Annotated in this window: 217 protein-coding genes, 12 tRNA genes, 3 pseudogenes and 1 riboswitch (1 of these 233 cut by a window edge); of the genes and pseudogenes, 126 read left to right on the forward strand and 106 right to left on the reverse strand. The window is 58.2% G+C overall.

What is annotated here, in order from left to right; genetic code table 11:
- From AC6CWS_RS11830 to AC6CWS_RS11875, 10 genes are all read right to left on the reverse strand, one after another.
- On the reverse strand, positions 1-79 hold a 79-nt coding region (locus AC6CWS_RS11830; RefSeq protein WP_223602338.1), incomplete at its 3' end, for a hypothetical protein.
- A gap of 106 nt (positions 80-185) precedes the next feature.
- Entirely contained in the window at positions 186-581 is a 396-nt protein-coding gene (locus AC6CWS_RS11835; protein ID WP_070544639.1) for a hypothetical protein, read from the reverse strand.
- The gene (locus AC6CWS_RS11840) at positions 571-960 is read right to left on the reverse strand and encodes a hypothetical protein (protein WP_070544640.1); all 390 of its coding nucleotides are present in this window, start codon (positions 958-960) and stop codon (positions 571-573) included. Before AC6CWS_RS11840 ends, AC6CWS_RS11835 begins: the two co-directional genes overlap by 11 nt.
- On the reverse strand, positions 957-1169 hold the full coding sequence (locus AC6CWS_RS11845) for a hypothetical protein (RefSeq protein WP_070544641.1): 213 nt from the start codon (positions 1167-1169) through the stop codon (positions 957-959). The genes AC6CWS_RS11840 and AC6CWS_RS11845 overlap by 4 nt, the downstream gene beginning before the upstream one ends.
- On the reverse strand, positions 1169-1804 hold the full coding sequence (locus AC6CWS_RS11850) for an ead/Ea22-like family protein (RefSeq protein WP_131095965.1): 636 nt from the start codon (positions 1802-1804) through the stop codon (positions 1169-1171). The genes AC6CWS_RS11845 and AC6CWS_RS11850 overlap by 1 nt, the downstream gene beginning before the upstream one ends.
- Positions 1797-2588 carry a ParB/RepB/Spo0J family partition protein gene (locus AC6CWS_RS11855; RefSeq protein ID WP_323109522.1) on the reverse strand — a complete coding sequence of 264 codons (792 nt, stop codon included), beginning with the start codon at positions 2586-2588 and terminating at the stop codon, positions 1797-1799. Before AC6CWS_RS11855 ends, AC6CWS_RS11850 begins: the two co-directional genes overlap by 8 nt.
- Before the next feature lie 213 nt (positions 2589-2801).
- Entirely contained in the window at positions 2802-3197 is a 396-nt protein-coding gene (locus AC6CWS_RS11860; RefSeq protein WP_065803146.1) for a hypothetical protein, read from the reverse strand.
- A 155-nt stretch (positions 3198-3352) separates the two neighbouring features.
- Positions 3353-4447 (reverse strand): phage replication protein O, encoded by a 1095-nt coding sequence (locus AC6CWS_RS11865; protein WP_065782092.1) that lies wholly within the window; start codon positions 4445-4447, stop codon positions 3353-3355.
- Positions 4448-4712: 265 nt separating this feature from the next.
- Positions 4713-5126, reverse strand: a complete 414-nt coding sequence (locus AC6CWS_RS11870; RefSeq protein WP_070544645.1) for a toxin YdaT family protein — start codon at positions 5124-5126, stop codon at positions 4713-4715.
- Positions 5126-5398, reverse strand: coding sequence for a transcriptional regulator (locus AC6CWS_RS11875; RefSeq protein WP_309598408.1), 273 nt, complete (start codon positions 5396-5398; stop codon positions 5126-5128). Before AC6CWS_RS11875 ends, AC6CWS_RS11870 begins: the two co-directional genes overlap by 1 nt.
- Before the next feature lie 85 nt (positions 5399-5483).
- Here AC6CWS_RS11875 and AC6CWS_RS11880 point away from each other — a divergent pair, with 85 nt between their 5' ends.
- Together AC6CWS_RS11880 and AC6CWS_RS11885 are read left to right on the forward strand one after the other, a co-directional pair.
- Positions 5484-5885, forward strand: coding sequence for a helix-turn-helix domain-containing protein (locus tag AC6CWS_RS11880; protein WP_064175995.1), 402 nt, complete (start codon positions 5484-5486; stop codon positions 5883-5885).
- Positions 5886-6057: 172 nt separating this feature from the next.
- The gene (locus AC6CWS_RS11885; RefSeq protein ID WP_023158874.1) at positions 6058-6276 is read left to right on the forward strand and encodes a hypothetical protein; all 219 of its coding nucleotides are present in this window, start codon (positions 6058-6060) and stop codon (positions 6274-6276) included.
- Here the strand turns inward: AC6CWS_RS11885 and AC6CWS_RS11890 are convergent.
- Positions 6242-6436 (reverse strand): hypothetical protein, encoded by a 195-nt coding sequence (locus AC6CWS_RS11890; protein ID WP_074189305.1) that lies wholly within the window; start codon positions 6434-6436, stop codon positions 6242-6244. The two genes, AC6CWS_RS11885 and AC6CWS_RS11890, sit on opposite strands and share 35 nt — an antisense overlap.
- A gap of 473 nt (positions 6437-6909) precedes the next feature.
- Here AC6CWS_RS11890 and kil point away from each other — a divergent pair, with 473 nt between their 5' ends.
- The 8 genes from kil to AC6CWS_RS11930 all read left to right on the forward strand — a co-directional run bounded on the left by kil (position 6910) and on the right by AC6CWS_RS11930 (position 10607).
- Complete coding sequence (gene kil / locus AC6CWS_RS11895) at positions 6910-7203, forward strand: host cell division inhibitory peptide Kil (protein ID WP_323109523.1); 294 nt, start codon at positions 6910-6912, stop codon at positions 7201-7203.
- Between the two features lie 72 nt (positions 7204-7275).
- On the forward strand, positions 7276-7497 hold the full coding sequence (locus tag AC6CWS_RS11900; RefSeq protein ID WP_123640128.1) for a hypothetical protein: 222 nt from the start codon (positions 7276-7278) through the stop codon (positions 7495-7497).
- Between the two features lie 7 nt (positions 7498-7504).
- Positions 7505-7732, forward strand: coding sequence for a ParE family toxin-like protein (locus tag AC6CWS_RS11905; RefSeq protein ID WP_458366351.1), 228 nt, complete (start codon positions 7505-7507; stop codon positions 7730-7732).
- A complete protein-coding gene (locus tag AC6CWS_RS11910; protein WP_323109524.1) occupies positions 7729-7953 on the forward strand; it encodes a hypothetical protein in 225 nt (74 codons plus the stop codon). The genes AC6CWS_RS11905 and AC6CWS_RS11910 overlap by 4 nt, the downstream gene beginning before the upstream one ends.
- Complete coding sequence (locus AC6CWS_RS11915) at positions 7950-8294, forward strand: hypothetical protein (RefSeq protein WP_117243674.1); 345 nt, start codon at positions 7950-7952, stop codon at positions 8292-8294. Before AC6CWS_RS11910 ends, AC6CWS_RS11915 begins: the two co-directional genes overlap by 4 nt.
- A gap of 87 nt (positions 8295-8381) precedes the next feature.
- Complete coding sequence (gene xisR / locus AC6CWS_RS11920) at positions 8382-8597, forward strand: excisionase family protein (protein ID WP_023297262.1); 216 nt, start codon at positions 8382-8384, stop codon at positions 8595-8597.
- Entirely contained in the window at positions 8597-9883 is a 1287-nt protein-coding gene (locus AC6CWS_RS11925; RefSeq protein WP_048293365.1) for a site-specific integrase, read from the forward strand. Before xisR ends, AC6CWS_RS11925 begins: the two co-directional genes overlap by 1 nt.
- Positions 9884-9980: 97 nt before the next feature.
- A complete protein-coding gene (locus tag AC6CWS_RS11930; protein WP_032455238.1) occupies positions 9981-10607 on the forward strand; it encodes a glutathione S-transferase family protein in 627 nt (208 codons plus the stop codon).
- 2 nt (positions 10608-10609) lie between these two features.
- Here AC6CWS_RS11930 and AC6CWS_RS11935 read toward each other — a convergent pair whose 3' ends face one another.
- Together AC6CWS_RS11935 and bssR are read right to left on the reverse strand one after the other, a co-directional pair.
- On the reverse strand, positions 10610-11719 hold the full coding sequence (locus AC6CWS_RS11935) for a PQQ-dependent sugar dehydrogenase (RefSeq protein WP_065881877.1): 1110 nt from the start codon (positions 11717-11719) through the stop codon (positions 10610-10612).
- A gap of 115 nt (positions 11720-11834) precedes the next feature.
- The gene (gene bssR, locus AC6CWS_RS11940; protein ID WP_065881878.1) at positions 11835-12218 is read right to left on the reverse strand and encodes a biofilm formation regulator BssR; all 384 of its coding nucleotides are present in this window, start codon (positions 12216-12218) and stop codon (positions 11835-11837) included.
- A gap of 371 nt (positions 12219-12589) precedes the next feature.
- Here bssR and AC6CWS_RS11945 point away from each other — a divergent pair, with 371 nt between their 5' ends.
- Positions 12590-13831 carry an oligosaccharide MFS transporter gene (locus AC6CWS_RS11945; RefSeq protein WP_065881879.1) on the forward strand — a complete coding sequence of 414 codons (1242 nt, stop codon included), beginning with the start codon at positions 12590-12592 and terminating at the stop codon, positions 13829-13831.
- A 235-nt stretch (positions 13832-14066) separates the two neighbouring features.
- Positions 14067-15392: a 30S ribosomal protein S12 methylthiotransferase RimO gene (gene rimO, locus AC6CWS_RS11950; RefSeq protein ID WP_004141985.1), complete on the forward strand. Its 1326-nt coding sequence runs from the start codon at positions 14067-14069 to the stop codon at positions 15390-15392.
- 801 nt (positions 15393-16193) lie between these two features.
- Here rimO and gsiD read toward each other — a convergent pair.
- The 5 genes from gsiD to iaaA all read right to left on the reverse strand — a co-directional run bounded on the left by gsiD (position 16194) and on the right by iaaA (position 22491).
- Complete coding sequence (gene gsiD / locus AC6CWS_RS11955) at positions 16194-17105, reverse strand: glutathione ABC transporter permease GsiD (protein WP_065881880.1); 912 nt, start codon at positions 17103-17105, stop codon at positions 16194-16196.
- Between the two features lies 1 nt (position 17106).
- On the reverse strand, positions 17107-18027 hold the full coding sequence (gene gsiC / locus AC6CWS_RS11960; protein WP_004886274.1) for a glutathione ABC transporter permease GsiC: 921 nt from the start codon (positions 18025-18027) through the stop codon (positions 17107-17109).
- 72 nt (positions 18028-18099) lie between these two features.
- Positions 18100-19641, reverse strand: coding sequence for a glutathione ABC transporter substrate-binding protein GsiB (gene gsiB, locus AC6CWS_RS11965; protein WP_023288968.1), 1542 nt, complete (start codon positions 19639-19641; stop codon positions 18100-18102).
- 32 nt (positions 19642-19673) lie between these two features.
- Positions 19674-21533, reverse strand: a complete 1860-nt coding sequence (gene gsiA / locus AC6CWS_RS11970; protein ID WP_065881882.1) for a glutathione ABC transporter ATP-binding protein GsiA — start codon at positions 21531-21533, stop codon at positions 19674-19676.
- A 16-nt stretch (positions 21534-21549) separates the two neighbouring features.
- Positions 21550-22491 (reverse strand): beta-aspartyl-peptidase, encoded by a 942-nt coding sequence (gene iaaA / locus AC6CWS_RS11975; protein ID WP_023288966.1) that lies wholly within the window; start codon positions 22489-22491, stop codon positions 21550-21552.
- Between the two features lie 235 nt (positions 22492-22726).
- Here iaaA and moeA point away from each other — a divergent pair, with 235 nt between their 5' ends.
- From moeA to AC6CWS_RS12005, 6 genes are all read left to right on the forward strand, one after another.
- Complete coding sequence (gene moeA / locus AC6CWS_RS11980; RefSeq protein WP_065881883.1) at positions 22727-23962, forward strand: molybdopterin molybdotransferase MoeA; 1236 nt, start codon at positions 22727-22729, stop codon at positions 23960-23962.
- Positions 23962-24717, forward strand: coding sequence for a molybdopterin-synthase adenylyltransferase MoeB (moeB, locus tag AC6CWS_RS11985; protein WP_065881885.1), 756 nt, complete (start codon positions 23962-23964; stop codon positions 24715-24717). Before moeA ends, moeB begins: the two co-directional genes overlap by 1 nt.
- 156 nt (positions 24718-24873) lie before the next feature.
- Positions 24874-25773, forward strand: a complete 900-nt coding sequence (locus AC6CWS_RS11990; protein ID WP_065881887.1) for a glycyl-radical enzyme activating protein — start codon at positions 24874-24876, stop codon at positions 25771-25773.
- A 5-nt stretch (positions 25774-25778) separates the two neighbouring features.
- Positions 25779-28211: a formate C-acetyltransferase/glycerol dehydratase family glycyl radical enzyme gene (locus AC6CWS_RS11995; protein WP_048334507.1), complete on the forward strand. Its 2433-nt coding sequence runs from the start codon at positions 25779-25781 to the stop codon at positions 28209-28211.
- Between the two features lie 180 nt (positions 28212-28391).
- Complete coding sequence (locus AC6CWS_RS12000; RefSeq protein WP_065881889.1) at positions 28392-29207, forward strand: Cof-type HAD-IIB family hydrolase; 816 nt, start codon at positions 28392-28394, stop codon at positions 29205-29207.
- A gap of 140 nt (positions 29208-29347) precedes the next feature.
- On the forward strand, positions 29348-30613 hold the full coding sequence (locus tag AC6CWS_RS12005) for a DUF1479 domain-containing protein (RefSeq protein ID WP_017900150.1): 1266 nt from the start codon (positions 29348-29350) through the stop codon (positions 30611-30613).
- On the opposite strand, the gene AC6CWS_RS12010 is transcribed toward AC6CWS_RS12005, so the two are convergent.
- Entirely contained in the window at positions 30610-31683 is a 1074-nt protein-coding gene (locus AC6CWS_RS12010) for a LacI family DNA-binding transcriptional regulator (RefSeq protein ID WP_032429114.1), read from the reverse strand. The genes AC6CWS_RS12005 and AC6CWS_RS12010 overlap by 4 nt on opposite strands.
- Positions 31684-31982: 299 nt before the next feature.
- On the opposite strand from AC6CWS_RS12010, the gene AC6CWS_RS12015 reads away from it, so the two are divergent.
- Positions 31983-33284, forward strand: a complete 1302-nt coding sequence (locus AC6CWS_RS12015; RefSeq protein ID WP_004886240.1) for an MFS transporter — start codon at positions 31983-31985, stop codon at positions 33282-33284.
- Between the two features lie 15 nt (positions 33285-33299).
- Entirely contained in the window at positions 33300-35663 is a 2364-nt protein-coding gene (locus AC6CWS_RS12020) for a glycoside hydrolase family 31 protein (RefSeq protein ID WP_065881893.1), read from the forward strand.
- Positions 35664-36038: 375 nt separating this feature from the next.
- Here AC6CWS_RS12020 and AC6CWS_RS12025 read toward each other — a convergent pair whose 3' ends face one another.
- Positions 36039-37631 carry an ABC-F family ATPase gene (locus AC6CWS_RS12025; RefSeq protein ID WP_023288955.1) on the reverse strand — a complete coding sequence of 531 codons (1593 nt, stop codon included), beginning with the start codon at positions 37629-37631 and terminating at the stop codon, positions 36039-36041.
- A gap of 48 nt (positions 37632-37679) precedes the next feature.
- Here AC6CWS_RS12025 and AC6CWS_RS12030 point away from each other — a divergent pair.
- A pseudogene (locus AC6CWS_RS12030) lies at positions 37680-38595 on the forward strand (tyrosine-protein phosphatase).
- 177 nt (positions 38596-38772) lie between these two features.
- On the forward strand, positions 38773-39687 hold the full coding sequence (gene ldtB / locus AC6CWS_RS12035) for a L,D-transpeptidase (protein ID WP_032428696.1): 915 nt from the start codon (positions 38773-38775) through the stop codon (positions 39685-39687).
- 147 nt (positions 39688-39834) lie between these two features.
- On the opposite strand, the gene AC6CWS_RS12040 is transcribed toward ldtB, so the two are convergent.
- The 4 genes from AC6CWS_RS12040 to mntR form a co-directional block, all read right to left on the reverse strand.
- Positions 39835-40551: a GntR family transcriptional regulator gene (locus tag AC6CWS_RS12040; RefSeq protein ID WP_044521840.1), complete on the reverse strand. Its 717-nt coding sequence runs from the start codon at positions 40549-40551 to the stop codon at positions 39835-39837.
- Positions 40552-40619: 68 nt separating this feature from the next.
- Positions 40620-41996 carry a glycoside hydrolase family 1 protein gene (locus AC6CWS_RS12045; RefSeq protein WP_065881897.1) on the reverse strand — a complete coding sequence of 459 codons (1377 nt, stop codon included), beginning with the start codon at positions 41994-41996 and terminating at the stop codon, positions 40620-40622.
- 170 nt (positions 41997-42166) lie between these two features.
- The gene (locus AC6CWS_RS12050; RefSeq protein ID WP_032455222.1) at positions 42167-43279 is read right to left on the reverse strand and encodes an anion transporter; all 1113 of its coding nucleotides are present in this window, start codon (positions 43277-43279) and stop codon (positions 42167-42169) included.
- Positions 43276-43749 (reverse strand): manganese-binding transcriptional regulator MntR, encoded by a 474-nt coding sequence (mntR, locus tag AC6CWS_RS12055; protein WP_004886216.1) that lies wholly within the window; start codon positions 43747-43749, stop codon positions 43276-43278. Before mntR ends, AC6CWS_RS12050 begins: the two co-directional genes overlap by 4 nt.
- 185 nt (positions 43750-43934) lie before the next feature.
- Between mntR and mntS the strand changes: the two genes are divergently transcribed.
- Positions 43935-44060: a manganase accumulation protein MntS gene (mntS, locus tag AC6CWS_RS12060; RefSeq protein ID WP_023288948.1), complete on the forward strand. Its 126-nt coding sequence runs from the start codon at positions 43935-43937 to the stop codon at positions 44058-44060.
- Positions 44061-44328: 268 nt separating this feature from the next.
- Entirely contained in the window at positions 44329-45909 is a 1581-nt protein-coding gene (locus AC6CWS_RS12065) for a phosphoethanolamine transferase (protein WP_065881899.1), read from the forward strand.
- Positions 45910-46006: 97 nt separating this feature from the next.
- Here AC6CWS_RS12065 and ompX read toward each other — a convergent pair whose 3' ends face one another.
- On the reverse strand, positions 46007-46519 hold the full coding sequence (ompX, locus tag AC6CWS_RS12070; RefSeq protein WP_004886207.1) for an outer membrane protein OmpX: 513 nt from the start codon (positions 46517-46519) through the stop codon (positions 46007-46009).
- A 351-nt stretch (positions 46520-46870) separates the two neighbouring features.
- Between ompX and rhtA the strand changes: the two genes are divergently transcribed.
- The 6 genes from rhtA to ybiO all read left to right on the forward strand — a co-directional run bounded on the left by rhtA (position 46871) and on the right by ybiO (position 53472).
- Positions 46871-47758, forward strand: coding sequence for a threonine/homoserine exporter RhtA (gene rhtA / locus AC6CWS_RS12075; protein WP_023288946.1), 888 nt, complete (start codon positions 46871-46873; stop codon positions 47756-47758).
- Between the two features lie 237 nt (positions 47759-47995).
- Entirely contained in the window at positions 47996-48499 is a 504-nt protein-coding gene (gene dps, locus AC6CWS_RS12080) for a DNA starvation/stationary phase protection protein Dps (protein ID WP_004886200.1), read from the forward strand.
- Between the two features lie 416 nt (positions 48500-48915).
- Positions 48916-49662, forward strand: coding sequence for a glutamine ABC transporter substrate-binding protein GlnH (gene glnH, locus AC6CWS_RS12085; RefSeq protein WP_004886198.1), 747 nt, complete (start codon positions 48916-48918; stop codon positions 49660-49662).
- A 125-nt stretch (positions 49663-49787) separates the two neighbouring features.
- Positions 49788-50447, forward strand: coding sequence for a glutamine ABC transporter permease GlnP (gene glnP, locus AC6CWS_RS12090; protein ID WP_002895837.1), 660 nt, complete (start codon positions 49788-49790; stop codon positions 50445-50447).
- Entirely contained in the window at positions 50444-51166 is a 723-nt protein-coding gene (glnQ, locus tag AC6CWS_RS12095) for a glutamine ABC transporter ATP-binding protein GlnQ (RefSeq protein WP_004212183.1), read from the forward strand. Before glnP ends, glnQ begins: the two co-directional genes overlap by 4 nt.
- A 110-nt stretch (positions 51167-51276) precedes the next feature.
- Positions 51277-53472 carry a mechanosensitive channel protein gene (gene ybiO, locus AC6CWS_RS12100; RefSeq protein WP_065881901.1) on the forward strand — a complete coding sequence of 732 codons (2196 nt, stop codon included), beginning with the start codon at positions 51277-51279 and terminating at the stop codon, positions 53470-53472.
- On the opposite strand, the gene rlmF is transcribed toward ybiO, so the two are convergent.
- Entirely contained in the window at positions 53473-54387 is a 915-nt protein-coding gene (gene rlmF / locus AC6CWS_RS12105; protein ID WP_044521825.1) for a 23S rRNA (adenine(1618)-N(6))-methyltransferase RlmF, read from the reverse strand.
- A 96-nt stretch (positions 54388-54483) separates the two neighbouring features.
- On the opposite strand from rlmF, the gene AC6CWS_RS12110 reads away from it, so the two are divergent.
- From AC6CWS_RS12110 to ybiJ, 4 genes are all read left to right on the forward strand, one after another.
- Positions 54484-55098 (forward strand): flavin reductase family protein, encoded by a 615-nt coding sequence (locus AC6CWS_RS12110; RefSeq protein ID WP_023288943.1) that lies wholly within the window; start codon positions 54484-54486, stop codon positions 55096-55098.
- A 141-nt stretch (positions 55099-55239) separates the two neighbouring features.
- The gene (locus AC6CWS_RS12115) at positions 55240-55500 is read left to right on the forward strand and encodes a YdgH/BhsA/McbA family protein (protein WP_032455234.1); all 261 of its coding nucleotides are present in this window, start codon (positions 55240-55242) and stop codon (positions 55498-55500) included.
- A 23-nt stretch (positions 55501-55523) separates the two neighbouring features.
- Positions 55524-55790, forward strand: a complete 267-nt coding sequence (locus AC6CWS_RS12120) for a DksA/TraR family C4-type zinc finger protein (RefSeq protein WP_023288941.1) — start codon at positions 55524-55526, stop codon at positions 55788-55790.
- Between the two features lie 285 nt (positions 55791-56075).
- Positions 56076-56336 (forward strand): DUF1471 family protein YbiJ, encoded by a 261-nt coding sequence (ybiJ, locus tag AC6CWS_RS12125; RefSeq protein ID WP_004176772.1) that lies wholly within the window; start codon positions 56076-56078, stop codon positions 56334-56336.
- Positions 56337-56444: 108 nt separating this feature from the next.
- Here the strand turns inward: ybiJ and ybiB are convergent, their stop codons facing one another.
- From ybiB to AC6CWS_RS12165, 8 genes are all read right to left on the reverse strand, one after another.
- Positions 56445-57413, reverse strand: a complete 969-nt coding sequence (gene ybiB, locus AC6CWS_RS12130; RefSeq protein ID WP_048334492.1) for a DNA-binding protein YbiB — start codon at positions 57411-57413, stop codon at positions 56445-56447.
- A 29-nt stretch (positions 57414-57442) separates the two neighbouring features.
- Positions 57443-59599 (reverse strand): ATP-dependent DNA helicase DinG, encoded by a 2157-nt coding sequence (gene dinG / locus AC6CWS_RS12135; RefSeq protein ID WP_032455216.1) that lies wholly within the window; start codon positions 59597-59599, stop codon positions 57443-57445.
- Between the two features lie 192 nt (positions 59600-59791).
- Positions 59792-61147 carry an ATP-dependent RNA helicase RhlE gene (gene rhlE / locus AC6CWS_RS12140; RefSeq protein WP_044521817.1) on the reverse strand — a complete coding sequence of 452 codons (1356 nt, stop codon included), beginning with the start codon at positions 61145-61147 and terminating at the stop codon, positions 59792-59794.
- Between the two features lie 215 nt (positions 61148-61362).
- Positions 61363-62355: a transketolase family protein gene (locus AC6CWS_RS12145; protein ID WP_080901307.1), complete on the reverse strand. Its 993-nt coding sequence runs from the start codon at positions 62353-62355 to the stop codon at positions 61363-61365.
- Entirely contained in the window at positions 62355-63200 is an 846-nt protein-coding gene (locus AC6CWS_RS12150; RefSeq protein WP_065881904.1) for a transketolase, read from the reverse strand. Before AC6CWS_RS12150 ends, AC6CWS_RS12145 begins: the two co-directional genes overlap by 1 nt.
- 13 nt (positions 63201-63213) lie before the next feature.
- Positions 63214-63963, reverse strand: coding sequence for an SDR family NAD(P)-dependent oxidoreductase (locus AC6CWS_RS12155; protein WP_023288935.1), 750 nt, complete (start codon positions 63961-63963; stop codon positions 63214-63216).
- A 50-nt stretch (positions 63964-64013) separates the two neighbouring features.
- Positions 64014-65348, reverse strand: coding sequence for an MFS transporter (locus tag AC6CWS_RS12160; RefSeq protein WP_048297113.1), 1335 nt, complete (start codon positions 65346-65348; stop codon positions 64014-64016).
- 288 nt (positions 65349-65636) lie between these two features.
- Positions 65637-65774, reverse strand: a complete 138-nt coding sequence (locus AC6CWS_RS12165; protein ID WP_032428692.1) for a hypothetical protein — start codon at positions 65772-65774, stop codon at positions 65637-65639.
- On the opposite strand from AC6CWS_RS12165, the gene AC6CWS_RS12170 reads away from it, so the two are divergent.
- From AC6CWS_RS12170 to AC6CWS_RS12195, 6 genes are all read left to right on the forward strand, one after another.
- Complete coding sequence (locus tag AC6CWS_RS12170) at positions 65766-66689, forward strand: LysR substrate-binding domain-containing protein (protein ID WP_044521808.1); 924 nt, start codon at positions 65766-65768, stop codon at positions 66687-66689. The two genes, AC6CWS_RS12165 and AC6CWS_RS12170, sit on opposite strands and share 9 nt — an antisense overlap.
- A 73-nt stretch (positions 66690-66762) precedes the next feature.
- The gene (gene cecR, locus AC6CWS_RS12175; RefSeq protein WP_065881906.1) at positions 66763-67422 is read left to right on the forward strand and encodes a transcriptional regulator CecR; all 660 of its coding nucleotides are present in this window, start codon (positions 66763-66765) and stop codon (positions 67420-67422) included.
- Positions 67422-68417 (forward strand): secretion protein HlyD, encoded by a 996-nt coding sequence (hlyD, locus tag AC6CWS_RS12180; protein WP_065881908.1) that lies wholly within the window; start codon positions 67422-67424, stop codon positions 68415-68417. The genes cecR and hlyD overlap by 1 nt, the downstream gene beginning before the upstream one ends.
- Positions 68410-70149: an ATP-binding cassette domain-containing protein gene (locus tag AC6CWS_RS12185; protein ID WP_023288930.1), complete on the forward strand. Its 1740-nt coding sequence runs from the start codon at positions 68410-68412 to the stop codon at positions 70147-70149. The genes hlyD and AC6CWS_RS12185 overlap by 8 nt, the downstream gene beginning before the upstream one ends.
- Positions 70139-71272: an ABC transporter permease gene (locus tag AC6CWS_RS12190; RefSeq protein ID WP_023288929.1), complete on the forward strand. Its 1134-nt coding sequence runs from the start codon at positions 70139-70141 to the stop codon at positions 71270-71272. The genes AC6CWS_RS12185 and AC6CWS_RS12190 overlap by 11 nt, the downstream gene beginning before the upstream one ends.
- A gap of 129 nt (positions 71273-71401) precedes the next feature.
- On the forward strand, positions 71402-72508 hold the full coding sequence (locus AC6CWS_RS12195) for an ABC transporter permease (RefSeq protein WP_023288928.1): 1107 nt from the start codon (positions 71402-71404) through the stop codon (positions 72506-72508).
- Here the strand turns inward: AC6CWS_RS12195 and AC6CWS_RS12200 are convergent.
- Positions 72470-72880 (reverse strand): YbhQ family protein, encoded by a 411-nt coding sequence (locus tag AC6CWS_RS12200; protein ID WP_012542390.1) that lies wholly within the window; start codon positions 72878-72880, stop codon positions 72470-72472. The two genes, AC6CWS_RS12195 and AC6CWS_RS12200, sit on opposite strands and share 39 nt — an antisense overlap.
- 131 nt (positions 72881-73011) lie before the next feature.
- On the opposite strand from AC6CWS_RS12200, the gene AC6CWS_RS12205 reads away from it, so the two are divergent.
- Genes AC6CWS_RS12205 through AC6CWS_RS12215 form a run of 3 tightly spaced genes read left to right on the forward strand, consistent with a single transcriptional unit; the run spans position 73012 to position 75976 of the window.
- A complete protein-coding gene (locus tag AC6CWS_RS12205) occupies positions 73012-73773 on the forward strand; it encodes an endonuclease/exonuclease/phosphatase family protein (RefSeq protein WP_023288927.1) in 762 nt (253 codons plus the stop codon).
- On the forward strand, positions 73770-75014 hold the full coding sequence (clsB, locus tag AC6CWS_RS12210; protein ID WP_048334482.1) for a cardiolipin synthase ClsB: 1245 nt from the start codon (positions 73770-73772) through the stop codon (positions 75012-75014). The genes AC6CWS_RS12205 and clsB overlap by 4 nt, the downstream gene beginning before the upstream one ends.
- Positions 75011-75976: a lysylphosphatidylglycerol synthase domain-containing protein gene (locus AC6CWS_RS12215; RefSeq protein ID WP_065881910.1), complete on the forward strand. Its 966-nt coding sequence runs from the start codon at positions 75011-75013 to the stop codon at positions 75974-75976. Before clsB ends, AC6CWS_RS12215 begins: the two co-directional genes overlap by 4 nt.
- A gap of 395 nt (positions 75977-76371) precedes the next feature.
- On the opposite strand, the gene AC6CWS_RS12220 is transcribed toward AC6CWS_RS12215, so the two are convergent.
- From AC6CWS_RS12220 to moaA, 6 genes are all read right to left on the reverse strand, one after another.
- On the reverse strand, positions 76372-77076 hold the full coding sequence (locus tag AC6CWS_RS12220) for a Bax inhibitor-1/YccA family protein (RefSeq protein ID WP_023288924.1): 705 nt from the start codon (positions 77074-77076) through the stop codon (positions 76372-76374).
- A gap of 45 nt (positions 77077-77121) precedes the next feature.
- The gene (moaE, locus tag AC6CWS_RS12225) at positions 77122-77574 is read right to left on the reverse strand and encodes a molybdopterin synthase catalytic subunit MoaE (protein ID WP_023288923.1); all 453 of its coding nucleotides are present in this window, start codon (positions 77572-77574) and stop codon (positions 77122-77124) included.
- A gap of 1 nt (position 77575) precedes the next feature.
- On the reverse strand, positions 77576-77824 hold the full coding sequence (moaD, locus tag AC6CWS_RS12230) for a molybdopterin synthase sulfur carrier subunit (protein ID WP_023288922.1): 249 nt from the start codon (positions 77822-77824) through the stop codon (positions 77576-77578).
- On the reverse strand, positions 77817-78305 hold the full coding sequence (moaC, locus tag AC6CWS_RS12235) for a cyclic pyranopterin monophosphate synthase MoaC (protein ID WP_065881912.1): 489 nt from the start codon (positions 78303-78305) through the stop codon (positions 77817-77819). The genes moaD and moaC overlap by 8 nt, the downstream gene beginning before the upstream one ends.
- Positions 78306-78308: 3 nt before the next feature.
- A complete protein-coding gene (gene moaB, locus AC6CWS_RS12240) occupies positions 78309-78821 on the reverse strand; it encodes a molybdenum cofactor biosynthesis protein B (RefSeq protein WP_065881914.1) in 513 nt (170 codons plus the stop codon).
- Positions 78822-78844: 23 nt separating this feature from the next.
- A complete protein-coding gene (gene moaA / locus AC6CWS_RS12245) occupies positions 78845-79834 on the reverse strand; it encodes a GTP 3',8-cyclase MoaA (RefSeq protein ID WP_017900173.1) in 990 nt (329 codons plus the stop codon).
- Positions 79822-79960: riboswitch (molybdenum cofactor riboswitch) on the reverse strand. Its footprint overlaps the gene before it by 13 nt.
- Positions 79961-80168: 208 nt before the next feature.
- Here moaA and yvcK point away from each other — a divergent pair.
- The 4 genes from yvcK to pmrB all read left to right on the forward strand — a co-directional run bounded on the left by yvcK (position 80169) and on the right by pmrB (position 84590).
- On the forward strand, positions 80169-81074 hold the full coding sequence (yvcK, locus tag AC6CWS_RS12250) for a uridine diphosphate-N-acetylglucosamine-binding protein YvcK (protein WP_065881917.1): 906 nt from the start codon (positions 80169-80171) through the stop codon (positions 81072-81074).
- Between the two features lie 103 nt (positions 81075-81177).
- Positions 81178-82818, forward strand: a complete 1641-nt coding sequence (eptA, locus tag AC6CWS_RS12255) for a phosphoethanolamine transferase EptA (protein ID WP_065881919.1) — start codon at positions 81178-81180, stop codon at positions 82816-82818.
- Positions 82818-83489 (forward strand): two-component system response regulator PmrA, encoded by a 672-nt coding sequence (gene pmrA / locus AC6CWS_RS12260; protein ID WP_023288918.1) that lies wholly within the window; start codon positions 82818-82820, stop codon positions 83487-83489. The genes eptA and pmrA overlap by 1 nt, the downstream gene beginning before the upstream one ends.
- 3 nt (positions 83490-83492) lie before the next feature.
- Positions 83493-84590 (forward strand): two-component system sensor histidine kinase PmrB, encoded by a 1098-nt coding sequence (gene pmrB / locus AC6CWS_RS12265; RefSeq protein WP_023288917.1) that lies wholly within the window; start codon positions 83493-83495, stop codon positions 84588-84590.
- Positions 84591-84842: 252 nt separating this feature from the next.
- On the opposite strand, the gene uvrB is transcribed toward pmrB, so the two are convergent.
- Complete coding sequence (gene uvrB / locus AC6CWS_RS12270; protein ID WP_065881921.1) at positions 84843-86864, reverse strand: excinuclease ABC subunit UvrB; 2022 nt, start codon at positions 86862-86864, stop codon at positions 84843-84845.
- A 410-nt stretch (positions 86865-87274) separates the two neighbouring features.
- Here uvrB and AC6CWS_RS12275 point away from each other — a divergent pair, with 410 nt between their 5' ends.
- On the forward strand, positions 87275-87487 hold the full coding sequence (locus AC6CWS_RS12275; RefSeq protein ID WP_032428688.1) for a hypothetical protein: 213 nt from the start codon (positions 87275-87277) through the stop codon (positions 87485-87487).
- An 86-nt stretch (positions 87488-87573) separates the two neighbouring features.
- Positions 87574-88296, forward strand: coding sequence for an ABC transporter ATP-binding protein (locus AC6CWS_RS12280; protein WP_065881923.1), 723 nt, complete (start codon positions 87574-87576; stop codon positions 88294-88296).
- Here AC6CWS_RS12280 and bioD read toward each other — a convergent pair.
- From bioD to bioB, 4 genes are read right to left on the reverse strand one after another with little or no spacing between them, the layout of a single operon-like run.
- A complete protein-coding gene (bioD, locus tag AC6CWS_RS12285) occupies positions 88238-88960 on the reverse strand; it encodes a dethiobiotin synthase (protein WP_023288916.1) in 723 nt (240 codons plus the stop codon). The two genes, AC6CWS_RS12280 and bioD, sit on opposite strands and share 59 nt — an antisense overlap.
- Positions 88953-89708: a malonyl-ACP O-methyltransferase BioC gene (bioC, locus tag AC6CWS_RS12290; protein WP_048297102.1), complete on the reverse strand. Its 756-nt coding sequence runs from the start codon at positions 89706-89708 to the stop codon at positions 88953-88955. Before bioC ends, bioD begins: the two co-directional genes overlap by 8 nt.
- On the reverse strand, positions 89692-90849 hold the full coding sequence (gene bioF, locus AC6CWS_RS12295) for an 8-amino-7-oxononanoate synthase (protein ID WP_065881925.1): 1158 nt from the start codon (positions 90847-90849) through the stop codon (positions 89692-89694). The genes bioC and bioF overlap by 17 nt, the downstream gene beginning before the upstream one ends.
- Positions 90846-91886 (reverse strand): biotin synthase BioB, encoded by a 1041-nt coding sequence (gene bioB / locus AC6CWS_RS12300; RefSeq protein ID WP_065881927.1) that lies wholly within the window; start codon positions 91884-91886, stop codon positions 90846-90848. The genes bioF and bioB overlap by 4 nt, the downstream gene beginning before the upstream one ends.
- Before the next feature lie 212 nt (positions 91887-92098).
- Here bioB and bioA point away from each other — a divergent pair, with 212 nt between their 5' ends.
- Both bioA and AC6CWS_RS12310 read left to right on the forward strand, forming a co-directional pair.
- Positions 92099-93388 (forward strand): adenosylmethionine--8-amino-7-oxononanoate transaminase, encoded by a 1290-nt coding sequence (bioA, locus tag AC6CWS_RS12305; protein WP_065812215.1) that lies wholly within the window; start codon positions 92099-92101, stop codon positions 93386-93388.
- A gap of 70 nt (positions 93389-93458) precedes the next feature.
- A pseudogene (locus AC6CWS_RS12310) lies at positions 93459-93936 on the forward strand (kinase inhibitor).
- Positions 93937-95416: 1480 nt separating this feature from the next.
- Here the strand turns inward: AC6CWS_RS12310 and AC6CWS_RS12315 are convergent.
- The 6 genes from AC6CWS_RS12315 to hutI form a co-directional block, all read right to left on the reverse strand.
- Positions 95417-96799, reverse strand: coding sequence for an amino acid permease (locus AC6CWS_RS12315; protein ID WP_023288910.1), 1383 nt, complete (start codon positions 96797-96799; stop codon positions 95417-95419).
- Positions 96800-96897: 98 nt separating this feature from the next.
- Positions 96898-98433, reverse strand: a complete 1536-nt coding sequence (hutH, locus tag AC6CWS_RS12320) for a histidine ammonia-lyase (protein WP_065882457.1) — start codon at positions 98431-98433, stop codon at positions 96898-96900.
- Positions 98430-100118 (reverse strand): urocanate hydratase, encoded by a 1689-nt coding sequence (hutU, locus tag AC6CWS_RS12325; RefSeq protein ID WP_016160521.1) that lies wholly within the window; start codon positions 100116-100118, stop codon positions 98430-98432. Before hutU ends, hutH begins: the two co-directional genes overlap by 4 nt.
- A 142-nt stretch (positions 100119-100260) precedes the next feature.
- The gene (locus AC6CWS_RS12330) at positions 100261-100986 is read right to left on the reverse strand and encodes a histidine utilization repressor (protein ID WP_008805728.1); all 726 of its coding nucleotides are present in this window, start codon (positions 100984-100986) and stop codon (positions 100261-100263) included.
- A 61-nt stretch (positions 100987-101047) separates the two neighbouring features.
- Positions 101048-102004: a formimidoylglutamase gene (hutG, locus tag AC6CWS_RS12335; RefSeq protein WP_032753895.1), complete on the reverse strand. Its 957-nt coding sequence runs from the start codon at positions 102002-102004 to the stop codon at positions 101048-101050.
- Complete coding sequence (gene hutI, locus AC6CWS_RS12340; protein ID WP_074442614.1) at positions 102001-103320, reverse strand: imidazolonepropionase; 1320 nt, start codon at positions 103318-103320, stop codon at positions 102001-102003. Before hutI ends, hutG begins: the two co-directional genes overlap by 4 nt.
- 154 nt (positions 103321-103474) lie before the next feature.
- Here hutI and AC6CWS_RS12345 point away from each other — a divergent pair, with 154 nt between their 5' ends.
- The gene (locus tag AC6CWS_RS12345; protein WP_065882462.1) at positions 103475-104758 is read left to right on the forward strand and encodes a putative acyl-CoA thioester hydrolase; all 1284 of its coding nucleotides are present in this window, start codon (positions 103475-103477) and stop codon (positions 104756-104758) included.
- 273 nt (positions 104759-105031) lie between these two features.
- Here AC6CWS_RS12345 and AC6CWS_RS12350 read toward each other — a convergent pair whose 3' ends face one another.
- Both AC6CWS_RS12350 and AC6CWS_RS12355 read right to left on the reverse strand, forming a co-directional pair.
- Complete coding sequence (locus tag AC6CWS_RS12350) at positions 105032-107719, reverse strand: cation-transporting P-type ATPase (protein WP_008805724.1); 2688 nt, start codon at positions 107717-107719, stop codon at positions 105032-105034.
- A 51-nt stretch (positions 107720-107770) separates the two neighbouring features.
- Positions 107771-108202 (reverse strand): universal stress protein, encoded by a 432-nt coding sequence (locus AC6CWS_RS12355; RefSeq protein WP_064323723.1) that lies wholly within the window; start codon positions 108200-108202, stop codon positions 107771-107773.
- Between the two features lie 535 nt (positions 108203-108737).
- Here AC6CWS_RS12355 and AC6CWS_RS12360 point away from each other — a divergent pair.
- From AC6CWS_RS12360 to AC6CWS_RS12370, 3 genes are read left to right on the forward strand one after another with little or no spacing between them, the layout of a single operon-like run.
- Positions 108738-109823: an efflux RND transporter periplasmic adaptor subunit gene (locus AC6CWS_RS12360; RefSeq protein ID WP_023288901.1), complete on the forward strand. Its 1086-nt coding sequence runs from the start codon at positions 108738-108740 to the stop codon at positions 109821-109823.
- Positions 109824-112889: an efflux RND transporter permease subunit gene (locus AC6CWS_RS12365; protein ID WP_065882464.1), complete on the forward strand. Its 3066-nt coding sequence runs from the start codon at positions 109824-109826 to the stop codon at positions 112887-112889.
- Positions 112890-112927: 38 nt separating this feature from the next.
- The gene (locus AC6CWS_RS12370; RefSeq protein WP_072096501.1) at positions 112928-113851 is read left to right on the forward strand and encodes an acyltransferase; all 924 of its coding nucleotides are present in this window, start codon (positions 112928-112930) and stop codon (positions 113849-113851) included.
- 16 nt (positions 113852-113867) lie between these two features.
- On the opposite strand, the gene AC6CWS_RS12375 is transcribed toward AC6CWS_RS12370, so the two are convergent.
- On the reverse strand, positions 113868-114374 hold the full coding sequence (locus AC6CWS_RS12375; RefSeq protein WP_065882469.1) for a hypothetical protein: 507 nt from the start codon (positions 114372-114374) through the stop codon (positions 113868-113870).
- Between the two features lie 732 nt (positions 114375-115106).
- On the opposite strand from AC6CWS_RS12375, the gene AC6CWS_RS12380 reads away from it, so the two are divergent.
- Together AC6CWS_RS12380 and AC6CWS_RS12385 are read left to right on the forward strand one after the other, a co-directional pair.
- Entirely contained in the window at positions 115107-115319 is a 213-nt protein-coding gene (locus AC6CWS_RS12380; protein WP_023288897.1) for a biofilm development regulator YmgB/AriR family protein, read from the forward strand.
- 82 nt (positions 115320-115401) lie between these two features.
- The gene (locus tag AC6CWS_RS12385; protein ID WP_017899620.1) at positions 115402-115956 is read left to right on the forward strand and encodes a helix-turn-helix transcriptional regulator; all 555 of its coding nucleotides are present in this window, start codon (positions 115402-115404) and stop codon (positions 115954-115956) included.
- 41 nt (positions 115957-115997) lie between these two features.
- Here the strand turns inward: AC6CWS_RS12385 and AC6CWS_RS12390 are convergent, their stop codons facing one another.
- Positions 115998-116732 (reverse strand): MerR family transcriptional regulator, encoded by a 735-nt coding sequence (locus AC6CWS_RS12390; RefSeq protein ID WP_023288896.1) that lies wholly within the window; start codon positions 116730-116732, stop codon positions 115998-116000.
- A 154-nt stretch (positions 116733-116886) separates the two neighbouring features.
- Positions 116887-118098, reverse strand: a complete 1212-nt coding sequence (locus tag AC6CWS_RS12395) for a diguanylate phosphodiesterase (RefSeq protein WP_498256402.1) — start codon at positions 118096-118098, stop codon at positions 116887-116889.
- Between the two features lie 327 nt (positions 118099-118425).
- Here AC6CWS_RS12395 and ycgZ point away from each other — a divergent pair, with 327 nt between their 5' ends.
- The 3 genes from ycgZ to AC6CWS_RS12410 all read left to right on the forward strand — a co-directional run bounded on the left by ycgZ (position 118426) and on the right by AC6CWS_RS12410 (position 119420).
- Positions 118426-118671, forward strand: coding sequence for a regulatory protein YcgZ (gene ycgZ / locus AC6CWS_RS12400; RefSeq protein ID WP_023288894.1), 246 nt, complete (start codon positions 118426-118428; stop codon positions 118669-118671).
- 125 nt (positions 118672-118796) lie between these two features.
- Positions 118797-119102, forward strand: a complete 306-nt coding sequence (locus AC6CWS_RS12405; protein WP_023288893.1) for a hypothetical protein — start codon at positions 118797-118799, stop codon at positions 119100-119102.
- A gap of 51 nt (positions 119103-119153) precedes the next feature.
- Positions 119154-119420, forward strand: a complete 267-nt coding sequence (locus tag AC6CWS_RS12410; RefSeq protein ID WP_004886050.1) for a biofilm development regulator YmgB/AriR family protein — start codon at positions 119154-119156, stop codon at positions 119418-119420.
- A gap of 107 nt (positions 119421-119527) precedes the next feature.
- On the opposite strand, the gene pgl is transcribed toward AC6CWS_RS12410, so the two are convergent.
- A complete protein-coding gene (gene pgl, locus AC6CWS_RS12415) occupies positions 119528-120523 on the reverse strand; it encodes a 6-phosphogluconolactonase (RefSeq protein WP_023288892.1) in 996 nt (331 codons plus the stop codon).
- A gap of 228 nt (positions 120524-120751) precedes the next feature.
- On the opposite strand from pgl, the gene AC6CWS_RS12420 reads away from it, so the two are divergent.
- A complete protein-coding gene (locus AC6CWS_RS12420; protein ID WP_065882471.1) occupies positions 120752-121570 on the forward strand; it encodes a pyridoxal phosphatase in 819 nt (272 codons plus the stop codon).
- Here the strand turns inward: AC6CWS_RS12420 and modC are convergent, their stop codons facing one another.
- From modC to AC6CWS_RS12440, 4 genes are all read right to left on the reverse strand, one after another.
- Positions 121571-122629 (reverse strand): molybdenum ABC transporter ATP-binding protein ModC, encoded by a 1059-nt coding sequence (gene modC, locus AC6CWS_RS12425; RefSeq protein ID WP_065882473.1) that lies wholly within the window; start codon positions 122627-122629, stop codon positions 121571-121573.
- Positions 122629-123321, reverse strand: a complete 693-nt coding sequence (gene modB, locus AC6CWS_RS12430; RefSeq protein ID WP_065882475.1) for a molybdate ABC transporter permease subunit — start codon at positions 123319-123321, stop codon at positions 122629-122631. Before modB ends, modC begins: the two co-directional genes overlap by 1 nt.
- On the reverse strand, positions 123321-124094 hold the full coding sequence (gene modA / locus AC6CWS_RS12435; protein WP_065882476.1) for a molybdate ABC transporter substrate-binding protein: 774 nt from the start codon (positions 124092-124094) through the stop codon (positions 123321-123323). Before modA ends, modB begins: the two co-directional genes overlap by 1 nt.
- 142 nt (positions 124095-124236) lie before the next feature.
- Positions 124237-124386 carry an AcrZ family multidrug efflux pump-associated protein gene (locus AC6CWS_RS12440; RefSeq protein ID WP_002895156.1) on the reverse strand — a complete coding sequence of 50 codons (150 nt, stop codon included), beginning with the start codon at positions 124384-124386 and terminating at the stop codon, positions 124237-124239.
- Between the two features lie 152 nt (positions 124387-124538).
- On the opposite strand from AC6CWS_RS12440, the gene modE reads away from it, so the two are divergent.
- From modE to gpmA, 7 genes are all read left to right on the forward strand, one after another.
- A complete protein-coding gene (modE, locus tag AC6CWS_RS12445; RefSeq protein ID WP_065882478.1) occupies positions 124539-125327 on the forward strand; it encodes a molybdenum-dependent transcriptional regulator in 789 nt (262 codons plus the stop codon).
- A 67-nt stretch (positions 125328-125394) separates the two neighbouring features.
- Positions 125395-126867 carry a molybdate ABC transporter ATP-binding protein ModF gene (gene modF / locus AC6CWS_RS12450; RefSeq protein ID WP_023288887.1) on the forward strand — a complete coding sequence of 491 codons (1473 nt, stop codon included), beginning with the start codon at positions 125395-125397 and terminating at the stop codon, positions 126865-126867.
- A gap of 209 nt (positions 126868-127076) precedes the next feature.
- On the forward strand, positions 127077-128093 hold the full coding sequence (galE, locus tag AC6CWS_RS12455) for a UDP-glucose 4-epimerase GalE (protein WP_023288886.1): 1017 nt from the start codon (positions 127077-127079) through the stop codon (positions 128091-128093).
- Between the two features lie 9 nt (positions 128094-128102).
- Entirely contained in the window at positions 128103-129149 is a 1047-nt protein-coding gene (gene galT / locus AC6CWS_RS12460) for a galactose-1-phosphate uridylyltransferase (RefSeq protein WP_044521687.1), read from the forward strand.
- Between the two features lie 2 nt (positions 129150-129151).
- Positions 129152-130300: a galactokinase gene (gene galK, locus AC6CWS_RS12465; RefSeq protein WP_065882480.1), complete on the forward strand. Its 1149-nt coding sequence runs from the start codon at positions 129152-129154 to the stop codon at positions 130298-130300.
- Entirely contained in the window at positions 130294-131337 is a 1044-nt protein-coding gene (gene galM / locus AC6CWS_RS12470) for a galactose-1-epimerase (protein ID WP_065882482.1), read from the forward strand. Before galK ends, galM begins: the two co-directional genes overlap by 7 nt.
- Positions 131338-131628: 291 nt before the next feature.
- Entirely contained in the window at positions 131629-132381 is a 753-nt protein-coding gene (gpmA, locus tag AC6CWS_RS12475) for a 2,3-diphosphoglycerate-dependent phosphoglycerate mutase (RefSeq protein WP_002895089.1), read from the forward strand.
- A gap of 73 nt (positions 132382-132454) precedes the next feature.
- Here the strand turns inward: gpmA and aroG are convergent, their stop codons facing one another.
- Positions 132455-133507, reverse strand: coding sequence for a 3-deoxy-7-phosphoheptulonate synthase AroG (gene aroG, locus AC6CWS_RS12480; protein WP_023288882.1), 1053 nt, complete (start codon positions 133505-133507; stop codon positions 132455-132457).
- Between the two features lie 315 nt (positions 133508-133822).
- On the opposite strand from aroG, the gene AC6CWS_RS12485 reads away from it, so the two are divergent.
- Together AC6CWS_RS12485 and zitB are read left to right on the forward strand one after the other, a co-directional pair.
- Positions 133823-134200 carry a YbgS-like family protein gene (locus AC6CWS_RS12485; RefSeq protein WP_065882485.1) on the forward strand — a complete coding sequence of 126 codons (378 nt, stop codon included), beginning with the start codon at positions 133823-133825 and terminating at the stop codon, positions 134198-134200.
- A gap of 118 nt (positions 134201-134318) precedes the next feature.
- Positions 134319-135263 carry a CDF family zinc transporter ZitB gene (zitB, locus tag AC6CWS_RS12490; protein ID WP_065882487.1) on the forward strand — a complete coding sequence of 315 codons (945 nt, stop codon included), beginning with the start codon at positions 134319-134321 and terminating at the stop codon, positions 135261-135263.
- On the opposite strand, the gene pnuC is transcribed toward zitB, so the two are convergent.
- Complete coding sequence (gene pnuC / locus AC6CWS_RS12495; RefSeq protein ID WP_004151689.1) at positions 135260-135979, reverse strand: nicotinamide riboside transporter PnuC; 720 nt, start codon at positions 135977-135979, stop codon at positions 135260-135262. The two genes, zitB and pnuC, sit on opposite strands and share 4 nt — an antisense overlap.
- Before the next feature lie 35 nt (positions 135980-136014).
- Complete coding sequence (nadA, locus tag AC6CWS_RS12500; RefSeq protein WP_023288879.1) at positions 136015-137058, reverse strand: quinolinate synthase NadA; 1044 nt, start codon at positions 137056-137058, stop codon at positions 136015-136017.
- Between the two features lie 69 nt (positions 137059-137127).
- Between nadA and AC6CWS_RS12505 the strand changes: the two are divergent.
- A pseudogene (locus AC6CWS_RS12505) lies at positions 137128-137274 on the forward strand (hypothetical protein); the annotation flags it as partial.
- Between the two features lie 88 nt (positions 137275-137362).
- Here the strand turns inward: AC6CWS_RS12505 and AC6CWS_RS12510 are convergent.
- From AC6CWS_RS12510 to sdhC, 24 genes are all read right to left on the reverse strand, one after another.
- Positions 137363-137438 (reverse strand) — tRNA-Lys (locus AC6CWS_RS12510).
- 133 nt (positions 137439-137571) lie between these two features.
- Positions 137572-137647: transfer RNA gene (locus AC6CWS_RS12515), tRNA-Lys, on the reverse strand.
- Between the two features lie 146 nt (positions 137648-137793).
- A tRNA-Lys gene (locus AC6CWS_RS12520) sits at positions 137794-137869 on the reverse strand.
- A gap of 3 nt (positions 137870-137872) precedes the next feature.
- Positions 137873-137948, reverse strand: a tRNA-Val gene (locus AC6CWS_RS12525).
- A gap of 150 nt (positions 137949-138098) precedes the next feature.
- A tRNA-Lys gene (locus AC6CWS_RS12530) sits at positions 138099-138174 on the reverse strand.
- Positions 138175-138335: 161 nt separating this feature from the next.
- Entirely contained in the window at positions 138336-139133 is a 798-nt protein-coding gene (gene cpoB / locus AC6CWS_RS12535; RefSeq protein ID WP_048297071.1) for a cell division protein CpoB, read from the reverse strand.
- A 9-nt stretch (positions 139134-139142) separates the two neighbouring features.
- A complete protein-coding gene (gene pal, locus AC6CWS_RS12540) occupies positions 139143-139667 on the reverse strand; it encodes a peptidoglycan-associated lipoprotein Pal (protein ID WP_002895068.1) in 525 nt (174 codons plus the stop codon).
- A 34-nt stretch (positions 139668-139701) separates the two neighbouring features.
- The gene (gene tolB, locus AC6CWS_RS12545) at positions 139702-140994 is read right to left on the reverse strand and encodes a Tol-Pal system beta propeller repeat protein TolB (RefSeq protein ID WP_023288877.1); all 1293 of its coding nucleotides are present in this window, start codon (positions 140992-140994) and stop codon (positions 139702-139704) included.
- A gap of 132 nt (positions 140995-141126) precedes the next feature.
- Entirely contained in the window at positions 141127-142467 is a 1341-nt protein-coding gene (tolA, locus tag AC6CWS_RS12550; RefSeq protein ID WP_004885996.1) for a cell envelope integrity protein TolA, read from the reverse strand.
- Positions 142468-142566: 99 nt separating this feature from the next.
- On the reverse strand, positions 142567-142995 hold the full coding sequence (gene tolR / locus AC6CWS_RS12555) for a colicin uptake protein TolR (protein WP_002895061.1): 429 nt from the start codon (positions 142993-142995) through the stop codon (positions 142567-142569).
- A 3-nt stretch (positions 142996-142998) separates the two neighbouring features.
- The gene (tolQ, locus tag AC6CWS_RS12560; protein ID WP_004152221.1) at positions 142999-143691 is read right to left on the reverse strand and encodes a Tol-Pal system protein TolQ; all 693 of its coding nucleotides are present in this window, start codon (positions 143689-143691) and stop codon (positions 142999-143001) included.
- Complete coding sequence (ybgC, locus tag AC6CWS_RS12565; protein ID WP_002895056.1) at positions 143688-144092, reverse strand: tol-pal system-associated acyl-CoA thioesterase; 405 nt, start codon at positions 144090-144092, stop codon at positions 143688-143690. Before ybgC ends, tolQ begins: the two co-directional genes overlap by 4 nt.
- A gap of 149 nt (positions 144093-144241) precedes the next feature.
- On the reverse strand, positions 144242-144526 hold the full coding sequence (ybgE, locus tag AC6CWS_RS12570; RefSeq protein ID WP_008805691.1) for a cyd operon protein YbgE: 285 nt from the start codon (positions 144524-144526) through the stop codon (positions 144242-144244).
- 130 nt (positions 144527-144656) lie between these two features.
- Complete coding sequence (cydX, locus tag AC6CWS_RS12575; protein WP_004100325.1) at positions 144657-144770, reverse strand: cytochrome bd-I oxidase subunit CydX; 114 nt, start codon at positions 144768-144770, stop codon at positions 144657-144659.
- A gap of 15 nt (positions 144771-144785) precedes the next feature.
- A complete protein-coding gene (cydB, locus tag AC6CWS_RS12580; RefSeq protein ID WP_004885993.1) occupies positions 144786-145925 on the reverse strand; it encodes a cytochrome d ubiquinol oxidase subunit II in 1140 nt (379 codons plus the stop codon).
- A 15-nt stretch (positions 145926-145940) separates the two neighbouring features.
- Positions 145941-147509: a cytochrome ubiquinol oxidase subunit I gene (gene cydA, locus AC6CWS_RS12585; RefSeq protein ID WP_002895047.1), complete on the reverse strand. Its 1569-nt coding sequence runs from the start codon at positions 147507-147509 to the stop codon at positions 145941-145943.
- An 828-nt stretch (positions 147510-148337) separates the two neighbouring features.
- Positions 148338-149207, reverse strand: coding sequence for a succinate--CoA ligase subunit alpha (gene sucD / locus AC6CWS_RS12590; RefSeq protein WP_004885990.1), 870 nt, complete (start codon positions 149205-149207; stop codon positions 148338-148340).
- Positions 149207-150373, reverse strand: a complete 1167-nt coding sequence (gene sucC, locus AC6CWS_RS12595; protein ID WP_002895039.1) for an ADP-forming succinate--CoA ligase subunit beta — start codon at positions 150371-150373, stop codon at positions 149207-149209. The genes sucD and sucC overlap by 1 nt, the downstream gene beginning before the upstream one ends.
- 103 nt (positions 150374-150476) lie before the next feature.
- The gene (gene odhB, locus AC6CWS_RS12600) at positions 150477-151703 is read right to left on the reverse strand and encodes a 2-oxoglutarate dehydrogenase complex dihydrolipoyllysine-residue succinyltransferase (protein WP_023288876.1); all 1227 of its coding nucleotides are present in this window, start codon (positions 151701-151703) and stop codon (positions 150477-150479) included.
- Positions 151704-151717: 14 nt separating this feature from the next.
- Positions 151718-154525, reverse strand: a complete 2808-nt coding sequence (gene sucA, locus AC6CWS_RS12605; RefSeq protein WP_023288875.1) for a 2-oxoglutarate dehydrogenase E1 component — start codon at positions 154523-154525, stop codon at positions 151718-151720.
- 391 nt (positions 154526-154916) lie between these two features.
- The gene (sdhB, locus tag AC6CWS_RS12610) at positions 154917-155633 is read right to left on the reverse strand and encodes a succinate dehydrogenase iron-sulfur subunit SdhB (protein ID WP_023288874.1); all 717 of its coding nucleotides are present in this window, start codon (positions 155631-155633) and stop codon (positions 154917-154919) included.
- A gap of 15 nt (positions 155634-155648) precedes the next feature.
- The gene (sdhA, locus tag AC6CWS_RS12615; protein ID WP_004179067.1) at positions 155649-157415 is read right to left on the reverse strand and encodes a succinate dehydrogenase flavoprotein subunit; all 1767 of its coding nucleotides are present in this window, start codon (positions 157413-157415) and stop codon (positions 155649-155651) included.
- Complete coding sequence (gene sdhD / locus AC6CWS_RS12620) at positions 157415-157762, reverse strand: succinate dehydrogenase membrane anchor subunit (RefSeq protein ID WP_002894949.1); 348 nt, start codon at positions 157760-157762, stop codon at positions 157415-157417. The genes sdhA and sdhD overlap by 1 nt, the downstream gene beginning before the upstream one ends.
- Positions 157756-158160 carry a succinate dehydrogenase cytochrome b556 subunit gene (gene sdhC / locus AC6CWS_RS12625; protein ID WP_004142216.1) on the reverse strand — a complete coding sequence of 135 codons (405 nt, stop codon included), beginning with the start codon at positions 158158-158160 and terminating at the stop codon, positions 157756-157758. Before sdhC ends, sdhD begins: the two co-directional genes overlap by 7 nt.
- Before the next feature lie 324 nt (positions 158161-158484).
- Here sdhC and AC6CWS_RS12630 point away from each other — a divergent pair, with 324 nt between their 5' ends.
- A complete protein-coding gene (locus tag AC6CWS_RS12630; protein WP_418272143.1) occupies positions 158485-158616 on the forward strand; it encodes a hypothetical protein in 132 nt (43 codons plus the stop codon).
- A 184-nt stretch (positions 158617-158800) separates the two neighbouring features.
- Positions 158801-160084, forward strand: a complete 1284-nt coding sequence (gltA, locus tag AC6CWS_RS12635; protein ID WP_023288873.1) for a citrate synthase — start codon at positions 158801-158803, stop codon at positions 160082-160084.
- An 85-nt stretch (positions 160085-160169) separates the two neighbouring features.
- Here the strand turns inward: gltA and nei are convergent, their stop codons facing one another.
- From nei to AC6CWS_RS12665, 6 genes are read right to left on the reverse strand one after another with little or no spacing between them, the layout of a single operon-like run.
- On the reverse strand, positions 160170-160961 hold the full coding sequence (gene nei / locus AC6CWS_RS12640) for an endonuclease VIII (protein WP_023288872.1): 792 nt from the start codon (positions 160959-160961) through the stop codon (positions 160170-160172).
- Positions 160962-160976: 15 nt separating this feature from the next.
- Positions 160977-161621 (reverse strand): pyroglutamyl-peptidase I, encoded by a 645-nt coding sequence (gene pcp, locus AC6CWS_RS12645; protein WP_048334976.1) that lies wholly within the window; start codon positions 161619-161621, stop codon positions 160977-160979.
- A 29-nt stretch (positions 161622-161650) separates the two neighbouring features.
- The gene (gene pxpA, locus AC6CWS_RS12650) at positions 161651-162403 is read right to left on the reverse strand and encodes a 5-oxoprolinase subunit PxpA (RefSeq protein WP_023288870.1); all 753 of its coding nucleotides are present in this window, start codon (positions 162401-162403) and stop codon (positions 161651-161653) included.
- Positions 162393-163325: a 5-oxoprolinase subunit PxpC gene (gene pxpC / locus AC6CWS_RS12655; RefSeq protein WP_023288869.1), complete on the reverse strand. Its 933-nt coding sequence runs from the start codon at positions 163323-163325 to the stop codon at positions 162393-162395. The genes pxpA and pxpC overlap by 11 nt, the downstream gene beginning before the upstream one ends.
- Positions 163319-163975, reverse strand: a complete 657-nt coding sequence (gene pxpB / locus AC6CWS_RS12660; RefSeq protein WP_044521671.1) for a 5-oxoprolinase subunit PxpB — start codon at positions 163973-163975, stop codon at positions 163319-163321. The genes pxpC and pxpB overlap by 7 nt, the downstream gene beginning before the upstream one ends.
- Positions 163976-163989: 14 nt before the next feature.
- Positions 163990-164733 carry a type 2 GTP cyclohydrolase I gene (locus AC6CWS_RS12665; RefSeq protein ID WP_004885970.1) on the reverse strand — a complete coding sequence of 248 codons (744 nt, stop codon included), beginning with the start codon at positions 164731-164733 and terminating at the stop codon, positions 163990-163992.
- 267 nt (positions 164734-165000) lie between these two features.
- Between AC6CWS_RS12665 and AC6CWS_RS12670 the strand changes: the two genes are divergently transcribed.
- On the forward strand, positions 165001-166479 hold the full coding sequence (locus AC6CWS_RS12670; RefSeq protein WP_032455154.1) for an MFS transporter: 1479 nt from the start codon (positions 165001-165003) through the stop codon (positions 166477-166479).
- Here AC6CWS_RS12670 and phrB read toward each other — a convergent pair.
- Both phrB and AC6CWS_RS12680 read right to left on the reverse strand, forming a co-directional pair.
- Positions 166451-167893, reverse strand: a complete 1443-nt coding sequence (gene phrB, locus AC6CWS_RS12675) for a deoxyribodipyrimidine photo-lyase (protein ID WP_065882493.1) — start codon at positions 167891-167893, stop codon at positions 166451-166453. The two genes, AC6CWS_RS12670 and phrB, sit on opposite strands and share 29 nt — an antisense overlap.
- A gap of 182 nt (positions 167894-168075) precedes the next feature.
- Positions 168076-168285 (reverse strand): DUF2517 family protein, encoded by a 210-nt coding sequence (locus tag AC6CWS_RS12680; RefSeq protein WP_004142243.1) that lies wholly within the window; start codon positions 168283-168285, stop codon positions 168076-168078.
- 307 nt (positions 168286-168592) lie between these two features.
- Here AC6CWS_RS12680 and kdpF point away from each other — a divergent pair, with 307 nt between their 5' ends.
- From kdpF to kdpE, 6 genes are read left to right on the forward strand one after another with little or no spacing between them, the layout of a single operon-like run.
- The gene (kdpF, locus tag AC6CWS_RS12685; RefSeq protein ID WP_020323459.1) at positions 168593-168682 is read left to right on the forward strand and encodes a K(+)-transporting ATPase subunit F; all 90 of its coding nucleotides are present in this window, start codon (positions 168593-168595) and stop codon (positions 168680-168682) included.
- A complete protein-coding gene (gene kdpA, locus AC6CWS_RS12690) occupies positions 168682-170361 on the forward strand; it encodes a potassium-transporting ATPase subunit KdpA (protein WP_065882496.1) in 1680 nt (559 codons plus the stop codon). Before kdpF ends, kdpA begins: the two co-directional genes overlap by 1 nt.
- Before the next feature lie 20 nt (positions 170362-170381).
- Positions 170382-172430, forward strand: a complete 2049-nt coding sequence (kdpB, locus tag AC6CWS_RS12695) for a potassium-transporting ATPase subunit KdpB (protein WP_004885966.1) — start codon at positions 170382-170384, stop codon at positions 172428-172430.
- 10 nt (positions 172431-172440) lie between these two features.
- Entirely contained in the window at positions 172441-173016 is a 576-nt protein-coding gene (kdpC, locus tag AC6CWS_RS12700) for a potassium-transporting ATPase subunit KdpC (RefSeq protein WP_023288862.1), read from the forward strand.
- The gene (gene kdpD / locus AC6CWS_RS12705; protein WP_065882498.1) at positions 173017-175704 is read left to right on the forward strand and encodes a two-component system sensor histidine kinase KdpD; all 2688 of its coding nucleotides are present in this window, start codon (positions 173017-173019) and stop codon (positions 175702-175704) included.
- Positions 175701-176378 carry a two-component system response regulator KdpE gene (gene kdpE, locus AC6CWS_RS12710; RefSeq protein ID WP_002894776.1) on the forward strand — a complete coding sequence of 226 codons (678 nt, stop codon included), beginning with the start codon at positions 175701-175703 and terminating at the stop codon, positions 176376-176378. Before kdpD ends, kdpE begins: the two co-directional genes overlap by 4 nt.
- On the opposite strand, the gene AC6CWS_RS12715 is transcribed toward kdpE, so the two are convergent.
- The 3 genes from AC6CWS_RS12715 to seqA are packed head-to-tail and all read right to left on the reverse strand — an operon-like array spanning position 176360 to position 179073.
- Positions 176360-176797: an arginine:ornithine antiporter gene (locus AC6CWS_RS12715; RefSeq protein ID WP_065882500.1), complete on the reverse strand. Its 438-nt coding sequence runs from the start codon at positions 176795-176797 to the stop codon at positions 176360-176362. The two genes, kdpE and AC6CWS_RS12715, sit on opposite strands and share 19 nt — an antisense overlap.
- Before the next feature lie 54 nt (positions 176798-176851).
- Positions 176852-178492: a phosphoglucomutase (alpha-D-glucose-1,6-bisphosphate-dependent) gene (gene pgm, locus AC6CWS_RS12720; RefSeq protein ID WP_023288859.1), complete on the reverse strand. Its 1641-nt coding sequence runs from the start codon at positions 178490-178492 to the stop codon at positions 176852-176854.
- Between the two features lie 32 nt (positions 178493-178524).
- Positions 178525-179073, reverse strand: coding sequence for a replication initiation negative regulator SeqA (seqA, locus tag AC6CWS_RS12725; RefSeq protein ID WP_032428668.1), 549 nt, complete (start codon positions 179071-179073; stop codon positions 178525-178527).
- Positions 179074-179256: 183 nt separating this feature from the next.
- On the opposite strand from seqA, the gene ybfF reads away from it, so the two are divergent.
- The 8 genes from ybfF (at position 179257) to AC6CWS_RS12765 (ending at position 186914) form a co-directional block, all read left to right on the forward strand.
- Entirely contained in the window at positions 179257-180030 is a 774-nt protein-coding gene (ybfF, locus tag AC6CWS_RS12730) for an esterase (RefSeq protein ID WP_023288857.1), read from the forward strand.
- A gap of 133 nt (positions 180031-180163) precedes the next feature.
- Positions 180164-180457, forward strand: a complete 294-nt coding sequence (gene ybfE, locus AC6CWS_RS12735) for a LexA regulated protein (RefSeq protein ID WP_002894767.1) — start codon at positions 180164-180166, stop codon at positions 180455-180457.
- 151 nt (positions 180458-180608) lie between these two features.
- Positions 180609-181139 carry a flavodoxin FldA gene (fldA, locus tag AC6CWS_RS12740; RefSeq protein WP_002894765.1) on the forward strand — a complete coding sequence of 177 codons (531 nt, stop codon included), beginning with the start codon at positions 180609-180611 and terminating at the stop codon, positions 181137-181139.
- 291 nt (positions 181140-181430) lie between these two features.
- Entirely contained in the window at positions 181431-181883 is a 453-nt protein-coding gene (gene fur / locus AC6CWS_RS12745) for a ferric iron uptake transcriptional regulator (protein WP_004885952.1), read from the forward strand.
- 127 nt (positions 181884-182010) lie between these two features.
- Positions 182011-182937 (forward strand): tricarballylate utilization LysR family transcriptional regulator TcuR, encoded by a 927-nt coding sequence (gene tcuR / locus AC6CWS_RS12750; protein ID WP_065812197.1) that lies wholly within the window; start codon positions 182011-182013, stop codon positions 182935-182937.
- Positions 182938-183034: 97 nt separating this feature from the next.
- Entirely contained in the window at positions 183035-184438 is a 1404-nt protein-coding gene (gene tcuA, locus AC6CWS_RS12755; RefSeq protein WP_065882501.1) for an FAD-dependent tricarballylate dehydrogenase TcuA, read from the forward strand.
- Positions 184425-185564: a tricarballylate utilization 4Fe-4S protein TcuB gene (gene tcuB, locus AC6CWS_RS12760; protein WP_065882503.1), complete on the forward strand. Its 1140-nt coding sequence runs from the start codon at positions 184425-184427 to the stop codon at positions 185562-185564. Before tcuA ends, tcuB begins: the two co-directional genes overlap by 14 nt.
- A gap of 54 nt (positions 185565-185618) precedes the next feature.
- On the forward strand, positions 185619-186914 hold the full coding sequence (locus tag AC6CWS_RS12765) for an MFS transporter (RefSeq protein ID WP_065882507.1): 1296 nt from the start codon (positions 185619-185621) through the stop codon (positions 186912-186914).
- 51 nt (positions 186915-186965) lie between these two features.
- On the opposite strand, the gene AC6CWS_RS12770 is transcribed toward AC6CWS_RS12765, so the two are convergent.
- The 4 genes from AC6CWS_RS12770 to nagE all read right to left on the reverse strand — a co-directional run bounded on the left by AC6CWS_RS12770 (position 186966) and on the right by nagE (position 192990).
- Complete coding sequence (locus tag AC6CWS_RS12770) at positions 186966-187298, reverse strand: ChiQ/YbfN family lipoprotein (RefSeq protein ID WP_023288851.1); 333 nt, start codon at positions 187296-187298, stop codon at positions 186966-186968.
- 47 nt (positions 187299-187345) lie between these two features.
- Complete coding sequence (gene chiP, locus AC6CWS_RS12775) at positions 187346-188749, reverse strand: chitoporin ChiP (RefSeq protein WP_065882509.1); 1404 nt, start codon at positions 188747-188749, stop codon at positions 187346-187348.
- 439 nt (positions 188750-189188) lie between these two features.
- A complete protein-coding gene (gene glnS, locus AC6CWS_RS12780) occupies positions 189189-190856 on the reverse strand; it encodes a glutamine--tRNA ligase (protein WP_065882511.1) in 1668 nt (555 codons plus the stop codon).
- Positions 190857-191034: 178 nt separating this feature from the next.
- On the reverse strand, positions 191035-192990 hold the full coding sequence (gene nagE / locus AC6CWS_RS12785) for a PTS N-acetyl glucosamine transporter subunit IIABC (RefSeq protein WP_023288849.1): 1956 nt from the start codon (positions 192988-192990) through the stop codon (positions 191035-191037).
- 316 nt (positions 192991-193306) lie between these two features.
- On the opposite strand from nagE, the gene nagB reads away from it, so the two are divergent.
- The 12 genes from nagB (at position 193307) to AC6CWS_RS12845 (ending at position 200405) form a co-directional block, all read left to right on the forward strand.
- A complete protein-coding gene (gene nagB / locus AC6CWS_RS12790) occupies positions 193307-194107 on the forward strand; it encodes a glucosamine-6-phosphate deaminase (RefSeq protein ID WP_012542446.1) in 801 nt (266 codons plus the stop codon).
- Between the two features lie 114 nt (positions 194108-194221).
- A complete protein-coding gene (gene nagA / locus AC6CWS_RS12795; protein ID WP_032455137.1) occupies positions 194222-195370 on the forward strand; it encodes an N-acetylglucosamine-6-phosphate deacetylase in 1149 nt (382 codons plus the stop codon).
- 8 nt (positions 195371-195378) lie between these two features.
- Complete coding sequence (gene nagC, locus AC6CWS_RS12800; RefSeq protein WP_032455136.1) at positions 195379-196599, forward strand: DNA-binding transcriptional regulator NagC; 1221 nt, start codon at positions 195379-195381, stop codon at positions 196597-196599.
- 119 nt (positions 196600-196718) lie between these two features.
- Positions 196719-197471 carry an HAD-IIA family hydrolase gene (locus tag AC6CWS_RS12805; protein ID WP_023288846.1) on the forward strand — a complete coding sequence of 251 codons (753 nt, stop codon included), beginning with the start codon at positions 196719-196721 and terminating at the stop codon, positions 197469-197471.
- Between the two features lie 279 nt (positions 197472-197750).
- Entirely contained in the window at positions 197751-199415 is a 1665-nt protein-coding gene (gene asnB / locus AC6CWS_RS12810; protein ID WP_032455135.1) for an asparagine synthase B, read from the forward strand.
- 237 nt (positions 199416-199652) lie between these two features.
- Positions 199653-199729 (forward strand) — tRNA-Met (locus AC6CWS_RS12815).
- Between the two features lie 9 nt (positions 199730-199738).
- Positions 199739-199823: transfer RNA gene (locus AC6CWS_RS12820), tRNA-Leu, on the forward strand.
- 23 nt (positions 199824-199846) lie between these two features.
- Positions 199847-199921 (forward strand) — tRNA-Gln (locus tag AC6CWS_RS12825).
- 36 nt (positions 199922-199957) lie between these two features.
- A tRNA-Gln gene (locus tag AC6CWS_RS12830) sits at positions 199958-200032 on the forward strand.
- 23 nt (positions 200033-200055) lie between these two features.
- Positions 200056-200132 (forward strand) — tRNA-Met (locus tag AC6CWS_RS12835).
- A 47-nt stretch (positions 200133-200179) separates the two neighbouring features.
- Positions 200180-200254 (forward strand) — tRNA-Gln (locus AC6CWS_RS12840).
- A gap of 76 nt (positions 200255-200330) precedes the next feature.
- Positions 200331-200405 (forward strand) — tRNA-Gln (locus tag AC6CWS_RS12845).
- 118 nt (positions 200406-200523) lie between these two features.
- On the opposite strand, the gene ubiF is transcribed toward AC6CWS_RS12845, so the two are convergent.
- The gene (gene ubiF / locus AC6CWS_RS12850; protein WP_065882513.1) at positions 200524-201699 is read right to left on the reverse strand and encodes a 3-demethoxyubiquinol 3-hydroxylase; all 1176 of its coding nucleotides are present in this window, start codon (positions 201697-201699) and stop codon (positions 200524-200526) included.
- Between the two features lie 179 nt (positions 201700-201878).
- On the opposite strand from ubiF, the gene miaB reads away from it, so the two are divergent.
- The 11 genes from miaB (at position 201879) to AC6CWS_RS12905 (ending at position 215049) form a co-directional block, all read left to right on the forward strand.
- Positions 201879-203303 carry a tRNA (N6-isopentenyl adenosine(37)-C2)-methylthiotransferase MiaB gene (miaB, locus tag AC6CWS_RS12855; protein WP_004885906.1) on the forward strand — a complete coding sequence of 475 codons (1425 nt, stop codon included), beginning with the start codon at positions 201879-201881 and terminating at the stop codon, positions 203301-203303.
- Between the two features lie 153 nt (positions 203304-203456).
- On the forward strand, positions 203457-204503 hold the full coding sequence (locus AC6CWS_RS12860; protein ID WP_004176871.1) for a PhoH family protein: 1047 nt from the start codon (positions 203457-203459) through the stop codon (positions 204501-204503).
- Positions 204500-204973, forward strand: a complete 474-nt coding sequence (gene ybeY / locus AC6CWS_RS12865) for an rRNA maturation RNase YbeY (protein WP_023288844.1) — start codon at positions 204500-204502, stop codon at positions 204971-204973. Before AC6CWS_RS12860 ends, ybeY begins: the two co-directional genes overlap by 4 nt.
- Positions 204974-205119: 146 nt before the next feature.
- Positions 205120-205998 (forward strand): CNNM family magnesium/cobalt transport protein CorC, encoded by an 879-nt coding sequence (gene corC / locus AC6CWS_RS12870; protein ID WP_004197606.1) that lies wholly within the window; start codon positions 205120-205122, stop codon positions 205996-205998.
- A 128-nt stretch (positions 205999-206126) separates the two neighbouring features.
- Positions 206127-207665 (forward strand): apolipoprotein N-acyltransferase, encoded by a 1539-nt coding sequence (lnt, locus tag AC6CWS_RS12875; protein ID WP_065804702.1) that lies wholly within the window; start codon positions 206127-206129, stop codon positions 207663-207665.
- A gap of 355 nt (positions 207666-208020) precedes the next feature.
- Positions 208021-208932 (forward strand): amino acid ABC transporter substrate-binding protein, encoded by a 912-nt coding sequence (locus AC6CWS_RS12880; RefSeq protein ID WP_023288842.1) that lies wholly within the window; start codon positions 208021-208023, stop codon positions 208930-208932.
- Between the two features lie 164 nt (positions 208933-209096).
- Positions 209097-209837, forward strand: a complete 741-nt coding sequence (locus AC6CWS_RS12885; protein WP_032455129.1) for an amino acid ABC transporter permease — start codon at positions 209097-209099, stop codon at positions 209835-209837.
- Entirely contained in the window at positions 209837-210511 is a 675-nt protein-coding gene (gene gltK, locus AC6CWS_RS12890) for a glutamate/aspartate ABC transporter permease GltK (RefSeq protein WP_002894707.1), read from the forward strand. Before AC6CWS_RS12885 ends, gltK begins: the two co-directional genes overlap by 1 nt.
- Entirely contained in the window at positions 210511-211236 is a 726-nt protein-coding gene (locus AC6CWS_RS12895) for an amino acid ABC transporter ATP-binding protein (RefSeq protein ID WP_004885898.1), read from the forward strand. The genes gltK and AC6CWS_RS12895 overlap by 1 nt, the downstream gene beginning before the upstream one ends.
- 300 nt (positions 211237-211536) lie before the next feature.
- On the forward strand, positions 211537-213207 hold the full coding sequence (locus AC6CWS_RS12900; RefSeq protein ID WP_065882519.1) for a ShlB/FhaC/HecB family hemolysin secretion/activation protein: 1671 nt from the start codon (positions 211537-211539) through the stop codon (positions 213205-213207).
- Positions 213208-213270: 63 nt separating this feature from the next.
- Positions 213271-215049 (forward strand): filamentous hemagglutinin N-terminal domain-containing protein, encoded by a 1779-nt coding sequence (locus AC6CWS_RS12905; protein WP_065882521.1) that lies wholly within the window; start codon positions 213271-213273, stop codon positions 215047-215049.
- A 349-nt stretch (positions 215050-215398) separates the two neighbouring features.
- On the opposite strand, the gene AC6CWS_RS12910 is transcribed toward AC6CWS_RS12905, so the two are convergent.
- Entirely contained in the window at positions 215399-215881 is a 483-nt protein-coding gene (locus tag AC6CWS_RS12910; protein ID WP_025999140.1) for a zinc ribbon-containing protein, read from the reverse strand.
- Between the two features lie 226 nt (positions 215882-216107).
- On the opposite strand from AC6CWS_RS12910, the gene leuS reads away from it, so the two are divergent.
- From leuS to lipA, 15 genes are all read left to right on the forward strand, one after another.
- Complete coding sequence (gene leuS / locus AC6CWS_RS12915) at positions 216108-218690, forward strand: leucine--tRNA ligase (protein WP_023288838.1); 2583 nt, start codon at positions 216108-216110, stop codon at positions 218688-218690.
- A gap of 14 nt (positions 218691-218704) precedes the next feature.
- Positions 218705-219295, forward strand: a complete 591-nt coding sequence (gene lptE / locus AC6CWS_RS12920; protein WP_004885890.1) for an LPS assembly lipoprotein LptE — start codon at positions 218705-218707, stop codon at positions 219293-219295.
- Positions 219295-220326, forward strand: a complete 1032-nt coding sequence (gene holA / locus AC6CWS_RS12925) for a DNA polymerase III subunit delta (RefSeq protein WP_048297049.1) — start codon at positions 219295-219297, stop codon at positions 220324-220326. The genes lptE and holA overlap by 1 nt, the downstream gene beginning before the upstream one ends.
- Positions 220319-220969 (forward strand): nicotinate-nucleotide adenylyltransferase, encoded by a 651-nt coding sequence (nadD, locus tag AC6CWS_RS12930; protein ID WP_065882523.1) that lies wholly within the window; start codon positions 220319-220321, stop codon positions 220967-220969. Before holA ends, nadD begins: the two co-directional genes overlap by 8 nt.
- A gap of 72 nt (positions 220970-221041) precedes the next feature.
- Entirely contained in the window at positions 221042-221671 is a 630-nt protein-coding gene (locus AC6CWS_RS12935) for an adenosylcobalamin/alpha-ribazole phosphatase (protein ID WP_065882525.1), read from the forward strand.
- Between the two features lie 222 nt (positions 221672-221893).
- Positions 221894-222211: a ribosome silencing factor gene (gene rsfS / locus AC6CWS_RS12940; RefSeq protein ID WP_023288834.1), complete on the forward strand. Its 318-nt coding sequence runs from the start codon at positions 221894-221896 to the stop codon at positions 222209-222211.
- 3 nt (positions 222212-222214) lie between these two features.
- Positions 222215-222682 (forward strand): 23S rRNA (pseudouridine(1915)-N(3))-methyltransferase RlmH, encoded by a 468-nt coding sequence (rlmH, locus tag AC6CWS_RS12945; protein WP_065882528.1) that lies wholly within the window; start codon positions 222215-222217, stop codon positions 222680-222682.
- A 27-nt stretch (positions 222683-222709) separates the two neighbouring features.
- Positions 222710-224611, forward strand: a complete 1902-nt coding sequence (gene mrdA / locus AC6CWS_RS12950; RefSeq protein WP_023288833.1) for a peptidoglycan DD-transpeptidase MrdA — start codon at positions 222710-222712, stop codon at positions 224609-224611.
- Positions 224611-225723, forward strand: a complete 1113-nt coding sequence (gene mrdB, locus AC6CWS_RS12955; RefSeq protein ID WP_004885876.1) for a peptidoglycan glycosyltransferase MrdB — start codon at positions 224611-224613, stop codon at positions 225721-225723. The genes mrdA and mrdB overlap by 1 nt, the downstream gene beginning before the upstream one ends.
- 11 nt (positions 225724-225734) lie before the next feature.
- Entirely contained in the window at positions 225735-226883 is a 1149-nt protein-coding gene (gene rlpA / locus AC6CWS_RS12960; RefSeq protein WP_065882530.1) for an endolytic peptidoglycan transglycosylase RlpA, read from the forward strand.
- 139 nt (positions 226884-227022) lie between these two features.
- A complete protein-coding gene (dacA, locus tag AC6CWS_RS12965; protein ID WP_023288831.1) occupies positions 227023-228222 on the forward strand; it encodes a D-alanyl-D-alanine carboxypeptidase DacA in 1200 nt (399 codons plus the stop codon).
- A 112-nt stretch (positions 228223-228334) separates the two neighbouring features.
- Complete coding sequence (gene ybeD / locus AC6CWS_RS12970) at positions 228335-228598, forward strand: DUF493 family protein YbeD (RefSeq protein WP_002894474.1); 264 nt, start codon at positions 228335-228337, stop codon at positions 228596-228598.
- Positions 228599-228702: 104 nt separating this feature from the next.
- Complete coding sequence (gene lipB, locus AC6CWS_RS12975; protein ID WP_065882532.1) at positions 228703-229347, forward strand: lipoyl(octanoyl) transferase LipB; 645 nt, start codon at positions 228703-228705, stop codon at positions 229345-229347.
- Positions 229348-229476: 129 nt separating this feature from the next.
- The gene (locus tag AC6CWS_RS12980; protein ID WP_074442609.1) at positions 229477-230436 is read left to right on the forward strand and encodes a YbeF family transcriptional regulator; all 960 of its coding nucleotides are present in this window, start codon (positions 229477-229479) and stop codon (positions 230434-230436) included.
- A gap of 181 nt (positions 230437-230617) precedes the next feature.
- A protein-coding gene (lipA, locus tag AC6CWS_RS12985; protein WP_065882536.1) for a lipoyl synthase crosses the window boundary here: on the forward strand, positions 230618-230686 show its start. Its footprint extends 897 nt past the window's final position; only the first 69 of its 966 coding nucleotides appear in the window; the start codon lies at positions 230618-230620; its stop codon lies beyond the right edge, outside the window.

The following is a 230686-nucleotide window of genomic DNA, read 5'->3' on the forward strand; positions in this document are numbered from 1 at the left end:
GCCAGTTGGTGATTTTGAACTTTTGCTTTGCCACGGAACGGTCTGCGTTGTCGGGAAGATGCGTGATCTGATCCTTCAACTTAGCAAAAGTTCGATTTATTCAACAAAGCCCCGGTTTCTTTCTGGTTATCATTCGCATAAATACAAACCTGTGATTTGTTGATAACAAATAGCGCGTTTGCGTTTTATTGTTTTGTCCCTTGCTCTGTGTTTTTCAGGTCGTTCTCTGCAAAGAGAATTGCGGTCCTGGCTGAGCGCAAGCGGGCCTTTGCGTTTTTCTCTTCGCGTTCGAGGTTGGCGACGGCCTCGCGCAACTCATCACGACGGTTATGAAGCTGCTGAATCTCTCTCACCACAGCCTCGCCATCAGTCGCGCACTGTAGAACGTACTGGAAAGGGTCAACAGCGCAGCTGCATTGCAGGCACAGAATGACCCGACCCTTCTCATCGACCTCTACGGCTTTATGCTTGCAGTGTTGCTGCCTGTAGTCCTTTCTGTCGGTTACGGTGATGTTAAGTAGCTTCTCTTCGTCGCGCTTTGGCTGCACCAGAGTGATGACGTTGTCGCTGTCATTTTCCATCTGGCACCTCCTGCTGGGCGGCTGCGAGCATGGCGGCGCGGCAGGCGTTCCAGGCGTCCATTGCAGATCCGGCATCTTGCCTACCAGTTTCTTTGCAAAACTTCACGGCATCAGCAATAGTCCATTCCTCCGGCGCTGGCTGCGGCCTGGCGTAGACCGGCATGACATCATCGTGACCCTTGTTACTTTCATCCGTCAGCGACCAGAACAACCGTCCTGCTGGATGCTTGAAGATGTAAGCCACTGGCTCGCTGTCCATTGCGGCCAGCGATTGACGAATGAGAGCCTCTAATTGCCTGTCAGTGGCATCGCAGCCGCCATCTTCATCAAATTGTGTAACCCATTCTTCCAGCTGCTCTCTGGTTAATTTGCTGGTCATTGATTGGCTCCCCGTGAAATTTTGTGGCCCGGCGCATAGCAGCGCTGGCGGTCTTTGCTGATGCGCCAGCCAGCTTTGCGCGCCTGCTGAGAAATGTCGGTCATATTCCGGCCAATAAAATCAGCCTGCCCCTGCGGATGGATTTTCCCTGACTGACAACCATCACAGTCGCAATACAAATCGGCGCAAAATCCTTCAGTTATTCCCATCACTCAGCCTCCACCTTGATGCCAGCGGCAGACGAGAACAACTCAAGCGCCAATCGCACTTGATGCTCAACTTCATCAGCTAATGGGGATTTGTAAGTATTCCTATAGTCCGGCAACTTCACGGTGACGGTGCGGGATTCCAGACCTTCAGGAGGCTTAGTGCTCCAGCCGTGCCACCACATGAAGGCGCAATAAGCGGCAACGTCGCGCGGGTCGCCTTTGGCGATATGCTGGTGAAAGTGCGCCTGGCATTGACTTGGCCACCCATCCTGTTTCCAGTCTGTGTCGTAGCCGTATTTTAATTGGGCCTTGTACAGCTTATCTGCTATGGCAGTGCAGAAGTCGGCAACCAGCTTCTGCGTATCCGGGTGAAGTCCTAATGGCATACTCGGCGCCTGCTGCGCCTTCTCCAGCGCCTCTACCAGCGCGAGAACGTTGGCAGGGTTAGCCAGGGCGATGAACATAGCATCATGCGGGCGTTCTTTGCTGATGTGCTCACACACCATAATTTCAGCGTTATGGCCTCCGCCAATACCACAACGACCGTCGTGGTATTGGAATGCTCTCCAGTCCCCCTGAGTGGCCTTCTCTGCCGCCGCTTTCAGGCTCTGCGCCAGTTCGTTGATATCAGTCATGGCTGGCCTCCCCAAGCACCCAGCGCAGAGCCGCAGCATAATCGCCAGTGGCACCTTCGAGGGCTTTTGTGATTTCTTTACGGGTTTTCAGACGTGGTTTTGCTTCACCGAGAATCTGGCGCTGCCGACGGGCTTTTTCGTGGCCGGTTGTGCCAGCAGTTGCCGCTTTGATTTCAGAGACCTTCTCCCGCTGCTCTTCAGGTTTAAGCGATGCCAGCTGACGCGCCTGGGTAACGGTGACCGTTCCGGACTCCACTGCATCGCGAACAGCCTGGGTGGCATCCAGCAGTGACAGCGTTGCGCGTACGGTCTGGACACTCACGCCAAACATCAGCGCTAAATCGTCCTCGTCGTGCCCGCGTTCTAGCGCATCAGCCATTTTCTTTGCTCGGCCCAGTGGCGTATCTGCCTGGCGGATTTCGTTAGCACTTACCATCGCCTGCGCCATGCGAACGGCAGAGCCACGTTTAGCGACTGCCGGAACCAGTAACGGTTCTTTGCCCTCTTTCGACAGACGCTTGTTGGCTTCCAGTGTATGGCGCACACGCTGGCGACCATCGACTACACAAGACAGCCCTGTCTCCGGGTCTTTCCAGACGATAATCGGCTCAAGAACGCCCTGGTCCATGATGTTCAGCACCATTGCCTCGCTGATAGGCAGGTGGATACGCTCATCGTAAAGCGGGTGCGTTTTGTCGGTAACCAGGTGCAGGTTTTCAGGTTCGAACGTCAAAACGTTCGTTTTGCCACTGGCGCCGTATACAAGCTTTGAGTCTTTAGCCATTTTTCACTTCACCTTTTTTCTGTTCGACCTGCTGAGACCATTTTTCAATCAGCCGGATTTTCGATTTGCTCTTGCCACCAGCCCAGTAGCTATCCTGTACGCGGAGATGTCCGTAAGGGCATCTCAGGGCCCCCGAACAGGCGCCAGCCTGGTAATCCCGAAAATAAAACTCCGCAGCTGAACCACAGACCGGGCAATCAGGTATCTCTCGCATCACCGGGTCACCTCGCGGATTTTCTGGAATTTAGTGCCGTGGTGCGGATTAGCTGGGTTAGTAACCTTCGAATTCATAAACCCGGCGGCCACCAGACGTTCACAGCGGTAGCGAGGGCGATCAACGAAACCAGCCAGGGACTGCCACTCAAACCAGACGCCAACCGGCACAGACTGGAGCAGTTTGATATCCAGCGCTGTGAGTTTGCTGGTTACCGCTACGGGCTCGGTACTTCCACCCGGCATCCAGTAGCCATTCAGGTTTTGCGCTTTGCCTTCGCGCTCCAGCACCATCAGGCGGGCCAGCATTTCAGGTGCTGTCAGGTCGAAATAAACAGCCAGCTCACGGCAGGTGACCTTCTCCAGCTCTTTCAGCACGTCAGTAATTTTTTCCATCAGATTCACTCTCATAATCAGAAATGGTGTGCCGGAATCGACCGCAGTGAAGACTAACCACTACAACCAACCCCAACCCATAGGGTTAAAATAAAAACGTCTCAGAATGCGTTGTGTTGCGTTTTCTTCGATATCGTCGTTTTCATGTAAAACACCTATCCCCGGAAACCTTTCGGGATGTCGGTATCCAGTTTGCTGCTCACACCGAACGAGCTGCCGGTTGCCAGGTTTGCCGGGCATAACTTCAGAGCCAGCTCCTGCCATTTGCTGCGTAGGGTTTTCACGGATTGAACTCGGGAGCACCAGAACTGATCGCGCTGAATGCGCTCAATCATGGTGCGGATTTGGTCATGGCTGCAGCCGTGCTCCTGGCGCAGCATGCAAATTTCTTGCGCCCAGGCTGAGAAGTTCGGCTCTCTCGGTTTTGCCAGAGTGCCGTCGAACTCTGCTGCGCGTTCGTACAGCTCGATGATGGTCGACCAGAACCACGTAGCGAGGTCGAAATCGTCATCGGTAGCCAGGTTACTGGCTTCGGTAGCGTCAGGAATGACTGCTTCCGGGATGACAGTTTTTTGAGTCGATTCAGAAAAGTTATCCACAGGAGAAATCTCTCCCGCGTGGTTTTTATGATCTGTATGTAATGATCTGTTTTTAAGATCTGTATAGAGATAGGATTCGGCTTGAGAGCCGTTTCCAGGATTCGGCTCATGAGCCGTTTCCATTCGGCTCTTGGGACGAATGCATTCGGCTTGAGAGCCGTTTCCATTATTTTCAGTAACTTGCTTCGATTCGGCTTTTGCGCCGATTGCATTCGGCTTATAAGCCGTTTCCATTACTTTCAGTGACTTATTCCCATTCGGCTCTTGAGCCGAATCCAGTATTTGCGGGAATATCCGTGAAATCAGCGCTTCCTGGTCAATTCGGTAATGCTTTATGGGTGTTCCACCGACCTGGCGAAGCTCTTCTTCGATGACGCCTGACAGGTACTGATCCGTAATTTTGAACATCGCTTTTCGGACAACATCGCCATCTTTAGCGCGTACCTCTTTCGCAAGCGCCGCATGCTCCTTGTAAAACCAGCCATCATCCAGACTCGACTTACCCGACCAGAACACCAGTTGGTTGAGAATCGCTGCCAGCAAATGCTGCTGCCTGTCTCCTGCAAAGAAATCCAGATACGGGCCGGGAATCGTTATGCAGTTCCCCTGCCCTGACATGGCCTGAACAATTTCAAAGACCTGATTGCTCATACCAAAACCTCATTGTGTAGCCGTAAAAACTCACGTAACCCCATCCAGCCAACAGTTCCGCAGTCTCTCCGATAGGAAACGTCTTTCTCAGTTGCCGTGAGTACCGTCACCATGTGCCCCTTGTGTCTGTGCTGAAAGCGTGCTCCCGCCTTGGGTATCCCGTTACTTGCGCAATCCCCTTCGGATGGCACATACGACGGATAAGCCTTTTTAAGGCGTGCAATCAATTCAGCAGCAGACTGGTTACACATAGCCACCTCCGGAATCAGTGGTACTTCGGCACTTCAACAGCTCCAGGCTGATAAGCCTTGCTGTAGACGGCTTCAATAGCGTCATCGTGAGCATCAATTGCCGTTCCAATAGCGTGCTGAGCCGCAAGCAGCGCCCGGCGCTCAATGGTGTCGAAGATGCTCAAGCGATGACGGATTTCACGCGGCAGAACACGCAGGATTGCCGGAAGCAGCAAACGGATTTTCTCGCGCTGTAGTTCGGTCTCACCTTTCAACCAGCGGTGGAAAATGTTCTGCTGGTTACTCCAGGTTTTCCCCGGAACCAGGCGCAGTTGATTACCGCCAATACGTGCATATTCCTCAGCGATAGCATTTGCCGCGAACGCCTGACCAACTTCTGCAGCCCAGGCCAGCAGAACCATTTCAACGTGCTCGTGTTTGATTTCCATCAATCAGACTCCTTCTGTGCTGTAGCCGTATCATTCTCAGGAAGGCCACTGGTTGGGTTTGGGTGAAGATCAGGACGCAACTCATGCGGAGTAATTCCAGTTGCCTCGTAAACCTGAATTACGCGCTTTGGTGGAACTTGCCCCTGGTACTTATGGATCCATCGACTCAGCGACGACGGTTTAATGTTCAAGGCAAGTGCAAGCCGACGTTTGCCACCTGCAGCTGTAATTGCCTTATCAAGACCTGACATGTGAACCTCTCTTTTAGCCATTGTGCAATTATATTGAGCTAATAGCTAAAAAAAATCAACAACAAGAAATTATTAATGTGTTAGCCAGTGGCTTACAATTGTTGCTATGAAGACAGAAACCCAGCATGAATCAGGCTCAAAGCCACAAAGCACGCTTGCCGCAAGACTTGATGAGCTGATGAAAGTGAATCATTGGTCTCGCACAGAAATGGCTCGGATTGCGGGAGTTAGTCCTACCTCTGTAACCAACTGGTTTAAGAGGGAAACCATAAGCAAGGAGTCAGCAGCCAAGCTAGCCAAGGCCGCTAAAACCTCGCTCTCATGGATACTTACAGGAGCAGAGGAACTCGGCGGGACATACACTGAAGACGAAATTGCACTTATTGAAGTTTTCCGCGAATTGCCGCCTATCGAGAGGCGCAACATGCTGGCTGCATTCCAAATGCGGCTACAAAAACTCAAAGATTTTTACTCTGACAACGTAGATCCGACTACCAGAGAAAAATAAATTCACTTCAATTTCAAAAGAATGCCGCCGATTGGCGGTATTTTTTTAGCCTTTGACTTATCTTTTGGTTGATTTTATTTAGCCTGTAGCTCACCATAAGTACATCGACACAACGGTGCGATAGGTTAAACGTTCCGCTACCCGGCGATAAGGGCTAACTAACGAGGTGAATATGGAAAGCAAAGATCTGGTGGTGATTAACGGCCAACTGTGCAGCAAAGACGTTGCCATGCTGATTATTGAGAAGGTTTTACCTACCGTTCTTGTGGTGGTGGCTGAAAAGGTGAGGGACAGGCGAACCAAGGATGAAGTGAAAGAAGCAGCCACAACCGTAGTTGAAGCCGCTATCTCAGCAATTAGTTTGAAGAGCCTAGTTGCTCCCAAGTCTTGATCGCTTTCGCACTTTCCTCTTCCTCACGCTTTGTAAGCAGGGAGAGAAAATCAACCTCAGAGCGGTCGACTTCAGAAAGGAACTCTTCAGGGGTGATTTCTTTGGGTTGAGTTGATGCGTAAACAACGGCCAAAAGCCAAGCCTTATCATCTTTATTCATGATTTACCTTTGCTGGTTGTGTGAGAACTCCAGCATACCACCGAGCCTGAAGTGGTGAAAAGACAGGCAAATAACAGACCTTGCAATGCAGTGAATGCGGCTATGCGCACGCGGTTCAGTTAAAGCAGTACCACTTGTTTCCCGAAGTGGGGTGGAAAGAAAGCTGCCGATACCAGTTGTTAACTGGCTGGTATCACCGGGAGGCACCCGGCACTGCATTGCAAGGTCTGTTGGTACTCAAATTCACATGACAGTGAGGGTAGCAAATGATCCGCGAACATGAAGTTCCTGCATGGCACCGGTTCTGTATAAAGGTTGCCTTGTTTTTGGCTGTAGTTGTCGTTATCAGCTTCCCATTCTGGAGTAACAAATGAGCAAAAACGGCATTCGTTCCTTGGTAATCGCGCTGGCCATCGGATTAGTTTTCTGGGGTGGGCTGGCTGTCGAAATTATGTATATCAAAGGGGTGTTCCATGGCTAATTTATTACATGGCAACCCAGCTTTTAAAGCAGCACAAAGCAAGCTGGCTATTGCGCAATTTATTGGCAATGGTGAAATGTGGGCCGAAGCTTTTTCGTCTATGAAAGATATTTTTGAGAAAGCAAAGCACGCAGAAGATTTTATGTTTTGCAGTCGCGAAGAATCTCTCTCAGCCCTGAAATTAAATGATGTCATTTTGAATTATGACATGTATGGCGATTTGGTTTCTGTTAACGCAGACTCTGGCAATGCACGTTACAAAATAAACACAGAAGTTTCTTACTAATACCATCATTTTTTATTTAATGCCTTAACTGGCAGGTATGAACACACTTTAAATTTAACCGGAGATAGATAAATGGAAGAATTAAAGTTGCACTGTCATGGTTGCGGCGGTTCTTTTGCTCGCGATGAGCTGCAATATCGTCCATCTGGCAGGGGTGCTTATCGGAGAGACTTTTATTTCTGCCCGGTATGCAATGAGAAAGAAAAGCAGAAAATCGCTCTCTCCGCTGCTGCTTCCTCGTTTCGTAAAACCTTACCATCACGCCCCGGACACCTTGCCCACAAGCGCTGGTAGGTGACGGATGATAATCACATCCAACCGTATTCCATCGCATGTAAATGAAAAGGCATCGCATGTTCTGAGCTTGTACAGCAAGGGAGATATAAAGCCATGCCGAATCAAATGCGGGAATTTAAGTTTAAAGATTGGCAGAAAATGGCGCTTATTATCCCACAATAACGGTACCTGCTGGGAAATTATGAGCCATGAAAAATACAACCAACTTAAAGACAGGAAAGCTCAATCATGAAAATAGAATTTAACGATAAAGGTGTAATTGCTACCGCCACGATTACCAGCACGGTTTTCGAATTCCGCCTTCACAACCGTGCTGTTGATACGGCGCTATTTCTTGCTCCTTCCGTTCGTGCTAAGCGTAGCGGTTTCTTTGTTTTAAAAACGGTAATTATCGGTAAACCCTCTCACGTACTGCGTGCGTATAAAGCGATTAAAGCGGAGGCATCACGATGAGCAAATCATTAAACGCGCGTTGTATCCGCCGCTGGGAAGTTGAGTTTAAACCCGTCTGCGATTCAAAAGTTAATCCGTACTGGCGCAAAAGCGACCTCCGTGGATATATCCGCGAAGCAGCGCTTACCACAGCATACAGCATGGTCGAGAGCATGGCTGAACGTAACGCCAAAGTTGACTATGACGGTGAGCCGAACGGATGGACGCCAGAATTTTCGGCATGGTATCGGGAGCGCCATGAGCAGTACCTGAAAGAAGCGCGTGACTACCTGGACGAAGACGCTACCAACGACGAAATCGACGAAGAGATCGAGAACGAACTTGAAGCATGGAACGACTGAAATATCGAGTATCAATACTAAACTGATTTCCAATAATCAACATTAAACCGGGGAACTGATTATAGTTTCCCGGCCATGAGGTTATTTATGGCCGATATTACTCAAGAAGATGAATGGGTGATGGAAAAGGGAATTGTAGCGAAGATGTATATGACTCCCCGGCAAATTAAATCTTACCGGGAGGGGAGATGGATTGAGGGGGTTCATTATAAGAAGCACTCACCTGACCCCGAAGCTTCAGAAGGAAGGGTAACTCTTCTCTACAACTACACCAGGATTAATAGGCTTGTCGGGGAAACATAATGAATATGCCAGCTGGCGTAGAGCTGCATGGGAAGGGAATAAGAATTAGCTTTCTATATCGCGGCATACGGTGCCGCGAAGTTTTGCGGGGCTGGACTGTATCAAATAGCAATATACGAAAGGCTGGTAACCTCCGTGCTTTAATAGTAAGTGAGATTCAGCAGGGGAAGTTTGACTATGCAGAGCATTTTCCTGAATCAAAAGCGATTAAAAAATTTACCACGACACAAAAAGTTAAAACCTTTGGTGAATTATGCAAAGTTTATCTTGATGCCAAAAAGCTTGAGGTTTCAGCTGCATCATACAGAGGCGCAGAATCACGAATAGCAACACTTTGCGCTATCGTCGGAAGTAATACGCATATTGCAGATATTCAGCATACCGATCTGTTGAATTACAGAAACTTGCTGTTGACGGGAAACACCTTTAGCGATCATGCGCCCTGGTTAAAAAGAAAAGGTCGTGCTGTATCCACGGTCAACGGCCTGATGAACAACCTGACTGCGTTGCTCAAACTGGCTAACCTGAGCGGTTTTATCGAGCATACCCCGCACGAAGGTATAAAGATGCTCAAGCGCTCCAGGAGAGACCCGGATCCGCTTCTCCAGAGTGAGTTCGAAGGTTTTATAAAAGCGCTATCTCCTCGTTATGTTTTACTCTGGACTACAGCTGTCTTTACCGGCCTTCGGCATGGAGAGCTTACAGCTTTAGCCTGGGAAGATGTGGACCTTGATAAGGGTGAGCTTCACGTCAGGCGTAATCAGACCAATGAGGGACTGTTTGTGCCACCTAAAACCGAAGCGGGGATCAGAACTGTAACCCTGCTTGAGCCTGCGCTGAACGCTTTACGTGAGCAATTCAAGCTAACTGGCGCATTAAGCAAAACCGAAATCACCTTCCATCACCGCGAACATGGTTTAACTGAACAACAAAAACTGCGGTTCGTGTTTATCCCGCCCAAAAACTGGCGCGGGGAAACGAAGTATTACGGATCTCAGTCTCTGGGGTATAGTTGGGAAGCAGGATTAAAGAAGGCAGGAATCAGGAACAGGCGCCCTTACCAGTCGCGCCACACTTTTGCGTGCTGGTTATTAACTGCCGGTGCTAACCCGTCGTTTATCGCCGGACAGATGGGTCACGAGAACGCGAAGATGGTTTATGAGATTTACTCGAAGTGGATCGGAGAGATGGACCGCAACCAGGTGGAAATGCTGAATAGCAGTTTTTCTGACGTTGTGTCCCAAGGGTGCCCCAAACGCAAGGTAGTTGGTATAAAAAACGTTTGATTTCAGCAAAATAAAAATGCTTGCCGGAATATTAACTTTATCCCAACATGATCGCCGATCGCGCTGCAACGGCAGTGAAACAAACTCAGGAGCGAAAATGATTACACTGTGGGGACGTAATAACTCGACCAACGTGAAGAAAGTGCGCTGGGTGCTGGAGGAGCTGGATCTGCCGTATGAGCAGATCCTCGCCGGGCTGGAGTTTGGTCTCAATCATGACCCGGAATATCTGGCGATGAACCCCAACGGGCTGGTGCCGCTGTTAAAGGACGATGCCACCGGGGTGGTGTTGTGGGAATCAAATACGATTATTCGCTACCTTGCCGCCCAGTATGGCGCTGACCGTCTGTGGCTGGCCGCGCCGGCGCAGCGCGCGCAAGGCGATAAGTGGATGGACTGGTCCAACGGCACCCTCTCTCCCGCCCATCGCCCGGTGTTAATGGGCCTGGTGAGGACGCCGCCGGAGCAACGCGACCCGGCGGCCATCGCTGCGGGGATCAGCGCCTGCGAAGCGCTGTTCGCCATGCTGGATGACGAGCTGGCGAAAACGCCGTGGCTCTCCGGCGAGCAGTTCGGCCTTGGCGATATTGCCGTCGCCCCCTTCGTCTACAACCTGCTGTCGATCCTCGACAGCTGGCAACCGCGTCCCCATCTGCAGCGCTGGTATCAGCAGATTAGCCAGCGTCCGGCCTGGCGCGAAGTGGTGCAGATCCCGGTCACCTGAAATTAACTCTCCGGACTCAGCCGCAATAGCTCGCCGTTAGACTCGTCGGTTAACACATACAGATAGCCGTCGGGTCCCACGCGGACGTCGCGGATCCGTTTCCCGCGCGCCTCCAGCAGGCGCCCCTCCTCATGGACCTGATTGCCGTCCACCGCCAGAACAATCAGCGACGTCTCCTTCAGCGCGCCGATAAACAGCTTATGTTGCCACTGGGGAAAGGTCTGCGCCGCGTAAAAGGCCATCCCGCTCACTCCCGGTGAGACCGGCCAGACATACAGGGGAGGCTCGGTCCCCGGCACCGTCTTGCCCCTGGCCTCCGGAATGGGCAGGCCGCTGTAGTTAATGCCGTGCGTCGCCAGCGGCCAGCCGTAGTTTTTTCCCGCCTGCGGGATATTAATTTCATCCCCGCCGCGCGGGCCATGCTCGTTCAGCCACAGCGCACCGCTCCACGGATTCATCGCCATACCCTGCGGATTGCGGATGCCGTATGCCCAGATCTCCGGCCTCACGTCGGCCCGGCCAACAAAGGGATTATCCGGCGGAACGCCCCCGGTCTCCGTCAGACGGACCACTTTTCCCTGCAGCTTGCCGAGATCCTGAGCGGTGGGACGCTGATTGTTCTCCCCGAGGCCAATAAACAGATGCCCTTTGCCGTCGAACACCAGCCGGCCGCCAAAATGATTGCCGACGGAGAGTTTCGGCTGCTGGCGAAACACCACGGTGAAGTTCGTCAGCTGCGTGGCATCCTGGCTCAACTGCCCGTAGCCCACCGCGGTGCCCGCTTTGCCGCTGGCGTCGCTCTCCGCATAGCTTAGCCACACCCGCCGCGACTGCGCGAAATCCGGGGCCAGCGCCACGTCCAGTAAGCCTCCCTGGCCGTTGGCCCACACCTGCGGCACGCCGGCTATCGGCGCCGACAAGCCTTTACCCGGCTGCCAGCGCTTGAGCTCGCCGCCGCGCAGAGTAATCAACATGCCCTGGTCGCCGGGGAGAAACGCCAGGCTCCACGGATGGGCCAGCCGGTTCTGCAATACTTCCACCCGCACCGCGGCCTGGCTCAGGGCCGGCAGCGACAGGGCGCTTAATAGCAACAGCAGCGGGATCGGACGCATGGCATTCTCCTTTCGTCAGCTCTGCGCTAAAGGGTAGCCAGCGGGGAAATTTGCGCGGGGATTTTTACATAACCTTTAACAGGGGAAGCGTCCACTTCCCCTGGGTTTCAGCCGATCAGGCATGAGGGATTGGCGACAATTTATTCAATTTATGAATATTTGAAGTCAATCCTGTCAGACAGCGTTCTAGCTTCTCTACGTTAACAGCGATGTACAGCGGACAATCATGATGTCCGCTCATCAGGCATACTGCAGCGGCGGCGACGGACTCGCCGGCCAAACGAAGGGCATCCCTCTCCTCCGGTGAAATGACATTCTGCAGGCGCGGCGCCTGGGCACGCATTTCACGGCAAAGCTCAAACAAGTTTTCACGCAGATGGTCATTTTCGCTGACTGACATGTAGCCTTTGGCCTTTCGCAGCTGCAGATAGGCGTCAATATCGATATTGGCGTTAATGAGCTTCTGCAAAAGGTGGCGGTATAGTCTGTCAACGCTCATCACGGTTCCTCCTCTGTCGTCCTTTACCTCATCCATAATACGGTTATTTTTTGTACAAAATGATGCGCCAGGTCAATTATTCCCAAGCCTTTAACACCCTTTACAATGTAACAACCTTGCCGCTTTGTCAGGTATATAACAAAGATTATGTTATACGATCACATTTAATTTCATAAAGAAATCAATTCGCATTCGCCGCCATAAAAAGGCCAAAATAGTGCTGCAATGATCACATTATATTGCTGGCGCTATTGCACGATCGCCAGTCAGGATGCCATAACAAATCATTAATGTAATACGTATAACATTTAATAAAAACAGCGACCGCGGTTCGCTGATAATCTCTCTGCCCATTTGCAAGGAACTGAACCATGACGCCCGGTAAAAGAAACTACCTTCTGTTAAGTCTTTTCGATTTCCTCTACCTGTTCGCCTGGTCGTCGACCATGGCTTTCTTTGTCATCTGGACCACCCAGCATCTTGGCATCAGCGCCACGAAAACCGGCCTGCTCTATTCGGTCAACGCCTTTATCGCCCTGCTGATGCAGCCTTTCTTCGGCTTTATCTCCGACAAGTTCGGCCTGAAAAAACGCCTTATCTGGCTGCTGGTGGCGCTGCTCCTGCCGGTAGGCCCCTTCTTTATCTACGTTTACGCGCCGCTGCTGATGCACAGCTTCTGGATTGGCGCGCTGCTGGGGGGCATCTATCTGGGGATCATCTTTAACTCCGGCTGCGGGGTGATCGACTCTTATATCGATAAGATTTCCCGCCGCTACCAGTTCGAATACGGTCGGGTGCGGATGTGGGGCTCGTTAGGCTGGGCGGCCGCGGCCTGGATCGTCGGTAAATATATCGACAGCCATCCCAATCTGGCCTTCTGGCTCGCCAGCCTCGCCATCGTCATCGCCGCCGTCTGCTTTATGCTGACCAAAATCGAATTAACTGACGCCGATGTGGCGCGAAGCGAATCGCTGAAGGTCTCCCATGCCCTTGAGCTGGCGAAGAACCGCCAGTTCTGGATGCTGCTGATCTTTACCCTGTTCGTCACGCAGATTTATGACACCTACGATCAGCAATTTGCCCAGTACTTCTCGCTGCAGTTCCCGACGCCGGAGGAAGGCAACCGCTGGTATGGGATCCTCGCCTCCATTCAGGTGTGCGGCGAAACGCTGTTCTTATGCCTGATGCCGTGGTTTGTTAACCGGACCGGCGCCAAATGGGCGCTGATCATTGCCGGGCTGATCATGTCGGTACGTATTGCTGGCTCGGCGGTGCCTCTCGGCCCGGTGTGGATTGGCGCAGTAAAAATGATGCATGCCCTGGAGAAACCGTTAATTCTGGTGTCGGTCTTTAAATTCATCGCCGCCAACTTCGACCACAAGCTCTCTTCAACAGTCTATTTACTGGTGCTGTTTGTCGCCTCGATCGCCACCGCCATCTACTCGCCGCTGGCAGGCTATCTGTACGATACCATTGGCTTCGCCGACACCTATCTGATCCTCGGCGGCATCGCCGGGCTCTTTACTCTGATCTCTGTCTTCACGCTGCAGGATAAGCGCGAGCCGAAAAAGCCCGGCATCGCCCCCTCCGGAGCCGTCACCCCGGCGCAATAAGTCTCTGCCCGGCAGCAACGCCGGGCATGAGTCGCCGCCCGCGCGCACGGCGTGCCGGAAGCGTTTCCCGCCCCTCTGCCCCGGGGCGTGCGGGATCCGCTGTAGCGGCAGGGTCGTGAAAGGCAGGGTTGGGTGCGCTTTTTCACCATTAACCGTGACGGAGCTATACTCTTTTTCGCAAAGATCTGTAGAATTCCTGCCCTGACCATTCCAATAATTGAACACTTTTTAAGCTATGAGCAATGTCACGCACCAGCCGAAAATCGGCTTCGTCTCCCTGGGCTGCCCGAAAAACCTCGTGGACTCAGAGCGTATCCTGACCGAACTGCGCACCGAAGGTTATGACGTCGTACCTACCTACGACAACGCCGATATGGTGATCGTTAACACCTGCGGCTTTATCGACAGCGCTGTGCAGGAATCGCTGGAAGCGATCGGCGAAGCGTTGAAAGAGAACGGTAAGGTGATCGTCACCGGCTGTCTCGGCGCAAAAGAGGATCAGATCCGCGAAGTGCACCCGAAGGTGCTGGAGATCACCGGTCCGCACAGCTATGAGCAGGTGCTGGAGCACGTCCACCACTATACGCCAAAGCCGAAGCACAACCCGTTCCTGAGCCTGGTGCCGGAACAGGGCGTTAAGCTGACGCCGCGCCACTACGCCTACTTAAAAATTTCCGAAGGCTGCAACCATCGCTGCACCTTCTGCATTATTCCGTCCATGCGCGGCGATCTGGTGAGCCGTCCGATTGGCGAAGTGCTGGCGGAAGCCAAACGCCTCGCTGACGCTGGCGTGAAAGAGCTGCTGGTGATTTCGCAGGACACCTCCGCCTACGGCGTCGACGTCAAGCACCGCACCGGTTTCCACAACGGTATGCCGGTGAAGACCAGCATGGTCAGCCTGTGCGAAGAGCTGGCGAAGCTCGGCATCTGGGTGCGCCTGCACTATGTCTACCCGTACCCGCACGTCGACGATGTGATCCCGCTGATGGCGGAAGGCAAAATTCTGCCGTACCTCGATATTCCGCTGCAGCACGCCAGCCCGCGTATCCTGAAGCTGATGAAGCGTCCAGGATCCGCGGACCGTCAGCTGGCGCGCATCAAGCAGTGGCGTGAAATCTGCCCGGATCTGACCCTGCGCTCCACCTTTATCGTGGGCTTCCCGGGCGAAACGGAAGAAGATTTCCAGATGCTGCTCGACTTCCTGAAAGAGGCGCGTCTCGACCGCGTCGGCTGCTTCAAGTACAGCCCGGTTGAAGGCGCCACCGCCAATGAGCTGGCGGACCAGGTGCCGGAAGAGGTGAAAGAGGAGCGCTGGAACCGCTTTATGCAGCTGCAGCAGCAGATCTCTGCCGAGCGTCTGCAGGAAAAAGTGGGCCGCGAAATCCTGGTGCTGGTGGATGAAGTGGATGAAGAAGGCGCCATTGGCCGCAGCATGGCCGACGCCCCGGAAATCGACGGCGCGGTCTACCTGAACGGCGAAACCCGCGTTAAGCCGGGTGACGTGGTGCGGGTGAAAGTCGAGCACGCCGACGAATACGATCTGTGGGGAACCCGGGTCTAGTCCAGCTTCCCGGATAGCGGCTTATCGCATTCCCCTGACTGGGGGTCCACCCGTAGGCTCCCCCCCCCAGGCCCGGCAAGCGCAGCATTGATTACCTTCCAGGCAACCCTGTTGCGCCGTTATTTTGCCGGGTGGCGGCTGCGCCTTACCCGGCCTGGAGGGTCCTCTCACAGGCTGACACATCGTAGGCCCGGTAAGCGCAGCGCCACCGGGCGATGACAGCAGGCACGGAGCCACTTTTATGCCGGGTGGCGGCTCCGCCTGACCCGGCCTACGGGGTCCTCTCACAGGCTCATACCTCGTAGGCCCGGTAAGCGCAGCGCCACCGGGCGATGACAGCAGGCACGGAGCCACTTTTATGCCGCGTGGCGGCTACGCCTGACCCGGCCTACGTTCTTACGACCTGTCGTTAATTTATTCACCAGCCTTGCTGAAACTGCCGGTGCTGGCGGCCTCAAAATCGCTGAGACGTTCCCGGAAGGCCGGGGCAGCCCGCATGGATGCGGGCTGAGGGCCGTGTTTTGCACGGACGCTGCCTCGGCCCGACCCGAAGCCTGCAGGGATAAGTCGAAGGCACCACGCAGTGGCGATTTTGCTGGCCGGAGCCCGGGGGTACAGGGGGCGGCGGCGACTGGCCGCCCCCTGTGCGCTCCCTGCGCCATGATTGACATAACGCAGAAAATTAACCGGGAGCGCAATGTGCGCTGACGCCACACGTGATAAACGCTTTTCCCGGATGAGAAAGTGGCAACCGATGCAGCTTATCCCCCCGTCGTGCGCCAGACCGTCACCCGACGTCCCCTACCCCTTTAACTTCGGATCCAGCGCATCGCGCAGGCCATCTCCCAGCAGATTAAACGCCAGCACGGTCAAGAAAATCGCCACCGCCGGAAACAGCGCCACGTGCGGAGACATCACCATATCCGCCCGCGCCTCGTTGAGCATGGCACCCCACTCCGGCGTGGGCGGCTGCGCGCCGAGGCCGAGAAACGACAGACTGGCCGCCGAAATAATCGATACCCCAATGCGCATGGTGAAATAAACCACGATTGACGACACCGTCCCCGGCAGGATGTGGTGGAAGAGGATGGTGGCATCGCTGGCGCCAATGCTGCGCGCCGATTCAATAAAAGTCTGCTGCTTTAATACCAGGGTGTTGCCGCGCACCAGCCGGGCGAAGGCCGGGATCGAGAAGATCGCCACGGCGATAATCACGTTGGCCATCCCGCTGCCCATGACGGCGACCACCGCGATCGCCAGCAGGATCCCCGGAAAGGCGAACAGCACGTCGCACAGACGCATAATCAGCCGGTCCCACCAGCCCTCATAGTAGCCGGCCAGCAGCCCAAGCACCGTGCCGATAGCCGCGCCAATCAGCACCGCCAGCACCCCGGCGGCCAGCGAGATCTGCGCGCCCACCAGCACCCGGCTGAAAATATCGCGCCCCAGCGAGTCGACGCCGAACCAGTGCACCAGCGAAGGCCCCTCGTTAAGCCGGTCATAGTCGAAATAATTTTCCGCATCGTACGGCGCTATCCATGGGGCGACGATGGCCACCGCAATCAGCAACAGCACAAAAATACCGGCGCCCATGGCCACCGGCTGACGCCGAAAGCGCCGCCAGAACTCATGCCAGGGGGTATGGATCTCGCCGGGCCTGATGCCCGGCATGGCGTTCAGCGCCACCTGCCTTCTCCAGTTAAGCAATCGCACCTTACTTATACCTGATAGCCGGGTTTATGGCCGCGTACAGCACATCCACCACTAAATTGATAAGAATAAACTCCAGCGAAAAGAGCAGCACTTCCGCCTGAATCACCGGGTAATCGCGCATTTCTACCGAATCGACCAGCAGTCGCCCCAGCCCCGGCCAGTTGAAGACCTTCTCCACGACGATCGAGCCGCCGAGCAGAAAGCCGAACTGCAGCCCCATCATGGTGACGACCGGGATCATCGCATTGCGCAGACCATGCTTGAGCACCACCCGCGTTTCGCTCACCCCTTTCGCCCGGGCGGTACGCATATAGTCTTCATGCAGCACATCGACGAACGACGCGCGGGTAAAGCGCGCCATCACCGCCGCCACCGCCGCGCCAAGGGTCAACGACGGCAAAATATAGTGCCGCCAGCTGTCGGCCCCCACCGTCGGCAGCCAGCCCAGCTCAACCGAAAACACCTGCATCAGCAGCATGCCGAGGGCAAAAGCCGGAAACGAAATGCCGCTCACCGCCAGCGCCATTCCCAGACGGTCAGGCCAGCGATTGCGCCACACCGCCGCCGCGATCCCCGCCGCCATGCCAAACAGCACCGCCCAGCTCATGCTGGCCAGCGTCAGCCACAGGGTGGGCATAAAGCGGCTGGCTATCTCACTGGCAACGGGACGCCGCGAGGCCATGGACATGCCAAAATCGCCGCGCAGCACGTTGGTGATGTAGTGCCAAAACTGGACGTGCAGCGGCTGGTCAAGCCCCAGCTGCTGGCGCACCATCGCCACCACCTGGGCGTCGGCTTCCGGTCCGGCAATCAGCCGCGCCGGATCGCCGGGCAGCATATGGACGAAGAGAAACACCAGCACCGCGACGATTAGCAGGGTGGGGATCAGCCCCAGCAGGCGCTTAATCACATAGTTGAGCATCGTACCTCCACCCCCCGCCCCGCGGAAAAACCGCCCTCCTCCCACCCGTGCCGGAGGGCATCATCTCGACCTTCACGGTGTTAAATCTGCCTGTTCGAAGCTAAAGCCGGTGTCCGGCTGGATATAGAAGCCGGTGAGATTCTTGCTGTGGGCAGAGACCAGTTTCTCCACCACCAGCGGCACCCACGGCGACTCTTTCCAGATAATATCCTGCGCCGCCTTATAGAGTTTGGTTTTCTCTTGCGGATCGGTGGTTTTCAGCGCCTCGCTCAGCGCGCTATCCACCTGCGGGTTGCTGTAAAAGGCGGTGTTGAACAGGGTCGGCGGCCAGTTTTGGGAAGCAAACAGCGGCGACAGCGCCCAGTCGGCTTCGCCAGTGGAGGCGGACCAGCCGGTATAGAACATCCGTACCCCGCTCTCTTTCTGCCCTTTACCTTCCACTTCCGCCGCTCGCTGACCGGCGTCCATCGCCGTCACCTGCGCCTTAATGCCCACCTGCGCCAGCTGCTGCTGGGTAAACTGCAGCACTTTCTGCGCGGTGCTGTGGTTATGTGACGACCACAGCGTCGTGCTAAACCCGTTGGGGTAGCCGGCCTCTTTCAGCAGCTGGCGCGCTTTCGCCGGATCGTAAGGCCACGCGGGATAGCTCTGGGCGTAGGCAATCGACGGCGGCACCACGCCGGTCGCCGGGGTGGCATAGCCGGCAAACGCCACCTTGACCAGCGCCTGGCGGTTGATGGCGTAGTTGATCGCTTCGCGCACCTTCGGATTATCGAACGGCTTCTGCGTCACGTTCATGCTGATGTAACGCTGCATGATCGACGGACTGGCCACCAGCTCCAGTTTGCTGTTTTTTGCCAGCAGCGGCGCCTGCTCATAGGGGATCGGGAAGGCGAACTGCGCCTCGCCGGTCTGCAGCATCGCCGCCCGGGTATTGTTATCGACCACCGGTCGCCAGGTAATGGAATCCAGCTTCGGCAGCCCCGGCTGCCAGTAGCCATCGAACTTGCTGACCTTCACGAAGTCGGTCTGGTTCCAGGTATCGAGCTTATACGGCCCGGTGCCCACCGGGTGGAAGCCGATATCTTTGCCATATTTTTTCAGCGCCGCCGGCGAAATCATCGCCGTCGCCGGATGGGCGAGAATATTAATAAACGCCGAGAACGGCTGCTTGAGGGTAATTTTCACCGTGGTTGGATCGACCGCCTCGGTGCTGGCGATATTTTTATACAGGTTATAGCGCTTAAGATGGTTTTCCGGGTTGCTGGCGCGGTCGAGGTTAGCCTTGACCGCCTCGGCGTTAAAGTCGGTGCCATCCTGGAATTTCACCCCGCTGTGCAGCTTGATGGTGTACACCAGGCCATCCGGCGACACGGTGTAGCTCTCGGCAAGGACATTTTGCAGCTTCATCTCTTTATCAAGGCCGAACAGGCCTTGATAAAAGGACTTCGCCACCGCCTGCGACAGGGTATCGTTGGCATCATAGGGGTCGAGCGTCGTGAAGTTAGACCCGACCGCCACCACCACATCTTTGGCGGCAAAAGCGGGGGCGCTCGCCAGGGCAGCCGCGATACTCAGCGCCAGCCACCATTTGCGTGAAACAGGTTGTGTCATCGTGTTCTCCTGAAAAGGTGCGTTATGTGTTGTTATGCTCTGCCCAGCACATCGGCGGCGTCGCGGGCGACGAAGTGGCCCGGCCCAACCTGCTGCAATGGCGGGCTGGCGATCTCCTCGCCCCGCTTATAAATATTGCCCGGAACGTCATCTGACAGCAGGACCCGTTGCGGATGACGGTAGGCCGGGTCGGCCACCGGTACGGCGGCCATGAGCTTACGGGTATAGGGGTGCTGCGGGTTTTCAAACACCGCGCGGCGCGGGCCGATTTCGACAATCCGGCCGCGATACATCACCGCCACGCGGTGGCTGATGCGCTCCACCACCGCCATATCATGGGAAATAAACAGAAACGCGATGCCCATTTCGCGCTGCAGGTCGAGCATCAGATTGATAATCTGCGCCCGAATGGAGACATCCAGGGCCGACACCGACTCATCGGCAATCACCACCTTCGGATTAAGCGCCAGCGCGCGGGCAATGCAGATCCGCTGCCGCTGGCCGCCGGAAAAGGCGTGGGGGTAGCGCCAGGCATGCTCCGGCTGCAGCCCCACGCGCTTTAGCAGCCAGGCGACCCGCTCGCGCGCCGCCTCCCTGTCCAGCAGGCCATGCACCCGCAGCGGCTCCATAATCGAATCGCCGACCGTCTGGCGCGGATCGAGCGAGGCGTAAGGGTCCTGAAAAATAAACTGAATATTGCGCCGCAGGGACTGCAGCTTGCTGCCGGAGAGGGTATCGATCCGCTGACCATCGAAGGTAATGGTGCCCCCCTGGGTCTCAACCAGCCTCAGCAGCGCCCGGCCGGTAGTCGACTTGCCGCAGCCGGACTCGCCCACCAGCGACAGGGTCTCTCCCGGCCAGAGATCAAAACTCACCTTCTCCACCGCATGCACTTCGCGCGTCACGCGATTGAGCAGTCCGCCGCGCACCGGGAAACGGGCCACCAGATCGCGCACCTGCAGAATAGGCTCCCCCGCCACCACCGTGTCTGGCGTTTCTGTCTCCGCCAGCGGCTGCCCCGGTAGCGGGAAGCGGCGCGGCAGATCCTGACCGCGCATCTCCCCCAGCCGGGGTACCGCCGCCAACAGCGACTGCGTATAAGGGTGCTGCGGTGAACGGAAAATCTCCTCGACGCTGCCGGTCTCCACCGCCTCGCCGCGATACATGACCAGCACCCGATCGGCGATATCGGCCACCACCCCCATGTCGTGGGTGATAAAGATCACCCCCATCGCCATCTCCTTTTGCAGGACGGCGATAAGTTGCAAAATTTGCGCCTGAATGGTGACATCCAGCGCCGTGGTCGGCTCGTCGGCAATCAGCACCGCCGGCCGACAGGAGAGCGCCATGGCGATCATCACCCGCTGGCGCATACCGCCGGAGAGCTGGTGCGGATAGCGTGAGAGCATCTCTTCCGCCTGGGGAATACGCACCTGGTCGAGCATCTTTTTCGCCGCGCGCAGCGCCTCTTCGCGCTCCAGCCCCTGGTGCAGGCGCAGGGATTCGGCGATCTGCTCGCCGATGGTGAATACCGGGTTCAGCGAGGTCATCGGCTCCTGAAAAATCATCGCCAGATCCGCGCCGCGTACCCGGCGCATTTCGGCCTCCGATTGCTCATTGAGCGCGATCACCTGCCGGTTGCGCCGTCGCAGCCACAGCCCCTCGCTGCTCACCTCGCTGCTGGCGGCGTCAAGCAGACGCATCAGCGCCAGCGCGGTGACCGATTTTCCCGAACCGGACTCCCCGACAATCGCCAGCGTCTCGCCGCGGCGCAGGCTGAAGGAAAGCTGACGCACGGCCTGCACCTCTGGCGCATCCTGCTGGCGGAACGCCACGTTCAGGTTGCGCACCACCAGTACTTCGCAGGTATCCGTTTCGTGAGTTTGCGGCACTCTCCTCTCCCTTGTTCTATTCGCGATAAATGCCAATGGTCGGCGTATCGCCGGCATAGCACCAGGCGCGGTACATGCCTTCGCTGTTAAACGGTAAAACGACGTTGCCTTCGCGATCGACGGCAATCAGCCCGCCGCTGCCGCCGAGGGCCGGCAGCTTCTCCATCACCACCCGCTCGCAGGCGGAATAGAGACTGAGCTGACCGTACTCCATCAGGGCGGCGATATCGTAGGCCGCCAGGGTACGCATAAAGACTTCGCCGGTGCCGGTGCAGGAGACCGCCACGCTGGCGTTGTTGGCGTAGCACCCCGCGCCCGGCAGCGGGCTGTCGCCGACGCGTCCGGGCAGTTTGTTGGTCATGCCGCCGGTGGAGGTCGCCGCCGCCAGATTGCCGGCCAGATCGAGCGCCACCGCCCCGACGGTGCCCATTTTCTGCCGTTCGTCGAGCGGAGCGGCGTGATGGTCAAGGATGATCTCCCCGCCCGCTTTCGCCTCCTGCAGCTGCAGCAGACGCTCGGGGGTGGAAAAGAGATCGTTATCGACGCGCGCCATTCCGTGGGAGAAGGCGAAATTTTCCGCCCCCTCGCCGATCAGCAGCACGTGCGGGCTCTCCTCCAGCACCAGACGCGCCGCCAGCACCGGATTACGTAGATGTTTGACCCCGGCCACCGCCCCCGCCTGCAGGCTGTAGCCGTCCATCACGCAGGCGTCCAGCTCGTGGGTTTGATCGTGGGTAAATACCGAGCCCATCCCGGCGTTAAACAGCGGACACTCCTCCAGCAGACGGACGGCCTCGGTCACGGCATCCAGCGCACTGGCGCCTGCAGCCAACATTTTCTGCCCGCTTTCGACGATAGCCGACAGCGCCGCCACGTACTCCCGCTCCCGCTCCGGCGTCATCTGCGCGCGAGAAATCGCCCCTGCGCCGCCGTGAATTGCTATAACCGCCTTGCCCATTTCGCCAGTCCTTAACGATGAAGTGGATAGCCCCCGCCCTGTCGAACCGCGTCGCGGCGCCGGTCACGTCAGGAATAAGGGTATTGATATCATTATATTGCTGAATGTCTTATACAATTTTTGAATATAGAAAGAGCGGCGGGCGATGTAAAGCCTCGTACCCAGGTGGCATACAGCCCGCGCCGCTTTTCTGCCATAATAGGCGTTTTCGCCGTTTTGCCCGCAGGAGTGACCCATGGATTTTACCGCCGGACTGATGCCGCTCGACACAGCCCTCACCCAGATGCTCGATCGTATTACGCCGCTGAGCGCGACGGAAACTGTACCGCTGTTGCAGGCCTTCGCGCGCGTCACCGCCCATGACATTATCTCCCCGCTGGATGTCCCCGGCTTTGATAACGCGGCGATGGATGGCTATGCCGTCCGGTTGAGCGACCTCAACGACGGCGCGGCCCTGCCGGTCGCCGGGAAGGCCTTTGCCGGCCAGCCGTTTCACGACGCCTGGCCCACCGGCACCTGTATCCGCATCATGACCGGCGCGCCGGTGCCTGCGGGCTGCGACGCGGTGGTCATGCAGGAAGAGACCGAACAGACCGACGCCGGCGTGCGCTTTACCGCGCCGGTGAAAGCCGGGCAGCATATTCGCCGCCGCGGGGAAGATATCGCCCACGGCGCGGTGGTCTTCCCGGCGGGAACGCCGCTGACGGTAGCCGAGCTGCCGGTGCTGGCCTCGCTGGGCATTGCCGACGTCGAGGTGGTGCGCAAGGTTCGCGTCGCGGTCTTCTCGACCGGCGATGAGCTGCAGCTGCCGGGTCAACCGCTCGGCGACGGCCAGATTTACGATACCAACCGCCTGGCGGTGCATCTGATGCTCGAACAGCTGGGCTGCGAGGTCATTAACCTCGGCATTATTCCTGACGATCCGACGCAACTGCGTGAGGCCTTTATCGCCGCCGACCAGCAGGCCGACGTGGTCATCAGCTCCGGTGGCGTCTCGGTGGGCGAAGCCGACTACACCAAAACCATTCTTGAAGAGCTGGGGGAGATCGGCTTCTGGAAGCTGGCGATCAAGCCGGGCAAACCCTTCGCCTTCGGCAAGCTCAGCAGCAGCTGGTTCTGCGGCCTGCCGGGCAACCCGGTTTCCGCCACCGTCACCTTCTGTCAGCTGGTACAGCCGCTGCTGGCGAAGCTCTCCGGTAAGCACGGTCCGCTTCAGGCGACCCGCCTGCGGGTGCGGGCCGCCGCGCGGCTGAAAAAGTCCCCGGGCCGCCTCGATTTTCAGCGCGGTAATCTGCAGCGCAACCCGGACGGCGAGCTGGTGGTGACCACCACCGGTCATCAGGGCTCGCACATTTTCAGCTCTTTCAGCCTCGGCAACTGCTTTATCGTGCTGGAGCGCGAGCGCGGCCACGTTGAAGCGGGCGAATGGGTCGACGTCGAACCGTTCAGCCATCTGTTTGGGGGGCTGTAATGGCCGTGGAGCTGAGCGATGAAGAGATGCTGCGCTATAACCGGCAGATTGTTTTGCGCGGTTTTGATTTTGACGGCCAGGAGCGGCTAAAGGCCGCTCGCGTGCTGGTGGTCGGCCTCGGCGGACTTGGCTGCGCCGCCGCGCAGTATCTGGCCGCCGCCGGGGTGGGACAGCTCACCCTGCTCGATTTCGACACCGTCTCGCTCTCTAATCTGCAGCGCCAGACGCTGCACAGCGACGCCGCCATCGGCCAGCCGAAGGTGGACTCCGCCCGCGAGGCGCTGGCGCGCATTAATCCGCACGTTCATCTGGCGCCGCTCAATGCCTTACTGGACGAAGCGGCGCTGGCGGCGCAGATTGCCGGGCACGATCTGGTGCTCGACTGCACCGACAACGTCACCATTCGTAACCAGCTCAACGCCGGCTGCTTCCGCCACCAAACCCCGCTGGTTTCCGGGGCGGCGATCCGTATGGAGGGGCAGATCAGCGTCTTCACGTATCAGGAGGGCGACCCCTGCTACCGCTGCCTGAGCCGCCTGTTTGGCGAAAACGCCCTCACCTGCGTCGAAGCCGGCGTGATGGCCCCGCTGGTGGGCACTATCGGTTCCCTGCAGGCGATGGAGGCCATTAAGCTGCTGACCGGCTACGGCACGCCCGCCAGCGGGAAAATCGTGATGTACGACGCCATGACCTGCCAGTTTCGTGAAATGAAGCTGATGCGCCACCCGCAGTGCGAGGTATGCGGTAGGCGCTAACGTTCAGCCGCCGGCGAGGGTCGTCGCCGGTGAAGTTGTGACCTCTGCCGTTGTTCTATCCCCTGGCGATTATCGCCATCCCGCTTGTTGATTTGCGTCAATATAACTTTCATTTGAAAGTGTTTTTATATTCATACGCAAACAAGAGGGTAAGCCATGATCTTCAATATCCAGCGCTATTCCACCCATGACGGCCCAGGGATCCGCACCGTCGTCTTCCTGAAAGGCTGCTCGCTGGGCTGCCGCTGGTGCCAGAACCCGGAGAGCCGCGCCCGCAGCGAAGACCTGCTGTATGACCCGCGCCTGTGCCTGGCCGGCTGCGAGCTGTGCCAGCAGGCGGCGCCGGCGGTTATCACCCGCACCCTCGAGGGTCTGATCATTCACCGGCAACACGTTAACGACAGCCATATCGCCGCGCTGCGCGACTGCTGCCCCACCACCGCGCTCACGGTGTGCGGCGAGGAGAAGAGCGTCGAGGAGATCATGGCGACGGTGCTGCGCGATAAACCCTTTTACGATCGCAGCGGCGGCGGCATCACCCTTTCCGGCGGCGAACCCTTTATGAACCCGGCCCTGGCGCAGGCGCTGTTGGAGGCCAGCCATCAGGCGGGTATCCATACCGCTGTGGAAACCTGCCTGCACGTCCCGTGGAAATACATTGAGCCGGCTTTACCCTTCATCGATCTGTTTCTCGCCGACCTGAAGCACGTCGACGAAGCCGTTTTCCGGCAGTGGACCGACGGCAGCGCCCGCCGGGTGCTGGACAACCTGCAGCGCCTGGCGCAGGCGGGGAAAAACATCATTATTCGCGTGCCGTTAATCCAGGGATTCAACGCCAGCGAAGCCGACATTACCGCCATCACTGATTTTGCCGCCGACCGCCTGCGGGTCAGAGAGATCCATTTCCTGCCCTACCACACGCTGGGAATGAATAAATACCAGTTACTCAGTCAGCCCTACACCGCACCGGATAAACCGCTGGATGCTCCCGAGCTGCTCGCCTTTGCGCAGGATTATGCGCGGAGCAAGGGGCTAACGGCGATCTTACGAGGATAACCCCTATGACTACCCTGAAACTCAACACCCTCAGCGCCCGTATCCAGGCTCATAAAATGGCGCTGGTGCATATCGTCAAGCCGCCGGTCTGTACCGAACGCGCCCGACACTATACCGAGATGTATCAGCAGCATCTTGATAAGCCGATCCCGGTGCGCCGCGCCCTGGCCCTGGCTCACCACCTGGCCGAGCGCACCATCTGGATCAAGCACGATGAGCTGATCGTCGGCAACCAGGCCAGCGAAGTGCGCGCCGCGCCGATCTTCCCGGAATACACCGTCAGCTGGATCGAGAAAGAGATCGACGATCTCGCCGACCGCCCCGGCGCCGGCTTCGCGGTCAGCGAAGAGAACAAGCGCGTACTGCACGAAGTGTGCCCGTGGTGGCGCGGCCAGACCGTGCAGGACCGCTGCTACGGCATGTTTACCGATGAGCAGAAAGCGCTCCTCGCCACCGGCATTATTAAGGCCGAGGGCAACATGACCTCCGGCGACGCTCACCTGGCGGTCAACTACCCGCTGCTGCTGGAGAAAGGACTGGACGGCATGCGCGCGAAAGTCGCCGAACGCCGGTCGCGCATCAACCTGACGGTGCTGGAAGACCTGCACGGCGAACAGTTCCTGAAAGCGATTGATATTGTGCTGGCGGCGGTCAGCGACCACAGCAAACGCTTTGCCGCGCTGGCGCGCGAGATGGCGACGGCAGAATCCCGTGACGCACGCCGCGATGAGCTGCTGGCGATTGCCGAAAACTGCGACATCATCGCCCATGAGCCGCCGAAGACCTTCTGGCAGGCGCTGCAGCTGTGCTACTTCATTCAGCTGATCCTGCAGATTGAATCCAATGGCCACTCGGTCTCCTTTGGCCGCATGGACCAGTACCTCTATCCGTACTACCGCCGCGACGTTGAGCTGCAGCAATCGTTGGATCGCGAACAGGCCATTGAGCTGCTGCACAGCTGCTGGCTGAAGCTGCTGGAGGTCAACAAGATCCGCTCCGGCTCGCACTCCAAGGCCTCAGCCGGCAGCCCGCTGTATCAGAACGTCACCATCGGCGGCCAGAACCTGGTGGACGGCCAGCCGCAGGACGCGGTCAACCCGCTGTCGTACGCCATTCTGGAATCCTGCGGTCGTCTGCGCTCCACCCAGCCGAACCTCAGCGTGCGCTACCACGCCGGAATGAGCAACGACTTCCTCGACGCCTGCGTTCAGGTGATCCGCTGCGGCTTCGGCATGCCGGCGTTTAATAACGACGAGATCGTGATCCCGGAATTTATCAAGCTGGGTATCGAGCCGCAGGATGCCTACGATTATGCGGCCATCGGCTGCATCGAAACCGCGGTCGGCGGCAAGTGGGGTTATCGCTGCACCGGCATGAGCTTTATCAACTTCGCGCGGGTGATGCTGGCGACGCTGGAAGGCGGCCGCGATGCCACCAGTGGCCAGGTGTTCCTGCCGCAGGAGCACGCCCTGTCGAAAGGCAACTTCGCTAACTTCGACGAGGTGCTGGCCGACTGGGACCGCCAGATCCGCTACTACACCCGTAAGTCGATTGAGATTGAGTATGTGGTCGATACTATGCTGGAAGAGAACGTCCACGATATTCTCTGTTCGGCGCTGGTGGACGACTGCATCGAACGGGCGAAGAGCATTAAGCAGGGCGGCGCTAAGTATGACTGGGTGTCCGGCCTGCAGGTGGGCATCGCCAACCTTGGCAACAGCCTGGCGGCGGTGAAAAAGCTGGTCTTCGATCAGGGCGTTATCGGCCAGCAGGAACTGGCGAAGGCGCTGGCGGAAGATTTTGACGGCCTGACCCACGAGCAGCTGCGCCAGCGGTTGATCAACGGCGCGCCGAAGTACGGTAACGATGATGACAGCGTGGACGCGTTGCTGGCGCGGGCCTACCAGACCTATATCGACGAGCTGAAGCAGTATCACAACCCGCGCTATGGCCGCGGCCCGATCGGCGGCAACTATTACGCCGGCACGTCCTCTATCTCCGCCAACGTTCCGTTCGGCGCGCAGACCATGGCGACGCCGGATGGCCGTAAAGCGCACACTCCGCTGGCGGAAGGGGCCAGCCCGGCCTCCGGAACCGACCATCTGGGGCCGACGGCGGTCATCAGTTCGGTAGGTAAACTGCCCACCGGGGCGATCCTCGGCGGCGTTCTGCTAAACCAGAAGCTGAATCCGTCCACCCTGGAAAACGCGTCCGACAAGCAGAAGCTGATGGTGCTGCTGCGCACCTTCTTCGAGGTGCATAAAGGCTGGCATATCCAGTACAACATTGTCTCGCGCGACACGCTGCTGGAGGCGAAGAAACATCCTGATCAGTACCGCGATTTGGTGGTGCGCGTCGCCGGGTACTCGGCGTTCTTTACCGCTCTGTCGCCGGATACCCAGGACGATATCATCGCCCGTACCGAGCATACGCTGTAGCCCTTCAGGCCCGCTGGCGCGACGCTTAGCGGGCCTCCCCTGTCCTGCTGGCCGGGAAAGGCAATGCCGCCTCCCGGCATTTTTCTGAATGCGTGAACTTTCATTCGAAATAAATTTGTGCTCCCCATCACATTGTAATTAGAATGTTACTGGTCGAAGTTAAGCCAGGAGCATCCCCTTATGACCGTTAAAGTTATCGTCACCGATATGGACGGAACTTTTCTCAATGACGCCAAAACCTACGACCGATCGCGGTTTATGGCGCAATTCGCCCAGCTGCAGCAGCGCGGCATTGAATTCGTTGTCGCCAGCGGCAACCAGTACTATCAGCTGATCTCCTTCTTCCCGGAGATCCGCGAGCAGATCTCGTTCGTCGCCGAAAACGGCGCGCTGGTCTTTGAGCATGGTAAGCAGCTGTTCCACGGCGAACTGACCCGCCACGAATCGCAGGTGGTGATTGGCGAATTACTCAAAGATCCGCAGCTGAACTTCGTCGCCTGCGGCCTGCACAGCGCCTACGTGAGCGATAACGCCCCGGACGCCTTCGTCGACCTGATGTCAAAGCACTACCACCGTCTGCAGCGGGTAAGCGACTATCACGCCATCGACGATACGCTGTTCAAATTCTCTCTGAACCTGCCGGACAGCGAGATCCCGCAGCTGATCGATAAACTGCACGTCTCGCTCGACGGCATTATGAAGCCGGTCACCAGCGGCTTTGGCTTTGTCGATTTGATTATTCCCGGTCTGCATAAAGCCAACGGCATCAGCCGCCTGCTCAAGCGCTGGAACCTGTCGCCGCAGCAGTGCGTGGCCATCGGCGACAGCGGCAACGACGCCGAAATGCTGAAGCTGGTGAAATACGCTTTCGCCATGGGTAACGCCGCCGACAGCATCAAAGCTATCGCCGGATACGCGACCGACGATAATAATCATGACGGCGCGCTGAACGTCATTCAGGCCGTCCTCGATAACCGCGCTCCCTTCAACGCCTGACCGCTCTCCGGGGCTGCGCGCCCCGGCTTGTCCATTTTGTGCGCCGCAGCAAGATTTTAAACTTGCATTAACTCCATTTTAACTTAAATTAACGCTTGTAAGGTTTCATACTTTCGAATGAAAGATACAGCGAGGTTATTATGGCTGCTCTCCCGACCCACGAAACACTCCCCGCCGACCACAAAGCGGCGATTCGCCAGATGAAGCAGGCGCTGCGGGCGCAAATCGGCGACGTCCAGGCGGTGTTCGATAAGCTCTCAGCGCGCATCAGCGAGCGCCTGCAGGAGATTGAGACGCTGAAAGCCGCAGGCCAGGAGGTCTGGCCAACCATTCCGTTCCGCGATATCGCCGAGGGAACCGTGAGCGATGCCCAGCGCGCGGCCATTAAGCGCCGGGGCTGCGCGGTGATCAAAGGCCACTTTCCGCGCGAACAGGCGCTGGCCTGGGATACCGCGATGCTGGAATATCTGGATCTGAACCATTTCGACGAGGTCTACAAAGGGCCAGGCGACAGCTTCTTCGGTACGCTTGAGGCTTCGCGGCCGGAAATCTATCCCATCTACTGGTCGCCCTCGCAAATGCAGGCCCGCCAGAGCGATGAAATGGCGGCGGCGCAGTCCTTCCTTAACCGCCTGTGGCGCTTTGAGCAGGACGGCAAGCGCTGGTTCGATCCGGACGTCAGCGTCATTTACCCCGACCGCATTCGCCGCCGTCCGCCGGGAACCACCTCGAAAGGGCTGGGCGCGCATACCGATTCCGGTGCGCTGGAGCGCTGGCTGCTCCCCGCCTACCAGCAGGTCTTCGCCAATGTCTTTAACGGTCATGTCGACGCTTACGATCCGTGGGACGCCGCGCACCGTACTGAAGTGGAAGAGTACACTGTCGACAACACCACCAAGTGCTCGGTGTTCCGCACTTTCCAGGGCTGGACCGCGCTGTCGGATATGATCCCGGGTCAGGGACTGTTGCACGTGGTGCCGATCCCCGAGGCGATGGCCTATGTGCTGCTGCGCCCGCTGCTTGACGATGTGCCGGAAGATGAGCTGTGCGGCGTCGCGCCGGGCAGAGTGCTGCCGATCTCTGAGCAGTGGCACCCGCTGCTGATCAAAGCCCTCAGTTCGATCCCGGCGCTGAACGCTGGCGATTCCGTCTGGTGGCACTGCGACGTCATTCACTCGGTGGCGCCGGTGGAAAATCAGCAGGGCTGGGGCAATGTGATGTACATTCCGGCGGCGCCGATGTGCGAGAAGAACCTCGCCTACGCGCAGAAAGTGAAAATCGCTCTGGAAAAAGGGGCCTCGCCGGGTGATTTCCCGCGCGAGGACTATGAGGCCAGCTGGCAGGGGCGCTTCACTCTGGAGGATCTGAACATCCACGGCAAACGGGCGCTGGGTATCCCGGTTTAATCGTCATATAGCCCCTGCGGCTCCACGGCGGTATGGCCTTTGCCCGGCCGGATCCGCCGTACCGAATCGCGCACCACCAGCGTGCCGTGCAGCAGCAGCGAACCGTGCGGCGCCTCCGGGCGCAGCAGGCGCTGCTGCAGGAGGTGCACCGCCTCGCTGCCCAGCTCATCCCGCGGCACATGCACCGCGGTCAGCGGCACCTCCTGGATCGCCGCCAGATTAAACCCGTCGATGCTCATCACCGAGACATCCTGCGGCACCCGCAGGCCGCGCTTTTGCAATGCGCTGACCGTGCCGGCGGCCATAAAATCGCCGCCCACCAGGAAAGCGGTGGGCAACGGCCTGCCCTGTAAGCCATCAAGCCAGGCCCCCACCTGCTCTTCGGTCTCTCTGGCGCTAAAGTTGGCGACGCTGATGAGATCCCGGCTGGCGGTAAAGCGCAAATTGCGCGCGCGCCACGCCTCCTGGATCCCCCCCAGCCGCAGCTCCATGGTATAGCGGCGCAGGCACATGACGTTCATCACCACGCGATGCCCCATATCAAACAGATAGCGGGCGGCGCACAGGCCAATCAGACGATGATCGGGGGCAATGGACGGCAGCCGCATCCCTTCATCCCGACAGTTGATCAATACGCAGGGTTTGCCCAGGTCCGCCGCCAGGCCATGAATATGCGGATCGTCGATCCCCAGCAGCACCGCGGCCTGGGTCTCCGCTTCGTTCATGCGGGCAAGAAACAGATTGGCGTCGCTGTCGTTCTCGTCCAGCGCGCAGTAGCGGAGGCGCACTTCATGCGCCGCCAGCGCGTTATTGATGCTCTGGATCACCCGGTAGTAGAAGATATCCGACCGCTCATCGAAGGCGCGCTGTGGGGCAAACACCAGTAGATTATTGAGCAACAGACGTCCGGCGGCCAGTCCCTGCATGACCCCCAGCTCGCGGGCGCACTCCAGCACCGCCCGGCGCGCCTTGTCGCTGGTATTCGCCTTCCCGGCCAGGACGCGCGAAACGGTACTGGCCGACAGCCCGGTGCGGGCGGCGATTTCGGCGACGCGCAGCTTTTTATCCATTTTGTGATCCAGCTCCGATTGGAAAATGAAAGAATTTTCATAATCGCCAAAGCGCTCCCTGTAAGCAAATGACAGCGCAAAATTTGAGATCCCGGTCATTTCATGAAAAAACTTGCATAAATAGCGCTTTGCCCGACGTTTTTTCTCCCTTAGCCTGAATTGGTCCAACATCTTCCATACTAGTTATACCAATGGTGTTGAGATAAAAAATAGACTATTCAAATAGTTAACAACACTACGTGACCGCTCACGGATTGAGATCGTCACTTTCCCCCTACTAACGTCATGTGGAGTGTGCTATGAGTCAAGGCCTCAACAATGATATCGCGGTCAGCAAAACGCGCCGGGTGGTAAAAAACCTGCGCTGGTGGGTGCTGGTCCTGTTTTTACTTGGCGTCACCGTCAACTACATCACACGCAACTCGCTGGGGATTATCGCCCCGGAACTGAAAGCGACGCTCGGTATCACCACCGAACAATATTCCTGGATCGTCGGCGCGTTTCAGTTGGCTTACACGATTTTCCAACCGCTCTGTGGCTGGCTTATCGACGTCATCGGCCTGAAGCTCGGGTTTATGATCTGCGCCACCCTGTGGGCGCTGGCCTGCATCGCCCACGCCGGGGCCGGCAGCTGGCTGCACCTGGCTATATTGCGCTTCTTTATGGGCGGGGCCGAGGCGGCCGCCACCCCGGCCAACGCCAAGACCATCGGCGAGTGGTTCCCGAAATCTGAACGGCCAATCGCCGCCGGCTGGGCTGGCGTCGGGTTCTCCATCGGCGCCATGCTCGCCCCGCCGATTATCTACTTCGCCCATGCCTCCTTCGGCTGGCAGGGGGCGTTTATGTTTACCGGCGCGCTGGCCCTGCTGTGGGTGGTGCTGTGGTGGGCCTTCTATCAGAACCCGGAAAAGCACCCCAATCTCAGCAAAAGCGAGCTCGAGTACATCAAGCAGGATAACGAAGCGCCGCCGGTGAAACAGCCCTTCTTTACCGCACTCAAAACCGTCTCGAAGAATAAACGTTTCTACGGGATCGCCATTCCCGCATTTATGGCCGAGCCCGCCTGGGCGGTGCTGAGCTTCTGGGTACCGCTGTACCTGGCCAAAGAGCACGGCATGGATCTCAAGCAGATTGCCATGTTCGCCTGGCTGCCGTTCCTTGCCGCCGACCTCGGCAGCGTGGTCAGCGGCTACCTCACCCGCCTGTACGTTCGCTGGTTCGGCTGTACGCGAGTCAACTCGGTGATCGCCAGCTCGGTGACCGGCGCGTTTCTGATGATCTCCCTGGCCCTCGTCGCTATCACCCGCGATCCCTATATCACCATCGTCCTGATCTCCATTGGCGGCTTCGGGCATCAGATCATCTCCTGCATGCTCAGCGCGCTGGTGGTGGAGTCGTTCGACAAGGGACAAATGGCGACGGTGAACGGTATGCGCGGATCCGCGGCGTGGATCGCCAGCTTCCTGTTCTCGTTATTAATCGGGGTGACCGCCGACAAAATTGGCTTCAACCCGTTGTTCATCGCCATGGGTTTCTTTGACCTGATTGGCGCCGTTTTCCTGGTGGCATTTATTGCTGAACGTCGCGCCAAGCGCGCCTGAGAGTGGATGTAAGATATGAAGACGTTGAAACACTGGAGTTTGCATCAACAGCTGGAGCATCACGTTGAACTGACGGTCGATGGCCAGCACACCCTGTGCCTGTACGTACTGGAAGAGAATTTATTCCGCGTGCTGCTGAAACGCCAGGGCCAGCTGGCGCTGGATCGCACCTGGAGCATCGCTCCGCAGCAGGATGTGCCGTGGGAAGGCCGCGCCCGGGATGACCTCAGCGGTTTTAGTCTCCCGGCCTGGCAGCTGACCCAGGAGGGCGATACGCTGACCATCGCCACCCGCCAGCTGCGCGTCACCGTCCATCAGCCGCTGTGGCTGGAGTGGAGCTATCGCGACGATGCCGGGGAATGGCAGCAGCTTGCCAACGACCGCCCCACCAGCGCCTATCTGGCCAATGCCCACGGCGACGGCGTCGCCCACTATCTGAGCCGCCGCAAAGACGAGCGTTTCTATGGCCTGGGCGAAAAGGCCGGCGACCTGCAGCGCACCGGTAAGCGTTATGAAATGCGCAACCTTGATGCCATGGGCTACAACGCCGCCAGCACCGACCCGCTGTATAAACATATTCCGTTCACCATCACGCAACGCAGCGACGTTAGCTATGGCCTGTTTTACGACAACCTGAGCAGCTGCTGGCTGGATTTGGGTAACGAAATCGACAACTATCATACCGCCTATCGCCGCTGGCAGGCGGAAGCCGGCGATATCGATTACTACCTGTTCACCGGTAAACAGGTGCTGGATGTGACCAAGGCCTTCGTGCGTCTGACCGGTAAAACCCTGTTCGGGCCCAAATGGAGCCTCGGCTACAGCGGCTCGACCATGCACTATACCGACGCGCCGGATGCGCAAAATCAGCTGATGAACTTCATCCGCCTGTGCGATGAGCACGCTATTCCGTGCGATTCGTTCCAGCTCTCTTCCGGCTATACCTCGATTAACGGCAAGCGCTACGTCTTTAACTGGAACCACGACAAGGTGCCGCAGCCGAAAGTGATGAGCCAGTCGTTCCACGACGCCGGGCTGAAGCTGGCCGCCAATATCAAACCCTGCCTGCTGCAGGACCATCCGCGCTATGGCGAGGTGGCGGAGCGCGGTCTCTTCGTTCGCGATTCGCAAACCGACGCTCCGGAGCGCTCCAGCTTCTGGGACGATGAAGGATCGCATCTCGACTTTACCAATCCGCAAACCGTGGCCTGGTGGCAGGAGGGGGTCACCAGCCAGCTGCTGGAGATGGGCATTGATTCGACCTGGAACGATAATAACGAGTATGAGGTGTGGGACGGCGAAGCGCGCTGCTACGGCTTTGGCCGCGAAATCGCCATCAAGCATATTCGCCCGGTGATGCCGCTGCTGATGATGCGCGCCTCGATGGAGGCCCAGCAGCGCTTTGCGCCGCAAAAGCGCCCGTATCTCATCTCCCGCTCCGGCTGCGCCGGGATGCAGCGCTACGTCCAGACCTGGAGCGGCGATAACCGCACCAACTGGGATACGCTGCGCTATAACATCCGCATGGGGCTGGGCATGAGCCTTTCCGGGCTGTTTAACGTCGGCCACGACGTCGGCGGTTTCTCCGGCGATAAACCTGAGCCGGAGCTGTTCGTGCGCTGGGTACAAAACGGCGTGATGCACCCGCGCTTTACTATTCATTCGTGGAATGACGACCAGACGGTCAACGAAGCCTGGATGTATCCGGCCGTCACCCCGGCCATTCGTTCCGCTATTGAGCTGCGCTACCGCCTGCTGCCCTATCTGTACACCCTGCTGTGGCAGGCGCATGCTGACGACGAGCCGATGCTGCGCCCGACCTTCCTCGATCATCAGCACGACGCGCAGACCTTCGCCGAATGCGATGACTTCCTGCTGGGCCGCGATCTGCTGGTGGCCAGCGTGGTCGAGCCTGGCGCCCGCCAGCGTGAGGTGTGGCTGCCGGATAATCAGGCCGGATGGTACGATTTCTACAGCCACCAGTGGTTCACCGGCGGCCAGTGGGTCACCCTCGACGCGCCGCTGGAAACACTGCCGCTGCTGGTGCGCGCCGGGGCCGGACTGCCGCTCAGCGAGCGCATCCGCCATGTTGCTGCGCAACAGGACGATCGCCGCGAACTGCAGCTGTTCCCGCTGAAAGGCGTCGGAACCACTTCGGGTCTGCTGTTTGAGGATGACGGCGAAAGCTGGGGCTATAAACAGGGCGATGCGCTGTGGCTGGAGTGGGAAATGGCGTGCGACAGCAGCACTATCAACCTGAAGGTCAACGCCCGCGGCAATTATCGCCCGGCGTGGAAAGCGCTGAAACTGTCATTACCGGCGGGAGAAAAACGCAAACTGCTGGTGAATGGCGTCGAAGGAACGGAGTGGAGGCTCTGAGCATATGCCGGGCGGCGGCTTACGCCTCGCCCGGCCTGGATTTAATAATGTTCCCGGATGGCGCTACGCTAATCCGGGCTACAAACTGGTGGCCTCAAAATCCCCGGTGGCGCTACCGCTTACCGGGGCTACAGCACTGTGCGGTTTGGTAGCCCGGGTAACGGACAGTTTCAGTAACCATGGGTACAAGATAGAGCTCTTAAGCTCACAATGGCACGGACCGTAGGCCGGATAAGGCGCAGCCACCATCCGGCGCGAAAGTGGCTCTTTACACGCGGTTATTGCCCGGCGGCGCTACGCTTGCGCGGGCCTACAGGTCACATGCCAGGCGTAGCCCGGGTAAGGCGTAGCCGCAACCCGGGTAACGAAGCGGGATTACTCGATACCTTTACTGCGCAGGTAGTCTTCGTAGTTGCCGCTGAAGTCGATCACCCGTTCCGGGGTAATCTCCAGCACGCGGGTGGCCAGCGAGCTGACGAACTCACGGTCGTGGGAGACGAAGATCAGGGTACCCTGATACATCTCCAGCGCCATGTTCAGCGATTCGATGGATTCCATATCCAGGTGGTTGGTCGGTTCATCCATTATCAGGATGTTTGGCTTCTGCATCATCAGCTTACCAAACAGCATGCGGCCCTTCTCACCACCGGACAATACTTTCGCCGGCTTCTTGATGTCATCCTGGCTAAACAGCAGTCGACCAAGGATACTGCGCACAGCCTGCTCGTCGTCGCCTTCCTGTTTCCACTGGCTCATCCACTCGAAGACCGTCAGGTCGTTTTCGAACTCGTACTCATGATCCTGCGCGTAGTAGCCGAGTTGCGCGTTTTCAGACCATTTCACGGTGCCGTTGTCCGGCTGCAGTTCACCCACCAGGGTTTTCAGCATCGTGGATTTACCCACGCCGTTGGCGCCCAGAATGGCAATCTTCTCGCCCACTTCCAGCAGCAGATTGACGTTTTTGAACAGCGGACCGTCTTCAAAGCCTTTGGTGAGGGCTTCCACTTCCAGCGCGTTACGGAACAGTTTCTTATCCTGCTCGAAGCGGATAAACGGGTTCTGACGGCTGGAGGCTTTGACCTCTTCCAGCTTGATTTTGTCAATCTGACGCGCGCGCGAGGTGGCCTGACGCGATTTAGAGGCGTTGGCGCTGAAGCGGCTAACGAAGGACTGCAGGTCGGCAATCTGCGCTTTTTTCTTGGCGTTGTCCGCCAGCAGACGTTCACGCGCCTGGGTGGCCGCCGTCATGTATTCGTCGTAGTTGCCCGGATAGACGCGCAGCTCGCCGTAGTCCAGATCCGCCATGTGGGTGCAAACCATGTTCAGGAAGTGACGGTCGTGCGAGATGATAATCATGGTGCTGTCGCGGTCGTTCAGCGTCTGCTCCAGCCAGCGAATGGTGTCGATGTCCAGGTTGTTGGTCGGTTCATCGAGCAGCAGAATGTCCGGGTTAGAGAACAGCGCCTGCGCCAGCAGGACTCGCAGCTTCCAGCCTGGGGCGACTTCGCTCATCGGGCCGTAATGCTGTTCAACCGGAATGCCCACGCCCAGCAGCAGTTCGCCCGCGCGCGCTTCAGCAGAGTAGCCATCCATTTCGCCATATTTCACTTCCAGGTCGGCCACTTTATAGCCATCTTCTTCGCTCATCTCGGCGAGGGAGTAGATGCGATCGCGCTCCTGCTTCACTTCCCACAGCTCGCCGTGGCCCATAATGACCGTATCCAGCACGGTGAACGCTTCAAAGGCGAACTGATCCTGACGCAGCTTACCGATGCGCTCGTTCGGGTCGAGAGAAACGTTGCCCAGCGTCGGTTCGAGATCGCCGCCGAGGATCTTCATAAAGGTCGATTTACCGCTGCCGTTGGCGCCGATCAGACCATAACGGTTGCCGCCGCCAAATTTAACGGAGATATTTTCGAACAGCGGCTTACTGCCAAACTGCATGGTAACGTTGCTGGATACTAGCACGGGGATATCCTGAAAAAAGAGTATGAGGGGTGTGATACAGCAGACATTATGCCAGTAAATGACGCACTTTTCACGGTCTGCGGTAAATTCCGCCGCGGCGCTTGTGCTAAGGTCTTTGTCAGATGCGCCAGAGACCTGCGCGCAAACCGTTATTCTGTACGTGATGATGAGGAGTCCCATGACCACCAGCCAACCGCGACATCCGGCCTTTTTATCCCTGCAGGGCGGCATTAATTTTCGCGACCTGGGCGGCCAGCGCGCCGCCGACGGACGCCGGGTACGCAGCGGCAAGCTGCTACGCTCCGGTGCGCTAAACCGGCTAACGGCAGAGGATCTCGACCACCTGGATACCCTGCCGCTCAGCCGGGTGCTCGACTACCGCGACCCCGGTGAAGTACAGCGCACGCCGGACAAACTGAGCCCGCTCACCCACTATCTCAACGCGCCGGCCAATCCGCCGATCGGCGAGGTCAACGCGAAGGTCACCGAGCTGAATGCCGCCACCCTTAATGCGCTCAACGGCGAGCAGTTTATGCTGCAACTCTATCGCCAGCTGCCGTTTAACAATCCGGCCTATCGCCAGCTCGCCGCATGGCTGACGACCCCTTTCGACGGCGCCTTGCTGCAACACTGCGCGGTCGGTAAAGATCGCACCGGCGTCGGCTGCGCGTTAACCCTGTTCGCCGTCGGATGCGACAGCGAGACGGTGATGGAGGAGTATCTCCTTACCCATGGCATGCTGACGCAGGTGGAGGCCTGGATGCTGGAGATGCTCGGCAACGACCTGACGCCCCAGGGGCGCCAGAGCCTGGCGGACATCCTGACGGTGAAAGAATCCTATCTCGCCGCCGCGCTGTCGGCCATTCAGCAGCGCTATGGCAATGTCGACGCCTGGCTGGCGGAAGAGTACCAGCTTACCGCCCCGGTCCGCGCGGCGATGCAGGGCCGGCTGCTGGAAGACTAACCCTCGTCGCCCCGAACGCCAGGGCGCGGCAGCCGAGGCGACAGGGAAAAAAATGTGATTTCGTACACATCTGATTTACCTGTTCAGCGGAATGCACATATAATGCGCTCCCATCTACTGTCTCAATCATTAACAAAGGCCTGTGTGGCGTTGATTTCGCACACGACATTAAAAACTATGAAATTATCTACACTCTTAGCGGCAGCCTTCGCCATCGTAGGCTTTTGCAATACAGCGTCTGCTGTCACCTATCCTTTGCCAACCGATGGCAGCCGTTTGGTTGGTCAGAACCAGGTCATCACCATTCCGGATGATAACAAGCAGCCGCTGGAATACTTCGCGGCGAAATATCAGATGGGGCTTTCCAACATGCTGGAAGCCAACCCGGGGGTGGATACCTATCTGCCGAAGGGCGGTAGCGTCCTGAACATCCCTCAGCAGCTGATCCTGCCGGATACCGTCCATGAAGGGATCATCATCAACAGCGCCGAAATGCGTCTGTACTACTACCCGAAAGGCACTAACACCGTGATTGTTCTGCCGATCGGTATCGGCCAGTTAGGCAAAGACACGCCAATCAACTGGACCACCAAAGTCGAACGTAAGAAGGCTGGCCCGACCTGGACGCCGACCGCCAAGATGCATGCGGAATACGCTGCCGCCGGCAACCCGCTGCCAGCCGTCGTACCGGCCGGTCCGGACAACCCGATGGGCCTGTACGCGCTGTATATCGGCCGTCTGTACGCCATCCACGGTACCAACGCTAACTTCGGTATCGGCCTGCGCGTGAGCCATGGCTGCGTACGTCTGCGCAACGATGACATCAAATTCCTGTTTGAGAACGTGCCGGTCGGCACCCGCGTGCAGTTTATCGATGAGCCGGTAAAAGCCACCACCGAGCCGGACGGCAGCCGTTACATCGAGGTTCACAACCCGCTGTCGACCACCGAAGCGCAGTTCCAGGGCGGCGAGATCGTGCCGATCACCCTGACTCAGCCGGTACAGGCGATCACCAGCCAGTCTGATGTCGATCAGAACGTGGTCGAGCAGGCTATCCAGAACCGCTCCGGTATGCCGGTGCGTCTGAACTAAGTTCTGCATGACAAGAAAAACGGCGGGCCTGATGCCCGCCGTTTTTTTTATCGGTGTTGTGCCGGGCTGCGGCTGACGCCTTGCCTGGCGACTGAACCTGACAACACCCTGGCCCTGCTAAGCGCTGCGCCAACCGGGGCCCCCGGTCTAGCCGTTATTCACCAGAATAATCCCGCCGTGGTCGTAGCGATAGTGGCAGTGGGCGTACTCCAGCGGCGTGCCGTCTTCCAGATAGATAACCTGCTCCACCTCCAGCACCGGATCGGTGGGCTCGCAGTGAAGATGCTGTTTATCCAGTTCATCCGGCTTCATCGCCCGCACCACGCGGTAAGATCCCATCAGCTTCAGCCCCAGCGTCTCCTGGATATAGCGAAACACCGAGCTTTCCAGATGGCTTTTATTGAGCCCCGGCACCAGCCCCACCGGCATGACCGTCAGATCCAGCGACACCGGTTCCCCGTTGAGCAACCGCAGGCGAACAAAGTCATACACCGGGGCATCAGCGTCGATCAGCAGCGAACTCTGCTCCTTGTCAGTGGGAAAACGCACCTCAAAGCGCACCACTTCGCTTTGTACCTCGCCAAGATGCTCCCAGGTTTTGGTGGCGCCGAAATAGTCGCTGCCGGGCAGCTCCCACTGCGACAGCTGAAGGAAATTTTTCCGCACAAAGGTGCCCTGCCCTTTGCGGGTATAGATCAGCCCTTCGACGATTAACTGGCGCATCGCCTGCTGGATGGTCATCCGGCTGGTGCTGAACTCTGCCGCCAGCGCAAACTGGTCAGGTAACGGCGCGCTGGCAGGATACTGCTGGCTGATGATCCGTTTTTTTATTTCCCGCGCGATTTGCAGATACTTCGCCGTCATTCCCCGGTCCTTATACATTCAGTGAGTGGCTGGCGGGCAGGATCCACGGCCTGACCGCCAGAACACCATTACATCACGTCGCCATTGCTGTGGATCACCTGCTTCAGCCACGCATAGCTCTTCTTCGGCACCCGCCGCAGATCCTTGAGGTCATGGTTCTCGCGATTGACGTAGACCACGCCGTAGCGCTTACGCATATCGCCCTGCGAGCTGAGGATGTCGATTAATCCCCAGCCGAGATAGCCGATCACCTGCGCCCCATCCTCAAACATGGCCGCTTTCATGGCGTTGATATGATCGCGATGGTAGGCGATGCGGTAATCGTCGGCAACCGGATGTTCACCGTCCCACGACTCAATCACCCCGATGCCGTTTTCAATCGGGAAAACCGGCAGGCGCCAGTCGTTATAATAGCGGGTGATGATGGTCCGGAAGCCCAGCGGATCGATCTGCCAGTTCCATTCTGTCGCGTTCAGGAACGGGTTATCCTGATTGCCAAACAGCATATAGTTGTTAACCGCCGTTCCCGGCGGGATCGCATCGCTGTTCAGCGTCCGGCTGGCGTAATAGCTGAACGCCAGATAATCGACCTTCACCGTCACCATCAGCGCGAGATCCTCCGGACGATAGATATCATCGAACCCTTCGGTGGCGACAAAATGCATCACTTCCGGGCTGTAGCCCTCCCCGGCGTAAGCCCGCAGCAGGTTCTGGTTTAAAAACTCGTCCAGCTGCTGGGCGCACAGGATATCGCGTGGTTTGCAGGTCGCCGGATAAACCAGGGCGTGGGCCAGCATCCCGCCCATCAGACACTGCGGCTTCGTCTGATGCAGGTGATCGGTCAGATGGACGTGCGCCATCATCACATGATGCTGGATCAGGTACAGCTCGCGCAGGGTCTTCTCCCCCTGCAGGTAGCCGGAAATCAGAAACGCTTCCGGCGAATGGTACAGATTCTGTTCATTAAAGGTGAGCCAGTATTTCACCTTGTCGCCATAGCAGGCGATCATCTTCTGGCCATAGCGAATAAAGGCGTCCATCACCCGGCGGTCGGTAAATCCGTTGTAGCGCTCCGCCAGCGAGAGCGGCATATCGAAGTGGTACAGGCAGATCATCGGCTCGATGCCGCGGGCGATCAGTTCATCAATAAACTGATGGTAGAAGGCGATGCCCTCTTCATTGAACTCGCCGTCTCCCTCAGGGCACACCCGGCTCCAGGCGATCTGAAAACGGTAGCAGTTCATGCCCAGATCCTGCATCAGATCGAAATCTTCCCTAAAGCGATGATAGGAGTCGGTCGCCACCTTCCAGTCGGAAGCGAATTCTGCCGGTTGCCGGATATCGTACACCGACATCCCCTTGCCGCCCTCGTTCCACGCCCCCTCCGTCTGCATGCTGGAGACGGAATTACCCCATAAGAAATCTGCCGGTAGTCTGTTTTTCATCCTGCGCCTCGATATATGACTAGTCATTTAAATTCCATGACTAGTCATATATCGAAAAGCGAACGGATGCGCAAAGCCAGGGATCGTTTTCTGTGAGCCGGGCAAAAAAAAGATCGCCCCGGGGGGCGATCCTGTCGAACGACGTGGAGGGCGGCAGACTGCTGCGGAAATCAGGCGCAGAGTTTGAAGAGCCAATAGCCGGTGAGGGCCGCCCACAGCAGCATGGGAATGGAGTAGAGATGGAAACGCCACCAGATCCGCCGATCGCCAGCCATGCGCAGGGCGATGATATTGGCCAGCGAGCCCGGCAGCAGACCAAAGCCCCCCACGTTAACCGCCCAGGCGAGCAGGATCGACGGTGGGACATAGTTGAGCAGCAGAATGGTCGAGGGCACATTGCTGATCACCTGCGACAGGCCGATGGCGGTCAGCCACAGTCCACCGCCGGAGAGCGTCCCGACCCCGCTCAGCACCTGGTGCAGCGCCGGAAGCTGGGTCAGCAGATGGACGTCGATAAACATCACCATAAACACCAGCAGCAGCGACCAGTCAACATGGACGATCACCGCCCGGGCCAGCGCCAGAAAGCCCAGCAGCACCAGCGCCAGTCCCCACAGCGCTTGATCCATCTCCAGCGCCGTCAGGAACACCAGATAGAGCCCCAGACAGCTCCAGACGAGCTTAGGCTGCCACGATGGCGCCATATCGCTGCTCTGGTAGGTAAGCCGCTTTGCCGGGAAACAGAACCAGCACAGCGCCAGCAGGGTTAGCATCATTGCCGCCGCCAGGGGCAGCATCTGGCCGATAAACCCAGGGAAAGAGAGACCGGAGCGCCCCCACAGCAAGATGTTCTGCGGGTTGCCGATCGGCGTCAGCAGCGACCCGGCGTTCACCGCCAGCGCTTCGAAAATAATCAGCCGGTTTACCGGGATGGCGCACCACTTCTTCAGGGTCAGGGTCAGGGGCACCACAATAAACAGCGCGACGTCGTTGGTGAGGAAGGTGGACAGCAGCGCCGCCGCCAGCACCATAAACATAGCCAGCTGACGCTCGGTGACAAAGCGGCGGGCCATTTTACGCCCCAGCACGTCAAAATAGCCGCTCAGTTCAATCCCCTTGGTCAACAGCATCAGGCCGCTGAGGGTGATGATGGTATGCCAGTCAATGGCCGCCGGCCAGCTTGCCGGGACAAACGGCACCATCACGCTGAGCACGCAGGCGATAATCAGCAGCAGATGGAGAAAACGATCGCGCAGCAGCGACTGGACGAAGGGAAGAGTCATGCTTCCTGAGATCCCTGTGTTTGGGTAAATTTCAGGAACATCGCCAGCGTCTCTTCGCTCACGTGATGCTCCATCCCTTCGGCATCACGACGGGCGATCTCCGGACTGACGCCGATCGCCAGCAGGAAGTTCTCCACGATTTGATGGCGCTCGCGGCTCTCCTGGGCCAGCTTCTCACCCTCCGCGGTTAAGAATATGCCGCGCCACGGGATCTGTTCGATAAGGCCGACGCTGGCCAGCCGTTTGAGCATCTTGGCGACGGTGGGCTGCGAGACTCCCAGCCGGGCGGCCATATCCACCTGACGCGCCTCGCCCACCTCGCGGATGAGGTCGGAAATCAGTTCAACATAGTCGTCAATCAGCTCGCGCCGATGCGCTTCCCGCACCTGGCGGAACCCTTCAACGTGCTCTTCAACATTTACTAACTGCGTCACTTTTTTTGTTATTGGCTTACCTGCGCGACGGTTCATTGTGCTTCCTCATTCGTGTGACGCGTCAAGCATCATATAAAAAGATCCACATTGTAATGGATTGCGCCAAGAGCACAAAAATTTAACGTTTTAGCCATAGCTATAAAATATAGCCTGTGCTATATCTGTATATAATGCAAACATCCATCAGGGAGTGATGGAGCGAACAGGCAGGAGGAGAGCAGATGAACGAATTCAAGAGGTGCTTAAACGTGTTCAGCCATTCACCCTTTAAAGTACGCTTAATGCTGCTCGGTATGCTGTGCGAAATGATCAACGGTAAACCGCAGCAGGACAAACCCCATCGCTAAGGCGGCGTCGCGGTACGCCGCTTCATTTTTCCGTCATCATCTGCCGCTAAACTGACCGGTTTATCCCGTTTCCCCCACCTTTTTTCAAGTTTTGTAAGCGTCCTCGCAAAACAATCTGTTATGTCTGGTTGACCTTACCATTTACAAGCCCTATCTTTGCACAGCCCTGCCACATTCGCGGCTCGCAGAGACCCTCTTCACGCACTGTCCAGCAGGTTTTACCCCTTGAAGCCAGGGGATGCGCATGGCCTCTTTTTGATTGTTTACTATGAATGTCACCACCCTGAAAGATACGCTGGTCGCCCGCCGACTGGCACTGAACCCATGGACAGGATTCTACTTTTTACAATCGCTGTTGATTAACCTGGCGCTGGGCTATGAATTTAGCCTGCTCTATACCGTGGCATTTACCTGCGTGTTACATCTTCTGTGGCGTGCCTTTCCGCGCGTGCAGAAAGGAGTGGTCGGCGCTTATTCTCTGCTGGCGGCCCTCTACTACCCGTTTGGCCAGGCTTACGGCGCGCCCAACTTCAATACCTTGCTGGCGCTGCACGCCACCAACGTGGAAGAGTCCACGGAAATCCTCACCATCTTCCCGTGGTACAACTATCTGCTGGCGGTATTTATCTTCGCGCTGGGGATCATTGCGGTCCGCCGCAGGATCGTCGAGCAGACCCGCTGGGGAAAAATGGAGACCCTGGGCCTGCTGTTCAGCATCGGGATCTTTTTTCTCCAGCCGGTGCAAAATCTCGCCTGGGGCGGTGTATTCAAGGTAATCGATACTGGTTACCCGGCCTTCCGTTTTGTCAAAGACGTGGTGGTGAATAATAACGAGGTGCTGGACGAGCAGGCGCGGATGGCGCAGCTGGCCGGCATGAAAGATAGCTGGCACGTGCTGGCGGTGAAGCCGAAGTACCATCTCTATGTGGTGGTGATCGGTGAAAGCGCCCGCCGCGACGCCCTCGGCGCCTTCGGTGGCCACTGGGACAACACGCCGTTTGCCAGCTCGGTGAACGGGTATCTGTTTAACAACTACGTCGCCGCCAGCGGCTCGACACAAAAATCCCTCGGCCTGACCCTTAACCGGGTGGTCGATGGCAAACCGCAGTTTCAGGATAACTTTGTCACCCTCGCCAACCGCGCCGGTTTCCAGACCTGGTGGTTCTCCAACCAGGGGCAGATCGGCGAGTACGACACCGCTATCGCCAGTATCGCCAAACGGGCGGATGAAGTGCAGTTCCTGAAAAACGGCGATTTCGAAGCCAATAAAAACACCCAGGACGAGCAGTTACTGAAGCTGACCGAGCAGGTGCTCTCCACCCAGCGCACCCAGCCGCAGCTGATTGTTCTGCATCTGATGGGCTCGCACCCGCAGGCCTGCGACCGGACCAAAGGCAAATATACGGTTTTCGTCCAGTCGAAAGAGACCTCCTGCTATCTCTACAGCATGACGCAAACCGATACCCTGCTGGCTAAGCTCTACAGCCAGTTGCAAAATTCCGGCGACACCTTTTCCCTGACCTACTTTTCCGATCATGGTCTGGCGTTCAAGGAGCGAGGCAAAGAGGTGCAGTATCTGGCGCACGACGATAAGTTCCAGCAGAACTTCCAGGTGCCGTTTATGGTGCTCTCCAGCGATGACAAAGCGCATAAAGTCATTAAGGCGCAGCGCTCGGCGAATGATTTCCTCAGCTTCTTCTCGCAATGGACCGGCATCAAGGCGGCGGAAATCGCCCCGCGCTATCGGTTTATCTCTGAGCAGAAGGCCGGCCCGGTGTATATCACCAACTTCCAGCTGCAGAAGGTGGACTATTCACACCTCGGCAGCGATGAGTTCAACATCAACTAAAACGACGCGGTCAGCGCCGGCCAACCGGCCGGGCTGGCGGTCAGCAGGCAAAAAAAAATCCGCCCCAGGAGGCGGATTTTTTATATCACCGGAGTGATTAGAAGCGGTAACCCACGCCAGCGATCCAGGTGCCGACGTCAACGTTACGAATACGAGACTGCTCGTAGGAGAAGTCCAGGGCAACGTTTTCGATCGGGTTGAACTGCAGACCAGCACCGTAGGAGAAACCGTAGTCGCTCATATCGGATTTATTAGGGAAGTTGTTGTTCTGGAATTTACCGTAACCAACACCCACTACGCCGTAGATGCTTGCCCAGTCGTTCAGACGGTAAGCCGGACCAGCGGTGATGCCGTAGTACTGACCTTTGTTGTAAGTACCGTTGCTGTTATTATCCTTTTCGGTGTAGGTGAAGGAACCGATAACGCCCAGCGGGTTGTTATCTTGCTCGTAACGGTATTTCAGGTTGAAACCGCCAGCTTTGTTCGCTTTACCCTGCATGTCGCTCTGCGCGTAACCGCCGGTTACGGTAGAAGTTGCAGCAAATGCAGTGGTACCTACGGATGCAGCCAGAACAACGGCCAGTGCTGAAAGACGTGCAATTTTATTCATAACCACCTCAAATGTGTTTCTAATAAGTCCTAAGCCTTAAATATATCAAAAACTTTTGGGAAACTCTTTGGAGTTTACATTGTCTAACATACTTTTTCATGTAACCAAAAGTTTCCATATTTCTATAACAATATGGAAAACAAGAGTTTTTGGCGTTAACTTACAGTTTAACGCTCATTAAGAAATTCGCAAGCATCCAGATTAATCCTAATCACCTGGTGAATTTCTCAGCAACTTTCGCCATTGTACTGTTTTTACCCCTGTTTTTTTCAACATTAGCTCAACCGCCAGCAGCTAATTCCAGTACACTGGAACTTTTACCCCTTTTGACAAAAATTGACAGGAGAAAGGATGCCCGGTCCATCCCGAAAAGCGGCGGCATGGTTGCCGATAGTGGTGATTTTAATCGCTATGACCTCGATTCAGAGCGGCGCATCGCTCGCCAAATCGCTGTTCCCGGTGGTCGGCGCCCCGGGAGTTACCGCCCTGCGCCTGGCGCTCGGGACGCTGATCCTGGTGGTGGTGTTCAAGCCCTGGCGGCTACGTTTCTCTCCGGCGCAGCGCGTGCCGCTGCTGCTGTACGGCCTGGCGCTCGGGGCGATGAACTATCTGTTTTATTTATCCCTGCAGCGTATTCCGCTCGGCGTGGCGGTGGCCCTCGAGTTTACCGGCCCGCTGGCGGTGGCGCTTTTCGGCTCGCGCCGCCCGCTGGATTTTGTCTGGGTGGCGCTGGCGATCCTCGGGCTGTGGTATCTCCTGCCGCTGGGGCAGAACGTGGCGCAGGTGGATTTAACCGGCGCGCTGTTCGCTCTCGGCGCCGGGGCCTGTTGGGCGGTCTATATTCTGACCGGCCAGCGCGCGGGCGAGGAGCATGGTCCAGCCACGGTGGCGATGGGGTCGCTTATCGCCTCGCTGGTCTTTGTCCCGTTAGGTATGGCGCAAGCCACCGATACGCTGTGGCAATGGTCGCTGCTGCCCCTGGGGCTGGGGATTGCCATTCTCTCCACCGCACTCCCCTACTCCCTGGAGATGATGGCCCTGACGCGCCTGCCGACGCGCACCTTCGGTACGCTGATGAGCCTCGAGCCGGCGCTAGCCGCCCTGTCCGGTATGATCTTCCTTGGCGAAACCCTGAACCTCTCCCAGACCCTGGCGCTGGGCGCCATTATCATCGCCTCAATGGGCGCCACGCTGACCATGCAGCGGCAGAGCAAAATCAAGCAAGTCGATATCAATTAACATTCTGTTACGGCGGCGGCCCGCGCCAGTTGCGGGCCTGCCAGCCTTCGCTAACCTTCTGATTGGACTTGTTTTTTCAAATAGCCAACCATTTTGCGCTATCGGAGTGATATGGCCTGCCGATGCCTCATACTTTAAAACCCTTGCTATACTTAGTCCCGAAGTTACCTGGGACAACGCTCCACATCATTCAGTTTTGAAGTGTGACGAGCATCAATATCAAGAGGATATGAAACGATGAGTACCGCTAAACTGGTTAAATCAAAAGCATCTAATCTGGTCTATACCCGCAACGATGTCGCTGACAGCGAAAAGAAAGCGACCATTGAGCTGTTGAATCGCCAGGTGATCCAGTTCATTGACCTGTCCCTTATCACCAAGCAGGCACACTGGAATATGCGCGGTGCGAACTTTATCGCCGTGCACGAAATGCTGGACGGTTTCCGTACTGCGCTCACTGAGCATCTGGATACCATGGCGGAGCGCGCCGTGCAGCTGGGCGGCGTCGCCTTGGGCACCACTCAGGTGATCAACAGCAAAACCCCGCTGCAGAGCTACCCACTGGATATCCATCATGTTCAGGATCACCTGAAAGCGCTGGCTGACCGCTACGCGGTAGTGGCTAACGATGTGCGCAAAGCGATCGGCGAAGCTAAAGACGAAGATACCGCAGATATCTTCACCGCCGCTTCCCGCGACCTGGATAAATTCCTGTGGTTTATTGAAGCGAATATCGAGTAAGGCTTTGCCGTCGGCCGCAGCGCGGTCGACGGCGCCTTTGCTTTTTCCACCCAGCCCTTGTTGTTTTCCCCTCCTCCTTTTTCCCTCACCCGCTGGCCTTGCACCATTTCAGGGCGTCAAATTGATGAAAATGCGCACAAAAGTAAAACAATTGTAATAATCACCTCACACAATCGTTACGGCGAGATTGTTTTCCCATCAGGGTTTGCGCTAAAAATGGGCTCGTAATTCAGCGACCTCAGGATGCACCAAAATAACGCCCCGTTATGGTGCACTCTTTGCCTGAAACGATCGATATTGTGCAACGGCTACCGCTTCGTTTGTTGAAAAACAACAGCTTGTAAAAGTGGCACGATTTTTTCATTAGGCTAGTCGTTCTCGCAGGGGATCGTCCCGTGGATATAAAAGGAAATGCTATGAAGTCTGTATTTAAAGTTTCACTGGCTGCACTGACCCTGGCTTTTGCGGTTTCTTCCCATGCCGCCAATAAGACCCTGGTTGTCGCCACCGATACGGCGTTCGTCCCGTTCGAATTTAAGCAAGGCGATAAGTATGTGGGTTTTGACGTTGACCTGTGGGCGGCCATCGCCAAAGAGCTGAAGCTCGACTACACCCTGAAGCCAATGGACTTCAGCGGCATTATCCCGGCGCTGCAAACCAAAAATATCGATCTGGCGCTGGCGGGGATCACCATTACCGACGAGCGTAAAAAAGCCATCGACTTCTCTGACGGCTACTACAAGAGCGGCCTGCTGGTGATGGTCAACGCCAATAATAACGACATCAAAGATGTGAAAGATCTGAACGGCAAAGTGGTCGCGGTGAAGAGCGGCACCGGCTCCGTTGACTACGCGAAAGCCAATATCAAAACCAAAGATCTGCGTCAGTTCCCGAATATCGATAACGCCTACATGGAGCTGGGTACCGGCCGCGCGGATGCCGTCCTGCACGATACGCCGAACATCCTCTACTTCATCAAAACCGCGGGCAACGGCAAATTCAAAGCGGTAGGTGAATCACTGGAAGCGCAAAACTACGGTATCGCCTTCCCGAAAGGCAGCGACGAGCTGCGTGAGAAAGTGAACGGTGCGCTGAAAACGCTGCGCGAGAACGGCACCTACAACGAAATTTATAAAAAATGGTTCGGCACTGAACCAAAATAATAAAAACGTACATCGCCGGGCGCAGTCCCGGCGACTTCACAACGGTCTTCCGGCACAGACGTTGCGGGAGACAGTATTTTGGCGGAGGCTTTCCTCTGCTCTCGACACGGTAACAGGAACGTATTATGCAGTTTGACTGGAGTGCCATCTGGCCCGCCATTCCGATTTTGTTGGAAGGCGCCAAAATGACGCTGTGGATTTCCGTCCTCGGCCTGGCCGGCGGCCTGATCATCGGTCTGGTGGCCGGTTTCGCCCGCTGCTTCGGCGGCTGGATCGCCAACCACATCGCGCTGGTGTTTATTGAAATCATTCGCGGCACCCCGATTGTGGTGCAGGTTATGTTCATCTACTTTGCGCTGCCGATGGCCTTTAGCGACCTGCGCATCGACCCCTTCTCCGCAGCGGTAGTGACCATCATGATTAACTCGGGCGCCTATATCGCGGAAATTACCCGCGGCGCGGTGCTCTCCATTCATAAAGGCTTCCGCGAAGCGGGCCTGGCGCTGGGCCTGTCGCGTCGCGAAACCATTCGCCACGTGATCCTGCCGCTGGCGCTGCGCCGCATGCTGCCGCCGCTGGGCAACCAGTGGATCATCAGCATCAAGGACACCTCGCTGTTCATCGTCATCGGCGTCGCCGAACTGACCCGTCAGGGACAGGAGATCATCGCCGGCAACTTCCGCGCACTGGAAATCTGGAGCGCCGTTGCCGTGATCTACCTGATCATCACCCTGGTCCTGAGCTTTATTCTGCGTCGTCTTGAAAGAAGGATGAAAATCCTGTGATTGAATTTAAAAACGTCTCCAAGCACTTTGGCCCGACCCAGGTACTGCACGATATCTCTCTGAAAATCAATCAGGGTGAAGTGGTGGTCATTATCGGCCCGTCCGGCTCCGGTAAATCGACGATGCTGCGCTGCATCAATAAACTGGAAGAGATCACCAGCGGCGATCTGATTGTCGATGGCCTGAAGGTCAACGATCCGAAGGTGGACGAACGTCTGATTCGTCAGGAAGCCGGGATGGTGTTCCAGCAGTTTTACCTGTTCCCGCACCTCACGGCGCTGGAAAACGTGATGTTTGGCCCGCTGCGGGTACGCGGCGCCAGCAAGCAGGCGGCGGAAAAGCTGGCGAAAGATCTGTTGGCGAAAGTCGGTCTGGCAGAGCGCGCGCATCACTATCCGTCTGAACTCTCCGGCGGCCAGCAGCAGCGTGTGGCCATCGCCCGCGCGCTGGCGGTGAAGCCGAAGATGATGCTATTTGATGAGCCCACCTCCGCGCTCGACCCGGAACTGCGTCATGAAGTGCTCAAGGTGATGCAGGATCTGGCGGAAGAGGGCATGACGATGGTGATTGTGACCCACGAAATCGGCTTTGCCGAAAAAGTGGCCTCGCGACTGATCTTTATCGACAAGGGACGAATTGCCGAAGACGGCAACCCACAGGAGCTGGTAAACAACCCGCCAAGCCCGCGTCTGCGGGAATTCCTGCAGCACGTCGCCTGACCCACAACGGCTCTCTCCGTCGCGGAGAGAGCCGCTTTCCAGATTCCTCTTCCCTCCCCTTCCGCCATCGGCTTCTATACTTACCCGTTTACGTTGCAACGGAGGTGCCCATGCCGTGGATCCTGCTTTTGCTCGCTGCGCTGTTTACTCCCCCGCTTTCCGCCGCCGCCCTGCCCGGCGTGCCGACCGCTAATGCCGATAAAACCAGCGCCAGCGAACCCGATGTAGAACAGAAAAGAGCGGCCTATGCCGCGCTGGCCGACGTGCTGGCCAACGACTCCGCCCGCCAGGAGCTCATTGACCAGCTGCGTAAAGCGGCCGCCACGCCGCCGCCCGACAGCACCCCGACGCTAACGCCGCCGGCGGTGAAAGAAGAGACCACGGTGCTGGAGAACGTCACGCAGATCAGCCGGGAATATGGCGATGCGCTCTCATCGCGCTTCTCCCAGCTGTGGCGCAATATTACCGGCTCGCCGCATAAGCCCTTTAATCCGCAAACCTTTACCAACGCCGCCTGGCATTTTTTACTGCTGGCCGGGCTGGTGTTTGCCTTCTGGTGGCTGGTACGCCTCGCGGCGCTGCCGCTGTATCGTAAAATGGGCGAATGGGGACGGCATAAAAACCGCGATCGCGGAAACTGGCTCCAGCTGCCGTTGACCATCGCCGGGGCGTTTATCATCGATCTGCTGCTGCTGGCGCTGACCCTGTTTGTCGGTCAGCTGTTGAGCGATCGCCTGAATGGCGACAACCCTACTATCGCCTTCCAGCAGAGCCTTTTCCTCAACGCCTTCGCGCTGATCGAATTCTTTAAAGCCATCCTGCGGCTCATTTTCTGCCCGCGCATCCCGGCGCTCAGGCCCTTTAACCTCAGCGACGAGGCCGCCTCCTACTGGAGCCTGCGCCTGAGCGCCCTCAGCAGCCTGATCGGCTACGGCCTGATCGTCGCGGTGCCGATTATCTCCAACCAGGTGAATGTTCAGGTCGGCGCGCTGGCTAACGTCGTCATCATGCTGTGCATTACGCTGTGGGCGCTGTATCTGATTTTCCATAACAAAGCGGCGATTACGCAGGGGCTGATCCATCTGGCTGACCGCTCGCTCTCCTTCTTTAGCCTGTTTATCCGCGCCTTCGCTCTGATCTGGCACTGGCTGGCCTGCGCCTACTTTGTAGTGCTCTTTTTCTTTTCCCTGTTCGACCCGGGCAACAGCCTGAAATTTATGATGGGCGCCACCCTGCGCAGCCTGGCGATTATCGGCGGCGCGGCGCTGGTGTCCGGCATCCTGTCGCGCTGGATAGCCAAAACCATCACCCTCTCCCCTGCCACTCAGCGCAACTATCCTGAGCTGCAAAAGCGGTTGAACGGCTGGATCTCCGCGTCGCTGAAGGCAGCGCGTATTCTCACCGTCTGCGTCGCCATCATGCTGCTCCTGAGCGCCTGGGGGCTGTTTGACTTCCGCGAATGGCTGCACAACGATGCCGGGCAAAAAACGGTGGATGTGCTGATCCGTATCGCCCTTATCCTCTTCTTCTCCGCTATCGGCTGGACGGTGCTGGCCAGCCTGATCGAAAACCGGCTGGCCTCGGATATCCATGGCCGCCCGCTGCCCAGCGCACGGGCCCGGACGCTGCTGACGCTGTTTCGCAACGCGCTGGCGGTGGTGATCAGCACCATCACGGTGATGATTTTGCTCTCGGAGATTGGGGTCAATATCGCGCCGCTGCTGGCCGGCGCCGGGGCGTTGGGGCTGGCCATCTCGTTTGGCGCGCAAACCCTGGTTAAAGACATTATCACCGGCATTTTTATCCAGTTTGAGAACGGGATGAATACCGGCGACCTGGTCACCATCGGTCCCTTGACCGGCACGGTGGAACGGATGTCGATTCGCTCAGTGGGGGTGCGCCAGGATACCGGCGCTTATCACATTATCCCCTGGTCCTCGATCACCACCTTTGCCAACTTCGTGCGCGGCATTGGCTCGGTGGTGGCCAACTATGACGTCGACCGCCATGAGGATCTGGATAAAGCCAGTCAGGCGCTGAAGGCGGCGGTGGACGATCTGCTGGCCCAGGAGGAGATCCGCGGCCTGATCATTGGCGAACCGTCGTTCGCCGGGCTGGTGGGGCTGAGCAATACCGCCTTTACGCTGCGCGTCAACTTCACCACCCTGCCGCTGAAGCAGTGGACGGTGCGTTTTGCCCTCGACACCCAGGTGAAAAAGCACTTCGACCGCGCCGGGGTTCGCGCCCCGGTACAAACCTGGCAGCAGCTGCCGATGCCGGGCGCCGACAGCCCGGCCGCGGAGTAGTTAGAACGGACGGCGGCGTTTGGCGTCGTCCATAAAGCTCCAGGCAATAAAGCGGCTCTGCTTTTGCCCCTGGGCCATCTCTTTTTTCACCACTTTCACGGCCCCGACCTCGGTCAGCAGGCGGTAGAGCGGCGGCAGATTGTCGCCGCGCGACACCAGCGAGGTAAACCATTTCACCTGGCGGGCGAAGGCCTGACTTTCGCGGATCATCTGCGAGATAAAGGCCACTTCGCCCCCTTCGCACCACAGCTCCTGCTGCTGACCGCCAAAGTTAAGCCCGCTGTCGGCGCCGAGTCCGAGATTGCGGCGCTTGCGCTCACCGCCCGCCCGGGCGCTCTCTGCGGAGTCATGGAACGGCGGATTACACAGCGTGGCGTCATAGGTCTCGTTTTTGTGGATCACGCCGTGGAAGATAGCCTGGCTCTCTTTTTGCCGACGCAGACGGATCTGCCGGGTCAACCCCGGGTTGCCATTGACAATCGCCTGGGCGCTGGCGAAGGCTTCCGGACTGATTTCGCTGCCGGTAAAGCGCCAGCCGTACTCGTGAACGCCGATCAGGGGATAAATGAGGTTGGCGCCGGTGCCAATATCAAGGATCGTGGCTTGCTTCGGCACTTCGCCGCTGTCCCCGGCCAGCAGATCCGCCAGATGATGAATATAATCGGCCCGCCCGGGCACCGGCGGACAGAGAAAACCATCAGGAATGTCCCAGTGTTTGACCGCGTAGAAATGCGCCAGCAGCGCTTTATTCAACGCCTTTACCGCCTGCGGATTGGCAAAATCAATGGTCTGCTCACCCAGCGGATTGAGCGTAATGTATCCCTGCAGGTCAGGATGCGCCTGGCAGAGCGCGGGCAGGTCGTAGCGTTGATGGTGGCGGTTACGCGGGTGTAACCCCGGTTTCTGGGCTTTCATGACAATCTCCTTTGAACAGCCGCGTAAGATACCCGTTGACGGCCGCTCGGTAAATAAGGGAGTCTGGATATCTCCTTTATCCGTGACAGGTGCAGCATGTACTTTTATCAACCTTCGCAGGGCCACGGCCTGCCGCATGACCCGCTCAACGCAATAATCGGGCCTCGCCCGATAGGCTGGATCGCCTCGCAGGACGCCGAGGGCCAGCGTAATCTGGCGCCATACAGCTTTTTTAACTGCTTTAACTATCGCCCGCCGATCATTGGTTTCGCCAGCAGCGGCTGGAAAGACAGCGTGCGAAATATCGTCGAAACGAAGGAGTTCGTCTGGAACCTGGCGACGCGCCCGCTGGCCGCCGCGATGAACGAAACCTCCGCCTCGATCCCGCACCATGAGGATGAATTCGTGCGCGCCGGACTCACCGCCGCCGCCAGCCGCCTGGTCAAGGCCCCCCGGGTGGCGGAGAGCCCGGTGAACTTTGAGTGCCGCCTGTCGCAATGTATTCAGCTCACCACCGCCGACGGCAACCTTGTCGATACATGGCTGGTGCTCGGCGAAGTGGTCGCCGTGCATATCGATGAATCACTGCTGGAGAACGGCATCTATCAAACCGCCCGCGCTCAGCCGATCCTGCGTGCCGGGGGGCCGAGCGCCTATTACAGTATTGATGACAGCCTGCGTTTTGACATGATCCGCCCGGATGCCCGTTAAATAATATCCCTGGCGCGGGGACCGCTACCCTGCGCCGGTTGCGGGCGAAACGCCTTGTTTTTGCATAAAAAATTCCCTACCGCGCGGGCTGGAAAGGCCTACACTTAAGCTATGTCCCATGCTGTTTATGAGGATATGCTGATGAAAATCACCTCGCTGCTGTTTGCCGCTGCGCTTGCCGCTCAGGCCGACGCGGCCTCTTCCCTGCCGCCGCCCCCCGTACTGCCCTATGACGGGCCGCTGCGTCCTGTCGGCACCGTCTCCGCCTCCGGCGCCCGCACCCTTGACGACCTGGTGGCCGCCCTCGCGGATAAGGCCCACCGTCGTGGGGCGATAGCCTGGCGGGTCAATGCCGCCAGCAGCGGTAACCGGCTGTACGGTTCAGCTATAATTTATCAATAACCCTTTTTTACAGGAGGCAGACAATGGCATCAGGTTGGGCAGGCGATGGCGCCGTACAGGATCAGATCGACAGCACCATTGACGATGCGGTGGCGCGCGCCCGCCGCGAGCTTCCGCACGGCGAAAGCAACAAATTTTGTGATGAATGCGGAGAGCCGATTCCGGAGGCGCGTCGACAGGCGATACCCGGGGTGAGATACTGCGTGAAGTGCCAGCAGGAGAAAGATTTACATAACAATACATTTTCAGGATATAATCGCCGTGGTTCCAAGGATAGCCAGCTACGCTGACTTTCCTTTACCGTTCATGACAGCCTTTCGCATTATCTTTTCGCGCACACTTTTTGGCGATAAATGTCGCAATATGTGCCCTTAAGCGTGCCGGTCCCCCTCGCTCCGCCATCAGACGAAAAGAATAAGAAATAATTTATTAATAATCAGTAAATTATTAATCATTCAAAAAATTAGATGAAGACTGTGAATTTCCTTCGATTTTATCTCCCGCAAAAAAGCGTGATACTTATCACATCGACGGAACATCGTCCCCTGAACAGAACAACCTGCGAGAGATTAACTATGAAAAACATCAAATATGCTGCCGCTGCCATCGCTCTGACCGCCCTTTCCTTTGGCGCCTTTGCCGCCGAGCCGGTTACCCCCGCTCAGGCTGAAAGCATGAATAAGATCGGCGTGGTGTCTGCGCAAGGCGCAACCACGTTAGATGGTCTGGAAGCGAAACTGGCTGCTAAAGCCGAAGCCGCTGGCGCAACCGGCTATAGCATCACTTCCGCTAACACCAACAACAAACTGAGCGGTACCGCGGTTATCTATAAATAATCGCAGCTCAACCCTGTAAGCCACTGAATTAACCCTGAAAAGACCTTTAATACCCTTGCCTTGCCCGTCCGAGCCACCGGACGGGCTTTTTTTATCCTGCCGATCCGATCACCAGCAGTCGTTGACGCGGCTGAGCCCCTGCTCCAGGGTTGAGACCTCCCCGCAGGCCAGCAGACAGCAGGCAAGCTGGATCTTCAGCGAGTGGGGTACCGGTTCGACGCCGGCGACGCAGCGCTCGATCCAGCGCGCGGTCACTTCGGGATCTTTCGAGGCCGGCAGAATGACTTCCTCCGCCGCTGCCTCGGTCTGACGGTCGCACAGCGCCCGCACGCCCTGGTCATCGATCAGGCTGATCTGCGGGCAGCGCTGCGGGTTGGCGTACACTTCGCCTTCGGTACCGTGCATCAGCAGCGCGCGGCCACCGGTCTCGCGAAAGAAGCCCGCCACCCTGGGAACATATTCCGGATGCGATACGCTGGAGAGACGTAACGCCTCCCCTTCGCCAAACGGCGTGGCCAGTTTGGCCAACGTATGGGCGCTGTTGCGCACGCCCATCCGCCAGCGCATCGCCAGCTGTTTCTCCAGCGGCGGGCAGAAGGCCCCCACCGGGATATACACCGGTTCATGCCCCTCCAGCTGCGCCTGAGCCTGGCCGGCATGCCGGGTAGCCGGAATGTCCAGCAGGGTAAAAATGGTCTCGGTCAGCACCCGGGTCGGATCGTGACTGACGCCGTGAACCACGACCGGAAACCCCAGCTTGTGCAGGAGCATCGCCAGCAGCGGCGTCAGGTTCGCCTGCTTGCGCGCGCCGTTGTAGCTGGGGATAACGATCGGCATCGGCTTGCCTGCCGGCGGGGTCAGGCGCAGAGTATGCTGCTGCATCGCGGCGTAAAAGCCTTTCATCTCCGCTTCGCCTTCGCCTTTGATGCGCAGGGCGATTAATATTCCCCCCAGCTCCAGCTCCGGCACCTCGCCGTTCAGCATCCGCGCGTAGAGCGCACGGGCGGTCTCTTCATCCAGGTCGCGGGCATGATTCTTACCGCGGCCCACCTCTTTTATAATTTTGCTGTACTCCATGGCTCCCCCTGTTGCGTCACGCGCCGGCGTCAACGACGTTTGCGGCCTGTCTGTTTTGCTGTCTGTTTTGCTTTACGTTTTACTATAACCTCCGGGACGCCCGGCTGCTCTATGGGAAAAACAGGTAACGCGTTCAGTAGACGCGCGCCGTAGTTTTTGGTCAACAGACGCTTATCGTAAATCACCACCTCTCCCCAGCAGTGATGGCTACGGATCAGACGCCCCACCTGCTGAATAAGATTAAAGGAGGCGCTGGGCAAACTCTGTACCTCGAAGGGATAACGATTGAGGCTTTTCAGCCATTCGCCTTCGGTGATCACTACCGGGCTGTCGATGGGCGGAAAGGCGATTTTATGGATATGCACCTGGCTTAACAGATCGCCTTTTAAATCGAGACCTTCGGCGAAGGACTGCAGGCCCACCAGCACGCTGCGCTCGCCGCTTTCCACCCGTTTGCGATGCAGCTCCACCAGCCGGTAGCGCGGCTGGTCGCCCTGCACCAGCAGCATCAGGCGCAGATCGGTCACATGCTCCAGGAAGCGATTCATCGCTCGCCCGCTGGCGAACAGCACCAGCATCCCGAGATGTTTCTTGCTCTCCACCTGCTGGCGAAAATAGGCTGCCATCTCAGCGATGTGCTGCTCTTCGTTATCCATCAGCGGTTCATAGCGCATTTGAGGAATAATAATTTTCCCCTGCTCTACGTGGTTGAACGGCGAATCCAGCGCCACGAAGCGGTCGCCCGCTTTCTCCTTCAGGCCGCTCATCTCCTGCAGGCGCGAGAAGCTGTTTAGAGAGCGCAGCGTCGCTGACGTCACCACGATATGCGGCACGCTGCGCCACAGCAGTCGTTCAAGCTGATCGCTGACGCGGATGCCGACGCAGTGGAACCAGACGTGGATCTGGCCGTCGCGCACCACCCGCGTCGCCCATTTGGTCACCGGCGCGCCAGAGGACTGCGCCAGCGACGCCAGACGCCACAGCTTGCTTTGGCTTTCAAACATGCCGAGGGCGCGGTTCATCTGCAGCAGCACCCGATGCAGGCGCACCACGTCATGGCTGCCGGTCTTTTCGCTGAGATCGTTAAGGAACAGCTCCGCCAGCCCGCGCAGCGTCTCGGTGAGCTTCGCCAGCCGCTGGCAGATCTCCATCACCTCCTGCGGCAGTTCACCCATCGGGAAGCGATGCTCCGCGTCCTGACCGGCGGGCATATAGAGATTGAGAATATTATTCAACGACGCAATCAGCTCGAACAGCTCTTCGCAATGGCCGGCGAGCCGCTCCGCATTGGCCAGCGGCGGCGTGGTTTTCGGGCGGAACTGCTCCATGCAGGTAGCCACCAGCTTGCAGAACAGATCCAGCTGCAGGCGAAACCAGGGGGCGGTGATCTCGGCGCTCATCTCCAGCGCGTCGCGGGCGACGTCCGGCAGATGATGGCCTTCATCGAGGACCAGCAGCAGGTTTTTCGGCTCCGGCAGCACCGCCTCGCTCTCCATCGCCGCCATCACCAGCGCATGGTTGGCCACCACCACTTCCGCCTCCTGAATTTCCCGCCGCGCCACAAAGAACGGACACTCCCGATAGTAGTGGCAGTTGCGGTTCAGGCAGCTGGCCTTATCGGTGCTCAGCCGGCTCCACAGCCCATCGTCGATGGCTTTGTCGGTATGGTCGCGCAGCCCGTCCCAGCGGTAGCTGTCGAGATCCTGCTTCAGCGTCGCGCACAGCTTCTGCTCGGCCTGGTTGTTCGGGGTGAGATCGTCGTCGAGGAAGGCCAGCAGATCCTGCTGCGTCGGCTCGGTGCTGGCCAGCGCCGTCAGATTGCGCGGGCAGACGTAGCGTCCGCGACCGAAGGCGGCGGTGAAGCGCAGGTCGGGGATAATCTTGCGCAGCAGCGGCAGGTCTTTACTGTAGATTTGATCCTGCAGGGCGACGTTGGCGGTGCTGACCACCAGCGTTTTTTGTTCCTCACGGGCGATGGCAATGCCGGGGATCAGATATGACAGCGTTTTACCCACGCCGGTCGGCGCTTCGATAGCCAGATGCCGGCCCTCATCCCCGGCGAGGGTTTTCGCCACATCAGCGATCATCTGCCGCTGCGGGGGGCGGGGAATAAAGTCCGGGATCTGTTCCTGAAGCGCCTTATACCAGGCGGCGATTTGCGCTTTCAGCGCAGCGGTCAAAGCCATGAGAAAACCTGAATACTGTATAAACAGCCACTATTGTGCCATTTTTGCCCGCCCGGAGGTATTGCTTTCTGCTCAGTGTGGAAGCGTGCTCGACAAATAGTGTAATGGAAAGAAAAAGGCCCGCCGCCGCGTAGCGGACAGACGGGCCTGAGCCGTGCTTAACCGCATTCTCGCGGTCCGGGCATCAGCCTGTTATTCGCCAGCCGGTTTACGCGGGCGACGGCGGCGCGGCGGTTTGCCGTCCTGAGTGCGCGCTTTCGGCGCCTCGCCGTCCTGACGACGCGGGGCGCTGCTCTGGCTGCGCGGCTGTCCGCTGCGCCCCTGGCCCTGGCCGCCGCGTCCCTGACCCTGACCACGACCGCCGCCGCGCTGCTGGCGACCGTTCTGGATAGGCTCGGCTTTAATGGACGGATCCGGCTCATAGCCGGCAATCGCGATGCGCGGGATCTCTTTCTTCAGCAGGCGCTCGATATCGCGCAGCAGCTTGTGCTCATCCACACACACCAGCGACAAGGCTTCGCCGGTGGCCGCGGCGCGACCGGTACGGCCGATACGGTGGACATAATCTTCCGGCACGTTCGGCAGCTCGTAGTTCACCACGTGCGGCAGCTCTTCGATATCCAGACCGCGGGCGGCGATATCGGTCGCCACCAGCACGCGAATGCCGCCGGATTTAAAGTCGGCCAGCGCGCGGGTACGCGCCCCCTGGCTCTTGTTGCCATGGATCGCCGCGCTGCGGATGCCGTCTTTGTTGAGCTGCTCCGCGAGGTGGTTGGCGCCATGCTTGGTGCGGGTAAAGACCAGCACCTGCTGCCAGTTGCCTTCGCCGATAAGCTGCGACAGCAGCTCGCGCTTACGGTTTTTGTCAACAAAATGGACGTGCTGGGTGATCTGCTCGGAGGCCGTGTTGCGACGCGCCACCTCCACTTCCAGCGGGTTGTGCAGCAGTTTCTCAGCCAGGCCTTTGATCTCGTCGGAGAAGGTCGCCGAGAACAGCAGGTTCTGCCGACGCGGCGGCAGTTTAGCCAGTACGCGGCGGATGTCATGGATAAAGCCCATATCCAGCATGCGGTCCGCTTCATCCAGTACGAGGATTTCCACTTTATCGAGGCTGACGGCGTTCTGGTGTTCCAGGTCCAGCAGACGGCCCGGGGTGGCGACGAGGATATCGACGCCGCCGCGCAGCTTCATCATCTGCGGGTTGATGCTCACGCCGCCGAACACCACCAGCGAGCGAACATTCAGATATTTGCTGTAATCCCGCACGTTCTCGCCCACCTGCGCCGCCAGCTCGCGGGTCGGGGTCAGGATCAGCGCGCGCACCGGGCGACGACCCTTTGCGTGCGGCTCGTTCTGGATCAGGCGCTGCAGCAGCGGCAGAGTAAAGCCCGCCGTTTTACCGGTGCCGGTCTGGGCGCTGGCCATCAGGTCGCGGCCCTGCAGTACCGCCGGGATCGCCTGCTGCTGGATAGGGGTCGGCTCAACGTAGCCCTGCTCAGCGACAGCGCGCAGGATATCGGGATTCAGGCCAAGGGAATCAAAAGACATAACAACTCCGAACCGCCCCGGCCCGGTGAAGGGCGTAGTTTTCAGGGAGATTATTGCGATAAGATATGGCAAAAACCACAATGCCATGAAGGGGCGCAGTCTAGCAGATTTTGTGACAGGCCGCATAAAATCTGCAAAAGAATGCCGCGCCTGGCTGGAGGGGGGAAGAAGGCCGCTGAGGGCGCTCAGCGGCCAGGCGGGTCGCCGCAGCGCGGTTAACGCAGACGATACTTAATTTTTTCAACGATCTTCGCGGTGGAGATGCCGTAGCGATCGTGGAGGGTCGGCAGCGCGCCGGCTAACAGGAACGCGTCAGGCAGCCCTACGGTATCCAGCTCGCAGCGAACCCCTTTGCGCATCAGCAGGGCGGCCACCGCCTCTCCTAACCCGCCGACCGCGGTGTGGTTTTCGGCGGTGACCACCAGGCGACCCGGCTTCGACGCCTGTTCAATAATCGCTTGTTCATCCAGCGGTTTGATGGTCGGCACGTGCAGGACCGCCACGCTGATATTATCGTCCCGCAGCTTTTCAACCGCCTCCAGCGCGCGCATGGTCATTAGCCCGGAGGAGATAATCAACACGTCGTTGCCGTCCTCCAGCAGCTTCGCTTTGCCCAGTTCGAACTGATAGTCGTATTTATCCAGCACCAGCGGCACTTTCCCGCGCAGCAGGCGCATATAAACCGGGCCATGGTGATCGGCAATGGCTGGTACCGCCTGCTCAATCTCCAGCGCATCGCAGGGATCGACGATGACCATTCCGGGGATACCACGCATGATCGCCAGATCTTCGGTGGCCTGATGACTGGGGCCATAGCCGGTCGTCAGGCCCGGTAGCGCCGCGCAAATCTTGACGTTCAGATGCTCTTCAGCGATCACCTGATGAATAAAATCATAGGCGCGACGGGTCGCAAAGGCGGCATAGGTGGTGGCGAAGGGAATAAATCCCTCCTTCGCCATGCCTCCCGCCGCCGCCATCAGCAGTTGCTCCGCCATTCCCATCTGGAAAAAGCGATCCGGGAAGGCCTGGGCGAAAATATGCAGGTCAGTATATTTTGACAGGTCCGCTGTCATACCGACGATCGCCGGGCGCTCCGCCGCGAGTTTCGACAGCGCGACGCCGAAGGGCGCAGAGACGGTGACCTGGCCTTCATCGGCAATCGAGGCGATCATCGCCGACGTTTTTAAACGAGGTTTACTCTGGCTCATTACAGCACTCCTTCCGGTTTGTTAGCGTCCAGCACCGCAATCGCTTTTTGCCATTCGTCGGCATCGACGCGAATAAAATGGTTCTTATCGCGGGTTTCGAGGAACGGCACCCCTTTGCCCATCAGCGTGTCGCACAAAATGACCCGCGGCTGGTTGCCGGAATAACTTTTCGCGATGTCAAAGGCGGCCATCACCGCCGGCAGATCGTTACCGTCTACGCGCTGCACGTACCAGCCGAAGGCGGCCCATTTATCCTGCAGCGGCTCAAAGCCGAGGATTTTGCGTGAATCGCCGTCGGCCTGCTGTTTGTTGACGTCGACAAGGTTAATCAGGTTGGTCAGGCCATAGTGAGCCGCCGACATCGCCGCTTCCCAGGTCGAACCTTCATCCAGCTCCCCATCGGACATCGAGTTATAGACCCAGGCCTTGCTCTGTTTCTGCCGCAGGCCGAGCGCCATGCCGACGGCGATAGACAGCCCCTGCCCCAGCGAGCCGCCGGACATCTCCATCCCCGGGGTGTAGGTCGCCATGCCGGACATCGGCAGGCGGCTGTCGTCGGAGCCGTAGGTTTCCAGTTCCGCTTCCGGAATAATGCCCGCCTCCAGCAACGCGGCATAATAAGCGATAGCGTAATGGCCATGAGAAAGCAGGAAGCGATCGCGCCCCTCCCACTCAGGATCTTCCGGGCGATAGGTCATGGCGTAACTGAAGGCGGTAGCCAGCACATCGGCATACCCCAGCGCCTGGCCAATATAGCCCTGCCCCTGAACTTCTCCCATTTGCAGGGCATAGCGGCGGATACGCCACGCCGCCGCGGCGACTTTTTGTGATTCGGTGATGTTCATCTCTGTGCCTCGCTTAGTGAATTAACATGCCGCCGTTAACGTCCAGGGTGATACCGGTGGAGTAGGAAGAGAGGTCGCTGCCGAGGAACAGCGCGGCGCGGGCGATGTCCACCGCGTCGCCGAGGCGGTTCATCGGAATGCCGGCAAGAATATTGGCCGTCATGTCGTCCGTCAGCTTGCCGGCGGTAATGTCGGTCTGAATGAGCCCCGGGGTGATGCAGTTAACGCGGACGTTGTCCGGGCCAAGCTCGCGCGCCATCGCCCGCGCCAGGCCGAGCACGCCGGCTTTTGCCGCGCTGTAGTGCGGACCGCCGAAGATACCGCCGCCGCGCTGGGCGGAAACGGACGAGATGCAGACGATGCTGCCGGATTTTTGCGACCGCATCGTGGGGATCACCGCCTGTGACATCAGCAGCGTGCCGCGCAGGCTGACATCGAGCACCGCGTCATAGTTGGCGCGCTTGATGTCCATTAGCTTCAGCGGCTGGGTGATCCCGGCGTTATTGACCAGCACATCGACCCGGCCGTATTTCGCCAGAATCTGTTCGATGGCCGCCTGTACCTGCACTTCGTCGGCGACGTTCGTCGCCAGGCCGAGATGGCCTTCGCCCAGCGCCGCCGCGGCGGTTTTACTGGCTTCGCCATTGAGGTCGATAATGACCACTTTCGCGCCGTTTTCGGCGAATAATTTCGCGGTCGCAAAACCCAAACCGCGTGCGGAGGCTGCGCCAGTAATAATGGCGACTTTATCTTTTAATAACATAGTTTCACTCCATGACATTACGTCATATTAATTAACAGGATCTATTTTCGTTATTGTGGCTCATCGAGGAAAAGAATCACCACCAAACCGATTGCGGCGCAGATACCAAAATAGGTAAAGACAGAATTGAAGCTCCCCGTTTTATCCAGTAAGAAACCGGCCACCATCGGCGCCACAAATCCGCCGAGGTTGCCGCCGCTATTAATAATGGAAGAGGCGATCGGATAGGTTTTGCTGTCCGAAACGGCCATACCGTAGGCGGTAAAAGCCGGCCAGCCGATATTCAAACAGAAACCGACAAAGAATAAACCAATACAGACCGCCAGGGTGCTTGCCGGTATATTCAGCATAATTAACATCATGACTACGGTTGATACCGCTGTGAATATCATGGTTGGTTTACGCCGACGGCCTAATAATTTATCCGAAATCCATCCGCCGCCAATCGCGCCAATAAAGCCGCCGATGCACGGCATACTGGCCACGAACCCCATACTCATCACATCGAAACCGCGCTCTTTCACTAAATACAGCGGGATCCAGGTTAATAATCCATATAACACGCTGACCATCATAAAATATGCGAGGCAGTCTCCGAGAATATTTTTTGAGGTAAATAATCCCTTCGCCGTATCCACAGGCGGCATTTTTTTCACCCGGATAATTTTATCCAGCCAGGTGAACCGATCGGCGATTAATATATTTTCACGTACACCGTCATTATGATGGCTGTCCCGCCCGGCATTAATCTCTGCCAGTTCGCTTGGAGATACGAATCCGCTTTCCGCGGGCTTTGACTTCACCAACAGGTACCACGCTATCGCTGCTACGATCCCGGGAATAGCAAAGGAGAAAAAGACCCACCGCCAGCCCCAGGTCACCGCAATCCACACCGCCAGCGGCGGCACGATAATCGGGGCAAACATGGTCGCCGCGATGTAAACGCCGGTTGCCGTGGCTTTCTCTTTCGGCGGAAACCAGTTGTTTATCGTCGACGCCAGCCCCACCGGGCAGGGACCTTCGCTTAGTCCCAAGCCCAGCCGCACCAGCTTCAGGCCAAATACGGAGCTCACCGTGCCCATCAGCCAGGTAAAAGCGGAGAAGCCGAAAATAGATAGCGAAACCAGCCCTCGAGTGCCGCGTCTGGCGATGAAAAAGCCGGCCGGGATCTGGCTGACCGCATAGCCGAGGAAAAACATACTGGCAATCGCTCCGGCCTCAAAATTATTGATATGAAATTCATCAATGATAAACGGCAGTACCGCGCCGATATTCGTTCTGTCGGCGTAATTGATGGCATACACCAGGAAAATCATCGTCAAAACTACAAAACGATATTTTGTTTTCCTGGCGTCAGTACAGACCAGCGTATCTATACGTGACATAGGGTTTCCTCATCTTATACCTCATCCACTTCGCCGTAGGTTGCCGCCTGGGTTCGCCGCGTTTCACGCGCCCTGGCGCAACAAGAGAGACATGTCTTTTCGCACAGCGAAACAGGTGGTTAGGTGTTTTATTATTGCGACCCAAGCGCATCGCAGTTTGTGATCAGGCCTGTGAGGGGAATATAACAACCCAAAAATGAAAAGGTATTCAAAAAAGCTCAATTATGATTGAGAAAAATTGAGTTAGTGACTCCCCGCAAATTTTAGCGTTTACTGAGAGTGGCGATTTTAACGAGATAAATTGTTAAGCCCATCACAAATTAAAAGGTTATTTTCGCTTTTCCCTATGCTGTTCATCACGGCTGCGCCACGCTGTTCGCCATTTTCTTTTATTCGCGCCCCGCGCAGGATGCCGCCATGAGTCAACCGCTGCCCAATAAAAATCTGCCGATGCCCTCTTTACGCAATATCCAGGCTTTTATTGAAGTCGCCGCAACCGGCAGCCTCAACCTGGCCGCAGAGAACCTCAACATTACCGCCTCGGCGGTCAGCCACCAGATAGCCAGTCTGGAGCACTTGCTGGGAAAAAAACTGTTCTCCCGCAGCAGCAAAGGCGTGATGTTAACCGCAGTGGGAGAAAAATATCTCAAAGAGGTCTCCGGAGCGCTGAATATGATTGGCCAGGCCACCAGCCAGGTGATCAACGATATTCATCAGGATTATTTACGCATTCACTCAGCGCCGAGCTTCGGCCTGCTGTGGCTGATGCCGCGGCTGGATAAATTCCGTCAGGCGTGGCCGGAGCTAAAAATTAGCCTGACCTGCTCTTACGAAAGCATTCAGTTCTCCCGGGATAATATTGATATCGATATTCGCCACGGGCTGTCGCAGTGGCCGACGCTGCTGGTCAGGACCATTAAAAATGAGTGCGTCCTGCCCTACAGCGCCTCCTCTTATTTAGCCCGCCATGCGGTTCGCGCCCCGGAAGATCTGCTGGCCTGCGATCTGATCCATTCCGACAGCACCTTAATTAACTGGAGCAACTGGCTGTCGTGGCACAAGGTCCGCGGCTGGCACAAAAACTTTATCTTTAATTTCGACCGGTCGTACATGAGCATCGAGGCGGCCCGGATGGGGATGGGGGTGATCCTGGAAAGCAATCTGCTGGCCGGCGGCCACGTGCGTCAGGGGCAGCTGACGCCGGTGTTTGCCGACGAGCGGAGTATGCCGGTCGGCGCGCACCACTTCGTCCTTCCCCACGCCAATGAACAGAAGGAAAAGGTCCAGCGCTTCTTCGCCTGGGTCGCCGGGGAGCTACAGGAAGACGGTTTTCATATTTAGTCCCGGCAGGTGGACAAACCGCCAGTCGGCGCCTAAAGTTAATCAATCGATTGATTAATTTTTTCAGAGCGCGATGACCAGTAAAGGCGAACAGGCAAAAAGCCAGCTTATCGCGGCCGCTATCGCCCAGTTTGGCGAGTATGGCCAGCATGCCACCACCCGCGATATTGCCGCCCTGGCCGGGCAGAATATCGCGGCTATCACCTACTATTTTGGCTCGAAAGACGACCTGTATCTCGCCTGCGGCCAGTGGATCGCCGATTTTATCGGTGACAATTTTCGCCCGCACGCCGAAGCGGCAGAGGCCCTGCTCGCCGGAGAGTCACCGGATCGTCAGGCGATCCGCGCCCTCATCCTCAGCGCCTGCCATAACATGATCCTGCTGCTGACCCAGGATGATACGGTCAACTTGAGCAAATTTATTTCCCGGGAACAGCTGGCGCCCACCGCCGCGTACCATCTGATCCACCAGCAGGTGATCGCCCCCCTGCACCACTATCTCACCCGGCTGATCGCCGCCTGGACGGGTCGCGATGCCGGTGATACGCAAATGATCCTCCATACCCACGCCCTGCTGGGCGAGGTGCTCGCTTTCCGTCTCGGGCGTGAAACCATCCTGCTGCGCACCGGCTGGACGCAGTTTGACGCGCAAAAAACCGAACAGATTTTTGAGGTCATTACCTGTCATATCGATTTCATTCTGCATGGGTTATCGCAAAGGAGTTTGGGCTGATGAAAAAACCCGTCGTTGTCATTCTGCTGATCGTGATTCTTCTCGCCGCGCTGGGCGGCGGCTGGTGGTGGTACCAGAGCAGCCGGCAGCAGCCGCTGACTCTGTATGGCAATGTCGATATCCGCACCGTCAATATGAGTTTCCGCGTCGGCGGCAGACTGGCCTCGCTGACCGTCGACGAAGGCGACAGCATCCGCGCCGGGCAAACCCTCGGCGAGCTTGACCGTGCCCCCTATGAAAACGCCCTGCTGCAGGCGCAGGCCAACGTCTCCACCGCCCAGGCACAGTATGACCTGATGATGGCCGGCTACCGCTCGGAAGAGATTGCCCAGGCAGCGGCGGCAGTGAATCAGGCGCAGGCCGCTTACGACTACGCGCAAAACTTTTATCAGCGCCAGCTGGGTTTACGCGCCAGCAGCGCCATTTCCGCCAACGATCTGGAGAACGCCCGCTCCTCGCGCGACCAGGCGCAGGCAACGCTGAAGTCAGCGCAGGATAAACTGCGTCAATACCGCGCCGGCAATCGTCCGCAGGAGATAGCCCAGGCCAAAGCCAGCCTCGAACAGGCGCAGGCGGCGCTGGCCCAGGCTAAACTGGACCTGCACGATACCGTGCTGACCGCCCCTTCCGACGGCACGCTGATGACCCGCGCCGTCGAGCCCGGCACCATGCTCAACGCCGGCGGCACCGTGCTAACCCTCTCCTTGACCTATCCAGTATGGGTCCGCGCCTACGTTGACGAGAAAAACCTCGGCCAGGCGCAGCCGGGACAAGCAGTGCTGCTCTATACCGACAGCCGGCCGGATAAGCCCTATCACGGCAAAATCGGCTTTGTCTCGCCGAGCGCTGAGTTCACGCCGAAGACTGTCGAGACGCCGGACCTGCGCACCGATCTGGTCTACCGTCTGCGCATCGTGGTAAACGACGCCGACGGCGCGCTGCGCCAGGGGATGCCGGTGACCGTCTCCTTTGACAACGGGAACGGACATGAGTGAGGCCGTCATCGCCTTAAACGGCCTGAGCCGCCGTTTCCCCGGGATGGACAGGCCAGCGGTGGCCCCGCTGACCTGTACGATCCGCGCCGGCTACGTCACGGGGCTGGTAGGCCCCGACGGCGCAGGGAAAACCACCCTCATGCGGATGCTCGCCGGGTTGCTTAAGCCTGATGAGGGCAGCGCCAGGGTGATTGGCTTTGATCCGCTAAAAGACGACAGCGCTCTGCACGCGGTGCTCGGCTATATGCCGCAGAAGTTCGGCCTGTATGAAGATCTGACGGTGATGGAAAACCTCACCCTGTACGCCGATCTACGCAGCGTCACCGGCGAGGCGCGGAAGAAAATTTTCGACCGCCTGCTGGAATTCACCGCCCTTGGCCCGTTCACCGGGCGGCTGGCGGGCAAGCTCTCCGGCGGCATGAAGCAAAAGCTGGGGCTCGCCTGTACCCTGGTGGGTGACCCGAAGGTGCTGCTGCTGGATGAGCCCGGCGTCGGCGTCGACCCGATCTCCCGCCGCGAGCTATGGCAAATGGTGCACGAGCTGGCCGGCGACGGCATGCTGATTCTGTGGAGCACCTCTTATCTCGATGAAGCCGAGCAGTGTCGCGATGTGCTGCTGATGAACGAAGGCAAACTGCTCTATCAAGGGGAGCCGACGGCCCTGACGCAAACCATGGCCGGGCGCAGCTTTCTGGTCTCCAGCCCGCAGGAGAACAACCGCCGCCTGCTGCAGCGGGCGCTGAAGCTGCCGCAGGTTAGCGACGGCGTGATTCAGGGCAAATCGGTGCGTCTGATCCTGAAAAAGGAGGCGCGCATCGATGAGGTTCAGCAACATGACGATATGCCGTCGCTGCAGGTGACCGACACCGCGCCGCGCTTTGAAGACGCCTTTATCGACCTGCTCGGCGGCGCCGGGACCGCCGAATCGCCGCTGGGTGCGATTATCCATCGCGTTGACGGCAGCAAAGACGAAACGGTGATTGAGGCGCAGTCGCTGACTAAAAAATTTGGCGATTTCGCCGCCACCGACCACGTCGATTTCCAGGTCAAGCGCGGCGAGATCTTCGGCCTGCTCGGCCCCAACGGCGCAGGGAAATCCACCACCTTCAAAATGATGTGCGGCCTGCTGGTGCCCACCTCCGGCAAAGCGCTGGTGCTGGGGATGGATCTCAAGGTCAGCTCCGGCAAGGCGCGTCAGCATCTGGGCTATATGGCGCAAAAATTTTCGCTGTACGGCAACCTCAGCGTCGAGCAGAACCTGCGCTTTTTCTCAGGGGTCTACGGCCTGCGTGGCCGGGCGCAAAATGACAAAATTGCCCGCATGAGCGATGCCTTCGGTCTGAACAGCATCGCCCGCCACGCCGCCGACGAGCTGCCGCTCGGCTATAAGCAGCGGCTGGCGCTGGCCTGCTCCTTGATGCATGAGCCCGACATTCTTTTTCTCGACGAACCCACCTCCGGGGTCGATCCCCTCACCCGTCGCGAGTTCTGGCTGCATATCAACAGCATGGTGGATAAAGGGGTGACGGTGATGGTCACCACTCACTTTATGGATGAGGCGGAGTATTGCGACCGCATTGGGCTGGTCTATCACGGCAAGCTTATCGCCAGCGGCACCCCGGACGCACTGAAGGCCCAGGCGGCGGATGACAACCAGACGGACCCGACCATGGAGCAGGCGTTTATTACCCTGATTAACCGTTGGGATAAGGAGAATGGCCATGAGCAGTAATCTCCTCTCCTGGCGGCGGGTCCGCGCCCTGTGCGTCAAAGAGACCCGGCAGATCGTCCGCGATCCCAGCAGCTGGCTGATTGCGGTGGTGATCCCTCTGCTGCTGCTGTTTATCTTCGGCTACGGCATTAATCTCGACTCCAGTAAGCTGCGGGTGGGGGTTCTGCTGGAGCAGCAGAGCGAAGAGGCGCTGGACTTCGTCCATACCATGACCGGCTCGCCTTATATCGACGCCACCGTCAGTGACAATCGCCAGCGGCTAATTGAGCTGATGCAGGCCGGTCGCATCCGCGCGATGGTGGTTATTCCGGTGGACTTCGACCGCCAGATGGCCCGCCCCGGCGCCACTGCGCCGCTCCAGCTCATCACCGACGGCAGCGAGCCCAATACCGCTAACTTCGCCCAGGGCTACGTGGAGGGTATCTGGCAGATCTGGCAGCAGCAGCGGGCGGAAGACCGCGGCGAGACCTTTGAACCGCTGATCGACGTGCAGATGCGCTACTGGTTTAACCCGGCGGCCATCAGCCAGCACTTTATTATCCCCGGGGCGATCACCATTATCATGACCGTGGTCGGCGCGATACTGACCTCGCTGGTGGTGGCCCGCGAATGGGAGCGCGGCACCATGGAGGCGCTGCTGTCGACGGAGATCACCCGCGCTGAACTGCTGCTGTGCAAGCTCATCCCCTATTACTTCCTCGGCATGCTGGCAATGCTGCTGTGTATGCTGGTGTCGGTGTTTATTCTCGGCGTGCCCTATCGCGGTTCGCTGCCGATCCTGTTTGTCATCACCAGTCTGTTTTTGCTCAGTACCCTGGGGATGGGACTGCTGATCTCGACGATCACCCGCAACCAGTTTAACGCCGCGCAGGTGGCGCTGAACGCCGCCTTTTTACCGTCGATAATGCTGTCCGGGTTTATTTTCCAGATAGACAGCATGCCGGCGGTGATCCGCGCGGTGACCTATGTGATCCCGGCGCGTTATTTCGTCAACACCCTGCAAAGCCTCTTTCTGGCGGGCAATATTCCGGTGGTGCTGCTGGTGAATGTGCTGTTTTTGATTGCTTCGGCGGTGATGTTTATCGGCCTGACGTGGCTGAAAACCAAACGGCGTCTGGATTAGGTTTTGCCCGGTGGCGCTGCGCTGACCGGGCCTACGGTTTAACCAACATCGATTATACGGTTCGCCGAACCCGTACGCCGGGCGAACGCAGTACCGCCCGGCGTTGTTGAATGGGCCAAAGGAGCTAATATGTTTCACCGTTTATGGACATTGATCCGCAAAGAGCTGCAGTCGCTGCTGCGCGAACCGCAGACGCGGGCGATTTTAATCATGCCGGTGCTGATTCAGGTGCTGCTGTTTCCCTTTGCCGCGACGCTGGAGGTGACCAACGCCACCATCGCCATCTATAACGAGGACAGCGGTCGCCACGCGGTGGAACTCACTCAGCGCTTTGCCCGCGCCAAAGCCTTTACCCACGTCCTGCTGCTGAAAAGCCCGCAGGCGATCCAGCCGACCATCGATGAACAAAAAGCCCTGCTGGTGGTGCGCTTCCCGGCGGATTTCTCACGCAACCTCGACAACTATCAAACCGCCCCGCTGCAGCTCCTGCTCGACGGGCGCAACTCCAACAGCGCGCAAATCGCCGCCAACTATCTGCAGCAGGTCGTGAAAAATTACCAGCAGGAACTGCTGGAGGACAAAGCGAAGCCGAACAATAGCGAACTGGTGGTGCGCAACTGGTATAACCCGAATCTCGACTACAAGTGGTTCGTGGTGCCGTCGCTCATCGCCATGATCACCACCATCGGGGTGATGATCGTCACCTCGCTGTCGGTGGCCCGCGAGCGCGAGCAGGGCACCCTCGATCAGCTGCTGGTCTCGCCTCTCGCCACCTGGCAAATCTTTGTCGGTAAAGCGGTGCCGGCGCTGATCGTCGCCACCCTGCAGGCGACTATCGTGCTGGCGATTGGTATCTGGGCCTATCAGATCCCGTTTGCCGGCTCGCTGCTGCTGTTCTATTTCACCATGGTGATTTACGGTCTATCGCTGGTGGGCTTTGGCTTATTGATCTCATCGCTGTGCGCCACGCAGCAGCAGGCGTTTATCGGCGTGTTCGTCTTTATGATGCCGGCGATTCTTCTCTCCGGCTACGTTTCACCGGTGGAAAACATGCCGCAGTGGCTGCAGGATCTGACCTGGATAAACCCGATCCGCCACTTTACCGATATCACCAAGCAAATTTATCTGAAGGATGCGAGTCTGGAGATTGTGTGGGGAAGTTTGTGGCCGCTACTGGTCATAGCGGCCACCACCGGCTCAGCGGCGTATGCGATGTTCCGAAGAAAGATTGCGTAATTTTTTATCTTTCGCCAGCAGCGAGACCACCGCCGGGCCTGCCAGTATCACCAGCCCGGCGAGGGCCAGCAGCAGGTTGTTGTGCAGCACGCGCGACAGCAGCCACAGCGCTATCATGGCGGCGCCGAAGTACCAGGTGGTGGTGAGCTCCTCAAGGAAGTCTCCCACATCGCGCCAGCGCGCCTCGTGATGACGCTGCAGAAACAGCATCGCCAGCAGCGTGACGCTGTAGAGGACGCACAGCCCTAATCCGACGCGCACCAGCGCGCCGCTCATCCATCCCATCACCAGCACTGCCACGACCAGTAGATGCAACATAATCTGCCAACAACTAAGACCTGTTGCGACGCGTACACGTTGTTGCCACTTCATGGCTTCTCTCCTGAAGGATTTTTCTCTGCTACTCAGAGTACCGCACTTTACGGAAAATTCCGTAACACCGCATCTTTTTGTGACGTCTACTACACTATTTTATTCAGGAAAGTGACATTTACTGGAGAATTATGGCTGAGCCAACGTCGGGATTTTCGTTGAACGTGCTGACAATTAACACCCATAAAGGCTTTACGGCGTTTAATCGGCGTTTTATTTTGCCCGAGCTGCGCGAAGCCGTTCGCAGCGTCAGCGCTGACATAGTTTGCCTGCAGGAAGTGATGGGCGCTCACGAAGTTCACCCGCTGCATATCGAAAACTGGCCAGATACGACCCATTACGAATTTCTTGCCGACACCATGTGGAGCGACTACGCCTATGGGCGCAACGCGGTCTATCCGGAAGGTCACCATGGCAATGCCGTGCTGTCGCGCTTCCCGATTGAATACTATGAGAATCGCGATATCTCGGTCGGCAACGGGGAGAAACGCGGCCTGCTGTATTGCCGCATCGTGCCGCCTCAGAGCGGCGTCACGATTCACGTCATTTGCGTCCATCTCGGACTGCGTGCCGACCAGCGGCAGGCGCAGCTGGGGATGCTGACGGAATGGGTCAACACCCTGCCCGCCGGCGAGCCGGTGGTGGTGGCCGGGGATTTTAACGACTGGCGTCAGCAGGCTAACCAGCCGTTAAAAGCCCAGGCGGGGCTGGAAGAGATCTTTACCCGCGCCCGCGGACGCCCGGCGCGTACCTTTCCGGTCAGTTTTCCGCTGCTGCGCCTCGATCGCATTTACGTCAAGAACGCCCACGCCAGCCGCCCGAAGGCGCTGGCCCTCAAACAGTGGCGGCATCTGTCCGATCATGCACCCCTTAGCGTGGAGATTCATTTGTGAAATGTCGTTGGCAGGAAGGCAACCGCATTACGCTACTGGAGAACGGCGACCAGTACTATCCGGCGCTGTTTGCGGCCATCGGTCGCGCCAGCCGGCGGGTGATCCTCGAATCCTTTATCTGGTTTGAAGATGAGGTCGGCCGGCGGCTGCACGCGGTTCTGCTGAAGGCCGCCCGCCGCGGCATCCAGGTGGAAGTGCTGCTTGACGGCTACGGCTCGCCGGATCTTAGCGATGAGTTTGTCGGTGAACTGACCGCCGCCGGGGTGATTTTCCGCTATTACGACCCGCGCCCTAAGCTGATGGGAATGCGCACTAACCTGTTCCGTCGCATGCATCGTAAAATCGTGGTGATCGACGACACCACCGCCTTTGTCGGCGGCATCAACTACTCCGCCGAACATATGAGCGACTATGGCCCGGAGGCGAAGCAGGATTACACGGTGCAGGTCGAGGGGCCGGTGGTGCTCGATATTCTGCAGTTCGAACTGGAGAATCTACCCAACAGCGAAACCGCCCGCCGCTGGTGGCGCCGTCGTCGCCATCAGCCGGAGATCAACCAGACCCCCGGCGAGGCGCAGGCGCTGTTCGTCTGGCGCGATAATCAGGATCACCGCGACGATATCGAACGCCACTACCTGAAGATGCTGACCAGCGCCCGCCGGGAGGTGATAATCGCGAACGCCTATTTTTTCCCCGGCTACCGTCTGCTGCATGCGATGCGCAATGCCGCGCGGCGCGGGGTGCGGGTGAAGCTGATCGTCCAGGGCGAACCGGATATTCCAATTGTGAAATTTGGCGCCCACCTGCTCTATCACTACCTCGTCAAAGGCGGCGTGCAGATCTACGAATATCGCCGCCGTCCGCTGCATGGCAAAGTCGCCCTGGCGGACGACCACTGGGCCACCGTCGGGTCGAGCAACCTGGATCCGCTCAGCCTGTCGCTGAATCTGGAAGCCAATCTGATCATCCACGACAGGGTGTTTAACCAGACGCTGCGCGATAACCTTAACGGGCTTATCGCCCGGGATTGCCAGCGGATCGATAAAGCAATGCTGCCGAAACGCAACTGGTGGCGGCTGGGGGTGAGCGTGATGGCCTTCCACTTTCTGCGCCACTTTCCGGCGTGGGTCGGCTGGCTGCCGGCCCATACTCCGCGGCTGGCCAGGGTTAGCCCGCCGGTGCAACCGGAAATTGAAACGCAGGATCGCGTCGAGTCACCGACCAGGGATAATCCACTATGAGCAAATCGCACCCGCGCTGGCGGATGGCAAAAAGAGTGCTGACCGTGCTCTTTTTTATCGCCGTGATCGTCCTGCTGGTGATTTACGCGCAGAAGGTCGACTGGCAGGAAGTGTGGAAGGTGATCCGCGGCTACGATCGGCTGGCCTTGTTCAGCGCCATTGCGCTGGTCATCGTCAGCTATCTGATCTACGGCTGCTACGATCTGCTTGGCCGCGCATGGTGCGGACACAAGCTGGCGAAACGCCAGGTAATGCTGGTGTCGTTTATCTGCTATGCCTTCAACCTGACCCTCAGCACCTGGGTCGGCGGCATCGGCATGCGCTACCGGCTGTACTCCCGGCTGGGGCTGCACAATAGCACCATCACCCGTATTTTTTCCTTAAGCATCACCACCAACTGGCTGGGCTATATCCTGCTCGGTGGGGTGATCTTTACGGCGGATCTGGTGAAGCTGCCGTCGCACTGGTACATCAGCCAGACCACCCTGCGGATTATCGGCGGAGCGATGCTATTTCTCACGCTGTGCTATCTCTTCGGCTGCGCGTTCGCCAAACGCCGTCACCTGACGATCAAAGGCCAGCGGCTGGTGCTGCCCTCCTGGCGATTCGCGCTGCTGCAGATGGGGGTCTCGGCGGCGAACTGGATGGCGATGGGGGCGATCATCTGGCTGCTGTTGGGCAGCGAGATTAACTATTTCCTGGTATTGGGAGTACTGCTGGTGAGCAGTATCGCCGGGGTGATTATCCACATCCCGGCCGGGATTGGCGTGCTGGAGGCGGTGTTTATCGCCATGCTCTCCGGGGAAGAGATTTCGAAGGGGGCGATCATCGCCGCCCTCCTCGCCTGGCGCGCGCTCTATTATTTCCTGCCGCTGCTGCTGGCGACGGTGGCCTATCTGCTGCTGGAGAGTCGGGCGAAAAAGCTGCGGCAAAAGAACCAGCGCAAGCTGGCCCGCGAGTGAAATCGCCCGGCGGCGCTGCGCTTGCGCGGGCCTACGAGGTGTAAGCCTGTGAGAGGGTCCTCCAGGCCGGGTAAGGCACAGCCGTCATCCGGCAACTTCACGGGTACTGCGCCTGGCGTCTCGCCCGGCGGCGCTGCGCTTGCATGGGCCTGAACATGCGGGCTGCCCCGGCCTTCCGGGAACGTCTCAGCGATTTTGAGGCCGTCAGCACCGGCAGTTTCAGCAACAATGGTGAATAATTTAACGACAGGTCGTAAGAACGTAGGCCGGGTCAGGCGCAGCCGCCACCCGGCAAAAAAACGGCGCAAGAGGGTTGCCTGGAAGGTAATCAATGCTTGCCCGGCGGCGTTACGCTTGCCGGGCGTTCTGAGATGCAACCCCTTGATATAAACAGGTTAGCGGCGATTGCCCATAATACGCAGCAGCATCAGGAACAGGTTGATGAAATCCAGATACAGCGTTAAGGCGCCGAGGATCGAGTATTTACGCAGCGTGGCGCTGTCGCGGATATCAATCTGCTCGCCGATATTTTTCAGCTTCTGGGTGTCGTAGGCGGTCAAGCCGACAAACAGCACCACCCCAATGTAGGTCACGGCCCACATCAGCGCCTCGCTCTTCAGCCACAGGTTAACCAGCGACGCCAACACGATGCCAATCAGCCCCATAAACAGCATGCTGCCGAAGCCGCTCAGGTCGCGTTTAGTGGTGTAGCCGTAAAGGCTCATCGCCCCGAACATCCCGCCAGTAACCACAAAGGTGCTGGCGATAGAGGAGTAGGTATAGGCGATAAAAATGCTCGACAGCGTCAGCCCGGTGAGCGCCGAATAGAGCATAAACAGGGTGGTCGCCATCCCGGCGCTCAGCCGCTGTACCATCCCCGACAGCACAAACACCAGCGCCAGCTGGGCGATGATCAGCCCGAAGAAGGTAATTTTGCTCGAAAAGACGAACATCATCACCGCCGGGGTGTTAGCCGCAAACCACGCGATAAACGCCGTCAGCAGCAGGCCAACCGTCATCCAGCCGTACACCTGCGCCATATAAGTCTGCAGGCCGCTGCGGCCCTGCACTATTGAATCGGAACGCGGATATCTGTCCATGACTCTCTCCTGATTAACAAAGTTTCACTCTGTAAGCGTATCACACTACCAGCGCTCTGCCGCCTGGCGATCGCTGTCGCGGGCGTCGACCCAGCGCTCGCCCTCCGGCGTCGCCTCGCGTTTCCAGAACGGCGCGCGGGTTTTCAGGTAGTCCATCATAAACTCGCCGGCGGCGAAGGCGCTGCCGCGGTGGGCGCTGGTGACGCCGACAAACACAATCTCTTCCCCCGGCCACATTTCGCCGATGCGATGGATAATGGTTACCCGGCCCAGCGGCCAGCGCTCGCGCGCCTGGTCGACGATCTCCGCCAGCGATTTCTCGGTCATACCCGGATAATGCTCGAGGGTCAGCGCTTTCACGCTGTCGCCGAGGTTGTGATTGCGCACTTTGCCGGTGAAGGTGACCACCGCGCCGTCTTCATCGCGTTCGGCCAGCCAGGGATACTCCTCGCCAACGCTAAAGCGCGCCGGGCTAACGACGATACGAGTTTGCGTCATGTCAGCCTCCGGTGACCGGCGGGAAGAACGCCACTTCATCCCCGCTGGCGACAGGATGGTCAAAGGCGGTCAGCGTCTGGTTAACCGCCGCCAGCAGTTTGCCCTCCTCCAGGGCCAGCGCCCAGCGATCGCCGCGAGCGGCAAGCTGCTGACGCACCGCCTCAACGGTGGCCAGGTCGCTGGCGTCGAGAGTCAGCGAATCAGTACCCACCAGCTCACGCACCTGGGCAAAAAACAGAACCTTAATCATGACGTTCATCCACCTTAAAATCGCCGGACTTGCCGCCGCTTTTCGCCAGCAGACGCACCGGGCCAATCACCATATCCTTCTGCACCGCTTTGCACATATCGTAAATGGTCAGCGCGGCAACCGAGGCGGCGGTAAGGGCTTCCATCTCGACGCCGGTTTTGCCGGTCAGGCGGCAGAGCGATTCGATGCGCACCCGGTTATGTTCCGGCTGCGCCTGCAGATTGACTTCCACTTTGCTGAGCATCAGCGGATGGCACAGCGGGATCAGCTCCCAGGTGCGCTTGGCCGCCTGGATCCCGGCGATACGCGCGGTGGCGAAAACGTCGCCTTTATGGTGGCTGCCGTCGATAATCATCGCCAGGGTCGTCGCCTGCATCTCGACATAAGACTCGGCGCGCGCTTCGCGCACCGTTTCCGCTTTGCCGGAGACATCCACCATATGGGCTTCGCCCGCGGCGTTAATATGGGTCAGTTGTGACATAAGTTATTTCTTCAGGTGAGGAATGAAATTACAAGGACGGGTGCGGGCATCCAGCTGCGGGGCAATAATGTTGTCCCACGCGGTGCGGCAGGCTTTCGTCGAGCCCGGCATGGCGAAGATCAGCGTGTGGTTGGCGACGCCGGCCACCGCCCGGGACTGCAGCGTCGAGGTGCCGATCTCTTCGAACGACAGCATGCGGAACACTTCGCCAAAACCTTCCACCTCACGGTCAAACAGCGGCAGCAGCGCTTCCGGCGCCTGGTCCCCTTCGGTGAACCCGGTCCCGCCGGTGATCAACACCACCTGCACCTCATCGCTGGCGATCCACACCGATACCTGGGCGCGGATGGCGTAGCGGTTCTCTTTGACTATCGCCTTATCGACGACATGGTGCCCCGCCTCCTGCGCCGCCTCACGCAGCCAGTGGCCGGAAGTGTCGTCCTCTTCGCCGCGACGACTGGAAACGGTAAGAATAGCAATACGGGTCGGAATAAACTCAGCGCTAGCCTGGCTCATCTGAATGCTCCTTTCGAATACGATTATCCGCCAATATAGGACAGGTTCTGCGTAATGCCGGTGTTGCCCTGATGCAGGAAATGGGTCTGCTTTTTGTGGGTTAAGGCTTCGGCGATCCGCGCTTCCAGCGCCGCCTGCTGCCGATCATCGGCCATCAGGTCGCGCAGGTCGACGCCGCCTTCGCCAAACAGGCACAGGTGCAGTTTGCCGACGGAGGAGACGCGCAGACGGTTGCAGGTGGCGCAGAAGTCTTTTTCGTACGGCATGATGAGGCCGATCTCGCCGGCGTAGTCCGGATGACAAAAGACCTGCGCCGGACCATCGCTGCGCTGGCGGATCTGGTGGATCCAGCCGCGGCGCAGCAGCTCGTCGCGCAGCACCATGCCGGAGAGATGGTGACGGCGGAACAGGTCGCTGCCCTCGCCGGTTTCCATCAGCTCAATAAACCGCAGCTGAATTCGACGCGGCTGGATCCATGCGAGGAAGGTATCAAGCTGGTGATGGTTAACATCGCGCATCAGCACGGTATTCACCTTCACCTTGTCAAAGCCCGCGGCGAAAGCGGCGTCAATCCCGTCCATCACCTGGTGGAATTTGTCCTGGCCCGTGATGGCATGGAACTGGCGGGCGTCGAGGCTATCGACGCTGACGTTGATCGCCGTCAGCCCGGCATCGCGCCAGCGTTCGACATCGCGCGCCAGGCGGTAACCGTTGGTGGTGACGGCAATCTGACGGATCGCCGGGTTTTCACGCACGGCGGCGATGATCTCGGTGAAGTCACGGCGCAGGGAGGGTTCCCCACCGGTGAGGCGAACTTTTTCAGTGCCCAGCGCGGAGAAAGCGCGCGTAACCCGGCGCACTTCGTCTACGCTGAGAAAGCCGTTGTTATTGACGGCGCCGGGCTTGTAGCCATCCGGCAGGCAGTAGGTGCAACGAAAATTGCACACATCGGTAATCGACAGACGCAGGTAATAAAACTTACGCGCGAATGCATCGGTAAGCTGTGAGGCCATATACACCTTTCCAAATACGGGAGACGCGGTCATTTCTTCCCACGCCCTGGCGACAACCGGCGGCGTCGCGGCCAAACCGCCATATCTTTTGACACAGGCGAAGAGGCTAGAGTGTTAACAGGTTATGCCGATAGTAGCGCGTTCCAGGCGGTTTCGCCATTTGCGATTTCGCTATATATTCTTGTATATATCGCTACCTTCGTGCATTTTCGTTACAGAATAGCCATAAATCATCTTTTTGCCTTGATATCGGTCAGTTTGTCGGGCTCCTCCCATCGTCTTTTAGGGGTAGATCGGGTAGTGTGTGGCCGTTTATGTGAAATAAGGAATTTCTATGCGCAATCGTACATTCGCTGACCTGGATCGGGTGGTGGCGCTCGGCGGCGGGCATGGTCTGGGTCGGGTTATGTCCTCCCTCTCCTCGCTGGGCTCACGGCTGACGGGCATTGTGACCACCACCGACAACGGGGGATCCACCGGGCGGATCCGCCGCTCGGAAGGCGGCATTGCCTGGGGCGATATGCGCAACTGCATCAATCAGTTAATCGCCGAGCCGAGCGTGGCGTCGGCGATGTTTGAGTACCGTTTTAGCGGCAATGGCGAGCTTTCCGGCCATAACCTGGGAAATCTGATGTTAAAGGCGCTGGATCACCTCAGCGTGCGGCCGTTAGAAGCGATCAATTTGATCAGAAACCTGCTCAAAGTGGACGCTTTTCTTATTCCGATGTCGGAACAACCGGTGGATTTAATGGCGCTCGATCATGAAGGCCATGAAGTATACGGTGAAGTGAATATCGATCAGCTGGATAGCGTGCCGCAGGAGCTGATGCTCACCCCGCCGGTACCGGCCACCCGCGAGGCGGTAGAGGCCATCGCCGAAGCCGATCTGATCCTCATCGGCCCTGGCAGTTTCTATACCAGCCTGCTGCCGATCCTGCTGCTTGACGAGATGGCCCAGGCGCTGCGCCGCACTCCGGCGCCGATGGTGTTTATTGATAACCTCGGCAAGGAGCACAGCCCGGCCGCGAAGCTGTCGCTGGCGGAGCGCATCGCGATTATGGAGCGCTACGTGGGCAAGCGGGTGGTGGATGCAGTCATCGCCGGCCCAAAAGCCGATATCAGCGGCATCGACGACCGGCTGGTGATCCAGACGCCGCTGGAAGCCAGCGACGTGCCCTATCGCCATGACCGGGCGCTGCTTCGCGGGGCGCTGGAGAAAGCGCTCCAGCTGCCGGGCTGATCCTGCGCGCCGAAGGCTCGGCTTTCGGCGCACCTTAAAATCTTAAGGTTGTCTTAAAACAGAGCTGGCACTATACCCTTATCTCTTCCTGTGGGTATGTACTATGTCGTTATTGCCTCTGCGTCGGCCGGTCGTCAGCCGCACGACTTATCTGATTATTTTCGCGGTCTATATCGGGCTTTTTCTTAACCTCGCCTTCTACCGCCAGGCGTATACGCTGCTGCCGGTGAACAACCTGCACACCGCGCTGGTGTTTCTGAGTATGCCGCTGGTGGCATTCAGCGTGATGAATATCCTCACCACCCTCGCCTCGTTCCTCAAGCTTGACCGGCTGGTGATTAGCCTTTTTATTCTGCTCAGCGCATCGGCGCAGTACTTCATCTGGAACTTCGGCGTGGTGATCGACCGCAGCATGATCACCAACATCCTCGACACCACCCCAGCGGAGAGCTTTGCCCTGCTCTCCGGCGAAATGATCGTTGTCCTTGGACTCTCCGGGGTGCTGGCGGTGCTGGTCGCCTGGTGGGTTAAAATTCGTAAACCGGCCACGCTATGGCGCGGTGTGGCCTGGCGCCTGGTGAATATGGTGGCCTCCGCGCTGCTGATCGTCCTGATTGCCGTCCTCTTTTATAAAGACTATGCCTCGCTGTTTCGCAACAACAAGGAGCTGGTGAAATCCCTGAGCCCCTCCAACAGCATTGTGGCGGTGAACTCCTGGTATGCGCACCATCGCATGGACAACCTGCCGCTGGTGAAGATTGGCGAAGATGCCAAACAGAACCCGGTGATGCATAACGGTCCCCGTAAGAACCTGACGATTGTGGTGCTGGGCGAAACTTCCCGGGCGGACAACTTCTCGCTGGGCGGATATCCGCGCGACACCAACCCGCTGATGCAACAGGACGGGGTGATCTACTTCCCGCACACCACCTCCTGCGGAACCGCCACGGCGGTCTCGGTGCCGTGCATGTTCTCCAATATGCCGCGTGCGCACTATGACGAAGAGCTGGCCCACCATCAGGAAGGGGTGCTGGATATTCTGCAGCGCGCCGGCATTCAGGTGCTGTGGAACGACAACGATGGCGGCTGCAAGGGAGCCTGCGATCGGGTACCGCACCAGAACGTGACCGATCTGAAGCTAACCGGGCAGTGCATCGACGGCGAGTGCTACGATGACGTGCTGTTCCATCATCTCGACAGCTATATCGATAACCTGCAACAGGATGGCATTATTGTGCTGCATACCATCGGCAGCCATGGGCCGACGTACTACAATCGCTATCCGGCTGAATTCAAAAAATTCACCCCAACCTGCGACACCAATGAGATCCAGGGCTGTACCCGGGAGCAGTTGACCAACACGTATGACAACACCATCCTGTACGTCGACCACGTGGTGGATAAAGCGATAAAACTCCTGCAGGCGAAACAGGACAAATTCACTACCAGCCTGGTGTATCTTTCCGACCACGGCGAGTCGTTAGGGGAAGATGGGGTCTATTTGCATGGTCTGCCGTACTCTATCGCGCCGGATACGCAGAAACACGTGCCGATGGTGATGTGGCTCTCTGCCGACTACCAGCAACGCTACGGCATTTCCGCGCAGTGTCTGCAGCAGCGAGCGAAAAAAGAGAATTACTCGCAGGATAATCTGTTCTCCACCCTGCTCGGCCTGCTCGGCGTCAGCACCCACGAGTACCAGGCGGCAGATGATATTTTAACACCATGTAGAGAGGCTGGTTGATGAAAATCTTAGTCATTGAAGACGATGCGCTGCTGTTGCAGGGGTTAATCCTGGCGATGCAAAGTGAAGGATACGTGTGCGACGGCGTCTCCACAGCGCACGAAGCGGCGCTGTCGCTGGCCAGCAATCACTATAGCCTGATCGTGCTCGATCTTGGCCTGCCGGACGAAGACGGCCTGCATTTTCTCGCCCGCATGCGACGGGAGAAAATGACCCAGCCGGTGTTGATCCTCACCGCCCGCGATACCCTTGAGGATCGCATTAGCGGTCTCGACACCGGCGCGGATGACTATCTGGTGAAACCCTTTGCCCTGGAAGAGCTGAACGCGCGCATTCGCGCCCTGCTCCGTCGGCATAATAATCAGGGCGATAACGAAATCAGCGTCGGCGACCTGCGCCTCAACGTCACCCGTCGCCAGGTGTGGCTCGGTGAGACGGCGCTGGATCTGACGCCGAAGGAGTATGCCCTGCTATCGCGACTGATGATGAAAGCCGGCAGCCCGGTACATCGCGAGATCCTCTACAACGATATCTACAGCTGGGACAATGAGCCAGCGACCAATACCCTGGAAGTGCACATCCACAACCTGCGCGATAAGATTGGCAAATCGCGGATCCGCACCGTCAGGGGCTTCGGCTATATGCTGGCTAACCACAACGAGACGGAATAGACCATGGCTCTGTTTGCAACCGAAAACTGGACCATGCGCCACCGGCTGCTGTTGACCATCGGCGCCATTCTGGTGGTCTGTCAGCTGATCAGCGTCTTCTGGCTATGGCATGAGAGCAAAGAGCAGATCCAGTTGCTGGTGGCCAGCGCCATCGAAGGGCACAACAATCAGAAGCATGTGGAGCATGAGGTAAGGGAAGCGGTCGCCAGCCTGCTGGTGCCGAGCCTGCTGATCGTGGGTCTGGCGCTGTACATCAGCATGCTGGCGGTACGCAAAATCACCCGCCCGCTTTCACGTCTGCAAAGCGAGCTGGAGAGTCGCACGCCGGACAACCTCACCCCCATCGTGCTCAGCGAATCGGTACCTGAGGTGACGGCGGTGACCACCGCCCTGAATCAGCTGGTTTCCCGCCTCAATCTGACCCTTGACCGCGAACGGCTGTTTACCGCCGACGTGGCGCACGAGCTGCGCACCCCGCTGGCCGGGCTGCGGCTGCACCTTGAGCTGCTGGCGAAAGTGCATGGCATGGGCGTCGACCCGCTGATCCAGCGCCTCGACCAGATGACCACCAGCATTTCGCAGCTGCTGCAGCTGGCGCGCGTCGGTCAGTCCTTTTCCGCCGGCAGCTATCAGCAGGTGCTGCTGCTGGATGACGTGGTCAAACCGCTGCAGGATGAGCTGGAGACCATGCTGGCCGAGCGCCAGCAACGGCTGCTGCTGACGGATGTCGAAAGCGAGGCCGTCGTCTCTGGCGACGCGACGCTCATCCGCGTCATTCTGCGCAATCTGGTGGAGAATGCCCATCGCTACAGCCCGCAAGGGTCGACGATCCGCGTGTCGGTGAAAGCGGGTCTGATGCCGGTGATGGCAGTGGAAGATGAAGGACCGGGAATTGATGAGGCGAAAAGCGGCGAACTCAGTAAGGCCTTTGTACGCATGGACAGTCGCTACGGCGGCATAGGGCTCGGACTGAGCATCGTCACGCGCATCGCTCAGCTGCATGACGCCCAGTTCTTTTTGCATAACCGCCAGCCGGGGCCAGGGGTCCGCGCGTGGGTGTTATTCCCGCGGCGCGCGGGTCAGAACGTCAGCACCCACTGATGGAAGAAGGCAACAATAATGACCAGGGCGGTGGCGACCGCCAGATATTCACGGAAGTTGATTTTTTGCATGGGCGCTATCCTCATCAGGTTGAGGATAGTGTCGCCTGGCGAGATTAAGCAAACATTAAGAAGGCCGCTTTGCGGCCTTTTTTCTTCTCCGCCGTGAGTTATCTGGCTGCGGAACGGTTAGCGCAGCGCCGTACCTTCACTGCCCCCTCGCCTATCCGCGTTCAGCGGTATGCGCCAACACTCAGGAGGCGGCGATAAACAGTTCGCGCAGCTGATGCAGCTGGTCACGAATTTGCGCCGCCTCTTCGAACTCGAGGTTCTGCGCGTGCTGCATCATCTGCCCTTCCAGCTCGTGGATTTTCTGCTGCAGCGCTTTTGGCGTCATATCCACGCTGCTGAGCCCGGCAGGCTCGACGGCCTTCGCTTTACCGCGCCCTTTGGCTTTGGTTTTCGCCAGGCTCTGGCCCAGCTGCAGGATATCCACCACTTTCTTGTTCAGCCCCTGCGGCACAATGCCATGCTCTTCGTTGTAGCGCTGCTGTTTCTCCCGTCGCCGCTCCGTCTCGCCGATGGCTTTCGCCATCGAGGGAGTGATCTTATCGCCGTACAGAATAGCCTTGCCGTTGACGTTGCGCGCCGCGCGGCCGATGGTCTGGATCAGCGAGCGTTCGGAGCGCAGGAAGCCCTCTTTGTCCGCATCGAGGATCGCCACCAGCGACACCTCCGGCATATCCAGCCCCTCACGCAGCAGGTTGATCCCCACCAGCACGTCAAACTCGCCAAGACGCAGGTCGCGGATAATCTCCATACGTTCGACGGTGTCGATATCCGAGTGCAGATAGCGCACCCGCTCGCCGTGCTCCTCAAGGTACTCGGTTAAGTCTTCCGCCATCCGCTTGGTGAGGGTGGTGACCAGCACGCGCTCGTTGATGGCCGTGCGCAGGCGGATCTCCGACAGCAGGTCGTCGACCTGGGTGGCCACCGGCCGCACTTCGATGATCGGGTCCAGCAGACCGGTCGGACGCACCACCTGATCCACCACCTCGCCGCCGGATTTATCCAGCTCGTAGGCGCCGGGGGTCGCCGACACGTAGATGGTTTGCGGCGCCAGCGCTTCGAATTCTTCAAACTTCATCGGCCGGTTATCCAGCGCCGACGGCAGGCGGAAGCCGTACTCCACCAGCGTCTCTTTGCGCGCCCGGTCGCCGCGGTACATGCCGCCGATCTGCGGCACCGTGACGTGGGATTCGTCGATCACCAGCAGGCCGTCTGCCGGCAGGTAGTCGAACAGGGTGGGCGGCGGCTCGCCGGGCCCGCGCCCGGAGAGGAAGCGCGAGTAGTTTTCAATGCCCGAGCAGTAGCCCAGCTCGTTCATCATTTCGAGGTCGAACTGGGTGCGCTGGGTTAAGCGCTGCTCTTCCAGCAGCTTGTTGTTGGCCAGCAGCACCTTGCGCCGCTCCGCCAGCTCCAGCTTAATCTCTTCCATCGCCTGGACGATGCGTTCCCGCGGCGTCACGTAGTGCGTCTTGGGATAAATGGTGTAGCGCGGCACCGTCGATTCCACATGGCCGGTAAGCGGGTCGAACAGCGACAGGCGCTCAACCTCTTCGTCAAACAGCTCAATGCGCAGGGCGATATCGTCGGATTCCGCCGGGAAGACGTCGATCACCTCGCCGCGCACGCGGAAGGTGCCGCGCTGGAAGGCCTGATCGTTGCGGGTATACTGCAGCTCGGCCAGGCGGCGCAGGATCGCCCGCTGGTCAATCAGCATCCCCACCGTCAGATGCAACATCATTTTCAGATACAGGTCCGGGTCGCCGAGGCCGTAGATAGCCGAGACCGAGGCCACCACCACCACATCGCGCCGCTCAAGCAGCGCTTTAGTGGCCGACAGGCGCATCTGCTCGATATGTTCGTTTACCGAGGCGTCCTTCTCAATGAAGGTATCTGAGCTGGGGACGTAAGCTTCCGGCTGGTAGTAATCGTAGTAGGAGACGAAATACTCGACGGCATTCTCGGGGAAAAATTCTTTCATCTCGCCGTAGAGCTGGGCCGCCAGGGTTTTGTTTGGCGCCAGCACCATCGTCGGCCGCTGCAGATTGGCAATCACGTTGGCGATGGTAAAGGTTTTACCGGAGCCGGTGACCCCCAGCAGCGTTTGATGCGCGAGCCCATCCTCCAGCCCCTCTTCCAGGCGGCGGATGGCTTCCGGTTGGTCTCCGGAGGGGCGAAAGGCGGAATGCAGAACAAACGATTTACTCATCAATCAGAACCTGAAAAAGATTTAGCGGCCGGTGTTTAATTCTACCCCTCGGGCCGTTTTTTGCCAACAAAATATACTGGATATTTAAACAGTACGTGATTATGATAGCGCCACGATTTGGCCTTTTTTGCCGGCAACCGGGATATAAAACGCGCGCCGGGCGGAATAATCCTCCGGCCGTCAGGGTTATCCCCAGAAATTTTTACCTTTTAACATTTGTCAAGCGGACGGGTGAAAGTTTTATGGCAGAAGATGACGCTTTTCTTACACCCATTGATTTTATCTAACAAGCTGATATTTAATGATTTTAAAGAAAAGATGCCTTTCGCGCCAATTCAGCCGCAAGCCGCGTACGCTCTAGCTTACCGCAGGTTTTCTAACTCTAATACACAAGGTTATCCACAGGAATAGTGGATAACTGTCTGCAGCCCAAGACCGCCGCCGCCCGGCGCAAATCGTCTGGCGGCCTAAACCGCGCGGCGAAAAATTTTTATCGAACTATTTTTGATAACTATCCGCTTAAAGCCGCTCGATTTTTGCTGCTTTTTGCACCACCCTTTAGCGTCGGGCACCGGAAAAGTGCAGCCCCGGCGCTGGCTGTGCCTGATGGTATCGGCGTTTAGCGTTTTTTTCCGAGCGTTCTTTTTCCTGGCAAGAGTTTTGCAGCATCTTTCTGTCGCCCTGACGCCAGGATAAGGAGAAAACGTCCATGTTGAATTTACAGGCAGTAAATCACTTTTACGGCAACCAGCATTCGCTGTGGAATGTCGATCTTGAACTACGCCCGGGGGAGTGCATTGGCGTACTGGGACGCGAGGGCATGGGAAAAACCACCCTGGTTAACTGCATTGCCGGGCATCTGCCGGTGGCCAGCGGCCGGATGACCTGGCATGACATTGGCGCCCCGCCGCAGGATCTCACCCCCCTGTCGGCCCAGTCGCGCAGCGCCATCGGTATCGGCTATGTGCCGCAGGATAAACGCATCTTCTCCCAGCTCAGCGTGGAAGAGAATCTACATATTGCCCTCGCGGCCGGGAAACCCGGGGCTAACGCCAGCGGCGGCGAAATCTATGAACACTTTCCCGAACTCTATGCCCTACGGCAGCGCAAAGGCGCCTCGCTGAGCGACGACGATCAGTACCAGTTGGCGCTGGCCAGGGCGCTGATTATCCAGCCGCGGCTGCTGATCCTTGATGAACCCTCGCGCGGCAGAGGGCCACGCTGTCTGCAAAAGCTGGCGGATCTGCTGCTGCGGTTGAATCGCGATATCGGCCTGACGGTGCTGCTCGCCGAGCAGCACCTGCCCTTTATCCGCCGGGTGGCGGATCGTTTCTGTGTTTTGCACCGGGGCCGTAACGTCGCCGAAGGCGATATTATGGCGCTGGATGAACCGCTGCTGGCGCAGTGGATGACGCCGGATCCAGCGCCCTGAGGTCCAGATACTGGCCGAGATCGTCGCGCTGCGCGATATCGGCAAGCCACGGTATTTCGCCGAGGAACGGCGCGGCCAGCCGGTTTTTCAGGGTCGCCAGATACTCGGCGTGGCGCTTGCCCGGCGGCAGCACGTCATTGGCGATCCACCCCGCGAGCGGCAGCCCCGCCTGGCGTACCGCCTGGGCGGTAAGCATCGCGTGGTTGATGCAGCCGAGCTTGACGCCCACCACCAGAATCACCGGCAGCTGCTCCGCCTGCGCCCAGTCGGCGAAGGTCAGGGTTTCCGAAAGCGGCGTAAACCAGCCGCCGGCCCCTTCCACCAGCACCCAGTCGGCGAGGCGTTCTAACTCGCGCAGCCCGCTGGAGAGCCTCGCCGCGGCGATCGGCCGTCCTTCGTCGGCGCTGATGATATGCGGTGAGGTCGGCTCGGCGAAGGTATACGGGTTAACCTGCTCATAGCGCAGCGCGACCCGGCTATGACGCTGCAGCGCCAGCGCGTCTTCATTACGCAGCCCGGCGGCGGTAAGCTCGCTGCCGGAAGCCACCGGCTTGTAGCCGGCGGTGTGAAAACCCAGCTGATTCGCCGCCTGCAGCAGGGCGCTGCTGGCGATGGTTTTCCCGACTTCAGTGTCGGTCCCGGTGACAAAAAAACGTTTAGTCACGCTCAATGACTCCTGTAAAAAGAGAATACGTCAGCGGGCAGACGCCCTGCCGCTGCGGCCAGGCCAGCTGTAGCTCGCGCAGTTTGCCGCGGCTAAGCGGGGCCGATGCCCGCCCCTGGTGCAAATGGGTGGCGCCGATGCCCTTCAGCGATCGCATGGCGCTCAGCGCATCGACGAACGGCAGGCTAATCTGATGCACCTCGCCGGACGCCCGCAGGCCGCTCAGCGCCTCGCGCACCGCCGCTTCGCTGAGAAAACGGTTGGCATGCGGCCGGTCGTCGATAGCCTGCCACGCCTGATTGAGCTCCGGCAGCGAGTCGGCCAGCAGCGTGCTAAACGCCACGCTGCCGCCGGGACGTACCACCCGGTACAGCTCGCCAAGGGCTGCACGCAGATCGTCGCACCACTGCACCGCCAGATTGCTCCACGCCAGATCGACGCAGGCGTCGGGCAGCGGCAGCGCCTCAATGTCGCCCAGCAGGTAATGCTGGGCGGCGTCGTTACGCTGCGCCTGGGCCAGCATCCCGGGGGAGAGATCCAGCGCGGTCACCACGCTGCCCGCCTCACGCCAGCGGCGGCTCATGCTGCCTGGGCCGCAGCCGGCATCCAGCACCCGGGGAAAATCGCGACGCGCCAGCTGGCGCAGCAGCAGTTCCGCGCTGCGCCGCTGCAGTTCATCATGTTGCGAATAGCCGCTGGCCGCCCGGCCAAACGCCGCGGCGACCGCCTGCTTATTCACCGTGGCCATGCAGCACCTCCAGTAAACGGTTAATGTCCTCAGCCTGATGGGCGGCGGTCAGGGTCAGGCGCAGACGAGCGCTGCCGACCGGTACCGTCGGTGGACGGATCGCCGTTGCCCAGCAGCCCGCGTCGCGCAGACGGCTGGCCAGGCTCAGCGCCCGGCCGTTATCGCCGACGATCAGCGGCTGGATCGCGCTGACGGAGTCGGTCAACCCCAGCGACACCTCGCCCATCCCCTCACGGAACTGACGGATGCGGGCGGCCAGGATGTCGCGACGCTGCTGTCCTTCATTGCTGCGAATGATCCGCAGGGCGGCGCTCAGCGCCACCGCCTGGGCGGGCGGCATCGCGGTGCTGTAGATCAAATGGCGGGCAAACTGCAGCAGATAATCGGCCATCGCTTCATCGCACAGCACCGCCGCGCCGCTGACGCCGAAGGCCTTGCCGAAGGTAACCACCAGCAGCTCAGGGCGCACCGCCTGTGCGGCGCAGCTGCCGCGTCCTTCGTCGCCGACCACGCCGACGCCGTGGGCGTCATCCACCAGCAATAGCGCCCCGGCGGCCTGCGCCGCGGCGTGAATGGCCGCCAGCGGCGCGCTGTCGCCGTCCATGCTGAAAATGCCTTCAGTGACCGCCAACTGTTCGCCCGCCAGCGGCTTAGCCAGCAGTTGAGCGAGCTGTTGCGGATCGTTGTGGCCGAAACGGCGTAGCTGCGCCGGGCTCAGACTGGCCGCCTCCAGCAGGGAGGCGTGGCTCAGGCGGTCGGCCACAATCCGATCCTCTTTATCCGCCAGGGCGGCGATCAGCGCCTGATTGGCGGCAAAGCCGGAGATAAACAGCAATGCGCGCGGGTAGCCCAGCCAGTCGGCAAGTTCCTCTTCCAGCGCACGGTGGGCCTCGCTATAGCCGCTTACGTGTCCCGAGCCGCCTGAACCGACGCCATAACGTTCCGCCCCCCGCTGCCAGGCGGCGACAATCGCCGGATGCTGGCTCAGGCCGAGATAGTCATTACTGGAGAAGTTAAGCCAGCGCTCCCCTTCCCGCGCCAGCCAGCGCCCGGCGCCGTGCGTCACCGGCAGGCGGCGGCGAAGGGCATCCGCCGCCCGTCGCTCGTCCAGCGCCCGATCGATTCGCTGCTGCCAGGTCATAGCGCCGCCGCGTTGTAATATTCCTCAGTGTCCGGGGTGAGTAAGGCCTGCTCCAGACGCTGCTGCTGCTCATTGTCGCCTTCCAGCACCGCCGTCTGCTGCGGGTTTATCCCCAGCTTGCGGAACAACTGCAGATCGTTGTCCTCTTCCGGGTTCGGCGTGGTCAGCAGCTTGCAGCCGTAGAAAATGGAGTTCGCCCCGGCCATAAAGCACATCGCCTGGGTCTGCTCGTTCATCTGCTCGCGGCCGGCGGAGAGACGCACGTAAGAGGTGGGCATCATGATGCGCGCGATGGCGATAGTGCGAATAAAATCGAAAGCGTCGACGTCGTCGTTATCCGCCAGCGGCGTACCTTTGACTTTTACCAGCATGTTGATGGGCACGCTTTCCGGCGGCGTGGGCAGGTTGGCCAACTGCAGCAGCAGGCCGGCGCGGTCTTTCACGGTCTCCCCCAGCCCGACGATACCGCCGGAGCAGACTTTGATCCCGGCGTCACGCACTTTGTCCAGGGTATCCAGGCGCTCCTGGTAGGTGCGGGTGGTGATGATGTTGCCGTAAAATTCCGGCGAGGTATCAAGGTTGTGGTTGTAGTAATCGAGGCCCGCCTCGGCCAGGCGCTGCGCCTGGCTGTCGGTCAGGGTGCCGAGCGTCATGCACGACTCCAGCCCCAGAGCCTTCACCCCTTTCACCATCTGCTCCAGATAGGGCATATCGCGATCGTGGGGGTTTTTCCACGCCGCTCCCATGCAAAAACGCGTGGAGCCGGCGTTTTTTGCCTGACGGGCGGACTCCAGAACCTGCTCGACCTCCATCAGGCGCTCGGTTTCGAGACCCGTTTTATAGCGCGCGCTCTGCGGACAATATTTACAATCTTCCGGGCAGGCGCCGGTCTTGATCGACAGCAGGGTACTGACCTGCACCTGGCGCGGATCAAAGTGTTGACGATGGATTTGCTGCGCTTCGAATAGCAGGTCGATCAGCGGTTTATTAAATAATTCCGTTACTTGCGACATTGTCCAGCGGGGGTGGTGAGCCATTTTCCTCTCCAAAGGTCGTACACTACCTGTTTCACACAGCCTCTTTGTTGGCTGCACTCGCACACCCCAGTCACATAGTGAACTATGCTGCTGGGGATGTTCTCGCTTGCCGCCTCGATGCCGCGCGAAATATTTTGTGTACGTTTCATTGTAAGTAAGTTCAGTGTAGACTTGTAAACCTAAATGTTTTCAAAATGGTTTACAAGTCGCTTATGACCCTGGACGATCTCGCCTTCGATCGGCGCCACATCTGGCACCCCTACACCTCTATGACTTCCCCCCTGCCGGTCTACCCGGTGGTTTCCGCCCACGGTTGCGAGCTGTCCCTTGCCGGCGGCGAACAGCTGATTGACGGTATGTCCTCCTGGTGGGCGGCGATCCACGGCTACAATCACCCGCGTCTTAATGCGGCGATGAAAGCGCAAATCGACCAGATGTCGCATGTGATGTTCGGCGGGATCACTCACCCTTCGGCGGTGGCGCTGTGTCGTCAGCTGGTGGCAATGACCCCGCAATCGCTGGAGTGCGTTTTCCTCGCCGACTCCGGTTCGGTAGCGGTTGAGGTGGCGATGAAAATGGCCCTGCAGTACTGGCAGGCGAAAGGCCAACCGCGTCGTCGTTTCCTGACCTTCCGCAACGGCTATCACGGCGATACCTTCGGCGCGATGTCGGTCTGCGATCCGCAGAACTCGATGCACAGCCTGTGGCAGGGCTATCTGCCGGATAACCTGTTCGCCCCCGCGCCGCAGAGCCGCTTTGACGGCGAGTGGGATGAAATGGATATGGTGCCCTTTGCCCGCCTGATGGCCGCGCACCGTCACGACATCGCCGCGGTGATCCTCGAACCGATTGTTCAGGGCGCGGGCGGGATGCGGATGTACCATCCGGAGTGGCTGAAGCGGGTGCGTAAAATGTGCGACCGGGAAGGGATACTGCTGATCGCCGATGAGATTGCCACCGGCTTTGGCCGCACCGGCAAGCTGTTCGCCTGCGAGCACGCCGGTATCGCCGCCGATATTCTGTGTCTGGGCAAGGCGCTGACCGGCGGCACCATGACCCTCTCCGCCGCGCTGACCACCCGCGAGGTGGCGGAAACCATCAGCAACGGTGAAGCCGGCTGCTTTATGCACGGCCCAACCTTTATGGGCAACCCGCTGGCCTGCGCGGTGGCCAGCGAAAGCCTGCGCCTGCTGGAGAGCGGCGAATGGCAGCGGCAGGTGGCGGCGATTGAAGCCCAGCTGCAGACCGAGCTGGCTCCGGCGCGGGGATCCGCCCTGGTCGCCGACGTCCGCGTGCTGGGCGCTATTGGCGTGGTTGAAACCTGTCGCCCGGTCAATATGGCTGCCCTGCAGCGCTTTTTCGTCGAGCAGGGGGTGTGGATCCGACCGTTTGGCCGCCTGATCTACCTGATGCCGCCGTATATCATCACGCCTGAACAGCTGTCCCGCCTGACCCGCGCCGTTAACCTGGCGGTGCAGGACGAAACATTTTTTAGCGAATAAATAGCGGAATTGCGTCGTGGTGCAGGCTACACTTCCTGGCTAATCAGCGCATTATCAATGAGGATGAAGCATGAAACTGATCAGTCACGATCTCCAGGACGGCGGTAAGCTGCCTAATCGTCACGTCTTCAACGGCATGGGCTACGATGGCGACAATATTTCGCCGCATCTGATGTGGGATGATGTGCCCGCAGGAACCAAAAGCTTTGTGGTGACCTGCTACGATCCGGATGCGCCGACCGGCTCCGGCTGGTGGCACTGGGTGGTGGCTAACCTGCCTGCGGATACGCGCGTCCTGCCGCAGGGGGGCCGGTTCCGGTCAGGCGGAGCTGCCGGAAGAGGCCGTTCAGACCCGCACCGATTTTGGCAAGGCGGGATACGGCGGCGCGGCGCCGCCGAAGGGCGAGACCCACCGCTATATCTTTACCGTCCACGCCCTGGACGTTGAGAAAATTGAGGTGGATGCCGAGGCCAGCGGCGCAATGGTCGGCTTTAACGTCCATTTCCATTCCCTCGCCAGCGCCTCCATCACCGCCCTGTTCAGTTAATCTTCCCCCGGATAGCGGCTTGCGCCTTATCCGGGCTACCTGCGGCGCCACGTGTTTTTCAGGTGGCGCTACACTCACCTTTACCAGATAACACTTACATATCAAATAAATACACGTAGCTGTAGGTCTGGAAAGCGCCGCGCCGCCGGGAAAGTATTGATTACCTTCCAGGCAACCCTGTTGCATGGTTATTTTGCCGGGTGGCGGCTGCGCCTTACCCGGCCTACAGGGTCCTCTCACAGGCTCATACCTCGTAGGCCCGGTAAGCGCAGCGCCACCGGGCGATGACAGCAGGCGCAGAGCCGATTTTGTGCCGGGTGGCGGCTGCGCCTGACCCGGCCTGGGGTTCGTGCGACCTGTCGTTCATTTATTCACCAGCCTTGCTGAAACTGCCTGTGCTGGCGGCCTCAAAATCGCTGAGACGTTCCCGGCAGGCCGGGGCAGCCCGCATGGATGCGGGCTGAGGGCCGTGTTTTGCACGGACGCTGCCTCGGCCCGACCCGAAGCCTGCAGGGATAAGTCGAAGGAACCGCGCAGCGGCGATTTTGCTGGCCGGAGCCCGGGGGTACAGGGGGCGGCGGCGACTGGCCGCCCCCTGTGCGCTCCCTTCGCCATGATTGACATAACGCAGACGATTAGCCGGGAGCGCAATCTGCCCGGAATTAACATAGAAGTTGTAGCCCTGCCAGGCGCAGTACGAACAAGACATTTCCGGTTATGCCGTTATTTTGCCGGGTGGCGGCTGCGCCTTACCCGGCCTACAGGGTCCTCTCACTGGCTCATACCTCGTAGGCCCGGTAAGCGCAGCGCCACCGGGCGATGACAGCAGGCGCAGAGCCGATTTTGTGCCGGGTGGCGACTGCGCCTGACCCGGCCTGGGGTTCGTACGACCTGTCGTTAATTTATTCACCATTGTTGCTGAAACTGCCGGTGCTGACGGCCTCAAAATCGCTGAGACGTTCCCGAAAGGCCGGGGCAGCCCGCATGGATGCGGGCTGAGGGCCGTGTTTTGCACGGACGCTGCCTCGGCCCGACCCGAAGCCTGCAGGGATAAGTCGAAGGTACCGCGTAGCGGCGATTTTGCTGGCCGGAGCCCGGGGGTACAGGGGGCGGCGGCGACTGGCCGCCCCCTGTGCGCTCCCTGCGCCGTAAGAGACATAACGCAGAAAATTAACCGGGAGCGCAATCTGCCCGGAATTAACATAGAAGTTGTAGCCCTGCCAGGCGCAGTGCGAACAAGGACATTTCCGGTTGTGCCGTTATTTTGCCGGGTGGCGGCTGCGCCTTACCCGGCCTACAGTTCCCTCTCACAGGCTCATACCTCGTAGGCCCGGTAAGCGCAGCGCCACCGGGCGATGACAGCAGGCACAGAGCCGATTTTGTGCCGGGTGGCGGCTGCGCCTTACCCGGCCTACAGTTCCCTCTCACAGGCTCATACCTCGTCGCCCCGGCAAGCGCAGCGCCGCCGGGGAGATCTGATTTACTGCTCAGTGACAACCTGCAGCGCGGTTTTACGCACCCGCGCGTACCACACCACCGTCAGCAGCCCGAGCCAGACCAGGCCAGCGATCAGCGCCATCCGCGTCTCGGCAAACATCCCCAGCACAGCGATGACCAGCCCCATAAACAGCAGCGTTAACAGCGGCGCCACCGGCCAGAACGGAACGGGGAAGGCAATCTGGCTGCGCTCTTCGGCAGACAAACTACGGCGCATGGCGAAATGGGACAGCAGGATCATCAGCCATACCCACACCGTGGCGAATGCCGCCAGCGAAGCAATCAGCACAAATACCTGCTCGGGGATCAGATAGTTCAGTACCACCGCCGCCAGCAGCGCGCCGCCCATGACCACCACCGTCATCCAGGGTACGCCGTTGCTGGCGATGCGCTGGAAGCTTTTCGGCGCCAGCCCCTCCTTCGACATGCCATACATCATGCGTCCGGCGCCGAAGATATCGCTGTTAATCGCCGAGATGCTGGCGCTGATCACGATGATGTTAAGGATTGTCGCCGCCGCCGGGATCCCCAGACCGTCGAAAATCAGCACAAACGGACTCCCCTGCTCGCCAAAGCTGTTCCACGGGAAAATCGCCATCAGCACCGCCAGGGTGCAGACGTAGAACAGGATAATGCGCAGCGGAATGGTATTGATGGCCTGCGGGATGACCTTCTTCGGATCCTTCGCTTCCGCGGCGGTGACGCCGATAATCTCCACCCCGCCGAAGGCGAACATCACGATGCCAAGCGAGGCGATAACGCCCTGCCAGCCGTTAGGGGCAAAGCCGCCGTGGCTCCAGAGATTTTCCAGCCCGGTGGCCGGGAAGCTATGGCCGAAGCCAAAGAAGATGATCCCCGCCCCCGCCAGCATCATGGCGATAATCGCCACCACCTTCACCAGCGACAGCCAGAACTCCATCTCGCCGAACACCCGCACGTTGCACAGGTTCATGGCGCCGATAAAGAAGATGATGCTGAGGATCCAGATCCAGCGCGGGACATCGGGATACCACAATCCCATATAGATGCCGAAGGCGGTCACGTCGGCCAGGGCGACGATTACCATTTCAAAAGTGTAGGTCCAGCCGGTAATAAACCCGGCCAGCGGGCCGAGATACTGGCGGGCATAGCTGCCGAAGGAGCCGGAAACCGGGTTGCGCACCGCCATCTCGCCCAGCGCGCGCATGACGATAAACACCGCCGCGCCGCCAATCAAATAGGCCAGCAGCACCGCCGGGCCCGCCGCCTTGATGGCGGAAGCCGAGCCATAGAACAGCCCGGTGCCAATCGCGGAGCCGAGCGCAATAAATCGAATGTGTCGGGCATTGAGCCCGCGCAGCAGATGTGGCTTGTGTTGTTGTTGCATATACAGGTGTCCTGGTTTTTTTATTTGACGACAAATATGCGATGTAGGGCGGTCGGGGGAATGATTTCCCCCGACGCGGGTACAGAGAACAACGGTGATTAGTGCAGGCCTGGCAGTACGGCAGGCAGCAGACGCGTCAGGTGACGGGCCGCCAGAAGCGCAATGGCATTATCGATATCCGGGGCGAAGTAGCGATCCTGCGTATAGTGAGGGACGCGTTCGCGCAGCAGATGGCGCGCCTCTTCCAGCAGCGGGCTGGTGGTCAGCCCTTCGCGCATATCCAGCCCCTGCGCCGCCGCCAGCCACTCAACGGCCAGCACCCCGCGGGTGTTTTCCGCCATCGCCCACAGGCGACGACCGGCAGCCGGCGCCATCGAGACGTGGTCTTCCTGGTTGGCGGACGTCGGCAGGCTGTCAACGCTATGCGGGTGTGACAGCGCTTTGTTTTCACTGGCCAAAGCCGCCGCTGTGACCTGGGCGATCATAAACCCGGAGTTGACGCCGCCATTTTTCACGAGGAACGGCGGCAGCTGCGACATATGGCTGTCCATCATCAGCGCGATACGACGCTCGGAGAGCGAGCCGATTTCGGCGATCGCCAGCGCGATATTATCCGCCGCCATCGCCACCGGTTCGGCGTGGAAGTTACCGCCGGAGATGACGTCATTTTCGGCGGCAAAGACCAGCGGGTTATCGGAGACCGCATTCGCTTCGGCTAACAGTACTTCCGCCGCCTGGCGGATCTGCGTCAGGCAGGCGCCCATCACTTGCGGCTGGCAGCGCAGTGAGTACGGATCCTGAACCTTGGTGCAATTATGATGCGACCGCGAGATCGCGCTGTCATCGGTCAACAGGTGGCGATACAGTGCCGCCGCATCAATCTGCCCGCGCTGGCCGCGCACCTCGTGAATACGCGCGTCGAACGGACGACGCGAACCCAGCGCCGCTTCAGTGGTTAACGCCCCGCAGACGACCGCGGAGGCGAACAGATCTTCGGCTTCGAACAGACCGCGCAGCGCAAAAGCCGTCGAGGCCTGGGTGCCGTTCAGCAGCGCCAGGCCCTCTTTCGCCGCCAGGGTAATCGGTTCCAGCCCCGCCTGACGCAGCGCGTCGGTCGCTGGCAGCCATTCGCCGCCGCGTACCCGCGCTTTGCCTTCGCCCAGCAGCGTCAGCGACATATGCGCCAGCGGTGCGAGGTCACCGGAGGCGCCGACGGAACCTTTCGCCGGGATCCACGGCGTCACGCCGGCATTCACCAGGCCAATCAGCGCCTGGATCACGCTCAGGCGGATCCCGGAGAAACCGCGAGACAGGCTGTTAATCTTCAGCACCATAATCAGGCGCGCCAGGTCGTCGTCCAGCGGCTCACCTACGCCCGCCGCATGGGACAGCACCAGCGAACGCTGCAGGTTCTCCAGATCGTCCGTCGAGATACGGGTTTGCGCCAGCAGGCCAAAACCGGTGTTGATACCGTAGGCGGTACGCCCTTCGGCAAGGATGGCGTTGACGCAGGCCACGCTCTCATCAATGGCGGCAAACGCGCTGCTGTCGAGGGTAATGTTCAGCGGGTGGCTGTAAACCTCGCGGAGCTGCGACAGGCTCAGTTTCCCCGGAATGAGCGTTAACGATTTCATTTAGCGTTCCCCTGCGTTGCTGCCACCATCGGAAGATTCAGACCCTGTTCTGCTGCGCATTCAATAGCAATATCGTAACCCGCATCGGCATGACGCATCACGCCGGTCGCCGGGTCGTTGCGCAGGACGCGAGCGATACGCGCCGCCGCTTCATCGGTACCGTCACAGACGATAACCATCCCGGAGTGCTGCGAGAAGCCCATACCTACGCCGCCGCCGTGGTGCAGCGACACCCAGGTCGCGCCGCTGGCGGTGTTAAGCAAGGCGTTCAGCAGCGGCCAGTCGGATACCGCATCTGAGCCGTCGCGCATGGCTTCGGTTTCGCGGTTCGGGCTGGCGACGGAGCCGGAATCAAGGTGATCGCGGCCAATCACGATCGGCGCGGAGACTTCGCCGCTGCGCACCATTTCGTTAAACGCCAGACCGAGCTTCTGACGCCACTCCAGACCTACCCAGCAGATACGCGCCGGCAGTCCCTGGAAGCTGATGCGCTCGCGCGCCATATCCAGCCAGTGGTGCAGGTGCTGATCATCTTTAATGATCTCTTTCACTTTCGCGTCGGTTTTGTAGATATCCTGCGGATCGCCGGACAGCGCTACCCAACGGAACGGGCCGATACCCCGGCAGAACAGCGGGCGGATATACGCCGGCACGAAGCCCGGGAAATCGAAGGCATTGCTGACGCCCACTTCCTGCGCCATCTGACGGATGTTGTTGCCGTAGTCGAAGGTCGGCACCCCCATCTCGTGGAAGGCCAGCATCGCCTGCACGTGGTCGGCCATTGAGCGTTTCGCCGCCAGAATGGTGCCCTGCGGATCGGATTCGGCTTTCTGCTGATACTCCTCCCAGCTCCAGCCTTTCGGCAGATAGCCATGCAGCGGATCGTGGGCGCTGGTCTGATCGGTAACCATATCCGGGCGCACGCCGCGTTTCACCAGCTCTGGCACGATATCCGCAGCGTTGCCGCACAGCGCGATGGAGATGGCGCGGCCTTCGGCGGTGTATTTTTTGATGCGTGCCAGGGCGTCATCCAGAGAAGTGGCCTGTTCATCCACGTAGCGGGTACGCAGACGGAAATCGATGCGGCTCTGCTGACATTCGATGTTCAGCGAGCAGGCGCCCGCCAGCGTCGCGGCCAGCGGCTGCGCACCGCCCATGCCGCCCAGACCGGCGGTTAACACCCAGCGCCCTTTCAGGCTGCCCTGATAGTGCTGGCGACCGGCTTCGACGAAGGTTTCGTAGGTGCCCTGCACGATGCCCTGGCTACCGATGTAGATCCAGCTGCCGGCGGTCATCTGGCCGTACATCGCCAGCCCTTTGGCATCCAGTTCGTTGAAGTGTTCCCAGGTGGCCCAGTGCGGAACCAGGTTGGAGTTAGCGATCAGCACGCGCGGCGAGTTTTCATGCGTTTTAAATACGCCGACCGGTTTACCGGACTGCACCAGCAGGGTCTCGTCGCTTTCCAGGTTTTTCAGCGCCTTCACGATAGCGTCATAGCATTCCCAGTTGCGCGCAGCGCGACCAATACCGCCATAGACCACCAGCTCATGCGGGTTTTCAGCGACATCGGGATCGAGGTTGTTCATTAACATACGCAGCGGCGCTTCGGTCAACCAGCTCCTGGCGGTCAGCGTCGTGCCTCTCGGTGCACGGACGTCCAGCTGGCGATATTTGCTTTGCGACATCGGGGTTTCTCCTGACAATTAACGTTGTGTACGTAGATACATATACTTGTCTATACAACTCTGCGCAAGCCAGGATTTAACAGAAATGATACAATTTTGTTATATTGCGTCAGCAATCACGTTTTGCTGACGCCAGGGAAAATTACGAGCTGAAATGGCCCTGCAGACGGTAGCGCGCGCCGGGGAACAGCAGGCGAGCGTGAGAGACAATATGCGTCTTCGACCAGGTGCGACGGCGAATGAGCAGGCAGGGATCGTGCGGCAGAATGCGCAGCAGCGCGCACTCCTCTGACGTCGCCTGCACCGCCTCGACAATATGTTCGCCTTCGGTTAACGGGGCGATCAGCGACAGATAATCATGCGGCGTGGTAGTGGTGTAATCCTGTAACAAGTAATCCGGCACCACCGCAGCATTGACGCAGCGATCTTCGATTTGTACCGGAACCTCGTTTTCGAAATGCACCATCCGTGAGTGGAAGATACGCGTGCCTTCGGCGACGGTGAGCGCCTCCGCCTGAATGAGATCGGCTTCGGTCTCCTCCAGCAGCAGCACTTCACAGCGGTGCTGATGGCGACGAGAGACAATCTCATCGGCAATGCTGCGCACTTCAAACAGCGCCGACTGCCCTTTCGGCTCGGCGACGAAGGTCCCGACCCCCTGCAGCCTGACCAGCAGGCCTTCATCCGTCAGCTCGCGCAGCGCGCGGTTGATGGTCATCCGGCTGAAGCCGAACTGAGCAACCAGTTCAGCCTCCGAGGGAATTCGGTCGTGCGGACGCCACTCGCCGCGGTAGATTTTTTCGCTAATCGCCTGCTTCACCTTTTCATAGAAAGGCGCGGGCGCGGAACGAGGTTGTTGTGCAAACATGGCCTGGCTTTCCTTATGCATAATAAGCGGAGCGGCGAAGCGAAAATAATAGCGCGGATCGCTAGCGCCACCAATGGGCGATTTGCCATGCCAGACGGGCCGCCGCGCGGGCACCCTGTCCGTCGATGTCAAATTGCGGATTAAACTCGACCAAATCCACCGCCTGCAGCTTTCCGCTGCGGCACAACAGCTCAACGATGCGCAGCAGGATTGCCAGCGGCACGCCCAGCGCCGCCGGCGCGGAAACCGCCGGCATTTCGCGCGCCGGCAGCACGTCGAGATCGATGGTCAGATACAGACGATCGTACTGCGCGATATTGCGCTCCAGCTCCGGCAACACGTGAGTGTCGAAGTCCGCCAGCACCGCCAGATCCTCAACGACAGCCACCTGGCGGCGCGCTGCTTCATCCCATAGCGCCTGGGTGTTCGCCGCCCGGCTGACGCCGATGCAGGTATAGTGAAAACCGCGCTGCTGGGCGTCACACTCCAGCGCCAGCTGGCGGAACGGCGTCCCGGAGCTGGCGCATTCGGCAAAGCGTAAATCCAGATGCGCATCGAGATTAATAATGCCCACTTTTTCGCCCGGGAAGGCATCCAGAACCCCAGCGCCATGGCCGAAGGCCGTCTCATGACCGCCGCCCAGGACCAGCGTGCGTTTGCCGGCACGCTGGCAGGCGGCCACCGCCTCGCGCAGCGCCTGATGCGCGGCTTCTAACTGTTCGCCATCGACGCTAATCGTGCCCATATCCACGCAGCGGTCGTGGCCCTGATGGCTGGCCATATTGGCCAGCGCCCGGCGCAGCGCTTCCGGACCATGCCCGGCGCCGGTACGCCCTTTGTTACGCCGGACGCCTTCGTCACAGGCGAAGCCGAGCAGCGCGATATCACCGGGCATCTCCTGCGGCGCGAAGCGTTCCGCGCGGGCGATAGTCTGGAACAGGCGCAGCGCATTCGGCGCTTCCGCGCTATCATCGCGTCCCTGCCAGAGACTGGCGGGCGTAGCTTGCCACAGCATCATTGCAGTTCTCCTCGTACCACGCGTCCCCAGAGCGGCGCGCGCCCCGGCTCATACACCATCTCGACCGGATGCTCGGCATCCCAGATGGCAAAGTTAGCCACAAAGCCCGCCGCCAGCTGACCGTGGCTGTCCTGCCGCCCCAGCGCCCGCGCGGCATGGCGCGTTACCCCGGCCCAGGCCTCTTCCGGCGTTAAACCAAACTTGACGCAGGCCATGTTCATCGCCAGATGCAGGCTGGCGAAGGGGCTGGTGCCGGGGTTGAAATCGGTCGCCACCGCCATCGGCACCTGGTATTTGCGCAGCAGTTCCACCGGCGGTTTGCGGGTTTCATTAAGGAAGTAGAACGCGCCGGGGAGCAGAGCTGCCACGGTGCCGCTTTCGCGCATCGCCGCCACGCCCTCTTCCGTCAGATACTCGATATGGTCGGCGGACAGTCCGTGATAGCGGCTCACCAGCTGCGCACCGCCCAGCGACGAGAGCTGCTCAACGTGGCCTTTTACCGGAATGCCCAGCGCCTGCGCCGCCTGAAAGACGCGCTCGGTTTGCTGCGGGCTGAAGCCAACGTTTTCACAGAAGACGTCAACGCTTTCAAACAGTCCCTCCTGCCACAGCGTCGGCAGTATGGTCTCGCAGACCAGCGAGATATAGCCATCGGCGTCGCCATGATATTCCGGCGGCGTGGCGTGAGCGGAGAGCAACGTCGCCGACAGTTCCACGCCATTGTCGTCGGCCAGCTGGCGGGCGACCCGCAGCATTTTGCGTTCGTTTTGCAGATCGAGACCGTAGCCTGATTTAATCTCCAGGGTGGTCACCCCTTCACGCAGCAGGCGCGCCAGACGCGGCTGCGCCAGCGCCAGTAGTTCAGCTTCGCTGCTGTCGCGCGTGGCGCGCACGGTGGCATTAATCCCCCCGCCGCTGGCGCTGATGGTCTGATAGGAGACGCCGTTCAGCCGCTGCTCCCACTCCTGCGCCCGGCTGCCGCCAAAGATCAGGTGGGTATGGCAGTCGATTAAACCCGGCGTAACCAGCCGGCCTTCGAGATCGATACTGCGCCCGCCGGGAGCGTCAGCGTCGGCGACAATTGCCTCAATGCGGCCATTGCGCACCAGCAGCGCATGGCGCTCCAGCAGACCGTAGGGTTGAGAGTAATCAGGGTTCAGGGTGGCGAGACGCGCGTTTCGCCAGATAACGCGTTCAGAGGTGGCTTGAGTCATAGCGCTTAACTTGTCATGGGTTGTATAGACATTTATTTTCATAACGCCGATAAAGTCAACAATAGCGCGGGGAAATGTTATTTTTTTGTGACTAAAGACCATCCAGCAGGACTGCACGTTGCGTAAAGACGGTAAGTTTTTCCGCCCATGTCTTCCCGTTTCGTTCAAGTTAGTATAAAACAGCAGGTTTTAAAGGACTTATACCCTGGCGTCTCAGCCGGGGTATTTCACTACGCTTAATTTTGCCCGGAGCAACATGAACACATATTCCGTTTCCCGTCTGGCGCTGGCGCTGGCCTTCGGCGTGACGCTGTCCGCCTGTAGCTCGACGCCTGCCGATCAACAGCCCTCTACGCAGACTGCACCGGGCACCACCGCGCGTCCCATTCTGAACGCCGATGAAGCGAAAAACTTTACCCCGGCGGCCTATTTCCAGTCGCTGACTCCCAATGCCGCGGCCTGGACGCCATCTGCCATCAGCCTGCCGGCGCAGCCTGACTTTATCGTTGGCCCGGCGGGAACCCAGGGCGTGACCCATACCACCGTCCAGGCGGCGGTCGATGCGGCGATTGCCCGTCATTCAAATCGCCGTCTGTTTATTGCCATCATGCCTGGCGAGTACCCGGGAACGGTTTACGTACCGGCGGCGCCTGGCGCCCTGACCCTGTATGGTACCGGCGATAAACCGATTGACGTGAAAATCAGCGAAGCCATTGATTCTGAAATGGATCGCAACACCTGGCGCCGTCTGGTCAATCCGGGCGGTAAATATATGCCGGGCAAACCGGCATGGTATATGTTCGATAGCTGCCAGAGCAAATCCACCGCCACCGTCGGCGTGATGTGCTCTGCGGTCTTCTGGTCGCAGAATAACGGCCTGCAGCTGCAGAACCTGACCATCGCCAACAACCTTGGCGACAGCGTCGACGCCGGTACTCACCAGGCCGTCGCCCTGCGCACCGATGGCGATCAGGTGCAGATCAACAAGGTCAATATTCTTGGCCGTCAGAACACCTTCTTTGTGACCAACAGCGGCGTGCAGAACCGTCTGCAGGATAACCGCCAGACCCGCACCCTGGTGACCAACAGCTACATTGAAGGCGATGTGGATATCGTGTCCGGTCGCGGCGCGGTGGTATTTGATAACACCGATTTCCGCGTGGTGAACTCGCGTACCCAGAAAGAAGCCTATGTTTTCGCGCCGGCTACCCTGAAGAGCGTGACCTACGGCTTCCTGGCGACCAACAGCCGCTTTACCGCGTCCGGCGATAACGTCGCGCAGCTGGGCCGCGCGCTGGACGTTGACGGCAACAGCAATGGCCAGGTCGTGATCCGCGACAGCGTCATCAATGAAGGCTTTAACATCGCCCAGCCGTGGGCGGCAGCGGTCGGTTCAAACCGTGCCTTTAGCGGTAACGTTGGCGCAGTAGATGCCAAAGGCAATCTGCAGCGCAACCTCAACGACAATAGCGTCAATCGCATGTGGGAATATAACAACCGCGGCGTGGGAAGCACTGTGGTCGCCGAGCCGAAACAGTAACGCGCAACAAGCGTGAACCATAATAAAAGAGAGGGCGATGCCCTCTCTCAGACTGCTGACAACGTGCAATCTTCAGGGATTGCCCGGCGGCGCTGCGCTTGCGCGGGCCTACTGCTAACTGCATAACAGTTTGATATTGAAGTCTTTCGTAGGCCGGGTAAGGCGAATGCCGCCACCCGGCAGAAATGCGAGCACAATGACGAAACAGGTTTGTCGTCAGCCAGAGAGGGGGCGATGCCCCCTCTTCTCTTTTGCGTACTGCACGTCACGCCGTCAGGCGGTTCGCCATTTGCGGGTCAGCGGTTTTTCCAGTTCAACGATCAGGAACATCGCGAAGCCGATGATGAAGGTGATCACCCAGTAGCGGAACGGCAGCCCGGTGGTACCGAACAGCATCTGCATAAACGGCGCATAGATAATCAGCAGCTGCAGCACCAGCAGCACGCCGCTGACAATCCAGATCCCTTTGTTAGCCAGCAGACTTTTCGTCAACGAGAAACCATCCGACACGCGGCAGTTCAGCATATAGAACCATTGGGCGGTGACCAGGGTCTGCAACAGCACGGTACGGATAAACTCCGGCGAATAGCCGCGCGGCTGCAGCCAGGCTTCGAGAATAAATGCGCTGACCGCAATCATCGACCCCACAAACGCCACGCGCCAGATGGCAAAGCCGTCCATGACGTGAATTTTCGGATCACGCGGCGGCCGCCGCATAATATTTTTCTCACCGGCTTCAAACGCCAGACCAAACGACAGCGTGGCGGAAGTGGCCATGTTCATCCACAGGATCAGCACCGGCGTCAGCGGCAGTACGTTGCCCGCCAGCAGCGCGATCACGATCAGTAACCCCTGCGCAAGGTTGGTCGGCATGACGAAGAGAATGGTTTTCTTCAGGTTGTCATACACCCGACGCCCCTCGCGGACCGCGCTGGCGATGGTGGCGAAGTTATCATCGGTCAGCACCATATCGGCGGCTTCCTTGGTCACCTCGGTCCCCTTGATCCCCATCGCCACGCCGACGTCAGCCTGCTTCAGCGCCGGAGCATCGTTCACCCCGTCGCCGGTCATCCCGACAATCTCTTTCTTGCTCTGCAGGGCCTGCACCAGGCGGAACTTATCTTCCGGGCTGGTTCGGGCAAAGATATCATACTGCTGCGCGGCCACGCTCAGCTGCGCGTCGTCCATCACCTCCAGTTCGCGCCCGGTAATGGCATTCCCCGCATTGCCAATCCCCAGCATCTTGCCGATACTCATCGCCGTTTGCGGGTGGTCGCCGGTGATCATCTTCACGCGGATCCCGGCCTGCAGGCAGTCGGCAATCGCCGTGATGGCCTCCGGACGCGGCGGATCCATCATCCCGGCAACCCCTAACAAAATCACCCCCTGCTGCAGATCCTGATGGGTTAGTTCCGTCTGGCCTGCGGAAGCCGGCTTCCAGGCCGCGGCCACCATCCGTAGCCCTTCCCGGGCGTACTCTTCAATTTTGCCTTCCCAGTACGGTAGATCCAGCGGCTGCAATCCGCTGTCGCTCTGTTGATATTGACACAAGCGGAACAGGACATCCGGCGCGCCAGTGACCAGCACCACCTCCTCTTCACCCAGCCGGTAGAGGGTCGACATGTATTTATATTGCGAATCAAAAGGAATTTTACTGCGCAGCTCGCTGGTCAGCGGCGGCAGAGTAACCTTCGCCGCCAGTACCTTCAGCGCCCCCTCGGTCGGGCCACCGGTGATTTTCCACAACCCGCTCTCATCTTTAATAAGCTGACTGTCGTTACACAGATCGATGGTACGCAGATAGCGTTCGAACAGCGTGCCAGGCGCGACCGCGACCGGCGTCGGGTCATCAATGGCGTGGATCTTACCGACCGGCTCATAGCTATCCCCTTCCACCCGATAGACGCTGTCCGCGGTGATCACCGCCTTCACCGTCATTTCGTTCATGGTGAGGGTCCCGGTTTTATCCGAACAGATAACCGTCATCGCGCCGAGGGTTTCCACCGTCGGCAGCTTGCGGATAATCGCTTTCTGGCGCGCCATCGCCTGCACACCGAGCGACAGAATAATCGAGATAATCGCCGGCAAGCCTTCCGGGACTGACGCCACCGCGAGACTAATCAGCGACAGCATCAGTTCGGAGACCGGCATATCGCGGAACAGCAGGCTAAAGACGAACAGCGCCGCCATCATCACCAGAATGAGGATAAAGATGGCTTTGCCCAGCTTGTCCATTTGCACCAGCAGCGGCGTACGGTGTTTTTCAATGCCCGCCATCATCTGGTTGATGTGACCCAGCTCGGTATCGCCGCCGGTTGCCACCACGATCCCTTTGCCCGCCCCTGAGCTGACGGTGGTACCGGAAAACAACAGGTTGCTGCGATCGCCGAGCGGTAAATCGCCGCTCAGCGGCTCGGTGGTTTTTTCCACCACCGTTGACTCCCCGGTGAGGATGGCCTCTTCCACCCGCAGGTTGTGCGCCTCAATCACCCGTAAATCAGCGGGGATACGGTCGCCGGCGCGGATCACCACGATATCGCCGGGTACCAGCGAGGTGGTGGGGATGGTTTCATGGTTACCCTGGCGGATCACTACCGCTTCGCTGGACAGCATATTGCGGATACTCTGCAGCGATTTCTCCGCATTACTTTCCTGGATGAAGCCAATCAGCGCATTGACGACCGCCACCGCGAGGATCACCGCCATGTCGATCCAATGGCCCATCACCGCCTTCAGCAGCGCCGCCGCCAGCAGCACGTAGATTAGTACATCGTTAAAATGCACGATAAAACGCAGCCAGGCTGGCTTACCCGGCTTCTGCGGCAGGGCGTTTTCGCCATACTGCTGCAGGCGTGTGGCCGCTTCTGTCCCGCTAATGCCCTCCGGCGTACTTTGCACGCTGGCGAGCGTCTCTTCGACGGAACGCTGATAGAAGGGCGCCCCCGGTTTATCTGTATTCATACTCTCTCCCTCGATTTCTGAAGCGGAAGTCAGGACGACATCCCGCCGTCATCAGCGCACAACGAAAACCGGTACATGGGCGTAGCGCACGATGTTTGCCGCTTCAGAGCCCAGAAGATGGGTCTGGATCCCTGGATTGCGCGAACCGACAATCACCACGTCCGCTTTCAGCTCATCGGCCAGGTCAATCACTTGATCGCGAATATTGCCACTGCGCACATAAAGATGGCTGGTCTCTTCCGCCAGGGCATTTTTCTTTACCAGATCGCTGAGTTTTTCCTTAGCGGCAGAAATCAAATGCTCTTCCATCTTTCGCGCATCAGAGATAAATCCACGTGTTAATACCGGTGAAAATGCCGGAATAACATGCACAAGATGAATTTGCCCGGCAGAGTGCTGGGCGAGGAATTTCGCATGAGAGAGGGCTTTGTCGGCCAGGCCTGCATCAAACACGTCAACGGGAACAACGATATTTTTATACATGAGATAATCCTTTTATTACCAATACAATGCGTAGTGATGAATAGCCCCATACTTGGGGAGGAAGCAAATCTCAACAACAGAAGCGGCAAGCGGAATAGATGTTATTAAACGTAGCACAGGAAAATTAACATTAGAAAATGACGGATTAATAGACTGAAAAATATTATAAAAACCACATATTCCCTGCAGATCTCCTGCGTTTTCCCCAACAGTGCCGCTGCCGCTTGCGGTATGCTCTTTTTTAACACTTCACCTTTTCTCCGACTATGCTGATTACAAGCAGGAGTGCCGCTCCGAATGTCCGGTGGTCACCGTGGGGGGCCGAATTAAATGACATTCGCGGTTCGGGTGGGAGTAAAGGGAGAAAATCATGTTTGGTTATAGCCTGTTACGTCTGGGATTATTTGTCGCGCTGGCCATTGTCGCCTGCACGCTGGTGGGACTATTCACCTATCTGGTTGTCGCCGCCCTCGCCGAATAAGCGTGCGCCGCGTAATAAAAATGTAAAATAAATCCTGAATCTGAGGGGAATACTGTGAACCGTTATTTTTCTCTCATCCCGGTTGTTATTTTATTTACAACCGCTTGCGATCAGAAATCGCCGTCCGTCGAGTCCGCCCCGCGCATGGTCAAGGTGGCGCAGGTGACCGCCGTGGGCAATACCCAGCAGCGAACGTTTCCGGCACGTATCGAGTCTGGCGACTCCACCGAGCTGTCGTTTAAGCGGGGGGGCCAGGTGGAATCGCTGGATATTCGCCAGGGGGCGACCATCGCCCAGGGGCAAACGCTGGCGCGCCTGAATGCCCGCGAGGCCCAACAGCGGGTCAATGAGCGACAGACGGCGGCTACCCTCGCCCAGCGTCAGTTTGATCGCTTCCAGACCCTGGCGGGACGTCAGGCGATTTCCCAAGCGGAGATGGACGTGCAGCGCGCCAATCGCGATGCCGCCAACGCGGCCTTAAAAATCGCCCGTGAAGAGCTGGCGCAAATGAGCCTCACCGCGCCCTTCGGCGGGATTGCCGCCGGCGTGCATATCCGCAACCATCAGGTGGTCGCCGCCGGCCAGCCGGTGATCACCCTGACGCGTACCGACCTGCTGGATGTGGTCTTCAGCATTCCCGAAAATCTGTTCACCTCCCTGGATATCCGCAATACCGCCTACCGCCCCGTCGTCAGGATCAATACCCTGCCGGGCCGCGAATTTACGGCGGAATACAAAGAGCATACCGGCAGCAGCGACAACAGCACCCTTACCTGGCAGATCATTTTAACCATGCCGCGGCCGGATGATTTTCCCACCGTCGGCGGGGTCAGCGGCACCGTGACGGTCAATCTCGGCAATTTACCGGCCAGCGCTGGAAGGGAAACGCTCATGGTGCCGGTAGAGGCGGTGTTTAACCCGGATAACCGGCCGAAGAATGAACCGGTCGTCTGGGTGGTGAAAGGCGACAACGCGCATCGGTTTCTTGAGGAGCGCAAGGTCACGGTCGGCGAGGTGACCTCGCAGGGAGTGGCCATCACCGACGGTCTCCGCGCGGGTGAAGAGGTGGTCGCGGCGGGCGTGAGCGAGCTGCATGCCGGGCAGCCGGTGCGGATCTGGACGCGTGAACGAGGATTATAAATGGACATTTCCCGTCAGTTTATTAATAACCCGACCCGCGTCTGGTTAGCCATTCTGCTGCTGGGGGTGGGTGGTCTGTTCGCCCTGCTCAATATCGGCCGTCTGGAAGATCCTGCCTTCACCATCAAAACGGCGGTGATCGTGACCCACTACCCGGGCGCGTCCGCTCAACAGGTGGAGGAGGAGGTGACCCTGCCGCTGGAAAACGCGATTCAGCAGCTTCCCTCACTGGATAACGTCAGCTCCATCTCCTCAAATGGCTTATCGCAAATTACGGTGAATATCGCTTCGCAGTACCATTCCAGCGAGCTGCCGCAAATCTGGGATGAGCTACGTCGCCGCGTCGGTGACGCCAGCCGACTTTTCCCCCCTGGCGTAGTGACCCCCTTCGTCAACGATGACTTTGGCGATGTGTTTGGCTTTTTCTTCGCTATCTCGGGCGACAGTTTTACCAACCCCGAGCTGGTGCGCTATGCCGAACAGCTGCGTCGGGAGCTGGTGCTGGTTCCTGGCGTCGGTAAAGTCGCTATCGGCGGCATCATTCCGCAACAGATCAATGTTGATATCTCGCTGGCGAAAATGGCGGCGCGCGGGATCACGCTCAACCAGCTCGCCGCTATCCTGACCCGGCTCAACGTGGTGTCCAGCGCCGGAGAGATCCGCGTTGGCAGCGAATCGATCCGCCTACACCCCACCGGGGAGTTTCAGAGCATCGATGAACTGGGGGATCTGCTGGTCAGCCCTCACGGCGCCAGCGCCACCACTCGACTGCGGGATATTGCCACGCTGTCGCGCGGGCTGACTGACTCGCCGTCCAGTATTTATCATGCCAACGGCCGCCAGGCGGTGACCATGGGGGTCTCTTTTATTCCTGGCGTCAACGTCATTGACGTCGGGCACGCCCTTGAAGCCCGCCTCCAGCAGATGGCCGCCGACAAACCGGCGGGTATCGACATCGCCATTTTTTACGATCAGGCGGCTGAGGTCGCCCACTCGGTCAATGGCTTTATTACCAACTTCCTGATGGCCCTGGCGATCGTGGTCGGCGTGCTGCTGGTGTTCATGGGAGTACGCAGCGGGATCATTATCGCCCTGTCGCTGGCGCTCAACGTCCTCGGCACCCTGCTTATCATGTTTGTCTGGGGGATCGAGTTACAGCGGATTTCCCTCGGGGCGCTGATCATCGCCCTGAGTATGCTGGTGGATAATGCCATTGTCATTGTCGAAGGGGTGCTGATCGCCCGCCAGCAAGGATCGCCGCTGCTGGGCGCCATTAACTATGTGATCCGCCGCTCCGCCCTGCCGCTGCTCGGCGCCACGGTCATCGCCATCCTCGCCTTCGCGCCGATTGGCCTCTCGCAGGACTCCACCGGAGAGTATTGCAAATCCCTGTTCCAGGTGCTGCTGATCTCCCTGATGCTCAGCTGGTTCTCCGCCCTGACCATCACTCCGGTGCTCATTAAGTGGTGGTTGTTTAAACACGCCCCGCCGGCCGCCGCGCCGGAGGAAAAAGCCGATCCCTACCGCGGCCGCTTTTACCGTGGCTATCAGCAGACGCTGCGAATACTGCTGCAGCAAAAGACCCTGACTCTGGTGCTGATGGGCGCCCTGCTGGCCGCGGCGATCTGGGGCTTCACCTTCGTGCGGCAGAATTTCTTTCCGTCATCGAATACGCCCATTTTCTTTGTCGACCTGTGGCTGCCCTACGGTACCGATATTAACGCCACCGAGCAGATGACCCGCGATATTGAGCGGTCGATCGCCGGCCAGCCCGGGGTGATCACCACCGTCGCCACCATTGGCCAGGGCAGTATGCGTTTTATTCTTACCTACAGCGGTCAGCGGCAGTACAGCAACTACGCGCAGATTATGGTGCGGATGGACGACCAGCGCGGCATCGCCCCCGTCACCCGCCACGTCGAAACCTGGATCGCCAGAAACTACCCGCAGGTAAACGCCAGCACCAAACGCATTATGTTCGGCCCCTCCGGCGATAGCGCGATTGAAGTGCGCATTAAGGGCCCTGACCCGGATACGCTGCGCGCGCTGGCCAGTCAGGTGAGCGATATTCTCGCTGAGGATCCGGCGACCGACAGCGTGCGTAACGACTGGCAGAACCGCAGCAAGGTGATCCGCCCGCAGTACTCCCTAGCGCTGGGGCGAGAGCTGGGGGTGGATAAACAGGACATAGATAACGCGCTGGAGATGAATTTCTCCGGCAGTCGCGCCGGGTTATATCGCGAGGGCGCCGATCTGCTGCCGGTGATCGTCCGGCCGCCGGCAGCGGAGCGACAGGATGCCAACCATCTGCATAACGTGCTGGTCTGGAGCCAGAGCCGCCAGCAGTATATCCCGTTGAGTAACGTCATCCATGGCTTCTCCCTGGAGTGGGAAGATCCCTTGATTCTCCGCCGGGATCGCACCCGGGTGCTGACGGTCCAGACGGATCCCAGCCCGCAAAGCGGCCAAACCTCGGGTGATATTCTCGCCCGGGTGAAACCGCGCATTGACGCATTGACGCTGCCGCATGGCTATCGCATCGAATGGGGCGGCGATGCCGAGAACTCCAGTGAAGCACAGCAAGGGCTGTTCACGACCCTGCCGCTTGGCTATCTGGTGATGTTTATCATTACGGTGCTGATGTTCAGTTCGCTGAGAAACGCTGTCGCCATCTGGCTGACCGTCCCGCTGGCGCTGATCGGCGTCACGCCCGGCTTTTTGCTGACCGGCATCCCCTTCGGCTTTATGGCCTTAATCGGCCTTCTCAGCCTCAGCGGCATGCTGATCCGCAACGGCATTGTGCTGGTGGAAGAGATAGAGCAACAAAAACAGGAGAAAGATCAACGACAAGCGATCATTGATGCGGCAACATCTCGTCTGCGGCCGATCCTGCTGACCGCCTTCACCACCGTGCTTGGCCTTGCCCCGCTGCTGCGCGATGTTTTTTTCCAAAGTATGGCAGTGGTGATTATGTTCGGTCTGGCCTTCGCCACCGTGCTAACGTTGCTGGTTCTGCCGGTGATTTACGCCTGCTTTCACCATAAGGATATGACGCCTCAACGATGAACAGTACCGGCCTGAGCATTATTAAGACACTCGGCTGTATGACAGCGGTGACTTTTTTCACCATCTATAATACCTGGGATCGCTTTGATTATGACTATCACTGGATCCTCGGGCTGCTGACCTTTGTCTCGACCATCGCCACGCCGCTGTTTTTTGTGGTGGCCGGCTATCTTGATGCGCAAACGCGACACGACGCCAACTGGCAAATTGGTAAAATTAAAAGCGTGGTGATCGTCTTTCTGTTTTGGGTGACGGTCTATTATGTCTGGGAGCCTTACCAGCGCGGCTACCTGATCCAGCCCTGGTTTATTTTCGCCCTGATTGTCATCTATACCTTCCATCCCCTGATTGCCTGGCTCAGCCAGCGGCGCGGTCTGTTTTTCACCGTGGTCCTGACGCTACTGTGCTGCTCTTATGGTTACGACCTGCTCTCGGTGCTCTACCCGGAAAGACATCTTTTCAGCCTGGCGCCGCAGTATCGTCTGTGGACGTGGCTACTTTTTTATTTAACCGGGCAGTTGTTTAACGATCCGCGGGTCACGGAGTGGATACGCGACCCGCGGGTGATTAAAGCCGCCATTATCGCCCTGCCCTTTGTCTATTTATTTACCTGGTTTTATGAACGCCACTTTTTCTTCGCGCTGTTTAAAGCCGATCGCAATGCGTTCATTCTCACGGGGTCGCAGATTTATATTCTGATCGTCCTGCTGGTGATCGCCGCTAACGCCGTGCAGTTTAAAAAAAACCGCGAACTGAAGGAGGCCGTGCTGGCGACGGTTAGCAAAGCGATGACCGGGGTCTATATTTTGCACTACTCCGTTTTTCACCTGCTGGTGATGCTGATCCCTATTCACTCGTTAGCCACCAAGCTGGGAGTGATTGCCCTAACGTTTGTCCTGTCGGTGCTCATTTCCCTCGCCGCGCTCTCCAGTACGCTGCTCAGGAAGGTGATAACCCTGTAACAAACGACGCGGCAACTTAGCGGAAGCTCCACTGGATGCTGATCACAAACACGCTGGGAATAATAATGCCGCTCTCAAGGGCGAAATAGTCGGTAAAGTTGTACTGGATAGCATGGTAGATATAGGGTGAAAAGCCGATCCCGGTGGCGTCCTTAAAATCTTTATAGGAGCCATGATCGCCGCAATGCTCGAAGGCATCTAAGAAGAATTCGCCGGTATAGCCGTAAACGCCTTTGAAGGTCCATCCGCTGCCGTTGTGATACCAGTCTCTTCTCACCCCCAGCGCCAGACAGCGATCGTCGAAACTGTTATTCAAGGTGCCAATCAGCAGGCTGTATTTCGAGTCGTCAGAGAATTTCCGCTCCACCGAGAAAAAGTGGTTCTCGAAATTCTCAGTATATTGACCGTGATTATTGGTCAGATGGTAAACATAGGAACCGGTATTCACCGAATAGAGGTTAATCTCTTTCGCCTGCGCGAAAGTCGCTAACCCGGCCAGGAGCATCACGCTTTTACCGCGCATTTCCCCTCCTCACACCTCTACGCCTGTCCATAGACAGACTGCCTTTGCCGTATTTACCGGTCGTGACAGGGGTAAAAGACCCGACAGGGAAATGGGAGAAAGATAACGATGCCGAACCATCGCATCGCTAGTAAAAAGCGTAGCACACGCCTTATCCGCCAACAAACCGACCGAAACGTTAACGAAATGGCCGATGTGTTGCTCTTTACTTGATTGTGCAAAAAACAGACAAAACCTCACCTGATATCCGCTATGATCAGCGTCCGACGCGGAAGAAAGCCACCTGTCGACGACAGAGTTGCTGTGTACCTCTTCCTGCGTCGGCGCGATTTCATCCAACACGCCAGCCTGCACAATACCTTCCCATTGAGCTCACGCCTGTCGTCAGCCTCTTCCCGCTAGTTTTACAAGTGGATCCTGCACAAACCGGCTTTTATGTACAAGTTATACAGGAAATAGAATCCTTTAAAATCAACAACTAAAAACAAACATTAAAAATAAGCCGTTGCGTTGTACATATAGTTCTAAAAAAAGTTGTACATAGTGGGATCACCGTCTATAGTTTGGAGTGTTAACTGCTTGTTGCGCAACGAAGCGGGGATGTTTAACGGTGGCGCGGCAAGTCAGGCGGTGGTTCCTGGTTTTGCATTTCCTGTTCGTGACTTGGCGCGTACCAATGGTACGTAGCGACTTTTATTGTCAGTTTGCGTTATACGTGGGAGAGTTCGAGCTATGCATATTAAAAATACCATTCCAGCAGAGTTTGTCTTCAATTCGGCCCTGATGAAGAATATTGAAAATACGCTCATTAAGCAGCACAGAACGATAAATAATGAGCGGATGATTACGGAAATTCAGCATCGCCTGCAAACGGAAAGTAATGAAATACTCTCCGACCTCTATTTGCAGGCGCTGGATATGCTGTACAGCAAACCTCATCATTAATTAAACTCGCGGAGCTGGCAGCAGACTTAAGCCTGCGGAGCCGGCACGCCTGGGTCTCTATCGGCTAACTGAGGCAAATAAAATGTCACACCATAATACCTGCTATCGTACTGAACATTACGATCTGTGGTTTGATAATCGTTTTCTTCTCTATGGGATGTCGCTGATCCTGAATAGTCTGCCGGCATCTTACTTTCGCAAAAAACATGTTTTCTTTACCAGCGACAATTATTTCGCGGTACTGCAGCACAACTATAATCGTCGGGATACGTTATTTATTTTGTTAACCGAAGGCAACGATCTTAATTTTCTTAGTGAACTGCCTATGCTGCGCTTACCGGCCAATTCAACGCCGGAAGAGTTAAAGATATTTCTGCACCAGCCAACCCGCTACTATAAAACCCACCCGGCGCCGGGCGCCTCGGTGCAGTTTACCGAGCGGGAAAAGAAAGTTATTCAACTTATCAGCAATGGCGAAGCGGTCGCCAGCATTGGCCGGTCGCTGAATCTGCATATTAAAACCATTTATCAGATCCGGCTGAATCTGATTAAAAAGCTCGGCTGTAGCGGTAGGACCGATTTTTTTAATATCAGCCGCAGCGAAACCTTTAAATCCTGGAGCCAGATCCACCTGTAACCCGGCGCGTTAGCCCCGGTCTGCTTTGCGGATCGGGGCGATTAATTATTACCGTGAAAATGGATGCTGAAGCCCTGCTCCTGCCAGTGGCTGAGCAGCTCTTCCTGGAGAGGGGTGGCGGCGCGTCCGGTCCAGACGAAGATATGCTGCCCGGGGAACAGCTCGGGCCGCGGCGACTCCAGCGGTTCGGCGAGGACGTTGACGTGCCAGCCGCGCTGGGAAAGACGCCATGCCTCCAGCCACAGACGCGTCCTGTCCTCATTGCTCCAGCCCACCAGCAGCGTCTCCCTGCCGTTCTTTTTACGCGCTTCGGCGAGAAACAGCGCCACGCAGTCAATCAGCAGACCATCCAGCAAACTACTAATCACCAGAGAGGTATTCTGATCGAGCTTCAGACGCTGACGTACCGGCACTAACAGGCTGTCGATGAGCGTGTCGACGGGGTGTTGATGGCTTAGCGCCAGTAATTTGGCACGGATTCTGGCGGGCTGCATATAACGCAGAATGGACATCATCTCTTCCTGAAGATGCGCGGATTCGTCGCGCGCCGCCGGCAGGTTACCCTCCAGCAGCGCTTTGACTTTCCCGACGGATACGCCGCGCTCTATCCAGCGCTTGATCTCTTCAATGCGCAGGATATCTTCTTCATCAAATTGCCGATGCCCGCCTTCGCTACGCTGCGGTTTCAGTAGACCGTAACGACGCTGCCAGGCGCGCAGTGTGACCGGATTGATTCCGCAACGTTCGGCGACTTCACCGATACTGTAAAACGCCATAGCAGCCTCACATCAACCTGATACTTTAATACCTAAACTAACGAATTCAGGCATCCTGTACAACTCTATTTTCTTGTACAGATAAAGATAACAGGTTGTGGCTCACAGCGCTTGGGAAAAAGATGAAAAAATAGTTGGCTGATTTCGCGGTGGATTATTTTTTTTCCGGCCAGGCGACGGCGGGTAAGCCCCCCAGGCGCGCGCTGGCGAACAAATTCCCCTGAAACTGCGAAATACCGGCTGATTCCAGCCACATCCACTCTTCAGCACGCTCAACGCCGACGGCAGAGACCGCAATCTCCAGCGAAAAACAGCATTTGATAATCGCCTGTACAATTGACTGGCGCGGTCCATCCTGGTGGATATTGCGGATCAGCTCATGGTCGATTTTAATTCTGTCGGGCTGGTATTGCGCCAGCAGCGACAGCCCGGCAAACCCGGCGCCGAAGTGATCGATGGCAAGATTGATACCCGCCCCTTTTAGCTTTCGCACCGCATCGGTAAAATCATCCATCCGCGAAATCACTTCCCGTTCGGTAAACTCGACAATAATCTGTTCAGGAATAAGATCATTACGCTGAATTTGATCGAGCAGGAAACCCACCGCGTTCGGCGCTTTAACCAGCGTCATCGGCAGTAAATTAATACTTAACGCCTTATTACGTAAGCCTAATTGCCCGGCCAGCGACAGCGCGACGCGTTTACTGTGCAGATCGGCGAGATAAATATCGTCCCCGGAAAGCCCGGCAAAATAGGCGCCAGGCGACTGGCCGTCCGGTGTGCGTAACAGCGCTTCCCACGAAATAATTTCGCAAGCGAAAGGGTCGACAATCGGTTGGAAGGCAAAGGACCAGCTTTCCTTATTATCAATTATCGGCGTATCAGGATAGAAGGTATTCTGATCGGGGATAAATACCCAGCTGTCAGCGGAAGGAATCTCAAAATAGTTCGCTTTTTCCGTTGATTCGACAAAGGTGCGGAAAAATTGCAGTGCCCGGTCGTCATAGGTGAGCTGATATTTTGTGGTCCCGCGGTCCATCACCGTCTGCAGCACCTCCTCGCGATCATGTTCCCGTAAATCAAACAGTTCCATACCGACCTTACCGAAACGGCGGGACGGCGCATAATCGCACAGAAGCTCTACCAGGTTATAATGGCGGGGATCGCGGCAAATATGCTGATAAATATCCTGAACCTTTTCTTCAGGCCCCTCAATGAGTTGAAAAAAATGCGTCCCGTTAAAAAGTAAAATACCGGAGACGTCCGCCTGCCCATTTCTTTCGTTTGCCCTGGCAACCATGGCCTCGATCGATTTGAATGAGACATTGTCGCAAATATGGCTGCGATAAATGATGGTGGTTAGCATAGTGATTCCAGATGGGAGGGTAAGCATTCACAGTAGCAGTTATCAGGCTAATCGTCTTGTAAAACTACGTTTTGTCTTAACAAAAAAGATACACTAAAAATCCCTTTTTTGTGCAAGGCTTTTTCATTTTTCTTTTCTTGTACAACGTGCACCGTTAAATCCTACCTTTACAAGCCAGAATCGCACAAAGCACATAAAAATAAATTATTAAAAATCAATGATTTAACCATTCCTGAATCATTATTGTTCAACTTTGCGTGTACAGGTTAACAATTATTGTATAAGTTTAATGGCAGTTAACAGATGAGTGAAATGTAAGGAGCAGATATGCAGCAGAATGGTTACATTCCAGATACAGCGAACGCAATTGCCCAGTATTTCAACAAAGCATCGTTACCTTCCCAGCAGGAAACGCTGGGTCAGATTGTGATGGATATTCTCAACGAAGGGCGTCATCTCAACCGCAAGGCGCTGTGCACTAAACTGTTGAGCCGCCTCGATCGGGCCCGTGCCCCCGAGGAAGAGAGTCACTATCAGACCTTAATTGGTCTGCTGTTTGCCGATCAGGAATAACGTCATCGATCGTCGCCTGTTGCAACCGCAGTAGCAGATGAGGGGCGATCGCTTCCATAAACCTGCTGCTGACCTGAATGCCCGTTCGCAGATTCAGGGAGAGAGTGGCATGCAGTGAGACGGTTATGAATAGCAGTGAAACTGAGGAAATCACCGATGAGATCATCGGCGAGGCGGTACTCGCGCTTCTGAAAACGAATCGCCCTATTACCACCCCGACCCTGCTGGTTCGACTTCGGTTGATGCAGGCGACAGAGTCAGACCGACAGCGAAGAAAGGTTATCGCTGCCGTGATTGAAGAAATTTGCGCGAAGCTTGCCCGTCAGCGGAAGCAAGCGCCTTTGCAGGTAAAGAAAATCAATGGCCGTTGGGAAACCCGAGGATCGCCGGCGCAAAGCGCCATGGCGCCGGAAGGTAAAAAGATCCACTGAGTATCCTAACCGTGGTGAATAACACAGAGTGAGAATGTGATGAGACAGACTATGCATCAGCAACCCGATATTTACGCAGGACTGCAGGACACCGCGCTCTCCGACTATTTCCGTAACGCCGGTGATAAGCTGGTTGATGAGTCCGCCGTGATGTCGCTGGCCATCAACAGTATTCTCCAGTCCGAGGGTCACCTGAACAATAAGGCCATTATTTTATGGCTGATTCAGGCGCTGGAAAGCACCGATGACGTGGTGACCGCAGACGTGATCCGTAAAACGCTGGAGATCGTCGTCGGCTACACCATGGACGATATCTAAGGCCGTCACGCTTCAGGCCTGCCAGGGCACCCCCTTTCCTACAGAGCCTGTCCGCTCTGTTAAAAAAACCTCGCTGACGCGAGGTTTTTTCTTTTACGCCTGACGGATCAGTGGGCGTTGACTACCACCCACATCGGCCCCTGCCCGACCGCATAGCGACCTTTCTCCTGCAGCAACCCCTGCTCGCCGGTAATTTCGTACACCGCGATATGGTGCGACTTCTGCCCGGCGGCAATCAGATATTTACCGCTGTGATCGAGATTAAAGCCGCGCGGCTGGGTTTCGGTCGGCTGATAGCCTTCCACCGCCAGCACGCTGCCATCTTCCGACACGCTGAACACCGTGATGATGCTGGCGGTACGATCGCAGGCGTACAGGTGACGACCGTCCGGAGTGATATGAATATCCGCCGCCCAGCGCACGCCGGTGAAATCAGACGGCATCATATCCAGAGTTTGTACACATTCGATATTGCCATTCGGGTCTTTCAGCTCCCAGACGTCAATTGAGCTGTTTAGCTCATTGACGCAGTAACCATACTGCTGGTTCGGATGGAACACCATGTGGCGCGGACCCGCCCCTTCGACGGTGGTGACTTCCGCTGGCTCCTGGGCGGAGAGGAAACCATCCTCGCTGAGGGTAAACAGGCAGATGCGATCCTGCTTCAGCGCCGGCACCCACAGGGTACGATTGTCCGGGGAGATATTGGCCGAGTGGCAGCCTTCCAGCCCGTCCACCACGGTGATGGTTTCGCCCGGCAGACCATCCTGCAGCGGGGTCACGCTGACGCAGCCCTGATTGTAGGAGGCGCTGAAGACAAAGCGACCATGATGATCGGTAGAGATGTGGGTCGGGCTGCCCGGCAGCGCCGCTTCCCCTGCGAAGGTCAACGCCCCGTTATCCGGCGTGATGCGATAAGCTAACACGCGAAACTCCGGACGAACGCCAACGTACAGATACTCCTTATTGGGGCTGACCACCATCGGCTGGACCTGCCCCGGGGCATCAACCACCTGCACCAGCGTCAGTTTGCCGTCCGCTTCAAGACTCCAGACGTGGATTTGTTGGCTTTCCGGGCTGGCGGTATAAACGGTTTGTTTCATGACTACTCCTTCCCTCACTGCACGTGGATTTTTCATTTTCAGGATAACTGCACCCTGAAAATTATAAGACATCCGCCCATGATACTCGCATCGCCCGCCGAATTACCGACGGACGGCGGCACAAAGGGCATACAGACATTCACGGCAGATGTGGAAAAATTGGTCCTGACGCCACGGCGGTGTACCATCATGGCCAGGTCACTTTTCAACATCAACCGGAAATAACACATGACAACACGCGTGATTGCCCTGGATTTAGACGGCACCCTGCTCACCAGCAAAAAAACCATCCTGCCCGCTTCGCTGGAAGCGCTGGCCCGCGCCAGAGAGGCGGGCTACCAGGTGATCGTCGTTACCGGACGTCATCACGTCGCTATTCATCCTTTTTATCAGGCACTGGCTCTCGATACACCTGCAATTTGTTGTAATGGCACTTATTTGTATGATTATCACGCAAAAAAGGTTTTGGCGGCCGATCCTATGTCGGTGGAACACGCGGTAAGCCTCACCGCCATGCTCGCCGAACAGCAGATCCACGGCCTGGCCTATGTGGATGACGCGATGCTTTACGAACAGCCCACCGGGCATGTGATCCGCACCCGCAACTGGGCGCTGGCGTTACCGGAGGATCAGCGCCCGGTCTTCAGCCAGGTCGACTCGCTGGCGCAGGCGGTCCGCGAGGTCAAGGCGGTATGGAAATTCGCCCTCACCGACGACGACATTCCCCGTCTGCAGCGCTTTGCGCAGGAGGTCGGCGAGACGCTGGGCCTCGAGTGCGAATGGTCGTGGCACGACCAGGTGGATATCGCTCGCGCCGGCAACAGCAAAGGCAAACGCCTGGCGCAGTGGGTCGCTGACCAGGGGCTGTCGATGCAGAATGTGGTGGCCTTCGGCGATAACTACAACGATCTGAGTATGCTGGAAGCGGCAGGCACCGGGGTGGCGATGGGTAATGCGGTGGACGACGTCAAAGCCCGCGCCAACGTGGTCATCGGCGACAATGAGTCCGCCAGCATCGCCGAGTTTATCTACCGTCAGTTGCTGTGATCAGGCGGCAATCGACACGCTTTTGATCTGGGCAAATACCTGCTGGCCTGGCGCTATCGCCAGGTCATCCCGCGCCCACGGACTGATTCGAGCCCACAGCGGATGGCCGCTCACCCTGAGCTGAACCTCAATCTGCCCGTTGACCTCCAGACACTGAACCACCTCGGCGCGTAAGATATTGCGGATGCTGGTTGCGGACGGCTGGGCCAGCACCAGCGAGACGTCCGACGCCTGGATGCGGATCCGCGCGCTCTCCCCGGCGGGACGATCGAGCCGGTTAACCCACAGCATTTGATCCCCCAGCGTCAGCGCGGTCATCGCGTACTGCGGATGCTGCGCGGCGACGGTGGCGCTGAGGATCGTACTTTGCTGTTCCGCCGGCAGCCAGGGGTGCATCACGCTGCTGCTCCAGACCTCCTCCAGCGGACCGAAAGCCTTCACCTTACCGGCCTCCAGCACCAGCACGCGATCGGCCAGATGCTGGATCTCGTCCAGCGAGTGGCTAACGTAGAGCATCGGAATACGGATCTCCTGCGCCAGCCGCTGCAGATAGGGCAACAGTTCGCGTTTGCGCGGAATATCCAGCGAGGCCAGCGGCTCGTCCAGCAGCAGCAGCTCCGGCGCGGTCAGCAGGGCGCGGCCAATGGCCACGCGCTGCTTTTCGCCGCCGGATAACCGGCCCGGCAGCCGATCCAGCAAGGGCGCAATTCCCAGCAGTTCCACCAGTTTATCGAACTGGCTGACCATGGATTTCGCCATTCCGTACTGCAGATTGCCGCGCACTTTATAGTGGGGAAACAGGCGCGCATCCTGAAATACATAGCCGATCCGCCGCTGCTCCGGCGCCAGGCAGATACGCTGCGCGGTGTCGTTCAGCACCCTTCCGTTGAGGACAATCCGCCCCGCCTGCGGCCGGGTCAGGCCGCTGATAGCGTTGATCAACGACGTTTTCCCGGCGCCTGAGACGCCAAAGATGGCGGTGATCCCGCTGCTGGGCAGCGTTTCACGGATCTGCAGACAGTGGCTGCCGAGGGTCTGGGTAAAGTCCAGCTCGAGCATCATGATCCTCCCATTCGCTGGCGGCTCACGCGGGCCAGCCATTCTGAAATCAAGAGCGAGACCAGCGCCAGACCGATAGCGATGAGGCAGAGGCGGGCCGCCGCCCCCTCCCCGCCCGGGGTCTGGATCAAGGTGTACATCGCCGAAGGCAGGGTGCGCGTTTCACCGGGAATATTGGAGACGAACGTGATGGTCGCGCCAAACTCCCCTAACGAGCGGGCGAAGGCCAGCACCGTGCCGACAATAATTCCCGGCAGAGTCAGCGGCAGCGTAATGGTGAAAAATACCCGCCAGCGGCTGGCCCCGAGGGTTCTCGCCGCCTGCTCCAGTTTGATGTCCACCCCCTCCAGCGCCAGGCGGATGGCGCGCACCATCAGCGGGAAAGACATCACCGCCGCCGCCAGCACCGCCCCGCGCCAGCTGAAGGCAAAGCTGATGCCGAACCAGTCATACAGCCAGCTGCCAATAAACCCGCGCCGCCCCATGGCCACCAGCAGCAGATACCCCACCACCACCGGCGGCAGCACCAGCGGCAGATGGAGAAGGCTGTCGAGCAGCGCCTTGCCGGGGAAGGTGCGCCGGACCAGCAGCCAGGAAAAAAAGATGCCAAAGGGCAGGCTCAGGACCACCGCCAGGGAGGAGACTTTCAGGCTCAGCAGCACCGCCTGCCATTCGGGTTCGCTCAGAAACATCAGCGGGTGGTAAATCCGTAACGTTGAAAAATCGCCGACGCTTCCGGCCCTTTCAGGTAGTCATAGAAAGCGCTCACGGCCGCGTTGCGGTGGCCATCGACAATCGCCAGCGGGTACTCGACTTTCTGATGCGACGCCTCAGGGAAAGTGCCAACCACTTTCACCCCTTTGCTGGCCACGGCATCCGATCCGTAGACGATGCCCAGCGGCGCTTCGCTACGCTCCACCAGCGCCAGCGCGCCGCGCACGTCTTCCGCCGGGGCGAGCTTCGGCGACAGGGTCTCCCAGGCGCCCAGTTTCTGCAGCGCTTCTTTGGCGTAGATACCTGCCGGAACGTGCTGCGGATCGCCCACCGCCAGACGGCCCCCTTTCAGCAGGCTGGTCCAGTCGGTTTTCTCATCAATGGTTATCGCCCCCTGCGCGCTGGCTTTCGGCGCCACCACGACCAGGCTGTTGCCAAGCAGGGTGGCGCGGGTCGCCGGATCGATGGCCTTTTTGTCTGCCGCGTAATCCATCCACTTTTGATCGGCGGAGATAAACAGGTCCGCCGGGGCGCCTGCTTCAATCTGCCGCGCCAGCGTCGACGACGAGGCAAACGACGAGACGACCTCGACGTTTTTCGCTTTCTTATACGCCTGGGCGATATCCTGCATCGCGTTGGTTAACGACGCGGCCGCGAAAACGGTCACTTTCCCCTCTGCCGCCAGCGCCTGACCCGCGATGCACAGCGTGAGCGATACCCCGACCACCCCGCGTAACCAAGAACCTGTCATCTGAATCTCCTGTCAATGCGTTATGTACTCGACAATATAACGATATGCGAAGCGTTTTTATAGTGACGCAGGACAATAAAATGAAGGGAAATGATACAGGAGGGAAATAGCACAGCGCCCGGTTAAACCGGGCGCCGGGAAATCAATGATTTTGCTGGCTGCGATCTTTGTGGCCGACGCCGGAGAAGAGGTTGAACACTTCGCCAAGACCGTAAATCAATCCCAGGATGACCGCCATCACCACCGGTACCATGATGACCGCAAAAACCAGACTTTTCAAAAGCTCTAACATGGTTCACTCCAGATAGTATGATTCCCTGATTGTAACGGTTTCAGCCGAAAAAACACGCCCCATTTGTGCGGTGGTTAATGACAAACCGCGCAGAGAGGTTTTGCAACGGGGTGACTATCGGTCACAATACGCTTTTTTGTCAGGAAACGATTATGCAGGCCGAAATTCTTCTCACCCTTAAGCTTCAGCAGCGCCTGTTTGCCGACCCCCGGCGGATCGCCCTGCTCAAACAGATTGACCTGACCGGTTCGATAAGCCAGGGGGCGAAGCACGCGGGTATCAGCTATAAAAGCGCGTGGGATGCCATCAACGAGATGAACCAGCTCAGCGAACAGCCGCTGGTGGATCGCGCCACCGGCGGCAAAGGCGGCGGCGGCGCGGTGCTGACCCGCTACGGGCAGCGTCTGATCCAACTGTACGATCTGCTGGCGCAGATCCAGCAGAAAGCGTTTGATGTGCTCAGCGATGACGACGCCCTGCCGCTGGACAGCCTGCTGGCGGCCATCTCGCGCTTTTCCCTGCAAACCAGCGCCCGCAACCAGTGGTTCGGCACTATCACCGGCCGCGATCGTCAGCAGGTGCAGCAGCACGTCGAGGTGCTGCTGGCCGACGGGCAGACCCGCCTGAACGTCGCCATTACCGCCCAAAGCGCTGAAAAGCTGGGGCTCGATGAGGGCCAGGAGGTGCTGGTCCTGTTGAAAGCGCCCTGGGTTGGCATCACCCTCGACCCGGCGGTGGCCCGCCAGGCCGAGAACCAGCTGTCGGGTCGCATCAGCCATATCGAATGCGGCTCCGGGCAGTGCGAAGTGCTGATGACCCTTGCGGACGGCCAGACCCTGTGCGCCACCCTGCCGCAGGCCCAGACCTCTGGCCTGACCGAAGGGACGGAGGCGATCGCTTACTTCAACGCCGATCGCATCATTCTCGCTACGTTATGCTGACCCCATTGACATTGCGCGCCTGAAGTCGTATCCCTGATGCACATCGCTGCAAAAAATGGGATACATCATGTCATCATTGCAAATTTCGCAAGGCACGTTTCGCCTGAGCGATACAAAAACCTTAAAAATAGACCACCTGAGCGTGGCGGCGGGTGAAAGCTGGGCGTTCGTCGGCAGCAACGGCAGCGGCAAATCCGCCCTCGCACGGGCCCTGGCCGGCGACCTGACCCTGCTCAGCGGCCAGCGCGAAAGCCTCTTCTCCCGCGTAACCCGCCTCTCCTTCGAACAGCTGCAGAAGCTGGTCAGCGACGAGTGGCAGCGCAATAACACCGACCTGCTCAGCCCCGGAGAAGAAGATACCGGACGCACTACCGCGGAGATTATTCAGGATGAGGTGAAAGATCCGGCCCGCTGCGCGCAGCTTGCCGAACAGTTTGCCATCAGCGCCCTGTTGGACCGCCGCTTTAAGTATCTGTCCACTGGCGAAACGCGTAAGACCCTGCTGTGCCAGGCCCTGATGAGCGATCCGCAACTGCTGATCCTCGACGAGCCGTTCGACGGCCTCGACGTCAACTCCCGCCAGCAGCTGGCCGCCCTGCTGGCCGACCTGCATCGCGCCGGCATCACCCTGGTGCTGGTGCTCAACCGTTTCGATGAGATCCCGGACTTTGTGCAATACGCCGGCGTGCTGGCTGACTGCCTCCTCAGCGAGACCGGCGAGAAGCACGCTCTGCTGCAGCAGGCGCTGGTCGCCCAGCTGGCGCACAGTGAAAAACTGGACGGTATCACCCTCCCGGAGCCGGATGCCCCACCGGCCCGCCATACGCTGACGGAGACGGCGCCGCGTATCGTCCTCAATGACGGGGTGGTCTCCTACAACGATCGCCCGGTCATCAACCACCTCTCCTGGACCGTAAACCCCGGCGAACACTGGCAGATCGTCGGCCCCAACGGCGCGGGTAAATCCACCCTCTTAAGCCTTATCACCGGCGATCACCCCCAGGGCTACAGCAACGATCTCACCCTCTTTGGCCGTCGGCGCGGCAGCGGCGAGACCATCTGGGATATTAAAAAGCATATCGGCTACGTCAGCAGCAGCCTGCATCTGGACTACCGGGTCAGCACCAACGTCCGCAACGTCATCCTGTCGGGCTATTTTGACTCGATCGGCATTTATCAGGCGGTGTCGGATAAACAGCATAAGCTGGTGCAGCAATGGCTGGATATTCTCGGCATCGATAAGCGCACCGCCGACGCGCCGTTTCACAGCCTGTCGTGGGGCCAGCAGCGGCTGGCGCTTATCGTCCGCGCGCTGGTGAAGCATCCAACCCTGCTGATCCTTGATGAACCGCTGCAGGGGCTGGATCCCCTCAATCGCCAGCTGGTGCGCCGCTTCGTCGACGTCCTGATTGGCGAAGGCGCCACGCAGCTGCTGTTTGTCTCGCACCATGCGGAAGATGCCCCGGACTGTATTACCCATCGCCTGGCGTTCGTTCCCAGTGGAGACGGTTACACTTATCAGCTCGGCCCCGTGGCCTGACGCCCCCTGCCGGGGATCGCAAGATCCCTGGTATTTTTCAGAAAAATAGCGCCTTACTCACCTAACAAGATGTATTTTAAACAAAATATATTAAACGATGCCGTTTCACTCTTGAGTGTAAACGATTCCACTAACTTGTTCTGTGTCACACTTTTCACTTCTTTGATATGCTATCTTCCTCATACACGATAAGCCGAATGGAGCGAATCATGAAAGTTCTGGTTACAGGTGGTAGCGGTTACATTGGAAGTCATACCTGCGTTCAACTGCTGCTGCAGGGGCATGAGGTGGTGATCCTCGACAATCTCTGCAACAGCAAGCGCAGCGTACTGCCGGTGATTGAGCGTCTCGGCGGCAAAGAAGCCACCTTTATTGAAGGCGATATTCGTAACGAAGCGCTGATGACCGAGATCCTCCACGATCACGCCATTGAAGCGGTGATCCACTTCGCCGGGCTGAAAGCCGTCGGGGAGTCCGTCGCCAAGCCGCTGGAATATTACGACAATAACGTCACCGGCACACTGAAATTAGTCTCCGCCATGCGCGCCGCGGGCGTGAAGAACTTCATCTTTAGCTCCTCCGCCACCGTCTACGGCGACCAGCCGAAAATCCCGTATGTCGAAAGCTTCCCGACCGGCACCCCGCAAAGCCCCTACGGTAAAAGCAAACTGATGGTGGAGCAGATCCTGACCGACCTGCAAAAAGCGCAGCCGGAGTGGAGCATTGCGCTGCTGCGCTACTTCAACCCGGTCGGCGCCCACCCGTCGGGCGACATGGGCGAAGACCCGCAGGGGATCCCGAATAACCTGATGCCGTATATCGCCCAGGTCGCCGTTGGCCGTCGCGAATCGCTGGCCGTGTTTGGTAACGACTACCCGACCGAAGATGGCACCGGCGTGCGCGATTATATCCACGTCATGGACCTTGCCGACGGCCACGTCGCGGCCATGGAAAAACTGGCTGACAAAGCCGGGGTCCATATCTACAACCTTGGCGCCGGCGTCGGCAGCAGCGTGCTCGACGTGGTCAATGCTTTCAGCAAGGCCTGCGGCAAACCGATTAACTACCATTTCGCGCCGCGCCGCGATGGCGACCTCCCGGCCTACTGGGCGGATGCCGCCAAGGCCGACCGCGAGCTGAACTGGCGCGTGACGCGCAACCTGGACGAAATGGCGCAGGACACCTGGAACTGGCAGTCCCGCCATCCGCAGGGTTATCCAGACTAAGGAACCTTCATGAGCGTATTTAACCCCGTTGACCATCCGCATCGTCGTTATAACCCGTTAACCGGGCAGTGGATTCTGGTTTCTCCGCATCGCGCCAAGCGCCCCTGGCAGGGAGCGCAGGAGACGCCGGCAAAACAGACCTTGCCGGCCCACGATCCGGACTGTTTCTTGTGCCCGGGCAACACCCGGGTCACTGGCGACACGAATCCGAATTACACCGGCACCTACGTGTTTACCAACGACTTTGCGGCCCTGATGACCGACACCCCGGATGCCCCGGAAAGTGACGATCCGCTGATGCGCTGCCAGAGCGCGCGCGGCACCAGTCGGGTGATCTGCTTCTCGCCAGACCACAGCAAAACGCTGCCGGAACTGAGCCTTGAAGCGCTGGAAGGCGTGGTTAAAGCGTGGCAGGAACAGACCGCGGACCTCGGGAAAAGCTACCCGTGGGTGCAGGTCTTTGAAAACAAAGGCGCAGCGATGGGCTGCTCCAACCCACACCCGCACGGTCAGGTATGGGCCAACAGCTTCCTGCCTAATGAAGCGGAACGGGAAGACCGTCTGCAGAAAGCGTATTACGCCAGCCAGGGCCAGCCGATGCTGCTGGACTATGCCCGGCGCGAACTGGCCGACGGCAGCCGCACGGTGGTCGACACCGATCACTGGCTGGCGGTCGTGCCCTACTGGGCCGCATGGCCGTTCGAAACGCTGCTGCTGCCGAAAGCGCCCGTGCAGCGTATTACCGATTTAACCGACGCCCAGCGCAGCGATCTGGCGCTGGCGTTGAAAAAGCTGACCAGCCGTTACGACAACCTGTTCCAGTGCTCATTCCCCTACTCCATGGGCTGGCACGGCGCGCCGTTTAACGATGAAGACCATAACCACTGGCAGCTTCACGCCCACTTTTATCCGCCGCTGCTGCGCTCCGCGACGGTCCGCAAGTTTATGGTTGGCTACGAAATGCTGGCCGAAACGCAGCGCGATCTCACCGCCGAGCAAGCTGCCGAACGACTGCGCGCCGTCAGCGACGTCCATTTTCGTGAATCCGGAGTGTAATGATGAGTCTGAAAGAGAAAACCCAAACCCTGTTTGCTGAGGCCTTCGGCTACCCGGCCAGCCATGTCATTCAGGCACCAGGCCGCGTCAACCTGATCGGCGAGCATACCGATTACAACGACGGCTTTGTGCTGCCCTGCGCCATCGACTACCAGACGGTGATCAGCTGTGCGCCGCGCGACGATCGTACCGTGCGGGTGATTGCCGCCGATTACGACAATCAGACCGACGAATTCTCTCTCGACGCGCCGATTCTCAGCCACGACACCCAGCAGTGGTCGAACTATGTCCGCGGCGTGGTGAAGCATCTGCAACAGCGGAACAGCCACTTCGGCGGCGCGGATCTGGTGATCAGCGGCGATGTGCCGCAGGGCGCGGGCTTAAGCTCCTCAGCCTCGCTGGAGGTCGCCGTCGGCACCGTGTTCCAGCAGCTCTACCATCTGCCGCTGGACGGCGCGCAAATCGCCCTCAACGGCCAGGAGGCGGAAAATCAGTTCGTCGGCTGCAACTGCGGGATCATGGATCAGCTGATTTCGGCGCTGGGCAAAAAAGACCATGCGCTGCTGATCGACTGCCGCTCGCTGGGCACCAAAGCCGTCTCGATGCCGAAAGGCGTCGCGGTGGTGATCATCAACAGCAACTTTAAGCGCACCCTCGTCGGCAGCGAGTACAACACCCGTCGTGAACAGTGCGAGACCGGCGCGCGCTTCTTCCAGCAGCCCGCTCTGCGCGATGTCACCCTTGAGCAATTCAACGCTGTCGCCCATGAGCTGGATCCGGTGGTGGCGAAGCGGGTACGTCATGTGCTGACGGAGAATGCCCGCACCGTGGAAGCCGCCAGCGCCCTTGAAAAAGGCGACCTGAAGCGGATGGGTGAGCTGATGGCCGAATCCCACGCCTCGATGCGCGATGATTTCGAGATCACCGTCCCGCAGATCGACACCCTGGTGGAGATCGTCAAGGCGACCATCGGCGATAAGGGCGGCGTGCGCATGACCGGCGGCGGTTTTGGCGGCTGTGTGGTAGCGCTGGTCCCGGAAGATCTGGTCGATACCGTTCAGCAGGCCGTTGCCAACGAGTATGAAGCGAAAACCGGAATTAAAGAGACGTTTTATGTCTGCAAACCGTCACAGGGGGCTGGTCAATGGTAACGCAAACTACCGCGCTGGCGCCGGACGGCCAGCCATGGCAGCAGGTAACCCTGCGCAATAAGGCGGGGATGACTGTCACCGTGGCGGACTGGGGCGCGACGCTGCTCAGCGCCGAGGTGCCGCTGGCCGATGGCAGCGTGCGCCATCCGCTGCTGGGCTGCGCGAAGCTGGAAGACTATGCCCGCCAGGCCGCGTTTCTTGGCGCCTCGGTAGGCCGCTACGCCAACCGTATCGGCAATAGCCGCTTCCCGCTTGACGGCCAGCTCGTCACCGTCACGCCGTCAAACGACGCGGGCCACCAGCTTCACGGCGGCCCGGAAGGGTTTGATAAACGCCGCTGGCGCATCGTCCGCGCCGACGAGCAGGAAGCGCTGTTCGCCCTGACATCGCCCGATGGCGATCAAGGCTTTCCGGGCACTCTGCAGGCCACCGCGCACTATCGTCTGACCGACGATAACCGCATCGCGATTACCTATCGCGCCACCGTGGACCAACCCTGCCCGGTGAACATGACCAATCACGTCTATTTCAACCTCGACGGTGACCAGGGCGACGTGCGCCAGCACCAGCTGCAGATCCTCGCCCATCGCTATTTGCCGGTGGAAAGCGATGGTATCCCTGGCGGCGGACTCAAAGACGTCGCCGGCACCAGCTTTGATTTCCGCCAGCCGAAAACCATCGCCGCCGACTTCCTCGCGGATGCCGATCAGCAAAAGGTGAAGGGTTATGACCATGCCTTCCTGCTGGACGCCAGAGGCGACGCCACTCAACCTGCGGCGCAGGTCTGGTCGCAGGACGGCAAGCTGCAGATGACGGTCTATACCTCCGCTCCGGCGCTACAGTTTTATTCCGGCAACTATCTCGGCGGCACCCCGTCGCAGACGACGGAACCCTACGCCGACTGGCAGGGGCTGGCGCTGGAGAGCGAATTCCTGCCGGATTCGCCGAATCATCCGGAATGGCCGCAGCCGGACTGTGTGTTACGTCCGGGCCAGGAGTACGTCAGCCTGACGGAATATCAGTTTATCGCCCGCTAATCGCCAGCGCCCTCCGCCGGGGGGCGCTGAGTTTCGTCCCCGCCCTCCTCTCTGCCGCCTCTTTTTTCAGCAACCTGCTCTAATTTCCGTCACCAAAGGACAAAAAAATAACCTGTGTTTTACAAGCACCTTACACTGAGCCACTATTTTCGCTATGGTTAGGGATAAGCATTGCCGTGAGCCAAATCACGGCAATATAATGAGAATAGTTATCAATCAATAACACATACACCAACATATTCAGCGCACCGTTCGCGGCGCGAGGGATGGCGTGTAGAGAGGAGTAAGAGAATGGCTGTAACTAAGCTGGTACTGGTTCGTCATGGCGAAAGCCAGTGGAACAACGAAAACCGCTTCACCGGTTGGTACGACGTTGATCTGTCCGAGAAAGGCGTTAGCGAAGCGAAAGCAGCAGGTAAACTGCTGAAGGCTGAAGGCTTCAGCTTTGATTTTGCTTATACCTCCGTGCTGAAACGTGCCATCCACACCCTGTGGAACGTGCTGGACGAACTGGATCAGGCCTGGCTGCCGGTTGAGAAATCCTGGAAGCTGAACGAGCGTCATTACGGCGCGCTGCAGGGCCTGAACAAAGCGGAAACTGCTGAGAAATACGGTGACGAGCAGGTTAAACAGTGGCGTCGCGGCTTCGCCGTTACTCCGCCGGAGCTGACCAAAGACGACGAGCGCTACCCGGGCCACGATCCGCGCTATGCAAAACTGACCGACGCGGAACTGCCGACCACTGAAAGCCTGGCGCTGACCATCGACCGCGTCGTGCCTTACTGGAACGAAACCATTCTGCCGCGCCTGAAAAGCGGTGAGCGCGTGATCATCGCCGCTCACGGTAACTCCCTGCGCGCGCTGGTTAAATACCTCGACAACATGGGCGAAGACGAGATCCTCGAACTGAACATCCCGACCGGCGTACCGCTGGTGTATGAGTTCGATGAAAACTTCAAGCCGATCAAACATTACTATCTGGGCAACGCGGAAGAGATCGCGGCGAAAGCGGCTGCCGTCGCCAACCAGGGTAAAGCGAAGTAATTTCCCCCGGTGAAAATAAAAAAGCGTGGAAATCTCCACGCTTTTTTTATGACCTGCGCGAGCGCAACGTAGCTTAGCCGCGGCGGGTTTTCACCGCTTCCGCCAGCTGACGCAGGATCGCTTCGGTATCCTCCCAGCCGATGCAGGCGTCGGTGACGCTCTTGCCGTAGGTCAGCGGTTCACCGCTCTCGAGGCTCTGGTTGCCTTCCACCAAATGGCTTTCAATCATCACGCCCATAATGGCGCGCTCGCCGCCGGCAATCTGCTGGCATACGTCGGCGCCTACTTCCATCTGCTTCTTGAACTGCTTGCTGGAGTTGGCGTGGCTGAAGTCGATCATCACCTGGGCCGGCAGGCCCGCTTTCGCCAGACCGATTTTCACCTCCGCCACGTGCTTCGCGCTGTAGTTCGGCTCTTTGCCGCCGCGCAGAATAATATGGCAGTCGCCGTTGCCGCTGGTATTGACGATAGCGGAGTGGCCCCACTTGGTGACCGACAGGAAACAGTGCGGCGCGCCGGCGGCGTTAATCGCGTCGATAGCCACCTTGATGGTGCCATCGGTACCGTTTTTAAAGCCCACCGGGCAGGAGAGCCCCGAGGCGAGCTCGCGGTGCACCTGGGATTCGGTGGTGCGCGCCCCGATGGCGCCCCAGCTCATCAGATCGGCGACATACTGCGGGGTGATCATATCGAGGAATTCCCCTGCCGCCGGCAGGCCGCTGTCGTTAATGTCCAGCAGCAGTTTGCGCGCAATGCGCAACCCGTCGTTGATGCGGAAGCTGTTATCCATATGGGGATCGTTGATTAGCCCTTTCCAGCCGACGGTGGTGCGCGGTTTCTCAAAATAGACGCGCATGACGATCTCGAGCTCGCCCTTCAGCGCCTCGCGCAGGGTCAGCAGACGGGAAGCGTACTCTTTCGCCGCCGCCGGGTCGTGAATAGAACAGGGCCCAATCACCACCAGCAGGCGGTCATCATCACCTTTGAGGATCTGGTGGATCGCTTTGCGAGCATGTGCAACGGTGTTTGCAGCATTTTCGGTAGCAGGGAATTTTTCCAGGAGCGCAACGGGAGGTAATAATTCGTTGATCTCTTTAATGCGTAAATCGTCGTTCTGATAATTCATCTTCTTTCCAGCGTTGGCATACTTATTCAATGAAATGCAATCCCTCCAATCTATCTCTTCGCTGAAATAGTGTAAACGTGATTTTACAGTAGCGATGGAATAATCCTGGAAATAGGCAAAAATACGCCATAAAGTAGCGAAACCAGACTCATGAACTACAATATTTAACTGTTAAAGCTAATTAAGTCTTACGTTTCAGGATTATATAGTGACACTGCGATCGTCTGCGGAGTCTTTAACCATAGCGAGTCAGATCCCTGGCACACTTACCGCTGGAGGCGTAGTTACCGCTTCCCGACCCAACAGGAGTATCCGATGAACATGAAAAAACTGACGACCCTTTTGCTCACCGCCACCTTAGGTCTTGCCAGCGGCGCGGCCCTGGCGGCAGACGCCGGCGCCCAGTCCAACAATGGCCAGGCCAACTCTTCCGCTGATGCCGGTCAGGTGGCGCCGGACGCCCGTGAAAACGTGGCGCCTAATAACGTCGATAATAGCCAAATCAATTCTGGCTCTGGCGGCACCATGCTTCATCCTGACGGCTCGACGATGAGCCAGGACAATATGTCGAGCGATGAGGTCCATAAAAACTCGATGTGTAAAGACGGCCGCTGTCCGGACACCGGTAAGAAGCTGGACAATGGCGACAGCATGAACCATGACAACAGCAAAACCGACGGCACCACCCAATAATTGATGCGGTGAGTGCAAACAGAGAAAAGGCGAGCCGGGCTCGCCTTTTCTCTGTTTGTTATCGTTCTCTGTTTATGATGTCATAGCGTGATAATGATAACTATCAAGGGACGACACTATGGCGCACTCGCATTCGCACTCCCCTGCCCAGGCTCCGGATAACGGCAACGCCCGCCGGCTGCTCTGGGCGTTCATCGTCACCGCCGGTTTTATGCTGGTAGAAGCCATCGGCGGCGCGATCTCCGGCTCGTTGGCCCTGCTGGCGGATGCCGGCCATATGCTCACCGACTCCGCCGCCCTGCTGTTTGCGCTGCTGGCGGTTCGCTTCGCCAGCCGTCCCCCGAATGCCCGCCATACCTTTGGCTGGCTGCGTTTGACCACCCTGGCGGCGTTTCTCAATGCCATTGCTCTGGTGGTGATCACCATGCTGATTGTCTGGGAGGCCATTCAGCGCTTCCAGCACCCGCAGCCGGTTGCCGGCGTGACGATGATGGTGATTGCGGTCGCTGGCCTGCTGGCCAACGTGCTGGCTTTCTGGATCCTGCATCGTGGCAGCGAAGAGCGGAACCTCAACGTGCGCGCCGCGGCGCTACACGTGCTCGGCGATCTGCTGGGCTCGGTTGGCGCGATTGTGGCCGCCGTGGTGATCCTCACCACCGGCTGGACACCTGTCGACCCGATCCTTTCCGTGGTGGTTTCCTGCCTGGTGTTACGTAGCGCCTGGCGTCTGCTGAAGGAGAGTCTGAATGAGCTGCTGGAAGGCGCGCCGCGTTCGCTGGATGTGACGGCCCTGCAGCGGGATATCCGCCGCTCTATCCCGGAGGTGCGCGATGTTCACCACGTCCACGTCTGGCTGGTGGGGGAAAAACCGGTGATGACGCTGCATGTGCAGGTTGTGCCGCCGCACGATCATGATGCGTTACTCAACCGCATCCTGCATTTCCTGGAACATAAATATGAAATTGAGCATGCCACGGTGCAGATGGAGTACCAGCCCTGCAGCGGCCCGGAGTGCCATCTCAACACGATGCACGCCGGGCACGATCATCACCACCACCATTAGCCAGAAAACGCGTGAGAACCTCGCTCACGCGCGCTGTTTATCCACATCCGGCTGCCGTTCAGCGCAATGAACGTCAGCAAGAGATATTCCAGCGACATCGCATAGACGCCCTGACGGGCAAAAATCACCACGCTGATGACGTTGACGATGACCCACAGCAGCCAGTTCTCAACGTATTTGCGGGTCATTAAGATCATCGCCACTACCGACAGCACCGTCATACAGGAGTCCCAGAACGGGAAGGCGTCCGGCTGCAGTTCCGGCATAGTGACCTGCAAACCGAGCGCTTGCATCAGGCTGACCGCGATCCGCGTCAGGAAAGCAAAAAACGGATTGATAAACAGGGTCAGCAAGCCGATCGCCACCACGCAGGCCGCCAGCCAGCCCAGAGCTTTACTGCGCGGTAGCCAGCGGATCTGCAACTCAGCCTCATGGTTGCTGCTTTGCCGCGACCAGGCATACCAGCCGTAAACGTTAGCGGCAAAGAAGAACAGCTGCAGCAACAGGCTGGCATACAGCTGGATCTGAAAGAAGATGATGGCGAACAGCGTGACGTTGACCAGACCGAAGGCATAGTTACTGATCTTCTCCAGGCTCGCCAGCCAGATGCACAACAGCCCGGCGATGGTCCCTACGGCCTCTATCCAGGAGAGATCGTACCCCCCGGCGCCGATGGGTATATGTACTAAAATATTCTGCGTGCTAAAAAAATCCATTTTATCCTCTCAGCGCCAGATGACGCGGCAATAGGTTATCCCCGTAGTGTAGCCGCAAAATCCAGCATCCGGTTAAGGGGAATTAATGCGCCAGTCCGCAGCGCTTCGTCGACGTGGATTTCATGTTCAGCGCCGCCCTGCTCGAGACCCTCGGCAATGGCTTTCAGGCCGTTCATCGCCATCCACGGACAATGCGCGCAGCTGCGGCAGGTCGCCCCTTCACCGGCGGTGGGCGCTTCCAGCAGCGTTTTCTCCGGCACCGCCTGCTGCATTTTATAAAAGATACCGCGATCGGTCGCCACGATCAGCTGGCGCTGGGGCAGGCTTTTCGCCGCCGCGATCAGCTGGCTGGTGGAGCCTACGGCATCGGCCATCTCGACGATCGCCTGCGGCGACTCGGGATGGACCAGCACAGCGGCTTCGGGATGCAGAGCCTTCATCCGCATCAACGCCTGGGTTTTAAACTCGTCGTGCACGATGCACGCCCCCTGCCAGCAGAGCACATCTGCGCCGGTCTGACGCTGAACGTAACGGCCAAGATGGCGGTCCGGCGCCCAGAGGATTTTTTGACCAAGGCTATCCAGATGGTCAATGAGTTCCACGGCGATGCTGGAGGTCACCACCCAGTCGGCGCGAGCCTTCACCGCGGCAGACGTATTGGCATAGACCACCACGGTGCGGTCAGGATGAGCGTCGCAAAAGGCGTTGAACTCCTCAATCGGACAGCCCAGATCCAGGGAACACTCGGCGTTCAGAGTCGGCATCAGAATGGTCTTTTCCGGGCTGAGGATTTTGGCGGTTTCCCCCATAAAACGCACCCCGGCGACCAGCAGCGTAGAGGCCGAATGGCGGGCGCCAAAGCGCGCCATCTCCAGCGAGTCGGCAATACAGCCGCCGGTCTCTTCCGCCAGCTGCTGAATTTCAGGATCGGTGTAGTAATGCGCCACCATCACGGCATCGCGCTCGCGCAGCAGACGCTTGATTTTTTCGCGGTAAAACTGCTTTTCATCGACGGTCAGCGGCTGCGGTTTCGGTGGGAAGGGATAAATCGCCGTTTCAGGATCAAACATTACGCTCATCATGCAATCTCGTTTTACTGGCTTAACTCAAAGACCGTCAGTATGGCCTGCCCGCGCCATGATACGGTCATGGTGTTTTATATGCTAAACAAGATAGCCGATTACGCGCCAAAAGTCGTGATGAATTTTGTACATCAGCGCCTGTTCCAGGGGACGATGCTGCGTCGCTGTCCGGGCTACCGGTTCGCGCCCTGTGCAGGCGTGGTAAGCGCAGCGCGACCATGGGAAAGTGCTGAATACAATATTGTGGAAATCGATGGGCGGGCAGATAGCAAAAAGGCGCCTTTAGGGCGCCTTTTTACATTGGTGGGTCGTGCAGGATTCGAACCTGCGACCAATTGATTAAAAGTCAACTGCTCTACCAACTGAGCTAACGACCCCTTGCGGGATTTTGCTACTGTCACCATTCAGGATGGTGGGTCGTGCAGGATGACTCGGCTTCGCCTCGCCCTTCGGGCCGTCGCTGACGCAACGTTATCCTTCACGTTTCTACCAGTTACCATCATTAAAGATTGGTGGGTCGTGCAGGATTCGAACCTGCGACCAATTGATTAAAAGTCAACTGCTCTACCAACTGAGCTAACGACCCGCTCTGGTACTACCTGAATAATTTCACTCGACACCAATATTGGAATTGGTGGGTCGTGCAGGATGACTCGGCTTCGCCTCGCCCTACGGGCCGTTGCTGACGCAACGTTATCCTTCACGTTCAACATCTGAGTTAAATGCTGAAATTGGTGGGTCGTGCAGGATTCGAACCTGCGACCAATTGATTAAAAGTCAACTGCTCTACCAACTGAGCTAACGACCCGAGTGGTGGGTGATGACGGGATCGAACCGCCGACCCCCTCCTTGTAAGGGAGGTGCTCTCCCAGCTGAGCTAATCACCCGAAACTGCGCTGGATACTGCTGATACTGCCTCCACCGCCCCCATCATTAACATGGTGGGTCGTGCAGGATGACTCGCTTCGCTCGCCCTTCGGGCCGTTGCTGAAACAACGTTATCCTTCACGTTTAACACCGACGTGCGATGTTAAAGATGGTGGGTCGTGCAGGATTCGAACCTGCGACCAATTGATTAAAAGTCAACTGCTCTACCAACTGAGCTAACGACCCACTCTGGCGTCGCTTTGGGCTTGTTTGATATCCCTTGGCAACGGCGGCATATATTACTGATTTCAGAATTCAGCGCAACTAAAATTTCGATAAAGATCACTTAACTGCTGGCGATTCAGGCGAAAAGACCAGAAATAACGCGATTTCTGGTCATGCCGTAATCAACCAAGAGCATTAAGTCGTTTTTGCGCTTGTTTCGCACCGTCGGTGCCGGGGAATTTGCTGATCACCTGCTGGTAAACCGCTTTCGCTTTCGCGGTATCACCTTTGTCCTGCATGATCACGCCGACCTTAAACATGGCGTCCGGCGCTTTTGGCGATTTCGGGTAGTTCTTCACCACCGAGGCGAAGTAAAACGCCGCATCGTCTTTTTTCCCCTTATTGTAGTTCAACTGTCCGAGCCAATAGTTGGCGTTCGGCTGATAAGTTGAATCCGGGTACTTTTTAACGAAGTTCTGAAACGCCGCCATGGCGTCATCCTGGCGTGAAGCATCCTTCACCAGGGCAATAGCCGCATTGTAATCGGTGTTCGCATCGCCGGTCATCGCCGGAGCGCCTGACGTGGCCGCTGGCGCTGCGCTGGCGGTAGCCGCGCTCTGATCGCCGGAAGACGACGACGCCTGGGCGCCCGCCGCCGCTGCGCCACCTCCGCTCGTCAGCCCGTCAATCTGCAGCAGAATCTGCTTCTGACGCTCAACGATCTGATTCAGCTGATACTGGTTCTCCTGGATCTGACCACGGAGAGAATCAATGTCAGTCTGGTTATCAGAGAGTTGTTGCTGGAGTTGGGTTAAAAGCTGGCTGTGAGCATTGGAAATACGCTCGAGTTGAGTGACACGGTCTTCGACCGAGCCTGAGCCGACACTACTGATTGGCGCCTGAGCAAAAGCGGCCCAGGGGGCCGCTATGCCAACCAGTAACGACAGACTCAATAAATGATGTCTGAAGTTACTGCTCATGCAATTCTCTTAGTAAACCAGTACGGCGCGACGGTTTTTGGCATATGCCGCTTCGTCATGACCCAGTACTGCTGGTTTTTCTTTACCGTAAGAAACGATGGAGATCTGATCGGCCGAAACACCTTTGCCCTGCAGATACATCTTAACGGCGTTAGCACGACGCTCACCCAGCGCGATGTTGTATTCCGGGGTACCGCGCTCATCCGCGTGACCTTCTACAGTCACTTTGTAGGACGGGTTGCTGCGCAGGAAGTTAGCGTGCGCGTCCAGCATTGCAGCGAAGTCAGAACGGATATCGTACTTGTCCAGATCGAAGTAAACGATGTTGTTCTGCTGCAGCTGCTGCATCTGCAGACGAGCTTGCTCTTCAGAAGACATGTTGCCGCCGTTACCGTTAGCGTCCATACCAGTGCCGGCACCCAGCATGCCTTCACCGCTCTGGTCGTTGCTGGCGTTCTTGTTAGAAGAACATGCCGCGATTGCCATAACCGGCAGAGCGATCATCAGCCCTTTCAGCACTTTGTTCAGTTGCATTTCTTTGATTCCTTTAATAATCAATTATTTATTATCACAGATACGGCGACCAGGCAGGCGATTTTACCTGTCCATCAGTTGCCGGAAGACGCGCTTTGAAACGCCCATCTGTAGAAACCAGATTCAGCACGGATCCCATCCCCTGAGAAGAGCTGTAGATTACCATAGTGCCGTTAGGTGCCAGACTTGGCGTTTCGTCTAAAAACGTTGATGACAGAACCTGTACACCACCCGCTTCCAGATCTTGTTTGGCAATGTGCTGCTGGCCGCCGGCCGAGCTGACCATTACCATCGTTTTACCATCCGCGCTCACGTCAGCGTCCTGGTTCTGCGAACCTTCCCAGGTGATACGCTGCGGCGTGCCGCCATTAATATTGACTTTATACACCTGCGGACGACCGGCCTGATCAGAGGTGAAGGCCAGGTTCTGGCTGTCCGGGAACCAGCTTGGTTCGGTGTTGTTGCTGCGACCGTTGGTCACCTGACGAATCTGACCCGAGCCCAGATCCATCACGTACAGGTTCAGGCTACCGGTTTTCGACAGCGCGAAGGCCAGTTTAGAACCATCCGGCGAGAACGCCGGCGCGCCGTTGTGCTGCGGGAAGGAGGCAATCTGACGCACAGCGCCGTTCGCCAGGGTCTGCACCACCAGCGCAGAGCGACCGCTTTCGAAGGTGACGTAAGCCAGTTTTGAACCGTCCGGTGACCAGGCCGGGGACATCAGCGGCTGGGAGGAGCGGTGAACCACAAACTGGTTGTAGCCATCATAATCGGAAACGCGCAGCTCATACGGGAACTGACCGCCATTGGTCTGCACCACGTAGGCGATACGAGTCCGGAAGGCGCCTTTAATACCGGTCAGCTTTTCAAATACCGCGTCGCTGGCAGTGTGCGCGGCATAGCGCAGGTACTGTTTAGTGACTTTGAAAGAGCCTTGCGCCAGCGTTGTGCCCGGCGCACCGCCGGTATCCACCAGCTGATAAGCTACCTGATAAGAACCATCCGGGTTTGACGTCACCTGGCCGACAACCACGGCGTCAATACCCAGCGCAGACCAGGCAGCAGGCTGCACTTCCTGGGCACTGGTCGGCTGCTGCGGCAGACGCGAGCGATCCAGCGGGTTGAATTTACCGCTGTTGCGCAGGTCAGCCGCCACGATACCGCCAACATCTTCCGGCGCAGCGCCCTGGCCGGCCCACTGGAACGGTACCACGCCGATGGGGCGCGCCGAGTCCACCCCCTGGGTGATCTCGATACGTACTTCTGCGTGCAGCACCGCCGCCCACAGCATTAAAAAACCAAATGCTACTCGTAATGCCTGCTTCATCATATCTCCCTTATCCGGGCGAAAAGCCCACGATAATTTAGCAGAATGTTAACAAACTCAAATACACAAAACTACCAAAACCCATGACCGCCCTATTTTCTTTCCCCCCGCTGACGCGGGGGGGAAAAGCGCTTAAGGTTTGAAGTCCAGTGGCGCATTTTTGAACGTTTCATAAACAGCCTGCGACGGCGGTTTAGGGAATTTGCTCATCCGACTGGTGGCCGCCAGCATTTGCTGGCAGAACGCCGGATCGCCGCCTTCCGATTTCACACTCAACAACGTTCCATCCTGAGCCAGGTTTACGCGCAACGTACATACTTTACCCTTGTACGTATCCCAGTCATAGAGATGTCCTTTAATCGCGGCCTGCACCTGCGAAATATAGCTGGCAATCTCCGCCTGAGACGCACCGCCCTGCCCCGGTTTACTTCCTTTAGCAGGTGAAGAGCCCCCTGTGCTACCGCTGGTGCTACCTTTCGGCGCATTCTTACCTGAACTCAGATCGCCGAGCAGGTCGTCCACGCCGTCCGCTTCTTTCGCGGCAGCCGCTTTCTTCGCTGCCGCGGCTTTTGCTGCTGCCGCTTTGGCCGCTTTATCAGCCGCCGCCTTCTCAGCAGCAGCCGCTTTGGCTGCCGCGGCTTTTTCAGCTGCGGCGGCTTTCTCGGCGGCGGCCTTCTCCGCGGCCGCTTTTTGCGCGGCGGCCTTCTCAGCGGCTTTTTCGGCGGCTTTTTCTGCTGCCGCTTTTTCAGCCGCTGCCTGCTTAGCCGCTTCCTGCTGGGCCTTCTTCTCCGCTTCCTGTTGCGCTTTCTTCGCCGCTGCCGCTTCCGCTTTCTTCTGTGCCTCTGCCGCGGCTTTCGCCGCTTCGGCTTCCGCCTGTTTCTTCGCATCGGCAGCCGCTTTCGCGGCGGCGGCTTCGGCCTGTTTCTTCGCGTCAGCCGCCGCTTTCGCTGCCGCCAGTTCAGCCGCTTTCGCCTGGGCATCCGCCTTCGCTTTCGCCTCGGCGGCCGCTTTGGCCGCCGCTTCCTGCGCTTCTTTGGCCTGCGCATCCGCTTTGGCTTTCGCCGCCGCGGCAGCCTTGGCAGCGGCTTCCTCAGCCTGCTTCTGTTGTTCCTTCGCTTCTTTCGCCGCTTCCTGCGCCTGCAGCCGCTCCTGTTCGAGCTGTTTCAGCCGTTCCTGTTCCGCCGCCTGCTTCTCACGTAACTCTTCCGCCTGCTGCTGCGCCTGTTTTTCACGCTGTTCAGCGGCGCGACGTGCGCTGGCCTGCTGCTGTTGCTGACGGTTATAATTGTTTACCACCGCCCCCGGATCGACCATGACGGCATCAATCGACGATCCCCCGCCGCCGCCGGCAGAGGCATCCAGATGCTCGTCAAACGAACTCCATATCAGCAGCGCGATCAGTATGATGTGCAGCGCGACTGAAATGATGATCGCTCGTTTAAGCTTGTCGTTTTGTTCGGTTGCCTTTGACACTATCGGTTCCCAAAAACTGTTCGCCTGTACCCGCGATGCGCACCGACGGCGAGCGATACTCGCCGCCGAACGCCGTGCGGACGCACCTACCTGAAGCGATTAAATAGGTTTGGTCATCAAGCCGACCGATTTAACCCCTGCGCTATGCAACAGGTTCAGCGCTTTAATAATTTCATCGTAAGGGACGTCTTTCGCACCGCCGATCAGGAATACCGTTTTCTCATTGGCTTCAAGACGACGCTTCGCTTCGGCAATCACCTGCTCCGGCGGCAGCTGGGACAGCGTCTCCTGCCCCACTTTCACGCTGTACTGCCCTACCCCGGAGACTTCCACAATCACCGGCGGATCGTCATTGCTTTTCACCGCTTGCGATTCCGTGGCGTCCGGCAGATCGACTTCCACGCTCTGCGTAATGATCGGCGCCGTTGCCATAAAGATCAGCAACAGCACCAGCAGGACATCCAGCAGCGGAACGATGTTGATCTCGGACTTCAGTTCGCGACGTCCGCGTCCACGTGCTCTGGCCATGGCTTACCCCTTATTGCTTTCGCTGGTGGTAAAGGCCTGACGGTGCAGAATAGCGGTGAACTCTTCCATAAAGTTGTCGTAATTCAGTTCAAGCTTGTTCACCCGCTGGTTCAGGCGGTTGTACGCCATCACCGCCGGGATAGCGGCGAACAGACCGATCGCGGTGGCGATCAGCGCTTCGGCGATACCCGGCGCCACCATCTGCAGGGTGGCCTGCTTCACCGCGCCAAGGGCGATAAAGGCGTGCATGATCCCCCAGACGGTGCCGAACAGACCGATATACGGGCTGATGGAGCCTACGGTGCCGAGGAACGGAATATGGGTCTCCAGCGTTTCCAGCTCGCGGTTCATCGAAATACGCATCGCGCGCGATGCCCCTTCGACGATCGCCTCCGGCGCATGGCTGTTGGCCCGATGCAAGCGCGCAAACTCTTTGAAGCCGCTGTAGAAGATCTGCTCCGAACCGGTCAGATTATCGCGACGCCCCTGGCTCTCCTGATACAAACGGGACAGTTCAATCCCGGACCAGAATTTGTCCTCGAACGCTTCAGCTTCGCGCGCGGCCGAGTTAAGGATACGCGTTCTCTGAATAATGATAGCCCAGGAAGCGATAGAAAAACCAATCAAAATCAACATGATAAGTTTAACCAGAAGGCTCGCCTTCAGGAACAAATCAAGGATATTCATGTCAGTCACTGCTTAAACTCCGCGACAATAGACTTGGGAAGCGCACGTGGCTTCATTAAGAGTGGATCAACGCACACAATGAGAACCTCAGCTTCGTTTAACACTGTATTCTCGGCGTTGACGATTCGCTGCGTGAAAACCAAAGAGGTGCCGCGCATCGAGGTAATTTCCGTCTGAACTTCGAGCATGTCGTCGAGTCTGGCGGGGGCAAAATACTCCAGCGTCATTTTGCGAACCACGAAGGCAACGCGTTCAGCCAACAGAACCTGTTGACTAAAGTGATGGTGGCGCAGCATCTCTGTGCGTGCTCTTTCATAAAAAGCGACGTAACTGGCGTGGTAAACCACACCACCGGCGTCGGTATCTTCGTAGTAGACCCGAACCGGCCATCGAAACAGCGTTGTATTCACTTTACATCCCGGTAATGCAAAAAAAGGTTAGAGCTTTCAAACTTCGCTACTATACGCGCGGGAAAGGTGGTTTGGAATGGGGGAAAGTAAACGGGGCGTAAATTTTTATGGGCTTATGCAAGCCCATAGCATTAACAGAGATCTCTTATTCAAAAGAAGAAAAAGAAGAGACCTAAAGCGAGCACGATATCAGCGATAAGCGGACAAAAAATCCCCTGCCAGTGAACGGCACGCGGGCGGAAGCCCACGCCGTGAATTACGCCGCTGCAAACCGCCCACATCAGCAAGAAACCGTGCCAGATTTCCAGCTCGCTGGTCTTCGCGGCAAAGCGCGACGGATCCCAGAAAATGCAGCCTGCCAGCAGCAGCGCCATCAACAAGGAAAGCGCCCTTAACGGGCGCTTGTCCATTATCGCATACATATACTTTATCATTCACGTCGCCTCTTTGTTGGCTACGTCTGCTTACCCCAGTCACTTACTGGTGTAAGCTCCTGGGGATTCACAGACTTGCCGCCTCGATGCAACCCGAATGATTTCGTATATCGCATCACGATAATACTCATCAGTGTTCTTCTTTACCTGCTTTGGTGGCTTCCACGTGCTCAAGCGCCAGCGCGGTAATCACCCCAAAGGCACAGGCAAGAAGCGTTCCCAAAATCCATGCGAAGTACCACATATATAGCTCCTTACCTTAGTACAGCGAGTGGGTGTTCTTTTCGATGTCTTCACGGGTGATGCGGCCAAACATCTTCCAGTAACACCAGCTGGTGTAGCCCAGAATGATCGGCACGAAGACAATCGCCACGTAGGTCATCAGGTTCAGCGTCCGCTGGCTGGAGGTCGCGTCCCACATCGTCAGGCTGGCGTTCAGCATGGTGCTGGACGGCATGATGAACGGGAACATCGCGATACCGGCAGTCAGAATGATGCAGGCCAGGGTCAGCGAGGAGAACAGGAATGCCCATGCGCCTTTATCCGCTTTGGTCGAAACGACGGTCAGCAGCGGCAGCACCACGCCCAGGGCAGGGATCGCCCACAGCGCTGGCATATTGTTAAAGTTCACCATCCACGCGCCAGCTTCACGCACCACTTCTTTGGTCAGCGGGTTAGACGGGCCGGTATGGTCAATTACCGATTTCACCACATAGCCGTCGATGCCGTAGTAGACCCACACGCCCGCCAGCGCGAAGCAGACCAGCGTCACCAGCGCCGCCACCGTGGAGACGGTGCGGGTGCGCAGATGCAGTTCGCCTACGGTACGCATCTGCAGGTAGGTCGCGCCCTGGGTGAGGATCATCGCCACGCTGACAATACCGGCCAGCAGACCAAACGGGTTCAGCAGCTGGAAGAAGTTACCGGTATAGAACAGACGCAGGTATTCGTCGACATGGAACGGCACGCCCTGCAGCAGGTTGCCGAAGGCCACGCCAATCACCAGCGGCGGCACGAAGCTGCCGATGAAGATGCCCCAGTCCCACATGTTGCGCCAGCGGGTGTCCTCGATCTTGGAACGGTAGTCGAAACCGACCGGACGGAAGAACAACGAGGCCAGCACCAGAATCATCGCCACATAGAAACCGGAGAACGCCGCGGCGTAGACCATCGGCCAGGCAGCGAACAGCGCGCCGCCGGCGGTGATCAGCCACACCTGGTTACCGTCCCAGTGCGGGGCGATGGCGTTGATCATAATCCGACGCTCGGTGTCGTTACGGCCGAGGAAGCGGGTGAGCATGCCCACCCCCATGTCGAACCCGTCGGCGACGGCGAAGCCAATCAGCAGGATGCCAATCAGCAGCCACCAGATAAAACGCAATACTTCATAATCGATCATTTGACGACTCCTGTCTTAGCGTGCCGACTGAATAGCCGCAGAGGACTGTTCAAAGTGATAGCGGCCGGTTTTCAGGCTGCTAGGTCCTTTGCGGGCAAACTTGAACATCAGGAACAGTTCAGCCACCAGGAACAGCGTGTACAGACCGCAGATCAGCAACATAGAGAAGATCAGATCGCCCGCGGTCAGCGACGAGTTGGCCACCGCCGTCGGCAGGACTTCACCAATCGCCCACGGCTGACGGCCGTATTCGGCAACAAACCAGCCCGACTCCACGGCAATCCACGGCAGCGGCAGGCCATAGAACGCGGCGCGCAGCAGCCATTTTTTCTCGCCGATACGGTTACGAATCACGCTCCAGAAGGAGGCGCCGATAATCAACAGCATCAGGATGCCGCACGCCACCATGATACGGAAGGCGAAGTACAGCGGTGCGACGCTTGGAATAGAGTCTTTGGTGGCTTTGGCGATCTGCTCTTCCGTGGCGTCAGCGACGTTCGGGGTATAGCGTTTCAGCAGCAGACCATAGCCAAGATCTTTCTTCACGTTATTGAACTGGTCGCGAACGGCCTGGTCGGTGGAACCGGCGCGCAGTTGCTCCAGCAGCGCGTAGGCTTTCATGCCGTTACGGATACGCTCTTCGTGCTGAACCATCAGATCCTTCAGACCGATAACCGGCTTATCCACCGAGCGGGTGGCAATGATGCCCAGCGCGTAGGGGATCTGGATGGCGAAGTGGTTGGTTTGCGCATTCTGATCGGGAATACCAAACAGGGTAAAGGCCGCCGGCGCAGGCTGGGTTTCCCACTCTGCTTCGATAGCCGCCAGTTTGGTTTTCTGCACGTCACCCATTTCGTAACCGGATTCGTCACCCAGCACAATAACGGACAGGATCGCCGCCATACCGAAGCTGGCTGCGATGGCGAAGGAGCGCTTAGCAAAGGCAAAGTCACGGCCTTTCAGCATGTACCAGGAGCTGATAGCCAGGATAAACATCGCACCGGTGACATAACCAGACGCCACAGTGTGAACGAATTTCACCTGAGCAACCGGGTTGAGCACCAGCTCGGAGAAGCTGACCATCTCCATACGCATGGTTTCAAAGTTGAAGTCCGATGCGATAGGGTTCTGCATCCAGCCGTTAGCGACGAGGATCCACAGCGCGGAGAGGTTGGAGCCCAGAGCGACCAGCCAGGTGACGGCCATGTGCTGAACTTTACCCAGACGATCCCAACCGAAGAAGAACAGACCTACAAAGGTGGATTCGAGGAAGAAGGCCATCAGACCTTCAATGGCCAGCGGCGCACCGAAGATATCGCCCACGTAGTGTGAGTAATACGACCAGTTAGTCCCGAACTGGAACTCCATGGTCAGACCGGTCGCCACACCCAGCGCGAAGTTGATACCAAACAACTTGCCCCAGAATTTGGTCATATCTTTATAAATCTGTTTGCCGGAAAGGACGTAGACCGTTTCCATGATGGCCAGCAGGAACGCCATACCGAGCGTCAGTGGCACAAACAGGAAGTGGTACATCGCGGTCAAGGCAAACTGTAAGCGCGACAGTTCGACTATATCTAACATCATGACTCCTTGCTCATCGCATGAAGACTCCGAAAATGAACCGAGAAGCTCTGGCTCATACGCATGCCCCAATACAAATTTTTATTTGTCGCCCGCCCGGAGCGGGTTTCAACCGAAAGTGAAACCACGCCAGGACAAGGTTACAAATACGTTAACGAAAAACCCAATTGATTCCCCAATATATTACGCCGCAATAACCTTACAATAAATATGTTTTTATTGTTCCAGTTTTACATTTTTCGACGGTGATCAATATATAGCGAAGATGGCCGGTTTAGGCCAATTTGACTTGAGACAATTTAACGTTTTTTGAAGGATTTTTCCAAGCATTAAGTATTGATATAAATCAATTTTTACTCTACGTGTTAATTATGTAGCTCAATAAAGAATATTGGTAAACCCAATGTTAATGCTGTGTTTAAAGTATGCCTTGATTGGTTACTAAAAAGGGAAAGATGAGAATCATAGGTAATATTATTTAACGCCACAGGAAAAAAATAAAAAAAAGAGCCGATCCGATTAATGCTAGACCGCTCACAGTATTTTTTCCTGCTTTCTTCTCCCCTCCCCCACTCTTTTTTTTACTGTCTGTTTCGTTACCCTGCGGTACGACCAGGGCAAATTTTCATTTCCGACAACCGCGCGTCGATAATATTTATGAAATAATTCATAAAATCAATATGATAGATAAGGTTTTTGCCAAACGCAGGGTTTACTGACGCAGCGGCGTACGGAAGAAGCGGACAACGGCCAAAAAAAAGGCCACCTGACGGTGGCCAACCATGTCGAAATCGGACAGATTTCTGCTTGCGGATAAGCAGAGAGGGTTTACTTGATGATAGCTTTCAGCGCTTCGCCGATATCGGCCAGGCTGCGAACGGTTTTCACACCGGCTGCTTCCAGGGCTGCGAATTTCTCATCGGCAGTACCTTTACCGCCAGCGATGATGGCGCCAGCATGGCCCATACGCTTGCCCTTCGGCGCGGTCACGCCGGCGATGTAACCGACAACCGGCTTGGTCACGTGCTCTTTGATGTAGGCAGCCGCTTCTTCTTCCGCGCTACCGCCGATCTCACCGATCATCACAATCGCTTCGGTCTGCGGGTCTTCCTGGAACAGCTTCAGGATATCGATGAAGTTAGAGCCCGGGATCGGGTCGCCGCCGATGCCCACGCAGGTGGACTGACCGAAGCCGTAGTCGGTGGTCTGCTTAACTGCTTCATAGGTCAGGGTACCGGAACGGGAAACGATGCCCACTTTACCCGGCTTGTGAATGTGACCCGGCATGATGCCGATTTTGCATTCGCCCGGCGTGATCACGCCTGGGCAGTTCGGGCCGATCATACGCACGCCCGCTTCGTCCAGTTTCACTTTCACCGTCAGCATATCCAGCGTCGGGATACCTTCGGTGATGGTGATAATCAGCTTAATGCCCGCGTCAATCGCTTCCAGAATGGAATCTTTGCAGAACGGCGCCGGAACGTAGATCACGGTCGCGGTGGCGCCGGTCGCTTCAACGGCTTCGCGCACGGTGTTGAACACCGGCAGGCCCAGGTGAGTGGTGCCGCCTTTGCCTGGCGTCACGCCGCCAACCATTTGCGTACCGTAAGCGATCGCTTGTTCAGAGTGGAAGGTCCCCTGGCTACCGGTGAAGCCCTGGCAGATAACCTTGGTATCTTTATTAATTAAAACTGACATTATTTCCCCTCCACTGCGGCAACAACCTGCTGTGCTGCGTCCGTCAGACTTTTCGCTGCAATAATATTCAGGCCGCTGTCAGCCAGTTTTTTCGCGCCCAGTTCGGCGTTGTTACCTTCCAGACGAACCACGACCGGAACGTTAACCCCAACTTCCGCTACCGCACCGATGATGCCGTCAGCGATCAGGTCGCAACGCACGATACCGCCGAAGATGTTCACCAGCACCGCTTTCACGTTGTCATCAGAAAGGATGATTTTGAACGCTTCGGTGACGCGCTCTTTGGTCGCACCGCCGCCCACGTCGAGGAAGTTAGCCGGTTCGCCGCCGTGCAGTTTAACGATGTCCATGGTACCCATCGCCAGGCCTGCGCCGTTAACCATGCAGCCGATGTTACCGTCCAGCGCGACGTAGTTCAGTTCCCACTGCGCCGCCTGCGCTTCACGCGGATCTTCCTGCGACTGGTCGCGCATTTCGCGCAGATCCGGCTGGCGGAACAGCGCGTTGCCGTCAGCGCCCAGTTTGCCGTCGAGGCAGATCAGGTCGCCCTGCTTAGTGATAACCAGCGGGTTGATTTCGATCAGCGCCAGGTCGCGCTCCAGGAAAATGGTCGCCAGACCCATGAAGATCTTGGTGAACTGCTGAACCTGTTTACCTTCCAGACCCAGTTTGAACGCCAGTTCACGACCTTGATAAGGCATCGGGCCCGCCAGCGGATCGATGGCGATCTTGTGGATCAGGTGCGGGGTCTCTTCCGCCACTTTTTCGATTTCCACGCCGCCTTCGGTAGAGGCCATGAACACTACGCGACGGGAGCTACGGTCCACGACCGCGCCCAGGTACAGCTCTTTGTCAATATCGGTCGCCGCTTCAACCAGGATCTGGTTAACCGGCTGGCCGTTCGCATCTGTTTGATAGGTCACCAGACGTTTGCCCAGCCAGTGCTCGGCAAATGCGCGGATCTCTTCTTTGCTCTTCACCACTTTCACACCGCCCGCTTTGCCGCGGCCACCAGCGTGAACCTGACATTTCACTACCCACGGACCCGCGCCGATTTTTGAAGCGGCTTCTTCTGCTTCACGCGGAGTAGTACAGGCATAACCCACCGGCGCCGGTAAGCCATAGCGGGCAAAAAGTTGTTTTGCCTGATATTCATGTAAGTTCATGTGTTCAGTCCATCCTTCAGGGTGTAATTATCTTTAAACCTGTAGGCCTGATAACGGCGTTAACGCGTGTTATCCGGCCTACGGTAGGTAATACGCTTGCTGACTACACGTCCAGCAGCAGACGGGTCGGATCTTCCAGCAGCTCTTTAATCGCCACCAGGAAGCCTACCGATTCACGTCCGTCGATCAGACGGTGGTCGTAGGAGAGCGCCAGGTACATCATCGGCAGGATCTCTACCTTGCCATTCACCGCCATCGGACGGTCTTTAATGGCATGCATACCCAGGATGGCGCTCTGCGGTGGGTTGATGATCGGCGTGGACATCAGGGAGCCGAACACGCCGCCGTTGGTAATGGTGAAGTTACCGCCGGTCAGGTCGTCTACGGTCAGCTTGCCGTCACGGCCTTTCACCGCCAACTCTTTAATATTCTTTTCGATATCCGCCATGCCCAGCAGGTCAACGTCACGCAGAACCGGGGTGACCAGGCCGCGTGGAGTGGATACGGCCATGCTGACGTCGAAGTAGTTGTGGTACACCACGTCGTCGCCATCGATAGAGGCGTTCACTTCCGGATAGCGTTTCAGCGCTTCCACCACCGCTTTCACGTAGAAGGACATAAAGCCCAGACGGATGCCGTGACGTTTTTCGAACGCGTCGCCGTACTGCTTACGCAGATCCATGATTGGCTTCATGTTGACTTCGTTGAACGTGGTCAGCATGGCGGTGGAGTTTTTCGCTTCCAGCAGACGCTCGGCCACACGTTTACGCAGGCGGGTCATCGGGACGCGTTTTTCAGAGCGGTGGCCCAGCTGCGGCGCCGGCGCGGCTGCCGGGGCAGCGGCTGGCGCTTTGGCTTCTGCCGCCGCCGGGGCTTTCGCCAGATGTTTCTCGACATCTTCGCGGGTCAGGCGGCCGCCGACGCCGGTGCCTTTGATGGCCGCCGCGTCGAGGTTGTGTTCAGCCAGCAGACGACGGATCGCCGGGCTCAGCGCATCGTTGTTCTGCTCTTCCAGAGAGGCCTGCTGACGCTGCGCCGGCGTGGACGCTTTCGCATCGGCTTTTTCGCTGCTTTCTTTACCTGCGCTGTTACCTTCGCGCAGGCGGCCAAGGATCTGGCGAGACAGGACGGTAGCGCCCTCGTCTTCCAGCACTGCATCCAGAATGCCGTCCGCTGATGCCGGTACTTCCAGTACCACTTTGTCAGTTTCGATTTCGACCAGGACTTCGTCACGGACGACCGCGTCGCCCGGTTTTTTGTGCCAGGTGGCGACGGTTGCGTCAGCTACGGACTCAGGCAGGTCGGGAACCAGAATATCTACGCTACTCATTGTGTATCCTTTAATTAATCGACGTTCAGCGCGTCATTGACCAGATCTTGTTGCTGTTTCTGGTGAACGGACATATACCCTACCGCCGGAGAGGCGGAGGCCGGGCGGCCTGCATAACGCAGAGAGGCCCCAAACGGAATCACTTCACGGAAGTGATGCTGGCTGCAGTACCATGCGCCCTGGTTGAGCGGCTCTTCCTGGCACCAGACAAAATCATGTACGTGCGCATACGCTTTCAGCGCATCCTGCACCGCCTGATGCGGGAACGGATAGAGCTGCTCGATACGAACGATAGCGACATCTTTTTGCTCGTTTTTACGGCGCTGTTCCAGCAGGTCGTAGTAAACCTTACCAGAGCACAGCACCACGCGCTTCACAGCCTGCGGATCAAGTTGATCGATTTCACCGATGGCCGGCAGGAAAGTGCCGTTTGCCAGCTCATCCATGCTGGAGACCGCCAGCGGATGACGCAGCAGCGACTTCGGCGACATCACCACCAGCGGACGACGCATACCGCGCAGCGCCTGACGACGCAGCATGTGGTACACCTGCGCCGGCGTGGACGGCACGCATACCTGCATATTCTGCTCAGCGCACAGCTGCAGATAACGCTCCAGACGGGCGGAGGAGTGCTCCGGGCCCTGGCCTTCGTAGCCGTGCGGCAGGAGCATCACCAGGCCGCACATCCGGCCCCACTTCTGCTCACCGGAGGAGATGAACTGGTCGATCACCACCTGCGCGCCGTTGGCGAAGTCGCCAAACTGCGCTTCCCAGATGGTCAGGGTGCGCGGCTCTGCGGTGGCGTAACCATATTCAAACGCCAGCACCGCTTCTTCAGACAGCACGGAGTCCCAAACGCGGAACTGGCCCTGACCGTTATGGACATGCTGCAGCGGGGTGTAGGTTGAACCATTGGTCTGGTTATGGATCACCGCATGACGGTGGAAGAAGGTGCCGCGACCGGAGTCTTCTCCGGACAGACGCACCGGAATACCTTCGTCAACCAGCGTGGCGTAGGCCAGGTTTTCAGCGCCGCCCCAATCGAACAGCTTCTCACCTGCCGCCATCGCCTGGCGGTCGGCGTAAATTTTCGCCACGCGGGACTGCATTTCGATACCTTCCGGCACCGTGCTGATGCGTTTGGCCAGCTCCTGCAGACGCTTCGGCTCCACTTTATCCGGATAGCTCTCGTCCCACTCATGGTTGAGGTACGGCGACCAGGTAAAGGAGTGCATGTTCATCGGACGCCATTCCTTCACCACGCATTCGCCGGCATCCAGCGCATCGCGGTAGAGGTTAACCTGCTCGGTAGCATCTTCCAGGGTCGCGACCTTGTCCTGCTCCAGCTTGTCAGCATAGATTTTGCGCGGGGTCGGGTGCTTTTTGATCTTCTGATACATCAGTGGCTGGGTTGCGCTCGGCTCATCGGCTTCGTTATGGCCGTGACGGCGGTAGCACACCAGGTCGATGAAGACATCGCGTTTGAAGGTATTGCGGAAATCCAGCGCCAGACGGGTGACGAAAGCGACCGCTTCCGGATCGTCGGCGTTGACGTGGAAAATCGGCGCCTGCACCATTTTACCGATGTCGGTGCAGTACGGGGTCGAACGCGCATCCAGCGGGTTAGAGGTCGTGAAGCCCACCTGGTTGTTGATAACGATGCGCACGGTCCCGCCCACTTCGTAACCGCGGGCTTTGGACATGTTCAGGGTTTCCTGAACCACGCCCTGGCCGGTCACCGCGGCGTCGCCGTGGATAGTGATCGGCAGAACCTTGTTGCTGCTCGGCTCGTCCAGACGATCCAGACGGGCGCGTACGGAACCGATCACCACCGGGCTGACGATCTCGAGGTGCGACGGGTTAAACGCCAGCGCCAGGTGCACCAGACCGCCTTCGGTTTCTATATCGGAAGAGAAGCCCATGTGGTACTTCACATCGCCGGTACCGAGGTGTTCTTTATGTTTGCCGGCAAACTCGTCGAACAGGTCCTGCGGTTTTTTACCCAGCACGTTGACCAGCACGTTCAGACGGCCACGGTGCGCCATGCCCAGCACTACTTCACGGGTGCCGCTCTTACCCGCATGGCGGATCATCTCTTTGAGCATGGGGATCAGGGCGTCGCCACCCTCCAGCGAGAAGCGCTTCGCCCCCGGGAATTTGGCGCCGAGGTAGCGCTCCAGCCCTTCCGCGGCAGTCAGTTCGCCGAGGAAACGTTTTTTCTCTTCCGCGGTAAAGCTCGCTTTGCCGGCTACCGATTCAATGCGCTGCTGGATCCAGCGTTTTTCTTCGGTAGAGGTGATATGCATGTATTCCGCGCCGATGGAGCCGCAGTAGGTTTGCTTAAGGGCGGCAATCAGCTCGCCCAGCTTCATCGTGTCTTTACCGATGGCAAATGAACCTACGTTATAGCTTTCCTGGAAATCGGCCTCGGTCAGATCGTGGTAGGCCGGATCGAGATCCGCCACTCTCTCTTGCTTCCACAGCCCCAGCGGATCGAGATTCGCATGCTGGTGGCCACGGAAACGGTATGCGTTGATAAGCTGCAGGACTTTAACCTGCTTCACATTGGTGTCTGGGTCGGAAATCGAAGAAGTGTAACGTGAGGCATCCTTCGCCAGTCGACGGAAATAATCACGCGTTTTGGAATGAAATTGATCCGGTTTAACTCCGGTGCCAGGTAACTGCTGGAACATTGAACGCCAGTTGGCGTCAACAGAGTCAGGATCGGTTAAGAAGTCTTCATAGAGCTGTTCTATCCAGCTCTGGTTCGAACCAGAGAGATAAGAAGAGTCCAGCCAGGCTTTCATTGCGCCGTTCTGCATCGTGATCCCTTAAGCATTCATATGCTTATTTCGCCGTAGAAACTACCACGCACACCGAGTGCACGTGCCGGGGTTCACTTGTTGCGGACGAGTTGTGGTTTCTATCCGCTAAGGAACCTTTAAAAACTGCCATTAATCTTCGGCGTTCAGGCTGCGGTTGCGTTAGCTGCCTTCACTTTCCCCGGTCACATAGTTCACTATGCTCCCGGGGATGCGTTCAGTTGCCGCCTTACCTCGCTCTGAACGCCTTGATTACTGGTACATATTTGGCGGTTTTTAAAGATTTCCTGCTATATCTATTGCCTGATGGCGCTTCGCTTATCAGGCCTACAAAATATGCTCCTGTAGGCCGGATAAGACGTTTACGTCGCCATCCGGCAACTAAAACAACTTACGCGCTGCGCTGCAGCAGCATCGACTTAATATGGCCGATGGCGCGCGTCGGGTTCAGCCCCTTAGGACACACACTGACGCAGTTCATAATGCTGTGACAGCGGAATACGCTGAAAGCATCGCTCAGGCCGTCCAGACGCTCGCTGGTTTCGGTATCGCGACTGTCGATCAGGAAGCGATACGCGGCCAGCAGGCCTGCCGGGCCGATGAACTTGTCCGGGTTCCACCAGAACGACGGGCACGAGGTCGAACAACATGCGCACAGAATACACTCGTACAGGCCATCGAGCTTCTCACGCTGCTCAGGCATCTGCAGATGCTCGCGAGCCGGAGGATTTTGCCCATTATTCAACAAGTAAGGCTTAATCTTCTCATATTGTGCATAGAATTGCCCCATGTCCACCACCAAATCACGGATAACCGGTAATCCTGGCAGCGGGCGGATAACAATCTTCTTGCCCGGCTGATTAAGCGCGGAGATCGGCGTGATGCACGCCAGACCGTTTTTCCCGTTCATGTTCAGGCCATCGGAACCGCAGACCCCTTCACGGCAGGAGCGGCGGAACGACAGCGACGGATCTTTTTCTTTCAGCTGGATCAGCGCATCCAGCAGCATCATGTCACGACCTTCTTCCGCGTCGAGGGTGTAATCCTGCATGTGCGGAGCGTCGTCAACATCCGGGTTATAGCGATAAATTGAAAACTCGAGTTTCATTTTCCTGTCTCCGCATTAATAAGTACGAATCTTCGGCGGGAATGCCGGACGCAGTTTCGGTTCCATGTTGACGCTACGACGCGTCATGGATTCCGACTCTGGCAGATACAGGGAATGGCACAGCCAGTTTTCATCATCACGATCCGGGAAGTCGAAGCGGCTGTGGGCGCCACGGCTCTCGGTACGGAAGTTAGCGGATACGGCGGTCGCGTACGCGGTTTCCATCAGGTTATCCAGCTCCAGGCACTCAACGCGCTGGGTGTTGAACTCGCTGGAGGTATCGTCGAGACGGGCGTTTTTCAGGCGCTCGCGGATCACTTTCAGCTGTTCCAGACCTTTGTGCATCGCATCACCTTCGCGGAACACCGAGAAGTTATGCTGCATACATTCCTGCAGCGCTTTGCGGATCGCCACCGGATCTTCACCGGAACGGGTGTTGTTCCAGCGGTTGAGGCGGTCCAGCGAGCCTTCGATATCGGATTCGCTGGCGTCGCGCAGCGTGCCCTGCTCGGCGATAGACTCCTGCAGATGCAGGCCCGCCGCGCGGCCGAAGACCACCAGGTCGAGCAGCGAGTTGCCGCCCAAACGGTTGGCGCCGTGGACCGATACGCAGGCGATTTCGCCCACCGCGAACAGACCCGGGATCACCACGTCTTCGCCCTTCTCATTGACGGTCAGCGCCTGGCCGGTCACTTTGGTCGGAATACCGCCCATCATGTAGTGGCAGGTTGGGATAACCGGGATCGGCTCTTTCACCGGATCGACGTGAGCAAAGGTGCGGGACAGCTCAAGGATACCCGGCAGACGAGATTCCAGAACCTCTTTACCCAGGTGATCCAGTTTCAGTTTCGCGTGCGGGCCCCACGGGCCGTCGCAGCCGCGGCCTTCGCGGATCTCGATCATGATGGAACGCGCCACCACGTCACGACCCGCCAGGTCTTTCGCGTTCGGCGCATAACGCTCCATAAAGCGCTCGCCGTGTTTATTCAGCAGATAACCGCCTTCGCCGCGGCAACCTTCGGTGACCAGAACCCCGGCCCCGGCGATACCGGTCGGGTGGAACTGCCACATTTCCATATCCTGCACCGGCACGCCGGCGCGGATGGCCATCCCGACGCCGTCACCGGTGTTGATGTGGGCGTTGGTGGTGGACTGATAGATACGGCCTGCGCCGCCGGTCGCCAGCACGGTGGCGCGGGCTTTAAAGTAGACCACTTCGCCGGTCTCGATGCACAGGGCGGTACAACCCACCACCGCGCCGTCCTGGTTTTTCACCAGATCGAGGGCATACCATTCGGAGAAGATAGTGGTGTGGTTTTTGAGGTTCTGCTGGTACAGGGTGTGCAGCAGGGCGTGGCCGGTACGGTCAGCCGCCGCCGCGGTACGCGCCGCCTGCTCGCCGCCGAAGTTCTTCGACTGGCCGCCGAACGGGCGCTGATAAATACGGCCGTCGTCAAGACGGGAGAACGGCAGGCCCATGTGCTCCAGCTCGAGAATCGCTTCCGGGCCGGTCTTACACATATATTCGATGGCGTCCTGGTCGCCGATATAGTCCGACCCTTTTACGGTGTCGTACATATGCCATTCCCAGTTATCTTCATGGGAGTTACCGAGCGCGACGGTGATACCACCCTGCGCGGATACGGTGTGCGATCGGGTCGGGAAAACTTTGGAGAGCAGCGCACAGGTCTGTCCGCTCTGGGAAATTTGCAGCGCCGCGCGCATACCTGCGCCGCCGGCACCGATGACAACAGCATCAAACTCTCTGACTGGCAATTTCATTACACACCCCACACCACAACAAATCCATAAAGAACGTAAGCCACCAGCGCCACAACGATAGCCAGTTGCAGAACCAGGCGCAGAGCCAGTGGTTTAACGTAGTCCGTTAACACCTGCCACATCCCGATCCAGGCATGGATAAGAATGGAAACGAGAGCCAGCAGAGTGAAGACTTTAGTGAAGCCGGAGGCAAAGAATCCGGTCCACACTTCCCATGAGATTTCACCGGTGGTCGCGAAGAAGCCAACCATGTAGATGATGTAGAGGGTCAGAACGATGGCGGTAGCACGGACCAGAATAAAGTCATGTACGCCGTTGCGTCCCAGTGCTGAGGCGTTGCTTACCATACGAGGACTCCTGCGAGAAGTGAAAGCACGACAGTAATAACAAAAGAAATCTTGGCGGAACGTTTCCCTGCTTCGAGGGTTTCGTCCAGGTAGCCAAAGTCCATCATCAGATGGCGGATACCAACAACGACGTGATAGGCCAGCGCGGTGAGAATGCCCCACATGATGAACTTCACAAAGAAGCTATCCATGATCGAGGCCGCCGTCAGAAAACCTTCTGGGGAGGAGAGGCTGGTGCCCAGCAGCCAAAGCAGAATTCCGACCGCCACGAAGGTGATGACACCGGAAACGCGATGGAGAATGGACGCTATCGCCGTGATTGGGAACCGTATCGTTTGTAGATCCAGATTGACAGGTCTTTGTTTTTTCACATTTCTTACCATGAATAACGCCCACATGCTGTTCTTATTGTTTCCTTCCTCCGGTCTGCTTGCGGGTCAGACAGCGTCCTTTCTATAACCAGAAGTCATGTTAAAACGTCTTTTCAGGCATTAAAACATCACTAAACAACGCTGGGTGGCTCGGGATTGCAGGGTGTTCCGGAGACCTGGCCGCAGTATAGGCCGTTCACAAAATCATTACAATTAACCTACATATAGTTTGTTGGGTTTTCTCCGGAACAGTGATCAAGGTCACGATAACAACATTTTTTTAATTTTTAATCACCTGATTTGACAAATATTAAACATTCTTGTTACAACCATTACCAGTTAAATGCAATAATGCTCAAAAGTTATGAGGTCATGCTTTCACCTGAGAATAAGTTATGTAACAGTGTGTCAGTATTGACCGATGTAATCAGGACAGTTATTAGTGGTATACAGGTTTTAATATTCGGACTGCTAAAACGCTGATTTGCTGTTGTTTCACCGCAGCCCTGAAGAACGTGCCATCAAGCGCCGTTGCTCTGTACCCTGCCCTTTTCGCTGACGCAGAGCTGTGTGCAACATAACAAACTGGTAACGTATACGGGCGCGGGCCGAAAGCAAATCCACCACCCGGCAGTCTTAAGCAATAAAGGCGCTAAGGAGACCATAAATGTCTGATGCTAAAGCAAAAATCACCCTGGGTGGTGACACTGCTATTGAACTGGATGTGCTAAAAGGCACGCTCGGTCAGGATGTTATTGATATTCGTAGTCTTGGTTCAAAAGGCGTATTTACTTTTGACCCAGGTTTCACATCTACCGCTTCCTGTGAATCTAAAATTACGTTTATCGATGGTGACGAGGGGATCCTGCTGCACCGTGGCTTCCCGATCGACCAGTTAGCGACCGAATCAAACTATCTTGAAGTTTGTTACATTCTGCTAAACGGTGAAAAACCGACCCAGGCCGAATATGACGAATTCAAAACCACCGTCACCCGCCACACCATGATCCATGAGCAGATTACTCGTCTGTTCCATGCGTTCCGCCGCGATTCTCACCCGATGGCCGTTATGTGCGGGATCACCGGCGCCCTGGCGGCGTTCTATCACGACTCCCTCGACGTGAATAACCCGCGTCACCGTGAAATTGCCGCCTATCGCCTGCTGTCCAAAATGCCGACAATGGCAGCCATGTGTTACAAGTATTCTATCGGCCAGCCGTTTGTTTATCCGCGCAATGACCTCTCCTACGCCGGCAACTTCCTGCGCATGATGTTCGCCACGCCGTGCGAAGAGTACGAAGTCAATCCGGTGCTGGAGCGCGCAATGGACCGTATTCTGATCCTGCACGCCGATCACGAACAGAACGCCTCGACCTCGACGGTACGTACCGCGGGCTCTTCCGGCGCTAACCCGTTCGCCTGTATCGCAGCCGGTATCGCCTCCCTGTGGGGACCAGCGCACGGCGGCGCCAACGAAGCGGCGCTGAAAATGCTGGAAGAGATCAGCTCCGTTGAGCACATTCCGGAATTTGTTCGTCGTGCGAAAGACAAGAATGACTCTTTCCGCCTGATGGGCTTCGGCCATCGTGTCTACAAAAACTACGACCCGCGCGCCACCGTGATGCGTGAAACCTGCCATGAAGTGCTGAAAGAGCTGGGCACCAAAGACGACCTGCTGCAGGTGGCCATGGAGCTGGAGCATATCGCGCTGAACGACCCGTACTTCATCGAGAAGAAACTCTACCCGAACGTCGACTTCTACTCCGGTATCATCCTGAAAGCGATGGGTATTCCGTCCTCCATGTTTACCGTTATCTTTGCCATGGCGCGTACCGTGGGCTGGATTGCGCACTGGAACGAAATGCACAGCGATGGCATGAAAATCGCCCGTCCGCGTCAGCTCTATACCGGCTACGAAAAACGCGATTTCCAGTCCGACATCAAGCGTTAATCTCGCTGTCCGGATGATAAAAACGCGCCTGATGGCGCGTTTTTTTATGCCTGACGATGAGGTCTGCCGCTGCCTGGCCGCCGGCTTAATGCTGGCAGTGCGGGCACCAGTAAAACGGCCGCGAGGAGAGCATCGTCTTCTCAATCACGCCCCCGCAGCGCTCGCACTGTTCGCCATCGCGATGGAACACCTTAAAGCGGAACAGCGCGCCGTGGTGCTTGTTGTCATCGGGCTGGCCACGGGTGCGATAGGAAAGCCGCGGGATATCAAGCAGCGCGTGCGCCAGCGCATCCAGTTGTATTGCATTCAGCTCCGAGGCCTTATGCTGCCCGGTCAGCCCCACCTGCCAGAGGATTTCCACCCGCAGATAGTTTCCCAGCCCGGCAAGAAAAGCCTGATCCAACAGCAGGCCGGAAAACTGACGATGGCGGAATTTGGCCGACAGCAGCCGCGCTTTCACCTGCTCCGCGGTTAACGTCATATCCAGTACGTCCGGACCGATGCGCAGCAAGAATGGATGGTTGGCTACCTGCTCCGCTGTGAGCATCTCAATGTCCGACGCGCTGTAGAGCAAAATCGCCTTGCTGGCGGTCTGGAGCCTGACGCGCAGCACCCGGTTAGAGGCGGGCTGTTCGCCAGCGTCAACCACGCGCCAGACGCCGTACAGCTGATTATGGCTGTACAGGGTCAGGCCGCCGGAGAAGCGGGTCAGCAGGGCTTTGCCCCGGGTGTCGATATGGGTAACCCGCTGACCAATCAGCGGGGTTTGGTAGGGTTGCAACCGGGGAAAGGCGAACCAGACGTCGGTTAAGGGTTCGTCTTTGATTGCCGCCTCCAGTGTATCCGCCGCGCGGCGGATCTCCGGACCTTCCGGCATACTGTCATCCTTTTGTCAGTGGGTGGCGCCGCCGCCCAGTTTACTGTCCACCGGCTGGCGCAGGGCCACGGCAATGGCCGTCTCCAGCGCCTCCCGCACGGTGGCGATCGCCATACTCGGCTCGCCGGGATGGGCCGCCGCCTGCGCCGGTAGCCATGGAATATGGATAAAACCGCCTCTCACCTCAGCCTGACCCTGCAGCCTGTGCAACAGGCCGTACATGACGTGGTTGCAGACGAAGGTGCCGGCGGTTTGCGACACCGAGGCCGGGATCCCGCGATCGCGCAGCGCGCTGACGATCGCTTTGATCGGCAAGGTGCTGAACCACGCCGCTGGCCCGCCGTCGACGATCGGCGTGTCGATGGGTTGCTGGCCTTTGTTATCGGGGATACGCGCATCATCGACGTTGATCGCCACACGTTCGACGCTGATATCGACCCGACCGCCGGCCTGCCCCACCGCGATAACCAGCTTCGGCTGCAGGTCCTCTATCGCCGCGTCGAGCGCCGACAGCGCCTCGCCAAACACGCAGGGAAGCTGCCGGGCGGTCACCGGCTGGCCAGCAATCATAGTGCCGTCAAGCTGCTGCACCACTTCCCAGGAAGGGTTCACCGTCTCGCCGTCAAAGGGTTCGAAACCGGTTAGTAATACTCCCGCCACCATCCTCTCCTTCGCGGTCATGCCGATTGTCATATCTCAGCCTCAGGCTGAGCGCTGACCAGAATATGGCGCCCGGCGAACGCCGCCCGCAAACGGCGGGCAAAATCGAGGGCATGCGGACCATCACCGTGCAGACATACCGTCTGCGCCACCACATTCGCCCATTCGCCGCTGACGCTGCGCACCCGGTGGTGTTGCACCATCTCGAGGGTTTGCGCCAGGGCCTGCTCTTCGCTGTCAATCAGCGCCCCGGGCTGGCTGCGCGGCACCAGGCTGCCGTCGGCCAGATAACCGCGATCGGCAAACACCTCCTGACGCGTCGTCAGGCCATAGCGCTGTCCGGCGCGGATCAATTCGCTGCCCGCCAGACCCACCAGCACCAGCTGCGGGTTAACATCGCGGACCGCGCGGGCGATCGCGTCGGCCAGCGGCGGCGATTTGGCCGCCTGGTTGTAGAGCATGCCGTGCGGCTTCACGTGCTGCATCTCGCCGCCCTGCGCCTGAACGATCGCCGCCAGAGCGCCAATCTGATACAGCGTCTGGGCATAGACCGTTTCCGGCGGCAGATCCATCGCCGTGCGGCCAAAATTTTCCCGGTCGGGATATCCCGGATGGGCGCCCACCGCCACGCCGTACTTCAGCGCCTCGCGCACGCTCTGCACCATCAGCCCGGCGTCGCCGGCGTGAAAACCACAGGCGATATTCGCCGATGACACCAGCTGGAGCAGCGCGCTATCGTTCGCCCCGCCTTCCCCGAGATCGGCATTAAGATCAATCATCATCGTGGAGTCTCCAGGCCAGTTGTTCAAGATAACGCTGGCGATCGGCCCGCGCCTTCAGCGCCTCCTCCAGCGAGCAGGCCACGAAATGGATCGGCTGCCCCAGCGGGATCTGCGCCAGCTGGTACATATCGGCATCGATAATGCAGGCGATCCGCGGATAGCCGCCGGTGGTTTGCGCGTCGTTCATCAGCACAATGGGCTGACCGTTGTGCGGCACCTGCACCACGCCCGGCAGCAGGCCGTGCGACAGCATTTCACGATCGGTGGTGCGTTTCAGCGGCTGCCCCTGCAGGCGGTACCCCATGCGGTTACTCTGCGGACTGAGCTTCCAGGGGGCGCGCCAGAATGACGCCTGCGAGGCCTCGTCAAATTCATGGTACTCCGGCCCGGGCAGCGCACGAATACGGTTGCCCAGCGGCAGCTGCTTGACGCCGCGCGGGGTGGTGAAGCGGCGGGCGGCTTTCCCGAGCTTCAGCTTGTCGCCGTCCTGCAGGCGGCGTCCTTCCAGACCGCCAATCCCCGCCTTGAGATCCGTGCAGCGCGAGCCAAGGACCTCGGGGACCGCAATCCCGCCCGCCACCGCCAGATAGCTACGGATGCCATGCTGCGGCGTTTTCAGCACCAGCCGCTGCCCGGCCCGGTAGGCGGTGCGCCAGCCCACCCAGACCGCTTTACCGTCCAGCGTCGCTTCGCAGGCGGCGCCGGTCAGCGCAAACCAGCCGCTGCGGGCAAATTCGATCTCCACTTGGCCGAGGGTAATCTCCAGCCCGGCGGCATTCGCCTCGTTGCCAACCAGCAGATTGGCAATCACCAGCGAGGGATAATCCAGGGCGCCGCAGCGGCTGATGCCAGACTGGCGCAGGCCTTCTCGTCCACCGTCCTGTACCGAGGTGTACAGGCCGGCGCGGATCAAGGTCAACATACCCCCTCCTTTTGCGGCACAAAGCGAATTTTATCGCCCACGCGCAGTAGCGCAGGCTCCTTCCGCGCCGGGTCGAACAGCGTCAGCGCGGTCCGCCCCAGCAGCTGCCAGCCGCCGGGCGTCGCCAGCGGATAGATACCGGTTTGCGCGCCGCCGATACCCACCGATCCGGCCGGAACGAGCACGCGCGGTTCGGCGCGACGCGGTGTCGCCAGCGCCGCAGGCAGCCCGCCCAGGTAGGGAAATCCCGGCTGAAAACCAATAAACCAGACCAGATATTCCACCGAGGCGTGCAGCTCCACGACCTGTTTTTCACTCAGGCCGCTGTGCTGCGCCACTACCCCGAGGTCCGGTCCGGCCTCGCCGCCGTAGACGACCGGAACAGACAGCGAGCGCGACTCAGGCTCGATCGCGAGGCTCTCCTCCCACCAGCGCTGCAGACGGTCTATCGCCTCCCACGCCACCTCCTGCGGGCGGCGGAGCACCACAGTGATATTGTTCATGCCGGGAATGGCGTCAATCACCTCTTCATGGTTCGCCAGACGCTGGGCTAATCCCCAGATCCGTTGCTGGCTTTCAAGGGTAACCGGCGGCTCCAGCTCCAGCACGACAGCCGTTTCTCCTAACAGATAACAACGCGCTCGCTGCACTTTTCTCTCTCCCGTCAGGCAGGGTTAGGAATATCAATAAAGGTGACATCCAGGTCGGTGGTTTCCGTCAGCCATTCGCTGAGGGCGCGAATGCCGCCCCGCTCGGTGGCGTGGTGGCCGGCGGCATAAAAATGCAGGCCCTGCTCGCGGGCAGAGTGGATGGTTTGTTCCGACACCTCGCCGGTGATAAACGCGTCCACGCCAAAGCGCGCCGCGGCGTCGATAAAGCTCTGGCCGCCCCCGGTACACCAGGCGACGCGGCTGACGGTGTCCGGCCCGGTATCGCCGCACCACAGCGGCTTGCGTCCCAGCCGCGCTTCAATCCACGAGGCCAGCTCGAGGCCGGACACCGGCATCGACAGTTCGCCCCAGGGCACCAGCGGTTCGATTTCGCCCAGCACGTTAATCCCCAGCAGATGCGCCAGCTGCGCGTTATTGCCCAGCTCGGGATGGGCATCCAGCGGCAGGTGCCAGCCGTAGAGATTGATATCGTTGGCCAGCAGGGTTTTCAGGCGCCGGCGCTTCATGCCGCGGATCACTGGCGATTCGTTTTTCCAGAAATAGCCGTGATGGACGATTACCGCATCCGCCTGCAGGCGGACGGCCTCATCCAGCAGCGCCTGGCTGGCCGTGACTCCGGTGACGATCTTGTGCACCGTGTCGCGCCCTTCCACCTGCAGACCGTTAGGGGCGAAGTCACTGATGGCTGCGCTATTGAGCTTGTCGTTTATCAGTTGTTCCAGTTCGCTATTTTTCATCGCCACTCCAGCAGATAATCAGGGTATACAAAGGCATAACATAACCAGATCCATTCGGGTCGTCGATAGTCCGCCTCCGACACTGACGATGACTTTTTACCGAATAGCCCAATTTGTCTATTCATCCCGCCGCGCATTCGTGTATATTTATGCACTAATAAAGCATATTAAATAATCAGAAAGCCCCTCAAGCCATGAATATGACTAATTAAACGCTATTCATGCAGAACGATCGACTTTCGCTTTACGCCAGGAAACACACTTCTCATGAAGACAACATCATCGCAACCGCGGGCGATTTACTACGTCGTGGCGCTGCAAATCTGGGAATACTTTAGCTTCTACGGCATGCGCGCCCTGCTGATCCTCTATCTCACCAATCAGCTTAAATATGACGATAACCACGCTTACGCCCTGTTCAGCGCCTACTGTTCGCTGGTCTATGTGACGCCGATCCTCGGCGGCTATCTGGCCGATAAGCTGTTAGGCAACCGGATGGCGGTCATGCTCGGCGCGCTGCTGATGGCCATTGGCCATCTGGTGCTCGGGGCCAGCGAAACCGCCCCGGTCTTCCTCTACCTGTCGCTGGCGATCATCGTCTGCGGCTACGGGTTGTTTAAATCCAACGTCAGCTGTCTGCTGGGCGAGCTGTACGAACCCGCCGATCCGCGTCGCGATGGCGGTTTCTCGCTGATGTATGCCGCGGGCAATATCGGCTCGATCATCGCGCCGATCGCCTGCGGCTACGTCCAGGAGGAGTATAGCTGGGCGATGGGCTTTGCCCTGGCGGCCATCGGCATGGTGGCGGGACTGGTGATTTTCCTCTGCGGCAACCGTCACTTCCAGCATACCGCCGGCGTGAACCGCCAGGCGCTGTGCGCACGTCGTTTCCTGCTGCCGAACTGGGGCTGGCTGCTGGTGCTGCTGGTCACTGCTCCGCTGCTGATTGCCGTGCTGTTCTGGCAGGAGTGGTCGGTATATGCCCTGATCGTGGCCACGGCCATTGGCCTCGCGGTGCTGGCGCGGATCTACCTGCGCGCCGAGACCGATAAACAGCGCAAGGATCTGCGCCTGATCGTCGTCCTGACCGCTTTCAGCCTACTGTTCTGGGCCTTCGCCCAACAGGGCGGCAGCTCCATCAGCCTGTATATTGACCGCTTCGTTAACCGCCATATCATGAGCTACGAAGTCCCTACCGCTATGTTCCAGTCGATCAATGCCTTCGCGGTGATGCTCTGCGGCATGGTGCTGGCGTGGCTGGTGAAAGAGAGCGTCGGCGGTAATCGCACCGTGCGCATCTGGGGAAAATTTGCCCTCGGTCTGGGCCTGATGAGCGCCGGGTTCTGCATCCTAACCCTCAGCGCCCGCTGGTCGGCGGCCTATGGTCAGTCGTCCATGCCGCTGATGGTGCTGGGGCTGGCGGTGATGGGTTTTGCCGAACTGTTTATCGACCCGGTCGCGATGTCGCAAATCACCCGCATTGAGATCCCGGGGGTCACCGGGGTGTTGACCGGCATCTATATGCTGCTCTCCGGGGCCATCGCCAACTATCTGGCCGGCGTTATCGCCGACCAGACCTCGCAGGCGTCATTCGACGCCGCCGGGGCGGTGAACTACTCCATTGACGCCTACATCAACGTCTTCAGCCAGATCACCTGGGGCGCGCTGGCCTGCGTCGGCGTGGTGCTGGTCATCTGGCTGTATCACTCGCTGAAGGTCAGGACCCGCCGTCTGGCGGTGGAGTAATCCCCTTTCTGGCGGCCTCCCAGGCCGCCAGCGTCTCCTGCCGCGCCTGCTTGTGATCGACTATCGGGCGCGGATAATCCAGCGTAATCCCCTGTTTATCCGCCCACGCCCACGGCTGATGCAGCGCCTTCTCCGGCACCTTTGCCAGCTCCGGCAGCCAGCGACGCATAAACACCCCCTGCTTATCAAACTTCTCGCCCTGGGTGGTGGGATTAAATATGCGGAAATAGGGCGCGGCGTCGGTGCCCGTCGAAGCCGCCCACTGCCAGCCGCCGTTGTTCGCCGCCAGGTCGCCATCAATCAGCTGGCTCATGAAATAGCGCTCCCCTGCCCGCCAGTCGAGGCGCAGATCTTTAGTCAGGAAGCTGGCGACGATCATGCGCAACCGGTTATGCATCCAGCCGGTGGCGTTAAGCTGGCGCATGGCGGCATCGACAATCGGAAAGCCGGTCTCCCCGCGCTGCCAGGCCTGCAGGGCGCCATCCTCTTCGCGCCAGGCGACCTTATCGGTCCAGGCGACAAACGGCCGTCCTTTACAGAGTTTCGGATAGTAGACCATCAGATGGCGGTAAAACTCGCGCCAAATCAGCTCATTAAGCCAGGTGGCGCCTGCCCCGCCGTCCAGCGCGGCGGGGTGTTCCGTCAGCAGCCGATGCAGGCACTGGCGCGGCGACAGCACCCCGGTGGCCAGGCAGGGCGACAGGCGACTGGTCCCTTCCACGGCCGGGAAGTCGCGCTGCCCCTCATAATCCGCCGCCGGTTGCTGACAAAACGCGCGCAGCCGCGCCAGCGCCGTTTTTTCATCTGCGGCAAACAGCAGCCCATCGAACGGCGTTTGCGGATAGTTGAGCTCCGGCGGCGGCGGCGCCTGGCGGGCGGGTGCCTCGCGCGGCTTTGGCGCGGCCACGCACGCCGGCAGCCCTTCCCGTAGCCGGCGAATAAACGCATTCTTAAACGGAGTGAAGACTTTATACATTTCGCCGCCGCCGGTCAGTACGCTGCCGGGCGGCAACAGGACGCTGTCGTCAAATCCCTGGCAAATCACTTCGCTCAAGGTGTTCTCAACGGCGGCATCGCGCTGGCGTTCATTGAATTCGTACTGATAGTTGTAGAACAGGTGACTGACCTGGTGCTGCTGGCAAAAATGGGCCAGCCGCTCGACGCTGGCGCTAAAATCGTCCGCCTCTTCTACCCACAACGGTATGCCCCGCTCCGCCAGCGCGGCGTGCAGACTGTGCAAATGGCTGGCGATAAAAGCGGCCTGCCGCGGCGCCATATGATGCTCGCGCCACTGCCCTGGGGTGGCAATATAGAGCGCCAGCACCTGCGCCTGCGGATCGCGGCAGGCGGCGGCCAGCGCCAGGTTATCGTGAATGCGTAAATCCGTGCGTAACCAGACCAGATGGGTGGCCATATCACTCCTCATTATCCGTCAGCAAAACTCATCTCATGATCTAAGCCGGAAAAAATAGCGCGCTCCGGCAAAATAAGCACCTGCCAATTCCGCTGCGGCGCTTGCAACGAGTGTAGACAAGCGACGAAAAAAAACCGCCGGGGGCAACCGGCGGTTATTGGCTTTCATTGCAGCAGGGCGAATCAGTAGAAGTCGTGAGCGGCTTTTTCCGCCTGCGCCATCCACACCGGCTGCTCGCTGGTTTTCGACCACACCCGGTGCAGCCAGCTGTAATAGCGGGCGCGATCTTTCCAGAACAGCATCACCGGCAGCGCCGCGACGCCAGCCACGACGGCGAAAGCCCGACGCAGCAAAATAATATGAGCAGGATAAGCTTTGTACAACGCCATCATTTCTCTCCCCTTTGTCAGGCCGGCAAGTCGCGCCGGTAAAAAATTACCATGTTTGTTTGAGCAAAATAGTACCGCGTTGGTTGTAATTTTACTACTCATCCGACCACTAAAAAGCACGTATTTATACTTAATTTACATTCATCCCGTAAATTAGTTACGAAAAAGTTAAATTAATACTAACCATCAGTTAAATTGTGCCTTTGCCATTTTTATACTTTTTTTACACCGCGCCCGCGGATTTTTGCGAAATCTTTGCGCCGTAATTTCTATTCTCCTGGTAAATCAAAAACACACCCGGAGGTGGATTGTGACTGCAGGCGTACTCACTGGCGTTGGGCTGGTGTTCCTGTTACTGGCTTATCTGGTTTATGCCTTGATACATGCGGAGGCATTCTGATGGCGGCCCAGGGATTTTTATTATTAGCCAGCTACCTGCTGGTATTGCTGGCGCTGGCGCGCCCGCTGGGGATGTGTCTGGCGAGAATGGTGAACGACATCCCGCTTCCCGGCCTGGCCGGCGTCGAGCGCGTTCTGTGGCGCGTGGCCGGGATCCGCGCCGAAGAGATGGGCTGGCTGCAGTATTTGCTGGCGATCCTGCTGTTTAACGCCCTCGGCGGCCTGGCGCTGTTTGCCCTGCTGATGCTCCAGGGCGTGCTGCCCTTTAACCCGCAGCACCTGCCGGGGCTGCCGTGGGATCTGGCGCTCAACACCGCGGTCAGCTTTGTCAGTAATACCAACTGGCAGGCTTACGCCGGCGAAAGCACCATGAGCTATCTCAGCCAGATGGTGGGGCTGACGGTGCAGAATTTCCTCTCCGCCGCCACCGGCATCGCCGTGGTCTTCGCCCTGACCCGCGCCTTCGCCCGACAGAAAATGTCCACCCTCGGCAATGCCTGGGTCGACCTGACGCGCATTACCCTGTGGCTGCTGCTGCCGCTCTCTCTGCTGGTAGCCCTGTTCTTTATTCAGCAAGGCGTGCCGCAGAACCTGCAGGCTTACCAGCCCTTTACCACCCTCGAAGGGGCGCACCAGCTGCTGCCGATGGGGCCTGTCGCCTCACAGGAAGCGATTAAGCTGCTGGGCACCAACGGCGGCGGTTTCTTTAACGCTAACTCCGCCCATCCGTTTGAAAACCCGACGGCGCTGACCAATCTCGTGCAGATGCTATCCATCTTCCTGATCCCGGCGGCGCTGTGCTTCGCCTTCGGCGAGGTGGTGAGCGATCGCCGCCAGGGGCGCGCTATCCTGTGGGCGATGACGCTGATCTTTATCCTCTGCGTCGCCGTGGTGATGTGGGCGGAAACCCGCGGTAACCCGCACCTGCTGACGCTGGGCGCCGACAGCAGCCTGAATATGGAAGGTAAAGAGAGCCGCTTTGGTGTTCTCGCCAGCAGTCTGTTCGCGGTGATCACCACCGCCGCCTCCTGCGGCGCGGTCAACGCCATGCATGACTCCTTCACCGCGCTGGGCGGCATGGTGCCGATGTGGCTGATGCAGATTGGCGAAGTGGTGTTCGGCGGCGTCGGCTCGGGCCTGTACGGCATGCTGCTGTTCGTTATGCTGGCGGTGTTTATCGCCGGGCTGATGGTCGGCCGTACCCCGGAGTACCTCGGGAAAAAAATCGATGTCCGGGAAATGAAAATGATCGCCCTGGCCATTCTGGTCACCCCGACGCTGGTGCTGCTCGGCACGGCGCTGGCGATGATGACCGAGGCCGGCCGCGCCGGGATGTTCAACCCCGGACCACACGGCTTTAGCGAAGTGCTGTACGCCGTCACCTCGGCGGCCAATAACAACGGCAGCGCCTTCGCCGGCCTGGGCGCGGCGACGCCCTTCTGGAACCTGCTGCTGGCGTTCTGCATGCTGGCTGGACGCTTCGCCGTCATCATTCCGGTGATGGCTATCGCCGGCTCGCTGGTGGCGAAGAAAATTCAACCGGCCAGCCCCGGTACCCTGGCCACCCACGACGCCCTGTTTATCGGTCTGCTGATCGGCACCGTGCTGCTGGTGGGCGCCCTGACCTTTATTCCTGCGCTGGCGCTTGGCCCGCTGGCCGAACACTTTTCCTTACTTTGAGCGATGCGGAGCCCCCTGTTATGAGTCGCAAACAATTAGCCCTGCTGGAGCCGACGCTGGTGCGCCAGGCGCTGCTGGATGCCGTGAAAAAACTCAGCCCGATGGTGCAGTGGCGCAATCCGGTGATGTTTATCGTCTGGGTGGGCAGCCTGTTAACCACCCTGCTGGCCATCGCCATGGCTGGCGGCGCCCTGACCGGCAGCGCCACGTTTACCGCCGCCATCAGTATCTGGTTATGGTTTACCGTGCTGTTCGCCAACTTTGCCGAAGCGATGGCGGAAGGCCGCAGCAAAGCCCAGGCCAATAGCCTGAAAGGGGTGAAAAAAACGGCCTTCGCCCGTAAGCTGCGCGCCCCGCAGCACGACGCGACGGTCGACCATGTGCCGGCGGAAGACCTGCGCAAAGGCGACGTGGTGCTGGTGGAAGCCGGGGATATTATCCCCTGCGATGGCGAAGTCATCGAAGGCGGCGCCTCGGTGGACGAAAGCGCCATTACCGGCGAGTCCGCGCCGGTGATCCGCGAATCCGGCGGCGATTTCGCCTCGGTGACCGGCGGGACGCGTATCCTCTCCGACTGGCTGGTGATCCGCTGCAGCGTCAACCCGGGAGAAACCTTCCTCGACCGGATGATCGCCATGGTGGAAGGCGCCCAGCGCCGTAAAACGCCGAACGAAATCGCCCTGACGATCCTGCTGATCGCCCTGACGCTGGTGTTCCTGCTGGCCACCGCCACCATCTGGCCATTCTCGGCCTGGAGCGGCAATGCGGTGAGCGTCACCGTGCTGGTCGCTCTGCTGGTGTGCCTGATCCCGACCACCATCGGCGGTCTGCTGTCGGCGATCGGCGTCGCCGGAATGAGCCGTATGCTGGGCGCCAACGTGATCGCCACCAGCGGCCGCGCGGTGGAGGCCGCAGGCGATGTCGATGTCCTGCTGCTGGATAAAACCGGGACCATTACGCTCGGCAACCGCCAGGCCTCCGCTTTCCTGCCGGCGCGCGGTGTGGAAGAGCGAACCCTCGCCGACGCCGCCCAGCTCTCCTCGCTGGCAGACGAAACCCCGGAGGGACGCAGCATCGTGGTGCTGGCGAAGCAGCGCTTCAACCTGCGCGAACGCGATCTGCAGTCGCTGCACGCCACCTTTGTCCCCTTTACCGCGCAAACGCGGATGAGCGGCATCAATATCGATCAGCGCATGATCCGTAAAGGCTCGGTGGACGCGATTCGCCGTCACGTGGAGGCCAACGGCGGCCACTTCCCTGCCGATGTCGAGAAGCAGGTGGAAGAGGTCGCCCGCCAGGGGGCCACGCCGCTGGTGGTTGCCGAAGGTGAAAAGGTGCTGGGGATTATTTCGCTCAAAGATATCGTCAAAGGCGGCATCAAAGAGCGTTTCGCCCAGCTGCGCAAAATGGGCATTAAAACGGTGATGATCACCGGCGATAACCGCCTCACCGCCGCGGCGATCGCCGCCGAGGCCGGCGTCGACGATTTCCTCGCCGAAGCGACGCCGGAAGCCAAGCTGGCGCTGATCCGCCAGTATCAGTCGGAAGGTCGGCTGGTGGCGATGACCGGCGACGGCACCAACGACGCGCCCGCGCTGGCCCAGGCCGACGTGGCGGTGGCCATGAACTCAGGCACCCAGGCGGCGAAAGAGGCGGGCAACATGGTCGACCTGGATTCCAACCCCACCAAACTGATTGAGGTGGTCCATATCGGCAAACAGATGCTGATGACGCGCGGCTCGCTGACCACCTTCAGTATTGCCAACGACGTGGCGAAATATTTCGCCATTATTCCGGCGGCGTTTGCCGCGGTCTATCCCCAGCTGGCGATGCTGAACGTGATGGGCCTGCATTCGCCATCGTCGGCGATCCTCAGCGCCGTTATCTTCAACGCGCTGATCATCGTCTTCCTGATCCCGTTGGCCCTGAAAGGGGTGAGCTATCGCCCGCTCTCCGCCTCGGCGATGCTGCGCCGCAACCTGTGGATCTACGGCCTCGGCGGTCTGCTGGTGCCTTTTATCGGTATTAAAGCCATTGACCTGCTGCTGACCCTGAGCGGTCTGGTGTGAGGAACAAACTATGTCATTGATTCGTCCAGCACTTGTGCTATTTATTCTGTTAACCCTGCTCACCGGCGGCGTTTATCCTCTGCTGACCACCAGCCTGGGACAGTGGTGGTTTAACTCACAGGCCAATGGCTCGCTGATCCGCCTGAACGGCGAGGTGCGCGGCTCGGCGCTGATTGGCCAGAACTTTACCGCCGCAGGCTATTTCCAGGGCCGCCCGTCAGCCACCGCGGAGACAGCGGATAACCCGATGGCCTCTGGCGGCAGCAACCTCGCCGCCAGCAACCCGGCGCTGGATAAGGCGGTGAGCGAGCGGGTGCAGGCCCTGCGCGCCGCGAACCCGGATGCCGACCCGCGGGTGCCAGTCGAACTGGTCACCACTTCGGCGAGCGGTCTCGATAACAACCTGACCCCGGCCGCCGCACTGTGGCAGGCGCCCCGGGTGGCCAAAGCGCGCCAGCTGAGCGTCGACCAGGTGACCGCGCTGGTTAACCAGGCCACACAAACGCCGCTGCTGAGCTTCCTTGGCCAGCCGGTGGTCAATATACTGCAACTCAATATGGCGCTGGATGCCCTGAAGGATAAGTAAATGAGTGACGAGCCGCTGCGTCCGGACCCTGACCGCCTGCTGCAGCACACCGCCGCCCCGCATCGCGGCAAACTGAAAGTCTTCTTCGGCGCCTGCGCCGGGGTGGGGAAAACCTGGGCGATGCTGGCGGAAGCGCAGCGGCTGCGGGCCCAGGGGCTGGATATTCTGATTGGCGTGGCGGAGACCCACGGCCGGAAAGAGACCGCCGCGATGCTGCAGGGCCTGAGCACCCTGCCGCCGCGGCGGCTCGCTCACCGCGGGCGCTACGTGTATGAGTTCGACCTCGACGCCGCCCTTGCCCGCCGCCCGGCGCTGATTCTGGTGGATGAACTGGCGCACAGTAATGCCCCCGGCTCCCGCCATCCGAAGCGCTGGCAGGATGTGGACGAACTGCTGGAGGCCGGGATTGACGTCTTCACCACGGTTAACGTTCAGCATCTGGAAAGCCTGAACGACGTCGTCAGCGGGATCACCGGCGTGCAGGTGCGGGAGACCGTCCCCGATCCCTTTTTTGACGCCGCGGACGACGTGGTGCTGGTGGACCTCCCCCCTGACGATCTGCGCCAGCGGCTCAATGAGGGCAAAGTCTACATCGGCGGCCAGGCCGAGCGCGCTATCGAGAACTTTTTCCGCAAAGGGAACCTGATTGCGCTGCGCGAACTGGCTCTGCGCCGTACCGCCGATCGCGTCGATGAGCAGATGCGCGCCTGGCGCGACCGCCAGGGCCAGGAGAAAGTCTGGCACACCCGCGACGCCATTCTGCTCTGTATCGGGCACAACACCGGCAGCGAAAAGCTGGTGCGTACCGCCGCCCGCCTCGCCGCCCGTCTGGGCAGCGTCTGGCATGCGGTATATGTCGAAACGCCTTCCCTGCACCGCCTGCCGGAATCCCGGCGGCGGGCCATCCTCGCCGCGCTGCGTCTGGCCCAGGAGCTGGGCGCCGAAACCGCCACCCTCTCCGACCCGTCTGAAGAGAAAGCGGTCCTCCATTACGCGCGCGAACATAACCTCGGAAAAATTGTCATCGGCCGCCAGAGCAAACGCCGCTGGTGGGATCGCAGCGGCTTCGCCGACCGTCTGGCTCGTCACGCGCCGGACCTCGATCTGGTGGTCATCGCCCTGGATGAAAAGCCCTTCCCCCTTCCGGCGCGCGCCAGCGACACTCGTCCGGCGCTGGAGAAATGGCGGCTGCAGCTGCAGGGCTGCGCGTTGGCGGTAGCCCTGTGCGCCATCATTACCCTGGTGGCCATGCAGTGGCTGATGGCCTTCGAAGCCGCCAACCTGGTCATGCTCTATCTGCTGGGGGTGGTGATCATCGCCCTGCTCTATGGCCGCTGGCCGTCGGTGCTGGCGACGGTGATCAACGTTATCAGCTTCGATCTCTTTTTTGTCGCCCCGCGCGGCACGCTGGCGGTGTCAGATGTCCAGTATCTGCTCACCTTCGGCGTGATGCTCACCGTTGGCCTGCTTATCGGTAACCTCACCGCCGGCGTGCGCTACCAGGCGCGGGTGGCGCGCTATCGCGAGCGGCGTACCCGCCACCTGTATGAAATGTCCAAAGCGCTGGCAGTGGGTCGTAGCCAGCAGGATATCGCCACCACCAGCGAGCGGTTTATCGCCTCCACCTTTCAGGCTCGCAGCCAGCTGCTGCTCCCGGACGCCCAGGGGAAACTGCTGCCCTTAACCCTCCAGCCCGGGCTGACGCCGTGGGATGACGCCATCGCCCGCTGGAGCTTTGATAAGGGGCAACCCGCCGGCGCCGGCACCGATACCCTGCCCGGCGTGCCGTATCAGATCCTGCCCCTGAAGAGCGCCGCCCGCACCTGGGGACTGCTGGTGGTGGAGCCGGCGAATCTGCGCCAACTGATGATCCCGGAGCAGCAGCGGCTGCTGGAGACCTTCACCCTGCTGGTGGCCAGCGCCCTGGAGCGTCTCACCCTGACCGCCAGCGAAGAGCAGGCCCGGCTGACCAGCGAGCGCGAAAGCCTGCGTAACTCGCTGCTCGCCGCCCTGTCCCACGATCTGCGTACCCCGCTCACCGTGCTGTTTGGCCAGGCGGAAATCCTGACCCTCGATCTGGCCAGCGAGGGCTCGAAGCATGCCCCGCAGGCCAATGAAATCCGCCAGCATGTGCTCAATACCACCCGGCTGGTGAACAACCTGCTGGATATGGCGCGGATCCAGTCCGGCGGCTTTAATCTGCACAAGGAGTGGCTGACGCTGGAGGAAGTGGTCGGCAGCGCGCTGCGTATGCTCGAGCCGAGCCTCGGCGGCCAGCACGTTCAACTGGATTTACCCGACCCGCTGCAGCTGGTGCATGTCGACGGGCCGCTGTTCGAGCGGGTGCTGATCAATCTGCTGGAGAATGCCCATAAGTATGCCGGCGCCCGGGCGGACATCGGTATTCGCGCCGAAGCGGACGCCCGGCAGCTGTCGCTGGAGGTATGGGATAATGGTCCGGGGATCCCGGCGGGCCAGGAACAGGCTATCTTTGATAAATTCGCCCGCGGCAACAAAGAGTCGGCGATCCCCGGCGTCGGGCTGGGCCTTGCCATCTGTCAGGCCATCGTCGACGTCCACGGCGGGACCATCTCCGCCAGCAACCGGCCGGAAGGCGGCGCCTCATTCCGTGTTACACTGCCGGGAGAAACGCCCCCTGAACTGGAAGAGCTATCTGAGGAATTGTGATTAACGTTCTGATTATCGAAGACGAACACGCTATCCGTCGCTTTCTGCGCACCGCGCTGGAAGCCGACGGCATGCGCGTATTTGAAGCGGAAACCCTGCAGCGCGGGCTGATCGAAGCCGCCACCCGTAAGCCCGACCTCGCGATCCTCGATCTCGGCCTGCCGGATGGCGACGGCATTGATTTTATTCGCGACCTGCGCCAGTGGAGTCAGATGCCGATTATCGTCCTGTCAGCGCGTAGCGAAGAGCACGACAAAATTGCCGCCCTGGATGCCGGCGCCGATGACTACTTAAGTAAACCCTTTGGCATCGGCGAGCTGCAGGCCCGCCTGCGCGTCGCACTGCGTCGTCACGGCGCGGCGCAGGCCGACGAGCCGGTGGTGCGCTTCGCCGACCTGGAGGTCAATATCCCCGCCCGCCGCATCCTGCGCGGCAGCGAAGAGATCCACCTGACGCCCATCGAGTTTCGCCTGCTGGCGGCGCTATTGAATAATCCCGGCAAAGTGCTTACCCAGCGCCAGCTGCTGAACCAGGTGTGGGGCCCTAACGCCGTGGAGCACAGCCATTATCTGCGGATCTATATGGGTCACCTGCGGCAAAAGCTGGAGGCCGATCCGGCGCGCCCGCAGCATCTGCTGACCGAAACCGGGATTGGCTATCGCTTTATGCCCTGAGCCCCGCCTCTGCAGTACCAGAGGCTGGCGATTTTCAGCCCTTCAGAGAGCAGCATGAAGCCAGCCAGGATCGCGAAATGCCGAACGCCGGCGGCCTGAATCAGCCACAGACCCAAAGAAAGCGAAGGCTGCATAAACACCAGCCTGAGCGGCGTCTGCCCCCAGGCCAGCCACAGCCCATAGCGGCTCTGACGGAATAAGAGGATCATCGACAGCGGGATGCTGATAATCAGCAGCACATTCAGCGGATAGAGCCAGACCGCCGCAGCGCCCCAGGCGTGCAGCAGCTGGAGATAAGCCAGCAGGTCGTCGTAAAAAGGGAGTCGGCGGTGGGCAATATTCCACCATAAGAATTGCAGGACGAAAAAGAGATCCATCCACGCCCAGAACAAAAACAGGGACTTCCGTTGTATTTTCATCGCTATCCTTGCGAAAAAAATCAGGCCCGCGAGGGGCCTGATGGTCGTGCGCCTTTAGGCGTTCTTCAGCACTTCACTGACAATCTCTACCGCTTCTTTTTCGATCAGTTTGCGATGTTCTTCGCCGAGGAAACTTTCACAGTAGATCTTGTAGGCGTCTTCGGTGCCTGACGGACGCGCCGCGAACCAGCCGTTGTCGGTCATCACTTTCAGGCCGCCAATCGCCGCCCCGTTGCCCGGCGCTGCGGTCAGACGGGCGGTGATCGGATCCCCCGCCAGGGTGTCAGCGCTGACCATTTCCGGCGACAGCTTAGACAGCGCCGCTTTCTGCGCGGAGGTCGCGGAAGCCTGCAGACGGTTGTAGCTCGGCGCGCCAAAGCGCTCCGCCAGCTCGTTATAGTGCTCCTGCGGGTTTTTCCCGGTCACTGCGGTGATTTCCGCCGCCAGCAGGCACATGATAATACCGTCTTTATCGGTGGACCACGGCGTGCCGTCGAAGCGCAGGAAGGAGGCCCCGGCGCTCTCTTCGCCGCCGAAACCGAAGCTGCCGTCGAACAGGCCGTCGACGAACCACTTAAAGCCCACCGGCACTTCCACCAGCTTGCGGCCCAGATCGTTCACCACGCGGTCAATCATCGCCGAGGAGACGAGGGTTTTACCGACCGCCACCTCTTTGCCCCACTGCGGACGATGCTGGAACAGGTAGTTAATCGCCACCGCCAGATAGTGGTTCGGGTTCATCAGCCCGGCTGGGGTGACAATCCCGTGACGGTCGTAATCCGGGTCGTTGGCAAACGCCAGATCGAACTTATCGCGCAGCGCCAGCAGGCCCGCCATCGCACATTCCGAGGAGCAGTCCATGCGGATGGCCCCGTCTTTATCGAGGTGCATAAAGCGGAAGGTCTGGTCTACCTGGTCGTTCACAATGGTCAGATTGAGCTTGTAGTGCTCGCCAATGCGTTTCCAGTATTCGATACCGGAACCGCCCAGCGGATCGACGCCCAGCGTCAGGCCCGCTTTCTGGATCGCCGCCATGTCGACGATATCCGCCAGGCCTTCAATAAACGGCTGCACCAGATCCTGCTCTTTGACGTGGCCGGAAGCCAGCGCCGCGTCCAGAGGAAGGCGTTTCACGCCCTGCAGGCCAGCGGCCAGTAGTTCGTTGGCGCGGTTTTCCACCACTTTGGTGACGTTGGTATCAGCCGGACCGCCGTTTGGCGGGTTGTACTTGATACCGCCATCTTCCGGCGGGTTGTGTGACGGGGTGATCACAATGCCGTCCGCCAGCGGACCGCCTTTTTTGTTATGCACCAGAATCGCGTTGGAGACCGCCGGCGTCGGGGTGAAGCCGTTGTTTTCCTGCACGATCACGTCAACGCCGTTGGCGGTTAACACTTCCAGCACCGAAATAAACGCCGGCTCGGACAGGGCGTGGGTATCTTTACCGACATAGCACGGACCGGTGATCCCGTTCTTCGCACGATCTTCCGCAATCGCCTGGGCGATGGCCAGGATATGCGGTTCGTTGAAGTTGTGACGCGCCGCGCTGCCGCGATGGCCGGAGGTGCCGAATTTGACCGCATGCTCCGCATTACCGACTTCAGGCTTCAGCACGTAGTACTGAGCAGTCAGTTGGGCGACGTTAATCAAATCACTCTGTTGCGCAGGCTGCCCCGCACGTTTATCGATTGCCATTGCCTGATCCTTCTGGTGCAAATGTTAAAAAGCTAGATCGTGCCGCAAACCTTTTCAATCAGCTCCGCAGGGAACTGCATCGACTGCATGATGTGCTCAATCATGCTGCATTTACGGCCGGTATTGGTATTGGTGATCACCCACCACGGTGTACCAGGAACCTGTTTCGGTTTGGTCTGATTACCGCTTTTCAGCAGCGTACGCGCATCTTCCGCGAAGTAGACGCGCGTGCGGCCATGCAGAGACTCGGTCGCCTCGGCAAATGCTTTACTGTCCAGGGAGTAGAGGGTGGTCAACACCAGCATAAAACGGTTCACGGCGCGCTTCTGCTCGGCGTATTCATCAGATAACAGCATCTCGCGCATGGCGCGGACTTTATCTTTCGCCGGGTTAGCGGGTTTCACCTCAACGGCAGGCGCGGGCGCCAGCGCCGGCGCGGCTTTGCTGACCTGTGTAGCCGGTTGGGAAACGGCGGAAAATTTCAGCATGCGCCGTAAAATGTCGGATGCGCTCTCGCCGATATGCAGAGTGTGGCTGGCAATATAGCGATAGAGTTCATCATCAACTTCAATTGTTTTCATCTTAATCCAGTGCGATATCTTTTCTGAATACAAATCGTTGGGATTATAAGTACAAATCCCAACCGCGGATAGCGTCAAACCAGGATGGCGGTAAAACTCAGAAAACTTCTGGGTCTTGCAGCCGGATGGCAGAATGTCCAACATAATACCCTAACCCGACGGAGCGAAAAAAAGAACTTTGCCATGAAATTAAATAGCCGAGCGCAATCTGCACAGAATCCGCACAACCACTCCCCGATCGTGCTGGTCCACGGTCTGTTTGGCAGCCTGGACAACCTGGGCATCCTCGCCCGCGACCTGGTCGCCGACCACGATATTCTGCAGGTCGATATGCGCAACCACGGTTTGTCGCCGCGGTCGCCAGAGATGACCTACCCCGCGATGGCGCAGGATCTGCTCGATACGCTCGACGCGCACCAGATTGAGCGCGCCACCTTTATCGGCCATTCGATGGGCGGCAAAGCGGTGATGGCGCTGACCGCCCTGGCGCCGGAGCGCATCAACGGTCTGGTGGCGATCGATATCGCCCCGGTGGATTATCATGTTCGCCGCCATGATGAGATCTTCGCCGCTATCCGCGCCGTCAGCGAATCCGCCGCCAGCACCCGCCAGCAGGCGGCGCAGGTGATGCGCGAACATCTGCAGGAAGAGGGGGTGATTCAGTTCCTGCTGAAATCTTTCGTCGATGGCGACTGGCGCTTCAACGTCCCGGTGCTGTGGGACCAGTACCCGCATATCGTCGGCTGGGAAACCATCCCGGCCTGGCCGCATCCGACGCAGTTTATTCCCGGCGGCAACTCACCCTACGTGACCGACGCCTACCGCGACGCGCTGCTGGCCCAGTTCCCGCAGGCCCGGGCCCACGTCATCGCCGGCGCCGGACACTGGGTCCATGCCGAGAAACCCGAAGCGGTGTTGCGCGCGATCCGCCGCTATCTCACGAGCATTGGCGCCTGATTGGCTAAAATATGCCCGACCGCGCCGCAGAATGCCCGCGGTCGTTGGCGCAGCCGTTCGCCTGATGTATGATGGCGCGCTATCTGCGCCGGCTAGAGCCCGGCAGCTTGTTTCCCCGAAGTCACTCAGAATCATGGCAAAAGAACAAACGGACCGTACGACATTAGATTTGTTCGCAAACGAGCGTCGCCCGGGAAGACCAAAAACCAATCCGCTGTCGCGCGATGAACAACTGCGCATCAACAAACGTAATCAGCTGAAACGCGATAAAGTGCGCGGGCTGAAGCGCGTGGAGCTAAAGCTCAACGCCGACGCGGTCGATGCGCTTAACGAACTGGCGGAAGCGCGTAATATGAGCCGCAGCGATCTCATCGAAGAGATGCTGATGACGCAATTAACCGCCCTGCGCAGCCAGGGAAAAGTCTAACTTTCCGCGAAAAATCCGCATTCATGTAGCAGAGTGTGCAGTCGGGCGTGATTGCTGTTTCCGCGTCCTTGCCTGTTCTGCTATGATTGCCGTTATCTGTGGGCATCGCGTCCCTACCACATCATTTAAGTTTCAAGAGGTTATTTTACTCATGGCAATCATCGGCATCTTTTTTGGCAGCGACACCGGCAACACCGAAAATATTGCAAAAATGATTCAAAAGCAGCTTGGTAAAGATGTTGCTGATGTTCACGACATTGCCAAAAGCAGCAAAGAAGATCTGGAAGCCCACGACATCCTGCTGCTCGGCATCCCGACCTGGTACTACGGTGAAGCCCAGTGTGACTGGGACGACTTCTTCCCGACGCTGGAAGAGATCGACTTTAACGGCAAGCTGGTGGCGCTGTTCGGCTGCGGCGACCAGGAAGACTACGCAGAGTACTTCTGCGATGCGCTGGGCACCATCCGCGACATCATTGAGCCGCGCGGCGCGACCATCGTTGGCCACTGGCCGACTGCCGGCTATCACTTCGAGGCCTCCAAAGGCCTGGCGGATGACGACCACTTCGTCGGCCTCGCCATTGATGAAGACCGTCAGCCGGAACTGACCAACGAGCGCGTTGAGAAGTGGGTGAAGCAGGTGGCTGAAGAGCTGCACCTCGAAGAAATCAAAAACGCCTGATAATTAAGCGGCGCAATCATTGAGTTGCGTCGTATTAATAGACAAAAGCAATCAAACTAATAGCTACAAGTTTTTAACTTTTAATCACATATCTGTACAATGTCCTCTGATTCTACGAGGCACGTGACGCAGTTTGTAGCTGGTGCCTCGTTTTTGACAGCAAACCAGGCCCGATGCTTGCAGTTTTCATTTACCAGTGGCAGTTCTATAATGAGACGCATTACGTCGGGTTAATTTCTGTATGACTTCCGTTGAAGGAAGTAGATCGTTTAGCAACAGGACAGATTCCGCATGACTGACAACAATACCGCATTAAAGAAGGCTGGCCTGAAAGTCACACTTCCTCGACTGAAAATCCTTGAAGTGCTGCAGGAACCGGATAACCATCATGTCAGTGCGGAAGACTTATATAAACGCCTGATCGACATGGGCGAAGAGATTGGTCTGGCGACCGTTTACCGCGTCCTCAACCAGTTTGATGACGCCGGTATCGTGACTCGTCATAATTTTGAAGGCGGTAAATCCGTTTTCGAACTGACCCAGCAGCATCACCACGATCACCTGATCTGCCTCGACTGCGGCAAAGTGATCGAATTCAGTGATGACTCTATCGAAGCGCGCCAGCGTGAAATCGCTTCCCGTCACGGCATCCGCCTGACCAACCACAGTCTGTATCTGTACGGTCACTGTGCGGAAGGTGATTGCCGCGAGGACGAACACGCCCACGACGCGGTGGAAAAGTAATTCCCTGCTTCGCCTGCTCTGAAAAGCCAACCAGCCGGTTGGCTTTTTTATGGGCGCTTCTGCCGCGCTTCCCGCTCACGTCCCGGCGGCGACCCTCGCGAGTCCCCGCTTTGTCCGGAGAGTTGATATGGAACTTCGCCAGCTACGCTATTTTACGCGCATTGTTGAAACCGGCAGCATGGGCCGCGCCGCGCTCGATCTGAATATCGGCGTCTCGGCGCTCAGCCAGCAGATCGCGCGTCTGGAAAATGAGCTGTCCATTCGCCTCCTGCAGCGAACCTCTCGCGGCGTGACGCCCACCAGCGCGGGCCTCGCTTTCTACTCACAGGCGCAGCTGGCGCTGCGTCATGCCGATGATGCCATCCTCGCCGCCCGCGAGGCGCGGCTGTCGGGCCACGTCAGCGTCGGCATGGCCCCCAGCACCGCCTCCGTTCTTGGCGTACCGTTCATCAACGCGATGCGCGAGAGCTACCCCGACGTCCGCCTGCACCTGGTGGAAAGCCTCTCCGGGAATCTGGAGCGGATGATCAACACCCGCCAGCTGGATTTAGCCATCGTCTTCCAGCAGGAGAAGATCCTGCGCTGGAGCGCCAGACCGGTGCTCGAAGAGCGCCTGTTCCTGATCGGCACCCATGCGCTGTTGGCCTCGCTGCCGGATGACCCTGTTTCCCCTGACCAGCTCACCACCCTGCCGCTGATTATGCCAAGCCAGGGCCACGGCCTGCGCGGCAGGCTGGAGGCGGTTTGCCAGCAGCACAGCCTCAGCGTTGAGGTGGTGGCGGACATTGACGGTCTGGCCCTGCTGATGCAGGCCGTGCGCAGCGGACTGGGCGCCACTCTGCAGCCCGGGGCCGCTATTTCCCATCTCGACCATCAGGCGCTGAGGGTGATCGGCATCGCTAATCCGATCCTCAGCCGCCCCAATTTTCTGGTCAGCCTGTCGGATGATGAGCTCACCCCGGCAGGCCTTGCGGCACGGGTCATACTAAGCAAAGTCATGCGCCAGCTGGTGGAGTCCGATCGCTGGCCAGGCGCCACCCTTTACGTTAACTAAACCCCTCTTTAGCGTTACGCCATAGCGCCCCGTCGCCGTTACCGCCTACATTCCCATTACAAATTTAACAAATCATTAAATTGTAAGGGAGCCGATAATGGTGGATGTACTGGTCATTGGCGGCGGCAATGCCGCGCTATGCGCCGCCTTAACCGCCCGGGAAGCCGGCGCCTCGGTGCTGCTGCTGGAGGCGGCGCCGCGGGAGTGGCGAGGCGGCAACTCGCAGCACACGCGTAACCTGCGCTGTATGCACGATGCGCCGCAGGACGTGCTGGTCGACAGCTATCCGGAAGAGGAGTACTGGCAGGATCTGCTGCGCGTCACCGAAGGGAACACCAACGAAGCGCTGGCCCGGCTGGTGATCCGCACCTCGTCACAGTGCCGGGACTGGATGCGTCAGCACGGGGTTAACTTTCAGCCGCCGCTCTCCGGCGCCCTGCACGTGGCCCGCACCAACGCCTTTTTTATGGGCGGCGGCAAAGCGCTGGTCAATGCCTATTACCGCAGCGCAGAGCGGATGGGGGTGCAGATCCGCTACAACACGCCGGTGCAGGCCCTGGAACTGCGCAACGGTGAATTTGTCGCCGCGCTGGCGGGCGAGGAACGGATTGTCGCGAGAAGCTGCGTCCTCGCCGCCGGCGGATTTGAATCCAACCGCGAGTGGCTGCGCGAGGCCTGGGGGCAAAATGACCGCGGCGAATGGCCCGCCGATAACTTTCTCATCCGCGGCACGCGCTTCAACCAGGGGGGGCTGCTCAAGTTTATGATCGACGCCGGGGCCGATATCATCGGCGATCCTTCCCAGTCCCACTGCGTCGCCATTGACGCCCGGGCGCCGCTCTATGACGGCGGGATCTGCACCCGCGTCGACTGCGTTTCGCTGGGGGTGGTGGTCAACCGCGATGCCGTGCGCTTTTATGATGAGGGGGAAGATTTCTGGCCTAAACGCTACGCCATCTGGGGCCGACTGGTCGCCCACCAGCCAGGACAGATCGGCTACTCGATCATCGACAGCAAAGCCATCGGCCACTTTATGCCCCCCGTCTTTCCCGGCGCTCAGGCCAATACCATCGCGGAACTGGCCCGCCAGCTGGGGCTGGACGGCGAACGCTTAGCGCAAACCATCGCCGACTATAATGCCGCCTGCGCGCCGGGCCAGTTCGATCACACCCGCCTGGATAACTGCGCGACCTCTGGCCTCACGCCGGCGAAAACCCACTGGGCGCGCCCCATCGATACGCCGCCTTACTACGGCTACGCCCTGCGTCCGGGGATCACCTTCACCTACCTCGGGCTCTACGTCGACGACACCGCCGCCGTCCATTTCGCCGGTCAACCCAGCCGTAATCTGTTCGTCGCCGGGGAAATGATGGCCGGCAACGTGCTGGGCAAGGGCTACACCGCCGGCGTCGGGATGTCGATCGGCACCACCTTCGGCCGCATCGCCGGCCAGCAAGCCGCCCGGTCGGCGCAGCAGGAGAAACACCATGAAGTCGCTTGAAAAGCTGATCATTGACGCGCAGATCATCACCGAACCGGAGGCGGAAGTCGAACGGGTGATGCAGGTGTGTAACGCCTGCCGCTACTGCGAAGGGTTTTGCGCCGTGTTCCCGGCGATGACCCAGCGCCTGGCCTTTGGCAAGGCGGATATCAACTATCTGGCTAACCTGTGCCATAACTGCGGCGCTTGCCTGCATGCCTGCCAGTATGCGCCACCGCACGAGTTCGCCATTAACGTGCCGAAGGCGATGGCCGAAGTCCGGCTCGAGACCTATCAACACTACGCCCAGCCCGCCGCCTTTAGCAGCCTGTACCGCCGGGCCGGCATGACCACCGTGCTGGCGCTGGTCGGCGGCCTGATTGTCTTTCTGCTGCTGGCGATGGGGCTCAAAGGCTCGCTGCGCCATCCGCCGCTGGCGGGCGACTTCTACCAGATATTCCCCCATAACCTGCTGGCGTGGATGTTTGGTTCGGTCTTTGTGCTGGCGATTGGCTTACTGATGAGCGGGGTGATCCGCTTCTGGCGCGAGATCTCCCCGGGCCAGCCGCAACCGATTGATATTGCGAAGGCATCCCATGATGCGCTGACGCTGAAATATCTCGACGGCGGGCACGGGAAAGGCTGCAACGAAGCCGATGACGCCTTCACCCTGCTGCGCCGCCGTTTCCACCACTGCACCTTCTACGGCTTTATGCTCTGCTTCGCCGCCACCGTGGTGGCCACGGGCTATCACTATATCGCCGGCCAGGAAGCCCCCTACCCCTTCTTCAGCCTGCCGGTGCTGCTCGGCACCCTCGGCGGCATCGGCCTGCTGGTCGGCCCGGCGGGCCTGCTGTGGCTGAACCTGCGCCGCTCGCCGCTGCACGGCGACGCGCGGCAGAAACCGATGGATCGCGGATTTATTCTGCTGCTGCTGCTGACCAGCTTCACCGGCCTGGCGCTGCTGGCGGGGCGGGATACTTCGTGGATGGGCGTCCTGCTCGCCATCCACCTCGGGGTGGTGATGGCCCTGTTCTTAACCCTGCCGTATGGAAAATTTGCCCACGGATTTTATCGCTGTGCGGCGTTACTCAAGTGGGCGATTGAGAAACGCCGCGGAAAACAGGCGGGCGTCGCCGGCGACTGACCTGCCCCTCTGCACCCGATAACAACAAGATAAAGACAATGGAGAGCACCCCCTATGACCCAACAACCCACCCGCGCCGGCACCGTCGGCGCTATCCTCCGCGTGACCAGCGGGAATTTTCTCGAACAGTTCGACTTCTTCCTGTTTGGCTTTTACGCCACCTATATCGCCCGCACCTTCTTTCCGGCGGAGAGCGAGTTCGCGGCGCTGATGCTCACCTTTGCGGTATTTGGCTCGGGCTTCCTGATGCGTCCTATCGGCGCGGTGGTGCTCGGCGCTTATATCGACAGAATCGGTCGCCGCAAAGGGCTGATGGTCACCCTGGCGATCATGGGCTGCGGGACGCTACTCATCGCCCTGGTCCCTGGCTATCAGACTATCGGCGTGCTGGCGCCGATCCTCGTGTTAGTGGGCCGTCTGCTGCAGGGGTTCTCGGCGGGCGTCGAGCTTGGCGGAGTGTCGGTCTATCTCTCTGAAATCGCTACGCCGGGCAATAAAGGCTTCTATACCAGCTGGCAGTCCGCCAGCCAGCAGGTGGCTATCATCATGGCGGCGCTGATCGGCTATGCGCTGAACGCCACGCTGGAACATGAGGAGATTGCCGCCTGGGGCTGGCGCATCCCCTTTTTTATTGGCTGTATGATCATTCCGCTGATTTTCGTGCTGCGCCGCTCGCTGCAGGAGACCGAGGAATTCCTGCAGCGTAAACATCGCCCGGATACCAAAGAGATCCTGACCACCATCGCCAGAAACTGGCGCATTATTACCGCGGGGACGCTGCTGGTAGCGATGACCACCACCACTTTCTACTTTATTACTGTCTATACGCCAACCTACGGCAGAGCAGTGCTGCACCTCAGCGCCCGCGACAGCCTGCTGGTCACCATGCTGGTGGGCATCTCCAATTTTATCTGGTTACCGATTGGCGGCGCGATCTCCGATCGGATCGGTCGTCGCCCGGTGCTGATGGGGATTACCGTGCTGGCGCTGCTCACCACCTGGCCGGTGATGCACTGGCTCACCGCCGCGCCGGATTTCACCCGTATGACGCTGGTCCTGTTGTGGTTTTCCTTCTTCTTGGGCATGTATAACGGCGCGATGGTGGCGGCGCTCACCGAAGTGATGCCGGTTTATGTCCGCACCGTGGGCTTTTCGCTGGCCTTCAGCCTCGCCACCGCCATCTTCGGCGGCCTGACGCCGGCTATCTCCACTGCCCTGGTCGAGCTTACCGGCGATAAAAGCGCGCCGGGATGGTGGCTGATGTGCGCTGCGCTGTGCGGGTTCATCGCCACCGCGCTGCTGTTCGTGCGCCTGAGTCGCGGCTATCAGCCGGCGGAGAGTCAGCGCTAAAAAAACAAACGGGCGGAGATAGACTCCGCCCGTTTGCCGCTGCCGTCTGGCTTAATGGGTGGTGTTATTGCTGCGGATCTCTTTCCAGATCTGGTCGCAGCGCGCTTTCACCGCCTGATCGTTACCGGTACGGGTAGCCTGGATACACTGCTGATAATCCAGTACCCGGACGCTCTCCTGGTTAGCAAACTGCTGGTGCTGTTTATCCTCTTTCAGGACATTCAGTACGCTCTGGCAGGCTTCAATTTTGTCCGGATTGCCTTCCGCCGTATTAATACAGGCGCTATAGGCATCTTTCAGTTTGGTGTCTTCTTTCGGTGCCGGCGACGTGGTGCAGGCCACCAGAGCCGATGCCATCATGGCAATAAGCAGCATTTTTTTCATTGTCGTTCTCCCAGAGGTGCGGCAGGCTCACGCCCGCCGCGCAGGCATCAGAAAATTGTGAACGGGGCGATAACCATGAACTTCACGTCGCGCTCATCCTGGAAGATGTTGCCGTAGCCGCCGCTCCAGCTCGGAATATCGGAATGGTTGTCGTACTGGGTAAAGTGCAGTTTAAACAGCGTGCCCTTCGCCCGGCCTTCCTGCACGGTATACAGCGCATCCAGGCTGTAGGCCGACTCTTTCAGACGGTAATCAGCGTCATAGTAGGCGTCCGGGGAGGACATTTTGCCCGGCTTCGCATCCCAGGCGTACACATAAGACGCGCCAAACGCCCAGCCCGGCATATCCCAGTTTTTCATGTCATACATCGCGCCGAAGAAGACCGCTTTTTCGCCGTTGGCGTTGAAGTCGGAGCGGTTATCCCACCAGATATCGAGACGACCGTTGGAGGAGGCGTAGGTCGGGGTCATACGCTGCAGGAAGTAGCCCTGCTGGCCATCGGCCTTCACCCAGGTCCCTTCCAGACGCAGATCCAGCACATCCGCCACTTTATAGCCAAAGGTTAACGCCTGCAGCCATGCGGTGCCGTCATAGATGTCGTTGACCCCGCCGTTGCTGACCTTATCGCGAGTGCCGTAGAACTGGTAGCTGGTGCTCAACGGCGCGCCGGCGACGTCAAACTTGTAGCTGGCTTTAGCAAAGTACTGATCGATATAGCCCTGAGCCTGACCAAATGCCGCCTCCAGCACCAGGTCGTTTTTGAAATCATATTTGGCGCCGACGGAGTGGAGATAATCGACTTTGGTCTTCTTATCGTTCTGGTAGAAATCATCCATCTCGATATGCCATGGCGCTTTATACTCGTTCGTCCACATATAGGAGAAACTTAACGCGCCCGCGGTGCCATAGTCGAAGTTGGCCCCGGCTTCCGCCCCCTGATAGGTACCCGGCATAAAGCTCCAGTGCGGCGCCAGCAGGGTCTGACCGGTTGGCTGGATGTAGCCCGCGCGCGCCCACGCCGGACCGTATTTGAATTTCGCAGCGGCTTTATACAGGCTGATGCCGCTCTTATCGCCGGAGTAGTCTTCGTCATAGGCTTTGTTACGCGACGAGAAGGCGATTTCGTTCGGGTGGCCGCTGTCGCCGTTCTCCGCCATTTCAATCGCGGTAAACGCCGCAATATCAAGGCCAAACATATCGGCGGCATAGCCGGACTGGAAGTCCAGGTTGGCGTTCCAGGTGGAGTGGGAAAGGTTGGTTTTGTATTTGTCGCCGTCGGCCACATCTTTACGGTCACGCTCACGCTGCCAGTAATAGATACCGCCGGTTAAAGTAGAATCATCGATAAAGCCTGCTGCGCTGGCCTGCGGAATCACAACCCAGCCCGACATCGCGGTGACGGCGGCAATAGCCAGCGCCAGCGTACTACGTTTGCCACTAAACGTACGCATGTGCATATCCTCTTTGACGTTTTAAAAGGCGAAGACCAGGGGGTCATTCGCTAAAAAAAATAAATAACACTGCAAAATGTGGGGCGGTGAAAAAGGCCGCGAAACCACTGTAGATAGACTATTTTTCGTGACGCGAATTATCAATGTTTTTCGTGAGGCAAAGCTTAAGATTATGACAAAGCGCACATAATTTATGTCGTTTTGTTACAGTCTTATCTCTGATAATTTTGTCATGGAAGTCATTGCAAAATCAGGGAAAAACGTAAAACCTGAAAGCGATTACATTGGTTTTTTGTATGAGACAGGAAATATCAGAAGCGTTATTTATTTCCGGTTTGAAACAGAATTAATTCGCTTCGCGAAAATAAAAAGAGTAATTGGCTGATTCTGAAACAAAAAAAGCGCCGCAGAGTGCGGCGCTTTGACGGTAGGGAAACGGTTATTCGCCCGCTTTCGCCCAGGTATCGCGCAGACCGACGGTGCGGTTAAACACCAGACTGGTTGCGGTTGCATAGCGGCTGTCGAGGCAGAAGTAACCTTCACGCTCAAACTGGTAAGCTTTACCGGCTTCCGCCTGCGCCAGGCTCGGCTCCGCGTAACCCTGTTTGATCACCAGCGATTCCGGATTGATCACCGCGAGGAAATCCTCCGCTGCACCCGGGTTTGGTACGCTGAACAGGCGATCGTAGAGACGGATCTCTACCGGCAGCGCATGCGCCGCGCTCACCCAGTGGATCACGCCTTTGACCTTGCGGCCGTCAGCCGGATCTTTACTCAGGGTGTCGGCATCGTAGGTGCAGAAGATAGTGGTGATATTGCCTTCGGCATCTTTCTCCACGCGTTCCGCTTTGATGACGTAGGCGTTGCGCAGACGCACTTCTTTGCCCAGCACCAGACGCTTGTACTGCTTGTTGGCTTCTTCACGGAAGTCCGCGCGGTCGATCCAGATTTCCGCGCTGAACGGCACTTCGCGGCTGCCCATCTCCGGCTTGTTCGGATGGTTCGGCATCGCCACCATTTCGCTTTCGCCCTGCGGGTAGTTCTCGATAACCAGTTTCACCGGATCGATCACTGCCATCGCGCGCGGCGCGTTTTCGTTGAGATCTTCGCGAATGCAGGACTCCAGCGACGCCATCTCAATAGTGTTGTCCTGCTTGGTCACGCCGATGCGCTTGCAGAATTCGCGGATGGATTCGGCGGTGTAGCCGCGACGACGCAGACCGGAGATGGTCGGCATCCGCGGATCGTCCCAGCCTTCCACGTGCTTCTCGGTCACCAGCTGGTTCAGCTTACGCTTGGACATCACCGTGTATTCAAGATTCAGGCGCGAGAATTCGTACTGGCGCGGGTGAACCGGGATGCTGATGTTGTCCAGCACCCAGTCGTACAGACGACGGTTGTCCTGGAACTCCAGGGTACACAGCGAGTGGGTAATGCCTTCCAGCGCATCGCTGATGCAGTGGGTGAAGTCGTACATCGGGTAGATGCACCACTTGTTGCCGGTCTGATGATGCTCAGCGAACTTAATGCGGTACAGCACCGGATCGCGCATCACGATGAACGGCGACGCCATATCGATCTTCGCGCGCAGGCAGGCCTTGCCCTCTTCGAAGCCGCCGCTGCGCATTTTTTCGAACAGCACCAGGTTTTCTTCCACGCTGCGGTCGCGATACGGGCTGTTCTTACCCGGCGCTTTCAGGGTGCCGCGATATTCACGAATTTCATCAGGAGAGAGTTCATCAACATAGGCCAGGCCTTTGTTGATCAGCTCAACCGCATACTGATGCAGCTGATCAAAGTAGTCAGACGAGTAGCAAACGTCCCCGGACCAGTGGAAACCTAACCACTGCACGTCGTTTTTAATCGACTCCACGTATTCGATATCTTCTTTCACCGGGTTGGTGTCATCGAAACGCAGGTTGCATTGGCCCTGATAATCCTGGGCGATGCCGAAGTTCAGGCAGATGGATTTCGCATGGCCAATGTGCAGATAACCGTTCGGCTCCGGCGGGAAGCGGGTGTGAACGGTGGTGTGCTTACCGGTAGCCAGATCTTCATCAATGATCTGACGGATAAAGTTAGTCGGGCGGGCTTCTGCCTCACTCATCACGGGTTCCTCAAAGCGTAAACAACGTATAACGGCACATGATCTTACAAGCAGGGCGTAGTGACAACTATTAGTTACGTAAAATAGGTATCAGAAGAGGATTACGGGGCCGATTGCTGCAAAAAAAAGCGGCGAAGGTTTCCCTTCGCCGCTGAGGCATAAACTCGACTCAGGAGCCTTACTTGCCTTTAATCTCATACAGCGGCGTCTGGCCGGCAACGACCTTACCGCTCGCCAGTATCACCAGCGCGCTGTAGTCATCGCTGTTGCTGCAGACCACCGGGCTAATCATCGAGCGCGCGTTGGCGTTGAGGAAGTCCAGATCCATTTCCAGAATCGGCTCGCCCGCCTTCACGTCCGCGCCCTCTTCAACCAGACGTTTGAAGCCCTTGCCTTCCAGCGCCACGGTGTCGATACCCATGTGGACAACGATTTCCGCACCGTTGTTGGTTTCGAGGCAGAACGCGTGGTTAGTGTTGAAAATTTTCACCACGGTACCGGCGGCCGGGGCCACCACGATGTTGCTGGTCGGTTTCACCGCGATACCGTCGCCGACGGCTTTGCTGGCGAAGGCTTCGTCCGGCACCTGTTCGAGGGCCACCACGTCACCGGTAATCGGCGAAACCAGCGACTCAACGGTCTTCGCGTTCGCTACCGCCTGCGGTTTAGCCGCGGGCGCTGCGGTGGCGACGTTGCCAGCCGGTGCGGCTGCCGCTGCCGCTACCGGGCCGCGGGTCACCACTTTTTTCATCTCATCGCCGATAGACTCTGCCTTCGCGCCGACGATAACCTGGATGGTTTGCTTATTCAGTTTCACCACCCCGGACGCGCCGAGACGTTTACAGGCGGCGTCGTTGACTTTCGCCGAATCGCCCACGGTCAGGCGCAGACGGGTGATACAGGCGTCAATCGCTTTCAGGTTGTCCGTTCCGCCCACTGCGGCGATATAGCTGGTCGCCAGCTGGGTCAGGCCTTCTTCAGTGTTGCTGTTCGCTTCTTCCGTAACCACGTCAGCGGCTTTGTCTTCACGACCCGGCGTTTTCAGGTTGAACATGCGGATCACCGCGCTGAACAGCAGGAAGTAGACGAAGAAGAACACCACGCCCATCACCAGCAGCATCCAGACGTTTTTGCTGGCGGCCGGCAGGCTGTACATCAGCACGTAGTCAATAGCGCCTGCGGAGAAGGAGAAGCCCGCATGAATGCCCAGCGCCGTTGCGATGAACAGGCTGATACCGGTCAGTACCGCGTGCAGGAGGTACAGCAGCGGAGCCAGGAACATGAACAGGAATTCCAGCGGCTCGGTTACCCCGGTCAGGAACGCGGTGATGGCAACGGACAGCAGCATACCGCCCACCATCGGACGACGCGCTTTCGGAGCGGCCAGATACATCGCCAGCGCCGCGCCCGGCAGACCAAACATCATGATCGGGAAGAAGCCGGACATGAACATCCCCGCGGTGCCGTCGCCGGCGTAGAAGCGGTTGATGTCGCCGTGGAACACGGCGCCTGCGGCGTTCGTGAACTCACCAATCTGGAACCAGGCGATGGTGTTCAGCACCTGATGCAGACCGGTCGGGATCAGCAGACGGTTGATAAAGCCGAAGATACCGGAACCCAGCGCCCCTGCGGAAACGATCCACTCGCCGCCCGCATGGATAGCGTGCTGCACCGGCGGCCAGACGTAGCCGAAGAGCGCCGCGAGGATCAAACAGAAGAAGCCGGTGGCGATCGGCACGAAGCGTTTGCCGCCGAAGAAGCTCAGGAAGTCCGGCAGCTTGATGCCGGCCCAGCGATTGTACACCGCCCCTGCTACCAGACCGGTAATGATACCGGCCAGTACGCCCATGTTGATTTCCGGATTGATGGTGACCATCGCTTTGGTCATCACGAAATAACCTACTGCCCCGGCCAGCGCCGCAGAACCGGCGTTATCCTTGGACCAGCTTGACGCCACACCGATAGCAAAGATCAGCGCCAGGTTGTCAAAGATAGCCCCACCCGCTTGCGCGATGAAGGGTACATTCAACAGGTCTGGTTGCCCGAAACGCAGCAGCAATGCCGCGACCGGCAGCACTGCGATAGGGAGCTGTAACGCCCTACCCAGTCGCTGAAAGAAACCTAAAATATTCATCTTATTCCCCCTATGAGACCCCGATGAGGCTCATTTTCAAAGCCACTTTTTTATTGTGTAACAAGGTCGGTTTTATCACTTACCGGCAAAGTGTGTGAAAAATTAATTCGTATCGCAAATTAAACGGGTATTTTTTGTGATAATTATCACCAAATATCGTATTCACCCCTCCCTTAGACTGGCTAACATCGAAAACTTATTTTATCATTCAAAAAATCAACACGGATTGACCCCGGTCGGCGCAGTTGCTGCAATACTCTCCTCAGAGTGCTGGCGCCAATCCGCCAGATTCTACTTTTAACTATAGAGGTGAAGAATGAGACTGATCCCCCTGGTAACCGCTGAGCAGGTCGGTAAATGGGCTGCCCGCCATATCGTGAACCGCATTAATGCATTCAAACCAACCGCGGACCGTCCGTTCGTGCTGGGTCTGCCCACCGGCGGCACCCCGCTCACCGCCTACAAGGCGCTGGTTGAAATGCATAAAGCAGGCCAGGTTAGCTTCAAGCACGTTGTCACCTTCAACATGGATGAATACGTTGGCCTGCCGAAAGAGCATCCGGAAAGCTATCATAGCTTCATGCACCGTAATTTCTTTGACCACGTTGATATTCCGGCAGAAAATATCAACCTGCTGAATGGTAACGCGCCGGACATCGATGCGGAATGCCGTCGCTATGAAGAAAAAATTCGTTCCTACGGTAAAATCCACCTGTTTATGGGCGGCGTGGGCAACGATGGCCACATCGCGTTCAACGAACCGGCCTCTTCTCTGGCGTCCCGCACCCGTATTAAGACCCTGACCCATGACACCCGTGTGGCGAACTCCCGCTTCTTCGACGGCGACGTGGATCTGGTGCCGAAATATGCGCTGACCGTCGGCGTGGGCACCCTGCTGGATGCAGAAGAAGTCATGATTCTGGTGCTGGGCCATCAGAAAGCGCTGGCGCTGCAGGCGGCAGTTGAAGGTAACGTCAACCACATGTGGACCATTACCTGTCTGCAGCTGCATCCGAAGGCGGTGATCGTCTGCGACGAACCGTCCACCATGGAGCTGAAAGTGAAGACGCTGAAATATTTCAACGAATTAGAAGCTGAAAATATTAAAGGTCTGTAATGTAGTCGCGTCCCGCGACTTTGCGCGGGACCATCTTTTTCTTTGTATGCATCATCAGGCCGGCGGCAAACGAACGTTCCCGGGCCTGATGAGGCGTATATACCGGGGGTCGTAATGTATGCATTAACCCAGGGCCGGGTTTATACCGGTCATGAAATTCTCGATGACCATGCGGTTGTTATCGCTAATGGCCTTATCGAACGTCTTTGTCCGCTGGCAGATTTGCCGTCTGACATCGAGCAGCGCTCAGTCAACGGCGCGATCCTCGCCCCCGGTTTTATCGACGTCCAGCTCAACGGCTGCGGCGGCGTGCAGTTTAACGACAGCCCTGACGCGGTCACTGTCGAAACGCTGGAGATCATGCAGAAGGCCAACGAACGCTCAGGCTGCACCAGCTTCCTGCCGACGCTGATTACCTCCAGCGACGATCTGATGAAGCAAGGCGTCCGCGTGATGCGCGAATACCTGCAAAAGCACCCGAACCAGGCGCTGGGTCTGCATCTTGAAGGACCGTGGCTGAATATCGTTAAGAAAGGCACCCACAATCCCGACTACGTGCGTAAACCGGACGCGGCGCTGGTCGATTTCCTGTGCGATAACGCCGATGTGATCACCAAAGTGACCCTCGCCCCTGAGCGCGTCGAGCCGGAAGTGATCCGCAAACTGGTCGCCGCCGGGATAGTCGTCTCCGCGGGCCACTCCAACGCCACGCTGAAAGAGGCGAAAGTGGGCTTCCGCGCGGGCATTACCTTCGCTACCCACCTGTATAATGCGATGCCCTACATTACCGGCCGCGAACCGGGTCTGGCCGGGGCGATTTTTGACGAGCCGGATGTCTACTGCGGTATTATTGTCGACGGGATGCACGTCGATTACGCCAACGTGCGCAACGCCAAGCGCCTGAAAGGCGACAAACTGTGCCTGGTCACCGACGCCACCGCGCCGGCGGGGGCGAATATTGACCAGTTCATTTTTGCCGGGAAAACAATATACTACCGCAACGGGCTGTGCGTAGATGAAAACGGCACCCTCAGCGGATCTTCCCTGACCATGATTGAAGGGGTGCGTAATCTGGTTGAGCATTGCGGTGTGGCGCTGGACGAAGTATTGCGGATGGCGACGCTCTATCCCGCGCGCGCCATTGGTGTGGACAAGCAGCTCGGCAGCATTGCGCCGGGTATGGTCGCTAACCTGACCGCCTTTACACGCGATTATAAAATCACCAAGACCATCGTTAATGGTAACGAGGTCGTCACTGAGTAAGTAAAAGTATGACAGCAGGCGGACAAGCTCAAATTGGTAACGTTGACCTCGTAAAACAACTGAACAGCGCGGCCGTGTACCGCCTGATTGACCAGCATGGGCCTATCTCGCGCATTCAGATCGCGGAACAAAGCCAGCTTGCCCCTGCCAGCGTGACCAAAATCACGCGTCAGCTTATTGAGCGCGGCCTGATCAAAGAAGTCGATCAGCAGGCCTCCACCGGGGGGCGCCGCGCCATCTCCATCATTGCGGAGACGCGTAACTTCAACGCCATTGGCGTGCGCCTTGGCCGCTATGACGCCACCCTAACCCTCTATGATTTAAGCAGCAAGACCCTGGAGGAGGAGCATTTCCCGCTGCCCGAGCGCACCCAGGAAACGCTGGAACACGCCCTGCTGAATATCATCGCCACTTTTATCGAAAACTGTCAGCGCAAAATCCGCGAGCTGATCGCCATCTCGGTGATCCTACCGGGGCTGGTGGATCCAGAAAGCGGCGTGATCCGCTATATGCCGCACATTGCGGTGGAAAACTGGGGCCTGGTCGGGGCGCTGGAAAAACGCTTCAACGTTACCTGCTTTGTCGGGCACGATATCCGCAGTCTGGCGCTGGCCGAGCACTATTTTGGCGCAAGCCAGGACTGCGAAGACTCCATACTGGTGCGCGTGCACCGTGGCACCGGGGCGGGGATCATCTCCAACGGACGCATTTTTATTGGCCGTAACGGCAACGTGGGCGAAATTGGCCATATTCAGGTCGATCCGCTGGGTGAACGCTGCCACTGCGGCAACTTCGGCTGCCTGGAGACCGTCGCGGCGAACGCCGCCATCGAACATCGCGTTCGCCATCTGCTGGACCAGGGCTACCAGAGCCGCCTGACCCTCGATGACTGCACGATCAAAACCATCTGCAAAGCGGCCAACAAGGGCGATGCCCTGGCCTGCGAGGTGATCGAGTACGTAGGGCGTCACCTCGGAAAAACGATCGCCATCGCCATCAACCTGTTCAATCCGCAAAAAATCGTCGTCGCCGGCGAAATTGTGGAAGCCGAGAAAGTGTTGCTCCCGGCCATTGAGGGCTGCATTAACGCCCAGGCGCTGAAGGCGTTTCGTAAGAACCTGCCGGTGGTGCGCTCCACCCTCGATCATCGCTCAGCGATTGGCGCCTTCGCGCTGGTCAAACGCGCCATGCTCAATGGCACGCTGCTGCAGCGCTTGCTTGAGAGCTAATCGCCCCCCTTTATAGATAAGCGCGTCGCTCTGTCACTGGCGGGCATCGCCCGTCAGAGGTGTGAAACCGCATCGCTGACGCGTATAGTTTCGTCTTTGTTAATGATTCTGGACCCACCATGACCATTCAAAACATAATTTGTGATATTGACGGCGTGCTGATGCACGATAACGTCGCCGTTCCCGGCGCTGCCGAGTTTATCAAGCGCATCCTCGATAAAGGCATGCCGCTGGTGATGCTGACCAACTACCCGTCGCAAACCGGCCAGGATCTGGCGAACCGTTTCGCCACCGCCGGGATTGAGGTGCCGGATAGCGCCTTTTACACCTCGGCAATGGCGACGGCCGATTTTCTGCGCCGCCAGGAAGGCAAGAAAGCCTATGTGGTGGGTGAAGGGGCGCTGATCCACGAGCTGTATAAAGCCGGCTTTACCATTACCGATGTCAACCCGGATTTTGTCATCGTCGGGGAAACCCGCTCCTTTAACTGGGAAATGATGCATAAGGCGGCCTTCTTTGTCGCCAATGGCGCCCGCTTCATTGCCACCAACCCGGATACTCACGGTCGCGGCTTCTACCCGGCCTGCGGCGCTCTGTGCGCCGGGATCGAGAAGATCTCCGGCCGTAAGCCGTTTTACGTCGGTAAACCCAGCCCGTGGATCATCCGCTCAGCGCTGAACAAAATGCAGGCCCACTCCGAACAGACGGTGATCGTCGGCGACAATCTGCGCACCGACATTCTGGCCGGCTTCCAGGCGGGGCTGGAGACCATTCTGGTGCTCTCCGGCGTCTCGACCCTCGACGACATCGACAGCATGCCGTTCCGCCCGTCGTGGATCTACCCTTCCGTCGCGGAAATCGATATTTTCTAATGCCAGCCACGTCTCAGGACGTGGTTGTTCATTTCTGACGCCTGCTAAAAGCCCCCCCATCTAATAAAAACGGCTTATAATTGCGTATTCTTCAATAAAGCCGTTCAAAAGATACTCTTTTTTTACTATTCAACAATCGTAGTTGCGTTTTTTCTTTTTCCGGCCGTAAAACCCTTGCGCCGGCTCCCCCTTTACGGCATTTTCTTAAGCACGCACTCAGGCTTCGCCACGAGACGAAGCCAGCACAACATCAAACACGACAGGGTAATGGAGAAGGCTATGTGTTCTATTTTTGGCGTACTGGATATTAAAACTGACGCAGGCGAGCTGCGTAAAAAGGCGCTGGAGCTTTCCCGCCTGATGCGCCATCGCGGTCCGGACTGGTCTGGCGTGTATGCCAGCGACAAAGCGATTCTGGCGCACGAGCGCCTGTCGATTGTCGACGTCAACGCCGGCGCCCAGCCGCTGTACAACGCCGAAAAAACCCATGCGCTGGCCGTTAACGGCGAAATCTACAACCATCAGGCGCTGCGCGCGGAATATGGCGATCGCTATCAGTTCCAGACCGGCTCCGACTGCGAAGTGATCCTCGCGCTGTATCAGGAAAAAGGCCCGGCGTTCCTCGACGACCTGCAGGGGATGTTCGCCTTCGCCCTGTACGACAGCGAAAAAGACGCGTACTTAATTGGTCGCGACCATATCGGTATTATTCCGCTGTATATGGGCCATGACGAACACGGCAACTTCTACGTCGCCTCAGAAATGAAAGCCCTGGTGCCGGTGTGCCGCACCATTAAAGAGTTCCCGGCGGGCAGCTACCTGTGGAGCAAAGACGGTGAAATTCGCCAGTACTATCAGCGCGACTGGTTCGATTACGACGCGGTAAAAGACAACGTTACCGATAAGAACGAGCTGCGTCAGGCGCTGGAAGAGTCGGTGAAAAGCCACCTGATGTCCGACGTGCCCTACGGCGTGCTGCTCTCCGGCGGCCTTGATTCTTCGGTCATCTCCGCCATCACCAAGAAATTCGCCGCCCGTCGCGTCGAAGATCAGGAGCGTAGCGAAGCCTGGTGGCCGCAGCTGCACTCCTTCGCGGTCGGTCTGGAAGGCTCTCCCGACCTGAAAGCGGCGCAGGAAGTGGCTAACCACCTCGGCACCGTGCACCATGAAATTCACTTTACCGTTCAGGAAGGGCTGGATGCGATCCGCGACGTTATCTATCACATCGAAACCTACGATGTGACCACCATTCGCGCTTCGACGCCGATGTACCTGATGTCACGTAAAATTAAAGCCATGGGCATCAAAATGGTGCTTTCCGGCGAAGGCTCGGACGAAGTGTTCGGCGGCTACCTCTACTTCCATAAGGCGCCGAACGCCAAAGAACTGCACGAAGAGACGGTGCGTAAGCTGCAGGCGCTGCATATGTTTGACTGCGCTCGCGCCAACAAAGCGATGTCCGCCTGGGGCGTGGAAGCCCGCGTGCCGTTCCTCGATAAGAAGTTCCTCGACGTGGCGATGCGCATCAACCCGCAGGATAAGATGTGCGGCAACGGCAAAATGGAAAAACATATCCTGCGCGAATGTTTTGAATCCTACCTGCCGGCCAGCGTGGCCTGGCGCCAGAAGGAGCAATTCTCTGACGGCGTAGGCTACAGCTGGATCGATACGCTGAAAGAAGTGGCCGCGAAACAGATCAGCGACCAGCAGCTGGAAACCGCAAGCTTCCGCTTCCCGTACAACACGCCGACCTCCAAAGAAGGCTATCTGTACCGCGAGATCTTCGAAGAGCTGTTCCCGCTGCCAAGCGCGGCGGAGTGTGTCCCTGGCGGTCCGTCGGTGGCCTGCTCTTCTGCCAAAGCCATTGAATGGGATGAAGCGTTCAAAACCATGAACGATCCGTCAGGCCGCGCGGTGGGCGTCCACCAGTCGGCCTATAAATAAGCCCTGACAGGCGATGAAACGCGAAACGGACCCTCCGGGGTCCGTTTTCTTTTTGCGGGATTTATGCCGCTGAAAAACGATAAATAACCAATAATTGCCGATTATTGCAGCGAGCTGTTCGCAACCTAACCAAACAGTCACATTACAACGATTTTCCTTGAAAAAGAGGTTGACGCTCGCAGGCCCAATACGCATAATGCGCCCCGCAACGCCGATAAGGTTACGCGAAAAAAAGATGGCTACGTAGCTCAGCTGGTTAGAGCACATCACTCATAATGATGGGGTCACAGGTTCGAATCCCGTCGTAGCCACCATCTTTTTTTGCGGGAGTGGCGAAATTGGTAGACGCACCAGATTTAGGTTCTGGCGCCGCAAGGTGTGCGAGTTCAAGTCTCGCCTCCCGCACCATTCACCAGTCAGCGTTGTACGGATGGGGTATCGCCAAGCGGTAAGGCACCGGTTTTTGATACCGGCATTCCCTGGTTCGAATCCAGGTACCCCAGCCATATTTCTTCGATATTTGCGGTTCACCGCGACGGTATTGGGGTATCGCCAAGCGGTAAGGCACCGGTTTTTGATACCGGCATTCCCTGGTTCGAATCCAGGTACCCCAGCCATCGAAGAAACAGTAAGACAATTTGGCTACGTAGCTCAGCTGGTTAGAGCACATCACTCATAATGATGGGGTCACAGGTTCGAATCCCGTCGTAGCCACCATATTCGGGACGTATCGATACACATCGATAAATCCGCAAACAATTTGTTGGGGTATCGCCAAGCGGTAAGGCACCGGATTCTGATTCCGGCATTCCGAGGTTCGAATCCTCGTACCCCAGCCAAATTAAAAAGTCGTTCAGCAATGAACGCACTGTTGCGCTAAAACCGGGATGTTGACGGTTAAATGCAACAGACAATTGGGGTATCGCCAAGCGGTAAGGCACCGGATTCTGATTCCGGCATTCCGAGGTTCGAATCCTCGTACCCCAGCCACTTCAATGCAAAAAAGCCCACCTCGGTGGGCTTTTTTGTTATTGGCGTTTTGCCATCCTGGCGCATCACTGACTGCCGGGCAGGCGCTTTCCACGACGCCCCTGCCCGCGACGCCGGTTTACAAGCCTAACGCATACTTCAGCGCCTGACGCTTCAGCACCCCGGCGCGTTCGGCCGCCATCAGGCCAATATTGCGCAGCATCCGCACCGGCGCCAGGTCATTGCTGAATCCGGCGTAAAACAGATCCATCCCCGACTGCATAATAAAATTATCCGCCCGCCGCCGCCCCTGGTAGCGCTTGAGCACCGGCAGGCTGGCCCACTCTTCGCCGCGGCCGCGCGCTTGCGTCAGGACCTCCAGCAGGGCGTCGACATCACGGTAGCCAAGGTTAACCCCCTGCCCCGCCAGCGGATGAATGGTGTGCGCCGCATCGCCCACCAGCGCCAGACCAGGCTGAACATACTGCAGCGCATGACGCCGGGTGAGCGGGAAGGCGCCGGCCGCCTGCGGCGTCACCCGCCCGAGACGCGCCGGGAAATGGCGGGCGATCTCCTGCTGGAGCTGGGGCATGGACATGCCCTGCAGCTGACGGATCCGCGCCGGGGCGTCATACCACACCAGCGAGGCCCAGTTGTCGAACAGCGGCAGGAAAGCGCGCGGTCCGCTGGGGGTAAACTGCTGCCAGGTGCTGTCGCCGGGATCGTCGGCGCATTGGACGCTAATGAGCATACAGGATTGCTGATATTGCCAGGCATGCACGCCGATGCCGGCCATCTCCCGCACCTGAGAGCTGGCGCCGTCGGCGCCGATAACCAGCTGGGCGTGGATCGTCTCCCCGTCGCGTAAACGCAACGCCGTCTCCGCCTCGCCGCGCTGCATCGCCTCCAGTTCGCCGCCAACGCGCAGGGTAACCCCTTCGTGCGCCGTCAGCGCTTGCCACAGGCCCCACTGCAGGACCTTGTTCTCGACCATATAGCCCAGCTCCGGCAGCTTAAGCTCGGCGGCGTCAAAGGCGACGTGGGCGCTCTCCCACTCCCAGGTCTCCAGACGACGGTAAGCGTGGACGCGCATCGCCCGCACGGCATCCCAGACGCCAAGGCTTTTCAGCAGGCCGACCGAGGCCGCGCTGATCGCCGAGATCCGCACATCCGGGGCGGATGCCGGATCGAAAGCCGGAGGCGCCGTTTTCTCAAGCACCGTCACGGTAAATCCCTGTTGCGCCAGCCCCAACGCCAGGGCGCCGCCGACCATGCCGCCGCCCACGATGGCGACATCTGTTGCGTGAATTGTCATGGCTATTATCCTTAAAGCAGAATCCGTTAAGTTTACCGGATTTTTCGCCCTCTTGCGGTGATAACGCTCGCACTGGTCAGGGGGCGACCAAAGCATTACAATACGCGCCCTGGAATGCGAAATTCACCCTGTATATATCCCCGCGTTTTGGATATCTATTACTGAGCATGAGCAAGTCAATGACAAAAAAACTCCATATTAAAACCTGGGGCTGTCAGATGAACGAGTATGATTCATCAAAGATGGCCGATCTGCTGGATGCGACACATGGGTATCAACTGACCGAAGTGGCGGAAGAAGCAGATGTGCTGTTGCTCAATACCTGCTCAATTCGTGAGAAGGCCCAGGAAAAAGTTTTCCATCAGCTTGGCCGCTGGAAGCTGCTGAAAGAGAAGAACCCGGACCTGATTATTGGCGTGGGCGGCTGCGTGGCTTCCCAGGAAGGCGACCATATTCGTCAGCGCGCGCACTATGTCGATATTATTTTCGGACCGCAAACCCTGCACCGCCTGCCGGAGATGATTAACTCCGTGCGCGGCAACCGCAGCCCGGTGGTTGATATCAGCTTCCCGGAAATTGAAAAATTCGATCGCCTGCCAGAACCGCGCGCCGAAGGCCCGACCGCCTTTGTCTCGATTATGGAAGGCTGCAACAAATACTGCACCTACTGCGTGGTGCCCTACACCCGCGGAGAAGAAGTCAGCCGCCCGTGCGACGATATCCTGTTTGAAATCGCCCAACTGGCGGCGCAGGGCGTGCGTGAAGTCAACCTGCTGGGCCAGAACGTGAACGCCTGGCGCGGCGAGAACTACGACGGCACTACCGGCAGCTTTGCCGATCTGCTGCGCCTGGTCGCCGCTATCGACGGCATCGACCGCATTCGCTTCACCACCAGCCACCCGATCGAATTTACCGACGATATCATCGACGTCTATCGCGATACGCCGGAGCTGGTGAGCTTCCTGCACCTGCCGGTGCAAAGCGGCTCCGACCGCGTACTGAACCTGATGGGACGCACCCATACTGCGCTGGAGTATAAAGCGATTATTCGCAAGCTGCGTGAAGCGCGTCCGGATATTCAGATAAGCTCCGACTTTATCGTCGGCTTCCCCGGCGAAACTACGGAAGATTTCGAAAAGACAATGAAGCTTATCGCCGACGTCAATTTCGATATGAGCTACAGCTTTATCTTCTCCGCCCGCCCGGGCACCCCGGCGGCCGATATGGTTGACGACGTGCCGGATGCCGATAAGAAACAGCGTCTGTATATTCTGCAGGAGCGCATCAACCAGCAGGCGATGGCCTGGAGCCGTCGCATGCTCGGCACGGTACAGCGCATCCTGGTGGAAGGCACGTCGCGCAAAAACATCATGGAGCTTTCCGGACGTACGGAGAACAACCGGGTGGTCAACTTTGAAGGCACCCCGGACCTCGTCGGCAAGTTTGTGGATGTCGAAATTGTCGATGTTTACACCAACTCGCTGCGCGGCAAAATCGTGCGCACCGAAGCGGAGATGGGTCTGCGTATCGCTGAATCACCTGAATCAGTGATTGCCCGCACCCGTAAAGAGAACGATCTTGGCGTGGGTATCTATCAGCCGTGATCCCTTCAGGCCTGTCGGTTCCGGCAGGCCTTGTAATTCCTCTCTCCGTCCCTATATCTACAGCAATGCTTGCGCCATTTTCCTGTGACGTAAATAATTTCCTGATTAGCCGGCCACGCGCCGCGTCCGGCCACCTGCGTAAAGAGGAACAGTTTGAACATAGACACTCGTGAAATTACCCTGGAGCCAGCGGATAACGCACGCCTGTTAGCCCTGTGCGGCCCGTTTGACGACAACATCAAACAGCTGGAGCGTCGGTTAGGCATTGAGATCAACCGCCGTGACAATCATTTTAAACTGACCGGACGCGCCCTATGCGTGCACGCCGCCGCCGATATTCTGCGCAGCCTGTATGTCGACACGGCGCCGATGCGCGGTCAGATTCAGGATATTGAACCAGAGCAGATCCATCTGGCGATTAAAGAGGCGCGCGTGCTGGAGCAGAGCGCCGAGAGCGTGCCGGAGTACGGAAAAGCCGTCAATATCAAGACCAAGCGCGGGGTGATCAAACCGCGTACGCCGAACCAGGCGCAGTACATCGCCAATATCCTCGATCACGACATCACCTTCGGCGTGGGTCCGGCAGGTACCGGGAAAACCTATCTGGCGGTGGCGGCGGCGGTCGATGCGCTGGAGCGCCAGGAGATCCGCCGCATTCTGCTGACCCGTCCGGCCGTCGAGGCGGGCGAAAAGCTCGGCTTCCTGCCCGGCGATCTGAGCCAGAAGGTCGACCCGTATCTGCGCCCGCTGTACGACGCGCTGTTCGAGATGCTCGGCTTTGAGAAGGTGGAAAAGCTGATTGAGCGTAACGTCATCGAAGTGGCTCCGTTGGCCTATATGCGCGGACGGACGCTGAATGACGCCTTTATCATTCTTGATGAAAGCCAGAACACCACCATCGAGCAGATGAAGATGTTCCTGACCCGCATCGGCTTTAACTCCAAGGCGGTGATCACCGGCGACATCACGCAGATTGACCTGCCGCGCAGCACCAAATCCGGTCTGCGCCACGCCATCGAAGTGCTGGCGGAAGTCGATGAGATCAGCTTTAACTTCTTCCATAGCGAAGACGTGGTCCGCCATCCGGTGGTCGCCCGCATCGTGAACGCCTATGAGGCATGGGAAGCCGCAGACCAGAAACGTAAAGCAGAACTAGCCGCCGAGCGCAAACGCGAAGCCCAGGAACAGGAGCAAAAATGAGTCAGGTGATCCTCGATTTACAGCTGGCCTGCGAAGAGACCAGCGGCCTGCCGGACGAAGCCCTTTTTCAACGCTGGGTCGACGCCGTCATTCCGCCGTTTCAGGAGGAGTCAGAGTTAACGATTCGTCTGGTCGACGTTGCAGAAAGCCATGAGCTGAACCTGACCTATCGCGGCAAGGATAAACCGACCAACGTCCTCTCTTTCCCGTTTGAAGCGCCGCCGGGGATTGAAATGCCGCTGCTCGGCGATCTGATCATTTGCCGTCAGGTGGTGGAGCAGGAAGCCAGCGAGCAAGGGAAGCCGCTGGAGGCGCACTGGGCGCATATGGTGGTTCACGGCAGCCTGCATCTGCTGGGCTACGATCACATCGAAGATGACGAAGCGGAAGAGATGGAAGCCCTCGAAACAGAGATAATGCTTGCTCTGGGCTATGAGGACCCGTACATTTCCGAGAAGATTGCTGAATAGCCCCCTGCCGGATCGTGGCGCTTGCGCCTCATCCGGCCGCTGTTCATGCATTTTACCCGCCTGAACGTCAGGCAACCCATGCCGTCCGGCGCTGAGTTTACGCGCGACGAGCGACATTAAATCAACATGAGAACCCAAACGACGCCATGAGCGACGACAATTCACACAGTAGTGACACAGTAAACAGCAAAAAGGGATTTTTCTCCCTGTTACTCAGCCAGCTCTTTCACGGGGAACCGAAAAACCGCGATGAACTGCTGGCGCTGATCCGTGATTCCGGGCAGAACGATCTTATCGATGAAGATACGCGTGACATGCTCGAAGGGGTAATGGATATCGCCGACCAGCGGGTCCGCGACATTATGATCCCCCGTTCACAAATGATTACCCTGAAACGCAATCAGACGCTGGACGAGTGCCTCGATGTCATCATCGAATCCGCCCACTCGCGCTTCCCGGTCATCAGTGAGGATAAAGATCACATCGAAGGGATTCTGATGGCCAAGGATCTGCTGCCGTTTATGCGCAGCGACGCCGAAGCCTTCAGCATGGAAAAAGTGTTACGGCCGGCGGTTGTCGTTCCGGAAAGCAAGCGGGTCGACCGCATGCTGAAAGAGTTTCGCTCACAGCGCTACCATATGGCGATCGTTATTGACGAATTCGGCGGCGTCTCCGGTCTGGTGACCATCGAGGATATCCTTGAGCTCATCGTCGGGGAAATTGAAGACGAGTACGACGAAGAAGAAGATATCGATTTCCGCCAGCTGAGCCGCCATACATGGACGGTACGCGCCCTGGCCTCCATCGAAGACTTCAACGACGCCTTCGATACGCACTTCAGCGATGAAGAAGTGGATACCATTGGCGGGCTGGTAATGCAGGCCTTTGGCCACCTGCCGGCTCGCGGCGAATCTATCGACATTGATGGTTACCAATTCAAGGTAGCAATGGCAGATAGTCGTCGTATCATTCAGGTGCATGTTAAGCTGCCGGATGACGCTCCCCAGCCGAAGCTGGAAGAGTAAGCGGCGGCGCTGAAGGTCACGGCCAGCCGGGAGACAGACCGTGGGCGATCCCCGGTTGTCCCCTCCCCCGGCTGGCAAACAGCATAGCCTGTGGCAACAGGCGTTAATTAACGGGACGATTAGCCTAAATGGTATTTGCCTCTCTTCTTGAACGCCAGCGCGTACGTCTGCTGCTGGCGCTGCTATTCGGAGCCAGCGGAACGCTGGCTTTTTCACCTTATGACTTCTGGCCCGCGGCGATTATTTCGCTGGTCGGTCTGCAGGCGTTAACCCTCAACCGCCGCCCGCTGCAAAGCGCCGGCATCGGCTATTTCTGGGGTCTCGGCCTGTTCGGCACGGGTATCAACTGGGTCTATGTCAGCATCGCGCAGTTTGGCGGTATGCCGGGCCCGGTTAACGTCTTCCTCGTCGTGCTGCTGGCGGCCTATCTCTCGCTCTACACCGGCCTGTTTGCCGGCCTGCTCGCCCGTCTGTGGCCCAAAACCAGCTGGCTGCGGGTAGCGATCGCCGCTCCCGTCGTCTGGCAGATCACCGAGTTCCTGCGCGGCTGGGTGCTGACCGGTTTTCCGTGGCTGCAGTTCGGCTACAGCCAGATTGACGGCCCGCTGAAAGGCCTGGCGCCGGTAATGGGCGTCGAGGCGATCAACTTCCTGCTGATGATGGTAAGCGGCCTGCTGGCCCTGGCACTCGTGCAGCGCAACGGGAAGCCGCTGGTCATTGCCGCGCTGCTGTTCGCCCTGCCGTTCCCGCTGCGCTATATCCAGTGGTATCAGCTGCTGCCGGCGCGTGCGACGCAGGTCTCGCTGGTGCAAGGCGATATCCCGCAGGCCATGAAGTGGGACGAGAAGCAGCTGGTTAACACTCTGAAAACCTATCTGGCGCTGACCCAGCCGCATATCGGCCACTCGCAGCTGATTATCTGGCCCGAATCGGCGATCCCGGATCTCGAGATCAACCAGCAGCAGTTCCTCAGCATGATGGACGATCTGCTGCGCGCAAAAGACAGCTCACTGATCACCGGCATCGTCGACGCGCGTCTCAATAAGCAGAACCGCTACGACACCTACAACACCATCATTACCCTCGGCAAAGATAACCCGTACCGCTACGACTCGACCAACCGCTACAACAAGAACCATCTGGTGCCGTTCGGCGAGTTTGTACCGCTGGAGTCGATTCTGCGTCCGCTGGCGCCATTCTTCGACCTGCCGATGTCCTCCTTCAGCCGCGGTCCCTATGTGCAGCCGCAGCTGATGGCGCATAACCTCAAGCTGACCGCGGCCATCTGCTACGAGATCATCCTCGGGGAACAGGTGCGGGATAACTTCCGTCCGGACACCGACTTCCTGCTGACCATCTCCAACGACGCCTGGTTCGGCAAGTCCATCGGCCCGTGGCAACACTTCCAGATGGCGCGGATGCGCGCCCTGGAGCTGGCCCGCCCGCTGCTGCGCAGCACCAACAACGGCATTACCGCCGTCATCGGCCCGCGCGGCGAGATTCAGAAGATGATCCCGCAGTTTACCCGCGAGGTGTTGACCACCACCGTGACGCCCACCAGCGGCTTGACCCCTTACGCCCGCACTGGCAACTGGCCGCTGTGGGCGCTGACGGCGCTGCTCGGCTTCGGCGCGCTGCTGATGAGCCTGCGTCAGCGTCGCCGATAAATGCTCTGCCGGCGACGCCCGTCGTCGGCTTTTTTTCTTCCCGTCATTTGCCACCCTGGCACAGTCATTGCTTTATTTAATCGGGTAGCGCCGTCCTCTGGCCCAGTGCAACCGGGTTGCACCATAAACGATCGGCGGTCGCGCTATTTTGGTGCAATGGAAGATATTTGCCTCCGATTGGTGCGGAGCGCTTCGCAAAAATAAACAATAAAACAGCAAAATCTTTACATTAAGCCAAACTAAATGCTAACAAACACATACAAATGCGGCACGTGGATGCGTGCCCCCAATAACAACACACACAATCACAATGGGTATCAATAGCGTCGGTGACGCTGCGGATAAGGAGTTGGATATGCAATTACGTAAACTGGCCACGGCAATGCTGGTAATGGGAATGACCGCTGGTCTGGCGCAGGCGGAAGATGCTGCCCCGGCGGCTGGCCAGAGCACTCTGGATAAGATCGCGAAAAATGGCGTTATCGTTGTCGGCCATCGCGAATCTTCCGTCCCTTTCTCTTACTACGATAACCAACAGAAGGTTGTGGGTTACTCTCAGGACTACTCCAACGCCATCGTCGATGCCATCAAGAAAAAACTGAACAAACCCGATCTGCAGGTCAAACTGATCCCGGTTACCTCGCAGAATCGTATCCCGCTGCTGCAGAATGGCACCTTTGATTTCGAGTGCGGCTCAACCACCAACAACCTCGAGCGCCAGAAACAGGCGGCCTTCTCCGATACTATCTTCGTCGTCGGCACTCGTCTGCTGGTGAAGAAAGGCGGCCCGATCAAAGATTTCCCGGACCTGAAGGATAAAGCGGTCGTTGTCACCTCCGGGACCACCTCAGAGATCCTGCTGCATAAGCTGAACGATGAGAAAAAAATGAATATGCGCATCATCAGCGCCAAAGATCATGGCGACTCTTTCCGCACCCTGGAGAGCGGACGCGCGGTGGCCTTTATGATGGATGACGCTCTGCTGGCCGGCGAACGCGCCAAGGCGAAGAAACCGGATAACTGGGAAATCGTCGGCACCGCGCAGTCGAAAGAAGCCTATGGCTGCATGCTGCGTAAGGACGATCCGGCCTTCAAGGCGCTGGTCGATGAAACCGTTGCCCAGGCCCAGACCTCTGGCGAAGCGGCGAAGTGGTTCGATAAATGGTTCAAAAACCCGATTCCGCCAAAAAATCTTAACCTGAACTTCGAGCTGTCGGACGACATGAAAGCGCTGTTCAAATCACCTAATGACAAAGCACTGAACTAATTATAACAACCAGGGGCGGGATATCCTGCCCTCCCGATGGTTGTCACAGCACGGACAGACTATACGGCGGCTGGTCGTTCCCCAGCCGCCGCGAATACCGAAACAAGCTGGACAACCGTCTTCGAGGGTAGCAATGGCTACCCTTTTTTTTCCAGGAGTCATGTATGTCAATAGACTGGAACTGGGGGATATTCCTGCAACAGGCCCCCTTCGGCAACACTACCTACCTGGGCTGGCTGTGGAGCGGTTTTCAGATCACCGTCGCCCTCTCCATCTCGGCCTGGATCATCGCTTTTCTCGTCGGCTCGCTGTTCGGTATTTTGCGCACGGTGCCCAATCGTCTGCTCTCAGGGATTGGCACCTGCTATGTCGAACTGTTTCGCAACGTGCCGCTGATCGTGCAGTTCTTTACCTGGTACCTGGTGGTGCCGGAATTCCTGCCGGAAAATATCGGCATGTGGTTTAAATCGGAGCTGGACCCAAACATTCAGTTCTTTGTCTCCTCGATGCTGTGCCTGGGGCTGTTTACCGCCGCTCGCGTCTGCGAGCAGGTACGCGCCGCTATCCAGTCGCTGCCGCGCGGGCAAAAGAACGCCGGTCTGGCGATGGGGTTGACCCTGCCGCAAACCTACCGCTACGTGCTGCTGCCGAACGCCTATCGCGTTATCGTGCCGCCGATGACCTCAGAGATGATGAACCTGGTGAAAAACTCGGCCATCGCCTCCACCATCGGTCTGGCAGATATGGCAGCGCAGGCGGGCAAACTGCTGGACTACTCCGCTCATGCCTGGGAGTCTTTTACCGCCATCACCCTGGCCTATGTTTTCATCAACGCGGTGATTATGCTGATTATGTATGTGGTCGAGCGTAAGGTTCGCCTGCCTGGCAATATGGGAGGCAAATAATGTACGATTTTGACTGGAGTTCGATCGTTCCCTCCATGCCCTACCTGCTGGCGGGGCTGGTGATCACCCTGAAGATCACAGTGATCGCCATCGTGGTCGGTATCGTCTGGGGCACCCTGCTGGCGGTAATGCGCCTGTCCAGCTTTCTGCCGCTGGCCTGGTTTGCTAAATCCTACGTTAACGTGTTCCGTTCCATCCCGCTGGTGATGGTTCTGCTGTGGTTCTACCTGATTGTCCCGGGCTTCCTGCAGAACGTGCTGGGACTGTCGCCGAAAACGGATATTCGCCTGATCTCGGCGATGGTGGCGTTTTCGATGTTCGAAGCCGCCTACTACTCGGAGATTATCCGCGCCGGCATCCAGAGCATCTCCCGCGGCCAGTCGAGCGCCGCGCTGGCGCTGGGAATGACCCACTGGCAGTCGATGCGGCTTGTGATCCTGCCGCAGGCCTTCCGCGCCATGGTGCCGCTGCTGTTAACCCAGGGGATCGTCCTCTTCCAGGATACCTCGCTGGTGTATGTATTGAGCCTCGCCGACTTCTTCCGTACCGCCTCGACGATTGGCGAGCGTGACGGGACCCAGGTCGAAATGATCCTGTTCGCGGGCGGCGTCTATTTTGTGATTAGCCTCAGCGCCTCGCTGTTGGTCAGCTGGTTGAAGAAAAGGACTGTGTAATGATTACCCTGAAAAATGTTTCAAAATGGTATGGTCACTTTCAGGTGCTGACCGATTGCTCCACGGAAGTGAAAAAAGGCGAAGTCGTGGTGGTCTGCGGGCCGTCAGGCTCCGGTAAATCCACACTGATTAAAACCGTGAACGGCCTTGAGCCGGTGCAGCAGGGGCAGATTATCGTCGATGGCACCGTGGTTAACGATAAAAAGACCAATCTTGCCAAACTGCGCTCGCACGTCGGAATGGTGTTTCAGCATTTTGAACTGTTCCCGCACCTGTCGATTATCGACAACCTGACGCTGGCGCAGGTAAAGGTGCTCAATCGTGACAAAGCGTCATCGCGCAAGAAGGGTCTCAAGCTGCTGGAGCGCGTGGGCCTGGCGGCGCATGCGGAAAAATACCCGGCGCAGCTCTCCGGCGGCCAGCAGCAGCGCGTGGCCATCGCCCGTGCGCTGTGCATGGACCCGATCGCCATGCTGTTTGATGAACCTACATCCGCGCTCGACCCGGAGATGATCAACGAGGTACTGGACGTCATGGTGGAACTGGCCAACGAAGGGATGACCATGATGGTGGTTACCCACGAAATGGGCTTCGCCCGCAAGGTGGCCAACCGGGTGATCTTTATGGATGAAGGAAAGATTGTCGAAGACGCCGATAAAGAAGCGTTCTTCGCTAACCCACAATCCGATCGCGCCAAAGACTTCCTCGCCAAAATTCTGCACTAACTTCTGCGGCGCGCACGATATCACCGTGCGCGCCTGTCAGCCCCTCCCCTTTGCAATCGCTTCATCTCAAAGCGACAGCTTCACAACGTGAAGTAAAAATTTCACAAAGAATTCAGGGGTCGTTAGATAGATTAACCGCCACGTCATCGTTAGCATACGGCATCTTGTAATAATCCCCGTGAGTTTAAATTTCTTGAAAAGAATATTTCAATTGACTTGCTATATCTCGCGCAGGCTATTTCATGCCGCGCATAACCATTAATTATAATCTTACTCAATGAAACAAACGGATATTGCTTCATGTGGACTAATACCAACAGACTGGCCATTATTTTGTGTTTAAATTTGCTCACCTGCTTTACCGCCTGGGCGGGTATTGAGTCCGCCACGGTAAACCAGGGAGAACAGGATAAAGCCCGTGAAAGCGCATTAATGCCCCATCAGCAGCAATACCAATCTTCTCGCACCTATGCGAAAACGCAAACCTTGATATTTCCCGAAGAAGCGACCTGTCGGTACATCACGAAAGTTGATATTGCCTCCGAGGACAATGCAAAAACCACCGCCCTCCTCGGGAAGATCGCTGCCCAGGCGCCCGGCCATTGCCTCGGAATAGAAGGGATTCGCCTGCTGACGACCGCCCTACAAAATGAACTGATAACGCAAGGGTATATTACTTCCCTGATCGATATCCCTTCTCAGTCACTAGAAGGGGGCATTCTCAAAATAACGCTGACTTATGGCAAAACGGGGCATATTGATTTTGCGCCGAATAGTGCCGTGACGAACCTGTGGACCTCCATGCCCACCCATACCGGTAAAATCCTGCGCCTCAGCGATCTTGAACAAGGGATGGCTAACCTGCAGCGCCTGCCTGGCGCCAGCGCCCATATGAAGCTGCGGCCCGGGGAACATATTGGCGAAAGTGATATTGAAATCGCCCGGGTAATGGATAAACAGTGGCAGGTTGGCGCCTGGCTTGATGACGCAGGCAGCCGCGCCAGCGGTCGCTATCAGGGCGGCGGCGCGCTATACCTTTACGATTTATCCTCATTGAACGATATTCTTTCCATCTCGGCAGGCGGCGACGTTGAATTCAACCAGCACAACGATGGCAACCATAACGGCAACCTTTACTACTCCGTGCCTTTTGGTTATTGGTCATTGAGCCTGTACGGCTCCTACAGCCAGTACCGCCAGCAGTTTAAAGGAAGATGGTCAAGCATCGACTATAAAAGTAAAAACCGTTATTACAGCGCGACCGTTAGCCGCCTGCTTTCGCATACCCGACAACAAAAAACGACCGCCGATCTGCGCATAGCGAAGAGCAGTTCGCACTATTTCTTTGGCGGCGATGAGCTGTATGTGATGCGTAAACAAAATCCGGTCTGGGAATTTACCGTGCGCCATCAGCACTATTTCAACAGGAAAATTATCGACGCCAGCCTGGGCGTTCAGCGCAGCCTGCCGTGGCTGAGCTCCGTCCCCACCCCCGAGGAAAAAGGCGGTTTATATAGCCATCAATCGCGCATTGTTCACGCCGATATACAGGCCTTGGTGCAGTTTGCCGCAACCGGCGATAAGTTTAACTGGATGCCGCGTTTCCATGCCCAGTTCAGCCCGGATATATTATCTTCGGACAACCAGTTTAATATCGGCAATCGCTGGACGGTTCGCGGCTTTGATGGTGAAAATACGCTTTCGGCCAATCAGGGCTGGTACTGGCGCAATGATTTTAGCTGGAATATTCCCACCCCCGACCGGCAGGTATATCTTGGCTTTGACTTCGGCAGGATCATTGGTACCGAGCGCGCCCGGCAGGGAAAAAGCCTTTCAGGCGCGGTCGGCGGTATTCGCGGAGAAATAGCGTCTACGCAATATGACTTTTTTATCGGCACGCCTGTCAGTAAACCTGATGACTTTCATAGCGATGCCATGAATATGGGTTTTTCATTACAGTGGAGGTATTAGTTTTCATCAGCACATTACTGCAATTTACTGATTCATTTTTTCATATTTAAAGGAATAAATTACATGTTTAAATTTAAGGTTTCATATGTTGCGCTGGCTGCAGCGCTAAGTTCATCCGTTGTTTATGCCGATCCGTCAAGCTATACGCATAGGTCAGGGGTAAATGTTATTGATATCGAAGCGCCTAATGCCGCAGGCGTCTCGCATAACTTATATCGCGAATTCAACGTCGGTCCTAACGGCACTATTTTAAACAACAGCGCCAGCGACGTGAACCATAGCACTCACGGTAATATCGCTAAGAATAATAATCTGACCAACGGCAGCGCTTCCGTTATTTTAAATGAAGTCACCTCTAATAAAATGAGTAATCTGCAGGGCTTTATCGAAGTTAACGGACAAAAAGCCGATGTCGTTATCGCCAACCCTAACGGCATCACCTGCTCCGGGTGCAGCTTTATCAACACCAACAAAGCGGTACTCACCACGGGTCAGGTCAACCTGAGCGATACCGGCGCAATTGAGAGCTACACGGTCACGCAAGGGAAAATCACCATCGGTGATAAAGGTATGAATGCCTCAACTAACTATGCCGCCCTGCTTGCGGATGCCATTGCGATTAACGGCACCGTGGCCGCCGCCAATGCTACATTAGGCGCGGGTAACTTCACGTTTGACAACAACACCGGGAAAATAGCTTCCCTGGGGAAAACGGCGACGGTTAAGCAGATGCTTACACCGGAATACAGCATTGATATCAGTAAACTGGGCGGAATTAAAGCCAATAGTATTAGTATGGTGGGTAATACTTTAGGTCTTGGCGTGCGAAATAAAGGTACCATTACGACAAATACCGCGCTCGCCATGACCAGCTTTGGTTCTCTGGTTAATGAAGGGGCTATCAACGGGAACGGCATTATGGCGTCTATGATATCAGTCGGCGACATGAAAAATACGGGTTCGATCAATAGCAAAGCCTACGCTACACAGCTAAATAGCATGGGCGCGTTGACCAATGAAGGCACTATTGCCAGCAGCCAGACGCTAGCTATTGGCTCGACGGGTAACCTTGTTAATACAGGCAACATTAGCGGAACTGAAGCATTATCCGTGGCCAGCACAGGCAATATCACCACCCGCTATGGCTCATATATCGGCTCCGAAGGCCAGTTAGATGTGTCCGCCAAAAATATCGATAACGGAGGTTCAATCCGGGGCAATGCCACGAACATTTCCTTCAGCGGCGATAGCCTCAACGTTACCGGAAATATTTTGGGCTACTCCAACCTCAACGTGAAATCTGTAAAGGATGACAAAATCAATACGGGGAAAATATATAACTCAGGGCGAATTTCCGGCAATGACGTAACGATTACCACTAACGGAAAATTGGAGCAGGAAGGTAACCTTGTTGGCAGTAATTCGCTTACGATTAAAAGTGATGTCATATACAACGCTTATTATATTTACGGTGGTTCGCTGAATATCGAGAGTAACTACCTACGCAACAGGGCCACAATAGATGGGAACAATACCAGCATCAGCGCAAACAACGGTATTCTTAATGATGGTCTGCTTTATGCGAACAATGATATGACGCTGTATACACTAAATAGTGCAGACATCACTAACCGCTACCAAATTAAAGCTAATGGCACCTTGACAATGACTACCAGGAATGTCAAAAATGGCGGCTACCGCTGCGGCTTTTTGAACCTGGAAACCTGCGGTAAAGGTTCTATTTCCGCTAACAAACTGGTCCTCAATTCTTATCATAACTACGCCTCTGACATGGGCGGGAAACAGCAGTATAAATATGCTGAAATAAATACTATTCGCTAAAAATAAGCGATGCGCTGGTGACAGCGCATCGCCAATGATTAACCACTACTGACAACGCCTTGCATCAGGCGGAGCCCACCCACCTTTAGCAAGCGATCGCCAGCATCTTATTGCAAATTAATTTTGCCAAGAGAATATGCCATGATACCTGCGATGTGCTGCATGTCATGCTTCAGGATAAGTCGTAACTTAGTGAAAAAAGAATAAGTATCAAGCCAGAAGAGATAAAAAGGACGAACAACATATTTTTAAAATGCAAGCCAATATATAACTTATATTGTCCAATAAATTTATCATTAATTATTTTTACACCGGCCCGGCGCAATCATTCAGCACCGGGCCCGATCGATCAGGGCTCAAACGGGCGACGCTGGAACTGATCGTGGCCGCACTTCGGACAGCGCGGTAGCACATCCGGGGTATACACCGCCAGGTGATAGTGACACTTCTCACACACCAGGTTACCTAAACCGACCACTTCGCCGCTGTGGTATACGCCGTGGTGATTCAGATCCTGAAAAACCTCCCGCCACTCAAGCTGGGTTTTGTCAGTGATATCGGCCAGCTCCTGCCACAGGCTCTCTTTGATCACCCGCATAAACACGCTGTCGCTCTCGTCTTCATGACTCTCTTCGTAGCTGCGGGCAAACTCCTCAAGATCGCGCTTGACCGCGGCTATCACCGACTCAATCTCGCTCTGCGTCAGATCGCCGGCGCGGACAATTTTATCGCGTGCCTGCGTCACCAGCGCGTCAATATCGCGCTCTCCATGGCGGAGCCGTTCGCTGAGCGAGGAGACCAGTTCACGGTAATATTGAGCAACCTTGTTCATCATTTCGCCTCCGGTGTGGTTAACGTCTTCTGATAATAGACCTTATTCCTCTCCCGCTGTGTCTGACAAGCCACAGACTTGCGAAATAATCTGCCCAGCTTTTGCCGATGTTGATGTGCGAAAAGCTGTTTTGACGTTGGCGTTTGGGCTATGCTATGCCGATCTGAAATAACACATCCATTGGCTACATTTTGTAGCTGTATTGAAAACAGGACCACTGGCTGCCATGCAAGAGCAATACCGCCCGGAAGAGATAGAATCGAAAGTCCAGCTTCACTGGGACGAAAATCGTACATTTGAAGTAACTGAAGACGAGAGCAAAGAGAAGTATTACTGCCTGTCGATGCTTCCTTATCCTTCTGGTCGACTACACATGGGTCACGTGCGTAACTACACCATCGGCGACGTGATTGCCCGCTATCAGCGCATGCTGGGTAAAAACGTCCTGCAGCCGATTGGCTGGGATGCGTTCGGTCTGCCTGCGGAAGGCGCGGCGGTAAAAAACAACACCGCGCCAGCGCCGTGGACCTACGACAACATCGCCTACATGAAAAACCAGCTCAAAATGCTGGGCTTCGGCTATGACTGGAGCCGCGAGCTGGCGACCTGCACCCCGGAATACTACCGCTGGGAGCAGAAGTTCTTCACCGAGCTGTACAAAAAAGGCCTGGTGTACAAAAAAACCTCCGCGGTGAACTGGTGCCCGAACGACCAGACCGTACTGGCCAACGAGCAGGTTATCGACGGCTGCTGCTGGCGCTGCGACACCAAAGTCGAGCGTAAAGAGATCCCGCAGTGGTTTATTAAAATCACCGCCTACGCCGATGAGCTGTTGAACGATCTGGATAAGCTGGACCACTGGCCGGACACCGTGAAGACCATGCAGCGCAACTGGATCGGCCGTTCTGAAGGGGTGGAAATCTCCTTTGACGTTAACCATTACGCCGACAAGCTGACCGTCTACACCACTCGCCCGGACACCTTTATGGGCTGTACCTACCTGGCGGTCGCTGCGGGTCACCCGCTGGCGCAGCAGGCTGCGGCCAACAATCCGGCACTGGCCACCTTTATCGATGAATGCCGCAACACCAAAGTGGCGGAAGCCGACATGGCGACGATGGAGAAAAAAGGCGTCGATACCGGCTTTAAAGCTATCCACCCGCTGACCGGCGAAGAAATTCCGGTATGGGCGGCTAACTTCGTGCTGATGGAGTACGGCACCGGCGCGGTGATGGCCGTTCCGGGTCACGACCAGCGCGACTACGAGTTCGCCAGCAAATACGGGCTGAACATCAAGCCGGTGATCCTCGCCTCCGACGGTTCTGAGCCAGATCTCTCGGAGCAGGCGCTGACCGAGAAAGGCGTCCTGTTTAACTCCGGCGAGTTCAGCGGCCTCGATTATGAAGCGGGCTTCAACGCCATTGCCGACAAACTGGCAGCCATGGGCGTCGGCGAGCGTAAAATTAACTACCGCCTGCGCGACTGGGGCGTCTCCCGTCAGCGCTACTGGGGCGCGCCGATCCCGATGGTCACCCTGGAAGACGGCACCGTGCTGCCGACCCCGGAAGATCAACTGCCGGTGATCCTGCCGGAAGACGTGGTCATGGACGGCATCACCAGCCCGATCAAAGCCGATCCTGAATGGGCCAAGACCACGGTTAACGGCCAGCCGGCGCTGCGCGAAACCGACACCTTTGACACCTTTATGGAATCCTCCTGGTACTATGCGCGCTACACCTGCCCGCAGTATCAGGAAGGGATGCTGGATTCGCAAGCGGCCAACTACTGGCTGCCGGTCGATATCTACATCGGCGGTATCGAACACGCGATCATGCACCTGCTCTACTTCCGCTTCTTCCACAAACTGATGCGCGACGCGGGCATGGTCAACTCCGATGAGCCGGCGAAACAACTGCTGTGCCAGGGCATGGTGTTGGCTGACGCTTTCTACTACGTAGGCGAAAACGGCGAACGTAACTGGGTCTCCCCGGTTGACGCCATCGTCGAACGTGACGAAAAAGGCCGTATCGTGAAAGCGAAAGACGCGGCGGGCCACGAGCTGGTATACACCGGCATGAGCAAGATGTCCAAGTCGAAAAACAACGGCATCGACCCGCAGGTCATGGTTGAGCGCTACGGCGCGGATACCGTGCGTCTGTTCATGATGTTCGCCTCCCCGGCGGATATGACCCTCGAGTGGCAGGAATCTGGCGTCGAAGGGGCGAACCGCTTCCTGAAACGCGTCTGGAAGCTGGTCTACGAACACACCACCAAAGGGGACGTTGCGGCCCTGAACGTGGCGGCGCTGAGTGAAGATCAGAAAGCGCTGCGTCGCGATATCCACAAAACCATCGCCAAAGTGACCGATGACATCGGTCGTCGTCAGACCTTCAACACCGCCATCGCGGCGATCATGGAGCTGATGAACAAGCTGGCGAAAGCGCCGCAGGAAGATGAGCAGGATCGCGCTCTGATGCAGGAAGCCCTGCTGGCGGTCGTGCGTATGCTCAACCCGTTCACCCCGCACGCCAGCTTCACCCTGTGGCGTGAGCTGAACGGTGAAGGCGATATCGACAACGCGCCGTGGCCGGTGGCAGATGAAAGCGCGATGGTGGAAGACAGCACCCTCGTCGTCGTCCAGGTCAACGGCAAAGTTCGTGGTAAAATTACCGTTGCGGTAGACGCAACTGAAGAGCAGGTCCGCGAGCGCGCCGGCCAGGAGCATCTGGTGGCGAAGTATCTCGACGGCAAAACCGTGCGTAAAGTGATTTACGTTCCGGGTAAACTGCTCAATCTGGTCGTTGGCTAAGCGCGGGAGGAAGCGTGCGATATCTGGTAACAATGTTGTTATCTCTGGCGGTGCTTGCCACCGCCGGCTGTGGCTGGCATCTGCGTAGCACTACCAAGGTGCCCACCACCATGAAAACCATGATCTTCCAGTCGAGCGATCCGAACGGGCCGTTAAGCCGCGCGGTGCGTAATCAGCTGCGTCTTAACGGCGTGGAACTGATCGACGCCAGCACGCTGCGTAAAGATGTCCCTTCTCTGCGCCTCGATGGATCGTCGATTCAGAAAGATACGGCATCGGTGTTCCAGGACGGTCGTACGGCGGAATATCAGATGGTCATGACCGTTCATGCCAGCGTCCTGATCCCGGGTCACGATATCTATCCGATAACCACCAAGGTCTATCGTTCGTTCTTTGATAACCCGCAGGCGGCGCTAGCCAAAGACGCCGAGCAGGATATGATTATCCAGGAAATGTACGATAAAGCGGCGGAACAGCTGATTCGTAAACTGCCAAGCGTTCAGGTAGCGGATGTTGAAGCCACCCAGCAGGAAGAAAAACCGGTCGCGGGCAGCACCGCGCCGGCGTCCTCGGGTAACCGCGTCTCCACCACGCTGGGTCAATGATGATTCGGTTGTACCCGGAACAGCTCCGCGCGCAGCTCACTGAAGGGCTGCGCGCGGCCTATCTGCTGCTTGGCAACGATCCTCTGCTGTTGCAGGAAAGCCAGGACGCTATTCGCGAAGCCGCTGCCGCGCAGGGCTTTACCGAACACCACACCTTCACTATCGATAACAGCACCGACTGGCAGGCGCTTTTCGCCTTAAGCCAGGCGATGAGCCTGTTTGCCAGCCGGCAAACCCTGCTGTTGATCCTACCGGAAAACGGCCCCAACGCGGCGATCAACGAACAGCTGGCGACGCTGGTCGGTCTGCTGCACGACGACCTGCTGCTGATCGTTCGCGGCAGTAAGTTGACCAAAGCCCAGGAGAATGCCGCGTGGCTCACCGCGCTGGCTCAGCGCGCCGTCCAGGTCAGCTGCCAGACGCCGGAATACGCGCAGCTGCCGCGCTGGCTGGCCGCGCGGGCCAAACAGCATCAGCTGCAGCTCGACGACGCGGCCAGCCAGCTGCTGTGCTACTGTTACGAAGGCAATCTGCTGGCGCTGGCGCAGGCGCTGGAGCGTCTGGCGCTGCTCTGGCCGGACGGTAAGCTGACCCTGCCCCGCGTTGAGCAGGCGGTGAACGATGCCGCGCACTTTACCCCTTACCATTGGGTCGATGCCCTACTGGCAGGTAAAAGTAAGCGCGTGCTGCACGTTCTGCAGCAGCTCCGTCTTGAAGGCTGCGAGCCGGCGATCCTGCTGCGTACGCTACAGCGGGAGCTGCTGCTGCTGGTCACCCTCAAGCGCCAGTCGGCACAGACGCCGCTGCGTTCGCTGTTTGATAAACATCGGGTCTGGCAAAACCGCCGTCAGCTGCTCAGCGACGCCCTCGCCCGACTCAGCGGTGAACAGCTGCGCCAGGCGGTGACCCTTCTGACCCGCGCGGAACTGACCTTTAAACAGGATTACGGGTACGACGTCTGGCCCGAACTGGAAAGTCTTTCGTTGTTGCTCTGCCACAAAGCCCTGGCGGACGTTTTTATTGATGGTTGATATGACTCACTTACAGGCAATCTATGGCGGCACCTTCGATCCGGTGCATTATGGTCACCTCAAGCCGGTCGAGATCCTGGCGAATCAGATTGGCCTGAGCAAGGTCATCATCATGCCTAATAACGTCCCGCCGCATCGTCCCCAGCCGGAAGCCACCAGCGCCCAGCGCGTGCACATGCTGAAGCTGGCGATTGCCGATAAGCCGCTGTTCACGCTTGATGAACGCGAACTGCGGCGCGATACCCCCTCCTGGACGGCGCAAACGCTGCAGGAGTGGCGCCAGGAGCAGGGGCCGCACAAGCCGCTGGCGTTTATCATTGGCCAGGATTCGCTGCTCACCTTTCCCACCTGGCATAACTATGAAACCATCCTCGACAATGTCCACCTGATTGTCTGCCGCCGGCCGGGTTACCCGCTGACCATGGCCCATGAGGCCGATCAGCGCTGGCTGGATCGCCATTTAACCCACGACGTGGAGTCTTTGCATCACCGCCCTTCCGGCGCGATCTACCTGGCTGAGACCCCGTGGTTCGATATTTCGGCGACGATCATTCGCCAGCGCCTTGAGCGCGGCGAATCCTGCGCCGAGATGCTGCCGGCCGCGGTGCTGGACTACATCCGCGAGCAGGGTCTCTATTGCTGACCCCGGGCTGGGCCTGGCGCAAAAAAAGCGCTATCGTAACGCCACCTCTCCAACGCCTGTAAGAGCCTGTTCATGAAATTGTGGTTAGTTCGCCATGGCGAAACCGAAGCCAACGTTGCCGGGTTATACAGCGGCCACGCCCCCACGCCCCTGACGCCGCGCGGCGTCGCTCAGGCGCGAGCGCTCGGTGAACGACTGCGCGCGGTGCCTTTCGATAAAGTCTTCTGCAGCGAGCTGGCGCGGACCGGGACAACGGCCGATCTGCTGCTTGGCGATCGCGCTATCCCGCGCGAATGCCATGCCGCGCTCAATGAGATGTTTTTCGGCGACTGGGAGATGCGCCATCATCGCGACCTCCAGCGAGAAGATGCGGAAAACTATGCCGCATGGTGCGCTGACTGGCAGCACGCGGCCCCGACCAACGGCGAAAGCTTTCAGCATTTTGCCCGCCGCGTCAGCGAGTTTACCCCCACGCTGACCGACTGCCGCCATCTTGACCACCTGCTGATCGTCGGCCATCAGGGCGTCCTGAGCCTGCTGACCGCCCTGCTGTTGCAGATGCCCGCCGCGGCGATGTGGCACTTTCCGATAGCCCATGGCGCCTGGAGTCTCCTCGACATTCGCGACGATTTCACCACCCTGCGGGTATTAAATAGCCAGGCCGTCTGGCAGCCGCAAGAAGAATTCCTGCCGAACCATTGACAGGCCAGAGCAGGCTGCTATTCTCCGCTGCCAGGCAGCATCCGCCAAAGCAGGTTTGCAGAAATTGTTTTACAAAAATGGCGATGCAATCCTCGGCGAGGGATGGGATGATACTCCGCCGCGAACGCCTGCCGACAGACATTTCACCCGACTTTTTCATTAGTTCAGGTATACTGTCAGGCTCTTTATGATTATCAATCTTCACGCACCCAGGGGGAACACTTGCAGGGTAAAGCACTCCAGGATTTTGTTATCGACAAAATTGATGACCTGAAAGGTCAGGACATCGTTGCCATTGATGTACATGGCAAATCCAGCATCACCGATTGCATGATTATCTGCACCGGCACCTCCACGCGTCATGTGATGTCCATCGCCGACCACGTGGTCCAGGAATCCCGCGCCGCCGGCTTGCTGCCGCTGGGCGTTGAAGGGGAAGCCGCCGCCGACTGGATCGTCGTCGACCTCGGCGACGTGATGGTTCACGTCATGCAGGAAGAGAGCCGTCGTCTGTACGAGCTGGAAAAACTCTGGAGTTAATGCGTGAAGCTGCACCTGGTGGCCGTTGGCACCAAAATGCCGGACTGGGTACAGACCGGCTTTAGCGAGTATCTGCGCCGTTTTCCCAAAGATATGCCGTTCGAACTGGTGGAGATCCCTGCCGGTAAGCGCGGCAAGAACGCTGATATCAAGCGCATCCTCGAAAAAGAGGGCGAGATGATGTTAGCCGCTGCCGGTAAAAACCGCATCGTGACCCTGGATATTCCGGGTAAACCATGGGATACGCCGCAGCTGGCGCGCGAACTGGAACGCTGGAAACAGGACGGGCGCGACGTCAGTTTGCTGGTCGGCGGCCCGGAAGGCCTCTCTCCAGCCTGTAAAGCAGCGGCGGAACAGAGTTGGTCGCTCTCCACCCTCACCTTACCTCACCCGCTGGTGCGCGTACTGGTGGCCGAGAGCCTGTATCGGGCGTGGAGCATTACCACCAACCATCCGTACCACCGTGAGTAATGATGATCAGGGTAGACTGAGCAGCGAATGAAATTACAGAATTCTTTCCGCGACTATACGGCTGAATCCTCGCTGTTCGTGCGCCGGGCGCTGGTCGCTTTTTTGGGGATTTTGCTGCTTACCGGCGTTCTGATCGCCAACCTGTACAATGTGCAAATCGTTCGCTTCGACGACTATCAGACGCGCTCGAACGAAAACCGCATCAAGCTGGTCCCGATCCCGCCGAGCCGCGGCATTATTTACGATCGCAACGGCACCCCGCTGGCGCTTAACCGCACCATTTATCAGCTGGAGATGATGCCGGAGAAAGTCGATAACGTGCAACAGACGCTGGATGCGCTACGCGACGTCGTCGATTTAACCGACGATGATATCGCCGGTTTCAAAAAGGAGCGCGCCCGCTCCCATCGCTTTACCTCGATTCCGGTCAAGGTCAACCTCAGCGAAGTGCAGGTGGCCCGCTTTGCCGTCAACCAGTACCGTTTTCCCGGCGTGGAAGTCAAAGGCTACAAGCGCCGTTACTACCCCTATAACTCGGCGCTGACGCACGTCATCGGCTACGTGTCGAAAATTAACGATAAAGACGTCGACCGCCTCGATAAAGAGGGCAAACTGGCCAACTACGCCTCGACCCATGACATCGGTAAGCTGGGTATTGAGCGTTATTACGAGGACGTCCTGCACGGTCAGACCGGCTACGAAGAGGTTGAAGTGAACAACCGCGGCCGCGTTATTCGTCAGCTCAAAGAGGTGCCTCCGCAGGCCGGACGCGACATCTACCTCACCCTCGACCTCAAGCTACAGCAGTATATCGAAACGCTGCTGGCCGGCAGCCGCGCCGCGGTGGTGGTCACCGACCCGCGTACCGGCGCCATTCTGGCGCTGGTTTCGACGCCGAGCTACGACCCGAACCTGTTCGTCGACGGCATCTCCAGCAAAGATTACTCCGGCCTGCTCAACGATCCCAACACGCCGCTGGTCAACCGTGCGACGCAAGGGGTCTATCCGCCGGCATCGACGGTCAAACCGTACGTCGCCGTCTCGGCGCTGAGCGCCGGGGTGATCACGCGCAATACCAGCCTGTTCGACCCGGGCTGGTGGCAGCTGCCCGGCTCGGAAAAACGCTATCGTGACTGGAAAAAATGGGGCCACGGCCACCTGAACGTCACCAAAGCGCTGGAGGAGTCCGCGGATACCTATTTCTATCAGGTCGCCTATGACATGGGCATCGATCGCCTCTCGGAGTGGATGAGCAAGTTCGGCTACGGCCACTATACCGGTATCGACCTCGCCGAAGAGCGCTCGGGCAACATGCCGACCCGCGAATGGAAGCTCAAACGCTTTAAAAAACCCTGGTACCAGGGGGACACCATTCCGGTGGGCATCGGCCAGGGTTACTGGACCGCCACGCCGATCCAGATGAACAAAGCGCTGATGATCCTGATTAACGACGGGGTGGTGAAAGTGCCGCACCTGCTGCAAAGCACCGTGGAAGACGGCAAGCCCGTTCCGTGGGTCCAGCCTCATGAGCCGCCGGTAGGCGACATCCATTCCGGCTACTGGGAAATCGCCAAAGACGGCATGTTCGGCGTGGCCAACCGCGGCAACGGCACCGCGCACAAATATTTCGCCAGCGCGCCGTATAAAATCGCGGCCAAGTCCGGTACCGCCCAGGTGTTCGGCCTGAAGGCCAACGAAACCTATAACGCGCACCGAATCTCTGAGCGTCTGCGTGACCATAAACTGATGACGGCGTTTGCGCCTTATAACAACCCGCAGGTTGCCGTGGCGATGATCCTGGAAAACGGCGGTGCCGGCCCGGCGGTCGGTACGATTATGCGCCAAATCCTCGATCACATCATGCTGGGCGATAACAACACCACGCTGCCAAGCGAAAACCCGGCGGTAACCGCAGGGGAGGATCAATAATGACGGATAATCCGAACAAAAAATCGCTGTGGGATAAGATCCATCTCGATCCCACTATGGTGCTGATCCTGCTGGCGCTGCTGACCTACAGCGCGCTGGTTATCTGGAGCGCCAGCGGTCAGGACGTCGGCATGATGGAGCGTAAAATCGGCCAGATCGCCATGGGCGTGGTGATCATGATCGTCATGGCGCAGATCCCGCCGCGGGTCTATGAGGGCTGGGCGCCCTACCTCTATATTTTCTGTATTATACTGCTGGTGGCCGTCGACGCCTTCGGCGCCATCTCCAAAGGGGCGCAGCGCTGGCTGGATCTCGGTATCGTCCGCTTTCAGCCGTCGGAGATTGCAAAAATCGCCGTGCCGCTGATGGTGGCGCGCTTTATTAACCGCGACGTCTGCCCGCCTTCGCTGAAGAATACCGGTATTGCCCTGGTGCTGATCTTCCTGCCGACGCTGCTGGTGGCGGCGCAGCCTGACCTCGGGACTTCGATTCTGATCGCCCTCTCCGGTCTGTTTGTGCTGTTCCTCTCCGGCCTCAGCTGGCGCCTGATCGGCATCGCGGTGGTGCTGGTCGCCGCCTTTATCCCGATTTTGTGGTTCTTCCTGATGCACGACTATCAGCGCCAGCGCGTGATGATGCTGCTCGATCCGGAAACCGACCCGCTGGGCGCGGGATATCACATTATTCAGTCTAAAATTGCCATTGGCTCCGGCGGTCTGCGCGGCAAAGGCTGGCTGCACGGCACCCAGTCGCAGCTGGAGTTTCTGCCGGAACGCCATACCGACTTTATCTTCGCCGTTCTCGCCGAAGAGCTGGGCCTGATTGGCGTACTGATCCTGCTGGCGCTCTATATTCTGCTGATCATGCGCGGACTGTGGATCGCCGCCCAGGCGCAAACCACCTTTGGCCGGGTCATGGCCGGTGGTTTAATGTTGATTTTATTCGTTTATGTCTTCGTAAATATTGGTATGGTGAGTGGTATTTTACCGGTGGTGGGCGTACCGTTGCCGCTGGTGAGCTACGGGGGCTCCGCCCTGATCGTATTGATGGCCGGGTTTGGTATCGTGATGTCGATCCATACCCACAGAAAAATGTTGTCGAAAAGCGTTTAAAGGGGTTCGCAATGCGTAAGCAATGGCTGGGGATCTGCATAGCAGCGGGGCTGCTGGCGGCATGTTCGAGTGATGACGTGCAACAAAAGACGGTCAGTACTCCACAGCCGGCCGTCTGTAATGGCCCGACGGTTGAGATCAGCGGCGCCGATCCGCAGTATGAAACGCCGAACGCGACGGCGAATCAGGATTATGAGCGCGATGGTAAGCGCTACAACATCGTCCAGGATCCGGCAAACTTTACTCAGGCCGGTTTCGCGGCGATCTATGACGCAGAACCCAATAGCAACCTGACCGCCAGCGGTGAAACCTTCGACCCGACGCAGTTGACCGCGGCGCACCCGACGCTGCCGATCCCGAGCTATGCGCGGATCACCAACCTCGCCAACGGGCGCATGATCGTCGTGCGGATTAACGATCGCGGGCCCTACGGCAACGATCGGGTTATCTCGCTCTCCCGAGCGTCCGCCGACCGCCTGAACACCTCGAATAACACCAAAGTGCGTATCGACCCGATCATCGTCGCGCCTGACGGTTCGCTTTCCGGCCCGGGAATGGCTTGTACCACCGTCGCCAAACAGACTTACGCCCTGCCCGCCCGTCCGAATCTGGACGGCGGTGACGCCGCTGGCATGAGCCAGCCCGCGCCCACAGACGTTCGCCCGATCAGCAACAGCACGCTGAAGCCGGAAGACAGCGTTGGCGCACCGGTGAACAGCGGCGGTTTCCTCGGCGCCCCGACGCCGCTGAACAGCGGCGTGCTGGAGAGCAGCGAACCCGCGGCCGCCGCCGCGACGGCACCTGCCGCCGGCGCCACGCCAGCAGCGCCGGTAACCGCGCCCGGCTCCATCCAGGGTAGCGTCGCGCCCGCAGCGGCCACCGCCGCAGCCGCCGGCGCCGTTGCCGCTTCGTCTTCCACCGCCTCCAGCGCCAGCGGTAGCTTTGTCGTGCAGGTGGGCGCAGTGAGCGACCAGGCGCGGGCGCAGCAGTATCAGCAGCGTCTGAGCCAGCAGTTCTCTGTGCCAGGCCGGGTCATGCAAAACGGCGCGGTGTGGCGTATTCAGCTGGGGCCGTTTGCCGACAAGGCGCAGGCCAGCGCCGTTCAGCAGCGCCTGCAAAGCGAAGCGCAGCTGCAGTCCTTTATTACTCGCGCCAACTAAAGGCCGCGGGCAGCCCGTTCACCTTGCGCATGTAAAAGTCATTAACAAACTCATGCGCAATGTCGGATGCTGGCCCGCAGAGCATTTGCTATAGTAAGGCACTTTTTTTAACTCCATCACGGATGCCGTTGTTCTGACCATGAAGACCTCTTTCACCGCTCGTTTACTCATCACGGCGCTCTCCGTTGCAGCGCTCTCCTCCGCTGCCCGCGCCGATGACCTGAATATCAAAACGATGATCCCAGGCGCCCCGCAGATTGACGCCGAATCCTGGATCCTTATCGATTACAACTCTGGCAAGGTGCTGGCTGAAAACAACGCCGACTCCCGCCGCGACCCGGCCAGTCTGACCAAAATGATGACCAGCTATGTTATCGGTCAGGCGATGAAAGCGGGCAAATTCAAAGAGTCCGATCTGGTCACCGTCGGCAACGACGCCTGGGCCACCGGCAACCCGGTATTCAAAGGCTCTTCCCTGATGTTCCTCAAGCCGGGGATGCAGGTGCCGGTTTCCCAGCTGATCCGCGGTATCAACCTGCAGTCCGGTAACGATGCCTGCGTGGCGATGGCCGACTATGTCGCCGGCAGCCAGGACGCCTTCGTCAGCCTGATGAACAACTACGTCAACGCCCTCGGCCTGAAAAACACCCATTTCCAGACTGTTCACGGCCTCGATGCTGACGGCCAGTTCAGCTCGGCGCGCGACATGGCGCTGATTGGCCAGGCGCTGATCCGCGACGTGCCGAACGAGTACTCCATCTATCGTGAGAAAGAGTTCACTTTCAACGGGATCCGCCAGCTGAACCGTAATGGCCTGCTGTGGGATAACAGCCTGAACGTCGACGGCATCAAAACCGGCCACACCGACAAAGCGGGCTACAACCTTGTCGCTTCCGCCACCGAAGGGCAGATGCGTCTGATCTCGGCGGTAATGGGCGGCCGGACGTTCAAAGGGCGTGAGTCGGAAAGCAAAAAACTGCTGACCTGGGGCTTCCGCTTCTTCGAAACCGTCAACCCAATTAAAGCCGGCAAAGAGTTTGCATCCGAACCGGCCTGGTTCGGCGACAGCGATCGCGCTTCGCTGGGGGTGGATAAAGACGTCTACCTGACCATCCCGCGCGGCCGGATGAAAGATCTGAAAGCCAGCTACGTGCTGAATAACACTGAGCTGCACGCCCCGCTGCAGAAAAACCAGGTCGTCGGCACCATTAACTTCCAGCTGGATGGTAAAACCATTGACCAGCGCCCGCTGGTGGTGCTGCAGGAAATTCCGGAAGGTAATTTCTTCGGTAAAATTATTGATTACATTAAATTAATGTTCCACCACTGGTTTGGTTAAAAATCGAACACTTGAAAGTGTGATTTCCATCCCCATATACTATTCATCCAAGTAACCTGATAACTCCCACCCTTGGTGGGAGTTATTATTTTGTCGTAACACCGGAGCTGACATGAAAACCAAACTTAACGAACTGCTTGAATTCCCTACGCCATTTACTTACAAAGTAATGGGGCAGGCGTTGCCTGAGCTGGTTGATCAGGTGGTGGAAGTGGTACAGCGCCATGCGCCTGGTGATTACTCGCCGTCAGTAAAACCGAGCAGCAAAGGTAACTACCACTCGGTCTCCATCACCATCAACGCCACCCACATTGAACAAGTGGAAACGCTGTACGAAGAGTTAGGCAATATCGATATCGTTCGGATGGTGCTGTAACCTTTTCCCTGACCCGGCCGCCGTGCCGGGTCTTCTCATTCCCTCCCGCACGGCTGTGATATACTCCCCGACCTGAATTCTCTCTTCCCGGCGGAGATATTGTTTTGCAGCACAATAAAATTCTAATCCGGCAGCTTGGCCTGCAACCTTACGAACCCGTCTCGCAGGCGATGCATGAATTTACCGACGCCCGTGATGAAGATACCCTCGATGAGATTTGGCTGGTGGAACATCACCCGGTCTTCACCCAGGGTCAGGCCGGCAAAGCGGAACATCTGCTGGTGCCCGGTGATATTCCGGTGATCCAGAGCGATCGCGGCGGGCAGGTAACCTATCACGGCCCGGGACAGCAGGTAATGTACGTCCTGTTGAACCTCAAGCGCCGCAAGCTGGGCGTGCGTGAACTGGTGACGCTGCTGGAGCAAACGGTCGTCAATACCCTTGCCGAATACGGTATTGAGTCGCACCCACGCGCCGACGCCCCTGGCGTCTACGTCGGCGATCGTAAAATATGCTCTCTGGGGCTGCGCATCCGTAAAGGCTGCTCTTTCCACGGCCTGGCGCTCAATATCGCTATGGATCTGACGCCGTTTCTGCGTATCAACCCCTGCGGCTATGCCGGTATGGAGATGACGCAAATGCGCCAGTGGCAGCCGGAAGCCACTCCGGAGAGAGTCGCTCCGCGGCTGGTCGCCCATCTGCTGGCGCTGCTGAACAATCCCCCGCACGAATACCTTCCTCAGGGTTAAGGGCCGACCAGCGCCCCGCTGACGGCGGGGTGCTGAACGAGTAACACATTATTTTTGCAATCAATTGTCACGCACGGCAACGCGGTGGGCCGCTATACTTGGCCTATCATTCCCAACCGGACTCATCGCGTGCCAGAGAATACGCCGCCGTCAGAATCTCCTGACCGACAGGACGAACGTTACGACCGTCAGATGTTTCGCATCCTGCGTAATATTGACCTCAATCTGTTGACCATCTTCGAAGCCGTGTATGTACACAAAGGTATCGTCAATGCCGCGAAGATACTCAATATCACGCCGTCGGCCATTAGCCAGTCAATAAACAAACTGCGGGCGCTGTTCCCCGATCCGCTGTTTATCCGTAAAGGCCAGGGCGTAACGCCCACCGCCTATGCCACCCATCTTCACCAGTATATCAGTCGCGGTATGGAAGCTTTCCTCAGCGCGCTGGATATCACCGGCAGCCCGCACCAGCAGCGGGTGATCACTATCGCCACCACGCCAGCCATGGGGGCGCTGCTGATGCCTGGCCTGGCCAGCGCGCTGAAGCCGGTCTTTCCGCAGATCCTGCTGCACAACATCGCCCTCACCGACGCCGCGCGGCAGCTCGACCAGCGCCAGGTGGATTTGTTGATTGATACCCATCTGCACAGCGGCCAGGCGATAAGCCATCACGTGCTGTATCAGGAACGGGTGCAGATGTACTGCCGCGCTGGGCATCCCGCGCTGGACGGTCCGCAGGATGAAACTACCCTCGCGAAGTATGAATTTGCGCTGCTGCTGCCGGAAGGCCAGCGCTACCCTACGCTGCACCGTCGGCTGCAGGAGGAGATGGGCGAACGCCGCTGCGGTTTCAGCACCTTCAACCTGCTAACCCAGGCGGCAATGATCGCCGAGAGCGACATGCTGGGGCTGACCACCGAGCGCCTGTTCGCCATGGTATCCCGTCTCTGGCCGCTGCAGACCCTGGACTTCCCCTCCCTGAGGGAAGAGCAGATTGATGTTGCGCTGCACTTCAATAAGCAGAGCGGGAAAGAGCCATTGCTGAAAGAGATCATTGAGACCGTGATCCAGACGTTCAAGGTGTAGCGCACGGAAGGGAAAAAGGATAAAACAACAACTATTTTACAATTTGCCGGGCAGGCAGGCTGCTTTCTGCCCCTTTTCAATGGTATACTGCCTGCTCTTGATTCAAAAATAGTTGATAATTGCAACATTTCATTGAATTAATTCGCTTTCCTTCGTGACTCGCAACTGGAACACGCACGCTATGAGTAAACCCATTGTGATGGAACGCGGTGTTAAGTACCGCGACGCCGATAAAATGGCCCTTATCCCG

It is taken from the genome of Klebsiella sp. M041 (assembly GCF_059759695.1).

Excerpts from the sequence above, each read along its gene's own strand:
- AC6CWS_RS11835 (WP_070544639.1), bottom strand. The coding sequence starts at position 581 with ATGGAAAATGACAGCGACAACGTCATCACTCTGGTGCAGCCAAAGCGC.
- AC6CWS_RS11840 (WP_070544640.1), bottom strand. The coding sequence starts at position 960 with ATGACCAGCAAATTAACCAGAGAGCAGCTGGAAGAATGGGTTACACAA.
- AC6CWS_RS11845 (WP_070544641.1), bottom strand. The coding sequence starts at position 1,169 with ATGGGAATAACTGAAGGATTTTGCGCCGATTTGTATTGCGACTGTGAT.
- AC6CWS_RS11850 (WP_131095965.1), bottom strand. The coding sequence starts at position 1,804 with ATGACTGATATCAACGAACTGGCGCAGAGCCTGAAAGCGGCGGCAGAG.
- AC6CWS_RS11855 (WP_323109522.1), bottom strand. The coding sequence starts at position 2,588 with ATGGCTAAAGACTCAAAGCTTGTATACGGCGCCAGTGGCAAAACGAAC.
- AC6CWS_RS11860 (WP_065803146.1), bottom strand. The coding sequence starts at position 3,197 with ATGGAAAAAATTACTGACGTGCTGAAAGAGCTGGAGAAGGTCACCTGC.
- AC6CWS_RS11865 (WP_065782092.1), bottom strand. The coding sequence starts at position 4,447 with ATGAGCAATCAGGTCTTTGAAATTGTTCAGGCCATGTCAGGGCAGGGG.
- AC6CWS_RS11870 (WP_070544645.1), bottom strand. The coding sequence starts at position 5,126 with ATGGAAATCAAACACGAGCACGTTGAAATGGTTCTGCTGGCCTGGGCT.
- AC6CWS_RS11875 (WP_309598408.1), bottom strand. The coding sequence starts at position 5,398 with ATGGCTAAAAGAGAGGTTCACATGTCAGGTCTTGATAAGGCAATTACA.
- AC6CWS_RS11880 (WP_064175995.1), top strand. The coding sequence starts at position 5,484 with ATGAAGACAGAAACCCAGCATGAATCAGGCTCAAAGCCACAAAGCACG.
- AC6CWS_RS11885 (WP_023158874.1), top strand. The coding sequence starts at position 6,058 with ATGGAAAGCAAAGATCTGGTGGTGATTAACGGCCAACTGTGCAGCAAA.
- AC6CWS_RS11890 (WP_074189305.1), bottom strand. The coding sequence starts at position 6,436 with ATGAATAAAGATGATAAGGCTTGGCTTTTGGCCGTTGTTTACGCATCA.
- kil (WP_323109523.1), top strand. The coding sequence starts at position 6,910 with ATGGCTAATTTATTACATGGCAACCCAGCTTTTAAAGCAGCACAAAGC.
- AC6CWS_RS11900 (WP_123640128.1), top strand. The coding sequence starts at position 7,276 with ATGGAAGAATTAAAGTTGCACTGTCATGGTTGCGGCGGTTCTTTTGCT.
- AC6CWS_RS11905 (WP_458366351.1), top strand. The coding sequence starts at position 7,505 with ATGATAATCACATCCAACCGTATTCCATCGCATGTAAATGAAAAGGCA.
- AC6CWS_RS11910 (WP_323109524.1), top strand. The coding sequence starts at position 7,729 with ATGAAAATAGAATTTAACGATAAAGGTGTAATTGCTACCGCCACGATT.
- AC6CWS_RS11915 (WP_117243674.1), top strand. The coding sequence starts at position 7,950 with ATGAGCAAATCATTAAACGCGCGTTGTATCCGCCGCTGGGAAGTTGAG.
- xisR (WP_023297262.1), top strand. The coding sequence starts at position 8,382 with ATGGCCGATATTACTCAAGAAGATGAATGGGTGATGGAAAAGGGAATT.
- AC6CWS_RS11925 (WP_048293365.1), top strand. The coding sequence starts at position 8,597 with ATGAATATGCCAGCTGGCGTAGAGCTGCATGGGAAGGGAATAAGAATT.
- AC6CWS_RS11930 (WP_032455238.1), top strand. The coding sequence starts at position 9,981 with ATGATTACACTGTGGGGACGTAATAACTCGACCAACGTGAAGAAAGTG.
- AC6CWS_RS11935 (WP_065881877.1), bottom strand. The coding sequence starts at position 11,719 with ATGCGTCCGATCCCGCTGCTGTTGCTATTAAGCGCCCTGTCGCTGCCG.
- bssR (WP_065881878.1), bottom strand. The coding sequence starts at position 12,218 with ATGAGCGTTGACAGACTATACCGCCACCTTTTGCAGAAGCTCATTAAC.
- AC6CWS_RS11945 (WP_065881879.1), top strand. The coding sequence starts at position 12,590 with ATGACGCCCGGTAAAAGAAACTACCTTCTGTTAAGTCTTTTCGATTTC.
- rimO (WP_004141985.1), top strand. The coding sequence starts at position 14,067 with ATGAGCAATGTCACGCACCAGCCGAAAATCGGCTTCGTCTCCCTGGGC.
- gsiC (WP_004886274.1), bottom strand. The coding sequence starts at position 18,027 with ATGCTCAACTATGTGATTAAGCGCCTGCTGGGGCTGATCCCCACCCTG.
- gsiB (WP_023288968.1), bottom strand. The coding sequence starts at position 19,641 with ATGACACAACCTGTTTCACGCAAATGGTGGCTGGCGCTGAGTATCGCG.
- iaaA (WP_023288966.1), bottom strand. The coding sequence starts at position 22,491 with ATGGGCAAGGCGGTTATAGCAATTCACGGCGGCGCAGGGGCGATTTCT.
- moeA (WP_065881883.1), top strand. The coding sequence starts at position 22,727 with ATGGATTTTACCGCCGGACTGATGCCGCTCGACACAGCCCTCACCCAG.
- moeB (WP_065881885.1), top strand. The coding sequence starts at position 23,962 with ATGGCCGTGGAGCTGAGCGATGAAGAGATGCTGCGCTATAACCGGCAG.
- AC6CWS_RS11990 (WP_065881887.1), top strand. The coding sequence starts at position 24,874 with ATGATCTTCAATATCCAGCGCTATTCCACCCATGACGGCCCAGGGATC.
- AC6CWS_RS11995 (WP_048334507.1), top strand. The coding sequence starts at position 25,779 with ATGACTACCCTGAAACTCAACACCCTCAGCGCCCGTATCCAGGCTCAT.
- AC6CWS_RS12000 (WP_065881889.1), top strand. The coding sequence starts at position 28,392 with ATGACCGTTAAAGTTATCGTCACCGATATGGACGGAACTTTTCTCAAT.
- AC6CWS_RS12005 (WP_017900150.1), top strand. The coding sequence starts at position 29,348 with ATGGCTGCTCTCCCGACCCACGAAACACTCCCCGCCGACCACAAAGCG.
- AC6CWS_RS12010 (WP_032429114.1), bottom strand. The coding sequence starts at position 31,683 with ATGGATAAAAAGCTGCGCGTCGCCGAAATCGCCGCCCGCACCGGGCTG.
- AC6CWS_RS12015 (WP_004886240.1), top strand. The coding sequence starts at position 31,983 with ATGAGTCAAGGCCTCAACAATGATATCGCGGTCAGCAAAACGCGCCGG.
- AC6CWS_RS12020 (WP_065881893.1), top strand. The coding sequence starts at position 33,300 with ATGAAGACGTTGAAACACTGGAGTTTGCATCAACAGCTGGAGCATCAC.
- ldtB (WP_032428696.1), top strand. The coding sequence starts at position 38,773 with ATGAAATTATCTACACTCTTAGCGGCAGCCTTCGCCATCGTAGGCTTT.
- AC6CWS_RS12040 (WP_044521840.1), bottom strand. The coding sequence starts at position 40,551 with ATGACGGCGAAGTATCTGCAAATCGCGCGGGAAATAAAAAAACGGATC.
- AC6CWS_RS12045 (WP_065881897.1), bottom strand. The coding sequence starts at position 41,996 with ATGAAAAACAGACTACCGGCAGATTTCTTATGGGGTAATTCCGTCTCC.
- AC6CWS_RS12050 (WP_032455222.1), bottom strand. The coding sequence starts at position 43,279 with ATGACTCTTCCCTTCGTCCAGTCGCTGCTGCGCGATCGTTTTCTCCAT.
- mntR (WP_004886216.1), bottom strand. The coding sequence starts at position 43,749 with ATGAACCGTCGCGCAGGTAAGCCAATAACAAAAAAAGTGACGCAGTTA.
- mntS (WP_023288948.1), top strand. The coding sequence starts at position 43,935 with ATGAACGAATTCAAGAGGTGCTTAAACGTGTTCAGCCATTCACCCTTT.
- AC6CWS_RS12065 (WP_065881899.1), top strand. The coding sequence starts at position 44,329 with ATGAATGTCACCACCCTGAAAGATACGCTGGTCGCCCGCCGACTGGCA.
- ompX (WP_004886207.1), bottom strand. The coding sequence starts at position 46,519 with ATGAATAAAATTGCACGTCTTTCAGCACTGGCCGTTGTTCTGGCTGCA.
- rhtA (WP_023288946.1), top strand. The coding sequence starts at position 46,871 with ATGCCCGGTCCATCCCGAAAAGCGGCGGCATGGTTGCCGATAGTGGTG.
- dps (WP_004886200.1), top strand. The coding sequence starts at position 47,996 with ATGAGTACCGCTAAACTGGTTAAATCAAAAGCATCTAATCTGGTCTAT.
- glnH (WP_004886198.1), top strand. The coding sequence starts at position 48,916 with ATGAAGTCTGTATTTAAAGTTTCACTGGCTGCACTGACCCTGGCTTTT.
- glnP (WP_002895837.1), top strand. The coding sequence starts at position 49,788 with ATGCAGTTTGACTGGAGTGCCATCTGGCCCGCCATTCCGATTTTGTTG.
- ybiO (WP_065881901.1), top strand. The coding sequence starts at position 51,277 with ATGCCGTGGATCCTGCTTTTGCTCGCTGCGCTGTTTACTCCCCCGCTT.
- rlmF (WP_044521825.1), bottom strand. The coding sequence starts at position 54,387 with ATGAAAGCCCAGAAACCGGGGTTACACCCGCGTAACCGCCACCATCAA.
- AC6CWS_RS12110 (WP_023288943.1), top strand. The coding sequence starts at position 54,484 with ATGTACTTTTATCAACCTTCGCAGGGCCACGGCCTGCCGCATGACCCG.
- AC6CWS_RS12115 (WP_032455234.1), top strand. The coding sequence starts at position 55,240 with ATGAAAATCACCTCGCTGCTGTTTGCCGCTGCGCTTGCCGCTCAGGCC.
- AC6CWS_RS12120 (WP_023288941.1), top strand. The coding sequence starts at position 55,524 with ATGGCATCAGGTTGGGCAGGCGATGGCGCCGTACAGGATCAGATCGAC.
- ybiJ (WP_004176772.1), top strand. The coding sequence starts at position 56,076 with ATGAAAAACATCAAATATGCTGCCGCTGCCATCGCTCTGACCGCCCTT.
- ybiB (WP_048334492.1), bottom strand. The coding sequence starts at position 57,413 with ATGGAGTACAGCAAAATTATAAAAGAGGTGGGCCGCGGTAAGAATCAT.
- dinG (WP_032455216.1), bottom strand. The coding sequence starts at position 59,599 with ATGGCTTTGACCGCTGCGCTGAAAGCGCAAATCGCCGCCTGGTATAAG.
- rhlE (WP_044521817.1), bottom strand. The coding sequence starts at position 61,147 with ATGTCTTTTGATTCCCTTGGCCTGAATCCCGATATCCTGCGCGCTGTC.
- AC6CWS_RS12145 (WP_080901307.1), bottom strand. The coding sequence starts at position 62,355 with ATGAGCCAGAGTAAACCTCGTTTAAAAACGTCGGCGATGATCGCCTCG.
- AC6CWS_RS12150 (WP_065881904.1), bottom strand. The coding sequence starts at position 63,200 with ATGAACATCACCGAATCACAAAAAGTCGCCGCGGCGGCGTGGCGTATC.
- AC6CWS_RS12155 (WP_023288935.1), bottom strand. The coding sequence starts at position 63,963 with ATGTTATTAAAAGATAAAGTCGCCATTATTACTGGCGCAGCCTCCGCA.
- AC6CWS_RS12160 (WP_048297113.1), bottom strand. The coding sequence starts at position 65,348 with ATGTCACGTATAGATACGCTGGTCTGTACTGACGCCAGGAAAACAAAA.
- AC6CWS_RS12170 (WP_044521808.1), top strand. The coding sequence starts at position 65,766 with ATGAGTCAACCGCTGCCCAATAAAAATCTGCCGATGCCCTCTTTACGC.
- cecR (WP_065881906.1), top strand. The coding sequence starts at position 66,763 with ATGACCAGTAAAGGCGAACAGGCAAAAAGCCAGCTTATCGCGGCCGCT.
- hlyD (WP_065881908.1), top strand. The coding sequence starts at position 67,422 with ATGAAAAAACCCGTCGTTGTCATTCTGCTGATCGTGATTCTTCTCGCC.
- AC6CWS_RS12185 (WP_023288930.1), top strand. The coding sequence starts at position 68,410 with ATGAGTGAGGCCGTCATCGCCTTAAACGGCCTGAGCCGCCGTTTCCCC.
- AC6CWS_RS12190 (WP_023288929.1), top strand. The coding sequence starts at position 70,139 with ATGAGCAGTAATCTCCTCTCCTGGCGGCGGGTCCGCGCCCTGTGCGTC.
- AC6CWS_RS12195 (WP_023288928.1), top strand. The coding sequence starts at position 71,402 with ATGTTTCACCGTTTATGGACATTGATCCGCAAAGAGCTGCAGTCGCTG.
- AC6CWS_RS12200 (WP_012542390.1), bottom strand. The coding sequence starts at position 72,880 with ATGAAGTGGCAACAACGTGTACGCGTCGCAACAGGTCTTAGTTGTTGG.
- AC6CWS_RS12205 (WP_023288927.1), top strand. The coding sequence starts at position 73,012 with ATGGCTGAGCCAACGTCGGGATTTTCGTTGAACGTGCTGACAATTAAC.
- AC6CWS_RS12215 (WP_065881910.1), top strand. The coding sequence starts at position 75,011 with ATGAGCAAATCGCACCCGCGCTGGCGGATGGCAAAAAGAGTGCTGACC.
- AC6CWS_RS12220 (WP_023288924.1), bottom strand. The coding sequence starts at position 77,076 with ATGGACAGATATCCGCGTTCCGATTCAATAGTGCAGGGCCGCAGCGGC.
- moaE (WP_023288923.1), bottom strand. The coding sequence starts at position 77,574 with ATGACGCAAACTCGTATCGTCGTTAGCCCGGCGCGCTTTAGCGTTGGC.
- moaD (WP_023288922.1), bottom strand. The coding sequence starts at position 77,824 with ATGATTAAGGTTCTGTTTTTTGCCCAGGTGCGTGAGCTGGTGGGTACT.
- moaC (WP_065881912.1), bottom strand. The coding sequence starts at position 78,305 with ATGTCACAACTGACCCATATTAACGCCGCGGGCGAAGCCCATATGGTG.
- moaB (WP_065881914.1), bottom strand. The coding sequence starts at position 78,821 with ATGAGCCAGGCTAGCGCTGAGTTTATTCCGACCCGTATTGCTATTCTT.
- moaA (WP_017900173.1), bottom strand. The coding sequence starts at position 79,834 with ATGGCCTCACAGCTTACCGATGCATTCGCGCGTAAGTTTTATTACCTG.
- yvcK (WP_065881917.1), top strand. The coding sequence starts at position 80,169 with ATGCGCAATCGTACATTCGCTGACCTGGATCGGGTGGTGGCGCTCGGC.
- eptA (WP_065881919.1), top strand. The coding sequence starts at position 81,178 with ATGTCGTTATTGCCTCTGCGTCGGCCGGTCGTCAGCCGCACGACTTAT.
- pmrA (WP_023288918.1), top strand. The coding sequence starts at position 82,818 with ATGAAAATCTTAGTCATTGAAGACGATGCGCTGCTGTTGCAGGGGTTA.
- pmrB (WP_023288917.1), top strand. The coding sequence starts at position 83,493 with ATGGCTCTGTTTGCAACCGAAAACTGGACCATGCGCCACCGGCTGCTG.
- uvrB (WP_065881921.1), bottom strand. The coding sequence starts at position 86,864 with ATGAGTAAATCGTTTGTTCTGCATTCCGCCTTTCGCCCCTCCGGAGAC.
- AC6CWS_RS12280 (WP_065881923.1), top strand. The coding sequence starts at position 87,574 with ATGTTGAATTTACAGGCAGTAAATCACTTTTACGGCAACCAGCATTCG.
- bioC (WP_048297102.1), bottom strand. The coding sequence starts at position 89,708 with ATGGCCACGGTGAATAAGCAGGCGGTCGCCGCGGCGTTTGGCCGGGCG.
- bioF (WP_065881925.1), bottom strand. The coding sequence starts at position 90,849 with ATGACCTGGCAGCAGCGAATCGATCGGGCGCTGGACGAGCGACGGGCG.
- bioB (WP_065881927.1), bottom strand. The coding sequence starts at position 91,886 with ATGGCTCACCACCCCCGCTGGACAATGTCGCAAGTAACGGAATTATTT.
- bioA (WP_065812215.1), top strand. The coding sequence starts at position 92,099 with ATGACCCTGGACGATCTCGCCTTCGATCGGCGCCACATCTGGCACCCC.
- AC6CWS_RS12315 (WP_023288910.1), bottom strand. The coding sequence starts at position 96,799 with ATGCAACAACAACACAAGCCACATCTGCTGCGCGGGCTCAATGCCCGA.
- hutH (WP_065882457.1), bottom strand. The coding sequence starts at position 98,433 with ATGAAATCGTTAACGCTCATTCCGGGGAAACTGAGCCTGTCGCAGCTC.
- hutU (WP_016160521.1), bottom strand. The coding sequence starts at position 100,118 with ATGTCGCAAAGCAAATATCGCCAGCTGGACGTCCGTGCACCGAGAGGC.
- AC6CWS_RS12330 (WP_008805728.1), bottom strand. The coding sequence starts at position 100,986 with ATGTTTGCACAACAACCTCGTTCCGCGCCCGCGCCTTTCTATGAAAAG.
- hutG (WP_032753895.1), bottom strand. The coding sequence starts at position 102,004 with ATGATGCTGTGGCAAGCTACGCCCGCCAGTCTCTGGCAGGGACGCGAT.
- hutI (WP_074442614.1), bottom strand. The coding sequence starts at position 103,320 with ATGGTCTTTAGTCACAAAAAAATAACATTTCCCCGCGCTATTGTTGAC.
- AC6CWS_RS12345 (WP_065882462.1), top strand. The coding sequence starts at position 103,475 with ATGAACACATATTCCGTTTCCCGTCTGGCGCTGGCGCTGGCCTTCGGC.
- AC6CWS_RS12350 (WP_008805724.1), bottom strand. The coding sequence starts at position 107,719 with ATGAATACAGATAAACCGGGGGCGCCCTTCTATCAGCGTTCCGTCGAA.
- AC6CWS_RS12355 (WP_064323723.1), bottom strand. The coding sequence starts at position 108,202 with ATGTATAAAAATATCGTTGTTCCCGTTGACGTGTTTGATGCAGGCCTG.
- AC6CWS_RS12365 (WP_065882464.1), top strand. The coding sequence starts at position 109,824 with ATGGACATTTCCCGTCAGTTTATTAATAACCCGACCCGCGTCTGGTTA.
- AC6CWS_RS12370 (WP_072096501.1), top strand. The coding sequence starts at position 112,928 with ATGACAGCGGTGACTTTTTTCACCATCTATAATACCTGGGATCGCTTT.
- AC6CWS_RS12375 (WP_065882469.1), bottom strand. The coding sequence starts at position 114,374 with ATGCGCGGTAAAAGCGTGATGCTCCTGGCCGGGTTAGCGACTTTCGCG.
- AC6CWS_RS12380 (WP_023288897.1), top strand. The coding sequence starts at position 115,107 with ATGCATATTAAAAATACCATTCCAGCAGAGTTTGTCTTCAATTCGGCC.
- AC6CWS_RS12385 (WP_017899620.1), top strand. The coding sequence starts at position 115,402 with ATGTCACACCATAATACCTGCTATCGTACTGAACATTACGATCTGTGG.
- AC6CWS_RS12390 (WP_023288896.1), bottom strand. The coding sequence starts at position 116,732 with ATGGCGTTTTACAGTATCGGTGAAGTCGCCGAACGTTGCGGAATCAAT.
- AC6CWS_RS12395 (WP_498256402.1), bottom strand. The coding sequence starts at position 118,098 with ATGCTAACCACCATCATTTATCGCAGCCATATTTGCGACAATGTCTCA.
- ycgZ (WP_023288894.1), top strand. The coding sequence starts at position 118,426 with ATGCAGCAGAATGGTTACATTCCAGATACAGCGAACGCAATTGCCCAG.
- AC6CWS_RS12405 (WP_023288893.1), top strand. The coding sequence starts at position 118,797 with ATGAATAGCAGTGAAACTGAGGAAATCACCGATGAGATCATCGGCGAG.
- AC6CWS_RS12410 (WP_004886050.1), top strand. The coding sequence starts at position 119,154 with ATGCATCAGCAACCCGATATTTACGCAGGACTGCAGGACACCGCGCTC.
- pgl (WP_023288892.1), bottom strand. The coding sequence starts at position 120,523 with ATGAAACAAACCGTTTATACCGCCAGCCCGGAAAGCCAACAAATCCAC.
- AC6CWS_RS12420 (WP_065882471.1), top strand. The coding sequence starts at position 120,752 with ATGACAACACGCGTGATTGCCCTGGATTTAGACGGCACCCTGCTCACC.
- modC (WP_065882473.1), bottom strand. The coding sequence starts at position 122,629 with ATGCTCGAGCTGGACTTTACCCAGACCCTCGGCAGCCACTGTCTGCAG.
- modB (WP_065882475.1), bottom strand. The coding sequence starts at position 123,321 with ATGTTTCTGAGCGAACCCGAATGGCAGGCGGTGCTGCTGAGCCTGAAA.
- modA (WP_065882476.1), bottom strand. The coding sequence starts at position 124,094 with ATGACAGGTTCTTGGTTACGCGGGGTGGTCGGGGTATCGCTCACGCTG.
- AC6CWS_RS12440 (WP_002895156.1), bottom strand. The coding sequence starts at position 124,386 with ATGTTAGAGCTTTTGAAAAGTCTGGTTTTTGCGGTCATCATGGTACCG.
- modE (WP_065882478.1), top strand. The coding sequence starts at position 124,539 with ATGCAGGCCGAAATTCTTCTCACCCTTAAGCTTCAGCAGCGCCTGTTT.
- modF (WP_023288887.1), top strand. The coding sequence starts at position 125,395 with ATGTCATCATTGCAAATTTCGCAAGGCACGTTTCGCCTGAGCGATACA.
- galE (WP_023288886.1), top strand. The coding sequence starts at position 127,077 with ATGAAAGTTCTGGTTACAGGTGGTAGCGGTTACATTGGAAGTCATACC.
- galT (WP_044521687.1), top strand. The coding sequence starts at position 128,103 with ATGAGCGTATTTAACCCCGTTGACCATCCGCATCGTCGTTATAACCCG.
- galK (WP_065882480.1), top strand. The coding sequence starts at position 129,152 with ATGAGTCTGAAAGAGAAAACCCAAACCCTGTTTGCTGAGGCCTTCGGC.
- galM (WP_065882482.1), top strand. The coding sequence starts at position 130,294 with ATGGTAACGCAAACTACCGCGCTGGCGCCGGACGGCCAGCCATGGCAG.
- gpmA (WP_002895089.1), top strand. The coding sequence starts at position 131,629 with ATGGCTGTAACTAAGCTGGTACTGGTTCGTCATGGCGAAAGCCAGTGG.
- aroG (WP_023288882.1), bottom strand. The coding sequence starts at position 133,507 with ATGAATTATCAGAACGACGATTTACGCATTAAAGAGATCAACGAATTA.
- AC6CWS_RS12485 (WP_065882485.1), top strand. The coding sequence starts at position 133,823 with ATGAACATGAAAAAACTGACGACCCTTTTGCTCACCGCCACCTTAGGT.
- zitB (WP_065882487.1), top strand. The coding sequence starts at position 134,319 with ATGGCGCACTCGCATTCGCACTCCCCTGCCCAGGCTCCGGATAACGGC.
- pnuC (WP_004151689.1), bottom strand. The coding sequence starts at position 135,979 with ATGGATTTTTTTAGCACGCAGAATATTTTAGTACATATACCCATCGGC.
- nadA (WP_023288879.1), bottom strand. The coding sequence starts at position 137,058 with ATGAGCGTAATGTTTGATCCTGAAACGGCGATTTATCCCTTCCCACCG.
- cpoB (WP_048297071.1), bottom strand. The coding sequence starts at position 139,133 with ATGAGCAGTAACTTCAGACATCATTTATTGAGTCTGTCGTTACTGGTT.
- pal (WP_002895068.1), bottom strand. The coding sequence starts at position 139,667 with ATGCAACTGAACAAAGTGCTGAAAGGGCTGATGATCGCTCTGCCGGTT.
- tolB (WP_023288877.1), bottom strand. The coding sequence starts at position 140,994 with ATGAAGCAGGCATTACGAGTAGCATTTGGTTTTTTAATGCTGTGGGCG.
- tolR (WP_002895061.1), bottom strand. The coding sequence starts at position 142,995 with ATGGCCAGAGCACGTGGACGCGGACGTCGCGAACTGAAGTCCGAGATC.
- ybgE (WP_008805691.1), bottom strand. The coding sequence starts at position 144,526 with ATGATAAAGTATATGTATGCGATAATGGACAAGCGCCCGTTAAGGGCG.
- cydX (WP_004100325.1), bottom strand. The coding sequence starts at position 144,770 with ATGTGGTACTTCGCATGGATTTTGGGAACGCTTCTTGCCTGTGCCTTT.
- cydB (WP_004885993.1), bottom strand. The coding sequence starts at position 145,925 with ATGATCGATTATGAAGTATTGCGTTTTATCTGGTGGCTGCTGATTGGC.
- cydA (WP_002895047.1), bottom strand. The coding sequence starts at position 147,509 with ATGTTAGATATAGTCGAACTGTCGCGCTTACAGTTTGCCTTGACCGCG.
- sucD (WP_004885990.1), bottom strand. The coding sequence starts at position 149,207 with ATGTCAGTTTTAATTAATAAAGATACCAAGGTTATCTGCCAGGGCTTC.
- sucC (WP_002895039.1), bottom strand. The coding sequence starts at position 150,373 with ATGAACTTACATGAATATCAGGCAAAACAACTTTTTGCCCGCTATGGC.
- odhB (WP_023288876.1), bottom strand. The coding sequence starts at position 151,703 with ATGAGTAGCGTAGATATTCTGGTTCCCGACCTGCCTGAGTCCGTAGCT.
- sucA (WP_023288875.1), bottom strand. The coding sequence starts at position 154,525 with ATGCAGAACGGCGCAATGAAAGCCTGGCTGGACTCTTCTTATCTCTCT.
- sdhB (WP_023288874.1), bottom strand. The coding sequence starts at position 155,633 with ATGAAACTCGAGTTTTCAATTTATCGCTATAACCCGGATGTTGACGAC.
- sdhA (WP_004179067.1), bottom strand. The coding sequence starts at position 157,415 with ATGAAATTGCCAGTCAGAGAGTTTGATGCTGTTGTCATCGGTGCCGGC.
- sdhD (WP_002894949.1), bottom strand. The coding sequence starts at position 157,762 with ATGGTAAGCAACGCCTCAGCACTGGGACGCAACGGCGTACATGACTTT.
- sdhC (WP_004142216.1), bottom strand. The coding sequence starts at position 158,160 with ATGTGGGCGTTATTCATGGTAAGAAATGTGAAAAAACAAAGACCTGTC.
- AC6CWS_RS12630 (WP_418272143.1), top strand. The coding sequence starts at position 158,485 with ATGCTCAAAAGTTATGAGGTCATGCTTTCACCTGAGAATAAGTTATGT.
- gltA (WP_023288873.1), top strand. The coding sequence starts at position 158,801 with ATGTCTGATGCTAAAGCAAAAATCACCCTGGGTGGTGACACTGCTATT.
- nei (WP_023288872.1), bottom strand. The coding sequence starts at position 160,961 with ATGCCGGAAGGTCCGGAGATCCGCCGCGCGGCGGATACACTGGAGGCG.
- pxpA (WP_023288870.1), bottom strand. The coding sequence starts at position 162,403 with ATGATGATTGATCTTAATGCCGATCTCGGGGAAGGCGGGGCGAACGAT.
- pxpC (WP_023288869.1), bottom strand. The coding sequence starts at position 163,325 with ATGTTGACCTTGATCCGCGCCGGCCTGTACACCTCGGTACAGGACGGT.
- AC6CWS_RS12665 (WP_004885970.1), bottom strand. The coding sequence starts at position 164,733 with ATGAAAAATAGCGAACTGGAACAACTGATAAACGACAAGCTCAATAGC.
- AC6CWS_RS12670 (WP_032455154.1), top strand. The coding sequence starts at position 165,001 with ATGAAGACAACATCATCGCAACCGCGGGCGATTTACTACGTCGTGGCG.
- phrB (WP_065882493.1), bottom strand. The coding sequence starts at position 167,893 with ATGGCCACCCATCTGGTCTGGTTACGCACGGATTTACGCATTCACGAT.
- AC6CWS_RS12680 (WP_004142243.1), bottom strand. The coding sequence starts at position 168,285 with ATGATGGCGTTGTACAAAGCTTATCCTGCTCATATTATTTTGCTGCGT.
- kdpA (WP_065882496.1), top strand. The coding sequence starts at position 168,682 with ATGGCGGCCCAGGGATTTTTATTATTAGCCAGCTACCTGCTGGTATTG.
- kdpB (WP_004885966.1), top strand. The coding sequence starts at position 170,382 with ATGAGTCGCAAACAATTAGCCCTGCTGGAGCCGACGCTGGTGCGCCAG.
- kdpC (WP_023288862.1), top strand. The coding sequence starts at position 172,441 with ATGTCATTGATTCGTCCAGCACTTGTGCTATTTATTCTGTTAACCCTG.
- kdpD (WP_065882498.1), top strand. The coding sequence starts at position 173,017 with ATGAGTGACGAGCCGCTGCGTCCGGACCCTGACCGCCTGCTGCAGCAC.
- AC6CWS_RS12715 (WP_065882500.1), bottom strand. The coding sequence starts at position 176,797 with ATGAAAATACAACGGAAGTCCCTGTTTTTGTTCTGGGCGTGGATGGAT.
- pgm (WP_023288859.1), bottom strand. The coding sequence starts at position 178,492 with ATGGCAATCGATAAACGTGCGGGGCAGCCTGCGCAACAGAGTGATTTG.
- seqA (WP_032428668.1), bottom strand. The coding sequence starts at position 179,073 with ATGAAAACAATTGAAGTTGATGATGAACTCTATCGCTATATTGCCAGC.
- ybfF (WP_023288857.1), top strand. The coding sequence starts at position 179,257 with ATGAAATTAAATAGCCGAGCGCAATCTGCACAGAATCCGCACAACCAC.
- ybfE (WP_002894767.1), top strand. The coding sequence starts at position 180,164 with ATGGCAAAAGAACAAACGGACCGTACGACATTAGATTTGTTCGCAAAC.
- fldA (WP_002894765.1), top strand. The coding sequence starts at position 180,609 with ATGGCAATCATCGGCATCTTTTTTGGCAGCGACACCGGCAACACCGAA.
- fur (WP_004885952.1), top strand. The coding sequence starts at position 181,431 with ATGACTGACAACAATACCGCATTAAAGAAGGCTGGCCTGAAAGTCACA.
- tcuR (WP_065812197.1), top strand. The coding sequence starts at position 182,011 with ATGGAACTTCGCCAGCTACGCTATTTTACGCGCATTGTTGAAACCGGC.
- tcuA (WP_065882501.1), top strand. The coding sequence starts at position 183,035 with ATGGTGGATGTACTGGTCATTGGCGGCGGCAATGCCGCGCTATGCGCC.
- tcuB (WP_065882503.1), top strand. The coding sequence starts at position 184,425 with ATGAAGTCGCTTGAAAAGCTGATCATTGACGCGCAGATCATCACCGAA.
- AC6CWS_RS12765 (WP_065882507.1), top strand. The coding sequence starts at position 185,619 with ATGACCCAACAACCCACCCGCGCCGGCACCGTCGGCGCTATCCTCCGC.
- AC6CWS_RS12770 (WP_023288851.1), bottom strand. The coding sequence starts at position 187,298 with ATGAAAAAAATGCTGCTTATTGCCATGATGGCATCGGCTCTGGTGGCC.
- chiP (WP_065882509.1), bottom strand. The coding sequence starts at position 188,749 with ATGCGTACGTTTAGTGGCAAACGTAGTACGCTGGCGCTGGCTATTGCC.
- glnS (WP_065882511.1), bottom strand. The coding sequence starts at position 190,856 with ATGAGTGAGGCAGAAGCCCGCCCGACTAACTTTATCCGTCAGATCATT.
- nagE (WP_023288849.1), bottom strand. The coding sequence starts at position 192,990 with ATGAATATTTTAGGTTTCTTTCAGCGACTGGGTAGGGCGTTACAGCTC.
- nagB (WP_012542446.1), top strand. The coding sequence starts at position 193,307 with ATGAGACTGATCCCCCTGGTAACCGCTGAGCAGGTCGGTAAATGGGCT.
- nagA (WP_032455137.1), top strand. The coding sequence starts at position 194,222 with ATGTATGCATTAACCCAGGGCCGGGTTTATACCGGTCATGAAATTCTC.
- nagC (WP_032455136.1), top strand. The coding sequence starts at position 195,379 with ATGACAGCAGGCGGACAAGCTCAAATTGGTAACGTTGACCTCGTAAAA.
- AC6CWS_RS12805 (WP_023288846.1), top strand. The coding sequence starts at position 196,719 with ATGACCATTCAAAACATAATTTGTGATATTGACGGCGTGCTGATGCAC.
- asnB (WP_032455135.1), top strand. The coding sequence starts at position 197,751 with ATGTGTTCTATTTTTGGCGTACTGGATATTAAAACTGACGCAGGCGAG.
- ubiF (WP_065882513.1), bottom strand. The coding sequence starts at position 201,699 with ATGACAATTCACGCAACAGATGTCGCCATCGTGGGCGGCGGCATGGTC.
- miaB (WP_004885906.1), top strand. The coding sequence starts at position 201,879 with ATGACAAAAAAACTCCATATTAAAACCTGGGGCTGTCAGATGAACGAG.
- ybeY (WP_023288844.1), top strand. The coding sequence starts at position 204,500 with ATGAGTCAGGTGATCCTCGATTTACAGCTGGCCTGCGAAGAGACCAGC.
- corC (WP_004197606.1), top strand. The coding sequence starts at position 205,120 with ATGAGCGACGACAATTCACACAGTAGTGACACAGTAAACAGCAAAAAG.
- lnt (WP_065804702.1), top strand. The coding sequence starts at position 206,127 with ATGGTATTTGCCTCTCTTCTTGAACGCCAGCGCGTACGTCTGCTGCTG.
- AC6CWS_RS12880 (WP_023288842.1), top strand. The coding sequence starts at position 208,021 with ATGCAATTACGTAAACTGGCCACGGCAATGCTGGTAATGGGAATGACC.
- AC6CWS_RS12885 (WP_032455129.1), top strand. The coding sequence starts at position 209,097 with ATGTCAATAGACTGGAACTGGGGGATATTCCTGCAACAGGCCCCCTTC.
- gltK (WP_002894707.1), top strand. The coding sequence starts at position 209,837 with ATGTACGATTTTGACTGGAGTTCGATCGTTCCCTCCATGCCCTACCTG.
- AC6CWS_RS12895 (WP_004885898.1), top strand. The coding sequence starts at position 210,511 with ATGATTACCCTGAAAAATGTTTCAAAATGGTATGGTCACTTTCAGGTG.
- AC6CWS_RS12900 (WP_065882519.1), top strand. The coding sequence starts at position 211,537 with ATGTGGACTAATACCAACAGACTGGCCATTATTTTGTGTTTAAATTTG.
- AC6CWS_RS12905 (WP_065882521.1), top strand. The coding sequence starts at position 213,271 with ATGTTTAAATTTAAGGTTTCATATGTTGCGCTGGCTGCAGCGCTAAGT.
- AC6CWS_RS12910 (WP_025999140.1), bottom strand. The coding sequence starts at position 215,881 with ATGAACAAGGTTGCTCAATATTACCGTGAACTGGTCTCCTCGCTCAGC.
- leuS (WP_023288838.1), top strand. The coding sequence starts at position 216,108 with ATGCAAGAGCAATACCGCCCGGAAGAGATAGAATCGAAAGTCCAGCTT.
- holA (WP_048297049.1), top strand. The coding sequence starts at position 219,295 with ATGATTCGGTTGTACCCGGAACAGCTCCGCGCGCAGCTCACTGAAGGG.
- nadD (WP_065882523.1), top strand. The coding sequence starts at position 220,319 with ATGGTTGATATGACTCACTTACAGGCAATCTATGGCGGCACCTTCGAT.
- AC6CWS_RS12935 (WP_065882525.1), top strand. The coding sequence starts at position 221,042 with ATGAAATTGTGGTTAGTTCGCCATGGCGAAACCGAAGCCAACGTTGCC.
- mrdA (WP_023288833.1), top strand. The coding sequence starts at position 222,710 with ATGAAATTACAGAATTCTTTCCGCGACTATACGGCTGAATCCTCGCTG.
- mrdB (WP_004885876.1), top strand. The coding sequence starts at position 224,611 with ATGACGGATAATCCGAACAAAAAATCGCTGTGGGATAAGATCCATCTC.
- rlpA (WP_065882530.1), top strand. The coding sequence starts at position 225,735 with ATGCGTAAGCAATGGCTGGGGATCTGCATAGCAGCGGGGCTGCTGGCG.
- dacA (WP_023288831.1), top strand. The coding sequence starts at position 227,023 with ATGAAGACCTCTTTCACCGCTCGTTTACTCATCACGGCGCTCTCCGTT.
- ybeD (WP_002894474.1), top strand. The coding sequence starts at position 228,335 with ATGAAAACCAAACTTAACGAACTGCTTGAATTCCCTACGCCATTTACT.